Source organism: Streptomyces sp. NPDC045955 (genome assembly GCF_056430805.1).
On record NZ_JBWKKY010000008.1, the window covers coordinates 57,552 to 268,996 of the forward strand.

174 protein-coding genes, 6 pseudogenes and 1 riboswitch (1 of these 181 only partly in view) are annotated in these 211,445 nt (G+C 71.5%); of the genes and pseudogenes, 111 read left to right on the top strand and 69 right to left on the bottom strand.

Annotated features, from left to right (window positions below):
- Positions 1–1,260 carry the 3' portion of a GTPase HflX gene (gene hflX, locus AC07F0_RS18180; protein WP_478979990.1) on the top strand. The gene continues 234 nt to the left of window position 1, outside the view, so only the last 1,260 of its 1,494 coding nucleotides appear in the window; its start codon lies off the left edge, out of view; the stop codon is at positions 1,258–1,260.
- A 91-nt stretch (positions 1,261–1,351) separates the two neighbouring features.
- Here hflX and AC07F0_RS18185 read toward each other — a convergent pair whose 3' ends face one another.
- Together AC07F0_RS18185 and AC07F0_RS18190 are read right to left on the bottom strand one after the other, a co-directional pair.
- Positions 1,352–2,554, bottom strand: coding sequence for a trypsin-like serine peptidase (locus AC07F0_RS18185; protein WP_478979992.1), 1,203 nt, complete (start codon positions 2,552–2,554; stop codon positions 1,352–1,354).
- Positions 2,555–2,794: 240 nt separating this feature from the next.
- On the bottom strand, positions 2,795–4,018 hold the full coding sequence (locus tag AC07F0_RS18190) for a trypsin-like serine peptidase (RefSeq protein WP_478979994.1): 1,224 nt from the start codon (positions 4,016–4,018) through the stop codon (positions 2,795–2,797).
- 340 nt (positions 4,019–4,358) lie between these two features.
- Here AC07F0_RS18190 and AC07F0_RS18195 point away from each other — a divergent pair, with 340 nt between their 5' ends.
- The 4 genes from AC07F0_RS18195 to AC07F0_RS18210 all read left to right on the top strand — a co-directional run bounded on the left by AC07F0_RS18195 (position 4,359) and on the right by AC07F0_RS18210 (position 11,212).
- A complete protein-coding gene (locus AC07F0_RS18195) occupies positions 4,359–5,777 on the top strand; it encodes a diaminobutyrate--2-oxoglutarate transaminase family protein (protein ID WP_478980438.1) in 1,419 nt (472 codons plus the stop codon).
- Positions 5,778–6,134: 357 nt separating this feature from the next.
- Positions 6,135–8,054 carry an IucA/IucC family protein gene (locus tag AC07F0_RS18200; RefSeq protein WP_478980440.1) on the top strand — a complete coding sequence of 640 codons (1,920 nt, stop codon included), beginning with the start codon at positions 6,135–6,137 and terminating at the stop codon, positions 8,052–8,054.
- Positions 8,055–8,140: 86 nt separating this feature from the next.
- Positions 8,141–8,992: a GNAT family N-acetyltransferase gene (locus AC07F0_RS18205; protein WP_478979996.1), complete on the top strand. Its 852-nt coding sequence runs from the start codon at positions 8,141–8,143 to the stop codon at positions 8,990–8,992.
- Between the two features lie 243 nt (positions 8,993–9,235).
- Entirely contained in the window at positions 9,236–11,212 is a 1,977-nt protein-coding gene (locus tag AC07F0_RS18210; protein WP_478979998.1) for an ATP-dependent DNA helicase, read from the top strand.
- Between the two features lie 231 nt (positions 11,213–11,443).
- Here AC07F0_RS18210 and lexA read toward each other — a convergent pair whose 3' ends face one another.
- A complete protein-coding gene (lexA, locus tag AC07F0_RS18215) occupies positions 11,444–12,223 on the bottom strand; it encodes a transcriptional repressor LexA (protein ID WP_030845416.1) in 780 nt (259 codons plus the stop codon).
- A 620-nt stretch (positions 12,224–12,843) separates the two neighbouring features.
- On the opposite strand from lexA, the gene nrdR reads away from it, so the two are divergent.
- Both nrdR and AC07F0_RS18225 read left to right on the top strand, forming a co-directional pair.
- Entirely contained in the window at positions 12,844–13,404 is a 561-nt protein-coding gene (gene nrdR, locus AC07F0_RS18220; protein ID WP_029180822.1) for a transcriptional regulator NrdR, read from the top strand.
- Positions 13,405–13,568: 164 nt separating this feature from the next.
- Positions 13,569–16,445: a vitamin B12-dependent ribonucleotide reductase gene (locus tag AC07F0_RS18225; RefSeq protein ID WP_478980000.1), complete on the top strand. Its 2,877-nt coding sequence runs from the start codon at positions 13,569–13,571 to the stop codon at positions 16,443–16,445.
- A 222-nt stretch (positions 16,446–16,667) separates the two neighbouring features.
- On the opposite strand, the gene AC07F0_RS18230 is transcribed toward AC07F0_RS18225, so the two are convergent.
- On the bottom strand, positions 16,668–17,201 hold the full coding sequence (locus AC07F0_RS18230) for a TerD family protein (protein WP_478980002.1): 534 nt from the start codon (positions 17,199–17,201) through the stop codon (positions 16,668–16,670).
- A 155-nt stretch (positions 17,202–17,356) separates the two neighbouring features.
- Here AC07F0_RS18230 and AC07F0_RS18235 point away from each other — a divergent pair, with 155 nt between their 5' ends.
- From AC07F0_RS18235 to AC07F0_RS18245, 3 genes are all read left to right on the top strand, one after another.
- Positions 17,357–17,962 (top strand): YdbC family protein, encoded by a 606-nt coding sequence (locus AC07F0_RS18235; RefSeq protein WP_307177836.1) that lies wholly within the window; start codon positions 17,357–17,359, stop codon positions 17,960–17,962.
- Positions 17,963–18,111: 149 nt separating this feature from the next.
- Positions 18,112–18,771 carry a histidine phosphatase family protein gene (locus AC07F0_RS18240; protein WP_059417402.1) on the top strand — a complete coding sequence of 220 codons (660 nt, stop codon included), beginning with the start codon at positions 18,112–18,114 and terminating at the stop codon, positions 18,769–18,771.
- Positions 18,772–18,783: 12 nt separating this feature from the next.
- Complete coding sequence (locus AC07F0_RS18245) at positions 18,784–19,692, top strand: ADP-ribosylglycohydrolase family protein (protein WP_436730816.1); 909 nt, start codon at positions 18,784–18,786, stop codon at positions 19,690–19,692.
- Positions 19,693–20,078: 386 nt separating this feature from the next.
- On the opposite strand, the gene AC07F0_RS18250 is transcribed toward AC07F0_RS18245, so the two are convergent.
- Positions 20,079–21,626 carry an MFS transporter gene (locus AC07F0_RS18250; RefSeq protein ID WP_478980004.1) on the bottom strand — a complete coding sequence of 516 codons (1,548 nt, stop codon included), beginning with the start codon at positions 21,624–21,626 and terminating at the stop codon, positions 20,079–20,081.
- Positions 21,627–21,812: 186 nt separating this feature from the next.
- Between AC07F0_RS18250 and AC07F0_RS18255 the strand changes: the two genes are divergently transcribed.
- The 3 genes from AC07F0_RS18255 to AC07F0_RS18265 all read left to right on the top strand — a co-directional run bounded on the left by AC07F0_RS18255 (position 21,813) and on the right by AC07F0_RS18265 (position 23,915).
- Positions 21,813–22,433, top strand: a complete 621-nt coding sequence (locus AC07F0_RS18255) for a TetR/AcrR family transcriptional regulator (RefSeq protein ID WP_478980006.1) — start codon at positions 21,813–21,815, stop codon at positions 22,431–22,433.
- 82 nt (positions 22,434–22,515) lie between these two features.
- A complete protein-coding gene (locus AC07F0_RS18260) occupies positions 22,516–23,217 on the top strand; it encodes a ribonuclease HII (protein WP_356923537.1) in 702 nt (233 codons plus the stop codon).
- 68 nt (positions 23,218–23,285) lie between these two features.
- Entirely contained in the window at positions 23,286–23,915 is a 630-nt protein-coding gene (locus tag AC07F0_RS18265) for a hypothetical protein (RefSeq protein ID WP_478980008.1), read from the top strand.
- 349 nt (positions 23,916–24,264) lie between these two features.
- Here the strand turns inward: AC07F0_RS18265 and AC07F0_RS18270 are convergent, their stop codons facing one another.
- Positions 24,265–24,879, bottom strand: coding sequence for a hypothetical protein (locus AC07F0_RS18270; protein WP_356923535.1), 615 nt, complete (start codon positions 24,877–24,879; stop codon positions 24,265–24,267).
- 360 nt (positions 24,880–25,239) lie between these two features.
- Positions 25,240–27,405, bottom strand: a complete 2,166-nt coding sequence (locus AC07F0_RS18275) for a RecQ family ATP-dependent DNA helicase (RefSeq protein ID WP_478980010.1) — start codon at positions 27,403–27,405, stop codon at positions 25,240–25,242.
- Between the two features lie 141 nt (positions 27,406–27,546).
- On the opposite strand from AC07F0_RS18275, the gene AC07F0_RS18280 reads away from it, so the two are divergent.
- The 7 genes from AC07F0_RS18280 (at position 27,547) to AC07F0_RS18310 (ending at position 39,041) form a co-directional block, all read left to right on the top strand.
- On the top strand, positions 27,547–29,319 hold the full coding sequence (locus tag AC07F0_RS18280) for a DUF4192 domain-containing protein (protein WP_478980012.1): 1,773 nt from the start codon (positions 27,547–27,549) through the stop codon (positions 29,317–29,319).
- A 614-nt stretch (positions 29,320–29,933) separates the two neighbouring features.
- The gene (locus AC07F0_RS18285; protein ID WP_478980442.1) at positions 29,934–31,853 is read left to right on the top strand and encodes a glycogen debranching N-terminal domain-containing protein; all 1,920 of its coding nucleotides are present in this window, start codon (positions 29,934–29,936) and stop codon (positions 31,851–31,853) included.
- A 129-nt stretch (positions 31,854–31,982) separates the two neighbouring features.
- Positions 31,983–32,741, top strand: a complete 759-nt coding sequence (locus AC07F0_RS18290; RefSeq protein ID WP_010034909.1) for an NUDIX hydrolase — start codon at positions 31,983–31,985, stop codon at positions 32,739–32,741.
- Between the two features lie 109 nt (positions 32,742–32,850).
- A complete protein-coding gene (locus AC07F0_RS18295; protein WP_478980014.1) occupies positions 32,851–35,055 on the top strand; it encodes an ABC transporter ATP-binding protein in 2,205 nt (734 codons plus the stop codon).
- 161 nt (positions 35,056–35,216) lie between these two features.
- Positions 35,217–36,104, top strand: coding sequence for a FadR/GntR family transcriptional regulator (locus AC07F0_RS18300; protein ID WP_478980016.1), 888 nt, complete (start codon positions 35,217–35,219; stop codon positions 36,102–36,104).
- Between the two features lie 427 nt (positions 36,105–36,531).
- Complete coding sequence (locus tag AC07F0_RS18305) at positions 36,532–38,070, top strand: RNA polymerase sigma factor (protein WP_478980018.1); 1,539 nt, start codon at positions 36,532–36,534, stop codon at positions 38,068–38,070.
- A gap of 134 nt (positions 38,071–38,204) precedes the next feature.
- The gene (locus AC07F0_RS18310) at positions 38,205–39,041 is read left to right on the top strand and encodes a S1 family serine peptidase (RefSeq protein WP_478980020.1); all 837 of its coding nucleotides are present in this window, start codon (positions 38,205–38,207) and stop codon (positions 39,039–39,041) included.
- 246 nt (positions 39,042–39,287) lie between these two features.
- Here AC07F0_RS18310 and AC07F0_RS18315 read toward each other — a convergent pair whose 3' ends face one another.
- The gene (locus AC07F0_RS18315; RefSeq protein ID WP_356923528.1) at positions 39,288–39,521 is read right to left on the bottom strand and encodes a DUF7455 domain-containing protein; all 234 of its coding nucleotides are present in this window, start codon (positions 39,519–39,521) and stop codon (positions 39,288–39,290) included.
- A 442-nt stretch (positions 39,522–39,963) separates the two neighbouring features.
- On the opposite strand from AC07F0_RS18315, the gene AC07F0_RS18320 reads away from it, so the two are divergent.
- The 6 genes from AC07F0_RS18320 to AC07F0_RS18345 all read left to right on the top strand — a co-directional run bounded on the left by AC07F0_RS18320 (position 39,964) and on the right by AC07F0_RS18345 (position 47,076).
- On the top strand, positions 39,964–42,087 hold the full coding sequence (locus AC07F0_RS18320) for a DNA gyrase/topoisomerase IV subunit B (protein ID WP_478980022.1): 2,124 nt from the start codon (positions 39,964–39,966) through the stop codon (positions 42,085–42,087).
- A gap of 423 nt (positions 42,088–42,510) precedes the next feature.
- The gene (locus AC07F0_RS18325) at positions 42,511–43,035 is read left to right on the top strand and encodes a DUF1453 domain-containing protein (RefSeq protein WP_478980024.1); all 525 of its coding nucleotides are present in this window, start codon (positions 42,511–42,513) and stop codon (positions 43,033–43,035) included.
- Positions 43,032–44,183, top strand: coding sequence for a sensor histidine kinase (locus AC07F0_RS18330; protein WP_478980026.1), 1,152 nt, complete (start codon positions 43,032–43,034; stop codon positions 44,181–44,183). The genes AC07F0_RS18325 and AC07F0_RS18330 overlap by 4 nt, the downstream gene beginning before the upstream one ends.
- Positions 44,180–44,863, top strand: coding sequence for a response regulator transcription factor (locus AC07F0_RS18335; RefSeq protein WP_478980028.1), 684 nt, complete (start codon positions 44,180–44,182; stop codon positions 44,861–44,863). Before AC07F0_RS18330 ends, AC07F0_RS18335 begins: the two co-directional genes overlap by 4 nt.
- Positions 44,864–44,932: 69 nt before the next feature.
- On the top strand, positions 44,933–45,487 hold the full coding sequence (locus tag AC07F0_RS18340) for a DUF485 domain-containing protein (protein ID WP_478980030.1): 555 nt from the start codon (positions 44,933–44,935) through the stop codon (positions 45,485–45,487).
- A complete protein-coding gene (locus AC07F0_RS18345) occupies positions 45,484–47,076 on the top strand; it encodes a solute symporter family protein (protein ID WP_478980032.1) in 1,593 nt (530 codons plus the stop codon). The genes AC07F0_RS18340 and AC07F0_RS18345 overlap by 4 nt, the downstream gene beginning before the upstream one ends.
- 24 nt (positions 47,077–47,100) lie before the next feature.
- Here AC07F0_RS18345 and AC07F0_RS18350 read toward each other — a convergent pair whose 3' ends face one another.
- Positions 47,101–47,796 carry a response regulator gene (locus AC07F0_RS18350; protein ID WP_478980034.1) on the bottom strand — a complete coding sequence of 232 codons (696 nt, stop codon included), beginning with the start codon at positions 47,794–47,796 and terminating at the stop codon, positions 47,101–47,103.
- A 161-nt stretch (positions 47,797–47,957) separates the two neighbouring features.
- Here AC07F0_RS18350 and AC07F0_RS18355 point away from each other — a divergent pair, with 161 nt between their 5' ends.
- Genes AC07F0_RS18355 through AC07F0_RS18365 form a run of 3 tightly spaced genes read left to right on the top strand, consistent with a single transcriptional unit; the run spans position 47,958 to position 50,742 of the window.
- On the top strand, positions 47,958–48,773 hold the full coding sequence (locus AC07F0_RS18355) for an ABC transporter ATP-binding protein (protein ID WP_478980035.1): 816 nt from the start codon (positions 47,958–47,960) through the stop codon (positions 48,771–48,773).
- Positions 48,763–49,626: an ABC transporter permease gene (locus AC07F0_RS18360; protein WP_478980037.1), complete on the top strand. Its 864-nt coding sequence runs from the start codon at positions 48,763–48,765 to the stop codon at positions 49,624–49,626. The genes AC07F0_RS18355 and AC07F0_RS18360 overlap by 11 nt, the downstream gene beginning before the upstream one ends.
- Positions 49,627–49,680: 54 nt before the next feature.
- Positions 49,681–50,742 (top strand): ABC transporter substrate-binding protein, encoded by a 1,062-nt coding sequence (locus AC07F0_RS18365; protein WP_478980039.1) that lies wholly within the window; start codon positions 49,681–49,683, stop codon positions 50,740–50,742.
- Positions 50,743–50,771: 29 nt separating this feature from the next.
- Here AC07F0_RS18365 and AC07F0_RS18370 read toward each other — a convergent pair whose 3' ends face one another.
- From AC07F0_RS18370 to AC07F0_RS18385, 4 genes are all read right to left on the bottom strand, one after another.
- Positions 50,772–51,452 carry a response regulator gene (locus tag AC07F0_RS18370; RefSeq protein WP_478980444.1) on the bottom strand — a complete coding sequence of 227 codons (681 nt, stop codon included), beginning with the start codon at positions 51,450–51,452 and terminating at the stop codon, positions 50,772–50,774.
- Positions 51,452–53,122 carry a sensor histidine kinase gene (locus tag AC07F0_RS18375; protein WP_478980041.1) on the bottom strand — a complete coding sequence of 557 codons (1,671 nt, stop codon included), beginning with the start codon at positions 53,120–53,122 and terminating at the stop codon, positions 51,452–51,454. Before AC07F0_RS18375 ends, AC07F0_RS18370 begins: the two co-directional genes overlap by 1 nt.
- Before the next feature lie 103 nt (positions 53,123–53,225).
- A complete protein-coding gene (locus AC07F0_RS18380) occupies positions 53,226–54,170 on the bottom strand; it encodes a sucrase ferredoxin (protein WP_478980043.1) in 945 nt (314 codons plus the stop codon).
- 54 nt (positions 54,171–54,224) lie between these two features.
- A complete protein-coding gene (locus AC07F0_RS18385; RefSeq protein WP_478980045.1) occupies positions 54,225–55,484 on the bottom strand; it encodes a citrate synthase in 1,260 nt (419 codons plus the stop codon).
- Positions 55,485–55,594: 110 nt separating this feature from the next.
- Between AC07F0_RS18385 and AC07F0_RS18390 the strand changes: the two genes are divergently transcribed.
- Complete coding sequence (locus AC07F0_RS18390) at positions 55,595–56,755, top strand: citrate synthase/methylcitrate synthase (RefSeq protein ID WP_436729205.1); 1,161 nt, start codon at positions 55,595–55,597, stop codon at positions 56,753–56,755.
- Positions 56,756–56,769: 14 nt separating this feature from the next.
- Here AC07F0_RS18390 and AC07F0_RS18395 read toward each other — a convergent pair whose 3' ends face one another.
- A complete protein-coding gene (locus tag AC07F0_RS18395) occupies positions 56,770–56,943 on the bottom strand; it encodes a DUF6082 family protein (RefSeq protein ID WP_478980047.1) in 174 nt (57 codons plus the stop codon).
- Positions 56,944–57,099: 156 nt separating this feature from the next.
- Here AC07F0_RS18395 and AC07F0_RS18400 point away from each other — a divergent pair, with 156 nt between their 5' ends.
- Entirely contained in the window at positions 57,100–58,164 is a 1,065-nt protein-coding gene (locus AC07F0_RS18400) for a CobW family GTP-binding protein (protein WP_478980049.1), read from the top strand.
- Positions 58,165–58,182: 18 nt separating this feature from the next.
- Here AC07F0_RS18400 and AC07F0_RS18405 read toward each other — a convergent pair whose 3' ends face one another.
- On the bottom strand, positions 58,183–60,639 hold the full coding sequence (locus AC07F0_RS18405) for a DNA gyrase/topoisomerase IV subunit A (RefSeq protein WP_436729202.1): 2,457 nt from the start codon (positions 60,637–60,639) through the stop codon (positions 58,183–58,185).
- Positions 60,640–61,079: 440 nt separating this feature from the next.
- Here AC07F0_RS18405 and AC07F0_RS18410 point away from each other — a divergent pair, with 440 nt between their 5' ends.
- From AC07F0_RS18410 to AC07F0_RS18425, 4 genes are all read left to right on the top strand, one after another.
- On the top strand, positions 61,080–62,477 hold the full coding sequence (locus tag AC07F0_RS18410; protein ID WP_478980051.1) for a M16 family metallopeptidase: 1,398 nt from the start codon (positions 61,080–61,082) through the stop codon (positions 62,475–62,477).
- Entirely contained in the window at positions 62,474–63,862 is a 1,389-nt protein-coding gene (locus AC07F0_RS18415) for a M16 family metallopeptidase (RefSeq protein WP_436729200.1), read from the top strand. Before AC07F0_RS18410 ends, AC07F0_RS18415 begins: the two co-directional genes overlap by 4 nt.
- 190 nt (positions 63,863–64,052) lie before the next feature.
- A riboswitch (cyclic di-AMP (ydaO/yuaA leader) is annotated at positions 64,053–64,216 on the top strand.
- A gap of 13 nt (positions 64,217–64,229) precedes the next feature.
- Positions 64,230–65,015 carry a M23 family metallopeptidase gene (locus AC07F0_RS18420; protein WP_436729199.1) on the top strand — a complete coding sequence of 262 codons (786 nt, stop codon included), beginning with the start codon at positions 64,230–64,232 and terminating at the stop codon, positions 65,013–65,015.
- Between the two features lie 187 nt (positions 65,016–65,202).
- Positions 65,203–65,898 carry a GntR family transcriptional regulator gene (locus AC07F0_RS18425; protein WP_478980053.1) on the top strand — a complete coding sequence of 232 codons (696 nt, stop codon included), beginning with the start codon at positions 65,203–65,205 and terminating at the stop codon, positions 65,896–65,898.
- A gap of 194 nt (positions 65,899–66,092) precedes the next feature.
- On the opposite strand, the gene AC07F0_RS18430 is transcribed toward AC07F0_RS18425, so the two are convergent.
- Positions 66,093–66,374, bottom strand: coding sequence for an HPr family phosphocarrier protein (locus tag AC07F0_RS18430; RefSeq protein ID WP_003993478.1), 282 nt, complete (start codon positions 66,372–66,374; stop codon positions 66,093–66,095).
- Between the two features lie 176 nt (positions 66,375–66,550).
- On the opposite strand from AC07F0_RS18430, the gene AC07F0_RS18435 reads away from it, so the two are divergent.
- The 4 genes from AC07F0_RS18435 to AC07F0_RS18450 all read left to right on the top strand — a co-directional run bounded on the left by AC07F0_RS18435 (position 66,551) and on the right by AC07F0_RS18450 (position 71,938).
- On the top strand, positions 66,551–69,373 hold the full coding sequence (locus AC07F0_RS18435; protein ID WP_478980055.1) for a bifunctional acetate--CoA ligase family protein/GNAT family N-acetyltransferase: 2,823 nt from the start codon (positions 66,551–66,553) through the stop codon (positions 69,371–69,373).
- A 67-nt stretch (positions 69,374–69,440) separates the two neighbouring features.
- Positions 69,441–70,037 carry a DUF5998 family protein gene (locus tag AC07F0_RS18440; protein ID WP_020270574.1) on the top strand — a complete coding sequence of 199 codons (597 nt, stop codon included), beginning with the start codon at positions 69,441–69,443 and terminating at the stop codon, positions 70,035–70,037.
- On the top strand, positions 70,037–71,230 hold the full coding sequence (locus AC07F0_RS18445) for an alkaline phosphatase family protein (RefSeq protein ID WP_478980057.1): 1,194 nt from the start codon (positions 70,037–70,039) through the stop codon (positions 71,228–71,230). Before AC07F0_RS18440 ends, AC07F0_RS18445 begins: the two co-directional genes overlap by 1 nt.
- 57 nt (positions 71,231–71,287) lie before the next feature.
- Positions 71,288–71,938, top strand: a complete 651-nt coding sequence (locus AC07F0_RS18450) for a thymidine kinase (protein WP_010034989.1) — start codon at positions 71,288–71,290, stop codon at positions 71,936–71,938.
- Positions 71,939–71,980: 42 nt separating this feature from the next.
- Here the strand turns inward: AC07F0_RS18450 and AC07F0_RS18455 are convergent, their stop codons facing one another.
- On the bottom strand, positions 71,981–72,784 hold the full coding sequence (locus tag AC07F0_RS18455) for a VOC family protein (RefSeq protein ID WP_478980059.1): 804 nt from the start codon (positions 72,782–72,784) through the stop codon (positions 71,981–71,983).
- Positions 72,785–73,035: 251 nt separating this feature from the next.
- On the opposite strand from AC07F0_RS18455, the gene AC07F0_RS18460 reads away from it, so the two are divergent.
- A complete protein-coding gene (locus AC07F0_RS18460; protein WP_478980061.1) occupies positions 73,036–73,887 on the top strand; it encodes a sulfurtransferase in 852 nt (283 codons plus the stop codon).
- Positions 73,888–73,997: 110 nt separating this feature from the next.
- Here AC07F0_RS18460 and sepH read toward each other — a convergent pair whose 3' ends face one another.
- The 3 genes from sepH to AC07F0_RS18475 all read right to left on the bottom strand — a co-directional run bounded on the left by sepH (position 73,998) and on the right by AC07F0_RS18475 (position 77,940).
- A complete protein-coding gene (sepH, locus tag AC07F0_RS18465) occupies positions 73,998–75,032 on the bottom strand; it encodes a septation protein SepH (protein ID WP_478980063.1) in 1,035 nt (344 codons plus the stop codon).
- Between the two features lie 390 nt (positions 75,033–75,422).
- Positions 75,423–76,742, bottom strand: coding sequence for a D-arabinono-1,4-lactone oxidase (locus AC07F0_RS18470; RefSeq protein ID WP_478980065.1), 1,320 nt, complete (start codon positions 76,740–76,742; stop codon positions 75,423–75,425).
- Positions 76,702–77,940: an MFS transporter gene (locus AC07F0_RS18475; protein ID WP_478980067.1), complete on the bottom strand. Its 1,239-nt coding sequence runs from the start codon at positions 77,938–77,940 to the stop codon at positions 76,702–76,704. The genes AC07F0_RS18470 and AC07F0_RS18475 overlap by 41 nt, the downstream gene beginning before the upstream one ends.
- 158 nt (positions 77,941–78,098) lie before the next feature.
- Between AC07F0_RS18475 and AC07F0_RS18480 the strand changes: the two genes are divergently transcribed.
- Both AC07F0_RS18480 and AC07F0_RS18485 read left to right on the top strand, forming a co-directional pair.
- Complete coding sequence (locus AC07F0_RS18480) at positions 78,099–79,226, top strand: ferrochelatase (RefSeq protein WP_478980069.1); 1,128 nt, start codon at positions 78,099–78,101, stop codon at positions 79,224–79,226.
- Positions 79,227–79,234: 8 nt separating this feature from the next.
- The gene (locus AC07F0_RS18485; RefSeq protein ID WP_478980070.1) at positions 79,235–80,050 is read left to right on the top strand and encodes an inositol monophosphatase family protein; all 816 of its coding nucleotides are present in this window, start codon (positions 79,235–79,237) and stop codon (positions 80,048–80,050) included.
- Positions 80,051–80,113: 63 nt separating this feature from the next.
- Here the strand turns inward: AC07F0_RS18485 and AC07F0_RS18490 are convergent, their stop codons facing one another.
- Positions 80,114–80,287: a hypothetical protein gene (locus AC07F0_RS18490; protein WP_010035018.1), complete on the bottom strand. Its 174-nt coding sequence runs from the start codon at positions 80,285–80,287 to the stop codon at positions 80,114–80,116.
- A 412-nt stretch (positions 80,288–80,699) separates the two neighbouring features.
- Here AC07F0_RS18490 and AC07F0_RS18495 point away from each other — a divergent pair, with 412 nt between their 5' ends.
- From AC07F0_RS18495 to AC07F0_RS18510, 4 genes are all read left to right on the top strand, one after another.
- Positions 80,700–81,353 carry a response regulator transcription factor gene (locus AC07F0_RS18495; protein ID WP_436725672.1) on the top strand — a complete coding sequence of 218 codons (654 nt, stop codon included), beginning with the start codon at positions 80,700–80,702 and terminating at the stop codon, positions 81,351–81,353.
- Between the two features lie 6 nt (positions 81,354–81,359).
- Complete coding sequence (locus AC07F0_RS18500; protein WP_436725671.1) at positions 81,360–82,592, top strand: sensor histidine kinase; 1,233 nt, start codon at positions 81,360–81,362, stop codon at positions 82,590–82,592.
- A gap of 405 nt (positions 82,593–82,997) precedes the next feature.
- Positions 82,998–83,294 (top strand): DUF4193 domain-containing protein, encoded by a 297-nt coding sequence (locus AC07F0_RS18505; protein WP_003993510.1) that lies wholly within the window; start codon positions 82,998–83,000, stop codon positions 83,292–83,294.
- Between the two features lie 13 nt (positions 83,295–83,307).
- Positions 83,308–84,258 (top strand): hypothetical protein, encoded by a 951-nt coding sequence (locus tag AC07F0_RS18510; RefSeq protein WP_478980072.1) that lies wholly within the window; start codon positions 83,308–83,310, stop codon positions 84,256–84,258.
- A 67-nt stretch (positions 84,259–84,325) separates the two neighbouring features.
- On the opposite strand, the gene AC07F0_RS18515 is transcribed toward AC07F0_RS18510, so the two are convergent.
- Complete coding sequence (locus tag AC07F0_RS18515; RefSeq protein WP_478980074.1) at positions 84,326–84,784, bottom strand: DUF3093 domain-containing protein; 459 nt, start codon at positions 84,782–84,784, stop codon at positions 84,326–84,328.
- 58 nt (positions 84,785–84,842) lie between these two features.
- Between AC07F0_RS18515 and AC07F0_RS18520 the strand changes: the two genes are divergently transcribed.
- From AC07F0_RS18520 to AC07F0_RS18555, 8 genes and pseudogenes are all read left to right on the top strand, one after another.
- A complete protein-coding gene (locus tag AC07F0_RS18520; RefSeq protein ID WP_478980076.1) occupies positions 84,843–85,427 on the top strand; it encodes a PaaI family thioesterase in 585 nt (194 codons plus the stop codon).
- 23 nt (positions 85,428–85,450) lie between these two features.
- Positions 85,451–86,020 (top strand): dUTP diphosphatase, encoded by a 570-nt coding sequence (gene dut, locus AC07F0_RS18525; protein ID WP_478980078.1) that lies wholly within the window; start codon positions 85,451–85,453, stop codon positions 86,018–86,020.
- Between the two features lies 1 nt (position 86,021).
- Positions 86,022–86,774: a DUF3710 domain-containing protein gene (locus tag AC07F0_RS18530; protein ID WP_436725667.1), complete on the top strand. Its 753-nt coding sequence runs from the start codon at positions 86,022–86,024 to the stop codon at positions 86,772–86,774.
- 166 nt (positions 86,775–86,940) lie between these two features.
- Positions 86,941–88,116, top strand: a complete 1,176-nt coding sequence (locus tag AC07F0_RS18535; RefSeq protein WP_478980080.1) for an alginate lyase family protein — start codon at positions 86,941–86,943, stop codon at positions 88,114–88,116.
- Positions 88,117–88,247: 131 nt separating this feature from the next.
- Positions 88,248–88,658, top strand: a pseudogene (locus AC07F0_RS18540) (histidine kinase); the annotation flags it as partial.
- A gap of 180 nt (positions 88,659–88,838) precedes the next feature.
- Positions 88,839–89,522 (top strand): response regulator, encoded by a 684-nt coding sequence (locus AC07F0_RS18545; RefSeq protein WP_478980446.1) that lies wholly within the window; start codon positions 88,839–88,841, stop codon positions 89,520–89,522.
- A gap of 65 nt (positions 89,523–89,587) precedes the next feature.
- Complete coding sequence (locus tag AC07F0_RS18550) at positions 89,588–89,986, top strand: OB-fold nucleic acid binding domain-containing protein (protein WP_078602751.1); 399 nt, start codon at positions 89,588–89,590, stop codon at positions 89,984–89,986.
- Between the two features lie 3 nt (positions 89,987–89,989).
- Positions 89,990–90,718, top strand: coding sequence for a DUF3159 domain-containing protein (locus AC07F0_RS18555; protein WP_478980082.1), 729 nt, complete (start codon positions 89,990–89,992; stop codon positions 90,716–90,718).
- Between the two features lie 158 nt (positions 90,719–90,876).
- Here AC07F0_RS18555 and AC07F0_RS18560 read toward each other — a convergent pair whose 3' ends face one another.
- Both AC07F0_RS18560 and AC07F0_RS18565 read right to left on the bottom strand, forming a co-directional pair.
- Positions 90,877–91,554: a potassium channel family protein gene (locus tag AC07F0_RS18560; protein ID WP_365743412.1), complete on the bottom strand. Its 678-nt coding sequence runs from the start codon at positions 91,552–91,554 to the stop codon at positions 90,877–90,879.
- A complete protein-coding gene (locus AC07F0_RS18565) occupies positions 91,554–92,225 on the bottom strand; it encodes a potassium channel family protein (RefSeq protein WP_478980084.1) in 672 nt (223 codons plus the stop codon). Before AC07F0_RS18565 ends, AC07F0_RS18560 begins: the two co-directional genes overlap by 1 nt.
- Before the next feature lie 246 nt (positions 92,226–92,471).
- On the opposite strand from AC07F0_RS18565, the gene AC07F0_RS18570 reads away from it, so the two are divergent.
- From AC07F0_RS18570 to AC07F0_RS18585, 4 genes are all read left to right on the top strand, one after another.
- Positions 92,472–93,431 carry a PfkB family carbohydrate kinase gene (locus tag AC07F0_RS18570; protein WP_478980086.1) on the top strand — a complete coding sequence of 320 codons (960 nt, stop codon included), beginning with the start codon at positions 92,472–92,474 and terminating at the stop codon, positions 93,429–93,431.
- A gap of 265 nt (positions 93,432–93,696) precedes the next feature.
- Positions 93,697–95,748, top strand: coding sequence for an APC family permease (locus tag AC07F0_RS18575; RefSeq protein WP_478980088.1), 2,052 nt, complete (start codon positions 93,697–93,699; stop codon positions 95,746–95,748).
- A gap of 110 nt (positions 95,749–95,858) precedes the next feature.
- Positions 95,859–97,187: a class I SAM-dependent RNA methyltransferase gene (locus tag AC07F0_RS18580; protein WP_478980090.1), complete on the top strand. Its 1,329-nt coding sequence runs from the start codon at positions 95,859–95,861 to the stop codon at positions 97,185–97,187.
- A 511-nt stretch (positions 97,188–97,698) separates the two neighbouring features.
- Entirely contained in the window at positions 97,699–99,216 is a 1,518-nt protein-coding gene (locus AC07F0_RS18585) for an FGGY-family carbohydrate kinase (RefSeq protein ID WP_478980092.1), read from the top strand.
- Positions 99,217–99,274: 58 nt separating this feature from the next.
- On the opposite strand, the gene AC07F0_RS18590 is transcribed toward AC07F0_RS18585, so the two are convergent.
- The 3 genes and pseudogenes from AC07F0_RS18590 to AC07F0_RS18600 form a co-directional block, all read right to left on the bottom strand.
- Positions 99,275–99,448, bottom strand: coding sequence for a hypothetical protein (locus tag AC07F0_RS18590; protein WP_478980461.1), 174 nt, complete (start codon positions 99,446–99,448; stop codon positions 99,275–99,277).
- Positions 99,449–99,486: 38 nt separating this feature from the next.
- Positions 99,487–99,708, bottom strand: a pseudogene (locus AC07F0_RS18595) (hypothetical protein); the annotation flags it as partial.
- 84 nt (positions 99,709–99,792) lie between these two features.
- Positions 99,793–99,888, bottom strand: a pseudogene (locus tag AC07F0_RS18600) (hypothetical protein); the annotation flags it as partial.
- 850 nt (positions 99,889–100,738) lie between these two features.
- On the opposite strand from AC07F0_RS18600, the gene AC07F0_RS18605 reads away from it, so the two are divergent.
- The 7 genes from AC07F0_RS18605 to AC07F0_RS18635 all read left to right on the top strand — a co-directional run bounded on the left by AC07F0_RS18605 (position 100,739) and on the right by AC07F0_RS18635 (position 107,793).
- Positions 100,739–102,091, top strand: a complete 1,353-nt coding sequence (locus AC07F0_RS18605; RefSeq protein ID WP_478980094.1) for an ABC transporter substrate-binding protein — start codon at positions 100,739–100,741, stop codon at positions 102,089–102,091.
- Positions 102,092–102,170: 79 nt separating this feature from the next.
- The gene (locus tag AC07F0_RS18610; protein ID WP_478980096.1) at positions 102,171–103,133 is read left to right on the top strand and encodes a carbohydrate ABC transporter permease; all 963 of its coding nucleotides are present in this window, start codon (positions 102,171–102,173) and stop codon (positions 103,131–103,133) included.
- Positions 103,130–104,020 carry a carbohydrate ABC transporter permease gene (locus AC07F0_RS18615; RefSeq protein ID WP_478980098.1) on the top strand — a complete coding sequence of 297 codons (891 nt, stop codon included), beginning with the start codon at positions 103,130–103,132 and terminating at the stop codon, positions 104,018–104,020. Before AC07F0_RS18610 ends, AC07F0_RS18615 begins: the two co-directional genes overlap by 4 nt.
- Entirely contained in the window at positions 104,017–105,024 is a 1,008-nt protein-coding gene (locus tag AC07F0_RS18620; RefSeq protein ID WP_478980100.1) for a zinc-dependent alcohol dehydrogenase family protein, read from the top strand. Before AC07F0_RS18615 ends, AC07F0_RS18620 begins: the two co-directional genes overlap by 4 nt.
- Positions 105,025–105,050: 26 nt before the next feature.
- Positions 105,051–106,085: a zinc-dependent alcohol dehydrogenase gene (locus AC07F0_RS18625; RefSeq protein WP_478980102.1), complete on the top strand. Its 1,035-nt coding sequence runs from the start codon at positions 105,051–105,053 to the stop codon at positions 106,083–106,085.
- 164 nt (positions 106,086–106,249) lie between these two features.
- A complete protein-coding gene (locus tag AC07F0_RS18630) occupies positions 106,250–107,059 on the top strand; it encodes a DeoR/GlpR family DNA-binding transcription regulator (protein WP_478980104.1) in 810 nt (269 codons plus the stop codon).
- Entirely contained in the window at positions 107,056–107,793 is a 738-nt protein-coding gene (locus tag AC07F0_RS18635; RefSeq protein ID WP_478980106.1) for an HAD family hydrolase, read from the top strand. The genes AC07F0_RS18630 and AC07F0_RS18635 overlap by 4 nt, the downstream gene beginning before the upstream one ends.
- A 53-nt stretch (positions 107,794–107,846) precedes the next feature.
- Here the strand turns inward: AC07F0_RS18635 and AC07F0_RS18640 are convergent, their stop codons facing one another.
- On the bottom strand, positions 107,847–108,728 hold the full coding sequence (locus tag AC07F0_RS18640) for a helix-turn-helix domain-containing protein (protein WP_478980108.1): 882 nt from the start codon (positions 108,726–108,728) through the stop codon (positions 107,847–107,849).
- Between the two features lie 171 nt (positions 108,729–108,899).
- Here AC07F0_RS18640 and AC07F0_RS18645 point away from each other — a divergent pair, with 171 nt between their 5' ends.
- The 11 genes from AC07F0_RS18645 to AC07F0_RS18695 all read left to right on the top strand — a co-directional run bounded on the left by AC07F0_RS18645 (position 108,900) and on the right by AC07F0_RS18695 (position 119,643).
- Entirely contained in the window at positions 108,900–109,916 is a 1,017-nt protein-coding gene (locus tag AC07F0_RS18645) for a zinc-dependent alcohol dehydrogenase family protein (RefSeq protein WP_478980109.1), read from the top strand.
- 82 nt (positions 109,917–109,998) lie between these two features.
- Positions 109,999–110,664, top strand: a complete 666-nt coding sequence (locus tag AC07F0_RS18650; protein ID WP_478980111.1) for an SDR family NAD(P)-dependent oxidoreductase — start codon at positions 109,999–110,001, stop codon at positions 110,662–110,664.
- A gap of 15 nt (positions 110,665–110,679) precedes the next feature.
- Positions 110,680–111,213 (top strand): cyclophilin-like fold protein, encoded by a 534-nt coding sequence (locus AC07F0_RS18655; protein WP_478980113.1) that lies wholly within the window; start codon positions 110,680–110,682, stop codon positions 111,211–111,213.
- 165 nt (positions 111,214–111,378) lie between these two features.
- Positions 111,379–112,635 carry an MFS transporter gene (locus AC07F0_RS18660; RefSeq protein WP_478980115.1) on the top strand — a complete coding sequence of 419 codons (1,257 nt, stop codon included), beginning with the start codon at positions 111,379–111,381 and terminating at the stop codon, positions 112,633–112,635.
- Between the two features lie 58 nt (positions 112,636–112,693).
- Positions 112,694–112,906 (top strand): SDR family NAD(P)-dependent oxidoreductase, encoded by a 213-nt coding sequence (locus AC07F0_RS18665; protein WP_478980117.1) that lies wholly within the window; start codon positions 112,694–112,696, stop codon positions 112,904–112,906.
- A gap of 97 nt (positions 112,907–113,003) precedes the next feature.
- Positions 113,004–113,771, top strand: a complete 768-nt coding sequence (locus AC07F0_RS18670; RefSeq protein WP_478980119.1) for an SDR family NAD(P)-dependent oxidoreductase — start codon at positions 113,004–113,006, stop codon at positions 113,769–113,771.
- 36 nt (positions 113,772–113,807) lie between these two features.
- The gene (locus AC07F0_RS18675; protein WP_397622422.1) at positions 113,808–114,221 is read left to right on the top strand and encodes a (R)-mandelonitrile lyase; all 414 of its coding nucleotides are present in this window, start codon (positions 113,808–113,810) and stop codon (positions 114,219–114,221) included.
- Positions 114,222–114,521: 300 nt separating this feature from the next.
- Complete coding sequence (locus AC07F0_RS18680) at positions 114,522–115,172, top strand: (2Fe-2S)-binding protein (RefSeq protein WP_478980121.1); 651 nt, start codon at positions 114,522–114,524, stop codon at positions 115,170–115,172.
- Positions 115,173–115,184: 12 nt separating this feature from the next.
- Positions 115,185–116,165, top strand: a complete 981-nt coding sequence (locus AC07F0_RS18685; protein WP_478980123.1) for an FAD binding domain-containing protein — start codon at positions 115,185–115,187, stop codon at positions 116,163–116,165.
- Entirely contained in the window at positions 116,162–118,357 is a 2,196-nt protein-coding gene (locus AC07F0_RS18690; protein WP_478980125.1) for a xanthine dehydrogenase family protein molybdopterin-binding subunit, read from the top strand. The genes AC07F0_RS18685 and AC07F0_RS18690 overlap by 4 nt, the downstream gene beginning before the upstream one ends.
- A 155-nt stretch (positions 118,358–118,512) precedes the next feature.
- Entirely contained in the window at positions 118,513–119,643 is a 1,131-nt protein-coding gene (locus tag AC07F0_RS18695) for an XdhC family protein (protein ID WP_478980127.1), read from the top strand.
- Between the two features lie 521 nt (positions 119,644–120,164).
- On the opposite strand, the gene AC07F0_RS18700 is transcribed toward AC07F0_RS18695, so the two are convergent.
- The gene (locus AC07F0_RS18700; RefSeq protein WP_478980129.1) at positions 120,165–120,368 is read right to left on the bottom strand and encodes a hypothetical protein; all 204 of its coding nucleotides are present in this window, start codon (positions 120,366–120,368) and stop codon (positions 120,165–120,167) included.
- 356 nt (positions 120,369–120,724) lie between these two features.
- Here AC07F0_RS18700 and AC07F0_RS18705 point away from each other — a divergent pair, with 356 nt between their 5' ends.
- Positions 120,725–121,402 (top strand): phosphatase PAP2 family protein, encoded by a 678-nt coding sequence (locus AC07F0_RS18705; RefSeq protein WP_478980130.1) that lies wholly within the window; start codon positions 120,725–120,727, stop codon positions 121,400–121,402.
- 7 nt (positions 121,403–121,409) lie between these two features.
- Here AC07F0_RS18705 and AC07F0_RS18710 read toward each other — a convergent pair whose 3' ends face one another.
- The 22 genes from AC07F0_RS18710 to AC07F0_RS18815 all read right to left on the bottom strand — a co-directional run bounded on the left by AC07F0_RS18710 (position 121,410) and on the right by AC07F0_RS18815 (position 150,279).
- Complete coding sequence (locus AC07F0_RS18710; protein WP_478980132.1) at positions 121,410–122,753, bottom strand: glutamate-1-semialdehyde 2,1-aminomutase; 1,344 nt, start codon at positions 122,751–122,753, stop codon at positions 121,410–121,412.
- A 7-nt stretch (positions 122,754–122,760) separates the two neighbouring features.
- Positions 122,761–123,312 carry a dTDP-4-dehydrorhamnose 3,5-epimerase family protein gene (locus AC07F0_RS18715; RefSeq protein ID WP_478980134.1) on the bottom strand — a complete coding sequence of 184 codons (552 nt, stop codon included), beginning with the start codon at positions 123,310–123,312 and terminating at the stop codon, positions 122,761–122,763.
- Entirely contained in the window at positions 123,309–124,541 is a 1,233-nt protein-coding gene (locus AC07F0_RS18720; RefSeq protein WP_478980136.1) for a polysaccharide pyruvyl transferase family protein, read from the bottom strand. Before AC07F0_RS18720 ends, AC07F0_RS18715 begins: the two co-directional genes overlap by 4 nt.
- On the bottom strand, positions 124,538–125,485 hold the full coding sequence (locus AC07F0_RS18725) for a glycosyltransferase family 2 protein (protein ID WP_478980138.1): 948 nt from the start codon (positions 125,483–125,485) through the stop codon (positions 124,538–124,540). Before AC07F0_RS18725 ends, AC07F0_RS18720 begins: the two co-directional genes overlap by 4 nt.
- A complete protein-coding gene (locus AC07F0_RS18730) occupies positions 125,482–126,777 on the bottom strand; it encodes a hypothetical protein (RefSeq protein ID WP_478980140.1) in 1,296 nt (431 codons plus the stop codon). Before AC07F0_RS18730 ends, AC07F0_RS18725 begins: the two co-directional genes overlap by 4 nt.
- Positions 126,774–128,057 (bottom strand): DUF4910 domain-containing protein, encoded by a 1,284-nt coding sequence (locus AC07F0_RS18735; protein WP_478980142.1) that lies wholly within the window; start codon positions 128,055–128,057, stop codon positions 126,774–126,776. Before AC07F0_RS18735 ends, AC07F0_RS18730 begins: the two co-directional genes overlap by 4 nt.
- Positions 128,045–129,070: an NAD-dependent epimerase/dehydratase family protein gene (locus AC07F0_RS18740; RefSeq protein ID WP_478980144.1), complete on the bottom strand. Its 1,026-nt coding sequence runs from the start codon at positions 129,068–129,070 to the stop codon at positions 128,045–128,047. Before AC07F0_RS18740 ends, AC07F0_RS18735 begins: the two co-directional genes overlap by 13 nt.
- Positions 129,071–129,073: 3 nt before the next feature.
- On the bottom strand, positions 129,074–129,721 hold the full coding sequence (locus AC07F0_RS18745) for a PIG-L deacetylase family protein (protein ID WP_478980146.1): 648 nt from the start codon (positions 129,719–129,721) through the stop codon (positions 129,074–129,076).
- Positions 129,718–130,515 carry a glycosyltransferase family protein gene (locus AC07F0_RS18750; protein WP_478980147.1) on the bottom strand — a complete coding sequence of 266 codons (798 nt, stop codon included), beginning with the start codon at positions 130,513–130,515 and terminating at the stop codon, positions 129,718–129,720. Before AC07F0_RS18750 ends, AC07F0_RS18745 begins: the two co-directional genes overlap by 4 nt.
- Positions 130,512–131,747 (bottom strand): methyltransferase domain-containing protein, encoded by a 1,236-nt coding sequence (locus tag AC07F0_RS18755; RefSeq protein WP_478980149.1) that lies wholly within the window; start codon positions 131,745–131,747, stop codon positions 130,512–130,514. The genes AC07F0_RS18750 and AC07F0_RS18755 overlap by 4 nt, the downstream gene beginning before the upstream one ends.
- On the bottom strand, positions 131,748–132,968 hold the full coding sequence (locus AC07F0_RS18760; RefSeq protein ID WP_478980447.1) for a glycosyltransferase: 1,221 nt from the start codon (positions 132,966–132,968) through the stop codon (positions 131,748–131,750). It lies immediately after the preceding gene.
- Positions 132,969–132,970: 2 nt separating this feature from the next.
- On the bottom strand, positions 132,971–134,200 hold the full coding sequence (locus AC07F0_RS18765; RefSeq protein ID WP_478980150.1) for an O-antigen ligase domain-containing protein: 1,230 nt from the start codon (positions 134,198–134,200) through the stop codon (positions 132,971–132,973).
- A gap of 1 nt (position 134,201) precedes the next feature.
- Positions 134,202–135,728 (bottom strand): right-handed parallel beta-helix repeat-containing protein, encoded by a 1,527-nt coding sequence (locus tag AC07F0_RS18770; RefSeq protein WP_478980152.1) that lies wholly within the window; start codon positions 135,726–135,728, stop codon positions 134,202–134,204.
- Between the two features lie 175 nt (positions 135,729–135,903).
- Positions 135,904–137,856 carry a heparinase II/III family protein gene (locus tag AC07F0_RS18775; RefSeq protein WP_478980154.1) on the bottom strand — a complete coding sequence of 651 codons (1,953 nt, stop codon included), beginning with the start codon at positions 137,854–137,856 and terminating at the stop codon, positions 135,904–135,906.
- Complete coding sequence (locus AC07F0_RS18780) at positions 137,853–140,039, bottom strand: bi-domain-containing oxidoreductase (protein WP_478980156.1); 2,187 nt, start codon at positions 140,037–140,039, stop codon at positions 137,853–137,855. The genes AC07F0_RS18775 and AC07F0_RS18780 overlap by 4 nt, the downstream gene beginning before the upstream one ends.
- Complete coding sequence (gene asnB / locus AC07F0_RS18785) at positions 140,036–141,952, bottom strand: asparagine synthase (glutamine-hydrolyzing) (RefSeq protein WP_478980158.1); 1,917 nt, start codon at positions 141,950–141,952, stop codon at positions 140,036–140,038. Before asnB ends, AC07F0_RS18780 begins: the two co-directional genes overlap by 4 nt.
- Positions 141,953–141,955: 3 nt before the next feature.
- Positions 141,956–143,518 carry a Wzz/FepE/Etk N-terminal domain-containing protein gene (locus AC07F0_RS18790; RefSeq protein ID WP_478980160.1) on the bottom strand — a complete coding sequence of 521 codons (1,563 nt, stop codon included), beginning with the start codon at positions 143,516–143,518 and terminating at the stop codon, positions 141,956–141,958.
- A complete protein-coding gene (locus tag AC07F0_RS18795; RefSeq protein WP_478980162.1) occupies positions 143,515–144,912 on the bottom strand; it encodes a YveK family protein in 1,398 nt (465 codons plus the stop codon). The genes AC07F0_RS18790 and AC07F0_RS18795 overlap by 4 nt, the downstream gene beginning before the upstream one ends.
- Entirely contained in the window at positions 144,909–146,189 is a 1,281-nt protein-coding gene (locus AC07F0_RS18800; RefSeq protein ID WP_478980164.1) for a glycosyltransferase family 4 protein, read from the bottom strand. Before AC07F0_RS18800 ends, AC07F0_RS18795 begins: the two co-directional genes overlap by 4 nt.
- Complete coding sequence (locus AC07F0_RS18805; RefSeq protein ID WP_478980166.1) at positions 146,179–147,504, bottom strand: nucleotide sugar dehydrogenase; 1,326 nt, start codon at positions 147,502–147,504, stop codon at positions 146,179–146,181. The genes AC07F0_RS18800 and AC07F0_RS18805 overlap by 11 nt, the downstream gene beginning before the upstream one ends.
- 103 nt (positions 147,505–147,607) lie before the next feature.
- A complete protein-coding gene (locus AC07F0_RS18810; RefSeq protein ID WP_478980168.1) occupies positions 147,608–149,086 on the bottom strand; it encodes a sugar transferase in 1,479 nt (492 codons plus the stop codon).
- 260 nt (positions 149,087–149,346) lie between these two features.
- The gene (locus tag AC07F0_RS18815) at positions 149,347–150,279 is read right to left on the bottom strand and encodes a helix-turn-helix domain-containing protein (protein WP_478980170.1); all 933 of its coding nucleotides are present in this window, start codon (positions 150,277–150,279) and stop codon (positions 149,347–149,349) included.
- A gap of 108 nt (positions 150,280–150,387) precedes the next feature.
- Here AC07F0_RS18815 and AC07F0_RS18820 point away from each other — a divergent pair.
- Positions 150,388–150,612: pseudogene (locus AC07F0_RS18820) on the top strand (XdhC family protein); the annotation flags it as partial.
- Positions 150,613–150,873: 261 nt separating this feature from the next.
- Positions 150,874–152,181 carry a phosphatase PAP2 family protein gene (locus AC07F0_RS18825; RefSeq protein WP_478980172.1) on the top strand — a complete coding sequence of 436 codons (1,308 nt, stop codon included), beginning with the start codon at positions 150,874–150,876 and terminating at the stop codon, positions 152,179–152,181.
- Here AC07F0_RS18825 and AC07F0_RS18830 read toward each other — a convergent pair.
- From AC07F0_RS18830 to AC07F0_RS18850, 5 genes are all read right to left on the bottom strand, one after another.
- Positions 152,171–152,545, bottom strand: coding sequence for a hypothetical protein (locus tag AC07F0_RS18830; protein WP_478980174.1), 375 nt, complete (start codon positions 152,543–152,545; stop codon positions 152,171–152,173). The genes AC07F0_RS18825 and AC07F0_RS18830 overlap by 11 nt on opposite strands.
- On the bottom strand, positions 152,542–154,254 hold the full coding sequence (ctaD, locus tag AC07F0_RS18835) for an aa3-type cytochrome oxidase subunit I (RefSeq protein WP_478980176.1): 1,713 nt from the start codon (positions 154,252–154,254) through the stop codon (positions 152,542–152,544). The genes AC07F0_RS18830 and ctaD overlap by 4 nt, the downstream gene beginning before the upstream one ends.
- Positions 154,255–154,514: 260 nt before the next feature.
- Positions 154,515–154,931: a hypothetical protein gene (locus tag AC07F0_RS18840; RefSeq protein WP_478980178.1), complete on the bottom strand. Its 417-nt coding sequence runs from the start codon at positions 154,929–154,931 to the stop codon at positions 154,515–154,517.
- Between the two features lie 9 nt (positions 154,932–154,940).
- Entirely contained in the window at positions 154,941–155,291 is a 351-nt protein-coding gene (locus AC07F0_RS18845) for a hypothetical protein (RefSeq protein WP_478980180.1), read from the bottom strand.
- Positions 155,292–155,339: 48 nt separating this feature from the next.
- Complete coding sequence (locus AC07F0_RS18850; RefSeq protein WP_478980182.1) at positions 155,340–156,245, bottom strand: SMI1/KNR4 family protein; 906 nt, start codon at positions 156,243–156,245, stop codon at positions 155,340–155,342.
- Between the two features lie 325 nt (positions 156,246–156,570).
- On the opposite strand from AC07F0_RS18850, the gene AC07F0_RS18855 reads away from it, so the two are divergent.
- Complete coding sequence (locus AC07F0_RS18855) at positions 156,571–157,632, top strand: N-acetylmuramoyl-L-alanine amidase (protein WP_478980184.1); 1,062 nt, start codon at positions 156,571–156,573, stop codon at positions 157,630–157,632.
- Between the two features lie 9 nt (positions 157,633–157,641).
- Here AC07F0_RS18855 and AC07F0_RS18860 read toward each other — a convergent pair whose 3' ends face one another.
- The gene (locus AC07F0_RS18860; RefSeq protein ID WP_478980186.1) at positions 157,642–158,157 is read right to left on the bottom strand and encodes an alpha/beta hydrolase; all 516 of its coding nucleotides are present in this window, start codon (positions 158,155–158,157) and stop codon (positions 157,642–157,644) included.
- Between the two features lie 177 nt (positions 158,158–158,334).
- Between AC07F0_RS18860 and AC07F0_RS18865 the strand changes: the two genes are divergently transcribed.
- The 11 genes from AC07F0_RS18865 (at position 158,335) to AC07F0_RS18915 (ending at position 170,736) form a co-directional block, all read left to right on the top strand.
- Positions 158,335–159,591, top strand: a complete 1,257-nt coding sequence (locus AC07F0_RS18865; RefSeq protein ID WP_478980188.1) for an ATP-grasp domain-containing protein — start codon at positions 158,335–158,337, stop codon at positions 159,589–159,591.
- Positions 159,588–160,424: a Rossmann-like domain-containing protein gene (locus tag AC07F0_RS18870; protein ID WP_478980190.1), complete on the top strand. Its 837-nt coding sequence runs from the start codon at positions 159,588–159,590 to the stop codon at positions 160,422–160,424. Before AC07F0_RS18865 ends, AC07F0_RS18870 begins: the two co-directional genes overlap by 4 nt.
- The gene (locus tag AC07F0_RS18875) at positions 160,421–161,539 is read left to right on the top strand and encodes a PLP-dependent cysteine synthase family protein (protein ID WP_478980192.1); all 1,119 of its coding nucleotides are present in this window, start codon (positions 160,421–160,423) and stop codon (positions 161,537–161,539) included. The genes AC07F0_RS18870 and AC07F0_RS18875 overlap by 4 nt, the downstream gene beginning before the upstream one ends.
- Complete coding sequence (locus AC07F0_RS18880; RefSeq protein ID WP_478980194.1) at positions 161,536–162,588, top strand: dipeptide epimerase; 1,053 nt, start codon at positions 161,536–161,538, stop codon at positions 162,586–162,588. Before AC07F0_RS18875 ends, AC07F0_RS18880 begins: the two co-directional genes overlap by 4 nt.
- A complete protein-coding gene (locus AC07F0_RS18885) occupies positions 162,572–163,807 on the top strand; it encodes an MFS transporter (protein WP_478980196.1) in 1,236 nt (411 codons plus the stop codon). The genes AC07F0_RS18880 and AC07F0_RS18885 overlap by 17 nt, the downstream gene beginning before the upstream one ends.
- Positions 163,804–164,586: a class I SAM-dependent DNA methyltransferase gene (locus AC07F0_RS18890; protein ID WP_478980198.1), complete on the top strand. Its 783-nt coding sequence runs from the start codon at positions 163,804–163,806 to the stop codon at positions 164,584–164,586. The genes AC07F0_RS18885 and AC07F0_RS18890 overlap by 4 nt, the downstream gene beginning before the upstream one ends.
- Before the next feature lie 15 nt (positions 164,587–164,601).
- Positions 164,602–166,176 (top strand): ABC transporter substrate-binding protein, encoded by a 1,575-nt coding sequence (locus tag AC07F0_RS18895; RefSeq protein ID WP_478980199.1) that lies wholly within the window; start codon positions 164,602–164,604, stop codon positions 166,174–166,176.
- The gene (locus AC07F0_RS18900; protein ID WP_478980201.1) at positions 166,173–167,126 is read left to right on the top strand and encodes an ABC transporter permease; all 954 of its coding nucleotides are present in this window, start codon (positions 166,173–166,175) and stop codon (positions 167,124–167,126) included. The genes AC07F0_RS18895 and AC07F0_RS18900 overlap by 4 nt, the downstream gene beginning before the upstream one ends.
- Entirely contained in the window at positions 167,123–167,923 is an 801-nt protein-coding gene (locus tag AC07F0_RS18905) for an ABC transporter permease (RefSeq protein ID WP_478980203.1), read from the top strand. The genes AC07F0_RS18900 and AC07F0_RS18905 overlap by 4 nt, the downstream gene beginning before the upstream one ends.
- The gene (locus tag AC07F0_RS18910) at positions 167,920–169,476 is read left to right on the top strand and encodes an ABC transporter ATP-binding protein (RefSeq protein WP_478980205.1); all 1,557 of its coding nucleotides are present in this window, start codon (positions 167,920–167,922) and stop codon (positions 169,474–169,476) included. The genes AC07F0_RS18905 and AC07F0_RS18910 overlap by 4 nt, the downstream gene beginning before the upstream one ends.
- A 141-nt stretch (positions 169,477–169,617) precedes the next feature.
- Positions 169,618–170,736: an acyltransferase family protein gene (locus tag AC07F0_RS18915; protein ID WP_478980207.1), complete on the top strand. Its 1,119-nt coding sequence runs from the start codon at positions 169,618–169,620 to the stop codon at positions 170,734–170,736.
- Positions 170,737–170,739: 3 nt separating this feature from the next.
- Here the strand turns inward: AC07F0_RS18915 and AC07F0_RS18920 are convergent, their stop codons facing one another.
- From AC07F0_RS18920 to AC07F0_RS18940, 5 genes and pseudogenes are all read right to left on the bottom strand, one after another.
- Positions 170,740–170,913 carry a hypothetical protein gene (locus AC07F0_RS18920; RefSeq protein ID WP_478980209.1) on the bottom strand — a complete coding sequence of 58 codons (174 nt, stop codon included), beginning with the start codon at positions 170,911–170,913 and terminating at the stop codon, positions 170,740–170,742.
- A gap of 204 nt (positions 170,914–171,117) precedes the next feature.
- Positions 171,118–171,342: a hypothetical protein gene (locus AC07F0_RS18925; protein WP_478980211.1), complete on the bottom strand. Its 225-nt coding sequence runs from the start codon at positions 171,340–171,342 to the stop codon at positions 171,118–171,120.
- 388 nt (positions 171,343–171,730) lie between these two features.
- Positions 171,731–172,753: a hemolysin family protein gene (locus AC07F0_RS18930; RefSeq protein WP_478980213.1), complete on the bottom strand. Its 1,023-nt coding sequence runs from the start codon at positions 172,751–172,753 to the stop codon at positions 171,731–171,733.
- A complete protein-coding gene (locus AC07F0_RS18935) occupies positions 172,750–174,093 on the bottom strand; it encodes a hemolysin family protein (RefSeq protein ID WP_478980215.1) in 1,344 nt (447 codons plus the stop codon). The genes AC07F0_RS18930 and AC07F0_RS18935 overlap by 4 nt, the downstream gene beginning before the upstream one ends.
- Before the next feature lie 181 nt (positions 174,094–174,274).
- Positions 174,275–174,482, bottom strand: a pseudogene (locus tag AC07F0_RS18940) (MarR family winged helix-turn-helix transcriptional regulator); the annotation flags it as partial.
- On the opposite strand from AC07F0_RS18940, the pseudogene AC07F0_RS18945 reads away from it, so the two are divergent.
- Positions 174,479–174,868: pseudogene (locus tag AC07F0_RS18945) on the top strand (YceI family protein); the annotation flags it as partial. The pseudogenes AC07F0_RS18940 and AC07F0_RS18945 overlap by 4 nt on opposite strands.
- 18 nt (positions 174,869–174,886) lie before the next feature.
- On the opposite strand, the gene AC07F0_RS18950 reads toward AC07F0_RS18945, so the two are convergent.
- Complete coding sequence (locus AC07F0_RS18950; RefSeq protein ID WP_478980449.1) at positions 174,887–176,506, bottom strand: hypothetical protein; 1,620 nt, start codon at positions 176,504–176,506, stop codon at positions 174,887–174,889.
- A 226-nt stretch (positions 176,507–176,732) separates the two neighbouring features.
- Complete coding sequence (locus AC07F0_RS18955; protein ID WP_478980217.1) at positions 176,733–180,827, bottom strand: molybdopterin-dependent oxidoreductase; 4,095 nt, start codon at positions 180,825–180,827, stop codon at positions 176,733–176,735.
- 193 nt (positions 180,828–181,020) lie between these two features.
- Between AC07F0_RS18955 and AC07F0_RS18960 the strand changes: the two genes are divergently transcribed.
- From AC07F0_RS18960 to AC07F0_RS18975, 4 genes are all read left to right on the top strand, one after another.
- Complete coding sequence (locus AC07F0_RS18960) at positions 181,021–181,416, top strand: cell division protein SepF (protein WP_338783675.1); 396 nt, start codon at positions 181,021–181,023, stop codon at positions 181,414–181,416.
- A 120-nt stretch (positions 181,417–181,536) separates the two neighbouring features.
- On the top strand, positions 181,537–182,694 hold the full coding sequence (locus AC07F0_RS18965; RefSeq protein WP_478980219.1) for an AAA family ATPase: 1,158 nt from the start codon (positions 181,537–181,539) through the stop codon (positions 182,692–182,694).
- Positions 182,691–183,014, top strand: a complete 324-nt coding sequence (locus AC07F0_RS18970) for a nucleotide pyrophosphohydrolase (RefSeq protein WP_086850055.1) — start codon at positions 182,691–182,693, stop codon at positions 183,012–183,014. Before AC07F0_RS18965 ends, AC07F0_RS18970 begins: the two co-directional genes overlap by 4 nt.
- 177 nt (positions 183,015–183,191) lie before the next feature.
- Positions 183,192–183,662, top strand: coding sequence for a DUF6099 family protein (locus tag AC07F0_RS18975; protein ID WP_086604552.1), 471 nt, complete (start codon positions 183,192–183,194; stop codon positions 183,660–183,662).
- Between the two features lie 353 nt (positions 183,663–184,015).
- Here the strand turns inward: AC07F0_RS18975 and AC07F0_RS18980 are convergent, their stop codons facing one another.
- On the bottom strand, positions 184,016–184,189 hold the full coding sequence (locus AC07F0_RS18980; RefSeq protein ID WP_478980221.1) for a hypothetical protein: 174 nt from the start codon (positions 184,187–184,189) through the stop codon (positions 184,016–184,018).
- A gap of 240 nt (positions 184,190–184,429) precedes the next feature.
- On the opposite strand from AC07F0_RS18980, the gene AC07F0_RS18985 reads away from it, so the two are divergent.
- On the top strand, positions 184,430–185,353 hold the full coding sequence (locus AC07F0_RS18985) for an LLM class F420-dependent oxidoreductase (protein WP_478980223.1): 924 nt from the start codon (positions 184,430–184,432) through the stop codon (positions 185,351–185,353).
- Positions 185,354–185,416: 63 nt separating this feature from the next.
- On the opposite strand, the gene AC07F0_RS18990 is transcribed toward AC07F0_RS18985, so the two are convergent.
- Positions 185,417–185,611: an SAM-dependent methyltransferase gene (locus AC07F0_RS18990; RefSeq protein WP_478980225.1), complete on the bottom strand. Its 195-nt coding sequence runs from the start codon at positions 185,609–185,611 to the stop codon at positions 185,417–185,419.
- A gap of 238 nt (positions 185,612–185,849) precedes the next feature.
- Between AC07F0_RS18990 and AC07F0_RS18995 the strand changes: the two genes are divergently transcribed.
- From AC07F0_RS18995 to argF, 11 genes are all read left to right on the top strand, one after another.
- Positions 185,850–187,313 carry a 3' terminal RNA ribose 2'-O-methyltransferase Hen1 gene (locus AC07F0_RS18995; protein ID WP_478980226.1) on the top strand — a complete coding sequence of 488 codons (1,464 nt, stop codon included), beginning with the start codon at positions 185,850–185,852 and terminating at the stop codon, positions 187,311–187,313.
- Positions 187,310–189,886: a polynucleotide kinase-phosphatase gene (locus tag AC07F0_RS19000; protein ID WP_478980227.1), complete on the top strand. Its 2,577-nt coding sequence runs from the start codon at positions 187,310–187,312 to the stop codon at positions 189,884–189,886. Before AC07F0_RS18995 ends, AC07F0_RS19000 begins: the two co-directional genes overlap by 4 nt.
- Positions 189,887–190,073: 187 nt before the next feature.
- Complete coding sequence (locus tag AC07F0_RS19005; RefSeq protein WP_478980228.1) at positions 190,074–191,609, top strand: VMAP-C domain-containing protein; 1,536 nt, start codon at positions 190,074–190,076, stop codon at positions 191,607–191,609.
- Positions 191,606–192,676 (top strand): AAA family ATPase, encoded by a 1,071-nt coding sequence (locus AC07F0_RS19010; protein WP_478980229.1) that lies wholly within the window; start codon positions 191,606–191,608, stop codon positions 192,674–192,676. Before AC07F0_RS19005 ends, AC07F0_RS19010 begins: the two co-directional genes overlap by 4 nt.
- On the top strand, positions 192,677–196,987 hold the full coding sequence (fxsT, locus tag AC07F0_RS19015; protein ID WP_478980230.1) for an FxSxx-COOH system tetratricopeptide repeat protein: 4,311 nt from the start codon (positions 192,677–192,679) through the stop codon (positions 196,985–196,987).
- Positions 196,988–197,076: 89 nt separating this feature from the next.
- Positions 197,077–198,252, top strand: coding sequence for a hypothetical protein (locus AC07F0_RS19020; RefSeq protein WP_478980231.1), 1,176 nt, complete (start codon positions 197,077–197,079; stop codon positions 198,250–198,252).
- The gene (locus AC07F0_RS19025) at positions 198,249–199,376 is read left to right on the top strand and encodes an effector-associated domain 2-containing protein (RefSeq protein WP_478980232.1); all 1,128 of its coding nucleotides are present in this window, start codon (positions 198,249–198,251) and stop codon (positions 199,374–199,376) included. The genes AC07F0_RS19020 and AC07F0_RS19025 overlap by 4 nt, the downstream gene beginning before the upstream one ends.
- 102 nt (positions 199,377–199,478) lie before the next feature.
- Positions 199,479–199,715 (top strand): hypothetical protein, encoded by a 237-nt coding sequence (locus AC07F0_RS19030; protein ID WP_478980233.1) that lies wholly within the window; start codon positions 199,479–199,481, stop codon positions 199,713–199,715.
- A 169-nt stretch (positions 199,716–199,884) separates the two neighbouring features.
- On the top strand, positions 199,885–201,579 hold the full coding sequence (locus tag AC07F0_RS19035; protein WP_478980235.1) for an HEXXH motif domain-containing protein: 1,695 nt from the start codon (positions 199,885–199,887) through the stop codon (positions 201,577–201,579).
- A 127-nt stretch (positions 201,580–201,706) separates the two neighbouring features.
- Positions 201,707–202,930 (top strand): arginine deiminase, encoded by a 1,224-nt coding sequence (locus AC07F0_RS19040; protein WP_478980236.1) that lies wholly within the window; start codon positions 201,707–201,709, stop codon positions 202,928–202,930.
- A 91-nt stretch (positions 202,931–203,021) separates the two neighbouring features.
- A complete protein-coding gene (argF, locus tag AC07F0_RS19045; RefSeq protein WP_478980238.1) occupies positions 203,022–204,029 on the top strand; it encodes an ornithine carbamoyltransferase in 1,008 nt (335 codons plus the stop codon).
- Positions 204,030–204,035: 6 nt separating this feature from the next.
- On the opposite strand, the gene AC07F0_RS19050 is transcribed toward argF, so the two are convergent.
- Positions 204,036–204,503, bottom strand: coding sequence for an ATP-binding protein (locus AC07F0_RS19050; RefSeq protein ID WP_478980240.1), 468 nt, complete (start codon positions 204,501–204,503; stop codon positions 204,036–204,038).
- Between the two features lie 307 nt (positions 204,504–204,810).
- On the opposite strand from AC07F0_RS19050, the gene AC07F0_RS19055 reads away from it, so the two are divergent.
- Positions 204,811–205,638 (top strand): enoyl-CoA hydratase family protein, encoded by an 828-nt coding sequence (locus tag AC07F0_RS19055; RefSeq protein ID WP_478980242.1) that lies wholly within the window; start codon positions 204,811–204,813, stop codon positions 205,636–205,638.
- A complete protein-coding gene (locus tag AC07F0_RS19060) occupies positions 205,623–208,058 on the top strand; it encodes a bifunctional salicylyl-CoA 5-hydroxylase/oxidoreductase (RefSeq protein ID WP_478980244.1) in 2,436 nt (811 codons plus the stop codon). The genes AC07F0_RS19055 and AC07F0_RS19060 overlap by 16 nt, the downstream gene beginning before the upstream one ends.
- Here AC07F0_RS19060 and AC07F0_RS19065 read toward each other — a convergent pair.
- A complete protein-coding gene (locus AC07F0_RS19065; protein ID WP_478980246.1) occupies positions 208,042–208,869 on the bottom strand; it encodes a PaaX family transcriptional regulator in 828 nt (275 codons plus the stop codon). The genes AC07F0_RS19060 and AC07F0_RS19065 overlap by 17 nt on opposite strands.
- 15 nt (positions 208,870–208,884) lie before the next feature.
- Positions 208,885–210,510, bottom strand: coding sequence for an AMP-binding protein (locus AC07F0_RS19070; protein WP_478980248.1), 1,626 nt, complete (start codon positions 210,508–210,510; stop codon positions 208,885–208,887).
- A gap of 128 nt (positions 210,511–210,638) precedes the next feature.
- Here AC07F0_RS19070 and AC07F0_RS19075 point away from each other — a divergent pair.
- Positions 210,639–211,445, top strand: an 807-nt coding sequence (locus AC07F0_RS19075; protein ID WP_478980249.1) for an acyl-CoA dehydrogenase family protein, incomplete at its 3' end; no start/stop codon positions are given.

Sequence of the window (211,445 nt, forward strand, 5' to 3'; positions counted from 1 at the left end):
GAGCGGGTCGTGCTCGTCGGCGTCTGGACCACGGGAACCGCGCAGGACGCGGAGAACTCCCTCGCGGAGCTCGCCGCCCTCGCGGAAACGGCCGGTGCGCTGGTGCTCGACGGTGTGATCCAGCGCCGCGACAAGCCCGACGCGGCCACCTACATCGGCTCCGGCAAGGCCGAGGAGCTGCGCGACATCGTCCTCGAATCGGGCGCGGACACCGTCATCTGCGACGGTGAGCTCAGCCCGGGCCAGCTGATCCACCTCGAGGACGTCGTCAAGGTCAAGGTCATCGACCGGACCGCCCTGATCCTGGACATCTTCGCCCAGCACGCCAAGTCCCGAGAGGGCAAGGCGCAGGTCGCGCTCGCCCAGATGCAGTACATGCTGCCGAGGCTGCGCGGCTGGGGTCAGTCGCTGTCCCGGCAGATGGGCGGCGGCAAGGGCGGCGGCCTCGCCACCCGTGGTCCCGGTGAGACCAAGATCGAAACGGACCGGCGGCGGATCCGCGAGAAGATGGCGAAGATGCGCCGGGAGATCGCGGACATGAAGACCGGCCGCGAGATCAAGCGCCAGGAGCGCAAGCGCCACAAGGTGCCCTCGGTCGCCATCGCGGGCTACACCAACGCCGGCAAGTCCTCGCTGCTCAACCGCCTCACGGGCGCGGGCGTGCTGGTCGAGAACGCCCTGTTCGCGACCCTCGACCCGACCGTGCGCCGGGCCGAGACCCCGAGCGGCCGGCTCTACACGCTGGCCGACACGGTCGGGTTTGTGCGCCATCTGCCCCACCACCTGGTCGAGGCGTTCCGCTCCACGATGGAGGAGGTCGGCGAGTCCGACCTGATCCTGCACGTGGTGGACGGTTCGCACCCGAACCCGGAGGAGCAGTTGGCCGCCGTGCGCGATGTGATCAGGGATGTCGGTGCCACCGACGTACCCGAGATCGTCGTGATCAACAAGGCCGACGCGGCCGACCCGCTGACGCTCCAGCGGCTGCTGCGCGTCGAGAAGCGGTCCCTGGCCGTCTCGGCCCGCACCGGCCAGGGCATCGACCAGCTGCTCGCGCTCATCGACAACGAGCTGCCGCGCCCGTCGGTCGAGATCGAGGCGCTCGTGCCGTACACGCACGGCAAGCTGGTCGCCCGTGCCTACGACGAGGGCGAGATCCTCTCCAAGGAGCACACTCCGGAGGGCACCCTGCTCAAGGTGCGGGTGCACGAGGAGCTGGCGGCGGAGCTCGCGCCGTACGTCCCGGCGCCGGCGCTCTGACGGCTTGTGGCCCTGATGTGAGAAGGCACTGAAGGCACTGCTGTGAGAAGGCCCGCCCCCTTTCCGCAGGGAGCGGGCCTTCTCTCTCCGGTCAGCGACCGCCGTACGTCTTGCTCATGTTCTGGTAGAGCGCCTCGGCGTCGCGGCCCAGCTGCGGACCGGCCAGCCAGGTGTTGTCGGCCGGGCCGATCGAGGTGTTGGAGACCAGCACGGACTTGCCGTTCACCACCCGGAACCAGCCGCCGCCGGACGAACCGCCGGTCATGGAACAGCCGATGCGGTACATCGTCGGCAGGCCAGGGCTGAGCGAGAAGCGGCCCGGGTTGTCGACGCACTTGAACATCTTCAGCCCGTTGTAGGGCGGCGCCGCCGGATAGCCCCAGGCGCCCATCTTGGCGGCTTCGGCCGCGGACGGCGCGGAGAAGTCCACGTCCAGCGCGGCACCGACCGTCTCCTCCAGGGACTTGGCACCCTGCTCGGGCTTCACGTGCAGCACGGCGTAGTCGTACGCCGCTCCGTCACCGCCCGTCTCCGAGCCGCCCTGGATCCACTGGTTCGAGGTCGAGGCCCAGTCCGCCCACCAGTTGCCGTACGGGGCCACCTCGGCCGGGTTCGCGTTGCTCAGCTCCGCCTCGGACTTGCCGAGGTCGTTGTAGGCCGGGACGAACACGAGGTTGCGGTACCAGCCGCCGTTGCCGCCGGCGTGCACGCAGTGGCCCGCCGTCCACACCAGGTTGGACTTGCCCGGGTGGTTGACGTCCTTGATCACCGTGCCGGAGCAGACGGCCGGGCCGTCGGGGGAGTCGAAGAAGACTTTGCCGACCGGGGCGGCGTTCCGGTGGTACGGCGTCTTCTCGGCCTGCGCCCGGACCGGCGCCGGATCCGGGTCGCTGACGCCCTGGCCGGCCGATGCGTCCTTCGTCGTGACCGTCTTGTCGGCCTCCTTCGCGGACTGCATCCGCTCCGGCTTCCAGAGGCCCTCGATCACCGGGTTGACGAAGTCCTTGGCCTCACTGAGCCACTTGTCCCTGTCCCAGTCCTTCCAGCCGCCGTCCTTCCACTGGTCCACGTCGATCCCGTGTTCCTTGAGCTTTCCGGCGAGGTCGGCCGGGATCTCGACCTTGCCGGCGCCGTCCGCGGCCTGCGAGGCGGTGGCGTCGGGCTTGTCGCTCGCCGAGTCCGCCGAACCCTCACAGGCGGTCACGGTGAGTGCCAGAGCGGCGACGAGCCCGGTGGCTCCGAGAGCGGTGCGCCGCCCGCGCCTCGGCGCTGCGGGCGTACGTGTGGAACGCATGGTGCGATGACCCCCGTTGGTGCGTGACAGTGTGGTGCTGCGTGTGCATGTCATGGACGTGGGCGCCAGTGCCCCCGGCGCGAAACCCCACTATGCCCGTGGAGTTGAGGGTGTACCGGGGTGGGGTGGTGAAGGCTTCCGTGAGTCCACGGGCTGGTGCGCCGGTGCGTTTCTGTGCACCGGGTGCGCTGCCGGTGCACCCGGCGTGCCACCCCACCGCCGACTGTGATCAGCCGGCCGTCAGCGGCCCGCGAACTTCTCGCTGACCGAGTCGTAGACGCCCTTGGCCACCTCGCCCAGGCGCGGACCGGCCAGCCAGCCCGACGTCACCGGGCCGATCGAGGTGTTGGACACCAGGGCAGGCCTGCCGTCCGAGCCCGTCGCGACCCAGCCGCCGCCGGACGAACCGCCGGTCATGGTGCAGCCGATGCGGTACATCGTCGGATCCGACACGGTGACCGACAGCCGACCCGGCTGGTCCTGGCACCGGTACAGCTTCTGCCCGTCGTACGGAGGTGCGGCCGGGTAGCCGATCGCCGTGACGCTCTTCACCTTCGGTACGGCGGGAGCCTTGAAGTCGACCGGTAGTGCCGAACCGACCGTCTCCTCCAGGGACTTGCCGCCGCTGCCCTTCTCCGGCGTCACATGGATGACCGCGAAGTCGTAGGGCGCGCCGTCCCCACCCGTCGAGCCGCCCTGCTCGATCCACTGGTCGGAGGTCTGCGCCCAGTCTCCCCACCAGACGCCGTAGGGAGCGACGTCCTGCCGGGTGGCGTTCTCCAGTTCCGCGACCGGCTTGCCGTCGTCGTTGTACGACGGCACGAACGCGATGTTGCGGTACCAGCCGCCCTTCTTGCCCGCGTGTACGCAGTGGCCCGCCGTCCACACGAGGTTGGACTTGCCCGGGTGGGCCGGGTCCTTCACCACCGTCGCCGAACAGACGGCCGAGCCCTTGGGGGAGTCGAAGAACACCTTCCCGGCCGTCGGCGCGTTGGCGTGGTACGACGGTGGCACGGCCTGCGCCTCGACCGGCTCGGGCGTGGGGTCGGTCACGCCCTGGTCACCGGTCAGGTCGCTGTCGTCGACGCCCTGGTCTGGCTCCTCGGCGTCCCGCATGCGGTCCGGGTCCCAGAGACCTTCGATGATGGGGTTGATGTACTCGTTGGCCTCGCGCAGCCAGTCGTCCCGGTCCCAGTTCTTCCAGGCGCCGTTCTTCCACTTGTCGACGTCGATCCCGTGCTCGCGGAGCCGGTCCCTGATGTCGTCCGGGATCCTCAGCTTGCCGTCGTCGGAGGCGCCGGCCGACGCGGAGGCCTCCCCGCCCGCCGCGGCGTCGCCCGACTCGCAGGCGGTGGCGGTCAGCGCGAGCGCCGAGGCGAGGGCCACCGCGGCCAGGACGGGGGAGTTCCCGCGGCGCGCCCTCCCGCCTCGGCTGGTGGTGGACGACGGCCGTGTGGATCGCATGATGTGACTCCCCCTGGTGTGTAACGAACATGGACGAACCGGTACTCAGGGCCTGGTTTCCGCCGACTCACGGGGAGTTCAGGCCAAGCTCACGGCGCCCGGGAACGGCACCACACACTATGCGGTGGCTGTGGGGGCGGCCCGACGGAACCGCAACAGTTCCGTCACGGAAAGGATCTTGAGGCAACCCGTAACCCGGTGAGCGGATCGGGGTTGGTAGCGGTTGGGGGCCTGCTGTCTGTGTGCGGTCCTCTGTGCCCGTGCCCAGTGGGAGGTCAGGGAAGTCGTGACGGAAACCACCCATGGGGGATGTGCGTCCGATGAGGCCGCTGTGGGGCGTATGCCGGTGAGGGCCCTCCCCGGTGCCGTCGACGGCACGGCACCGGCAGCGCGCGCCGCTCACGAGGGGATTCTGCGCCGCCAGTCGGCGCGCGAGTCCGCGGCCCGCACCTACGCCCGCGCCCTGCCGATCGTGCCGGTGCGGGCCCGGGGACTGACCATCGAGGGCGCGGACGGCCGCCGCTACCTGGACTGCCTCTCCGGCGCCGGCGCGCTCGCCCTCGGGCACAACCACCCGGTCGTCCTGGAAGCCATCCGCAAGGTCCTCGACTCCGGCGCGCCCCTGAACGCCCTCGACCTGGCCACCCCCGTCAAGGACGCCTTCATCACCGAGCTGTTCCGCACCCTGCCCCCAGGGCTCGCCGACCGGGCCCGCGTGCTGTTCTGCGGACCGGCCGGCAGCGACGCAGTGGAGACCGCCTGCGCACTGGTGTGCGCGGCGACCGGCCGGACCGGCCTCATCGCGTTCACCGGTGCCTCCCACGCAAGGGCGGCCGGGACATTCGACGCGTCCGCCGCCGCCCACGACGTACGGGCCACCCGCCTGCCCTACCCACAGGAGTACCCCTGCCCCTTCGGTGTCGGGGGCGAGCGCGGGGCCGACCTCGCCGCCCGCTGGACCGAGTCCGTCCTCGACGACCCCGGGTCCGGTGCTTCGCTCCCCGCCGGGGTGATCGTCGAGCCCGTCCAGGACGAGGGCGGCGTGATCCCCGCACCGGATGCCTGGCTGCGGCGCATGCGGCAGCTCACGGCCGACCGAGCCGTCCCCCTGATCGCCGACGAGATCCAGACGGGCGTCGGGCGGACCGGCGCCTTCTGGGCCGTGGAGCACAGCGGAGTGACCCCCGACGTGATGGTCCTGTCCAAGGCCATCGGAGGCAGCCTGCCGCTGGCCGTCGTGGTCCACCGCGACGACCTCGACGTCCCGGAATCCGGCGCCCCCACCGGCACCTTCCGCGGCAACCAACTCGCCATGGCCGCCGGCACGGCGACTCTCACCCACGTCCGGGAAAACCACCTCGCCGAACGCGCGGCGACAATCGGGGCAAGCATGCTGAGTCAACTCCAAGGGCTAGTAGGGGACTTTCCGTGCGTAGGGGAGGTGCGGGGGCGGGGGCTGATGATCGGGGTGGAGTTCGTGGACCCCGAGGGCGCGGCCGGGGAAGTCGGGCAGGCGGTCGGGGCTGCGGGGAAGCCTCGTCCCGCCGCCTCCGAACTGGCCGCCGCGGTCCAACGGGAGTGCCTGCGGCGTGGCCTCATCGTCGGACTCGGCGGCCGGCACGCCAGCGTCGTCCGGCTGCTGCCGCCCCTGACCATCACCGGCGAACAGGCGGCCGCCGTGCAGGACCGCCTGGCCGACGCGATTGGGGCGGCGGCGCGGTGCGGTGGGGGTACGGCACCGGCGCCGTCGACGCCATGAGCGTCGATGCCGTGAGCCTCGACGCCGTGAGCGCTCATGCCGTGAGCCTTCCAGTCCGCCGTCTCGGAACCACCCGACGAGGTACCTGCCTTGAACGCCACCCCCAAGCCCGACGACCACGCCACGACGCCGGGACGAGGCTCTGCTGATGTCCGAAGGTTGGGGGTGCCGGCGAGCCTTGTGAACCCGGTCGGTCCGGCGAACCCGGTCGGTCCGGCGAACCCGGACCGTCCGGCGAACCGGGCTGATCCGGTGAACCCGGCGGTCTCCGAGGCTCCGTGTCGGAGGCCTGGGGTGGCGCATCTCGCCGAGGGGCTGAGCGGTGAGGTGCGGTGTGCTGAGGTGCAGGACGGCGAGATGGTGGGCCGTGAGGTGCCGGGTGCCGAGTTGAGGGCTGGCGGGGTCGTCACCGACCCCTTGGAGCACCTCGACCCGCGCATCGTCGCCCAGGCGGCAGCCGTGGAGACCCTGTTGCGGTGCTGGGTGCGCGAGACCGACCAGCCCGCCCCCGCCGACGGGGTTCTGCGCATCCCCCTGCCCGCCAGCGGCACGGCCCTGAGCGTCCCCGTCCACTACTGGTCCCCGACGGGCTGGCACCGCTTCGGCCTCCCGCGCCTTGCCGACGCTCTCGACCACGCTCCGCCGGCCGACGCCGTCACGATCGCGGCCCTGCTCTCCAGGGAAACGTCCGCAGACGGATACGGCCACGGGCACGGTAATGGTCATGGTCATGAAAACGGCGGCTGTTGCGCCGACGGCGTCGAACTCGTCGCGGGTGTCGCCGACTCCCTCCGCCGCGTTACTTTCTTCCTCAGCGACGGTCGCCAAGTCCCGCTCGACGGCCCCGATCTCTTCCTCACCGCGGAACAGTCACTCGTCCTCGGACACCCCCTGCACCCGACCCCCAAGAGCCGCGAGGGTCTCTCCGAGGCCGAAACACGGCTGTACTCACCCGAGTTGCGCGGATCCTTCCCCCTGCACTGGATGGCTGTCGCCCCCTCCGTCCTGGCCACCGACTCCGCCTGGACCGAACGTGGCCGCCCTGTCGCGGCGGCCCGACTCACCGCACGCCTGGCCGGGGCCGACCTGCCACTGCCGGACGGGTACGCCCTACTGCCCCTGCATCCCTGGCAGGCACGCGAGGTCCGGCACCGCCCCGAGACTGCTGCCCTGCTCGACAGCGGACTGCTCCGCGACCTCGGCGCCCACGGCACTCCCTGGCACCCCACCTCCTCCGTACGAACCGTCTACCGATCCGGTGCCCCCGCGATGCTCAAGCTGTCGCTGGGCCTGCGCATCACCAACTCCCGTCGTGAGAACCTCCGTAAGGAACTCCACCGCGGCGTCGAGGTCCACCGCCTGCTCCGCAGCGGACTGGCGCAGCAGTGGCGGGCCGTTCACCCGTGCTTCGACATCGTGCGCGACCCAGCCTGGATCGCTGTCGATGGATCCGATGGATCCGGGAGTGCCCAAGGCGCTGGAGGTCCCGGAGGCTCAGACCGCGCCCCGTTGACCGGGCTGGACGTGGTGATCCGCCACAACCCGTTCACCCCCTCGGACGATGTCTCCTGCGTCGCCGGATTCGTCTCCCCTCGCCCATGCTCACCCGCACGGCCGGCGATCTCTCCCGCCCGCCCGGACATTCACGGCCCGGCCCTTCGATCCCGGCTGGCCGAAGTCGTCACGCGTCTCGCCCGCCGGACCGGCCGGCCCCGCGGAGCCGTCGCCGCCGAGTGGTTCCTGCGCTACCTCGAGCACGTCGTGCGTCCTGTCCTCTGGCTGGACGGTGAGGCCGGCATCGCCCTGGAGGCTCACCAGCAGAACACCCTGCTCCTGCTGGACGCCGACGGATGGCCGGCGGGCGGCCGTTACCGCGACAACCAGGGCTACTACTTCCGCGAGTCCCGGCGCGCGGAACTGGACGCCCGGCTGCCCGGCATCGGTGAGCGGAGCGACACGTTCGTCTGCGACGAGGTCACCGACGAGCGCTTCGTCTACTACCTGGCGGTCAACAACGTCCTGGGACTCATTGGTGCGTTCGGCTCCCAGGCCCTGGCCGACGAGCGGCTGCTGCTCGCCGCCTTCCGCCGTTTCCTCGGCAACGTCGCCGGCGGCCCGGCCCGACTGCGCTCCTCGCTGCCGGCCCGGCTGCTCGACTCACCCGTACTGCGCTGCAAGGCCAACCTGCTGACCCGGCTCCACGGTCTCGACGAACTCGTCGGCCCGGTCGACACCCAGTCCGTCTACGTCACCATCGCCAACCCCCTGCACCTGTGATCACTCTGGCCGTCCCCGAACACAACCGACCTCCTTCATCCCTGAGGACGCGCCTCACCCCCGCCCTTTCCCGAGAGGAGCGTTTGGTGTCTTCCGCCGACCCGACCGCCCATGCCGGTGCCGGTGTCCCGGCCACGGCCGACGTCAACGCCGGTGCCGACGTCGACTCCAGCGCGGGAGCCTCCGCTGATGCCGATGGAGAACTCGGTGCGGCCCCGGGTGCGGATTCCGGTGCGGGCGGCCACGGCGAAGACACCATGGACCTACGGCTCCCCGACGAACTCCTCGCCCTCATCGCGGACGAGACGTCCGGCAGCCAGGGAGCCGAGCGGCCGGGCGAGTCCACCCCACAGCCCTCCGTGTCGGACGACCTCCTCGACCGCGTCGCCGACTGGGGGCCGACCGACACACCCGTGGGCCTCTTCCACCTCGTCCCCGTGCGCATCGAACGCGATCTTCCGCTCATCAGCCGCTGGATGAACGACCCCGCCGCTGCGGCGTTCTGGGAGCTGTCCGGTCCCCAGCACGTGACCGAGGACCATGTGCTGTCCCAGCTGACCGGCGACGGACGCAGCGTGCCGTGCATCGGCGTACTGGGCGGAACACCGATGAGCTATTGGGAGATCTACCGGGCGGACCTCGACCCGTTGGCCCGCCACTACCCGGCCCGGCCTCACGACACCGGGATCCACCTCCTGATCGGCGCTGTCACCGACAGAGGGAGTGGTCTCGGTGGTCTGCTGCTCCGAGCCACAGCCGATCTCGTACTCGCGCAGCGGCCCTCCTGCGCACGCGTCATCGCGGAACCCGACATTCGTAACACCCCCTCCATCGCCGCCTTCCTGACCGCCGGCTTCCGGTTCTCCGCCGAGGTCGACCTGCCCGACAAGCGAGCCGCCCTCATGGTCCGAGACCGGTCCACTCGGCATCTGATGTAGCGCTGTGTCATCACGCCATCACTCATTGAACGCGGCGCGTCGGGCCGCAGTTCCCACCCGCGCCGCAGATTTTTCTCGAGCTGTTCGCCGCGTCATGGCCCCCGCAGAACCGCCCCGCCTCCCGCCCACCCCTCGCCCACCCGACCGAGCCACCCGTACCGAGGAGCCCAAGGTCTTGATCCCGCCCCCGGCCCGCGCCTTGATCACCCGTTTGTCAGTGCTGGGTCGTAGGGTGGTCGCGCTATGACGAAGCCCTCACTCCCCGAACTCCTGCATGCTGCCGTCGCTGCCGTCGGCGGCACGGAGCGCCCCGGTCAGGTGGCCATGGCCGAAGCGGTCGCAGAGGCGATCGACGACGGCTCCCACCTGCTGGTCCAGGCCGGCACCGGCACCGGTAAATCCCTGGGCTACCTGGTGCCCGCGCTTGCGCACGGGGAGCGTGTCGTCGTCGCGACCGCCACCCTGGCCCTCCAGCGCCAGCTGGTGGAGCGCGACCTGCCGAGAACGGTCGAGTCGCTGCACCCCCTGCTGCGCCGCCGCCCGGAGTTCGCGATGCTCAAGGGCCGGTCGAACTACCTGTGCCTGCACCGTCTGCACGAGGGGGTCCCGCAGGACGAGGAGGAGGGCCTCTTCGACCAGTTCGAGGCGGCCGCGCCCACCAGCAAGCTGGGCCAGGACCTGCTGCGGGTGCGCGACTGGGCCGACGAGACCGAGACCGGCGACCGCGACGACCTCACACCCGGCATCTCGGACCGGGCCTGGGCCCAGGTGTCGGTGTCGTCGAGGGAGTGCCTCGGCGCCTCGAAGTGCGCGTACGGAGCGGAGTGCTTCGCCGAGATGGCCCGCGAGCGTGCCAAACTCTCGGACGTCATCGTCACCAACCACGCCCTGCTCGCGATCGACGCCATTGAGGGGGCTCCGGTCCTCCCGCAGCACGAGGTGCTCATCGTCGACGAGGCCCATGAGCTGGTCTCGCGCGTCACCGGAGTCGCCACCGGTGAGCTCAGCCCCGGCCAGGTCAATCGCGCGGTGCGCCGGGCCGCGAAACTCGTCAACGAGAAGGCGGCGGACCAGCTCCAGACCGCCGCCGAGGGCTTTGAACGCCTGATGGAGCTCGCGCTGCCGGGTCGCCTGGAGGAGATCCCCGAAGACCTCGGCTACGCCCTCATGGCACTGCGCGACGCGTGCCGCACCGTCATCTCCGCCATCGGCACGACCCGCGACAAGTCCGTCCAGGACGAGGACGCGGTCCGCAAGCAGGCGCTGGCCTCCGTGGAGAATGTGCACGACGTGGCGGAGCGGATCACGAACGGCTCCGAATGGGACGTGGTCTGGTACGAGCGCCACGACCGCTTCGGTGCCTCCCTGCGTGTCGCCCCCATGTCCGTCTCGGGGCTGCTGCGGGAGAAGCTCTTCGCGGACCGCTCCGTGATCCTGACGTCCGCGACGCTGAAGCTGGGTGGCGACTTCAACGGCGTCGGTGCGTCCCTTGGGCTCGCCCCCGAAGGCACCGAGGGCGATGACCTCCCGCAGTGGAAGGGCATCGATGTCGGATCTCCCTTCGACTACCGCAAGCAGGGCATCCTGTACGTCGCGAAGCACCTGGCGCGCCCCGCGCGGGACGGTGACCGCGGGGACATGCTCGACGAGCTCACGGAGCTCATCCAGGCGGCGGGCGGCCGCACTCTGGGCCTGTTCTCCTCCATGCGCGGCGCCCAGCTGGCCGCCGAGGAACTGCGTTCCCGGATCCCGGAGTTCCCGATTCTCCTCCAGGGCGAGGAGACGCTCGGCGAGCTCATCAAGAACTTCGCGGCCGACCCGAAGACCTGCCTGTTCGGCACCCTGTCGCTGTGGCAGGGCGTGGATGTCCCCGGACCCAGCTGTCAGCTGGTCGTCATGGACAAGATCCCGTTCCCGCGCCCGGACGACCCCCTGATGAGCGCCCGCCAGAAGGCCGTGGAGGACGCGGGTGGCAACGGCTTCATGGCCGTCGCCGCCACCCATGCCGCGCTCCTCATGGCCCAGGGCGCCGGCCGTCTCGTACGGGCGTCGGGCGATCGGGGTGTGGTCGCCGTATTGGATCCGCGTCTGGCGACGGCCCGATACGGGAGCTATCTGAAGGCGTCTCTGCCCGACTTCTGGTACACGACGGACCGCAACCAGGTACGGAAGTCGCTGGCGGCGATCGACGCGGCGGCGAAGCAGGCGGAAGCCGACTGAGCCCCGGGGCCGGTCTGCGGTGACGGAGCCGTGGACCGGCCCGCACCCACGCCAGGAGTACTGGGCCCTGACACCGCCTTCCGGAGTCTCCGGACACCACCGAGTACCGGAGCCCCCGGACACCGCCTACCGGGGCCCGGACAGCGCAGGGCCCCGGAACCGGCGCAGGGGTCCCGGGGCCCGGTCAGAGGGCGGGCCGACTGGGCGGCCCACCCGACGCGGTGCGCAGACTCAGACGCGGCGCAGTACGGCCACCACCTTGCCGAGAATGGTCGCGTCGTCGCCGGGGATCGGCTCGTAGGCCGCGTTGTGCGGCAGGAGCCAGACGTGGCCGTCCTCGCGCTTGAAGCGCTTGACGGTGGCTTCACCGTCAAGCATCGCGGCCACGATGTCGCCGTTCTCGGCGACCGGCTGGCGGCGGACCGTGACCCAGTCGCCGTCGCAGATGGCGGCCTCGATCATCGAGTCGCCGACGACCTTCAGGACGAACAGCTCACCGTCGCCGACGAGCTGGCGGGGCAGGGGAAAGACGTCCTCGACGGACTCCTCGGCGAGGATCGGGCCACCGGCGGCGATACGGCCGACGAGCGGGACGTACGACGCGGCCGGCTTGCCCGCGGTGTCCGTGGGCTGCACGGAGGCGGCCTGGTCGGAACCGCGCACCTCGTACGCGCGCGGGCGGTGCGGATCGCGGCGCAGGAAGCCCTTGCGCTCCAGTGCCATCAGCTGGTGTGCGACGGAGGACGTGCTGGACAGGCCGACGGCCTGGCCGATCTCGCGCATCGACGGCGGGTAGCCGCGCCTCTGCACGGAGTCCCTGATGACCTCGATCACGCGGCGCTGGCGGTCGGTGAGTCCGGAACTGTCCGCCCGGATGCCGGGAGGTCGCCCTGGCAGGGAGCGCTTGTGCCCCTCAGGGTTCGTGGCTTCGTTCATCGCATGCACCGGCTCCAGTCGGCCCTGGGAGCGGTCCTGGGCAGTGATGGCGGCACTGTCTGCGGTGGTGGTCACGTCGGCCCCTCTCGATGGTCTCCCTGCTGGACAACGGTAGTTGCTTTCGAAAGGTTGCGCCAAACACACGTTCGAGTGAAAAATCGCGAATCGGCTGACGCGATCATGTGTCCGGGTGTATTGGCTACCGCTCCACCTGGGGGGCAAAAGCGCCCATTGCTGTACTCTTCACGGCCGGGGTGATCGCCTCGGGGTCTTTCACACAGTCTGCCATCCGGCATTCTCCTGCCCCGGTACCAGCCCTCATCTGTGCGGGAGTCCCACGTCCCCTCCTCGCAGCGACCACGGTATCTCCGCATGCGCCGCGGGGATACGGCTGTACGCGTACGGAGCGGCTGGTGAGGCCGGCCGGGCCTGTTCGATGGTGCCGCTGAGAACCTGCGAGGCGGGCGCGGCGGGGTCGGTCGCGCGTCACCTGCGTCTATCCGCGCGACACGCGCGTATTGGCGTGCATGTATGAGCCAATCCCCACATCTAGTGGTTGGATTGCAGCAGCAGCCCACAATTTGTGGTCCCCCAGGTCTTCGCGGCCATGGTCATCGCCTATGCTTGGGGCTGCTTCGTGGGGCGCAAGCGGTCCAGCGATGCTTATGAATCTGCTGTGAGGAGGGTTGGAGTTCATGCACTGCCCCTTCTGCAGGCACCCCGACAGCCGGGTCGTCGACAGCCGTACGACCGACGACGGCACGTCCATCCGCAGGCGCCGCCAGTGCCCTGACTGCTCCCGTCGTTTCACGACCGTGGAGACGTGCTCGCTCATGGTGGTCAAGCGGTCCGGAGTTACCGAACCATTCAGCCGTACCAAGATCATCAATGGTGTGCGCAAGGCGTGTCAGGGGCGGCCCGTCACCGAGGACGCGCTCGCCCAGCTCGGCCAGCGGGTCGAGGAGGCGGTGCGGGCCACCGGGAGTGCCGAGCTGACCACCCACGACGTGGGGCTGGCCATACTCGGCCCGTTGCAGGAGCTCGATCTCGTCGCGTATCTGCGCTTCGCCTCCGTCTACCGGGCGTTCGACTCGCTCGAGGACTTCGAGGCGGCCATCGCGGAGCTCAGAGAAGAGACGGGGCGCCCCGACGCGGACGACGGAGACCGCGAGGACGCGGGGGCGGGGAGCCAGGAAGACGACCGCGGGCCCGGAGGGACGGGACACGTCCCCGAGCCCGCAGGCGCCGCCGACTGACCGGCGGGCCGGACCCGGACGGCAGCTCCGGGCCCGGCCGGGCGGCGGCGATGTGAAGACCTGTTGCGGGCGATGTGAGTGGGTGCCCGCAGCACCAGACAGAACACCGTGCCACGGGAACAACGGGGCACTTCAGGGCGTTTTCGCCCGTACAGGGAGGCGGCATGACAGAGACGGCGAGCGGTCCGGCACGGAGTTCCCGCGCCAAGAGCACCAAGGCGAGCAAGGGCCTGCGTATCGAGCGCGTCCACACCACCCCTGGTGTCCACCCGTACGACGAGGTGGCCTGGGAGCGCCGTGACGTCGTCATGACCAACTGGCGCGACGGCTCGGTCAACTTCGAGCAGCGTGGCGTCGAGTTCCCCGACTTCTGGTCGGTGAACGCGGTCAACATCGTCACCAGCAAGTACTTCCGCGGTGCCGTCGGCACCCCGCAGCGTGAGACCAGCCTCAAGCAGCTGATCGACCGCATCGTGAAGACGTACCGGAAGGCCGGAGAGGACCACAAGTACTTCGCCTCGCCCGCCGACGCCGAGATCTTCGAGCACGAGCTGGCGTACGCCCTCCTGCACCAGATCTTCAGCTTCAACAGCCCCGTCTGGTTCAACGTCGGCACCAAGCAGCCCCAGCAGGTCTCCGCCTGCTTCATCCTGTCCGTCGACGACTCCATGGAGTCGATCCTCGACTGGTACAAGGAAGAGGGCATGATCTTCAAGGGCGGTTCCGGTGCCGGCCTGAACCTCTCCCGGATCCGTTCGTCCAAGGAACTGCTCTCCTCCGGAGGCAACGCCTCCGGTCCGGTCTCCTTCATGCGCGGTGCCGACGCCTCCGCAGGAACGATCAAGTCCGGTGGCGCCACCCGCCGCGCCGCCAAGATGGTCGTCCTCGACGTGGACCACCCCGACATCGAGGACTTCATCGAGACCAAGGTCAAGGAAGAGGAGAAGATCCGCGTCCTGCGCGACGCGGGCTTCGACATGGACCTGGGCGGCGACGACATCGCCTCCGTCCAGTACCAGAACGCCAACAACTCGGTCCGTGTGAACGACGAGTTCATGACGGCCGTCGAGCAGGGCGGCAAGTTCGGGCTGCGCGGCCGGATGACCGGCGAGGTCATCGAGGAGGTCGACGCCAAGCAGCTCTTCCGCAAGATCGCCGAGGCCGCCTGGGCCTGCGCCGACCCCGGCATCCAGTACGACGACACCATCAACAACTGGCACACCTGCCCCGAGTCCGGCCGGATCACCGCGTCGAACCCGTGCAGCGAGTACATGCACCTGGACAACACGTCCTGCAACCTGGCCTCGCTGAACCTGATGAAGTTCCTGAAGGACGACGGCAAGGGCAACCAGTCCTTCGAGGCCGAGCGCTTCCAGAAGGTCGTCGAGCTGGTCATCACCGCGATGGACATCTCGATCTGCTTCGCGGACTTCCCGACCCAGAAGATCGGCGAGAACACGCGCGCGTTCCGCCAGCTCGGCATCGGCTACGCCAACCTCGGCGCCCTGCTGATGGCCACCGGCCACGCCTACGACTCCGACGGCGGCCGCTCCCTCGCCGGCGCCATCACCTCCCTGATGACGGGTACGGCGTACCGCCGCTCCGCCGAACTCGCCGCGGTCGTCGGCCCGTACGACGGCTACGCCCGCAATGCCGACGCCCACAAGCGCGTCATGAAGCAGCACTCCGACGCCAACGACAAGGCCGTCCGCATGGACGACCTGGACACCCCGGTGTGGGCCGCCGCCAGCGAGTCGTGGCAGGACGTGCTGCGCCTCGGCGAGAAGAACGGTTTCCGTAACTCCCAGGCGTCCGTGCTGGCCCCGACCGGCACGATCGGCCTCGCGATGTCCTGCGACACCACCGGTGTCGAGCCCGACCTCGCCCTGGTCAAGTTCAAGAAGCTGGTCGGCGGCGGCTCGATGCAGATCGTCAACGGCACCGTCCCGCAGGCCCTGCGCCGCCTCGGCTACCTGGAAGAGCAGATCGAGGCGATCGTCGCCCACATCGCCGAGCACGGCAACGTGATCGACGCCCCGGGCCTCAAGCCCGAGCACTACGAGGTGTTCGACTGCGCCATGGGCGAGCGGGCCATCTCCCCGATGGGCCACGTCCGCATGATGGCCGCGATCCAGCCGTGGATCTCCGGCGCCATCTCCAAGACGGTCAACATGCCGGAGACGGCGACCGTCGAGGAGGTCGAGGAGATCTACTTCGAGGCCTGGAAGCTGGGCGTCAAGGCGCTCGCGATCTACCGCGACAACTGCAAGGTCGGCCAGCCGCTCTCCACCAAGAAGTGGGAGGAGAAGGCCGAGGAGCCCGCGGCCGTCGAGGCCAAGGTCGAGAAGGTCGTCGAGTACCGCCCGGTCCGCAAGCGCCTCCCGAAGGGACGTCCCGGCATCACCACGTCCTTCACTGTCGGCGGCGCCGAGGGCTACATGACCGCCAACTCCTACCCGGACGACGGTCTGGGCGAGGTCTTCCTCAAGATGTCCAAGCAGGGCTCGACCCTCGCGGGCATGATGGACGCCTTCTCCATCGCGGTCTCCGTCGGCCTCCAGTACGGCGTCCCCCTGGAGACGTACGTCTCGAAGTTCACGAACATGCGCTTCGAGCCGGCCGGTATGACGGACGACCCGGACGTGCGGATGGCGCAGTCGATCGTCGACTACATCTTCCGCCGCCTGGCGCTGGACTTCCTTCCGTTCGAGACGCGCTCCGCGCTCGGCATCCACTCGGCCGAGGAGCGTCAGCGTCACCTGGAGACCGGATCGTACGAGCCGAACGAGGACGAGGTCGACGTCGAGGGCCTGGCCCAGTCGGCGCCGCGGGCCCAGGAGCTGAAGGCCGTCTCCGCGCCGAAGAACGAAGAGGCGGCCAAGCCCGCCCCGCAGACGGCCCACACCAGTGCCGAACTGGTGGAGATGCAGCTGGGCATCCAGGCCGACGCCCCGCTGTGCTTCTCCTGCGGCACGAAGATGCAGCGCGCCGGTTCCTGCTACATCTGCGAGGGCTGCGGCTCGACCAGCGGTTGCAGCTGACGCCGAGCGTCTGAACCGATGACAGAGGGGCACCGCCTTCGGGCCGGTGCCCCTCTTGTCGTCACAGACCGCGGATGCCGGGGAGCCTGTCCAGTACGCCGTCCAGACCCGTACGGACGGCGTACTGGTCGCGGGTTCAAACCGTGCGTGACCTCGTGCCAGGGGCCCAGGCGGTGCCAGATCCGGCGAGGACACCGTCCTGTGCCGGCAGATGGGGAGAACTCACGGGCGGTGTGCGGCACCCATCGTCCTGGCGAAGTCCACGGGGTCACCCTCGAAACCACGGAGGCCGGGGCGGAAGTCCCAGGGACCGGAACCGTCCCGGACGAACTCCGCGACCGTCGCCGCCGTGGCTCCCAGGACACCTCCGAAGTCGTCCTCGGCCAGGACCGTGTACCCCTCGCGGATACGCAATCCGGGGTTCACCACACTGACGAACGTGCGCTCCGCCGGGCGCTGCTGGATGACGACACCCACCACCACGCGCGCGTAGCGGACGTCGAGCCGGTCGAGTTCCAGCGTCATGACCTCGTCGTAGCCGAAGCCCTGGCCGTCCTTGCTGTCCCGGTTGAGATAGATGGTGCCGTCGGGGGAGCGGCTGTCGAAGTGCACGACATAGGCGGGATCGCCGTACGGACCGTCCGCCGGGTAGGTCGCCGCGATGAGGTCCAGGTCGGTGGACGGCTGCCCCGCCGGACTGGGATCCCACCGCACCGCGATCTCGACCTTGCGCAGCCCCTTGTTCAGCCCGTCCACCAGCGTCCCCTTCCCCGTACCGACCCGCCCGCTCGCCTCAACTGCCGGGCAGTCATGAGTGTTTGTCCATCCTGCCACGCGTGCGGGTGCGCGCACCCGAGAGCGGTCCAGCCGAGAGTGACCGACGCCACGCTCCGTGGCCTTACCATGGCGCGGTGCTGGTCAAGTGGATTCGCTGCACCGTGGTGGACCGCCGCGGTTTCGAGCGGGGGCAGCGGAAGTGGGCGGGGCTTCTGGGGGAGCCGGGGTTTCGGGGACAGGGGGGTGGCTGGAGCCGGGGGCGGCCGGACGTGGCGCACATCTTCGCGTTCTGGGAGAGCCGCGCCTTCTACGACTCCTTCATGGCGCGGTCCCACGACCGGCTCGCGTCGGCCCAGTCCGGCACGTTCAAGGACGCCCAGGTCAGACTCTTCGACTACCGCTTCGATGTGAAGACCGGGTTCGAACCGCGCTTCACGGACGCCGACCTGCTGCGCGTGGCGCTGTGCCGTGTCCACGAGGAGCGGGTCGAGCATTTCGTGCTGATGCAGGAGAAGGTCTGGAACCCGGCGATGGCCGGCTCGCCCGGTATGGTCCGCGGGCTGTTCGGCGAGGCACCCGGAAACGAGTTCATGGTGCTGTCGATGTGGCGGTCGGCCGCCGAGCACGGCAAGTACCGCACGGAACGCGTCGAGCGGCTCGCCCTGCGGGCCCAGACGGAGGCGGACGTGGCGGCACTCACCGGGGACGTCGTGGACATGGAGCCGAGCTGGACCGTCTGATCTCCGAGCGGGCCGGGGGCCCGGACTGATTGATTCCGGCCGGACTGGCGTGCGACCGGTGTGATCTGTGGTGCAGGATGTGTGTGACCTACGCTGTATGGGCGCGGTACGAGTGCTCGATGTGGCCCCACCCGATCTAGGGTTTTGGCATGGCACGACCACGGCGCATCGTCCTTGTCCGGCACGGCGAGTCAACGGGCAATGTTGATGACTCCGTGTACGAGCGTGAACCCGACCACGCCCTGGCGCTGACCGAGCGGGGCCGGCGGCAGGCGGAGGCGACGGGCGAGCAGTTGCGCGAGTTGTTCGGCGGCGAGCGCGTCAGCGTGTACGTCTCCCCGTACCGCCGCACGCACGAGACACTGCGCGCCTTCCGCCTCGACCCCGGGCTCATACGGGTGCGCGAGGAACCCCGGCTGCGCGAGCAGGACTGGGGCAACTGGCAGGACCGTGACGAGGTGCGCCTCCAGAAGACCTATCGTGACGCGTACGGCCACTTCTTCTACCGTTTCGCCCAGGGCGAGTCCGGCGCCGATGTCTACGACCGGGTCGGCGGCTTCCTGGAGAGCCTGTTCCGCAGTTTCGAGGACCCGGACCATCCGCCGAACGTCCTGATCGTCACCCACGGTCTGGCCATGCGGTTGTTCTGCATGCGGTGGTTCCACTGGACGGTCGCCGAATTCGAGTCGCTGTCGAACCCGGGGAACGGCGAGGTGCGCATGCTCGTTCTGGGAGACGACGGCAAGTACACGCTTGACCGGCCGTTCGACCGCTGGCGAGATCCCGAGCCCTACGGGATCACTGGATAGAGTGGCAGGGCGATGACCGCTGATTCCTCCACCGACGGGCGCCTGGACCGCGCCTTGGCCAGCCTGCGCGGACTGTCCGTCGGGGACGCCCTGGGCTCCCAGTACTTCGTGCCGGTGAACTACCCGCTGCTGAAGCGCCGCGAGCTTCCGACTGGGCCGTGGCAGTGGACAGACGACACGGAGATGGCCGGCTCCGTCGTCGCCGTCCTGGTCGCTCACCACCGCATCGACCAGGACGCCCTGGCCCGCTCCTTCGCCGAGCACCATGATTTCGACCGTGGGTACGGACCCGCGGTCAACCGCCTGCTGCGGCTCGTCCGGGAGGGCGGCGACTGGCGTGAACTCGCCGCCGCGCTCTTCAACGGACAGGGATCATGGGGCAACGGCGCCGCGATGCGGATCGCCCCGCTGGGCGCCTGGTACGCGGACGACCCGGAGCAGGCGACCCACCAGGCGGAGATCTCGGCCTACACCACCCATCAGCATCGCGAGGCCGTCGTCGGCGCCATGGCCGTCTCCGCGGCCGCCGCGTTCGCCGCCGCTCCCGGCGGGCCGCCCGGGGCCGAGGCCCTCCTCGACGGGGTCATCGACCTGGTGCCGAAGAAGAGCGCGGTGGGCGCGGGACTGCGCCGGGCCCGGGACATGCTCGACTACGCCGACCCGGCCACGGTCGCGGCCGTACTGGGGTGCGGCCGGCGGACGACAGCCCACGACACGGTGCCCTTCGCCCTCTGGTCGGCCGCGCGAAGTCTCGGTGACTACCAGCAGGCTTTCTGGACGACCGCGCAGGTCGGCGGGGACGTCGACACCACGTGTGCCATCGTGGGCGGCGTGATCGCCTCGGGCAAGGCGGGGGCGCCGCCCGCCGAGTGGGTGGCGCGGACGGAGCCGCTGCCGGACTGGGTACCTGCTCCGGTCTAGCGGTTCGAACCCCTTCTGCATTGGTCCGGCCATCAGAACCGGTGGTCATCAGAATTCTGCCTGCGCATCAGAACTCTCCGGTGCGCATCGGGGGCTCCCCTGCACGCCGGGGACTCTCTGTGCGCATCGGGAACTCTCCGTGACCATCCGCTCGTTGTCGTGACATCAGCGGTGCGATCCATGAGGCGGCGCACGCTGGAGGTGCGACACAGGACGAGAAGGGGGTGATCATGGAGGTGCTGCTGGCTGTTCTGATCCACTGGTGGGACGTTTGCGCACGCCGCCTGGGACATGCGCGGCCGGTCACGGACCGGCCCGGCAGCCGCCGGCAGGCCCCTTTCGGACCCGTCGGCGAGCCGCCGAAGCCGTCTCGCAGTGCCTTCGCGTCAGCTCAGCCCCGGCCTGGCCGAGCCGGAGAGAGCCTCCAGGTCGCTCTTGCGGACCCGTATCACCAGCCAGGCGGTGGCCAGGGCGAGGACGGCCATGGCCGCGGCCGGGACGAAGGCGGCGGAGATGCCCTGGGCCAGCACTTCGTGCCCCCATGGCGCGGGCAGCTGATGCGTCGTGGCGAACTCCGCCTTCTGCTCGGGAGAGCCCTCGGCCATGAACTGCGGAAGCAGCTTCTCCGCCTCGTCCCTGGTCGCCGTGCCGAACACGGTCGTCAGGATGGACAGCCCCAGCGATCCGCCCACCTGCTGCGTGGTGTTGAGCAGCCCGGACGCGGCACCGGCCTCGTGCTGGGCCACGCCGGAGACGGCGGTGAGCGTCAGCGTCACGAAGTTCAGGCCCATGCCGAAGCCGAACACCAGCATCGGGCCGAGAACCCCGCCGACGTACGAGCTGTCGGAGCTGATGAGCGCCTGCCACGCCAGTCCGATCGCCGCGAGCGTCGAGCCCAGGACCATGAACGGCTTCGGGCCCAGCGCCGGCAGGAACCGCTGCGACAGACCCGCGCCGAGTGCGATCACGACGGTCACGGGCAGGAAGGCGAGCCCCGCCTCGATCGGGCTGTAGCCGAGCACGTTCTGCACGAACAGCACGATGTAGAAGAACATGCCGAACATCGCGGCCGCGAGGCTCAGCATGATCACGTACGTTCCCGAGCGGTTCCGGTCGGTGAACATCCGCAGCGGGGTGATCGGCTCCTTGGCCCGGGACTCGATGATCCCGAAGGCCAGCAGCAGGACCACCGCGGCGGCGAAGGATCCGATGGTGAGGCTGTCCCGCCAGCCCTCGTCCGCCGCCCGGATGAAGCCGTAGACGAGCGACGCCATGCCCGCGGTCGAGGTCACCGCGCCCGCTATGTCGAAGCGTCCGGTGTGCCGTTCGGACTCGCTGATGTAGAGCGGAGTGAGCACGGCGATCAGCACGCCGATCGGCACGTTCACGAAGAGCACCCAGCGCCAGTCGAGCCACTCGGTGAGCATGCCGCCCGCGAGCAGGCCGATGGCACCACCGCCCGCGGACACCGCGGCGAAGACGCCGAAGGCCCGGTTGCGCTCCGGGCCCTCGGGGAACGTGGTGGTGATGAGCGCAAGCGAGGTGGGCGACGCGATCGCGCCTCCCGCGCCCTGGAGGACCCGCGCGGCCAGCAACTGCCACGGCTCCTGGGCGAGCCCGCCGAGCAGCGAGGCGAAGGTGAACAGCAGGATGCCGGTCATGAACACCCTGCGGCGCCCGAGGATGTCACCGGCGCGGCCGCCGAGGAGCAGCAGACCGCCGAAGGTGAGTGTGTAGGAGCTGACGACCCAGGTGAGGTCGGTGGTGCTGAACTTGAGTGCGTCTTGAATGTGCGGGAGCGCGATGTTCACAATCGTCGCGTCGAGTACCACCATGAGTTGGCAGGCCGCGATGACGGTGAGCGCGATGCCGGGGTGTCCCTCCCGGCGTGCCGCACCTGGCTTCTGGTCCTTGAGCAATGGAGAGGTTGTCACTATGGGTCCCCCACGAGTGCGTTAGTGAACGCTCGCGTTCACTGCCGCGTCAAAGGTAGTGAGTCCCCGACAGTGAACGCAAGCGTTCACTTGTGGCGTCGTCGTGCGGCACGTCCCCCTTTGCCGCCGCCCGGCACGTCCCCCCATCCCGGAATCCCCGCTTCACTGCTCGTTGGAGAGAGTTCGATGGTTACCCCGAGCTGGGCGGAAGCCCCCGCTCAGACGGCCCCTCGCCGCCGCGGCGCCGTGCTCGAACGCGCGATCCTCGACGCCGCGCTGGATCAACTCAGCACCGTCGGCTGGAACGGCCTGACGATGGAAGGCGTCGCCGCCGGTGCCCAGACCGGGAAGGCCGCCGTCTACCGTCGCTGGCCCTCCAAGGAAGACCTCGTTGCCGACGCCCTGCGTGCCGGACTGCCGCACTTCGACGCGGTGCCGGACGAGGGGAGCGTGCGCGAGGACCTCTTGGCGCTCTGCCGGAGAGCTCGCGACGCGATGTTCTCCCGCCCGGGCTTCGCGCTTCGCTCGGTGATTCACGAATGTGACACGACGCAGGCCGAGCGCTTCCATGCTGTGATCTTCGACGGGGTCGTGGAGCCCACCATCAAGATGCTTCGGGAAGTCATCGAGCGCGGAATCAGGCGAGGCGAGGTGCGTTCCGACGCTGCGAACGGATTCGTCTTCGACGCCATCCCGGCGATGATGATGTACCGCTCCAAGATGTGCGGCTGTGAATGGCGGGACCAGGAAATCGAGGAGATGATCGACCAGTTGATGGTTCCGCTGCTGCGATCGAGCGGCGCCTGACCGGGGCCGGCGGTGGCCGTCGCACCGCTGAGGCCGACCGGGGTGTCGCGGGCGGTTCCGGGCGGCGTAACCTAGGGTCGCCATGCCGTACGAACCGCCTACTCACACCGTCGAGCGCTCCCTTCGAGCCACGACCGGAGCGAAGATCGTTGCAGGTGTCGACGAGGTGGGGCGCGGCGCGTGGGCCGGTCCAGTCACCGTCTGCGCGGCGATCACCGGACTGCGTCGGCCGCCCGAGGGTCTTACCGACTCGAAGCTGCTCACCATCAAGCGCCGCACCGAACTCGCCGAGGAACTGCGGAAGTGGGTGACGTCGTACGCCCTGGGGCACGCCTCTCCTGAGGAGATAGACCACCTGGGGATGACGGCCGCGCTGCGGCTCGCCGCAGGACGTGCCCTGGACGCCCTGCCGGTGCGGCCCGACGCGGTCATCCTCGACGGGAAGCACGACTATCTCGGTGCGCCCTGGCGAGTCCGTACGGTGATCAAGGGCGACCAGTCGTGCGTGGCTGTCGCGGCGGCCTCGGTGATCGCCAAGGTTCAGCGCGACAAAATGATGGCCGAACTGGGTATCGACCATGCAGACTTCGGTTTTGCGGACAACGCCGGGTATCCCTCACCCGTGCACAAGGCCGCACTGGCGGAGCGGGGCCCCACCCCCCACCACCGGTTGTCGTGGGCGTATCTTGATGCGCTGCCCCAGTGGCGGCACCTCAAGAAGGTCCGCAGCTGGACGGACGGAAGTGTTCCGGAAATCGAGGGTCAGTTGGGCTTCGATTTCTGACGGTTCCGTTCGCACTCATGCGCCACCCGCCGACGCGGGCCGTACCAACGTTTGATAAATATCAACCCATGCCTCTCATTCCCGAGGAGCCTCAGATTCACGAGAGTGCCCAGGGTCCCCGCGCCACTCCGGCCAGCGGCCGCACCGCGCCGACCCCTCGCCCCGTACCCGGCCCCCGTCCCGCGGCTCCGTCGCGCCCCGGCCGTCCCGGTCCTCTGCGGCCGGCGCCGCCGGTGCAGCGCACGCCGCGCGACGCGGCCGCCAAGCCTGGCCCGCCGAGTCCGGCAGCCGATGCCGCCGCTCCGGCCGCCCCGCAGATCCAGCTGATCCCGGCTTCCGCCGAAGGCGCGCTCGATGCCGCCGAGGAGGCCGTGGACCTGCTCTTGGACTCCGGTCGTGCCCCCGGCGACGTCCTGGTGATCACGACCGGCGAACAGCACCCGTGGGCCGCCCACGAGCTGTCGTTCGGCGAGACCTCCTACTGGGCCCAGCACGACGCCGGTGACGACGTCTTCTACACGGACGCCACCGTCGCCGGCCGTGCCGCGTCTCGTCCGGTGGTCGTGGTCGCCGTCAACGGCGGTGCCGAGGCCGCAGCCGTGAGCGCCCTGTCCCTGGCCCACTCCCGGGCCACCGCCCTGCTGATCGTCTGCGGTGATCCGCAGCGGATCAACTCGGTGCTGGGCACCAGCGTCTGAGTCGGCGCCGTGGCGTCCGGTCGGGCGCCGGGGGCTGACCTCAGGCGCCGCTCCGGCGGCTCCGCACGGCGGGTGGTGGGGCATGCCCGGAGGGCTGGGCGCCGTGGCTGCGCACGGTCCGGCCGGGGTGGCCCCAGTGCTGTTCGGGGATGTTCGTTCCGGACTGCCGGTCACAAAACCGTGGTCTGCCGTAGGAAGGGACGGCGCGGCTCCTCAGCCCCTGCGGACCCCTCCCTGTGCGGAAGGGTCTGTCCAAGGGCGGCCTGTCGCAGGGGGCTGTCCCAGGGGGCCATCGCAGGGGCAGCTTGTGCCAGGGAGGTCTGTCCCACGAACGGTCTGTCCAGAGACCTCAGCGTGCCGCCGCAGCGCGGCGCAGCACCTCGGAGGCGGCGCCACCGGTGCGCGGCAGCGGCGGCGGTGCCTCCGACGTGTCGAACGGCTCCGGTGCCGACGCGGAATGCGGGCGGCGTCCACCGCGGCCCTCGCCGAGCACCTGCCAGCCGTCGCGGGTCAGCGTGATGTACGCCCCGCAGCGCAGCCCATGCAGCGTGCAGGCGTCGCGCAGCCCCCACATCCACGCGCCGTCCTCCTCGGTCCAACGCGCGTCGCCCTCACGGCAGTAGAGCAGTACGGCGGTGCGCACCGGTGTGCGGCGTCGCAGATCGTGCGGGATGATCCGGCGCAGCTGCGCCAGCAGCACGTTGCGGAACATCCAGCCGTCGGCCGCGGCCGTCCGGCGGACGAAGGAGGCGCTCGCCCGCAGCCGCTCGTCCGGATCGAGCACGGCGATGACGGCGGTCGCCGGCTGCGGGTGGTGCCGGGCGTGCAGTCCGCTGACGACTTCACGGGGGTTACGGAGAAGCGGGATCCCTGCGGCGGCCCATTCCGCGGGTTCGAGCAAGCGGTTGGCGGAAGCGGCGGACGTCGATGCCGCTGCCGAGGCCGGAGCGAATCCGAAGGTCACGGTCCTCCCTTCGGCTACGCGCCCACACTGCGGGCGGGGTCGGAATCGGGGAGCGCGCACCGCAGCGAAGCCCTACCGGATCGGCGGTCGTACCGTGCGGGAGCGGACCTCAATTCTTCCTGTCGAACTTGAATGCGGCAACGAGCAATTGGCGCAGTCGACCGTTATCCGATGATGCGCGGCTAATATCCTCACCCTGTGCGTCGCCGGGCCACCCATGGGGCGTTCGAGCACGACACGTTCGTACGTCACTGGCGTGCGCGGCGTCCAGAGGCGTGCGCGACCGGGCAGGTGGGAGTGGGCCCGGTGGGCAGGCCGGTGCCTGGCCCGGATGTGGCGGCCGCGCCTCTCGACGTGCTGTCAGCCCTGGACGGCCAGCACCAGCGGCAACACCCCCTGAGCACCGGAGCGCCTGAGCATGCGGGCCCCGACCGCGAGGGTCCAGCCGGTCTCCGTGTAGTCGTCCACGAGGAGGACCGGGCCCTGGGCCTCGGCGAGGGCGGAGGCGAGGGCGGGCGGCACGGTCAGTGCTCCGTCGAGCGCCTTCAGCCGCTGGGCGCTGTTGCTCCGGGGCCCCGGGTACACGTCGCCCCTGTATGCGACGGTGCCCAGCAGGGGCAGCCGGCCGACCTCCGCGATGCACGCTCCCAGGGAGTGGATCAGCTGGGGCCGTGTGCGCGAGGCGATGGTGACGACTCCCACCGGGCGGGGCTGCGGGTCCGGCACGCCCGGGGCCCAGCCGCCGGGTCCCTTGGCCCAGTCGGCCAGCACGCCCACCACGGCCTTCGCCACGTCGTCCGGCACGGGTCCGTCGGGTGCCTGGGGCGCGAGCATGGGCCGCAGCCGGTTGCCCCAGCCGATGTCCGACAGACGCCCCAACGCACGTCCGGGCGCGGCCTGTTCGCCGGCCGGGATTCGTCCCTTGAGGTCCACTCCGATCGCCGGCAGCCCGGTCGGCCACATCCGGCGGGGCTCCACCTCGACGCCCGCACGCCCCAGGTCCACACGCGCCGCGTCGAGCGCCTCCTCGGACATGTCCGCAGTGAAGCGCGGGCCCGCGCAGTTGTCGCAGCGACCGCAGGGCTTGGCGGCCTCATCGTCCAGCTGGCGCTGCAAGAACTCCATCCGGCAGTTGGCCGTCGACGCGTACTCACGCATCGCCTCCTGCTCGGCCTTGCGCTGCCGCGCCACCCACGCGTACCGCTCGGCGTCGTACCTCCAGGGCTGCCCGGTCGCGATCCAGCCTCCCTTGACCCGCTTGACCGCTCCGTCCACGTCGAGGACCTTGAGCATCGATTCCAGGCGGGAGCGGCGCAGCTCCACCAGGGGCTCCAGGGCGGGCAGCGACAGGGGCCTGTCCGCCTGAGCGAGGATGCCGAGCGTGCGGCGCACCAGCTCCTCCGAGGGGAAGGCGAGCGACGCGAAGTACTCCCAGATCGCCTCGTCCTCCTTCCCGGGGAGCAGGAGCACCTCGGCGTGCTCCACGCCCCGTCCCGCACGGCCCACCTGCTGGTAGTAGGCGATGGGGGAGGAGGGCGAACCGAGGTGCACCACGAAGCCCAGGTCGGGCTTGTCGAAGCCCATGCCGAGTGCTGACGTGGCGACCAGCGCCTTCACCTTGTTCGCGAGCAGATCCTCCTCGGCCTGCTGCCGGTCGGCGTTCTCCGTCTTGCCCGTGTACGACGTGACCGTGTGCCCCCGCTGCCGGAGGAAGGCGGTGACCTCCTCGGCGGCGGCCACGGTGAGTGTGTAGATGATCCCGGAACCCGGCAGTTCGTCGAGGTGTTCGGCGAGCCAGGCCATCCGGTGCGCGGCGTCCGACAGCCGGAGCACGCTCAGACTCAGGCTGTCCCGGTCCAGCGGGCCCCGCAGTACGAGGGCGTCCGAGCTGCCGCCCGTGCCGAGCTGTTCCGCGACGTCGGCCGTCACACGCGCGTTGGCGGTCGCGGTGGTGGCGAGCACCGGCACACCGGGCGGGAGGTCGGCGAGCATGGTGCGCAGCCGGCGGTAGTCCGGCCGGAAGTCGTGGCCCCAGTCGGAAATGCAGTGCGCCTCGTCCACCACCAGCAGCCCGGTGGCGGCCGCGAGGCGGGGCAGCACCTGGTCCCGGAAGTCCGGGTTGTTGAGCCGCTCAGGACTCACCAGCAGGACGTCGACCTCACCCGCGGCGATCTCGTCCTGAACGGCTTCCCACTCCTCGGTGTTGGAGGAGTTGATGGTCCGGGCGTGGATGCCGGCCCGGGCCGCCGCCTCGACCTGGTTCCGCATGAGCGCGAGCAGCGGGGACACGATCACGGTCGGACCGCTGCCCTGCGACCGTAGCAGCGAGGTCGCCACGAAGTAGACCGCGGACTTGCCCCAGCCCGTGCGCTGGACGACCAGGGCGCGGCGTCTGTCGGCGACCAGTGCCTCGATCGCCCGCCACTGGTCCTCACGCAGCCGGGCCGTTCCCGAGATGTCCCCGACGAGACGGGCGAGGACCGTGTCGGCTGCCGCCCGGAGATCCGCGTTGCTCGTGTGCTCCATGCGTTCCATACAACAGGACGGCACTGACAGCGCGAGCGGTGCACGAGTCGATCCGGCACCTCGCTGTTCCTGTGACGTGTCCCTGATCGGACTTATCCACAGGGTCAAGCGGAGCTTCGGATTCCGCGAGATCGTCTCCGCATGACGAACCACAGCGAAGCGACTGGATCCTCCGAAAACGGCGACATCACGGGACCCGACGCGCACGACAAGCACAAGGACGGCGGATCGCGGAAGCAGGCTGGCGAGGGGACCGGGCCGCACGTCCCCGGTCCCGCATTCGACGGCCACGGCGGCGAACACCAGGTCACCCTGCGCACCCCGGCCGAACTGGCCGACGCCCTGCCGTATCTGCTCGGGTACCGCCCGGAGGACAGCATCGTCCTGGTCGCCCTGCACGACAGGGACGGACGCGGCCGGTTCGGGGGCCGGGCCCGCCTCGGCATCCCCGCGAACCCGGACGACTGGCCGTCAGCGGCCCGGCAGCTGGCCCACGGACTGGTGACGGGCAGCGAGCGCCGAGGGGCCCGCCCCGAGTCGATGGTCGCCTTCCTCTGCCAGGAACCGGAGAAGGGCGAGTCCGGCCGACAGGTCATGGAGCGGCTGAGGCCGCTGGCGCACAAGCTGCGTGTGGAGTGCGGTTCCCTGGACGTGACGGTGGTCGAGGCGCTGTGCATCTCCGACGGCCGCTACTGGTCCTTCTGCTGTGACAACGCGGTGTGCTGCCCGCCCGAGGGTGCCCCCATGGGGCTGCCCGGCACATCGGTGCTGGCGGCCGCTGCCACCTACGCGGGTATCCAGGTGCGCGGCACACTGCGGGAGCTGCGGGCCCGGCTGCTCCCCTGGGAGAACGCGGCCGCTCTCGAGCAGGAGAGCGCCCTGGACACCGCCAGCCGGGCACTGGTCCCGAGGATCCTGGACGAGGCCGGCCGCGCCGACGTCACCGACGAGACACTGCGACTGGCAGGGCGGGTCCTGGACCGCTTCGCCGGGGCACAGCCCGTCTCCGGCATGCTCCTGGCGGATCTCCGCGACGACGAACTTCTCACACACGACGAGGCGGCCCGGCTGATCCTCGGCCTCCAGGACCGCGCGACCCGTGACCGCGCGGCCGAGTGGATGGAGGGCGACGAGGCCGGACTCGCCCTGCGCCTCTGGCGGTCGCTGGCCCGCCGCTGCGTCGGCCCCTACGGCGAGCACGCCGCGGCGCCGCTCACTCTCGCCGGATGGGTCGCCTGGTCCACGGGTGACGAACTGGAGGCCCGGGAAGCCCTCGCCATGGCCCTGGGCGCGGACCCCGACTATCTCTTCGCCCGTCTCCTGCACCAGGCCTGCAACGAAGGACTCGACCCGGAATCCATCCGCAGCTGCCTGCGAGCGGAGCGCGACGGCCGTGGGCGCTCGGAAGCCGCCGGCTCGGCGGCTCGGGTCGGCGGCATGGGGACTCGGGGCGGCGGCTTGGATGCTCATGTCGGCGGCTTGGATGCCCGGTCCGCCACCGACGAGGTCGCCGCGGGCCAGGCAGACGCGTCCGATTTCGAGCCGGAGCCCGCAGCCCCGTTCGCCCCGGAGCCCGCAGCCGCGTCCGCAGCGGTGCCCTCACGTCGTCGACGCCGCACCCGTTCCACCCGTTCCACCCGTGCTGCCGGCACCGCCCCGGGTGATGCCCCCAAGGGAGACCGCGTCCCCAAGGCCCGGGCTCCCCGTCGGCATACTCCGCCCGGCCCTACGCGCCCTGCCGGTGCCGCAGAGGCCGGCACGCGTAGCGGGCGAGGTGCCGCGGGCACGGCGCGGTCCGGCAGTGGACGCACGAGCGGCACGCGTGCGCGTACGCCGGGAAAGACGGCCATGCCGTGCGGGGACACCGGCCAGGAGGGCGTCCAGCCCGGCCAGGGCACGGAAGGGGAGGAGTGAGTCTCGTGGCGGCCGCGACGCGCGCGGGGCGGGGACACGGGCGTGACCCGCAGGAGGTTCACGCCGTTCACCTGAGTGGCGGAACGCCCGGACGGGCCGTGACGCCGCGCCCCTGCCCCGCCGGAACCCTCCGGCACCGGCGCCGAACTCGATCGAGGCGCACAGAGCGCAGAGGAAGCCTCTCCATGCATCAGCCGACTCCGCCCTCCGCCGCCGGCGACCACCAGGCCCCGGGAGGGCCGCCAGCACCTCGTGGGTCGGGCCCCGGCCTGCCCGACGCGGGCGCTCCACGGCCGGGGGCCCAGAACGCCCCTCCCCGGCCGGAGGCACGCGTCGACGGATTCGGGCCCAGGTTCCCCGGAGGCGCCTCACCCGCCTCGCTGCCCACCGACCCGGACGCATGCCCGCCCTCGATACCGGGCCGGGGCCGCTCGAAGCCCCAGGAGCCGGGCCAGAACCGCCGCTCCGGTTCCGCGTCGGGGTACGGCTCGCCCTCGCCGCCCATGGCCCAGAGCCGGGGCCCGTCCCCCACCGGGCAGCCCGCCGCGCCTCCCCGGGGCGCCACGATCCCCGGGCTGCGCTGGTCCGCCGACCTGCCGCCCGCCCACACCATGATGATCTGTGTCGCGCTTCCCGGTCTGGCCATCTCGACGCAGGAAGGGCAGATGACCGGCCGGGGACTGGAAGGGTTCTACCGCGCCGGCCGGCGGGTGCTCTCCCGGTGCGAGGTCCGCGTGGCCGGGCGGGAACCGCTCGCCGTGCAGGCCCGCATGGCCGCGGCCGACCGCGCCAGGTTCGTGGGCACGCTCCGCACGTCGCCGCAAGCAGGCCCGGACCCGGACGTGGTCGTGGAGCGCAACCGTCTCGCGGACGGCACGGAGCGGATCACCCTGCACAACTCGGCTCCCCGTCCGCTGCGTCTGCCGGTCGAGGTGTCCCTGGGCACGGACCTGGCCGACCTGGGGGCGATCGCCTCGGGCCGCGCCGGACCCGAACTCCCCGCCAGCGTCCACGACTCCGGCCTGCGCTGGTCCTGCGCCACCGGCAACGCGTCCGTCACGGCCGTACCGCCTCCCTCGGACGCCCTCGCCTCGGCCGGCCTGCTGCGGTGGGAGCTCGACCTGCCGCCGGGCGGCAGCAGAAGCGTGGAGCTGCGGGTGCGGCCCGACGGCGCCGGTCCCCTCCGGGCCGTGGGCCGCGCGGCGACCAGCCCCCTCGCCGCCGCACGAGCGGAAGGCGACGACCCGAGAGTCCCCGCACTGCTGAGGACGAGCATCGAGGACCTCCAGGCCCTCCTGCTGCGTGATCCCGCGAATCCAGCCGATACGCACCTCGCGGCCGGGGCACCCTGGCGCTGCGGTCTGGCCCCCGCAGACGCGCTCGTGGCCGCCCGGATGGCCCTGCCGCTCGGTACGGGCCTGGCGGCGGGGACGCTGCGGATCCTCGCCCGTACCCAACTCACCGGCCCGGGACCACAGTCCGGGATGATCCCCGGCCCGAGACGGGACGCGGGCCCGCACCTTCCGCCCCAGTGCACCGGTACGGAGGCCACACTGCTCTTCCCCGTACTGCTCGCCGAGGCCCGCCGCTGGGGCCTCGGCGAGCAGGAGACGGAGGAACTGCTGCCGGCTGCCGAGCGCTGCCTGACCTGGCTGCGCACCACCGTGGGCGACGGCACGTACCTGCGCGACCCCCATCCCGACGGTCCCGTCCGCTGCGAGACACAGGCCCACGCCCACCGTGCAGCGCTCCTCGGTGCCGACCTGCTCGAGGCCTGCGGCCGCACGGGCGGACCGGCACTCCGCCAGTGGGCGCAGGCCTTGCGGACCGCCTTCCGCGGGGACTTCTGGGTCGACGACCTCGGGGGTGGCCGGCCGGCGGCAGCCCGTGCCCCGGACGGCAGGCCGGTGCCTCACCTGGGCGCGGCCGCCGCCCACCTTCTCGACACCGGCCTGCTGGGCGAGGGCGCCCTGGCACCGGGTCTGCTCGACAAGGTTCAGACCGAGAACCTCGCCCGGCTGCTCGGCAGCCCTGTCCTGGACTCGGGCTGGGGCCTGCGCGGACTGGGCGCCAAGGAACCGGGGTTCAATCCGTTCGGTCACCGAGCCGGGGCCGTACGGGTCCAGGAGACCGCACTCGCCGTCGCGGGTCTGGCAGCCGCCGGCTACGACAAGGAGGCGACCTCGCTGTTGCGCGGCGTACTCGCGGCCGCCGAGACCTTCGCCCACCGGCTGCCCGACATATACGCGGGGGAACAGCGCACGGAGGGCAGCGCCCCCCTCCCGCACCCGGCGGCCTGCCGCCCCGCGGCCACGTCGGCGGCCGCGGGAGTGCTGCTGCTGGTCACGCTCGTCGGCATCCGCCCCGACGCCCCGGCCGGGACGGTCACCCTGTGCCCGATGCGCAGTGCGCCTCTGGGCGAGATCGGCTTCACGGGCCTGCGGATCGCCGGCGCCCGGTTCTCCGTGCGGGTCAGCCGGCTCGGCCTCGCGATGGTCGAGGAAGCGGCCGACGGACTGCAACTGGGGGTGTGACCTGGTACGACGTTCAACTGCTGGACAACCGCGCCCCACAGTGGAGTCCATGTCGACCGCAGTGGATCAGTCGCCGATGCGACCGGCGAAGGGAGTGTTTATCGTCAGGCAGACGACTATGATCGCGGCATGCCCTACGACCCGTCAGCGTTTCCGCCCTTCGCCGTCACCGTGGACCTGGTCGTGCTGACCGTTCGCCGCCATGCCCTGTGTGCGCTGGCGGTACGCAGGGGGGAACCGCCGTTCCAGGGGCGCTGGGCGCTCCCCGGCGGTTTCGTGAGGGCCGACGAGGACCTGGCGCAGGCGGCGGCACGCGAGCTGGCCGAGGAGACCGGACTGCGCGTCCACGACCCGTCCGTCCCCGCCCAGGACAACGGGGCACATCTGGAACAGCTCGCCACCTACGGCGACCCCAAGCGGGATCCCAGGATGCGGGTCGTCAGTGTGGCCCACCTCGCGCTCGCTCCCGACCTGCCCGCGCCCAGGGCCGGCGGTGACGCCAGTAACGCGCGCTGGGCCCCGGTGGAGGAACTGCTGCGGCAGGGCGGTTACGGGCGCGACGCCGAACCGGTCGCGCCGCTCGCGTTCGATCACGCGCAGATCCTGTCGGACGGAGTGGAGCGCGCCCGCTCCAAGATCGAGTACTCGTCGCTGGCCACGGCCTTCTGCCCGCCCGAGTTCACCGTCGGCGAGCTGCGCCGTGTCTACGAAGCGGTGTGGGGCGTGGCGCTCGACCCGCGCAACTTCCACCGCAAGGTCACGGGCACACCGGGCTTCCTCGTCCCCACCGGTGGGACGACCACCCGCCAGGGTGGCCGCCCGGCTCAGCTTTTCCGTGCCGGCGGTGCGACTCTCCTCAACCCCCCGATGCTGCGCCCCGAGGTCTGACGCGGGTCCGGAACGCCACGCGCCCGCTGCCCCGACAAGGGGATTGTCGTGCCTCAGGCAAGCCTCGCGCTGCCCGAAAAACCGGACATAGCGCGCTATCTTGCTGCGGGTGATCCAGGCCTTCGGACTGACCAGCAATCCCCGCAAAGGGCTTCCGCCCGCAGCCGATGACGTCTCCTTCGAGGCACGAGCGGGCCACGTCACCGCGTTGCTCGGAGCACCGGGCGCCGGCAAGACGACAGTCCTCAGACTCATGCTGGAACTCCAACAGGGCCGTGGCGTCACCTACTTCCGGGGCCGCCCCCTGCACCGCATTGCCCATCCCTCGCGCGAGGTCGGTGTGCTGCTGGGCGACGTGCCGGGGCACCCGGCCCGCACGGTCCGCGGTCATCTGCGCATGCTGTGCGCCGCGGCAGGCGTCCCGGTCCGGCGTGCCGACGAAGTCCTCGAAGCGGTCGGACTCGTGAGCCTGCGAGACGAACGCCTCGGAACCCTCTCGCGCGGCATGGACCGCCGCCTGGGCCTGGCCTGCGTCGTCCTGGCCGACCCGCACACGCTCGTCCTCGACGCCCCGGCCGACGGTCTGTCCGTCCGCGAGAGCCATTGGCTGCACGGCATGCTGCGCGCCCACGCCACCCAGGGCGGCACGGTCCTGTTCACCACGGCCGACCCCAAGGAGGCCGCCCGCACCGCCGACCGCGTCGTCACTCTGGAGCAGGGCAGGGTCGTGGCCGACCAGGAGGTCGCGGAGTTCTCGCGCACCCGCCTGCGTCCCCGGGTCGCCGTACGCAGTCCGCACGCGGCGCGTCTGGCGGTTCTCCTGACCAAGCAGGCCCGCACCGCGCGGCGCTCCGTCGAAGTCGTACGAGAAGGCGGCAACCGCCTCTCCGTGTACGGCAGTACCTGCGCCGAGGTCGGCGAGACGGCGTACCGTCACGGCATCGTCGTCCACCAACTCGCCGACGAGGTCGGCGACATGGGGCCGGGGGCAGGAGCCGCTCCGGCAGGTGAGCCGCATGTCAGCCGTGACCCGGTACCGGGCACGGCAGGGCAGACGGCGGACGGCTCGCGCGGGGCCGCCGGCACAGTGCGAACGCCGGCCGGCACGCTCGGGGGCATCGGCGCCGAGCCGGAGTGCGCCGACCCCGGGCCAGGGCACGTCACGGACGCGCACCGGACGGCCGCTGCGTTCCAGGCCGCCAACGGTGAGCCGCGCCCCTCCCTCGACGCGCCGGAGCCGGTCCCGGGCGCCGCCGAACCCGTGGCCGCCGGCGCCGAGCCGGGACCCCCGGTTGAGTCACGACCTTCCGTTGACGCATCGAAGCCGGTCGCCGACGAGCCGTTGGCCTCCGAGGGGCGCCCACAGCCCGCCACAGAGCCGCAGGACAGGCCGGACGCTCCCTCGGTCGGTCACCTGTCCAACGCCGAGGCCCGTCCTGAAGAGGAGACGACGGCACCTCTTGCTCTCCACCGCGTCGGCGCACGCACGGTGTGCGCGCTCGACGCACTGCCCCCTCTGCCGCCTCCCATCTCCGTCCGCCCCGCCCCCAGCCCCCTGCACCCCCTCCGCTACGAGATCCGCCGTGCCGCCGGGATCGGCACCGGGTTCCTCACCGGGGCCGCCGTGCTCGCCGTGTCCGCCGTGACCGCCGTCGTGCTCGCCCGGATCGGGCACACCCCGCAACCGCGCCTGCTGGCCGCATGGCCACGGGAGCTGCCCCTGCCGCCCGCGGCGCTCGGCGCGGGACTGCTCGGCGCGCTGGCCTTCGGCGACGAGTTCCGCCACCCCGCCCTGGCCGCGGACCGCGGCACCGTGCCCCGTCGGCTCGGGCTGCTGGCCGCCAAACTGCTCGTCGCCACGGCCACCGCGCTGTTGCTGGCCACCCTCACCGTCGGCTGCGACGCCGAAGTGCTCTATCTCGTCTACGGACGGGAGCTCGCCCAGGTTCCCGCCGACTGGCTGTCCATGAGTGTGAGTTGGATCGGGCTCGTGGTCGGCTGCGCCTGGGCGGGCGTACTGGCCGCGGGCGTCTTCCGGTCCACCACGGCCGGGCTCGCGGCCGTGGCCGCCGTGCCACTTCTCGTCGTACCCGCGGTGCACAAGGTCCTGGAGGGACCGTCCGTGCGGACCGCGGCGGGACTTCCCGTGCGGCTGCGCGAGGCTCTCCTGCCGCGATGGCCCTTCGGGGGAGAGCGCTATCTGGAAGCCGCGCTCAGCGTGATCTCCCAACCTGTCGGCGGCGCACTGACGTTGTCGCTGACCACACTGCTCTGCGCGTACCTGCTCACCGCGCTGCGGAGCCGGTTCCGGTGACGACTGTCCGTAACCCTTAGTCCGGCCATGCGCACAACTCCCCGCAGAGCGCCCATTTCTTTCCGATAAGGCGTCAATTGCGACGGGGTGAGCGATCACCCTTTCGTGTGCTTTTCACCAAAGACCTCAAGGGAGTTGGAGACGGCGCCGACAAAGGATGCGTGAGTACCCTTGCGCACACCATGATGACCGCCGCCCGCTCCGCTGACTCCGGCCTCGCGAGCCCGGGCGAACTCGACCGATACCCCTTCGCGGAGGCCCCCGCCGTCGACCGCGTCGGTGCCCCTGCCTGGGACGGCGGGGACCCCGAGCTGGGCCGGGTGGGCAGGCGCGCCGCGGGCAGCCGCGGACGCGGGCTGCACGGCCAACTCGTCCAGCAGCTGGGTCAGATGATCGTCTCCGGCGACCTGGGCGCCGACCGCCCGCTGGTGCCCGAGGAGATCGGCCAGCGGTTCGAGGTCTCCCGCACCGTCGTCCGCGAGTCGCTCCGCGTCCTGGAGGCCAAAGGCCTGGTGAGCGCCCGCCCGAACGTCGGCACGCGAGTGCGCCCCGTCAGCGACTGGAACCTTCTCGATCCGGACATCATCGAGTGGCGGGCCTTCGGTCCGCAGCGCGACGACCAGCGGCGCGAGCTGAGCGAGCTGCGCTGGACGATCGAGCCGGTCGCCGCCCGCCTGGCCGCCGGGCACGGGCGCGAGGACGTCCAGCAGCGCCTGACGGACATGGTCGAGATCATGGGGCACGCGATGGCTCAGGGTGACGCGCTCACCTTCTCCCGTGCCGACTCCGAGTTCCACTCGCTGCTCATCCAGGTCGCCGGCAACCGCATGTTGGCGCACCTGTCCGGGATCGTGTCCGCGGCCCTCCAGGTCTCCGGAGGTCCGGTCACGGGCTGTGACCGGCCGAACGAGACGTCGCTGGCGCACCACGGCCGCATCTGCGACGCCCTCGCCGCCGGCGACGGAGCCGCGGCCGAGGCGGCGATGCGGCAACTCCTCACGGTCCATCCCGAGGTGGAACGCGTGGTGCCCGCTCCCCGCGAGCACTGACCGCGTTCCGCGGGCGGCGCGGCCGGGTGTGCCACCCCCCTCCTGTGGCAGTGCCCGTTCGGTGGCCCGCCTCCCGTCGGACCCCGCAGGATCACCAAGATCCTGCGGGGTCCGACGGCGCGAAGGGGCCGCATGATCCGCGGAGTGGCCGGGTAACAACCAGATGTGACCTGCTTTGCCCGTGTTTTATCTCTTTTGTGCGCTTACGGGGTGTGACTCGGGCCACGCGAATTGGGCGTAACGCTCGCGGGAAGAACGCGATGACCTAAGAGGTGACAGCCGCGGAGGGAATACGGACGCCGTTCACGGCGCTGTGAATCTTCCCGGCCCCCGCCCGCGCCGTCGGCCCACCCCCAAGCCGGCGGTCGGCTCCTGTCCACTGTGGACGGGGCCGGAAGCCGTTTTCCAACGTTCCGAGAGGTTGTTCGTGTCGGCCAGCACATCCCGTACGCTCCCGCCGGAGATCGCCGAGTCCGTCTCTGTCATGGCTCTCATTGAGCGGGGAAAGGCTGAGGGGCAGATCGCCGGCGATGACGTGCGTCGGGCCTTCGAAGCTGACCAGATTCCGGCCACTCAGTGGAAGAACGTACTGCGCAGCCTCAACCAGATCCTCGAGGAAGAGGGTGTGACGCTGATGGTCAGTGCCGCAGAGCCCAAGCGCACCCGAAAGAGCGTCGCAGCGAAGAGTCCCGCCAAGCGCACCGCCACCAAGACGGTCGCGGCCAAGGCGGTGACCACCACGAAGCCCACCGCCACCGCCACGCCGGCGGCGCCCGCCGCCGAGCCCGCCGCCGAGGAAGAGGCGCCGGCCAAGAAGGCAGCCGCCAAGAAGACGACCGCCAAGAAGGCGGCGGCGAAGAAGGCGCCCGCCAAGAAGACCGCGGCGAAGAAGACCAGCGCCAAGAAGGACGACGTCGAGCTTCTCGAAGAAGAGGTACTCGAGGAGGCTGCTCCCGGCAAGGCCGTCGAGGAGCCCGAGGGCACGGAGAACGCCGGCTTCGTGCTGTCCGACGAGGACGAGGACGACGCGCCGGCGCAGCAGGTCGCCGCCGCCGGTGCCACCGCCGACCCGGTCAAGGACTACCTCAAGCAGATCGGCAAGGTCCCCCTGCTCAACGCCGAGCAGGAGGTCGAGCTCGCCAAGCGCATCGAGGCCGGACTGTTCGCCGAGGACAAGCTGGCCAACGCCGACAAGCTCGCCCCGAAGCTCAAGCGCGAGCTGGAGATCATCGCCGAGGACGGCCGCCGCGCCAAGAACCACCTCCTGGAGGCCAACCTCCGTCTGGTGGTCTCCCTGGCCAAGCGCTACACCGGCCGCGGCATGCTCTTCCTGGACCTCATCCAGGAGGGCAACCTCGGTCTGATCCGCGCGGTCGAGAAGTTCGACTACACCAAGGGCTACAAGTTCTCCACGTACGCCACCTGGTGGATCCGTCAGGCGATCACCCGCGCCATGGCCGACCAGGCCCGCACCATCCGTATCCCGGTGCACATGGTCGAGGTCATCAACAAGCTCGCGCGTGTGCAGCGCCAGATGCTCCAGGACCTGGGCCGCGAGCCCACCCCGGAGGAGCTGGCCAAGGAGCTCGACATGACCCCCGAGAAGGTCATCGAGGTCCAGAAGTACGGCCGCGAGCCCATCTCGCTGCACACCCCGCTGGGCGAGGACGGCGACAGCGAGTTCGGTGACCTCATCGAGGACTCCGAGGCGGTCGTCCCGGCCGACGCGGTCAGCTTCACGCTGCTCCAGGAGCAGCTGCACTCCGTGCTCGACACCCTGTCCGAGCGCGAGGCGGGCGTGGTCTCGATGCGCTTCGGTCTCACCGACGGTCAGCCGAAGACCCTCGACGAGATCGGCAAGGTGTACGGCGTCACGCGTGAGCGGATCCGCCAGATCGAGTCCAAGACCATGTCGAAACTGCGTCACCCGTCGCGTTCGCAGGTGCTGCGCGACTACCTCGACTAGTCGTCGCGGTCGTACGACGCGGAAGGCCCGGTCCCCCGAGGGAACCGGGCCTTCTTCATGCCTCCGCGGGTGCGGGCTGCCACGGGCTGAATCACTCTGGGTGTATAGCCGACATCACGGAGTGAGGAGTGCGTATGCGTCGTCGCTTTGGACGGGCCCTGGCCGGATCGCTGGTCGTGGCAGCCGCGGTATCCGTCCTGTCAGTGAGCTCCAGTGCGCCTGTGGCCGCCGATAGGGTGGTCATAGGCGGATTCCCCGTCGACGCGTCGGAGAGCCCCTGGACGGTGGCCCTGTCCAGTCGTGACCGGTTCGGGGGTACGCGCGCGGGGCAGTTCTGCGGTGGCGCGGCGGTCGGCCGCACCACCGTGCTCACCGCGGCCCACTGCTTGGACGAGGAGGTCCTGGGCGGGCCGCCGGAGCGCGTATCCGACCTCAGGGTCATAGCCGGGCGCACAGACCTGCTCTCGGACCGCGGTGGCCGGGAGGTCGCGGTGCGGGAGACCTGGGTGAACCCGGCCTACGACGGTGTCTCCAACGTCGGGGACTTCGCCGTACTCACGCTGGCCGAGCCCCTCCCCGCCGACTCGGTCATCGACATGGCGGTCGCCGGTGACCCCGCGTACGCCGTGGGCGGGACCGCGACGGTGTACGGATGGGGCGACATCTCGGGTGCCGGGGACTACCCGAACAGCTTGCGGGCGGCACACGTGCGGGTGCTTCCCGACGCTCAATGTGAGGAGGCGTACCCGGGAGGTGCGAACGGCGTCTACGACGCCCGGAGCATGCTGTGCGCCGGAGAGACGAAGGGGGGCCGGGATGCCTGCCAGGGCGACAGCGGGGGCCCGCTGGTGGCCCAGGGGCGGTTGATCGGCCTCGTCTCCTGGGGGATCGGCTGCGGCCGGGCCGGCAGCCCCGGGGTGTACATGCGGGTGTCCGACATCGTCCGCACGCCCGGGTGGTCACGGGCGTGAAGCTGCACACCGGTCTGAAGCTCACTACGGGCCTGAAGCCGGCCACGGGCGTGACGGTGAAGCCGGTCCCGCGTGAAGGTCATGTGCACGTTCGGCTGAACGTGGGTGTGGAGAAGACGCGCGGCGTGTGCACAGGGGGACCTGCGCGGACGCGCGGGGACGAGGACGGGCGGCTGCCTCGATGGTGGAGGCAGCCGCCCGTTCACCGGCCTGTGCCGGGGCTGGCTCGTCGTCGGACGCGAGGTGTCAGCGCTCTTCTTCGGAGGCAGTCGTCGCGGGAGCGGACGTCAGCCGCTCCGTCTCGTCCTGTATCTCAGCGGCGATCTTCTTGAGTTCCGGCTCGAACTTGCGCCCGTGGTGGGCACAGAAGAGCAGTTCTCCGCCGCTGAGCAGGACGACGCGCAGGTACGCCTGGGCGCCGCAGCGGTCGCAGCGATCAGCGGCCGTCAACTGGCTCGCAGGGGTCAGAACAGTAGTCACGTCGCCTCTTCTCTAGCTCGACGAGCTGTCGTACCAGGGTCAACATCCAACCAGCCCCAAAACGTTCCCGCTCGTGGCTTTTCCTCGAAAAAATCTTTGCGAGGCGGCTGTCTGCTGCCGGTTGGCGGCGAATGTGCCGTATTGCGTGTCTATGTGTCTTACGGAGCTTCGCGTTGTATCGGTGGTCGGTCCTCCCGGCTGGGTTGCCGGTTGTTCATGAGGACGTGCCCGGAGCCTAAATGGTTCATGCCTGGAAGGGAACGTGATGTGTGCTTCACTCCAACGAGGGATCGAACAGGCATGCGAGTCTGGACTAGGGTGAGTTTCCGACGAGGGTGGCGTTACAACGGCTCTACCAGGCCTCGGTACCCTCTCACCGGTGACTGAAGCCGCGCCCTTACCCATGAGGGCCCCATCTGAAATTCAGCGAGGAGCGAACCGCGTGACCGCCGAAACGTCCGTGCCGTCCACAGCTCTGCTGGCAGGAGCAGACCGGGACGGTTCCAACTACACCGCGCGGCACCTGCTCGTCCTCGAGGGGCTCGAGGCCGTGCGGAAGCGCCCCGGAATGTATATCGGGTCGACCGACAGCCGTGGCCTGATGCACTGCCTCTGGGAGATCATCGACAACTCCGTCGACGAGGCCCTCGGCGGCTACTGCGACCACATCGAGGTCATCCTCCAGGACGACGGCTCGGTCGAGGTCCGGGACAACGGCCGGGGCATCCCGGTCGACGTCGAGCCCAAGACCGGCCTCTCCGGTGTCGAGGTCGTCATGACCAAGCTGCACGCCGGCGGCAAGTTCGGAGGCGGCTCCTACGCCGCCTCCGGCGGTCTGCACGGCGTCGGTGCCTCCGTGGTGAACGCCCTGTCCGCCCGTCTGGACGTCGAGGTGGACCGCGGTGGACACACCCACGCGATCAGCTTCCGGCGCGGTGCCCCCGGCGCCTTCGCCGGAAACGGCCCCGACGCCAAGTTCGAGGCCAAGGGCGGCCTGCGCAAGGCCAAGAAGATCCCCAAGAGCCGCACCGGCACGCGCGTGCGCTACTGGGCCGACCGCCAGATCTTCCTCAAGGACGCCAAGCTCTCCCTGGAGAACCTGCACCAGCGGGCTCGCCAGACGGCGTTCCTGGTGCCCGGCCTGACCATCGTCGTGCGCGACGAGTACGGGCTCGGCGAGGGCGGCAGCAAGGGCGAGGAGTCCTTCCGCTTCGACGGCGGGATCAGCGAGTTCTGCGAGTACCTGGCGAACGACAAGCCGGTCTGCGACGTCCTCCGCTTCTCCGGACAGGGCACTTTCAAGGAGACGGTCCCCGTCCTGGACGACCACGGCCAGATGACCCCCACCGAGGTCACCCGGGAACTCGGTGTCGACGTCGCGCTGCGCTGGGGCACCGGCTACGACACGACGCTCAGGTCGTTCGTCAACATCATCGCCACTCCCAAGGGCGGCACCCACGTCGCCGGCTTCGAGCAGGCCGTCGCCAAGACGATGAACGAGGTGCTGCGCACCAAGAAGCTCCTGCGCGTCGCCGAGGACGACATTGTCAAGGACGACGCCCTGGAGGGCCTGACCGCGGTTGTCACCGTGCGTCTCGCCGAGCCGCAGTTCGAGGGCCAGACCAAGGAGGTCCTCGGGACCTCGGCGGCCCGCCGCATCGTGAACAACGTGGTCAGCAAGGAGCTCAAGGCTTTCCTGACGTCCACGAAGCGGGACGCCGCCCAGCAGGCCCGTGTCGTGCTGGAGAAGGCCGTCGCCGCGGCCCGTACGCGCATCGCTGCCCGGCAGCACAAGGACGCCCAGCGCCGCAAGACGGCCTTGGAGTCCTCCTCACTGCCGGCCAAGCTCGCCGACTGCCGCAGTGACGACGTCGACCGCAGCGAGTTGTTCATCGTGGAGGGCGACTCCGCGCTCGGTACGGCGAAGCTCGCCCGGAACTCCGAGTTCCAGGCGCTGCTGCCGATCCGGGGCAAGATCCTCAACGTCCAGAAGTCGTCCGTGACGGACATGCTCAAGAACGCCGAGTGCGGTGCGATCATCCAGGTCATAGGAGCCGGATCGGGTCGGACCTTCGACATCGACACGGCCCGCTACGGCAAGATCATCATGATGACCGACGCCGACGTCGACGGCTCGCACATCCGCACTCTGCTCCTGACCCTGTTCCACCGCTACATGCGGCCGATGGTCGAGGCCGGCCGGGTCTTCGCGGCGGTGCCGCCGCTGCACCGCATCGAGATCGTCCAGCCGAAGAAGGGCCAGGACAAGTACATCTACACGTACTCGGACCGGGAGCTGCGCGACAAGCTCATGGAGCTCCAGAGCAAGGGCGTCCGCTACAAGGACTCGATCCAGCGCTACAAGGGTCTCGGCGAGATGGACGCCGACCAGCTGGCCGAGACGACCATGGACCCGCGCCACCGCACCCTGCGCCGGATCAACCTCTCCGACCTGGAGGCAGCCGAGCAGGTCTTCGATCTGCTGATGGGCAACGACGTCGCGCCGCGCAAGGAGTTCATCTCCAACTCGGCGGCGACGCTGGATCGGTCGCGCATCGACGCGTAGCCGCTGCGCCGGCCGTGGCGGGCATTGGCGGACACGGAGGCTGGGCGGGCTGGGCAGGTCCGGCCCGGCTCACTTTCCCTGGTACTCGTCGGGTCCTGCTCCGCCGGGAGGTCGGCGCGTGCTCTGTGCCATGCCTGGTGCGCCAACGGACCGGCTTGGACGACCCGGTCCGGATACAACCCGTCCGGATACAGCCCGGTCCGGATACGACCCGGTCCGGATACGACCCGGTCCGGCTACGACCCCGCCCGCCGGGCCGCCGTGCCTGAGCCGCTTCTCCACCCCTGGGTGGAGAAGCGCCCGGTCGGGGATCCACCCATGATTCCACCCGCACTCCGATCCCGTGACCTGGCGATTTCCGTAACGTCGAAGGCGTCGGCGGCACCGCTGCCGGCATCTCCTTCCTCGCTCACGGAGGTCATGATGTCCGGGCTCGTCGACACGCTGGTGATCGTGGTCGTGGCCATGCTGGTGATCGCCCGGCAGTTCCGCGCAACCCCCATCGACGGCGAGCGCCGCTGGTGGCTCCTGCCCGCAATCCTGGCCGTCGTCGCACTGCGCGAGCCCGGCATACTCGACGACCGTCACCCCACGGCCTCAGCGCTGCTGCTCGGCGCCGAACTGCTCGTCGGCCTGGCCACCGGGGCGGGCTGGGCCTGGACCACCCGCATATGGGTGGAGCCGGACGGCACCGTGTGGAGCAAGAGCAGCGGCGCGAGCGTCGCCGTGTGGCTCCTCGGAATCGGGCTGCGTGTCGGGCTCTTCGCGCTCGGCGCCGCGGTGGGCGTTCACCAGGACAGCTCCGCCCTCCTGCTGGGGCTCGCCGGCACCCTGCTCGTCCGGGCCGGAATCCTGGCCTGGCGCGGTCGGTTGCTGCATCCTGCCGTGGACGCGGGCCGGGCGTACGGTGACAGCACGTCTGCGCCTGCGGGGAAGGAGCGCGTGTGAAGGAGAACGCCTGGACACGCTGGCCTTCCCGGGAGGCGCTCAGCCGCGAGGGACTCTCACGCTCCCGGTGCCTGCTGGCCTGGACGGTGCGCGCTCTGGTCCTCGGTGTGCTGATGTGGGGGGCCTTTGCCGAGAGCGAGGCGCGTGGCTGGAAGGCGGTGGCCGGAGCCGGCGGGGTGCTCCTGGCGGCGCTGCTCGCCTGGGTGTTCTTCCGGACCACCCTCCAGCACCGGTTGTGGCCGTCGCTGGCCTCGCTCGCGCTGCTTCAGGGCGTCGCAGTCGCGGCCCATCTGTCGGGCTTCAAAGCCGCGGCCCTGGTCATGTGGTGTGGATGCGCCGTCTCGGCGCTGGAGCGGCTCCCACCGGCAGTCGCCCTCAGCGCAGCGGGCGTGGCGCTCGGTTCGTTCGGGGCCGTCAACAACGACGACCCGCTGACATCCGTGGTCACCGGCGTCGGACTCGCCCTGGCCGGATACACACTGCGCCTGGACGCCGAGGCCCGCGGCAGCGCCCAGCGGCTGCTCGCCCAGGAGCGGGCCGCCCGTGCGGCCGAGGCGGAGACTGCGGCGCTCTCGGAGCGGGCCCGCATAGCGCGGGAGATTCACGACGTGCTGGCGCACAGCCTGTCTGCCCAGCTCGTACACCTGGAGGCGGCCCGGCTGCTGATCGAGCGCGGTGGGGAGCGGGAGCAGGTTCTCGAACGGGTGGTGGCGGCACGGGAGATGGCGCGTGGCGGGCTCGCCGAGACACGGCAGGCGCTCTCCGCCCTGCGCGGGGAGCTGACCCCGTTGGAGGAGTTCCTGAACCAATTGGTGGGAACCACCGACGGCGCCGAGATCACCATCACGGGTGAACGCAGGGCGTTGCCGGCCGAGGCTTCGCAGGCGGTGCGCAGAGCGGCTCAGGAGGCTCTGACGAACGCCCGCAAGCATGCCCCGGGCGCCAAGGTACGCCTGCGACTCGACTACGACCCGCGTGAAGTGACCCTGGATGTGCGGGACTCGGGCGGCTCGCCGGGCGAGCTGACCGGGACGGGAGCCGGATACGGTCTGCTGGGCATGCGGGAGCGAGCAGAGCTGCTGGGCGGTTCGCTGGAGGCCGGGCCGGGTGAAGAGGGGTTCGTGGTGACGCTGAAGGTGCCGGTATGACGGATGAGGCCGAGCGGAAGACCGCTCGGGTGGTGGTCGCGGACGACCAGACCGTGGTGCGGGAAGGCATCGTGATGCTGCTCGGTCTGCTGCCCGGGATCGAGGTCGTCGGCGCGGCGGGGGACGGGGAGGAGGCGGTGCGACTCGTGACCGAAGTCGCCCCGGACGTGGTCCTGATGGACCTGCGGATGCCTCGCTGCGACGGGGTGGAGGCGACCCGCAGGATCCGCGCGGAGCACCCCGGTACACAGGTCGTGGTGCTCACGACGTACGCCGACGACGAATCGCTCTTCCCGGCACTGGCAGCGGGAGCGCGCGGCTATCTCACGAAGGATGCCGACGGAGACGAGATCGTGCGGGCGGTGCACAGCGTGCTGTCCGGCGACGCGGGGCTCGCGCCCAGCATTCAGAGGCGGCTGCTGGAGCGTCTGACGGAGACCGAGATGAGGACGGCCACGCCGCCCGAGGCGCCGGACGGGCTCACCGCGCGGGAGACGGAGGTGCTGCTGCTCATCGCCGAGGGGCTGAACAACGCGGAGATCGGCCGCAGGCTGCATGTCTCCACCGCGACCGTGAAGACCCACATCAACAACCTGTTCACCAAGACGGGGCTCAAGGACCGTGCACAGGCGGTGCGTTACGCGTACGGAAAGGGGCTGGTACGTCCCCCGGCGGGCTGAGTCACCTAATGGGGTGAAGAGCGAGGGGAAGAAGAGTCAGTGACCGTCCCGTTCTGTCCATCCTTGGGCATGCAGTCAAGCAAGGGCCGTCCCCGTAGAGACGGGGCTGGTCAGGAAAGTTCGGTCGAGCGACTCGACGGTGTCGGCCCGGCCGAGGAGGCCGGACACCTGAGGTACGACGATCCCTGGTACGACGCCCTCGCCTCCGGGTGGGGCGAGCCGGACGGCGCCGGGGTGCAGGCTTCGGTGGTGGTTCCATCGGCACGCGGGGAGGGCGAGACTGGGGTAGCGGCGGCCGATGTGTATCTGGAGGTGCAGCGCAGCGCGGCCTTCCAGGAGGTGCGGCGGCGGTACCGGAGGTTCGTGGTGCCGGCCTTCGTGGCGTTCTTCGCCTGGTACGTGGGTTACGTCGTGGCTGCCACGGCCGCGCCGGAGCTGATGGCCCGGCCCGTGGTGGGGGCGATGAACGTGGGGCTGGTGGCGGGGCTCGGGCAGTTCCTGACCACGTTCCTGTTCACCTGGGCCTACTCGCGGCACGCGCGGCTGCGCAGGGACCGGGCGGCGCTCGACCTGCGCTGGGACACACAGGAGCTGACGCGCGGCGTGAACGGTGGTGCCTCGTGACGGATGAACGCCAGACGCTGGCGCTGCTGCTGTTCAGCGGGTTCGTCGCGGTCACGCTGGCGATCACGACATGGGTGAGCCGTAGCCGGCGCGGTTCGGCGGAGGAGTTCTACGCGGGCGGGCGGCTCTTCTCACCCATGGAGAATGGTTTTGCCATCGCGGGTGACTACATGTCGGCCGCCTCCTTCCTCGGGGTCACCGGGCTCATCGCGCTGTTCGGCTACGACGGGCTGCTGTATGTCGTCGGCTTCCTCGTGGCCTGGCTGGTGGTGCTGTTCCTCGTGGCCGAACTGGTCCGCAACTGCGGTCGGTTCACGCTCGCCGACGTCGTGGCGGCGAGGATGCGGGAGCGGCCGGTACGGATCGCGGCGGGAACCTCCTCGGTCACCGTGTCCGTGCTGTATCTGGTGGCGCAGATGGTCGGCGCGGGCAGCCTGATGGCGCTGCTGCTCGGGGGCACGAGCGCGGCGGCGCGGGCCTGGACCGTCATCGGCGTCGGCGCGCTCATGGTGATCTATGTGTCGATGGGAGGGATGCGGGCGACGACCTGGATCCAGATCGTCAAGGCCGTCCTGCTGCTCGGCGGCACGATCGCGCTGACGGCGCTCGTCCTGGTGCGCTTCCACGGCGACCTGGACCGGCTGCTGCTCACGGCGGCCGAGCGCAGCGGTCACGGACAGGCGTTTCTGGCGCCGGGGCTGAAGTACGGCGGTGACTGGACCGCCCGTTTCGACTTCATCAGTCTGGGGCTGGCCCTGGTGCTGGGCACGGCGGGGCTGCCGCACATCCTGTCCCGGTTCTACACCGTGCCCACCGCGCGCGCCGCGCGCCGCTCGGTCGTCTGGGCCGTCGGGCTCATCGGCGGTTTCTACCTGATGACGATCGTGCTCGGGTTCGGCGCGGCCGCCATCGTGGGGCCGGACGCGGTACGCGGGTCGAACGCATCCGGGAACACGGCCGTTCCGCTGCTGGCGCTCGACCTGGGGGGTGGTGCGGGATCCACGGGTGGAACGGTTCTCTTCGCGGTGGTCGCCGCGGTCGCCTTCGCCACGATCCTCGCCGTGGTCGCCGGCATCACGCTCGCGTCCTCGGCGTCGGTCGCCCATGACCTGTACGCCTCCCTGCGGCGCGGGGGCCGCAAGCCCCGCAGCGAGGTGGCCGTGGCCCGGGTCGCGGCCGTCGGTGTCGGCGTCGCGGCGATCGCCCTCGGTCTGCTGGCGCAGGATCTCAACGTCGCGTTCCTGGTGGGCCTCGCCTTCGCTGTCGCGGCGTCGGCGAACCTCCCGGTGCTGCTCTACTCCCTGTTCTGGCGTGGCTTCACCACACGGGGTGCCGTGTGGGCCGTCTACGGCGGTCTGATCCCGGCCGTGGTGCTCGTCGCGCTGTCCCCGGTGGCCTCCGGAAGCCCCGACTCGCTGTTCCCGAACGTCGATATCCAGTACTTCCCCTTGCAGAACCCGGGCCTGGTCTCGATCCCGCTGGGCTTCCTCGCGGGCTGGCTGGGCACCGTCACCGCGGCGGAGGTGCCGGACGAGGCCAAGCACGCGGAGACAGAGGTGCGGTCGCTGACTGGGGCGGGAGCGGCGTAGGGGCGGTCCTGCCCGGTCGTGGGGCTACGGTGCCACCCACGCGTAGCGGTGTTCGGGCCGGCCCGTGTCGCCGTACTTGAGGGAGAGGCGCAGGCGGCCGGACTGCTCCAAGCGGCGCAGGTAGCGCTGGGCGGTGGAGCGGCTCAGTCCGGTCTCGGCGGCGACCTCGTGGGCGGAGAGCGGGTGGTCGGCGCGATGCAGGACGCGGCAGATCAGTTCCGTCGTCGGCTCCGAGTTCCCGCTCGGCAGCCCCGGCGACGCGAGGGCCGGGGTGGTGCGCAGGGCGCTGAAGATCCGGTCGACCTGTTCCTGGACGGCGACGCCGCGGCCGCCGCCGACCCGCTCGACGGTGCGGCGCAGGGCGGCGTAGGACTCCAGGCGGGTGTGCAGCGCAGCGAAAGTGAACGGTTTGACCAGGTAATGCAGGGCGCCCAGGCGCATGGCGGCCTGGATGGTCGCCACGTCGCCGTCCGCAGTGATCATGATGACGTCGGTGCCGTGCCCCTGTTCCCGCATGCGGTGGACGAGTTCGAGCCCCGTCCCGTCGGGGAGATAGTGGTCCAGCAGGACCAGATCGATCCCTCCGCGCTGCACCGCCGCCAGCGCCTGGGCAGCGCTGTGCGCGCGGGCCGCCACCCGGAAGCCGGGGACCCTTCCCACGTACTTCGCGTTGATCTCGGCGACACGGAAGTCGTCGTCCACGACCAGGACGTCAATCATCGGGCCTCTTTCCCTCAAGGCCATGCGGGCGTCAAGCCCTTGTTTCGGCTACGTTTTTGTATCCCGCGCAAAACGAGCACAACAGGCTCTTGCGAGCAAAAGAACGGTATGCGCTCACAAGACTGATGCCGCCTGCCGAGCCGGACCTACCGTCCCCGGCCATGAGCGCAGACAACAGCCCCGCCATTGAGCTGCGGGGCGCGAGCAAGACGTTCAGGACCCCGTCGGGCGGCCTGCACACGGCCGTCCGGGACCTGGATCTCACGGTCGGCCGTGGGGAGTTCGTCGCGGTCGTCGGCCCCACGGGCTGCGGTAAGTCGACCACGTTGACCCTGGTCAGCGGTCTGGAGGAGCCCACCGAGGGCGACGTGCTGGTCGCCGGGGAGCCGGTGCGCGGCGTCGGCGACAAGGTCGGCTTCGTCTTCCAGCAGGACGCCACCTTCCCCTGGCGTACGGTGCTGTCCAACGTGATGGCGGGACCGCGCTTCCGTGGCGTGCCCAAGACGGAGGCCAAGCGGAAGGCGCGCGACTGGCTGGCCCGGGTGGGCCTCGAGGCCTTCGAGGACCGCTACCCGCACCAGCTCTCCGGCGGCCAGCGCAAACGCGTCGCGCTCGCGGCGACCTTCGTCAACGACCCCGAGATCCTGCTCATGGACGAGCCGTTCTCGGCGCTCGACGTGCAGACCAGGGCGCTGATGTCGGACGAGCTGCTCGAACTGTGGGAAGGCACACGTGCCTCGGTCGTCTTCGTCACGCACGACCTGGAGGAGTCCATCGCGCTGGCCGACAAGGTCGTCGTGATGACCGCAGGTCCCGCGACCGTCAAGCAGGTCTTCACCATCGACCTGCCGCGGCCCCGCAAGGTCGAGGCGGTGCGGCTGGAGCCGCGGTTCATAGAGATCTACCGCGAGATCTGGGAGTCCCTCGGCGAAGAGGTGCGGATCACCCGCGAGAGGGGTGGCGCGCATGTCGCCTGAGCTCCTCAGCACACCGGTCGTGGAGACGGCCAAGGCACCGGACCGCGCCCACTCGCGGGCCCGGGCCGCACGCAAGCGGAAAGTCCTGATCAACCTCGTCCGGGCGCTCCTGCTGGTCGGAGTCCTCGGACTGTGGGAGGTGCTGTCCCGCGCCAAGGTCATCGACCCGTTCAACTTCTCCATGCCCTCGCAGATCTGGGACCAGATCTCCACCTGGGTCCTGCACGGGACGGCGCTCGGCTCGCTGGGCGAGCAGATCTGGTACACGCTCTACGAGGCACTGCTCGGCTGGGTCCTCGGTGTGGTCAGCGGCGTCGTGCTCGGCATCGCGCTGGGACGGATCGCCTTGCTCGCCGATGTTCTTGGTCCATACATCAAGGTGCTCAACTCGATTCCCAGGATCGTCCTCGCGCCGATCTTCGTGATCTGGTTCGGGCTCGGCCCGGCCTCCAAGGTCGCCTCGGCCGTCGTCCTGGTCTTCTTCCCGGTGTTCTTCAACGCCTTCCAGGGCGCCCGCGAGGTGGACCGGAACCTCGTCTCCAACGCCCGGATCCTGGGCGCGAGCGACCGCCGGGTGACCTTCCAGGTGGTCATCCCGTCCGCCACGTCCTGGATCTTCACCAGCCTCCACGTCAGCTTCGGCTTCGCTCTCATCGGCGCCATCGTCGGCGAGTACATCGGTGCCACCAAGGGCATCGGCCTGCTCGTCGCGCAGTCCCAGGGCACCTTCAACGCGGCCGGGGTCTACGCGGCGATGGTCATACTCGCCGTCGTCGCGCTGCTCGCCGAAGGGCTGCTCACCTTCGCCGAGCGCCGCATCTTCCGCTGGAAGCCCGCGGACTCCGAGCACTGACACCCACTCCGGACGCCCCCCCTTTTTCCTCCCTTCACAAGGACGTGAACCGCCATGCGCACCAACGCCCGATACGCCGCCCTGGCCGCCGTCGGCCTGCTCGCCCTGTCCTCGCTCACCGCCTGTGCCAATGACGCCGCCAGTACGGCGTCGACCGGCTCAGGGAGCGGAGGCGGTGGCAAGGGCGAGCACGTCAAGATCATGGTCGGCGGCCTGGACAAGGTCATCTATCTGCCCGCCATGCTCACCCAGCGGCTGGGTTACTTCGACGCGGAGGGACTCGACGTGCAGTTGCTGAGCGAGCCCGCCGGCGTCCAGGCCGAGACGGCGCTGGTCTCCGGCCAGGTCCAAGGGGCCGTCGGTTTCTACGACCACACCCTCGACCTCCAGACCAAGGGCAAGCAGGTCGAGTCGGTCGTGCAGTTCTCGCGCGCGCCGGGCGAGGTCGAGATCGTCTCCTCCAAGGCAGCGGGCGACATCACCTCGCCCAAAGACTTCAAGGGCAAGAAGCTCGGCATCACCGGCCTCGGTTCCTCGACCGACTTCCTCACCAAGTACCTCGCCGTCAAGAACGGCGTGAGTGTCAGCGACTTCACGCCGGTCGCCGTCGGTGCCGGCCCGACGTTCATCTCGGCGCTCCAGAAGGGCTCGATCGACGGCGGCATGACTACCGATCCGACGGTGGCGCAGGTCCTGGACAAGAAGGTGGGCAAAATCCTTCTCGACATGCGGACGCCGCAGGGGTCCCAGGAGGCGCTCGGGGGTCCGTATCCGTCGTCAAGTCTGTACATGCAGACGGACTGGGTGAACAGTCACAAGGCCACCGTCCAGAAGCTGGTCAACGCATTCGTCAAGACGCTCACGTGGATGTCCACGCACAGCGCGTCCCAGATCGCTGCCAGGATGCCGGCCGACTACTCGCAGGGCGACAAGGCCCTCTACGCACAGGCAATCAAGAGCACGCTGCCGATGTTCACCAAGGACGGCGTGATGCCCGCGGACGGGCCCGAGACGGTCGAGAAGGTACTCAAGGCGTTCAATCCCAACATCAAGAACGCCAAGATCGACCTGAATCGGACCTACACGACCGAGTTCGCGAAGAAGGCCACGGGCTGACAGCCGAAACGGCCTCAGACTGACAGGCCCTAAGCGCGGGTCGCCCACACGTAACGGTGTTCCGGGCGGCCCGCGTCACCGTACTTCAGGGTCAGCCTGGCCCGTCCCGTGCGCTCCAGGAGCTTCAGATAGCGCTGGGCGGTCTGGCGGCTCACTCCGGTCCGTTCGGCGATCTCCTGGGCGGACAGCGGCCCGCCGGCGTTCATCAGGGACTGACGGACCAGCTCCGCGGTGGTGGGGGAGTGCCCCTTGGGCAGATCCGGCTCGGAGGGGGCCGACAGCGCCCCGAAGATGCGGTCCACCTCCGCCTGTTCCGCCTCCCCGCCGCCGTCGAGGGTGCGGCGCAACTCCGCGTACGCCTCCAGCTTGGCGCGCAGACCGGCGAAGGCGAACGGCTTGACCAGGTACTGCAACGCGCCGTGCCGCATCGCCGCCTGCACGGTGGACACGTCCCTGGCGGCCGTCACCATGATCACGTCGGTCTGGTGGCCGCGACGGCGCATCTCCTGCACGACCGCGAGTCCCGTCTCGTCCGGCAGGTAGTGGTCCATGAGCACCAGGTCGAGCCGGGGCAGCGTCTCCAGCCGGCTCAGCGCCTCCGCGGCGCTGTGGGCCTCGCCCGCGACATGGAAGCCCGGCACCTTCTCGACGTAGGCGGCGTTGACCCGCGCGACCCTCGTGTCGTCGTCCACGACCAGGACCTCGATCATCACGACTCCTCCTTGGCGGTCCGCGGAGCTGACGGCACGGTCAGGGCCGGCTCCGGGCCCGGCTCGGCCAGCGCCTCCGGCAGGACGACGGTGAACTCCGCACCCCCGCCATGAGCATTGCCGACGGTCGCGCTGCCCCCCTGCCGCTCGGCGAGCCTGCGCACCAGGGAGAGCCCGATGCCCCGCTCTCGGTGCGCGGGCGGCTTCTTCGTGGACCATCCCGCGGTGAAGATCAACTCCTGGTGCTCCGGCGGGATTCCCGGGCCCGTGTCGCGCACCCGGAGGATCACCGTACGGCCCTCGGCGCGCAGTTCGACCTCCACGCGCGCGTGCGGCTTGCCCGCGACGGCGTCGAGGGCGTTGTCCACCAGGTTGCCGACGACGGTGACGAGCCCCTGCGGATCGATCAGCCGGTCGGGCAGCCTGGTCCGGTCCGACACCCACAGGGCGACGCCCCGCTCGGCCGCGACGGTCGCCTTGCCGACCAGCAGGGCGGCGAGCAGCGGGTCCGCGATGCGTTCGGTGACCTGTTCCGCGGTGGCCCGGTGGTCACCGACCACTTCGCCGACGAACTCCACGGCGTCGTCGTACATCTCCAGTTCGAGCAGCCCCAGGAGGGTGTGCATACGGTTGGCGTGCTCGTGGTCCTGGGCGCGCAGGGCGTCGATCAGGCCGCGGGTGGAGTCCAGCTCGCGGCCCAGCTGCTCCAGCTCGGTGCGGTCGCGCAGGGTGGCCACGGCGCCGCCGTCGTCGGTGGGCATGCGGTTGGCGACCAGCACCCGCTGGCCCCGCACGGTGAGCAGGTCCGTGCCCGTCACGCGCCCGGCCAGCACGTCGGCCGTACGGCCGGTGCCGAGCGCCTCGTCGGGGGAGCGGCCCACCACCCCGTCCCCGATGCCCAGCAGGCGCTGCGCCTCGTCGTTGACGAGGCGGATCCGACCGCTGCGGTCCAGGGCGACGACGCCTTCCCGGATGCCGTGCAGCATCGCCTCCCGCTCCGACAGCAGTGCCGCGATGTCCGAGAAGGCCAGGTCCCTGGTCTGCCGGTGGACCCGCCGCGAGATGAGCCACGCGGCCAGGGCGCCGACGGCCAGGGCGCCTCCGGCGTACGCGAGCAGCCCCGGGATCGCGTGGATCAGCCGCGCCCGGACGCTGTCGTAGGCGATGCCGACCGAGACTGCGCCGACGACCGTGCCGTCGCTGTCGCGCAGCGGAACCTTGCCGCGGGCGGAGCGGCCGAGGGTGCCGCTGTCGATCTCCATGACCTCCTTGCCGGCCAGGGCCTGGCCGGGGTCGGTCGAGACGATGCCGCCGATCTGCTTCGGGTCGGTGTGCGACCAGCGCACGCCCCGCCAGTCCATCACCACGATGTACTCGGCCTTGGTGGCCTTCCGGATCCGCTCCGCCTCCTGCTGCACCGGACCGTTCGGTGAGGGAGGCGTGTCCCTCACCTCCTCCGCGAGGCCCGGCTGCTGCGCGGTGGTCTGCGCGATGGCGAGCGCGCGGCGCATCGCCTGGTCGTCCAGCTGGTCGCTCAGGGGCGCGAGGAACAGCCCGGTCGCGAGGACCGCGACTCCCGCTGCGATCGCCACCTGCATCAGCAGCACCTGCGAGAACACCCGCCGCGGCAGGCCGAGGCGCCGGCGGCGTGCGGAGGGAGTGGGGCTCATACCCAAGAAGGTACGTGGGGCCGGCTACCTGCCGTAACGGGTGTGGCGTGGATCTCTTGATCAATGCTTGAGGAGACGGCCCGGACCGCGGTCGGCGGACCGGTCAGCCGGCGAGCGCCGTCGTCATCCTCACCTCGCGCACCGCCGCCACGTCCATCCGCGCGGGCGAACCGAGGACCGCCGCTCCACAGCTCTCCGGCCGGGGCGGCAGCGCCGCGCCCTGGGCCACCTCGACCCGCCAGCGGCGACCGTCCGCGTGGGCGACGGTCACCTCCCAGCGCGGGGCGGCGCCGGCCGTCCGTACGACGCTCAGCGCCTCCGCGGCGTATTCGCCCGTCCTGGTGCGCACGGCCAGTTCGGCCGCCTGGCCGGGCCGTTCCCAGGCCGAGCTGCCCCGGCACCCCTCGACGACGATCCGCCCCTCCCGAGCGCCCTGCAGGACCTCTTTGAGGGTGTGCGCCTCGGCCCGGCCGTACGCGTATCCGTACGGCAGCACGAGCGCTGTCGGGGAGAAGCGGTGACCACCCAGATGGGTGACCTCCCAGACGCCCTCGGCCCCGGACGCGGCGAGTTCGGCCGCGAGAGGGCGGCCGAGGAGGGCGCAGCAGCGGTCACGCTTGCCGTTGGTGCAGACGAGGGCGAGCGGATCACCGGCGTCGGGCCGTCCGCCGAGCACCGCGTCGAAGGTGCCGTGGTCGCCCCGGCCGAGTGCGGCGAAGTCGAGATCGAGGAGCTGCCCGGGATCCGAGGTGGTGGCGCCGTGCAGCCACACGTTTCCCGGAACGGTGTGGGCCGCGTACACCTGGCGGGTGGCGGGCATCCGGCGGTCCGCGTGGCGTCCGGGGCGGCGGATGAGCACGATCCGTACGCCCGTGTCCTTGGCGGCCGCTTCCAGGGCGCGGCCCAGCGCGGGGTCCAGGTGGCTCGAAGTGAGCGCCTTGGCACCCCACGGACCGGGCTGTTCCAGCAACAGCCAGGTCCTCGCGGTGGCCGCGGTTCCCGCAACGGGCTCGTCGGAGTCCCGGGAGACGCTTGAGCACGTACTCACAGAGGTGAGCCTAACCTGAGTTGCACCGCGGCTCATTTCGGCCCCGCCCTTGCCTTACTCCGGCAGTGGCTGCGGCGGCTTCGGCCCCGCGTAGAGACCGCTCGGGCGCATGCGCAGCGGGCGCTCGCCGTACTCCTCGAGGGCGTGGGCGACCCAGCCCGCCGTACGGGCCACCGCGAAGATCGTCTCGCCCGCGGTCGGGGGCATGCCGCAGGACGTGGTGAGCACGGCGAGCGCGAGGTCGACGTTGGCGTGCAGCGGGGCGTGGCGGGCGGTGGTCTCGACGATGTCGCGGGCTGCGAGGAGGGCGGGTTCCGCGCGCGGGATCTGCTCCAGGAGGGCGAACAGGGCACGCGCGCGTGGGTCCTCGCCCGGGTAGAGCCGGTGGCCGAGCCCCGGGATACGGCGGCCCGCGCGCAGTTCGTCCGCGATCACCGGTGCCGCGTCGCCCTGGTCGAGCACGTCCTGGAGCAGCCGGTGCGCGAGCCCGCTGGCCGCGCCGTGCAGCGGGCCCTCGATCACCCCGAGTCCGGCGGAGACCGCCGCATAGGCGTGGGCACGGGCCGACGCGGCGACGCGCACCGCGAGGGTGGAGGCGGCCAGGTCGTGGTCGACGAGGAGGGCGAGCGCGGTGTCCAGGGCACGCAGGGACGCCTCGTCGGGGTCCTTCTGCGCTGACAGCCTGGTCCACAGGCGGTGGGCCAGGGGGCCTTCGTCACGGCGGTCGTGCGACGCCGGGGGCAGGGCGGCGACCAGCGTGGGGATGAGGGTGCGCGCGGTGCCGAGCACGGCGTCCTCGGACAGGTCGAAGCGCAGGGGGTCGGCGGTCGCGGCGGCGATCGTCGCGACGCGCAGCAGGTCGGTGGGCGCGGCGTGTTCGGGCAGCGCGTCGACGGCGCGGCGGGCCACGGCGACCGAGGAGGCCGGCGCGGTGAAGGTGCTGCCCGGCCGCATCCGGCCGGTCCACAGCCACTCGGCGACCTCCTCGTAGGTGTGCCGCGTGGCCAGGTCGACCGCGTCGACACCGCGGTAGTAGTAGCGGTCGGTCTCGATGAGTGTGATGCGGGTCCGTACGGACAACTCGCCGACGGAGGGGGAACTCCCCGCGCTCTCCCGCCTGTTGCGCCGGGCGAGTGCCTCGACCTCCCTGGCGTCGAAGGTGCTGCCCCGGCCGCCGGCCACCCGCCGGCTGCTGAGCTGACCGCGGCTCACGTACGCGTACACGGTCTCCGGCTTCACGCCGAGCAACTCGGCGGCCTCCTTGGTGCTCAGCCGCCGTTCCGCGTCGAGGGGGGCGGGTTCTTGATCGCGCATGGGGGTCACCGTATCCGCCTAGCGGCCCATTGACTGATATGTTGACTCAATCAATATTGACATAACTCAAGTCAACCATGGACAGTCGAATCAAGTCCAGGGAGGAAGACATGTCCGTCAACAGGTCCGCAACCGCTCTCATCGACGCACCGCGGGGACTCGCCGGTGTCGTCGTCACCGACACCCGGATCGGTGACGTCCGTGGCGTCGAGGGCTTCTACCACTACCGGCAGTACTCCGCCGTCGACCTCGCGCGGACCCGCGCCTTCGAGGACGTCTGGCATCTCCTCGTGCACGGTGAGCTGCCGGACGCCGGGCAGAGCGCCGCCTTCACGGCGCGGACCGCGGCGCTGCGGCGGCTGCCCGACGAGGTCCGCGCGGCCCTGCCGGCCATCGCGACGGCCGGCGGGCGCTCCGGCCCGCTCGCCGGGATGCGCACGGCGCTGTCGCTGCTGGGGGCGGCCAAGGGCTTCCGGCCCGTCTACGACATCGATGCCGACCGGCGCAGGCAGGACACCATCGAGGCGACCGCGGCCGTACCCACACTGCTCACCGCGCTGCACCGGCTGGGCAAAGGGCTCGAGCCGGTGGAGCCGCGCGAGGACCTGTCGTACGCGGCCAATTACCTGTACATGTTGACCGGTTCGGTGCCGACGGAGCGGCACGCACGGGCGGTCGAGCAATACCTGATCTCAACCATTGATCACGGATTCAATGCATCAACCTTCACGGCTCGGGTCATCGCCTCGACGGGTGCGGACGTGGCGGCGTGCCTCGCCGGTGCGGTGGCGGCCCTGTCGGGGCCGTTGCACGGGGGAGCGCCCAGTCGCGCGCTGGACACCCTGGACGCGATCGGCACCCCGGACCGCATCGACTCCTGGGTGCGGCAGCGGGTGCTCGCCGGTGAGCGCATCATGGGCTTCGGACACGCGATCTACCGCACGGAGGACCCCAGGTCGAGGATGCTGCGCGAGGTCGCCCAGGGGTTCGGCGGCCCGCGGGTGGACTTCGCCGTGGAGGTCGAACGGCACGTCGAGGCGATCCTGACGGAGCTGAAGCCCGGCCGTGAACTCCACACCAACGTCGAGTACTACGCGGGCGTGGTCATGGAACTCTGCGGCCTGCCGCGCGAGATGTTCACACCGACGTTCGCCGCCGCGCGCGTGGTGGGCTGGAGCGCCAACATTCTGGAACAGGCCGAGGATGCAAAGATCATCAGGCCGGTGGCGCGCTACGTGGGGCCGGCTCCGCAAGTGAGTGGGGACGTCTGAGTGCCTGCCGCACGTCACGGTGGATTGCGTGTTCCGCGCGTCTGGGCTTCGGGGAAGGCCTGCTCGAAGATCCGAAAGAGCCGACCCTCGTGACTGTCCGGTGAAAGGCCCTCCTTCGCGTCACGGGAAGCCTCCCAGTAGCGGTGGAACAAGGGGCTCTGGAGAAGAGTGCGAGCGTACTCGAGCAACTCCTCGCCGTGCCCAACATCTGCCCTGCGCAGGCCGCTGACAACCGATCACCTCACCGGGATCACGACGGCTCGTATCCTGGAGCGGCATCCCATCCTCATACGTGTGCCGGGAACGCGAGCCGGTGCACGCGTCGGCGTGAGAGAGGTCGCACGGTGAGCCTGCCGAGCCCGGAACCGCAGCAGATCCCGGTCGTCGTCCTGGCCGGATTCCTCGGCTCGGGGAAGACCACACTGCTCAACCACCTCCTCCACCGCAGCGGCGGCAGCCGTATCGGCGCCATCGTCAACGACTTCGGGGCCATCGAGATCGACGCGATGGCCGTGGCGGGAGCGCTCGGCGACTCGACGGTCTCGCTCGGCAACGGCTGTCTGTGCTGTGCCGTCGACGCGAGCGAACTCGACCAGTACCTGGAACGGCTGGCGGAACCCGCCCTCGGCATCGATGTCATCGTCATCGAGGCGAGCGGGCTGGCCGAGCCGCAGGAACTCGTGCGGATGGTGCTCGCCAGCGAGCATCCGGGGATCGTGTACGGCGGACTGGTCGAGGTCGTGGACGCCGCCGAGTTCGACGACACCCGGTCCAGGCACCCGGAGATCGACCGGCATCTCGCGCTGGCCGATCTCGTCGTGGTCAACAAGCTCGACCGGGCGGCGGACAGCGAACGCGTCCTCGGACTGGTCCGCTCCCTCGTCGACCGCGCCGCCGTCGTCCCGGCCTCCTACGGCCGGATCGACCCCGAGTTCCTCTTCGACTGCCGGCCGAGCGAGGAACGCGTCGGGCAGCTGTCCTTCGACGACCTGCACGAGCACGGCGCGGACAACCACGCCGAGCACCTGCACAGCGCCTACGACAGCCTGTCGTTCGTCTCGGAGGAGCCCCTCGACCCGCGCCGGCTCATGGAGTTCCTCGACAGCCGTCCCGAGGGGCTGTACCGGATCAAGGGCTATATCGACTTCGGGCCCTACGACGTCCACAACCGCTACGCCGTCCATGCCGTCGGTCGGTTCCTGCGCTTCTACCCGGAGCCCTGGCCGGCCGGTGGCGGACGCCTCACCCAGCTGGTCCTCATCGGCTCCGGCATCGACGCCCCCGCCCTCGACAAGGAACTCGGCGCGTGCAGGAGCGACGCCCCACACGCCGACGAGCGCGGCATGTGGGGCGTCCTCAGGTACGTACCGAACCCGGAGGAGGACCCGGCAGAGGCGGAACCTGCCTGAGCCCGCCGCCGGAGCGCCCTAGACGGGCCCCGCCACCACGGCCACCGTCTTCGCCAGGGACACACCCGAGCCGTCACGCCGCGGGTCCATCTCCGGGAGGTCGGCCGGGGTGCCGTTCTTCTGCGCGGCGAGCGCCGGGGCCGGGCCCGCCCAGGCCAGGGACAGGCAGTCCTCGCCCTTCAGGAACCGCTGGCAGCGGACACCGCCGGTGGCGCGGCCCTTGCGCGGGTACTGGTCGAACGGGGTCATCTTGGCCGTCGTCTGCACGGAGTCGTCCAGCGTGCCCCGCGAGCCGGCGACGGTGAAGACCACGGCGTCGACGGCCGGGTCCACCGCCGTGAAGGAGATGACCTTCGCGCCCTCGGAGAGTTTGATGCCGGCCACACCGCCGGCCGGGCGGCCCTGCGGGCGGACCTGGGACGCCTGGAAGCGCAGCAACTGGGCGTCGTCGGTGATGAAGACCAGGTCCTCCTCGCCGGTGCGCAGCTCGACCGCGCCGACGATCCGGTCGCCCTCCTTGAGGGTGATCACCTCGAGCTCTTCCTTGTTGGCCGGGTAGTCCGGCACCACGCGCTTGACGACGCCCTGCGCCGTGCCGAGCGCCAGGCCGGGCGACGACTCGTCGAGCGTCGTCAGGCAGACCACCGTCTCGTCGTCCTCCAGGGAGACGAACTCCGCCAGCGGGGCACCTCCCGCGAGGTTCGGCGCCGGCATCGACTCCGGGAGCTGGGGCAGGTCGATCACGTTCAGCCGCAGCAGCCGGCCCGCCGAGGTGACCGCCCCCACCTCGCCCCGGGCGGTGGCCGGCACCGCCGAGACGATCACGTCGTGCTTGACGCGCTTGGCGCCGGCGTCCTCCGGGAACGGCTCGCCGTTCGCCGTGCGGGCCAGCAGCCCCGTCGAGGACAGCAGCACCCGGCACGGGTCGTCGGCCACCTGGAGCGGCACCGTGGCGACCGGGGCGCCACCCGACTCCAGCAGGACGGTCCGCCGATCGGTGCCGAACTTCTTGGCGACCGTGGCAAGTTCGCTGGAGACGAGCTTGCGCAGCTCCGTGTCCGAGTCGAGGATCCGGGTCAGTTCCTCGATCTCCGCGTTGAGCCGGTCCTTCTCGGTCTCCAGCTCGATGCGGTCGTACTTGGTGAGGCGGCGCAGCGGCGTGTCGAGGATGTACTGCGTCTGCACCTCGCTCAGCGAGAACTGCTCCATCAGGCGCTGTTTCGCCTGAGCGGAGTTCTCGCTGGAGCGGATGAGGCGGATGACCTCGTCGATGTCCAGCAGGGCCGTCAGCAGACCCTCGACCAGGTGCAGCCGGTCGCGCTTCTTGGTGCGGCGGAACTCCGAACGCCGCCGCACGACCGTGAAGCGGTGGTCGAGATAGACCTCCAGCAGCTCCTTCAGACCCAGCGTGAGCGGCTGGCCGTCGACCAGGGCGACGTTGTTGATGCCGAAGGACTCCTCCATCGGCGTCAACTTGTACAGCTGCTCCAGGACCGCCTCCGGCACGAAGCCGTTCTTGATCTCGATGACCAGGCGCAGACCGTGCTCGCGGTCGGTGAGGTCCTTGACGTCGGCGATGCCCTGGAGCTTCTTCGAGCCCACCAGGTCCTTGATCTTGGCGATCACCTTCTCCGGGCCGACCGTGAAGGGCAGCTCGGTGACCACGAGGCCCTTGCGGCGGGCCGTCACGGCCTCCACGGCCACCGTGGCGCGCATCTTGAACGAGCCGCGGCCGGTCTCGTAGGCGTCGCGGATGCCGGACAGGCCGACGATGCGGCCGCCGGTGGGCAGGTCGGGGCCCGGCACGTGCTTCATCAGGGCGTCGAGATCGGCGTTCGGGTACCTGATCAGGTGGCGGGCGGCGGCGATCACCTCGCGCAGGTTGTGCGGCGGCATGTTCGTGGCCATACCGACCGCGATGCCCGAGGCGCCGTTGACCAGGAGGTTCGGGAAGGCGGCGGGCAGCGCCACCGGTTCCCGCTCCTGGCCGTCGTAGTTCGGGTTGAAGTCGACGGTGTCCTCATCGATGGACTCCGTCATGAGGCTCGTCGCCTCGGCCATCCGGCACTCGGTGTACCGCATGGCGGCCGGCGGGTCGTCGTTGCCCAGCGAGCCGAAGTTGCCGTGGCCGTCGACCAGGGGGACACGCATCGAGAAGGGCTGCGCCATGCGCACGAGCGCGTCGTAGATCGACGCGTCGCCGTGCGGGTGCAGCTTGCCCATCACCTCGCCGACGACGCGGGCACACTTGACGTACCCGCGCTCGGGGCGCAGGCCCATCTCGTTCATCTGATAGACGATGCGGCGGTGCACCGGCTTGAGACCGTCGCGCGCGTCGGGCAGGGCGCGGGAGTAGATGACCGAGTACGCGTACTCGAGGAAGGAGCCCTGCATCTCGTCGACGACGTCGATGTCGAGGATTCTCTCCTCGTACGAGTCGTCGGGCGGCGGGGTCTTCGTGCTGCGGCGGGCCATCGCTGCCGGCTCCTTGCTGAAGCGTTGAACGAGATCTGACGCCGACCATTGTGGACCGCCGCACTGACAACCGGGACCAGGACCCGGTCTACGGCCTCCCCGGCAGGGTTCGTACCCGGGGCAAGGGCGCCTCTCGCCGGGCCCGGGCGGCGGACCGGACGCTGCCGGGAGGACTGCCGCGGGCCGCCCGGCCGGGCCCGGCGGCTCCGGGGTCTTCCGGCCCGGTCGGGCCGGCGACTCCGGCGTCTTCCGCCGGTCTTTTCCCGGCCCCGGGCCCGGCCCGCCGTGACCACCGCGCACCGCCCCGGCCGCTTCCCTCTCACGCTCTCCGCGTACGCCCCCCGGGAACTTCACCAGGGCCCCGCACGCTTGCATACAGTGGCAGGACTCGCCAGGAAAACCGCGGTTCGAGCGACCGCGCCGCGATCGAAGGGACGTACATGCCCATGGGTCACACGGCCACAGCCCAGGCAGGCTCCGGGGGCCTGACAGCGACCGAGCACCGCCTGGCCAACGGCCTGCGCGTGGTGCTCTCCGAGGACCACCTGACCCCGGTCGCGGCGGTATGCCTCTGGTACGACGTCGGCTCGCGCCACGAAGTCAAGGGGCGTACCGGCCTGGCTCACCTCTTCGAGCACCTGATGTTCCAGGGTTCCGCCCAGGTCAAGGGCAACGGCCACTTCGAGCTCGTCCAGGGCGCGGGCGGCTCGCTGAACGGCACCACCAGCTTCGAGCGGACCAACTACTTCGAGACGATGCCCGCCCATCAGCTGGAGCTCGCCCTCTGGCTGGAGGCCGACCGCATGGGCTCCCTGCTGGCCGCGCTCGACGACGAGTCGATGGAGAACCAGCGGGACGTCGTCAAGAACGAGCGCCGACAGCGCTACGACAACGTCCCCTACGGCACCGCCTTCGAGAAGCTGACCGCCCTCGCCTACCCGGAGGGCCACCCCTACCACCACACCCCGATCGGCTCGATGGCCGACCTGGACGCGGCCACCCTGGAGGACGCCCGAGCGTTCTTCCGCACCTACTACGCGCCGAACAACGCCGTGCTCTCCGTCGTCGGCGACATCGACCCGGAGCAGACCCTGGCCTGGATCGAGAAGTACTTCGGCTCCATCCCCGGCCACGACGGCAAGCCCGCGCCGCGGGACGGCGAGCTGCCGGAGATCATCGGCGAGCAGCTGCGCGAGGTCGTCGAGGAGGAGGTCCCGGCGCGCGCCCTGATGGCCGCCTACCGGCTGCCGCACGACGGCACGCGCGCGTGCGACGCGGCCGACCTGGCCCTCACCGTCCTCGGCGGCGGCGAGTCCTCCCGCCTGTACAACCGCCTCGTGCGGCGGGACCGTACGGCCGTGGCGGCCGGCTTCGGCCTGCTGCGGCTCGCCGGGGCGCCCTCTCTGGGGTGGCTGGACGTGAAGACGTCCGGTGACGTGGAGGTCCCGGTCATCGAGTCCGCCATCGACGAGGAGCTCGCCCGGTTCGCCGAGGAGGGCCCCACGGCCGAGGAGATGGAGCGCGCCCAGGCCCAGCTGGAGCGCGAGTGGCTGGACCGGCTGGGCACGGTCGCCGGCCGCGCCGACGAACTGTGCCGGTACGCCGTCCTGTTCGGCGACCCGCAGCTCGCCCTGACCGCCGTGCAGCGCGTGCTGGAGGTGACGGCAGAGGAGGTCCAGGAGGTCGCCAAGGCCCGCCTGCGGCCCGACAACCGCGCGGTGCTCGTCTACGAGCCCGTCGCCGGCGAGACGGGCGACGCGGAGACCGCCGAGGACGCCGACACCACCGAGGACACCGCAGCCGCGGCCCTGAACGAGAACGAGGAGGCGGCCAAGTGACCGAGCTCGCCACGATGGACTTCCACCCCCAGCCGCAGGCGGGCGAGGCCAAGCCGTGGGCCTTCCCGGCCCCCGAGCGCGGCACGCTCGGCAACGGCCTGACGGTCCTGCGCTGCCACCGCCCCGGCCAGCAGGTCGTCGCCGTGGAGGTGCTGCTGGACGCCCCCCTGGACGCCGAGCCGGCCGGCCTCGACGGCGTGGCCACGATCATGGCCCGGGCCTTCTCCGAGGGCACCGACAAGCACTCCGCCGAGGACTTCGCCGCCGAGCTGGAGCGCGCCGGTGCCACCCTCGACGCGCACGCCGACCACCCCGGCGTCCGGCTCAGCCTGGAGGTGCCGGCCTCCCGGCTCGCCAAGGGACTCGGCCTGGTCGCCGACGCCCTGAGGGCCCCCGCGTTCGCGGACAGCGAGGTCGAGCGGCTGGTCCGCAACCGCCTCGACGAGATCCCGCACGAGCTGGCCAACCCCGCCCGCCGTGCCGCCAAGGAGCTCTCCAAGGAGCTGTTCCCGGCGGACTCGCGCATGTCGCGGCCCCGACAGGGCACCGAGGAGACGGTCGCGGCGATCGACTCCGCGGCCGTACGCGCCTTCTACGAGAGGCACGTCAGGCCCGCCACGGCCACGGTCGTGGTCGTCGGCGACCTCACCGGCATCGACCTCGACGTCCTGCTCGGCGACACGCTGGGTGCCTGGACCGGCTCCGCGGCCGAGCCGCGCCCGGTGCCGCCGGTGACCGCCGACGACACGGGCCGTGTCGTCATCGTGGACCGCCCCGGCGCCGTCCAGACGCAGCTGCTGATCGGCCGCATCGGCCCGGACCGGCACGACCGCGTGTGGCCCGCGCAGGTGCTCGGCACGTACTGCCTCGGCGGCACCCTCACCTCCCGCCTGGACCGCGTGCTGCGCGAGGAGAAGGGTTACACCTACGGGGTACGGGCGTTCGGCCAGGTCCTCAGGTCCGCCCCGGACGGGACCGGTGCCGCGATGCTCGCCATCAGCGGCTCCGTGGACACGCCCAACACCGGCCCTGCCCTCCAGGACCTCTGGACGGTGCTGCGCACGCTCGCCGCCGAGGGGCTGACCGACGCGGAGCGGGACGTCGCCGTGCAGAACCTGGTCGGCGTGGCGCCGCTGAAGTACGAGACGGCGGCGGCCGTCGCGAGCACGCTGGCCGACCAGGTCGAACAGCACCTGCCCGACGACTTCCAGGCCACGCTGTACCGGCAGCTCGCCGCGACCGGCACCGTGGAGGCCACCGCGGCGGCCGTCAGCGCCTTCCCGGTGGACCGACTGGTGACCGTGCTCGTCGGTGACGCGGCGCAGATCAAGGGCCCGGTCGAGGCCCTGGGCATCGGTGAAGTCTCGGTCGTCGCCGCCGAGTAGGAGCACGCGCGCAGGGGCCCTGGTTGTCTTCTAAGGCACCAGGGCTCCTTTATGCCCGAATTGGTGCGGAGGTTGCCTGTCTGCCCTGTGGGATGCGCTACAAAAACCGGGATCCGTTTGGGAATTGAAAGTGGCCCCGCTTAGGTTCGTCCGGGCTGTTCGTCAGGCAGTGCGCCGCACCCGCGGCACCGGACAGTCATCGCCGAGTCCCCGTACGGCGCGAGCCAGGGGAGCCGGGGACCCACCGCAGTCCCTGGGGTGAATCGGACGCCCGCGCGAGCCGCGAGGGGGTCCGTAGGAGACCTTCCTGCTCCGAACCCGTCAGCTAACCCGGTAGGCGAGAAGGAAGGAAAGGACCAGGCACTCCATGGCGTTCACCCGCGCCACCGGGAAGCATCGTCGTCCCAGCCGGATGCAGCGCGGCACGGCCCGCGCGGCGGGCGTCGCGGCCCTCGCCACCACCGGTGTCATCGGCACCGTGGCCGCCCCGGCCTTCGCCGCCGAGCCCGCCGTCGAGCAGACCGGCCTCACCCCCGTCGTCACCATGGGTGACACCGTTGCCCAGCAGATCGACGCCCAGGCCGCCGCCCAGAAGCAGGCCGCCGAGGAAGCCGCCGCCAAGAAGAAGGCCGAGGAGGCCGCCCGTGAGCGGGCCGCCGAGGCGGCCAAGGAGGCCAAGGAAGCCGCCGAGAAGGCCCGCGAGGCCAAGGAACGCGCCGCCCGCGAGGCCGAGCGCAAGCGCCTCAACACCTTCGTGCCCCCGATCTCCGGCTCGTACGTCTCCACCGGCTACCAGGCCAGCAGCGGCCTGTGGTCCTCCGGCAGCCACACCGGCATCGACTTCCACGCCGCCAACGGCACCTCCGTCCACGCGGTCGGCATGGGAGAGGTCGTCGAGGCCGGCTGGGGCGGCTCCTACGGCAACCAGATCGTGATCAAGATGAACGACGGCACGTACACCCAGTACGGCCACCTGTCGTCCATCGGCGTCTCGGTGGGCCAGAAGGTCACCCCCGGCCAGCAGATCGGCCTGTCCGGCGCGACCGGCAACGTCACCGGCCCGCACCTGCACTTCGAGGCCCGTACGAGCCCCGAGTACGGCTCCGACATCGACCCGGTCGCCTACCTCCGCTCGCACGGCGTGAGCGTCTGACGGCGTACCACTCCGCTTCCCGAGGCCCCGGCTCCCCGAGCCGGGGCTTTCTGCGTTTGTGACGCCCGGCTGTCCAAAAAATATCCCTGGATTCCGGTCTGCCGTCGGAAATTCCGGCTCATTGCAATAGAGTCACGGAACACGTGTCACTAGTCGACGTTTCACGGGGATTAAACGGAGGTCGGTCATGCGCATTCCGGCGCACTCGGTGTGCACGGCCATCCGGGACGACATCGTCGCGGGTGTCTACGAACGCGGCGGCCGGCTGACCGAGGAACTCCTCGCCCGCCGCTACGGTGTCTCGCGCGTCCCGGTCCGGGAGGCCCTGCGCACCCTGGAGGCCGAGGGCTTCGTGGTGACCCGGCGGCACGCGGGCGCGTGCGTCGCCGAACCCACCGAGCAGGAGGCGGCCGACCTGCTGGAGATGCGGCTGCTGCTGGAGCCGCTCGGCGCGGCCCGCGCCGCCCAGCGCCGCACCGAGGCCCATCTGAAGGTCCTGCGCGGCCTGGTCCGGCTCGGCCAGGAGCGCGCTCGCCGGGGCCACAGCGACGACCTGCGCTCCTTGGGCGGCTGGTTCCACGAGACGCTCGCACAGGCCTCCGGCAGCCCCGCGCTGACCTCGATGCTGACCCAGCTCCGTCACAAGATCGCCTGGATGTACACCGTCGAGGCGTCGGTCGGGCCCGTGGAGTCCTGGGCCGAGCACGGCGCGATCGTGGACGCGGTGGCGCGCGGGGACAGCGAGCGCGCGCGGGCGGTCACGGCGCTGCACACCGAGCGCGCGACGGCCGCGCACCGGCTGCGTTTCGGCTCCCCCGGGGAGCGGGCGGAGCGTGTGAGGAACTCGCAACATCCCGTAAACACGGCGAGCCTGCGGCATTAACACGAGAGCCGTATACAAAGAGCAGGTAATTCGCGGGGGATTATTTCTGCTGCCCGGGAACGGGGAATTCGCGACCCCGTGACAGGAAATGGCGAGCCGCGGCCGGGAATGGTGAAGGGCTCGCCCGATGAATTCGGACGAGCCCTTCTGGTTGCACCGGACCAGGGGGTACCGGATCAGGCGCGGAAGAACGCTCAGACGGTCTCGGGCAGTTCCTCGAGACCCTCGGAGACCAGCTTCGCCAGCCGGTCCAGGGCGGCGTCCGCACCCTCGGCGTCGGAGGCGAGGACGATCTCCTCGCCTCCCTGGGCACCGAGGCCGAGGACGGCCAGCATGGAGGCCGCGTTGACGGGGTTGCCGTCTGCCTTGGCGATCGTCACCGGGACGCCTGCGGCCGTGGCGGCTCGGACGAAGATGGAGGCGGGGCGGGCGTGGAGGCCCTCGGCCCAGCCGACGTTGACGCGGCGCTCAGCCATGTGTTGCTGCCCTTCGGTTCTCAGGGTTGTCTAGACCAGTTTCCCATACGTGAAGCTGCGCCGGAGCGGTCATGGTGTACCGCCCGGGGTGCCGTCGGGTCGCGGCCTCGACCCGACTGACGCCCTCCACAGACTGCCTCGCGCCGCTGTCGGACGCCAGACGTACTCTGGGGCCCATGCAGACCTCGCCGGACCGGCACGAGTATCCCGCCCACTGGGAAGCCGACGTGGTGCTGCGCGACGGTGGCACCGCGCGCATCCGGCCCATCACCGTTGATGACGCCGAGCGCCTGGTCAGCTTCTACGAGCAGGTCTCCGACGAGTCGAAGTACTACCGCTTCTTCGCGCCGTACCCTCGCCTGTCCGCCAAGGACGTCCACCGCTTCACGCACCACGACTTTGTGGACCGGGTGGGACTCGCGGCCACAGTCGGCGGCGAGTTCATCGCCACCGTACGCTACGACCGGATCGGCGCGGACGGAACGCCCGCGTCCGCACCCGCCGACGAGGCCGAGGTCGCCTTCCTGGTGCAGGACGCCCACCAGGGCCGGGGCGTCGCCTCCGCTCTCCTCGAACACATCGCCGCCGTCGCCCGCGAGCGCGGCATCCGCCGCTTCGCCGCCGAGGTGCTGCCCGCCAACAACAAGATGATCAAGGTGTTCACGGACGCCGGGTACACCCAGAAGCGCAGCTTCGAGGACGGCGTCGTCCGTCTGGAGTTCGACCTCGAACCCACCGACCGCTCCCTCGCCGTGCAGTACGCGCGCGAGCACCGCGCCGAGGCCCGGTCCGTGCAGCGGCTGCTCGCGCCCGGCTCGGTCGCCGTCATCGGAGCCGGGCGCACCCCGGGCGGCGTGGGCCGCAGCGTCCTCGGCAACATCCGCGACGCCGGGTACACCGGCCTCCTCTACGCCGTGAACAAGGCACTGCCCGAGGGGCAGAAGGAACTCGACGGGGTCCCCGCCCACCGCTCGGTGCGGGACATCGACGGCCCGGTCGACCTCGCGGTCGTCGCCGTGCCGGCCGAACACGTGCCCGAGGTCGTCACCGAGTGCGGCGAACACGGCGTGCAGGGGCTGGTCGTGGTCTCCGCCGGATACGCCGAGAGCGGCACCGAGGGGCGCGAACGCCAGCGCGAGCTCGTGCGTCAGGCCCGCACGTACGGCATGCGGATCATCGGGCCGAACGCCTTCGGCATCATCAACACCTCCCCGCGGGTGCGGCTCAACGCCTCCCTCGCGCCCGAGACGCCGCGGCCGGGCCGGATCGGCCTGTTCGCCCAGTCCGGGGCCATCGGCATCGCCCTGCTGTCCCGGCTGCACCGGCGCGGCGGCGGCGTCACGGGCGTGACCGGCGTCTCCACGTTCGTCTCCTCGGGCAACCGGGCCGACGTCTCCGGCAACGACGTCCTCCAGTACTGGTACGAGGACCCGGACACCGACGTCGTCCTCATGTACCTGGAGTCCATCGGCAACCCCCGCAAGTTCACCCGCCTCGCCCGCCGCACGGCGGCGGCGAAGCCCCTGGTCGTGGTCCAGGGCGCCCGGCACGCGGCCGCGCCCCAGGGGCACGCCGTACGGGCGACCCGGCTGCCGCACGCGACGGTCTCCGCGCTGCTTCGGCAGGCCGGCGTCATCCGCGTCGACACCATCACCGAGCTGGTGGACGCCGGGCTGCTGCTCGCCCGCCAGCCGCTGCCGGCCGGGCCCCGGGTGGCGATCCTCGGCAACTCCGAGTCGCTCGGCCTGCTCACGTACGACGCGTGCCTCGCCGAGGGGCTGCGTCCGCATGCACCGCAGGACCTGACCACGGCCGCCTCCGCGGCGGACTTCCACGCGGCCCTGTCACGCGCGCTGGCCGACGACGAGTGCGACGCGGTCGTCGTCACCGCCATCCCGGCGGTGGGGGAGGGCTCGGTCGCGGACGCGGCCCTCGCGCAGGCGCTGCGCTCGGCGGCGGCCGCGGCTCCGGCCAAGCCGGTCCTGGTGGTGCACGTGGAGCTCGGCGGCCTGGCGGAGGCCCTGTCGGCGGCGGCGAGCACGGCACCGCAGGCCGAGGCGGACCATCCTCCACACGTCGTCCCTCGCCCGGCATCCGCCGAAGAACGACTCCCCACCGCCGAGGCCCCCGAGGGCGAGCACCTCATCCCCGCCTACCCCGCCGCCGAGCGCGCCGTCCGCGCCCTGGCGCAGGCCGTCAGCTACGCGCAGTGGCGGCGCGGTGCCGCCGACCCCGGCAAGGTGCCCGAGTACGAGGACATCGACGAGAAGGGCGCCGCCACGCTGATCGACGGGCTCCTCGCGCGCGGGCAGGGACTCACGCTCGGCACGGACGAGACCTGCCAGCTGCTCGGCCAGTACGGCATCCACGTCCACCGGGCCCTGCCCGCCCCGACCCCCGACGCCGCCGCCGAGGCAGCCCGCACCCTCGGCTTCCCCGTCGCCCTCAAGGCCACAGCCCTGCACCTGCGGCACCGCGCCGACCTGGGCGGCGTACGCCTCGACCTCGCGGACGAGGACCAACTGCTCAGGTCGTACATCGAGTTGACCGAGCTGTTCGGTGCACCGGAGGAGCTGCGCCCCGTCGTGCAGCGGATGGCGCCACGGGGCGTGGACGTCGTCGTCCGGGCCGTCATCGACCCCGCGGCCGGAGCCGTGCTCTCCTTCGGGCTGGCCGGGGCCGTCTCGCAGCTGCTCGGGGACACGGCCCACCGGCTGATCCCGGTCACCGACAAGGAGGCGACCTCGCTGGTCCGCTCGATCCGCACCGCACCCCTGCTGTTCGGCTGGCGCGGCTCCGCACCGGCCGACACCCGCGCCCTGGAGGAGCTGCTGCTGCGGGTGTCCCGGCTGGTCGACGACCATCCCGAGGTCGTCGCGGTCACCCTCGAGCCGGTCATCGTCGCCTCGCACGGCCTGAGCGTCCTGGGCGCATCCGTCCGCCTGGCACCACCGCCCGCCCGCGACGACCTCGGCCCGCGAACCCTCCCCGCGTACTGACAGCGGAACCCTCCCCGCGTACTGACAGGGGGCGAGCGGTGCCTCGCAGTCAGTGGTCCCCCGTAGGATGGGCGTCATGGCCAAGACCAGTACGACGACCCAGGGGCTGCGGGCGGCGATCGAGCGCAGCGGCTACTACCCGGCCCTCGTGGCCGAGGCGGTGGAGGCCGCCGTGGGCGGCGAGCCCATCAGGTCGTACCTGGTCCACCAGGAGACGACGTTCGACCAGAACGAGGTGCGGCGGCATGTGACGGTGCTCGTCCTCACCGACCACCGCTTCATCGTCAGCCACACCGACGAACAGGCCGCCGACAGCACCTCCCCGACGCCGTACGCCACGACGTCGACGGAGTCCGTGAAGATGAGCCGCATCTCGTCGATCGTGGTCAGCCGGGTGGTCGCCAACCCGGAGTCCTACAAGCCGGGCACCCTGCCCCGTGAGGTCGTCCTCACCATCGGCTGGGGCGCCGTCTCCCGCATCGACCTGGAGCCGGCCGCCTGCGGCGACCCCAACTGCGAGGCGGACCACGGCTACACCGGCAACTCGACGGCGGACGACCTCAGCCTGCGCGTCAGCGAGGCGGGGGACGGACCGGAGACCGTGCGCCAGGCACTCGCCTTCGCGCAGGCGCTCTCCGAGGCGACCGCGGACACCGCTCGCTGATGGCACACCAGACGACCTGGGACCACCACCCCGAACCGCTCACCGTCACCTCCGCCCCGGTCCCCGAGTACGGCAGCGGCTCCCTCGCCGACCTGCTGCCCACGCTGGCCGCCGGCCTGGGCGTACCGGGCATGAGCGCCGCGATCTCCGAGCTGACCCCCGCCGACCGCAACTGCGTGTTCCTGATCGACGGCCTCGGCTGGGAGCAGCTCAGGGCGCACCCCGAGGACGCCCCCTTCATGACGTCCCTGCTCGCCACCTCGCGCGGCGGCACCGGACGTCCGCTCACCGCCGGCTACCCGGCGACCACGGCCACCTCCCTTGCCTCGGTCGGCACCGGCCTGCCGCCCGGCATGCACGGCCTGCCCGGCTACACCGTGCGCAACCCGGACACGGGCGAGCTGATGAACCAGCTGCGCTGGCAGCCCTGGGCTCCGCCCGGCCCCTGGCAGCCGTACCCGACGGTCTTCCAGCTGGCCCACGAGGCGGGCGTGCACGCCGCGCAGGTGTCGTCCCCGACGTTCGAGAACACCCCGCTGACCAAGGTCGCGCTCAGCGGCGGAACGTTCCTCGGGCGGCTGACCGGCGAGGACCGTATGGACCTGGCGGCCGAGCAACTGGCCGCGGGGGACCGCTCCCTGGTCTACACGTACTTCGCCGAGGTCGACGGCGCCGGCCACCGCTTCGGAGTCGACTCCGACACCTGGCGCGGCCAGCTCATGTACGCCGACCGCCTGGTCCAGCGCCTGGCCGAGCAACTGCCGCCGCGCAGCGCCCTCTACGTCACCGCCGACCACGGCATGATCGACGTGCCCTTCGACGAAGAGCACCGCATGGACTTCGACGAGGACTGGGAGCTGAGCGCCGGAGTCGCCCTGCTCGGCGGCGAGGGCCGCGCCCGGCACGTCTACGCGGTGCCCGGTGCCGCCGGCGACGTCCTGACCTGCTGGCGCGAGGTACTCGGCGAGCAGTTCTGGGTGGCCTCACGCGACGAGGCCATCGCGGCGGGCTGGTTCGGCCCGAAGATCGACGAACGGGTGCACGGCCGGATCGGCGACGTGGTCGCCGCCGCGCGCGACGACGTCCTGATCATCGCCTCCGAGCGGGAGCCGAAGGAGTCGGCGATGGTCGGCAACCACGGTTCGATGACCCCCGCCGAGCAGTTGGTCCCGCTGCTCGAAGTACGCTCCTGAAGCCCCACCCCGATCTCTCACGCCTGGCCTCTCTCGCCGAAAGGTGCTCAACTCGACATGCCCGAGCTGGTGTTCTTCTCCGGAACGATGGACTGCGGGAAGTCGACGCTGGCTCTCCAGATCGAGCACAACCGCTCGGCGCGCGGCCTCCAGGGCATGATCTTCTCGCGTGACGACCGCGCCGGAGAGGGCAAGTTGTCCTCGCGCCTCGGCCTGGTCACGGACGCGGTGGAGGTCGAGGACGGCCAGGACCTCTACGCCTACCTCGTCGACCACCTCTCGCAGGGCGGCCGCGCGGACTACGTGATCGCCGACGAGGCGCAGTTCCTCGCGCCGGAGCAGATCGACCAACTCGCGCGGGTGGTCGACGACCTGGGCCTCGACGTCTACGCCTTCGGCATCACGACCGACTTCCGCTCCAAGCTGTTCCCCGGCTCCCAGCGGCTGGTGGAACTGGCCGACCGGGTCGAGGTGCTCCAGGTCGAGGCCCTGTGCTGGTGCGGCGCCCGGGCCACGCACAACGCCCGCACGATAGGCGGCGTCATGGTCGTCGAGGGCGCCCAGGTGGTCGTCGGAGACGTCACCCACTCCGCCGACGAGGTCGGTTACGAGGTCCTGTGCCGCCGCCACCACAGGCGCCGCATGACCTCGGCGACGGCCCGCGCGGCGGCCCTGTCCCCGGACGTGCTGCCGGTGTCGTCCTCCTGACCACCGGGCGGTGCCCTTCGCCCCCGGCAGGTCGGCAGAGCATCAGCGCTGCCGTCGCACCAGCGCGAACCGCGCCCCCTCCGGGTCGGCCACCATCGCCACCCGGCCGTGCGCCGTGTCATGGGCCGGCTTGAGGACCTGCCCGCCCAGATGCACCAGGTGGTCCAGCGCGTCGTCGACGTCGTCGACCTGGAAGTACGTCACCCAGTGCGGGCCCCGGTCGCGGGGCAGGGCCTGCCCCAGCCCGTGGATGCCGGCGACGGACCGGTCCCCGAGGTGCAGGGTCACGTAGTCGAAGTCGGCGGACACCACCGGCTCCTCCTGGTAGCCGAACACCGACCGGTAGAACTTGGCGACGCTCGCCGACTCGAAGGTCAGCAGCTCGTTCCAGGCGGGCGTGCCGGGGGCGCCCGAGACGGCCGTGCCGAGGTGCGCGGCGGCCTGCCAGATGCCGAAGACCGCACCCGAAGGATCGGAACAGATCGCCAGGCGGCCCGCGTCGGCGGCGTCCAGCGGGCCCACGCCGATCGTGCCGCCGCAGCTGCGCACCGTCTCGGCGGTCAGATCCGCGTTCTCCGAGGCGAAGTAGGGGGTCCACGCGATGGGCAGATGACGGTCCGGCGGCAGTTGGCCGATGCCGGCCACCTCGTGTCCGTCGAGCAGCGCCCGTACGTACGGGCCGAGTTGCCGGGGGCCCGGCTGGAACTCCCAGCCGAACAGTGTTCCGTAGAACTCCTGGGTGGCGTCCGGCCCGTGCACCATCAGGCTCACCCAGCAGGGCGTGCCGGGCGCGTGCCGAGCGGGTCTTGCGCCGTTCGGGCCGGCGGACTCCCGTGCGTCGGTCATCGTCACTCTCTTCTCGGCCTCGCGGTGGGCGCGCTGTCCGCAGCCCACGGGGGAACGCCCTGCGGGGCGGCCCCTGTCCGGGAGAATGCCTGATGTGCGGTGCGCTGCCCCTTGCGGCGCGCTTGTCGGCACCCGTCGTTCAGCTGTACAGCATGTGCTTGTTCCCGTACAGCGCGTGAGCGTCCCGCTCCGGCCGAGCACAGTAGCCGGAGCCGGACGGCTCGGCCACCCCTGTGCGCGAGGATGGAGCCATGAACGCCATCATCTCCGCATCCGATCTCGCGAGCGAGCTGACGGGTGCCAACCCGCCCGTCCTGCTCGATGTCCGCTGGCAGCTCACCATGGCCAAGGCGACCGGTGAGCCGCCGTACGACGGCCGGGCCGCGTACGAGGAAGGGCACCTTCCGGGGGCCGTCTTCGTCGACCTGGACCGGGAGTTGGCCTCGGCGCCGGGCGAGGGCGGCAGGCATCCGCTGCCCGACCTCGCGCGCTTCGGTGCCGCGATGCGCCGGGCGGGCGTGTCGTCCGGGAAGCCGGTGGTCGTCTACGACGGCGGCCAGGGCTGGGCGGCGGCCCGGGCGTGGTGGCTGCTGCGCTGGACGGGTCACCCGGACGTGCGAGTCCTCGACGGCGGGTTGCCGACCTGGGAGGGGCCGTTGGAGAAGACCGTGCCGGCTCCGGCCGAGGGCGACTTCGTGCCCGAGCCAGGAGGGGCCGGCCTGCTCGACGCCGACGCCGCCGCGGCGTTGGCACGGTCGGGGGTGCTGCTGGACGCGCGGGCGGGGGAGCGGTACCGGGGCGAGGTGGAGCCGATCGATCCGGTGGCGGGGCACATCCCGGGAGCGGTGTCGGCGCCCACCACGGAGAACGTGGCGGCGGACGGGTGCTTCCTGCACGCCGAGGAACTGCGCGCGCGTTTCAAGGGGCTTGGCGTGACCGAGGACGCGCGGGTCGGCGTGTACTGCGGGTCGGGGGTGTCCGCGGCGCACGAGGTGCTGGCCCTGGCGATCGCGGGCATCCCGGCGGAGCTGTACGTGGGTTCGTGGTCGGAGTGGTCCTCCGATCCGGACCGGCCGGTGGCCGTGGGACCGGATCCTCAGTAACCCGACGGGAGCCTCCTCGGTGACCCGACGGGAGCCTCCTCGGTGACCCGGAACGAGGACGAGGGCCACGCCCGGAAGGCACGGCCCTCGTCCTCGTGCAGCCGATCCGGCTACTCCTGCTTCTTGCGCCGCGTCCCGAACACGATCTCGTCCCAGCTCGGGACGGCGGCTCTGCGGCCCGGCCGGACGCCGTCGGCTTCGGCCTGGCGGTCGGTGGCCCCGATGAGCCGGTCGCGGTGGCTGCCGACGGAGCGCGGCATGAGGACGTCCGCGTAGGCGGAACCGGCCGAGGCCGCAGGAGCCGGGGGCTCCTCCTCCTCGGCTTCGGCGACGGGCTCCTCCTCGGGCTCCGGCGCGGGGCGCTCCGGCACCACCAGGTCGCCGCGGAAGCTCGGCACCGCCTCCAGCAGACTGGTCAGCGAGTCCCGTTCACCCGTGCTCTCTTCCACCGGCTCGGACGCCGCCGCCGGAAGGCTGGGCCGCTCCCGGTCGGCGGAACGGTCCAGCGGCCGGTCGCGCGGCAGCCGGGCGATCCGCGGCACGAACGGGAAGCTGGGCTCGGGCGCGGCCAGGTCGTCGGTCTCGCCGATGAGCATGCGCGCCTCGTCGTCGACGGCCTGGACGAGCCGCCGGGGCGGGTCGTACGTCCAGCTCGCCGAGTGCGGTTCGCCCGCGACGCGGTAGACCAGCAGGACTTCCCACGTGCCGTCGTCGCGACGCCACGAGTCCCACTGCACGGTGTCCTTCTCGGCACCGCGCAGCAGCAGCCGCTCGCCCACGGCCTCGCCCAGCGGCGGACCGGAGTTCTCGCCGGGGCGGCGGACCGGGGTCTTGCGGGCCCGCTCGGCCATGAACGCGCGCTCGGCGAGCACCGGACCCTCGAAGCGGCGGACCCGGTCGACGGGGATGCCTGCCATCTGCGCGACCTCTTCCGCGGTCGCGCCGGCACGTATACGCGCCTGGATGTCGCGGGGGCGGAGGTGGCTCTCCACCTCGATCTCGATCTGGCCGAGACGAGGACGGTCGCCACGCACGGCGGCGCGGAGCCGTTCGTCGATGGGAAGCGTGTACTCCGTGCTGTCCGCAGCCTTCAGCACCAGCCGTGTGCCGTCATTCGAGACGGCCACGACACGCAGTTCGGGCATGGGGACCTCCCGGGTGGTGCCTGCCGACGTCACGTGCGTCGCTGCTTCCGCTAGTCGAGTGTGGCCTGCCCGGGTGCAGCCTGCCACAACCTTGCCGAGTTGCCCGGCGTGTCGGGCGCGGGCCCTGGATCGCCGTTATGGCACGGTTACCTATTCGCAACGCTAAGTGACGAACTCTGTCACCCTGTGCAACTAGCCCCCTCCCGGCGGTCCTTAAAGGCCCCGTACCCCCTGGCGGGAGACCGGACCCAGGGCTCGCAACAGTACTCCATTTGGGCCACGTGCGTGGATTGGCGCGCCGTCCGACTTCTGGCAAGGGGGCGGAGTCGGCCGCCCGCTGCCCGCTTTCCATGATCTTGAACGTGGGGAAGACCACCCCCGGAGCGTCCCCTATGCCCCAAGAACCCTCCGCAAGTAGTCGTTCTGGAACCGCCGATCGGGGTCGAGGCGATCCCGCAGCTCCGTGAACTCCCCGAAGCGGGGATACACCCGGGAGAAGTACTCGGCGTCCCGCGTGTGCACCTTGCCCCAGTGCGGACGCCCTTCATGGGCGGTGAAGATCCGCTCCGCCGCGGTGAAGTACCGCTGGTAGGGCGTGCCCTGGAACATGTGGACGGCGATGTAGGCGGTGTCCCGGCCCGAGGCGGTGGACAGAGTGATGTCGTCCGCCGGGGCGGTGCGCACCTCCACGGGGAAGCTGACCTTCAGGCCGGAGCGGTCGACCATCGTCTTCAGCTCGCGCAGCGTCTCGACGACGGCCGCGCGTGGAACGGCGTACTCCATCTCCACGAAGCGCACCCGGCGCGGAGATGTGAAGACCTTGTAAGGGATGTCGGTGTAAGTCCGCGCGGACAGGGCCTTGCTGGAGATCTGGGCGATCGCGGGGATCGTGGCGGGCACCGCGCGGCCGACCCAGTTGGCCACCTGGAAGACCCCGTTGGAGAGGAACTCGTCCTCGAACCAGCTCTGGAGCTGCGGCACCGGCTTCTCCGGGCCCGCGCTGCGGTTGTTGCGCTTGGTGGTGGTGTTCCCGGTGTGCGGGAACCAGTAGAACTCGAAGTGCTCGTTCTCCGCCCAGAGTTCCTCGAAGTCGGCGAGGACCCGGTCGAACGGCATCGGCTCCTCGCGGGCCGTGAGCAGGAAGACCGGCTCCACGGCGAAGGTGATCGCGGTGACGATGCCCAGGGCGCCGAGGCCGATGCGGGCGGCCGCGAAGACCTCCGGGTTCTCCTTCTCGGAGCAGGTGAGGACCGAGCCGTCGGCGGTGACCAGTTCCAGGCCCTTGATCTGGGCGGCGATCGACCCGGAGTCACGGCCCGTGCCGTGCGTGCCGGTACTGGTGGCCCCGGAGACCGTCTGTTCCATGATGTCGCCCATGTTCGTCAGCGACAGTCCCTCGCGCGCCAGAGCCACGTTGAGTCGCTTGAGCGGGGTACCGGACTCCACCGTGACGGTCATGGCCTCGCGATCGATGTCACGTATGCCGGTCAACAGTTGAGGGCGGATCAACACACCGTCCGTCGCGGCTATGGACGTGAAGGAATGCCCGCTGCCGACGGCCTTCACCTTCAGGCCGTCCTCGGCGGCCCGCCGCACGGCGGCGGCCAGCTCGTCGACGGAGGCCGGGGTGACCTCCCGCGCGGGCCGCGCGGAGACGTTGCCGCCCCAGTTACGCCACGTGCCGTTCTTTCCGTTCGCTGTGCTGCTCAACGGAGCCTCCCCGACCCGTAGCCGGCCGCTTGAGCCGACGGAATCCGAGGAAACCCACCGCGACCGCGACGGCCCCGGCCACCGCCGGAACCCCGTACCCCGCACGTGCCCCGGCCGCGTCGATCACCCAGCCGGCCGCGGAGGAGCCGAGCGCGACCCCCACCGCGAGCCCGGTGCTCACCCAGGTCATGCCCTCGGTGAGCTGCGCACGTGGTACGTGCTCTTCGATGAGGGACATCGTCGTGATCATCGTCGGAGCGATGGACAGTCCCGCAACGAACAGCGCCACGGCCAGAAACGGCAAGTTTCCGACCAGTAGGAGGGGGATCATACTCACGGCCATGGCACACACGCCCAGCAACCACCGGCGTTCCGGCGCCCCGGCCAAGTGCAGCAGTCCGAAGACCATGCCCGCCACGCAGGAACCGGCCGCGTACAGCGCGAGGACGATGCTCGCGGCGGCCTTGTTCCCCTCCTCGTCGGCGAAGGCCACGGTGACCACGTCGACCGCCCCGAAGATCGCCCCGGTCGCCGCGAAGGTGACCACCAGGACCTGAAGGCCCCTCGAGCGCAGGGCCGTGCCCCCGCCGCGGTGCTCACGCGGGTGCGGCTCCGGCTCGGTGGCGCGCTGCGCGGTCAGCCAGAAGACGCCCACGGCCAGGAAACAGGCGGCGAGCAGCGGACCGGCCTCCGGGAACCAGGCCGTGGACAGGCCGATGGAGATGATCGGCCCGAAGATGAAGCACACCTCGTCCACCACGGACTCGAAGGAGTACGCGGTGTGCAACTGCGGCGTGCCCCGGTACAGCGCCGCCCAGCGGGCCCGGATCATCGCGCCGACACTCGGCACGCAGCCGACGCCGGCGCACGCCGCGAACAGCACCCAGTCAGGCCACCCGTAGTGCGCCGCGCACAGCAGGACGGCCGCCGCGGTCAGCGAGATCAGCGTCGCCGGCCTCAGCACCCGCCGCTGGCCGTACTGGTCCACCAGCCGCGAGACCTGCGGTCCGGCCACCGCCGCGGCCAGCGCGACGGTGGCCGACAGGGCACCGGCCAGGCCGTACCGCCCGGTGAGCTGGGAGACCATCGTGACGACGCCGATGCCCATCATCGACACCGGAATACGGCCGAGGAAGCCCGCGGCGGAGAAACCCTTGGAGCCGGGGGCGGCGAACAGGGCGCGGTAGGGGCTGGGCACGGGGTCTCCGGAAGGCTCAGTAAGCTGCGAACGCAGTCGACACAGATTACGCCTCGGGTACGCCCGACGCACCCGTCAAGGCCCGCTTCGAGCCGTCCGCCGCGCAGGTGTCACCCCGCCGTTTCCCGGCTGTCAGCGCAGGGTGGCAGGATCGACTCATGCCAGACGCGCGCGATGTCAGCCCCTACGACGCCCTGCTCCTGCTCTCCTTCGGCGGCCCGGAAGGCCCGGACGACGTGGTCCCGTTCCTGGAGAACGTGACGCGGGGGCGCGGCATCCCCAAGGAACGCCTCAAGGAAGTCGGGCAGCACTACTTCCTCTTCGGCGGGGTCAGCCCCATCAACGACCAGAACCGGGCCCTGCTGGACGCCCTGCGCAAGGACTTCGCCGACCACGGCCTGGACCTGCCGGTCTACTGGGGCAACCGCAACTGGGCGCCGTATCTGACGGACACGCTGCGCGAGATGGTCCGTGACGGCCGCCGCCGCATCCTGGTCCTCGCCACCAGCGCCTACGCCTCGTACTCGGGCTGCCGCCAGTACCGCGAGAACCTCGCCGACGCGCTCGCGGCTCTGCAGGCCGAGGGGCTGGAGCCGCCGAAGGTCGACAAGCTGCGGCACTACTTCAACCACCCCGGCTTCCTCGAGCCCATGATCGACGGGGTGATCCGCTCCCTCGCCGAACTGCCCGAGGACGTCCGGGACGGGGCGCACATCGCCTTCTCGACGCACTCGATCCCGACGGCCTCCGCCGACACCTCCGGGCCCGTCGAGGACCACGGAGACGGCGGCGCGTACGTCAGGCAGCACCTGGACGTGGCGCAGCTGATCGCGGACGCCGTCCGGGAGCGCACCGGCGTCGACCACCCCTGGCAGCTCGTCTACCAGTCCCGCTCCGGCGCCCCGCACATCCCCTGGCTGGAGCCCGACATCTGCGACCACCTCGAGGAGCGGCACGCGGCCGGTGTCCCGGCCATGGTGATCGCCCCCATCGGCTTCGTATCCGACCACATGGAGGTCCTCTACGACCTCGACACGGAGGCCAGGGCCAAGGCGGAGGAGCTGGGGCTGCCGATGCGCCGCTCGGCCACCGTCGGCGCCGACCCGAGGTTCGCCGCCGCGGTCCGCGAACTCGTCGTGGAGCGCGCCGCCGTCGAGCGCGGGCAGGAGGTCACGCCCTGCGCGCTGGGTGCCCTCGGGGCGAGCCACCACCTCTGCCCGGTCGGCTGCTGCCCGGCCCGCGCCCCCCGCCGCGCCGCCGCGGGCGCCGACAGCACCTACGCGTGAGGAGCCCCGTGACCGACCCCCTGCACAAGGACCTGCTCGCTCTCGCCCAGGAGGCCGCCCGGCGCGCGGGCGCGCTGCTGCGGGACGGACGCCCGGCCGACCTCGCGGTGGCCGCGACCAAGTCCAGCCCCATCGACGTCGTCACGGAGATGGACATCGCGGCCGAGAAGCTGATCACCGGCCTGATCGCCGAGCGCCGCCCGGACGACGGCATCCTCGGCGAGGAGGGCGCCGCCACGGAGGGCACGAGCGGGGTCCGCTGGGTCGTCGACCCGCTCGACGGTACGGTCAACTACCTGTACGGGCTGCCCACCTGGTCCGTCTCCATCGCCGCCGAGCAGGACGGCGAGACCGTCGTCGGAGTCGTCGCGGCCCCGATGCGCGGCGAGACCTTCCACGCGGTGGTCGGCGGTGGTGCCTGGGCCACCGGGGCCTGGGACGGCGAGCGCAGGCTGGCCTGCCGCCCGGCGCCGCCCCTGGACCAGGCCCTGGTCTCGACGGGCTTCAACTACGTGGCCGAGGTCCGCGCCCACCAGGCCGAGGTCGCCCAGAGGCTGATCCCGCTGCTGCGCGACATCCGGCGCGGAGGGTCGGCCGCGGTCGACCTGTGCGACCTGGCCGCCGGACGCCTCGACGGCTACTACGAGCGCGGCCTGCACCCCTGGGACCTCGCGGCGGGCGACCTGATCGCCCGGGAGGCGGGCGCGCTGACCGGTGGACGCCCCGGAGAACGCCCGTCAGGGGATCTGGCAGTCGCGGGTACCCCGGGCGTCTTCGAGCCTCTCCAGCGCCTCCTGGAGGACTTCGGCGCCTGGCACGACTGACCCCCGGACGACGAAAACGGGCCCCGGCGCTGGATTCGCCGGGGCCCGCTCCGTACGGCCTGATCAGACGCTCGTCGCGCCGACCTCCACACCGTGCTCGGCGGCGAGACGGCGCAGGTCGTCGAGCTCGCCCTGCTCCACCTCGACGAGGAAGTCGTCGCCCTCGTCGCGAGCCCGGGACAGATCGGACTCGGTCGCCCTTATGCGCTGCAGAAGTCCTGCGGTGAATGCGTCCATGCTGCGCCCCCTCGTCCTGGGTCGTGGGTCGTTGGCACGGGGGTGTGCCGTTCGGAAGGGACGATCACGTCTCCGGTGGATGCCCAGCGCCGCTCAGCTGGGCGGCGACGGTGCCGGACACCCACGCCCGCCCTGCGGAAGCGGGTTGACGCGCACCGCATGGTGGTGCGGTGCCAGCAGAGCGTGATCGTGGGATGTAAAGCCGTCCTCCCCAAGCTCCCTTCCGTGGAAACCTAACCGCGGGAGAAAATCTGGTATTCCGCATCGGGCCCCGCCCCCTCACCCGCCTTACCTCCGACTTATGGCCGAAAAGGGCAGGATGGAGGGCAACACACCAACAGACCGTCGAAGACCCCTGCCCGGCTGCGCCTGTGCGGCGCTACGCGGGTGGACATGAGGAAGGACCAGGGACGTGCGCGTACTCGTCGTCGAGGACGAGCAACTGCTCGCCGATGCGGTGGCCACCGGACTGCGCCGGGAGGCCATGGCCGTCGACGTCGTGTACGACGGCGCGGCCGCCCTCGAGCGCATCGGCGTCAACGACTACGACGTGGTCGTCCTCGACCGCGACCTCCCGCTCGTGCACGGCGACGACGTCTGCCGCAGGATCGTCGAGCTCGGCATGCCCACGCGCGTGCTGATGCTCACGGCCTCGGGCGACGTCAGCGACCGGGTGGAGGGCCTGGAGATCGGCGCCGACGACTATCTGCCCAAGCCGTTCGCGTTCAGTGAGCTCATCGCGCGCGTGCGGGCCCTCGGCCGGCGCACCAGCGTGCCCCTGCCGCCGGTCCTGGAGCGCTCCGGCATCAAGCTCGACCCCAACCGCCGCGAGGTCTTCCGCGACGGCAAGGAGGTCCAGCTCGCGCCCAAGGAGTTCGCCGTCCTGGAGGTGCTGATGCGCAGCGAGGGCGCCGTCGTCTCGGCGGAGCAGCTGCTGGAGAAGGCCTGGGACGAGAACACCGACCCGTTCACGAACGTCGTCCGTGTGACAGTCATGACCCTGCGCCGCAAGCTCGGCGAGCCGCCCGTCATCGTCACCGTCCCCGGCTCCGGCTACCGGATCTGATACGCCGTGGCAGCGACTCCCGCGCCTCCCCAGGCGCCCCCGAAGCCCACCTGGGACCCCCGGCGGCCCGCGCCGCCGCTCCCCTGGCTGCGCCCGACCATCCGCATAAGACTCACACTGCTCTACGGCGGCATGTTCCTGATCGCCGGCATCCTGCTGCTGTCGATCATCTACCTGCTGGCCGCGCAGGCGCTGAACGTCGGCAGCGAGCTGCCGTTCAAGATCGTCGAGGGCAAGGTCACCAGCGACATCTGCAACCTGCCCGGCCAGGCCTCGCCCAGCGAGTTCAACCACGCCATGAACCAGTGCGTCAACGACCAGCGGCAGGCCGCACTGGACAACCTGCTCAGCCGCTCGCTCCTGGCCCTGCTGGGCCTGGCGGTCATCGCCTTCGCCTTCGGCTACGCGATGGCCGGACGGGTCCTGTCACCGCTGGGCCGCATCACCCGCACCGCGCGCGCGGTGGCGGGCTCCGACCTGTCCCGCCGGATCGAGCTGGACGGCCCGGACGACGAGCTGAAGGAGCTGGCGGACACCTTCGACGACATGCTGGAGCGGCTGCAGCGAGCCTTCACCGCCCAGCAGCGCTTCGTGGGCAATGCCTCGCACGAGCTGAGAACACCGCTGGCGATCAACCGCACGCTCCTCGAGGTGCACCTGTCCGACCCGGGCGCACCGGTGGAACTCCAGCAACTCGGCAAGACGCTGCTGGCCACCAACGAGCGCAGCGAACAACTCGTCGAGGGCCTGCTGCTGCTCGCCCGCAGTGACAACCAGATCGTCGAGCGGGGCCCGGTGGACCTCGCCGAGGTCGCGGAGCAGGCCATCGACCAGGTGCACGGCGAGGCCGAGGCCAAGGGCGTGCGCATCCGCGGCGAGCAGAAGCCCGCAGTCGTCCAGGGCAACGGCGTGCTGCTGGAGCGGGTCGCGCTCAACCTGGTGCAGAACGCCGTGCGGTACAACGTGGCCGAGGGCGGCTGGGTCGAGGTCACCACCGACGTCCAGCACGGCCAGGCCGTCCTGGTCGTCTCCAACACCGGCCCGGTCGTGCCGGCGTACGAGATCGACAACCTCTTCGAGCCGTTCCGGCGGCTGCGCACCGAGCGCACGGGCAGCGACAAGGGCGTAGGACTCGGGCTGTCGATCGTCCGGTCGGTGGCCCGGGCGCACGGCGGGCACATCTACGCACAGCCGCGCGAAGGGGGTGGGCTCGTGATGCGAGTCACGCTGCCCATCTGAGATCATGTCGCCGATCAACTCGGCGGCACACGGGGGTGTTCGCTTTACGCTGAATTTTCGAGATCGCACCGCGAGTGCCGCGTGTGTGATCGATCACAGGGGCGGCTTTCTGGCCATCCACTCTCCGTGATCATGCACCCTGTCGGAAAGCCGGGAAAATCCCGGTTTTCGGGGGTCTTGATCACGGGAAGTACACGGTGAGACGCCTTTGTAGTGCGGCATTCGGACCGTGTACGGTCCCCATCGCCATCCAAGCCGATCACTCGTGAGGAGTCCGGTTGGGTGTCGATTGAGTAACAGACCTTGATGTGAGGCAAAATCTCCGCCTCAGGTCGGGCACAAGTCCGGCCTCTCACGCGTTACGTGCGCTGGAGACACCGCAGACACCCAGAGGGGGAGAGCGACATGGCAACCGATTACGACACTCCACGCAAGACCGACGACGACGTTGACTCGGACAGCCTCGAAGAGCTGAAGGCTCGGAGGAACGACAAGTCGGCCTCCGCAGTGGACGTCGACGAGTTCGAGGCCGCGGAAGGCCTCGAGCTGCCCGGCGCCGATCTCTCGAACGAGGAGCTGGCAGTCCGAGTGCTCCCGAAGCAGCAGGACGAGTTCACCTGCATGAGCTGCTTCCTGGTGCACCACCGCAGCCAGCTGGCCCGGGAGAAGAACGGTCAGCCGATCTGCCGCGACTGCGACTGAGGGCGGGTCGGCCGTGACTGGCTCGACCCCTCCCTGGAAGCGCCGCTTCCCCAAGCGGAAAGCGGACGAAGGGCCGATCGACGGCCCGCACGGCGCGCGTGACGACGAGCGAGGCTCAACCGGTACGGGGGCGGCCTCGCTCGAACCGGCAGCGGACCGGGGTGACCTCCCGGCGTCCGTCGACGCCCCCGCTCCCGTCGCCCGACGACGGGCGGGGGCGATCCGGGAGAGGGCCTGGGAAGGCGCTCGCAAGGGCGGCGAACGGGCCCGTGCGGGACTCGCACACCTCACCGACCGGATCATCGAACTGGCCCCTCGCGTCCCCGTACGGGACCTGGCGACCCTGCGCCGGCAGTTCCCGGGTCTCGGGCCGGAAGAGCTCGCGGACAAACTCGTCGCGGGCGCGGCGAAGGCGACGGCGACGGTCGGAGCGGGCATCGGCGCCGCGGCGATGCTTCCCGTGCCGCCCGCGATGCCGACGGAACTGGCCGCCGAGATCACCGGCGTCGCGGCGATCGAGCTGAAGCTGATCGCCGAACTCCACGAGGTCTACGGCGTGCGGCCGCCCGGCAGCCTCAAGCAGCGCAGCACGGCGTACCTCGACGCCTGGTCCGGGGAGCGCGGGATCGACGCGACCAAGCCCTCGACCCTGAGCATGGCGCTGAACAGCCGCATGAAGCGCGACCTGCGGCAGCGGATCATGAAGCGGATGGTCCGCAGCATGCCGAACCTCGTGCCGTTCCTGGTCGGTGCCGCCGTCGGGGCGGCCATGAACCGCAGCGAGACGAGAAAGCTCGCCGCCCGGATCCGCGAGGACCTGCGCAAGATCCAGGTGCCCTGGGAGGACCTGGAGGCACTCCCCGCCCTGGAGCGTCCGGCGGACGCCCTCGAGATGGGCGAGATCACCGAAGACCCCTTGGGCCGTCTCGACGAGAGAGACGACAAGCGCGACGACGGACGCTGAGGCGACGCCGAGGCGGGACACGCGGGCCCTCCGTCATCACCGCCGGATGAAGCCCCGCGCACGTGTGCTACGCCGACTTCGCCGCCCGCAGTGCCTCCGCCAGACGCTCCGGCTCACGCGTGGACAGGTACAGGTACGGAGTTGGGTCCTCCGGGTCCGTGACCTCCACGCGCAGGGCCGTGGGGATGTAGGCGCGCAGCAGCATGAAGGCGCGCGGGTCGGCCTTGTGGGTGCGCCAGGCGCGGGTCTCCTCCGCGTCCAGGACCTCCGCCTCGCCCAGCGCCGCCACCGGGATCTTCGCCTCGCCCGCGATCAGGGAATCGCCCACCACCCGGATGCGGACCGAGCCGTACGAACTCGCGGCGACGGCCGCGACCGCCGTGCCACCGGCCAGGCCGCCGAGCGTCGGCAGCGTGCCGAACGGGAACAGGACCAGGGCCATGGAGACCCCGACCAGGAACGAGATCAGCCACCAGGACCGGGGAGCGGTCAGGCGTTCTTCGTACGGGGCGGCGGAGAGCTGCATGGAGCCAAGCTTGACACGGTGTCCGGAAGGGGCCGGCGCGCGGGTAAGGTCTCCGGCTGTGAGTCGTACTTCCACTGCTCTTCAGCCTCCGGCCGACGCCGAACGGCCGGTGCGGCATCCGGATGCCCCGGCGCCAGGTGAGCCCCTCGGCGCGCACTACGGCCAGTGTTTCGGCTGTGGCGGCGACCAGCCGCACGGGCTGCACCTGGAGGCCCGGGCCGGCGAGGGCGTGTCGCTCACCGCCGAGTTCACCGTGCAGCCCGCCCACCAGGGCGCCCCGGGCCTCGCCCACGGCGGTGTGCTCACCTCCGCCCTGGACGAGACGCTCGGCTCGCTGAACTGGCTGTTGCGCACGATCGCCGTGACCGGACGGCTGGAGACGGACTTCCTGCTGCCTGTGCCCGTCGGCACCACGCTGTATCTGGAGGCGGAGGTGACGGCGGTGGCCGGGCGGAAGATCTACTCGACCGCCACCGGACGCGTCGGCGGCCCCGACGGGCCCGTCGCCATGCGTGCCGACGCGCTCTTCATCGAGGTCAAGGTCGACCACTTCGTCGACCACGGCCGCCAGGAGGAGATCCAGGCGGCCATGAACGACCCGGACCAGATCCGGCGTGCCCGCGCCTTCGAGGTGAACCCGTGAGCCCGGAAAGCCCCCTCGTTCCCGTGAACTCCACGAGCTCCGTGAGCCGTGTCCCCGTGGACGTGCTGATCCGGCGCGTCGATCCGGACGTACCCCTTCCGTCGTATGCGCACCCCGGGGACGCGGGAGCCGATCTGCGTACCACCGAGGCGTGCCGACTGGCGCCGGGCGAGCGGGCCGTGCTGCCCACGGGAGTGTCTGTGGCGCTGCCGGAGGGGTACGCGGCCTTCGTGCACCCCCGGTCCGGCCTGGCCGCCCGCTGCGGCGTCGCCCTGGTGAATGCCCCGGGGACGGTTGATGCCGGGTACCGTGGGGAGATCAAGGTGATCGTGGTGAATCTCGACCCGCGCGAGGACGTGCGGTTCGAGCGCTTCGACCGGATCGCCCAACTGGTCGTCCAGCAGGTCGAGAGGGTCCGCTTCCACGAGGTGGCGGAGCTTCCCGGCTCCGCGCGGGCCGAGGGGGGCTTCGGGTCCACCGGAGGACACGCCGCGGTGGACGGGACGAGCGGCACAAGCGGTCAGGCCGCCCTGGGCGGTCAGCCGGGTGGGAATCGATACGCTTCGGTCGTATCCGACCGGGAAGGACAGTGACGTGTTCGGACGTCGCAAGAAGAGGGATGCCGCCGAGGACGCGGCCGGCGAGGCCGAGCAGGTCGTCGACGGTGTCGACAGTGAGGCGGGCGGCGAGGCCGAGCGCCTGAGGCTCGAGCCGGCGCCGCGGCCCGACGGGCCCTGGGACAGCTCCGAGGTGCGCGACCCGGGCGAGGGCCGGGTCGACCTGGGCGGCCTGTTCGTGCCGGGCGTCGACGGCATGGAGCTGCGGGTCGAGGTCGCGGGTGACGCGATCGTGGCGGCGACGGTCGTGCTGCGCGACAGCGCCATCCAGCTGCAGGCCTTCGCCGCGCCCAAGCGCGAGGGCATCTGGGGCGAGGTGCGCGAGGAGATCGGCTCGGGCATCACCCAGCAGGGCGGCATCGTCGACGAGGTCGAGGGTCCGCTGGGCTGGGAGCTGCGGGCCCAGGTGCCGGTGCAGCTGCCGGACGGCACCGGCGGCTTCCAGGTCGTGCGGTTCGTCGGTGTGGACGGCCCCCGCTGGTTCCTGCGCGGGGTCATCTCGGGCCAGGGCGCGGTGCAGCCGCAGGCCGCCGGGCTGCTGGAGCAGATCTTCCGGGACACCGTCGTGGTCCGTGGCGAGGGCCCGATGGCGCCCCGCGACCCGATCGTCCTGAAGCTGCCCAACGACGCCCAGATGGTCCCCGAGGGCGTCCAGCAGGAGGAGGGCTCCCGTTTCGCCGGCGGAATGGGCCAGCTCCAGCGCGGACCGGAGATCACCGAGGTTCGCTGAGCATCACAGAGTCAACAGGGCCGCACCCGCAGGGGGTGCGGCCCTTTCTCATGCTTCGTGCGGGGAGCCTTGACGGGGCATTGGTCTGTACCTACCGTCTCCGTCCAACACATCTGTTCATAAAAGCGCTTCACGTTCACATACAAGAACGGAAGGCCTCTCACGTATGCGCAGAACCGCACTCCTGGCGGCCGCGGCCGCCCTCGTCGCCGGTGCCCTCGCCCGGCCCGCCGGGGCCGCTCCCGGCGCCCCCACCGCCTTCGTCCACCCCGGAGTCACCGTCTCCAAGGGCCAGTTGGACTTCACCCGCTCCAAGGTCAACGCGGGCGCCCAGCCCTGGAAGGGCGCCTTCGACCAGATGATGGCAAGCAAGTACACCGACCTGAACCGCACGCCCAAGCCCCGGGCGGTCGTCGAGTGCGGTTCGTACTCCCAGCCCGACAATGGCTGCACCGACGAACGAGAAGACGCGATCGCCGCCTACACCCAGGCCCTCGCCTGGTACATCACCCGCGACGAACGGCACGCGCGCAAGGCGATCGAGCTGATGGACGCCTGGTCCGCCGTGATCCGGGACCACACCAACAGCAACGCGCCCCTCCAGACGGGCTGGGCCGGCTCCTCCTGGCCCAAGGCCGCCGAGATCATCAAGTACACGTACACCGGTACCTGGGCCAACTCCGGCCGCTTCGCCACCATGCTCCGCACCGTGTACCTGCCCGAGGTGATCAACGGCTCGAACTCCAACGGCAACTGGGAGCTGTCGATGATGGAGGCAGCCGTCGGCATCTCCGTCTTCCTGGAGGACAAGGCGTCCTACGACAAGGCCATGGCGAAGTTCCGCACGCGCACGGCCGCCTACGTCTACCTGGCCTCCGACGGCAACCTGCCGAAGACCGTGCCGAGCCAGAACCTGAACACCCGGGACAAGATCGTCAAGTACTGGCAGGGCCAGTCGACCTTCGTCGACGGTCTCAGCCAGGAGACCTGCCGGGACTTCACGCACACCGGGTACGGCCTCTCGGCCGTCTCGCACGTCGCCGAGACCAGCCGGATCCAGGGGCAGGACCTCTACGGCACCGACGTCGGCGAGCGGCTGCGGCACGGGCTGGGCTTCCACGCCAAATACCAGCTCGGCGCCGCCGCCCCGGGCTGGCTGTGCGGCGGCTCACTGAAGCTCGGACTCGGGCCGGTCCTCGAGGTGGGCCACAACGCCCTGGCCAACCGTCTCGGACACGCCATGACCAACACCGAGACGCTGACCCTGCGCGCCCGCCCCGCCGGCAGCAACAACCTCTTCGTCGCCTGGGAGACCCTCACCCACGGCGACAACCCGGCGTGACCCGCTGAACGGCCGGGCGCGTCAGGGTTTCGTCAAGGACGGCCCCGCCGACGCGCCCGGCACCGATGTGCGGCTCTTCCCGGCCGTATGGTCGAGGCCGCGCAGGCAGCGGACCGGAAGACAATGAGGCCATGGCACGGGGCGAGCTTCGGATCCATCTCGGTGCGGCACCGGGCGTCGGCAGGACGTACGTGATGCTCTCCGAGGCGCACCGCCGTATCGAGCGGGGCACCGGCTGCGTGGCCGCCTTCGTCGAGCACCACGACAGGCCGCGCACGGAGGCACTGCCGCAGGGCCTGGAGCAGGTGCCGCGCCGGCGGCTGGAGTGCCGCGCCGGCGTCCTCCCCGAGATGGACCTCGACGCCGTCCTCGTCCGCCGCCCGCAGGTGGCCCTGGTGGACGAACTCGCCTCACCCCAGGCGCTGCGGCGGCGGCCGGCGCACGGCAACATCCACATCCCCGACAAGGTCGACGCGGCCCTGTCGAACTCCTTGGGCCCCGGCAACCTGGCCGCCCTGCGCGAGCTTGCCCTGCTGTGGATGGCCGACCGGGTCCGCCCACCTCACTCCGTTCCGGAGCGAGCACCGGGGGCGAGGATCCAGGGCTCGCGCGAGCGGATCGTGGTCGGCCTGACCGGCGGCCCCGTCCGCGCGGCGGGACCGCGCCCGGAGGGTGACAACGCGGCGGAACACCCGGCAGAACCGGAAAAGGCAGGCCCCCTCATGACCCGTGTGCTGATGGTCGACGACGACCCGCAGATCGTGCGCGCCCTCGTGATCAACCTCAGGGCACGCACGTACGAGGTCGACGCCGCCCACGACGGCGCCACCGCCCTCCGGCTGGCCGCCGCCCGCCACCCCGACGTGGTCGTCCTCGATCTCGGTCTGCCCGACATGGACGGTGTCGAGGTGATCAGGGGCCTGCGCGGCTGGACCCGTGTGCCGATCCTGGTGCTGTCCGCCCGGCACTCCTTCGACGGGAAGGTCCAGGCGCTGGACGCGGGCGCCGACGACTACGTCACCAAGCCCTTGGGCATGGACGAACTGCTGGCCCGGCTGCGGGCCGCCGTGCGCCGGGCCGAACCGGCCGGGGGTGGTGCGGACGAGGTGATCGTGGAGACCGGCGAGTTCACCGTCGACCTGGCCGCGAAGAAGGTCGGCCGCGCCGGGAAGGACGTACGGCTGACTCCCACGGAGTGGCACCTGCTGGAGGTCCTCGTCCGCAACAGAGGCCGCCTGGTCGGGCAGAAGCGGCTGCTCCAGGAGGTGTGGGGGCCGTCGTACGGGACGGAGACCAACTATCTGCGGGTGTACATGGCGCAGCTGCGGCGGAGGCTGGAGGCGGACCCCTCCCGTCCGAAGCACTTCATCACCGAGCCCGGGATGGGGTACCGGTTCGAGAAGTGAGGTCCTGGGGGGCCGCGGAGCCCCGGGACTACGTGGCTGTCAGCAGCCCCCGGTACGCTCTAGATATGAGTGCTGTTCCTCGTTCGCAGAAGCCTGCGGGCCGGTTCCGGCGCATGCTCGACCGGCTCTCCTCGTCACAGGAGGACCTGGAGTCCGAGGAGCTGCGCGAGGACACCGAGACCACGGGCTGTATCAGGATCGGAGACTGCCAGGACCGGCAGATAGTGACGGTTACTGGTACCTTGCGCACGGTCACCCTGCGGCCGCGCGCCGGCGTCCCGGCCCTGGAGGCCGAGCTGTTCGACGGCTCCGCCGCGCTGGACGTGGTGTGGCTCGGCAGGCGCTCCATCGTGGGCATAGAACCGGGGCGCAAGCTGATCGCATCGGGCCGGATCTCGATGAGCCGGGGCCGCCGGGTGCTGTTCAACCCCAAGTACGAACTGAGACCCCTCGGACGGGAGTAGCCGGTGACGTCGCTCGACAAGCCGACCGAAGAGACATCTGCGGACGACGCCCGGGCGGTGACCGAGGCCGCCCTGTTCGAAGCCTTCGGCGGCGTGCGGGGCATGGTCGAGACGGTGGTGCCCGGCCTGCTGTTCGTCACCATCTACACGATCAACAAGGACCTGCACCTGTCGGCGATCGCGGCGCTGGCCGTGTCGCTGGTGCTGGTCGTGGTCCGGCTGGTGATGAAGGACACCGTCAAGCACGCCTTCAGCGGTGTCTTCGGCGTGGCCTTCGGTGTCGTCTTCGCGATGATGACCGGCAACGCCAAGGACTTCTACCTGCCCGGCATGCTCTACACGCTGGGTCTGGGACTCGCCTACATCATCACCACGCTGTGCGGTGTCCCGCTGATCGGACTGATCCTCGGCCCGGTCTTCAAGGAGAACCTCTCCTGGCGCACGCGGAACCCCGGCCGCAAGAAGGCGTACGCGAAGGCCAGTTACGCGTGGGGCGCGATCCTGCTCGCCAAGTGCGCGATCCTCTTCCCGCTGTACTGGTGGGCCGACACCACACAGCTGGGCTGGGTCCTGGTCGCCCTGAAGATCCCGCCGTTCCTGCTCGCCGTGTGGCTGACGTGGGTCTTCCTGGCGAAGGCGCCCGCGCCGATCGACGTGTTCGCGGAGATGGAGGCGGAGGAGAAGGCCGCGGAGGAGCGGGAGCGGAGGGCTGCCGCCCGGCCGGCCGAGTAGCGCCCGGCGTCTGTGCCGGACCCGCTGGGGCCCCGCCCAGACTTCCGGAGCGTGTGCCCACCCGCCGCCCGACGCGGGCGGCCCCAAGGCGAAGCGAGAGAAAGGGGCGTCCCGGACACCCGGGACGCCCCTTCCGCTTGCTCCCCGCAGGAACCCGCTCAGCCGGCCGCGCTGTCCCGGCGTACCGACAGCAGGTCCTCCAGCTGCTCCTCACGGGCCTGCGCGGCCACGAAGAGAAGTTCGTCGCCCGCCTCCAGGGAGTCCTCCCGGGAGGGCGTCAGGACGCGCGTGCCGCGGATGATCGTGACCAGGGACGTGTCCTCGGGCCACTCGACGTCCCCGACCTGAGTGCCGGCCAGCGCCGACTCCTCCGGCAGGGTCAGCTCGACCAGGTTGGCGTCGCCGTGGCTGAAGCGGAGCAGGCGGACCAGGTCGCCCACGCTCACCGCCTCCTCGACCAGCGCCGACATCAGACGCGGCGTGGAGACGGCGACGTCCACGCCCCAGGACTCGTTGAACAGCCACTCGTTCTTCGGGTTGTTCACCCGGGCGACCACCCGCGGAACGCCGTACTCCGTCTTGGCCAGGAGTGAGACGACCAGGTTCACCTTGTCGTCGCCTGTCGCGGCGATGACGACGTTGCAGCGCTGGAGCGCCGCCTCGTCCAGGGACGTGATCTCGCAGGCGTCGGCCAGCAGCCACTCGGCCTGCGGGACGCGTTCGACCGAGATGGCGGTCGGCGCCTTGTCGATCAGCAGGACCTCGTGGCCGTTCTCCAGCAGCTCGCCCGCGATCGAGCGGCCGACCGCGCCGGCACCGGCAATGGCGACCCTCATCAGTGACCGCCCTCCTCTTCGGGACCCTTGGCGAACGCCGCCTCGACCGTGTCGACCTCGTCGGTGCGCATCATCACGTGCACCAGATCGCCCTCCTGCAACACCGTCAGCGAGGTGGGCAGGACCGCCTCGCCGAGCCGGGTCAGGAACGCCACGCGCACCCCGGTCTCCTCCTGGATCCGGCTGATCTTGTGGCCGACCCAGGCGGGGGAGGTGTGCACCTCGGCGAGCTGGACGCCGCCAGTGGGGTCGCGCCACAGCGGTTCGGCGCCCGAGGGGAGCAGGCGGCGCAGCATCTGGTCGGCCGTCCAGCGGACGGTCGCGACGGTGGGGATGCCCAGGCGCTGGTAGACCTCGGCGCGGCGGGGGTCGTAGATGCGGGCGGCGACGTTCTCGATGCCGAACATCTCCCGGGCCACCCGTGCGGCGATGATGTTGGAGTTGTCGCCGCTGGAGACCGCGGCGAAGGCGCCGGCCTCCTCGATGCCCGCCTCGCGCAGGGTGTCCTGGTCGAAGCCGACCCCGGTGACCCGGCGGCCGCCGAAGGAGGAGCCCAGGCGGCGGAAGGCGGTGGGGTCCTGGTCGACCACGGCGACCGTGTGGCCCTGTTGCTCCAGGTTCTGGGCCAGGGCGGAGCCCACCCTTCCGCAACCCATGATCACAATATGCATCGCGTCACACCGTGCTTCCTACGGGCCCTCTGACCGTCAACAATGTCCTGCTCATGTCTCTCTTTCGGCTCGCCAGGCACCAGTCGCGGCCTGAGTGCTGGCCGCCAGGCAACATCATGCCGGTGGAATCACGCCATGATGCCTTCCGGGGCCGGTGCCGCGTTCGACTGCCCGACTCCAACGTATCGGCAAAGTCGAGGGGGTTGCCGAGGGCCCTGCCGGGCCTCGGTGGGGGAGGAATCCGACATGAGCAGCGAGATCGACATCCTCGTCCTGGGCGGCGCGGGCGTGGACACGATCGTGCACGTGCCCGAGCTGCCCGTGCCGTTCGCCGACAGCCACATGATCCGGCCCGGGATCGTGACGCGCGCGGGGCAGAGCGGGGACTTCGTCGCGCTGGCCGCGAGTGCGCTGGGGCTGCGCACGCACCACATCGACATGCTGGGCGACGACCCCGAGGGCGACCTGGTCCGCGCCCTGCACCGCGACCGCGGCATCGCGCTCACCGCCGTCCCGCAGCCGCTCGGCACCAAGCGTGCGGTCAATCTCGTCGGACCCGACGGCCGGCGGCTGTCGCTGTACGACGCCACCCGCTCGGCTGAGACGGACCGGCTGCCCGAGGCCACGCTGCGGGAGCTGGCCGCGGCCAGCCGGCACGCCCATGTCGTCATCACCCAGCCGTGTGCCCATGCGCTGCCGGTCCTGCGCGAGGCGGGCATCACGATCTCGACCGACCTGCACGACTGGGACGGCTCCGACCCCTACCACGAGACCTTCGCCCACCAGGCCGACCTGGTCTTCCTCTCCTGCGCGGCACTGGCCGACCCGGAGCGGACCATGCGGCGGATCACGGAGCGGGGCCGGGCCCGGACCGTCGTCGCCACCGCCGGCGCGCAGGGCGCGTACCTGCTGGCCGACGGCGAGCTGACCCACGTACCCGCCGCCCCGCCCCCGGCACCGGTCGTCGACTCCAACGGCGCGGGTGACGCCTTCGCCGCCGCGTTCCTCCACGCCTGGCTGCAGGGCGCCCCGCCCCACCACTGCGCCCTGCACGGCGCAGTGGCCGGGGCATACGCCTGCACGGCTCCGTCGACCCGCACGGACAGCATCGGGCGGGAGGAACTGCTCGCCGGGGTGGCGGAACTTGAGCGGGGGCGGGGCTCGACCCCTAGGGAGTGTCCGGCGACACGTCCTTGCGGCGGCTGATGCTCCGCACGCTCGCCGCGGTGAGGATTCCGAGGACGCAGAGTGTGGCCGCGGCGCCGATCAGTTCTGCGGTCGCGTGCATGGGACCTCCAGGGGCGGCAACGGCCGGGAGACGGACGGGGCTTAGTCATATAGGCATGGGATCCGGGTGACCTGCCGAATCCGCAGCCGCAGCAGCCTCTGAATTCACTCGGAGAGCAGACGGAACGCCGATGGGGGGTGGCGGGTGGGCGAGCCCGCAATCGAACGCTTACGATCCACTGTTGTGTCCAAACTGACCGACGTGCCCAAACGGATCCTGATCGGGCGCGCACTGCGCAGTGACCGGCTGGGGGAAACGCTCCTGCCGAAGCGCATCGCACTACCCGTCTTCGCCTCCGACCCGCTGTCCTCCGTCGCATACGCGCCGGGGGAGGTGCTGCTGGTCCTGTCGATCGCAGGTGTGACGGCGTACCACTTCAGCCCGTGGATCGCGGTCGCGGTCGTGGTGCTGATGTTCACCGTGGTGGCGTCGTACCGGCAGAACGTGCACGCCTACCCCAGCGGTGGCGGCGACTACGAGGTGGCGAACACCAACCTCGGCCCCCGGGCCGGCCTGACGGTCGCGAGCGCGCTGCTCGTCGACTACGTCCTCACCGTCGCGGTGTCGATCTCCTCCGGCATCGAGAACCTGGGCTCCGCGATTCCGTTCGTGGTCGAACACAAGGTGCTCTGCGCGATCGGCGTGATCGTGCTGCTGACGCTGATGAACCTCCGCGGGGTGAAGGAGTCCGGCTCGCTGTTCGCCATCCCGACGTACGTCTTCGTCGCGGGCGTCTTCACCATGATCGCCTGGGGTGCCTTCCGCGGACTGGTCCTGGACGACACCATGCGCGCACCGACGGCGGACTACGTCATCAAACCCGAGCACCAGGGCCTGGCCGGCTTCGCCCTGGTCTTCCTGCTCCTGCGCGCCTTCTCCTCCGGCTGCGCCGCGCTCACCGGCGTCGAGGCGATCTCCAACGGCGTCCCGGCCTTCCGCAAGCCCAAGTCGAAGAACGCCGCGACCACCCTCGCCATGATGGGCCTGCTGGCCGTCACCATGTTCTGCGGCATCATCGCCCTGGCCGCCGCGACCGACGTCCGCATGGCCGAAAATCCGGCCCACGACCTCGTCCACAACGGCGTCCCGCTCGGCCCGGACTACGTCCAGAACCCGGTGATCTCCCAGGTCGCCGAAGCCGTCTTCGGCAAGGGCAGCCTCCTGTTCATCGTGCTGGCCGCCGCCACCGCGCTGGTGCTGTTCCTCGCCGCGAACACCGCCTACAACGGCTTCCCGCTGCTCGGCTCGATCCTCGCCCAGGACCGCTACCTGCCGCGCCAGCTGCACACCCGCGGCGACCGCCTCGCCTTCTCCAACGGCATCGTGCTCCTCGCGGGCGCCGCCGCCTTGCTGGTGGGGATCTACGGCGCCGACTCCACCCGTCTGATCCAGCTGTACATCGTCGGCGTGTTCGTGTCCTTCACCCTCAGCCAGACCGGCATGGTCCGGCACTGGAACCGCCTCCTGGCCACCGAGCAGGACCAGGCCCAGCGCCGCCACATGATCCGCTCGCGCGCCATCAACGCCTTCGGCGCCTTCTTCACCGGTCTCGTGCTGGTGGTCGTCCTGGTCACCAAGTTCACGCACGGCGCGTGGGTCGCCCTGCTCGGCATGGTGATCTTCTACGCGACGATGACGGCCATCCGTAGGCACTACGACCGCGTCGCCGAGGAGATCGCCGCCCCCGAGGGCCCGAGCGACGACATCGTACGGCCGTCCCGCATCCACTCCGTCGTCCTGATCTCCAAGATCCACCGCCCGACGCTGCGCGCCCTGGCCTACGCCAAGCTGATGCGCTCGGACAGCCTGGAGGCCCTGAGCGTCAACGTCGACCCGGCGGAGACCAAGGCGCTGCGCGAGGAATGGGAGCGGCGCGGCATCGACGTACCGCTGAAGGTCCTGGACTCGCCCTACCGCGAGATCACGCGGCCGATCATCGAGTACGTCAAGGGACTGCGCAAGGAGTCGCCGCGGGACGCGGTGTCCGTGATCATCCCCGAGTACGTCGTCGGCCATTGGTACGAGCACCTGCTGCACAACCAGAGCGCCCTGCGGCTGAAGGGCCGGCTGCTGTTCACGCCGGGGATCATGGTGACCTCGGTGCCGTACCAGCTGCAGTCCTCGGAGGCGGCCAAGCGGCGGGCCCGCAGGCAGGCGGAGTGGAACGCGCCGGGTTCGGTGCGGCGAGGGCCCGCACAGGTGCGGTCGAAGGAGTCCAGCGAGAACAAGTCGTGAGATGACGGCTCGTGTGAAGCGGCCGGGCGGCACCCACGTAGACTGGTGGGCTGTTGTCCGGCCGTTTCCGTTCGGCCCTTGCCCCTCACGCGTTTTGGAGTCACCCCACCATGCAGGCAGAACCGAGGAAGTCGCTGGTGGGGGAGGAGTACGAGGTCGAGATCGGCCCCGTCGCCCACGGCGGCCACTGCATCGCCCGTACGGCCGAGGGCCAGGTGCTGTTCGTCCGGCACACCCTGCCCGGTGAGCGGGTCGTGGCGCGGGTGACGGAGGGCGAACAGGGCGCCCGGTTCCTGCGCGCGGACGCGGTGGAGGTGCTGGAGGCCTCCAAGGACCGGATCGACGTGCCCTGCCCGTTCGCCGGCCCCGGCCGCTGCGGCGGCTGCGACTGGCAGCACGCCAAGCCGGGCGCGCAGCGGCGCCTGAAGGCCGATGTCATCGCCGAGCAGCTCCAGCACCTTGCCGGTCTCACCCCGGAGGAGGCCGGCTGGGACGGCACGGTGATGCCCGCCGAGGGCGACAAGGTGCCCGCGGGCCAGGTCCCGTCCTGGCGTACGCGCGTCCAGTACGCGGTCACGGCCGACGGCCGCGCGGGCCTGCGCCGGCACCGCTCCCACGAGGTGGAGCCGATCGACCACTGCATGATCGCCGCGGAGGGGGTCAGCGAGCTGGGCATCGAGAAGCGGGTGTGGACCGGGATGGACTCCGTCGAGGCGATCGCGGCGACGGGGTCGCAGGACCGCCAGGTGATCCTCACGCCGAAGCCGGGCGCGCGCCTCCCGCTGGTGGAGCTCGACCGCCCGGTGTCGGTCCTGCGCGTGGACGAGCGCTCCGGCGGCGTCCACCGCGTCCACGGCCGCCCCTTCGTCCGCGAGCGCGCGGACGGCCGGACCTACCGCGTCGGCAACGGCGGCTTCTGGCAGGTCCACCCGCAGGCGGCGGACACCCTGGTGACGGCCGTCATGCAGGGCCTGCTGCCCCGCAAGGGCGACATGGCCCTCGACCTGTACTGCGGCGTCGGCCTCTTCGCGGGCGCCCTCGCCGACCGGGTCGGCGAGCAGGGAGCGGTCCTCGGCATCGAGTCCGGCAAGCGGGCGGTGGAGGACGCGCGGCACAACCTCGCCGAGTTCGACCGTGTGCGCATCGAGCAGGGCAAGGTCGAGAGCGTGCTGCCGCGCACGGGGATCACGGAGGTCGACCTGATCGTCCTGGATCCGCCGCGGGCCGGGGCGGGGCGGAAGACGGTGGAGCATCTGGCGTCGCTGGGGGCACGGCGGATCGCGTATGTGGCTTGCGATCCGGCTGCGTTGGCGCGGGATCTGGGGTACTTCCGGGATGGGGGGTACCGGGTGCGGACGTTGCGGGCGTTCGATCTGTTTCCGATGACGTCGCACGTGGAGTGCGTGGCCATTCTTGAGCCCGCAGCAAAGGGTGTCTGACCTGCTGCTTTGCTGATGTCGCAAGTTGCGAACGGATCGTGACGACATGTTTCTGCAGGTGCATGACGTCAAGGGCTCGTCAGGCGGGTAACGCCCGCCCGACCTGCGAGTGCGTGGGAGCGGCGGGCGAGAAGTGCTGGTTCACCGGGGCTGAGGGGCGCTGTCTTCGACGCTCGTTTGACGCTTGTTCCGACGGTGCCGGACAGATGACGGTCAGGGCGCGTCGACCGGCTACGTGGGACGATCGGCCCGGTGGATGGTGGCTTCGGCACGGGAGGAGACCCCGGTGTGCGTTCCGGTCATCGGTGGTCGATGGTCCCCGCCGGGTACGTCGACGCCGTGGCAGAGTGTGCGGCCCGTTTCGGACCGGGGCGCGGCGTTGACCGAGCGGCAGCCAAAGGGCTCCGGCGCGACCGGGATGCTGCGTTCGGCGCGGCTCGTCGCCGGACTCGTGGCGACCGGCCGGTGCGCCGCTATGGACACTGCCTGCGGCCTGGGGCGGGTGTGAGCTGTGGCACGTGAACTGGTGCTCGGTGTCGACGCGGGCCATACCGTGACCAAGGCCGTGTTGTTCGACGCCACCGGCCGAGCGGTGGCGCGCGGCAGCGGCACAGTGCCCCTGAAGACCCCTCGACCTTATTGGGTGGAGAGGGATATGGACGAGGTGTGGCGGACCGCGTTCCAGGCCATCGCCGCCTGTCTCGCCGAGGTGGGACCGGACGCGGGGCGAGCCGTCGCCGCGGTGGGACTGGCCGGGCACGGCGACGGCCTGTACGCCGTCGACGAGTTCGCCCGGCCGGTGCGCGCCGGGATCGTGGCGATGGACACGCGCGCCCAACCAATGCTGGTGGAGTGGCGGGGCACTCCGGTCTGGTCGCGCGCCCTGGAGATGTCGGGCACGGTGCCGTTCGCTGGTTCCCCGGCCGCCCTGCTGGCCTGGCTCGCCCGCCACGAGGCGGGAGTGCTTCGGCAGGCCCGGTGGCTTCTGTCCTGCAAGGACTGGCTGCGCCTGAGACTGACGGGCGCGGTGGCCACCGATCCGACGGACGCCAGTGCCTCGTTCACCGACATGCGCCGCGGCGGATACTCGCCAGAGCTGCTCGACCTGTACGGCCTCGGCGCGCTCGCCCGCCTGCTGCCGCCCGTGCTGCCCTGCGACGCGGTGAGCGGAACCGTCACCCGTGAGGCCGCGGCGCTCACCGGGCTCACCGTCGGCACGCCCGTTGTCACGGGCGCCCATGACGTCGATGCCGCCGCGCTCGGGATCGGCGGCACGGCGCCGGGCGAACTGTGCCTGATCGCCGGGTCGTTCAGCATCAACCAGGTCGTCAGCGAGCGCCCGGTCGTCGATCCGCGCTGGCAGGTCCGTCACTTCGTCCGCCCGGGCCAGTGGATGATCATGTCCACCTCACCCGCGTCGGTGGCGAACCTGGAATGGTTCCTGCGGGTCACCGGTGCACCGACCGACCAGCGGTATGGCGTCCATGAGGCGATCGGCCGCGAGGTCGAGGCATGCCTGGACGGTCCGTCGGAGGTGCTGTTCCACCCGTTCGTCTACGGCTCCCCGCACCCGCATCCCGCGTCCGGGACGTTCCTCGGACTGCGCGGCTGGCACGGCCGCGGCCACCTGCTGCGGGCCCTGATGGAAGGCGTGGTCCTCAACCACCGCTGGCATGTCGACGCGCTCCGCTCGAAGCTGCCGATCACCGGGGCTGCGGCCCGGCTGACCGGCGGGGCCGCACACAGTGCGGTATGGAGCCAGATGTTCGCCGACGCCCTACGGCGGCCGGTCGTGGTGACCGACGTGCAGGAGAGTGCTGCCCGGGGAGCGGCGCTGCTCGCCGCCACAGCCGTCGGACTGCTCGACGACGTGACGGACCCGCGCGCCACTCCCCACGTACTCAGGCGCTACGAACCCCGCCCCGACCGGGTCGCCGTACTCGACGAGGCGTATGCGGTGTACCGAGAGGCGTTGGAGGCTCTCGGACCGGTCTGGGCTCGCCTGGACGCGCGCGAGGCTCCGGAGTGAGCGCCGGGCGAGCCGGTGACATGAGGGAGCGACGGGCATCCAGGCATGGCCACTGCCGCTACACGGGGGTCGTCACGCCGTCGTAGCGGTACGGCGGCTGGGCATCGGCGCGGGTGCAGGTGTCGGCGGCGATCTCCACGGCGTACGACAGCAGCCGGGCAAGCCCGCCTGCACCGAGGCTGTCGACGCCTTCGCGGCTGAGTCGGCCGGTGCGGTGCAGATGGGCGAGCACTCCGGTGGTGAAGGCGTCGCCCGCTCGACCGTGTCGACGACCCGGACCGCCGGGGCCGGCACATGGACGCGGGCGTCGCGGCCGGCGGCCCAGGCACCCCGGGAGCCGAACGTGATCAGGACGAGTCCTGCCCCGGACGCGAGCCAGCGTTCGGCCACCGCCTCGTACGACTCACCGGGGTGGAGCCAGGCCAGGTCCTCGTCGCTCGCCTTTACCTGTGCCACTCCCTGTCCCACGACCCCGACGTCACCGCGCTGCACTGCGCCCCCGGCAACCGCAGCAGCCGGCGGTCACGGGCACGCCCTCTCCCAGCGGGCCTGCCGCTCCCGCCGAGCCCGCGTCCCGCCGAAGCGGGCGTTGAACTCGATCACGCGCACGCCGCGGGAGGTGATCGCGAGACCGGCGTACAGCAGCCCGGAGAACGGCGTGCCGCGGCCACGTCGGCGAGCGCCACCCGCTCGGCGAACCGCCGGAGATGGGCGGCGCGGTCGGTGACCAGGCCCGGCCGCACGTTCGGGTCGAGGGACACCAGCCGCCGGCCCGCCTCCCCGAATCGGTCCGTCGAGCGTGGAGGCCAGGGGTTCGAGCAGCAGACCCAGCGACCTGAGGTGCAGGGCCGTCCCCGCGGGCAGCGTGCCGCCGTCCGGGAGAGCGGCGAGGTGTTCACGGCGCAGGCCGCGGTCGGCGGTGCCGTTCGCGTGGAAGGAGTAGGCGGCCAACCCGCCCTCACGCAGATGCACGGCGGCGAGAGTGGTGGGGTCGGATGCAGGCAGGGTATGGGTGAGCCGGGTGCCGGATGCCGCGAGGTGCGCGCGCAGGACATGCCGAAGTGGTCGTCGGAGATGCGCGCGAGCAGTGCCGTGAGGACTCGGAGTCGGCCGAGGCCGGCGGCGACGTTGAGGGCAGGGGCCGCCCGGGCGCGGCTGGAAGGGCCGCGGCACCATCGGCCGTGCGGGCGGGGGTGAGGTCCACCAGCGCGTCTCCGGCGACGACGACAGGCTGGTCTGCGGGTTCCGGTCTGGCGCTCATCTGGGTTCCTCGGGAGGCGGCGGCACGTTCGAGGGCTAGGGCTGGGCTGTTCGGTGGACTCCCGTAGCCCCTCAGAGACCGCTTGACGATAAGTCTGAAGAGAATTTCTCGCAAGATGTGTTAACAACGGCGCAGTCTCCTGCTAATAATTCGGCCATCGAAACGCGCCCGACTCCCCAAGGACGCATCCACACCCCTGCTCGACCCGCCGCGCCTCAGTCGAGGTCCCGGCGAACCCGCACGAGAGGTTCCCCCCGTCACATGGCATCGACCAGATACGCCCTCATAGCCGGCGCCGCCGCCACCGCCCTGCTCGCCACAGCCTGTTCCGGAGCCGGAGCCGGCGGGGCCTCGGGTGGAGGGAAGAGCATCAACGTCCTGATGGTCGGCAACCCGCAGATGGAGGACATCGCGAAGCTGACCAAGGACAACTTCACCAAGGACACCGGGATCAAGGTCAACTTCACGGTCCTCCCCGAGAACGAACTGCGCGACAAGGTCACCCAGGACATCGCCACCCAGGCCGGCCAGTACGACGTCGCCACCATCGGCGCCTACGAGGTGCCCATCTGGGAGAAGAACGGCTGGCTGCACGACCTGGGCTCGTACGCCGACAAGGACAAGGGCTTCGACAAGGCCGACCTGCTCAAGCCGATGGTCCAGTCGCTCACCGGCTCGGACGGCAAGCTCTACGCCCTGCCGTTCTACGGCGAGTCCTCCATGCTCATGTACAACAAGGACGTCATGAAGGCGAAGGGCATCACGGTGCCCGAACGGCCGACCTGGCAGCAGATCGCCGACATCGCGGCCAAGGTCGACGGCGCCGAGCCCGGCATGAAGGGCATCTGCCTGCGCGGCCTGGCCGGCTGGGGCGAGCTGGGTGCGCCGCTGACGTCCATGGTCAACACCTTTGGCGGCACCTGGTTCACCAAGGACTGGAAGGCGCAGGTCAACACCGGCGGCTTCAAGGAGGCCACGAAGTTCTACGTCGACCTGGTCCGCAAGCACGGTGAGGCCGGCGCCCCGCAGGCCGGGTTCACCGAGTGCCTGAACGCGCTGAGCCAGAAGAAGGTCGCCATGTGGTACGACGCGACCAGCGCGGCCGGGTCGCTGGAGGACCCCGCCTCCAGCAAGATCGCCGGCAACGTCGGCTACGCCTACGCACCGACCGTCAAGACGGACAGCAGCGGCTGGCTGTGGGCCTGGTCGTGGGCCATGCCCAAGACCACGAAGAACGCCGACGCCGCCTCGAAGTTCATGCTGTGGGCCTCCAGCAAGAAGTACGAGAACCTCGTCGGCGAGAAGCTCGGCTGGGCGCGCGTCCCGGCCGGCAAGCGGGCCAGCACCTACGACATCCCGCAGTACAAGAAGGCCGCCGGTTCGTTCGGTGACATCACCCTGAAGTCCATCGAGCAGGCCGACCCGGCCAACCCCGGTGTCCAGCCGAGGCCGACCGTGGGCATCCAGTACGTGGCCATCCCCGAGTTCCAGGACCTGGGCACCAAGGTGACCCAGGAGATCTCCGCCGCCATCGCCGGCAAGACCAGCGTGGACAAGGCGCTCAACGACGGCCAGAAGCTGGCCGAGGAAGTCGCCAAGAACTACCAGAAGTGACCTTCAGTGCCCGGCCGGCCTCGGCGTCGGCCGGGCGCCGCTTCCCCGCCCCCGGCCTTCACCGGCAGAGGAACCATTCATGACCACGCTCACCGCACCCCCCAAGACAGCACCCCCGCCCGTCCGTCCCCGGAAGTCCTCGGGCGCGGCGGCCAGGTGGAAGCGCCGCATCCCGCTGCTGCCCGCGCTGATTTTCACCATTGTCGTCACGCAGCTGCCTTTCGTGGCCACGTTGATCATCTCCACGTTCCAGTGGAACATCCTCAAGCCGGGCGACCGGCACTTCGTCGGTCTGTCCAACTTCTCGTTCGTCTTCACCGACGAGCGGCTGCGCACGGCCGTGCTCAACACCGTCGTGCTCACCGCGTCGGTGGTGATCATCAGTGTGATCCTCGGACTCGGTCTGGCGATGCTCCTCGACCGCCGCTTCGCCGGCCGCGGGCTGGCGCGCACGCTGCTCATCGCCCCGTTCCTGGTCATGCCGGTCGCGGCAGCGCTGCTGTGGAAGCACGCCATCTACAACCCCGACTACGGACTGCTCAACGGCACCCTCAACGCCGTCTACCGGTTGTTCGGCGCGGACAACGGCCCCTCGGTCGACTGGATCTCCTCCTACCCGATGCCCGCCGTCGTGGTGTCGCTGGTCTGGCAGTGGACCCCGTTCATGATGCTGATCCTCCTGGCCGGCCTTCAGGCGCAGCCCGGTGACGTCCTGGAGGCGGCCCGCATGGACGGCGCCTCCGCGCTGCAGACCTTCCGCCACATCACGCTGCCGCACCTGCGCCAGTACATCGAGCTGGGCGTCCTGCTCGGCACGATCTACGTCGTGCAGACCTTCGACGCGGTCTTCACCATCACCCAGGGCGGCCCCGGTTCCCAGACCACCAACCTGCCCTACGAGATCTACCTGACCATGTTCCGCAAGTACGAGTACGGCGAGGCAGCCGCCGCCGGTGTCGTCGTCGTCCTCGGCGCGTTCGTGATCGCGACCTTCGCGCTGCGCACCATCGCGTCGCTGTTCCGCGAGGAGGTATCCCGATGACCACCGCTCACGCAGCAGTCGCCGCGCCCGGGGCGAAGTTCACAAAGCTCTTCCGCCGCAGGGAGGACCGGGGCGGTGAGCCCCGGCTCTCTCCCCTGTGGACCTTCGTCGCCTGGCTCGCCACCCTGGCGTTCTTCGCGCCGGTGGCCTGGATGGTCCTCACCTCCTTCCACCAGGAGGCCGACGCGGCCACCAATCCGCCTACCCCCTTCGCCCCCGTCACCTTCGACCAGTACAAACTCCTCTTCAGCCGGGACATCACCCCCTTCCTCCTCAACTCGGCCATGGCCAGCATCCTTTCCACGATCCTGGTCCTCGCCCTGGCGGTACCGGCGGCCTACGCCCTGTCCATCAAGCCGGTCGAGAAGTGGACCGACGTGATGTTCTTCTTCCTGTCCACCAAGTTCCTCCCGGCCATCGCCGCCCTGCTGCCGGTGTACCTGATCGTCAAGGACGCCGGGATGCTGGACAACGTGTGGACGCTGGTCATCCTCTACACCGCCATGAACCTGCCGATCGCGGTATGGATGATGCGCTCCTTCCTCGCCGAGGTCCCCAGGGAGATCCTGGAAGCGGCCGAGGTCGACGGCGCGGGCCTGCTCACCGTCCTGTGGCGGGTCGTCGCACCCGTCGCCATGCCCGGACTCGCCGCCACCTCGCTGATCTGCTTCATCTTCAGCTGGAACGAGTTCATGTTCGCCGTGAACCTCACCGCGACGAAGGCGTCCACCGCGCCGGTCTTCCTGGTCGGCTTCATCACCAACGAGGGCCTGTTCCTGGCCCGGCTGTGCGCGGCGGCCACGCTGGTGTCGCTGCCGGTCCTCATCGCCGGGTTCGCCGCCCAGGACAAGCTGGTCCGCGGCCTGTCCCTGGGAGCGGTGAAGTGAGGGCGGCCGTCATCACCCAGCCCGGCAGTATCGAGATCGCCACGGTCGATGATCCCGCTCCGGGCCCGCGCGAGGTCGTCGTCGAGGTCGCGGCCACCGGGCTGTGCGGTACGGATCTGCACATCCTCCAGGGGGAGTTCGCCCCGAAACTGCCCGTCATCCCCGGCCACGAGTTCGCCGGGGAGGTCGTGGGCCGCGGCAGCGAGGTCACCGAACTCGCGCTCGGCGATCAGGTCGCCGTGGACCCGTCGCTGTACTGCTTCGCGTGCCACTACTGCCGCCTCGGCCACAACAACCTCTGCGAACGCTGGGCCGCCATCGGCGTCACCCACCCGGGCGCCGCCGCCGAGTACGCCGTGGCGCCCGCCGCCAACTGCGTACGACTGCCCGACCACGTGGACGCCCAGGACGCGGCGCTGATCGAGCCGCTGTCCTGCGCGGTGCGCGGCTACGACGTCCTGCGCAGCCGGCTCGCCTCCCGCGTGCTCGTCTACGGCGCCGGAACCATGGGCCTGATGATGCTCCAGCTCGCCAAGGCCACCGGCGCCGCGAGCGTCGACGTCGTCGACATCAACGCCGAACGCCTGGCCACGGCCTGGCAGTTGGGCTGCTCCGCCGCTGCCGCGTCCGCCGATGAGCTCGACCGGCCGCCCTACGGCTGGGATCTGGTCGTCGACGCCACCGGCAACGCGAAAGCCATCCAGGACGCCCTCGGCCGGGTGGGCAAAGGGGGCACGTACCTGCAGTTCGGGGTCGCCGACTACGCCACCCGGGCCACCATCGAGCCGTACAGGATCTACAACCAGGAGATCACGATCACCGGTTCGATGGCCGTCCTGCACAGCTTCGAACGCGCCGCGGACCTCTTCGCCACCGGTGTCATCGACCCGCGCGTCTTCATCACTGACCGCCTCCCGCTGGCGGCGTTCCCGGACGCCGTCGCCCGCTTCCAGGCAGGCATCGGCCGCAAGATCCAGATCCAGCCCGGCCTCGCCACCGCGTGAACGCCCGAACCGAACGGAACCCCCACATGACCGAGCAGATCCGCCGCGTTCTCGTCCGCTCCCTCGACGACGTCACCCTCGAGGAGGTGCCCGCCCCCGTACCCGGAGACGACGAACTCCTGGTGCGTACCACCGTCGTCGGCGTGTGCGGCTCCGACACCCATGCGGCGGCCGGCCACCACCCCTTCATCGACCTGCCCTACCGCCCCGGCCACGAGGCGGTAGGTGTAGTCGCCGCGGCAGGGAAAGGAGCCGAGGACTTCACGCCCGGAGACCGGGTGATCATCGAGCCCAACCTGTACTGCGGCCGATGCCCCCAGTGCCGCTCCGGCCGCTACAACATCTGCCAGGAGCTGAAGGTGTTCGGCTGCCAGACGCCCGGCGCCATGGCCGACCTGTTCACCATCGCGGCCGACCGCGTCCACCGCGTTCCCGACGGTATGACCGACATCGAGGCCGCCCTCGTCGAACCCATGGCCACGCCGGTGCACGCCGTGGCGAAGGCAGGTGACCTCACCGGACGCACGGTCGTCGTGCTCGGAGCCGGGCCGATTGGTCTGCTCGTCCTCGCCGCCGCCCGGCACGCGGGCGCCGCGAGGATCGCCGTCACCGACCTGCTGCCGGGCAAGCGGGACCGCGCCCTGCGTCTCGGAGCCGACACGGCCCTGCCCGCCGACGCCACCGACCTCGCCGACCAGGCCCACGCGGCGCTCGGCGGACCGGCCGACGTGGTCTTCGACTGCGTGGCGCGCGAACAGTCCATCGCCCAGGCCACCGACCTGGTCACCAAGGGCGGCACGATCATCGTCGTCGGCGTCGGCGCCGCCGGCACCACCCCGGTCCGCCTCGACCTGGTCCAGGACCGGGAGATCCGCATCGAGGGCACGCTGATGTACACCGGCGACGACTACCGCACCGCGATGTCCCTGATCTCGTCCGGTGCCATCGACACCGCCGAGATCGTCACCGCCACCTACCCGCTCAAGGACGCCGCCAAGGCGTTCGCCGCGTCAGTCGACCCCGAGCAGGTCAAGGTCCTGGTCACGGTGGACGGCCCGTAGTGCACGGCCACGCAGGCAGGGATGCGGATATGGACACAGACACGCACGTCGTACGGAGCAGCCGCCGCACGGGTGGCCCGAGGGCCGCGAGCCGGACGGGCCCCGGCCCGCACGGGCCCATGTGGGAAACTGCGATACCGGAGCGACCGGGAAGGAGGGGCGCCGTGACCGCCCGTACGCGACTGTCACAGGCGGCCGTCGAGGAGCGGCGCCAGGCCGTGCTGCGGTACGTCGCCGACCATGGCGAGACCCGCATCGACGAACTCGCCCGGCGCTTCGACGTCAGCCTGATGACGATGCACCGGGACCTGGACGACCTCGCCGGGCGGCATCTGCTGCGCAAGGAGCGCGGGCGGGCCGTCGCGTTCCCCGCCCTCACGATGGAGACGGCCACCCGCTTTCGCGAGAACAGCGCCCTCGCGGCCAAGAACGCGCTCTGCGCGGCCGTCGGCGACCGGATCGGACCGGGCAGCACCGTGCTCATGGAGGACTCGACCACGCTGTTCCCCCTGGTCCCGGCGCTGGCCGAGGTGGATCAGCTGCACGTCGTCACCAACTCGGTCGGCCTCGCACAGCGCCTCGGATCCGCCGCCCCCGCGGTGAACGTCACCCTGCTGGGCGGCCACTACCGCGGCGACTTCAACTCCTGCACCGGCCCCACCGTCACCCGCGCCCTGTCCCAAATCCGGGCCGATCTCGCCCTGATGTCCGCCACCGCCGTCCTGGAAGGACGCCTCTTCCACCCCCTGAACGACTACGTCGAGGTGAAGCTGGCGATGCTTGCCTCCGCCGATCAGGCGCTGCTCCTGGTGGACCACTCGAAGTTCGGCAAGACCGCCACGTACGCGTACGGGTCCGTGGCCGACTACCACACCGTCATCACCGACACCGGCACGCCCGACGCGGAACTCGCGGCGATACGCGACCTCGGAGTCCCCGTCGAGACGGTCGAACCCGAAGAGCCTTCCCTGTGACCCGCACCCTGTTCGAAACTCCGAGCGCCTACCGCCCCAGCGACGCTGAGATGGCAGCGCCGGTGCCCCCGGTCCAGGCCGTCCTGTTCGACTTCAGCAACACCATCTTCCAGATGATCGACCTGGAGACGTGGCTGCGTCGGGTCGGCTCCGCCGCCGGCCGCCTTGCTGTGCTGGACGAGCCCGGCGCGGTGGCCGAGATCTCCGAGCAGTTGCGCGCCGCCTTCCGGCTGCCCTCCGTCGTAGCCCTCCAGGAAGGCCGTGATCTCTCTTCCGAACGGCACCGCCGCGCCATGTGGGGATGGTGGGAGCAGGTGGACTTCCTGCGCGGCGCGGAGGAGGCGGCCTACCGGGAACTCACCGCTCCGGACGCCTGGGTTCCCTATCCCGACACCGAACCGGTCCTGCGTGCCCTGCACCAGCGCGGAATGCGCGTCGGCATCGTCAGCGACTTCGCCTGGGACCTGCGCACCCACCTCGCCCACCACGGGCTGGACGCCTTGATCGACACCTGCGTGATCTCCTACGAGCAGGGCCGCGAAAAGCCCGACCCACAGCTGTTCCTCAAAGCCTGCGCCGGCCTCGGCGCGGACCCCCGCGCCACCCTGATGGTCGGTGACAACCCGGTCCGCGACGGCGGCGCGGCCGCCTGCGGTCTGCGCACCTACATCCTGCCGGCGGAACACCGCACGGGAGAGCGCGGCCTGATGGACGTGCAGCGGCTCGTGATGTGACCGTGGTGGTCCACGGGCGTACGGCCGCCTTCATGGCGGCGGCCCGTCGCGGTTCAGCTGAGGGGGGAGGAGGCCGGCAGGTTCTGGTCGGCGGCCCAGGAGGCCAGGATGCGCAGCCGTTCGTGGGTGGGGGAGCCGGGGGCGGCTGTCCAGACGGTGAGGTGCTGGTCGGGGTCGGTGTTGGCGGTGAGGGTGTCCCACTCCAGGACGAGTTCGCCGACGACCGGATGGTTGAGGGTCTTCGTGCCCACGGTGCGGGCGGCGACGTGGTGATCGCCCCACCAGCGGGCGAACTGCTTGTCGCGCAGGGACAGTTCACCGACCAGCTCGATCAGGCGCGGGTCTTCGGGGTACTTCGCGGCCTCCATGCGCAGTTGGGCGACGGCGATGTGCGCGGAGGTCTCCCAGTCGGCGTACAGGGTGCGCATGGCGGGGTCCGTGAAGATGATCCGCGGGTAGTTGCGGTGCTTTTCCGCGAGGCGGGAGAAGTCGGTGACCAGGGCGGCGGCCAGCGCGTTCCAGGCCAGGATGTCCCCGCGCCGGCCCTGCACGATGGCGGGGGTGGCGGTGAGGTCGTCCAGGACCCGCTGCAACTGTGGTTGGACCTTCTGCCGGCCGCGGCGCCGGGTGCGGGTGGTGGTCTTTCCGGCGAGTTGGAAGAGGTAGCCGCGCTCGTCGTCGTCCAGGTGGAGCACCCGGGCGAGGACGTCCAGCACGGGTGCCGACGCCTGCATGCGGCCCTGTTCCAGCCGGGTGTAGTAGTCGGTGCTGATATTGGCCAGCTGGGCGACCTCCTCGCGGCGCAGCCCCTCCACCCGGCGGGGCCTGTCGGTCTCGGGCAGACCGACCGTGTGGGGGCTCAGCTCCGAGCGGCGCTTCTTGAGGAATTCTCCCAGCTCATTGAGGGGAACGTTGGCGGTCATGCTTCCCAGCATGACACCGATCGCACCTGCGTAAGGGGGGAGGATTTCCTCCCATGATGTTTCCCTCCCGGGATACTTCTCTCCGCTTTTCGCGCCTGTCCTCGGGTGTGAGGCTCGACCGTGAGCAGTCGCATTCCTCACCACGGCTGCGGTCCACAGACCCCGCACTGAAGGAAGCACCCCATGCGCGGAGCAGTCATCCACGCCCCCGGCGACGTGCGCTTCGAGAACCTCGACGACCCGAAGATCATTGAGCCGACCGACGCGGTGATCCGTACGGTCGCCACCTGTGTGTGCGGCTCGGACCTGTGGCCGTATCGCGGTCTCGAGCCGGTCGGCGACCCGCACCCGATGGGGCACGAGTACGTCGGCATCGTCGAGGACGTGGGCAGCGAGGTCGCGAACGTCGCGCCGGGCCAGTTCGTGGTCGGTTCCTTCGCCACCTCGGACAACACCTGCGTGAACTGCCTGAACGGCTGGCAGTCCTCCTGCCTGAACCGCGAGTTCATGAGCACCTGCCAGGCCGACTACGTGCGCATCCCCAACGCCCACGGCACCCTGGTCGCCACGGACGAGCACCCGGACGCCGAGATGGTGCCCAGCCTGCTCGCCGTGTCCGACGTCATGGGCACCGGCTGGTACGCCGCCCTCGCCGCCGAGGTGAAGCCCGGCTCGACGTCCGTCGTGGTCGGCGACGGAGCGGTCGGACTGTGCGGTGTCATCGCCGCGAAGGAACTGGGTGCGGAGCGGATCATCGCCATGTCCCGTCACGCGTCCCGCCAGAAGCTCGCCCTGGAGTTCGGCGCCACCGACATCGTGGCCGAACGCGGCGACGAAGGCATCGCCCGCGTCAAGGACCTCACCGGCGGCATCGGCGCCGACAGTGTGCTGGAGTGCGTCGGCACCGCGGATTCGATGCGGCAGGCCCTGCACTCCACCCGCCCCGGCGGCAACGTCGGCTTCGTCGGCGTCCCGCACGAGGTGGCCATCGACGGCGAGGAGCTGTTCTTCTCCCACGTCGGCCTGCGCGGCGGACCCGCCCCCGTGCGCCGCTACCTGCCCGACCTGATCGACCGCGTGCTGACCGGCCGCATCAACCCGGGCAAGGTCTTCGACCTCACCCTGCCCCTGGACCAGGTCGCCGAGGGTTACCGGGCGATGGACGAGCGCCGCGCCGTCAAGGCCCTGCTCAACCCCTGAGCCCTGACGCGCCCACACCTGTGACCGCACCGAGGAGGTGCGGCCACAGGACCGGCAACCACCCCCCACATATGGACTGACCATGACGACCTTCGCCCTCGTCGGCGTCGGCCCCGGTCTCGGGCTGGCCACCGCCCGCCGCTTCGGAGCCGCCGGCCACACCGTCGCCCTCATCGCCCGCGACGCGGAGAAACTGGACGGTCTGACGGCCGACCTCGCCCGTGACGGCGTCCAGGCGCGCGGCTACACCGCCGATGTCCTCGACATCGAGTCCCTGACCGCGGCCCTGCACACAGCCGCGGCCGACCTGGGGCCCGTCGAGATCCTCCAGTACAGCCCCGTGCCCCAGCCCCACTTCATGAAGCCGGTCCTCGACACCGGCGCCGACGACCTCGACGCCCCGCTCGCCTTCTCCGTCAAGGGCCCCGTCACCGCGGTGAACGCCGTCCTGCCCGGCATGCGCGAACTCGGCCGCGGCACCCTGCTGTTCGTCAACGGCTCCAGCGCCGTACGTCCCAACCCGAAGGTCGCCGGCACCTCGATCGCCTTCGCCGCCGAGAGCGCCTACGCCCGCATGCTGCACGACACGCTCGCCCCGGAGAACATCCACGCCGCGCAGCTGATCATCCCCGGAGCCATCCGGCCCGACGCCGAGCACAGCAGCCCCGACGTCCTGGCCCAGCGCCTGTACGACATCCACACCAAGCGGGACGGCTTCCGCCACTACTCCGAGCCTCTGCCCGACTAGCCACAGGACGACCCCGTGAACCCCGCCCCCTTTCGCGCTCTCACCCGCGTGGTCCCGGCCGCCGCCCTGCTGCTGGTCATGACCGCCTGCACCGACGATTCCCCGCCCTCCTCCGCCGCCTCCGCCTCCGCCTCCGAGCCCGCGTCGCCGAAGGCTTCGACGGACCCGGCAGCCACCACACCGACCGGCAGGACAACCGCGATGAACATCCGGCTCACGCTCGACGGCCACCACATCGCCGCCACCCTGAACGACAGTCCCACCGCCCGCGACTTCGCGGCCCAGCTCCCCCTGACCCTCTCCCTGAGCGACCTCAACCAGGCCGAGAAGGTCGCCGATCTGCCCCGGAAACTTTCCACCTCCGGCGCCCCTGAAGGCGCCGACCCCGAGGTCGGCGACCTGGCGTACTACGCCCCCTGGAACCAGCTCGCCACCTACTACCGCGACGCCCCGTACGCGACCGGCCTGGTCATACTCGGGCACATGGCCGACGGCGGCGCCGAGCGGCTCGCCACCGCCGACGAGATCACCATCGAAGCCGCGCCCTGACCCGCCCCACCGCTCGCCCGTGCACGAAGGGGGGAGGAGATCCTCCCCTTTTCGTCCGGTTCACTGCATGGAACCGTCGAAGACGTGGCCGCGCCGTCCACTGTCCGCCGCGACGGCTTCAACCGCCACCATGATCCCGTTTCCACGCAAGGAGAGACCACACGTATGCCTTCCGCGTCCGGGACCACCCCCGGCAGGCTTCCCTTCGTCGTCTGGGTGCTCGCCGCCGGCACGTTCCTGATGGGGACCACCGAGTTCGTCGTCGCCGGCCTGCTGCCGGAGCTGGCCGGTGACCTCGGAGTCAGCGTCTCCCACGCCGGCCTGCTGATCACCGCCTTCGCCGTCGGCATGATCGTCGGCGCGCCGACCATGGCCCTGGCGACCCTACGGCTTCCGCAGCGCCTGACGCTGATCCTGGCCCTGTCCGTGTTCTGCCTCGGACATCTCGTCGCCGCCCTCAGTACGTCCTTCACGATCGTCCTCACCGCCCGCGTCGTCACGGCCCTGGCCACCGGAGCGTTCTGGGCCGTCGGCTTCGTCGTCGCCACCACCGCCGCGGGCCCGCACAACGCCACCCGCGCCACGGGCGTCATGATCGGCGGCCTGACCCTGGCCAACGTCGTCGGCGTGCCGATCGGCTCGTTCGCCGGCCAGTTCACCGGCTGGCGCGGCCCCTTCTGGGCCCTGGCCGTCCTCTCCGGGCTCGCCGCCGTGTTCATCGGCCGCTTCATCCCGGACCGGGAGCGGCGCGTCGAGGTGTCCCTCCGGGCCGAGGTCCGGGCGCTGCGTCAGGGCCGGCTGTGGCTGGCGCTCGCCGCCGCGATGCTGATCATGGGCGGCGTCCTGGCGACGTACACCTACGTCACGCCGCTGCTGACCGACCGCGCGGGCATCCCCGCAGGCGCCGTACCGCTCGTCCTCATCGCCTTCGGCGTCGGCGCCCTGGGCGGCACCACCACGGGCGGCCACCTAGGCGACCGACGTCCGATGGCGACCACGATCACGGCCGCCGCGGCTACGGCTCTGGTCCTGTTCCTGATGATCCCGCTGTCCGGCAACCCGGTGACAGCAACCCTCCTGGTCTTCCTCATGGGCCTGACCGGCTTCACGGTCAACCCGGTCGTCACCGCCCTCGCCATGCGCTTCGCGGGCGATGCCCCCACCCTCACCTCCTCTCTGACCACCTCCGCCTTCAACACCGGCATCGCCGCCGGTTCGATGATCGCGGGTCAGGCCCTGGACTCCTCCCTGGGCCTGACCGGCCCGCCCCTGGTCGGCACCGTCATCGCCGCCCTGACGCTGCTGCCCCTGATCGCCCTCGCCGTTCACGGCCCGTCCCACAAGGGCCGGATCGTGGCCCGGAGCAGCGCTCCCGCGCAACGGCGACACGACGAACCCGCGCAGGTGCCGTCGCAGCACTGACTCAAGCCTGGATCCGCGTACGGCCGACTACGTACCAGCACGCGAGAGGACTCCGCGCATGACTGTGAGCAGCACGGGCTTCACCGGGAAGGTGGCCTTCGTGACCGGAGCCGGCTCCGGCATCGGCCGCGTGACTGCGGGCGCCTTCGCCCGCGCAGGCACCCGCGTCGCCCTCGCCGACCTGTCCGCGGACGGTGTTCTGGTCTGCTCGGACGCCGCCTCCTTCGCCACCGGCCACGCCATGGTCGTCGGCGGCGGCCAAACCGCCTGACGGCGTCGCGGCAAGGCGTCGTGCCGCCGCAGTTCATCCAGGCACCCCGGGCACCAGCCGTACCGCCACATCTTGCCACCTGAAGGGACAACGCCCCGTGAATCCCACCTACGACTTCAACGGCCGCGTCGCCCTCGTCACCGGGGCCGGCGCCGGTATGGGGCTGGCGACCGCCCGCGCGTTCGCCCGGTCCGGAGCCGCCGTCGCCCTCACCGACATCGACGAAGCGGCCCTGAACGCTGCCGCGAAGGAACTCACCGACGCCGGCCACCAAGCCCTCGCCCTCACCTGCGACGTCAGTGACGAGGACCAGGTCGCCGCCGCCGTCGACCGCACGGTCGAGACCTTCGGCCGCCTGGACATGGCCTACAACAACGCCGGCATCCAGATCCCGCCCAGCGACGCCGCAGACGAGCCCGCCGAACAGTTCGACCGCGTCAACGCCATCAACCTGCGCGGCGTGTGGGCCTGCATGAAGCACGAGCTGCGGCACATGCGCACCCAGGGCAGCGGCGCGATCGTCAACTGCTCCTCCCTGGGCGGCCTGGTCGGCCTGCCCGGCCGCGCCTCCTACCACGCCTCCAAACACGGAGTCATCGGCCTGACGAGCAGCGCGGCACTCGAATACGCCCCCCGAGGCATCCGCATCAACGCCGTCTGCCCGGGCACCATCGACACCCCCATGGTCAGCGACATGATCGCCAAGGGCGAACTCGACCGCGCCGAGGCCGAGGCCAACCAGCCCATCAACCGGCTCGGCACCGCCGAGGAGATCGCCCAGGCGGTCCTGTGGCTGTGCAGCCCCGGAGCGAGTTTCGTCGTCGGCGTCGCCCTCCCCGTCGACGGTGGCTACGTCGCCCGCTGAAGACAGCCCACGCAGGAAAGAGAGCTGAGAGACACCATGGAATTCATCAAGCAGCAGCCCAGCAGCAAGGCCCCGGCCGACTGGTTCACCGGCGACGTGTGGTGGGACGTCATCGTGGCCGGCCAGGAGCCGTCGCGGATGCGCGCCAACCTGGTCCGCTTCTCGCCGGGTGCCCGCACCAACTGGCACTCCCACGCCCTGGGCCAGACCCTGCACGTCGTTTCCGGCATCGCCCTGATCGGCACCCGGGACGGCACCGTCTTCGAGGCCCACCCCGGCGAGACCGTCGCCTGCCCGCCGGACGAGGAACACTGGCACGGCGCTGCCCCCGACCGCTTCATGGAGCACATCGCCCTGTGGGAGGGCACAGGCGACGGCACTCCCGAGACCACGTGGGCCGAGCCGGTCACCGACCAGCACTACAACGGCCGCCGCACCCGCGACCAGTAGCCCCGGCCCATCCAGCACGCAGCCGGGGCTCACTCAGGACGTCACGGCGTCCCAGGGAGGGCCGCCTGCCTCGCAGCGCGCAAGTGCCCCCGATGACGTCGGTCAGTCACTTCTGACGGAGCTTCAATGGGGGGAGGAAAGTCTCCCTGTCACGAGCGTTGCCGGTGGTGCAAGACTCCCCAGGCGACCAGTAGCCGCTGCCAGAGCGCGCGGTTGCCGGCTTTCCCGCGGTGACGACGATCCACTCTCCCGTCCCGCTGATGTGTACGGCCGATCCGTCCGCGATACGAAGGCGTACGTATGTCCACTGAACTCCCCGAACCTTCCGCCCCACCACCCACCGGGGCCGGCGAGTCCTCCCTGGCACCGACTCGGCGCACGTTCATCGCCACCAGCACAGCGGTCGGTGGTGCCGTCGTCGCGGGGGGCGTGATCGCAGGCACGTTCCTCGCCGACCCGGAGGAAGCGACGGCCGCCGAGAGGCCGCCGTCCAGCCGTGTCTCCCTGACGGTCAACGGCACCCGCCATACCGTGACGGTCGACAACCGCACCTCACTGCTGGACCTGCTCCGCGAGCACTTGGGCCTGACGGGCTCGAAGAAGGGCTGCAACGCCGGGGCCTGCGGCGCGTGCACGGTCCTGGTCGACGGGCAGCGGCACAACGCCTGCCTGACGCTCGCGGTGCGTCTGGAGGGAGCCGAGGTCACCACGATCGAGGGCCTGGCCGAGGGTGATCAACTCCACCCGCTGCAGCAGGCGTTCATCGACCAGGACGCCTTCCAGTGCGGCTACTGCACGCCAGGGCAGATCGTCTCCGGCGTCGGCTGCATCCAGGAGGGCCACACCGGCTCGCCGGAGGAGATCCGGGAGTGGATGAGCGGAAACATCTGCCGCTGCGGCTGCTACGTCAAGATCGTGCGCGCGGTGGAGCAGACCGCGGGCCGGAAGTGAGGATCGGCCGCCATGCATCCCTTCTCCTACACCCGCGTCTCCGACACCCGCGAAGCCCTCGACGCCGGTCGCCGCGGCGGGCGTTACATCGCCGGGGGCACCACCCTGGTCGACCTCATGCGTGAGACCGTCGAACGCCCCGAGAACCTCGTCGACATCACCGGACTGCCGCTGGGCGAGATCACCGCCACCGAGCGCGGGGGCTTGCACATCGGCGCCCTGGTGACCATGTCCGAGGCCGCCGCCCACGCCAAGGTGCGCACCCTGTGTCCCGTCGTCTCCGAGGCGCTGGAGCTGAGCGCGTCGGCCCAGCTGCGGAACATGGCGACCATCGGCGGCAACATCATGCAGCGCACCCGCTGCACGTACTTCCGCGACGTCACCGCCGACTGCAACAAGCGCGAGCCCGGCTCCGGTTGCGCCGCCCTGCACGGCCACAACCGCACCCACGCCATCCTCGGGACCTCCGACGCCTGCGTGGCCACCCACCCGTCCGATGCCGCCGTGGCCTTCGCGGCACTGGAGGCACGGGTGCACCTGCTGGGCCCGGACGGGGCACGTCAGGTGTCCTTCGCCGACTTCCTGTTGCGGCCGGGCAGTACCCCGCAACGTGAGCAGGACCTGCGTAAAGGCGAGTTGATTACCGCAGTGGAGATTCCCGCTCTTCCGCGCCCGCTCAGGTCCGGCTACCTGAAGGTGCGTGACCGGCAGTCGTACGAGTTCGCCCTGACGTCGGCGGCCGTCGCGCTGCACGTACGCGGCGGGGTGATCCGCGAGGCCAAGGTCGCCGCCGGGGGAGTGGGCACGGTGCCCTGGAAGCTGCCCGCCGTCGAACAGCACCTCGTCGGTGAACGCCCCTCGGGGGCCCTCTGGTCGGCCGCTGCCGCGAAGGCGGCGGAGGGGGCCCGTCCCCTTCAGCACAACCGCTTCAAGGTCGAGCTGCTCAAGCGCACTGTCGAACGCCAGCTGCGCGTCGTAGGAGGTACCAAGTGAGCCCCCAGCCGCAGGCAGCCGTGGGTGCGCCGCTGTCCCGGGTGGACGGCCGGCTCAAGGTCACCGGGCAGGCGCTGTATGCCGCCGAGCACGAGGTCGACGGGGCGGTGCACGCCGTCATCGTCGACGCGGCCATCGGCCGCGGCCGCATCACGTCGATCAGCACCGGTGCCGCCGAAGCCCTTCCGGGCGTGCTGAAGGTGATCCACTACCGCAACGCGCCGAAGCTGCCGTACCGCGACAACTCCGGGTCGAACAATCCGCCCGGCCGGCGACTGCGCGTCTTCCAGGACGACCGCGTCCGCTTCCACGGCCAGCCGGTCGCCGTCGTGGTCGCCACCACGCTGGAGGCCGCACAGCACGGCGCGAGCCTGGTCGAAGTCGGTTACGACGCCGAACAGCCCTCGACCGACCTCACCGAGGCCGAGCCGGACGAGCCGACCCGGTACGCGCGCGGCGACGCCGAGGCGGCCCTGCGCACGGCGGCCGTGCGGCTGGACCTGACCTACCGCACGGCTCGCAACCACCACAACCCGATGGAGCCGCACGCCACCATCGCCCGCTGGAACGGTGACAAGCTCACCGTGTGGGACAAGACCCAGTGGGTGGTGGGCACGCAGACCGAACTCGCCGCGGTGTTCGGTCTGGAGACGGACGCGGTGCGCGTCATCTCACCGTTCGTCGGCGGCGGCTTCGGCACGGCACTGCGCTGCTGGCCGCACGTGGTCGTCGCCGCGCTGGCCGCCCGCGAGACGAAGCGCCCGGTCAAGCTGGTCCTCAGTCGCAAGCAGATGTACCTCGGTACCGGTTTCCGGCCCTCGTACGAGTACCACCTGCGCCTCGGCAGTGACCGGCGGGGCCGGCTGTCCGCCGCGGTGCACGAGCTGGACGCCGAGACGTCGTCGTACGAGACGTTCACCGAGTCCATCCTGGCGGCCGGACAGATGCTCTACAGCATGCCCAACGTGACCCAGAGGTACCGGACGGTGCCGCTGGATCTGCCCACGCCGCTGTACATGCGAGGCCCCGGCTTCCAGACGGCGTCCTTCGTCATCGAGTCGGCCATGGACGAACTCGCCCACAAGCTCGGCGTCGACCCGATCGAGCTGCGCCGGCGCAACGAGCCGGCGGAGGACGAGTCGTCGGGGCTGCCGTTCTCCACCCGCCGGCTGCGCGAGTGCTACAGCGTCGGCGCCCGCGAGTTCGGCTGGGACCGCCGCGACCCCAGGCCCCGCTCCACGCGCGACGGCGACTGGCTCATCGGCCTGGGCATGGCCGCCGGCGTCTACGACACCGCGCGCATGCCGGCCCAGGCCCGGGCCCGCCTGGACGCCGACGGCACCGCGCTGGTCGAGGCGGCTGCCACCGACATGGGCCCGGGTACGTACACCTCCCAGACCCAGGTCGCCGCCGACGCCCTCGGACTGACCGTGCGCACGGTGACCTTCCGGTTGGGGGACTCCCTCTACCCTCCGACACCCCCGCACGGCGGCTCGATGACCATGGCCAGCGTCGGCTCCGCCACCCTCGACGCCTGCAACAAGGTCCGCCGCCAGGCGATCCAACTGGCCGTCGGGGACCGCGAGTCGCCGCTGTACGGGGTGGCGGCCGACGATGTCGTGGTGCGCAACGGCCGACTGCACGTGAAGAACGATCCCACGCGCGGGGAGACCTACCGGCGGCTGCTGACCCGCAACGACCGCACCCACCTGGAAGCGGACGGCTCCTTCGCGCCGCCGTCGGGCCCCGAACGTCACTCCTTCTACGGCTACAACGCCACCTTTGCCGAGGTGGCAGTGGACGCGACGCTCGGTCTGGTGCGGGTGCGGCGGGTGCTCGGCGTGTACGACGCGGGCCGTATCATCAGCCCCAAACTCGCCGACAGCCAGGCCATCGGCGGCATGGTCGGCGGCATCGGCACGGCCCTGCTGGAGCACACGCTCACCGACCACCGCGACGGCCGCATCGTCAACGCCAACCTCGCCGACTACCTCGTGCCCGTCAACGCCGACGTCCCCGACCTGAAGGCGATCTACCTGGACGGCGAGGACCGCGAGGCCGACCCGCTCGGCGTCAAGGGCCTCGGAGAGCTCGTGATGATCGGGGTGGCGCCCGCCATCGCCAACGCGGTCTTCAACGCCACCGGCCGCCGCGTCCGCGAACTGCCCATCACGGCCGAGGCGTTGCTCTGATCCATGCCCTCGGGCCGACGGAGCGCACACCGCTCGTCCGGCAGCCTGCCCCGTCCGGCTGCCGGACTTTCGAGGGCCGCTGTTTCCCCGGCGTCGTGGCGGCGGCCCGTTCACCTTCCGATCCTGGTCCTGCCATGGAGACATGGAGAACTGCCATGCTGAACATCGCGGACACTCTGCACCGCTGGTGCCGCGAGGCACGCCCCTTCGCTCTGGCCACCGTCGTCGACGTGCACGGCAGTGCCCCTCTGCCGGTCGGTACGTCGGTCGCGGTGGACGAGGACGGCAACGCCGTCGGCAGCGTCTCCGGCGGCTGCGTCGAGGGAGCGGTCTACGAACTGTGCCGACAGGTGCTCCACGACCGGGGCGCCCCACAGCGGGCCTGGTTCGGCTACTCCGACGACGACGCCTTCGCCGTCGGTCTGACCTGCGGCGGCGAACTCGACGTCCTCGTCCAGCGCATCGACCCCGCAGCACAGCCGCACCTGTCCACGGCCCTCTCCGAGATTGCTCAAGGGCGACCGGTCGCCGTGGCACAGGTCGTGGACGGCCCGGAACACCTCCTCGGCTCCACGCTGAGCGTGCTCGGCGGCGGCCATGTCGCCTATGGGCGCGTAGACGGCGGCCCGGCGGACCGGGCCGTGGCCGACCGGGCCAGGGCCCTGATGCAGGCGGGCCGCACCGTCCGCATCGACATCGGCGGGCAGGCGGACGAATGCCCCGAACGGCTGTCCGTCCTCGTTCATGTCCGTGCGTCCCCGCCACGCCTGCTGGTCTTCGGTGCCGTCGACTTCGCCGCGGCCCTCAGCCGGGCCGGCCGCTTCCTGGGTTACCACGTCACCGTCTGCGACGCCCGCCCCGTCTTCGCCACTCCCGCCCGCTTCCCGCACGCGGACGAAGTGGTGGTCGACTGGCCCCACCGCTACCTGGAACGCACCGAGGTGGACGAGCGTACCGCCATATGTGTCCTCACCCACGACGCCAGGTTCGACATTCCCCTGCTGCGCCTGGCACTCGACCTGCCCGTCGCCTATGTCGGGGGCATGGGCTCCCGGCGCACCCACGACGAGCGCATACGCCGCCTGCGCGAGCAGGGCGTCACGGAGAACCAGTTGGCCCGGCTGCGTTCCCCCATCGGCCTCGATCTTGGAGCCTCCACACCCGAGGAGACGGCCATCTCCATCACCGCGGAGATCATCGCCCAGGCCAACCACGGCACGGGCAGACCTCTGACCCAGATCACCGGCCCGATCCACCGGCCGTCGGAGTTGGCGGGCTACCGGTAGGCCGGCCTCACGAACCGACAAGGGCTCATCGTCCCTCTGAAGGCAGCCTGTACGTCATGACGCTCGCTTGACGCTCTGGGCTCCCGCAGGCGGGACAACGAGCCGAGAAATGGCCTCTGACCTGGCCTTTCCGATACCTGTTCAATCCGACATCTTTCCGATGACGCATCATGTGGAGTGCGTGGCGGTGCTGGAGCCGGTCGACAAGGGTCACTGACCTGTTGGTTTTCGACCTCCGAGGGGCGTTCGACGGTGGGGGGACCGGTACGAAGCGCCGGAGCAGTTGTGCCGGCGGGTGTCCGGCGAGGGGCCCGGCGGCGTCCCTGGGGCGCAGGCCGCCGGGCGGATCGCCGAGGCCCTGGCGGGCACGCGCTCGCGGGGACATGGCTTGCCGGTTCGGGCGCAGTGATCAGGCAGGGAGCGGGTAGGCGGTGGCGACCAAGTGGAGGAGGCCCTCGCCTCGCCCGCTTCCCGGGTGGTGGCCGCCGCCCCCTCCCGGCCCGATCGAGCCTGGTCCGTCCTCAGGCGGTCGTCTGCGGCTGACGCGCTGATACGACCCTGACCGCCGAGCCCGAGACGAGCACTGCTGACAGGGCGATCAGACTGGTCAGGGTGTCCTGGATCTGTGCCGCCGGGGCATAGACGATCACGATGACGATGAGCAGGGCCGCCCAGCCCTTCGGGCGAGCCGTTGACAGTACAGAGCGAGTGGGAGCCACAGTCATTGCGGTACCTCCTGGTACTCAGTGCTCGCCCCACCGATCGTGCCGCCAAGGGACTTTGGTGGTGCGGGCTTCCTGCTTGGACTCATAGTGACGTCTCTGCCGCCAGGACGTATCCCGAGCGCCTCGGAAAAGGTCAACGGTCCCTCGGACGGCCGATGGTGCAGGGGTGTGCCGGTAGTTCGCAGCGGCAGCGCGGGGCCGCAGATCACCGGTGGCTGCGGTTCATGGCTGCGGCTCTTGCCGTGCTCGATCCCGCCCGGACTCATTCTCGAGCGGCGGTGCTCCGTGACCGCATCGCTGGTTAGGGTGGCAAGCAGGGACTGGTGGGGGGCGGCAGCGCTGTGGCGGCGGGGGACATGGGACTGCGACACGAACCACTGCTGCGCAAGCCCGCGGTGCTACCCCCTGCGTTGCGCATGTCGCTCGGGCTGGTGGCAGCCCTCGCCGCGCTGGTGGTCCTCGTGCTCGGGGTCCTGTACGCCGGCCACAGCGAGCCCGGCAGCGTGGACAGGTGGGTCGTCCAGCCGACGGCGGACAGTGTGGGTCCGCCCTGGCGGCACGTCGCTCTGGCCACGGACTTCCTCGGGGAGCCCGTGGGAGCGGCGACGCTGGTCGTGGCCACCGTGACGGTATGCCTGCTGCTTCGGTGTCCTCGTGCGGCGGTGCTCGCCGGCGCCGGCGCCGGCATGGCCGTGGGGACGACCACACTGCTCAAGCCCCTGGTGGGACGCACCATCCACGGCGACGGCAACCTGTCCTACCCGAGCGGTCACACCGCCTTCCTCACCGCGCTCGCCGTCGTGGTGGCGCTGTTGGCGGCCGGCCGGCTCCGTCTCGGCAGGACGGCCGGCACGCTGCTGGTGCTCGCCGCGGCGCTGGTCGCCGGGGCCGCCATGGGCTGGGCGCAGGTCGCCCTGGGCGCGCACTACCCGACCGACGTCCTCGGCGGCTGGTGCACCGCGCTGGCGGTGGTACCGGCGACCGCGTGGCTGGTCGATCAGGTGGCCGACAGCCGTCGGCTGTGGCCTCGCTGACGTCACGTCATGCCAGGCGGCGGAACACCGGCTTCACCGGTCGTCCGCCCAGCCACGGGGTGGGGTCGGCGGCGTCCAGTGCCTTGCGGTACACCGCACACGCCTGCGCCACCACGTCGACGGTGTGGTCGATGTCGGCGTCGGTGAGCGCGCTGCTCACCACGAACGACGGGGCGAGCACCCCGCCCGCGAGGAGCCGGCGCAGGAAGAGGGTGCGGTACCGCTGCGACGGCTGCCCGTTCTCGTCGAGGGTGGCGAAGACCAGGTTGCTGGCCCGGCCCCGGACCACGATGTGGTCGCCGACGCCCATACCGGCCGCGGCGTCGCGGACACCGGCGGCCAGCCGCTCGCCGAGGGCGTGCAGCCGCGCGGTGATGCTCTCTTCGACGTAGGTGGTCTGCACGGCCATCGCGGCGGCGAGGGAGTGCGTTTCCGCACCGTGCGTGGTGGACAGCAGGAAGACCCGTTCGCCGGACTGCCGCAGGCCGCCGAGTTCCATCAGGTCGCGGCGCCCGGCCAGCGCGGAGACGGCGAAGCCGTTGCCCAGCGCCTTGCCGAACGTGGAGAGGTCGGGGACGACGCCGTACAGGCCCTGGGCGCCGGCCTCGGACCAGCGGAAGCCGGTGATCATCTCGTCGAAGATCAGTACGCAGCCGTGCCGGTCGGCCAGCTCACGCAGGCCGGCGAGGTACCCGGGCGGTGGCTCGGTGTGGGTGGCGGGTTCGAGGATCAGGCAGGCGATCTCGTCCTGGTGGCGGGTGAGCAGCTCCTCCGTGGCGGCCAGGTCTCCGTAGGGGAACGACACGGTGAGGTCGGTGGTCGACGCCGGGATGCCGGCGGACATCGGCGTGGTGCCGATGAACCAGTCGTCGACGGAGAAGAACGGATGGTCGGCGCAGAGGGCCACCCGCGGGCGGCCGGTCGCGGCGCGCGCGAGGCGCACCGCGGCGGTGGTGGCGTCGGAGCCGTTCTTCGCGAACTTCACCATCTCGGCGGTCGGCACCGTGGACAGGAAGCGTTCCGCGGCCTCCACCTCGACGATGGACGGCCGGACGAAGTTGGAGCCGCGGTCGAGTTCCCGCCGCACCGCCTCGATCACGCGGGGGTGGGCGTGGCCGAGGCTGACCGAGCGCAGGCCGGAGCCGTACTCGATGTAGCGGTTGCCGTCGATGTCCCACACGTGGGCACCGTGGCCGTGGCTGATGACCGGGGCCAGGTTCTCGGGGTACTGGTCGTCGCCCTTGGCGTAGGTGTGCGCGCCCCCGGGGATCATGGCGTGCAGCCGCTCGTTCGCCGTCCGCGACCGGGGCAGGAGGAACTCCTCGGTCTCTGCGGTGTCTTCGGTGTCCACGTGGACCTCAGCTTTCCCTCTGCTTCAGGACCGCGGCGAGGCTCGGCGCCTCCCGGTCCCGCTGGGACATCGATGTGACCGGCAGCGGCCAGGGGATGGCGAGCTCCGGGTCGTCGTAGGCGATCGTCACGTCCTCGGCCGGATCGTGCGGGCGGTCGATCCGGTACGACGTGTCGGCGGTCTCGGTCAGCGCCTGGAAGCCGTGCGCGCACCCCGCCGGGATGTAGAGGGTCGTCTGGGTGTCGCCGGACAGCTCGAAGAAGGCCCGGCCCAGGTAGGTCGGCGAGTCCGTCCGCAGGTCCACGACGACGTCGAAGACCCTCCCGTACGAGCACCGCACCAGCTTGGCCTCGCCGGCGCCGGAGCGCAGGTGCAGCCCGCGCAGCACACCCCGGACCGAGCGGGACAGGCTGTCCTGGACGAAGGCGCCCGGGTCGAGGCCGACGGAGCGGACCACGTCGGCGTCGAACGTGCGGCTGAAGAAGCCGCGCTCGTCGGCGTACGGCGTCGGCTCGAACAGGTACGCGCCGGCGATCTGCGGGACTTCGGTCGCCTTCATCGAGCCTCCCGATACGCGTGGGTGTGGGTGTGGTCGGCCGCCGGGAACAGGGCCGTGGTCAGGGCGGTGAACTGGTCGTGCAGTTGCCGGGCGGTGACCTGGTTCCGCTCGGTGAGGGTCCGTCGCAGTTCCGCCGATCGCTTCTCCAGCGCCCGGAACTGTTCGAGCAGCCGGTCGGCGTCGACCTCACGCGCCGGGTGGCAGAACGCGTCCAGCCCCATCCGGGCCATGAGCGCGTCGCTCTTCGCCGCGTAGCTGAGGGCGAGCGTCGGTGTGCCGGCCTTCAGGGCGCAGACCAGGTTGTGGTACCGGGTCGCCACCACGGTGCCGGCAGCCGCCGTCTCCGTCATCAGGTCGGCCAGCGAGGCCGCCTCGGCAGCGGTGACCAGCGGCGAGTCCACCGCGTCGAGGATCGCCGCGACCACCGGCGCGTCGCACTCGTCGCCGGTGAGCAGCCGGACCGGCCTGCCGTCCTCCACCAGTGCGCGGACGAAGCGGGTCACCCCGTCGAGGTAGCGCCGGTGGATCTCCTCGGCCCGGGCGCGGTCGTCGTTGCCGCCGTGGAACGCCATGACGCCGACGCAGACCGGGCCCGGTGGGTCCTGTGGCCCCGAGGGCACGCTCGTCCGCGGTGTCGGAAGGGCGAACGCGAGGTCCGGGTAGACCGCGTCGCGCGCGGTGTCCACGCCCATCGCCCGCATCGCGTCGCGGGACACCTCGTCCCGGTACGAGCGGTACGCGGCCAGCCGCGCCGACCAGCGCACCAGGGTCCGGGTCGGCCGGTTGCCGATCGGGGCGGCGCCGGCGCCGACCAGCGCGACCCGGGTGCGCAGCAGCCGGCCGGACGCGCAGAGCAGGAACAGCGAGTACGGGAAGCCCCACGGCCGCAGCGGCAGCGTGGCCTCCAGGACGCCCATGCCCGGCACGATCACCGCGTCGTGCCGGCGCACCCAGGCAGCGGTGCGGAAGGCGTCGACGAGTTTGCCCAGGCCCTTCGCCGTGATCGCGCCCGCACGCGACGCGGTCCGGTACTCCCCGCGGTACCAGTGCAGCCGTGTCGCGGGGATGCCGTACCGGGCCGTGACGACCTCGGGGCCGCCGCAGAGGGCGTCCACGACCGCCTCCGGGTGCTCGGCACGGAGGTATCCGAGCACGGCTTCGAGCGACCCGTCGTTGCCGAGGTTGCCGGAGCCCAGCAGGCCGAACACCCCGATGCGGGCAGGGGTCACGCCTGCCTCCCCTCACGGCCGGCGACGAGGGCGTCCACGGAGGCCGTGAGCCGGTCCGGGTCGACCGGGGCGCGGTCCTCGACCCGCTCCCCGGCGCCCGGCCGGACCCGGCTGGTCAGCCACGCGGCCAGGTGGCGGTAGCAGGCGCGCCGGTCCGCCGGGGACAACGGCGCCCGCCGGATCGCGGAGGTGAAGCCCCAGACGTACTCGGCGAGCAGCCGGGGCGTCGGGTGCAGCGGGCCGGCCCGGCGCGGGTCGAGGTTGACGCACCGGGAGCGCTTGGACGGGTTCGCCCGCTCGGCGCGGGTGGGGTGGTCGCGGCGGAAGTACAGCAGTTCCGGCACCTGGTGGAACGGCCCGTGCAAGGTGATCTCGGCGACGAACGTGCGGTCCGCGTGGTGGTAGCTGTCGTGCGGTTTCACGCGGCGCAGCACGTCGGCCCGCATCACCCCGTAGAAGTCGTCGCCGCCGGGCTCGAACAGCAGGCTGCGGAAGCGCTCCGGCGCGTGCGGCGAGTCGGTGGCGAGCCCGTACTCGTACGGGACCTTCACCCGGCCGTCGCCGTCGATGACCGCCTGGCCGGAGTGCGCGAGGATCACGTCCGGCCGCTCGTCCAGGGCCTCTACGCAGCGCCGCAGCAGGTCCCGGGCGTACAGGTCGTCGTGCGAGGCCCACTTGAACAGCTCGCCGCGGCACTCGGTGAACACGTAGTTGTGGTTCGGCGCGGCGCCGATGTTCCGCGAGAGGCGGATGTACCGGATGCGGGGGTCCCGGGCCGCGTACGCGCGGCAGATGTCCTGGGTGCCGTCGGTCGAGGCGTTGTCCGAGACGACCAGCTCGAAGTCCTCGTAGGTCTGGCCGAGCAGGGCGTCGAGCGCCTCGGCGAGGTACTCCTCGCCGTTGTAGACGGGCAGGCCGATGCTCAGCCGGGGTTGGGCGGTCATGGCGTCCTCACTTCACGGAAAAGGTCTTGGTGGCGCTCGCGCAGGGCGGAGCGCAGGTGCAGCCACCACACGGCCGAGCTGCAGACGGTCGCGGCGGCGACGCCCCAGGCCGAGCCGACCGTGCCGGCCACGGCCGCCCCGCCGAGCCCGCCGGTGACGTAACAGGCGGAGGCGAACAGCTGGCTGCGCAGGCTGCGCCGGGCCGCGCCGAGCGCGCGCAGCCCGGCCGCCGCGCCGGTGCCGAGGCCGGCGCCCGCGACGCCCAGCGTGGCCGGCACGATGAGCTCCGCGGCAGAGCTCCAGACGTCGCCGAGCACGAGCTCGCCGAGCCGATCCGGCATCAGCAGCAGTGCCGTGCCCCACAGCAGTGCGGCGGCGGCCTGCCCGCCGCCGAGCAGGAGGCAGAACCTGGCCAGCCGGTGCGGGGCCCGCCGCAGCACCCGTGCCGCCTCCGCCACGGTGACCAGCGAAAGCCCCATCAGCACGGCGAGGAACGGTCCGAGCAGCAACTCGGCGCCCCGGACCGTACCCACCGCGCCGACGCCGACGATCGCGCCGAGCCCGTACGCCCGCAGCTGGCTCGCGCCGCTGACGCCGACGTTCTCGACCAGGTACCGGTAGCTGAGATCGCGCTGCTCGCGAAGCCACGCGCGCGCTCCGGTCAGCCGGGGCCGGATGCCGGCCTGGACGCACCCGTACACCGCGGCGACCGCGGCGGAGGCGCCCCAGGCGAGCACGAAAGCGGCCACGCTGCCGACGCGGGCGGCCACCACCATGGCCGGGACGAGCGCGACGCCCCACACGACGTCGTTGACGAACGCCTTCCGCCCGGTGCCGGCGGCGAAGAACGCGTACCGCCAGGCGTCCTGCAGCAGCAGCCCCGGCAGCATGACGCCGAGGCAGGCGAACGCGGACCCCACGCTGCCGCCGAGAGCCGGCCCGGCCACCACGCACGCCGCGCCGATGGCGGCACCGACGCCGAGCGCGGTACCCGACGACCGGGCCACCGCCCCGCGCCAAGAGGCGTCCGGGACGCCGCTGAAGCGCACCACGAGCGGGTCGGTGGCCAGCCCGCGGGAGACGCTGAGCACCACGCCGTAGGTCACCCAGGCCAGGCTGAACACGCCGAACGCGGTCAGCCCGAGCGAGCGTGCCACGTAGATGCCCACCGCGAAGTTGGTCACGCTGGAGGCCGCCTGGTCGGCCAGTCCCCAGGACAGCCGGCCGACGAGGGCCCGCCGGGCGGACCCGGCCGGTGTCGTCGTCTCCCCGTCGGTGGTCATCGGCGTCATGCCTTGATCAGTCCGGCGCCGCGCAGGGCGTCGGCCGCGGCGGCGACGACGCTGAACGGCAGTCCGGACCGCTCGGCGACGTCCAGCAGACTGTGCTCGCCGTCGGAGAGGTTGAGCACCCAGAGCATGGCCATCTGTGCCTGCTTGGTGTCGCTGCGGCCACCGAGCGCGTCGTACAACCCGCGTCGGCCCAGCTGTGGTTCGCCGTACGGGCTGAGGTTGACGTACTGACGGTTGCGGTCGAGGACGGCGAACGCCTCGCGGCAGACTGCAAGGGTGTCAGCCATGGCCTCCGGGGAGACGAAGTCCAGGTTGTCCGCCGAGGTGTGGTATTCGGGGTAGCCGGCGTACGGGGTACGGGTGAGCGAGCCCACGGCGAGATCGAACCCGGGCGAGCAGAACTGCCGCTCGTCGTAGCCGTACGGAGTGAACTCGGTGACGCGGTGCGGGCGTTCGGACGCGGCCAGCACATGCCGCAGCACACGGTCGATCTCGGCGTCGCCGCGCCTGCTCTCCTTGTACGTCAGGTGGCCCGGGTCGCCGGCGCAGGCCAGCACCAGCCCGTGCTTGACCCGTTCCACCCGCTCCGCGTTGCGGGCGAGCCAGGTGATCGCCCCGATGGTGCCGGGCGCGAAGATGAACCGGTAGGTGTAGTACGGAGTCCGCTCCGCCAGCTCCCTGGCCAGGAACGTCGCCACCGCCACGCCGGCCAGGTTGTCGTTGGCCAGCGACGGGTGGCAGACGTGGCAGGAGACGATCACCTCGTCGGGGACCTGCCCCGGGACCACGTGCTCGGCGTAGGTGAGGTGGCCGTCGGCGAGGGTGGAGTCGATGCGCACCTCGTAGTCGCCGTCCGGCATCGCGTCGAGGGTCTCCTGGGCCAGGCAGAACCCCCAGTCCGGCTTGTAGTAGCTGGTGCGGTACGGCACCCAGGACGGGTGCTCCGGCAGCGTGTGCAGGTGTTCGCGCAGCTCGGACAGCGGCATGGTCCGTGACACCGGCACGCTGTAGCCGAGCACGTGCAGGCTGGACGCGGCGAAGTCGACGACCCGGTTGCCGGTGGAGTCGGCGATGTACGCGTCGCGGATGTTCCACTCCTGCGGGACCGTCCAGTCGAGCACCTGGGTTCCGGTCGGCACTTCGTGCACCTGCAGCGGGATGTGCTCGCCGACGATGTCCAGGGTGGCGCGCACACCGTCGCCGGTGATGCTCCGGCAGAGCGGGTACAGCCGCTCCACCAGTGCGTACATTTCCTCGCCGATCTCGGTCACGGGCGCCACCGCAGGGTGTCGTCCACGGCACCGGCCTCGGAGGCCGCGCGCAGCACGGCGAGGCGCGTGAAGCGCTGCTCGAAGTCCTCCCGGGTCAGCCCGTGTGCGCGGTAGGCGTCGGCGAGTTCGAGCGCACCGCGCTTCACCGTCCACTCGCAGTCGAAGCCGGGGATCGCGGCGCGGAACCGGGAGAAGTCCACCCGGTACGACCGCGGATCGGCGCCGGTCTCCCCGGTGATCACCACCTTGGAGCCGGGTACCGCCTCGGCTACCTGCTCGGCGATCTCGGCGACCGTGACGTTGTTGGTCTCGCTGCCGATGTTGAACGCCCGGTCGTGCACGGTTTCCCGCGGCGCCGTCAGTGCGGCCGTGAAGGCCCGTGCGATGTCGGCGGCGTGCACCAGCGGGCGCCAGGGCGTGCCGTCGGACATCACCAGCACCTCGCCGGACAGCAGCGCGTGGCCCACGAGGTTGTTCAGCACGATGTCGGCGCGCAGCCGGGGCGAGTAACCGAAGGCGGTGGCGTTGCGCATGAACACGGGGGTGAAGTCGCCGTCGGCCAGCGCGTGCAGGTCGTCCTCCACCCGCACCTTGGACTCCGCGTACGGCGTCACGGGGCGCAGCGGGGCGTCCTCGCCCACCAGGTCGTCGCCGCCGGCGGCGCCGTAGACCGAGCAGGTCGACGCGTACAGGAAGCGCCGTACTCCGGCGTCGCGGGCCAGCCGGGCCAGCCGCACGGACGCGTGGTGGTTGATGTCGTAGGTGAGCTCCGGCGCCAGCGATCCCAGGGGGTCGTTGGACAGCGCGGCCAGGTGGATCACGGCGTCGAATCCGGCCACGTGGTCGGCCGTGACGTCACGCAGGTCCACCCGCTGTCCCGGCGGGTCGGCGGGCGTTGGGCCCAGCACGCAGTCGGCGAACAGGCCGGCGTCGAGGCCGGCGACCTCGTGTCCGGCGGCGGCGAGGACCGGGGCCATGACGGTGCCCAGGTATCCCTGGTGTCCGGTCAGAAGTACGCGCATGGTTCAACCCCCCAGGTTGAGCGTGAGTTTGGTGACGGCGAACGCCTCGGCGTATCGCTCATGGCATTCGATGCCGCGGATCCGTGCGAGGCCGAGGAAGGCCTCCCGGTCGTACCAGGGCCGGTGGCGCTGCGAGGGGTAGTGCTCCTGCAGCAGCCGTACCTTCTCTTCGGCGATCTCCGTGGACAGCGGCTGGTATGCCGCCATACGGCCGAGATCGCCGTCCCACTTGACGATCTCGTAGCCGAGGACCAGGTGGTCGCGGAAGGCCGTGGGTATCAGCTGCGCCAGGCCGCGGTGGTCCTGGTGGGCGTCATCGGTGCGCGGGGCCAGGATCAGGTCCGGGTCGGTCTGTGCGCGCAACTCCTCGACCGCGGCCTTGGCCTCGTCCCAGTGCACGGGCAGCCGGCCGTCCGGCAGCTTGTGCACGGTCAGCCGCAGGTCGGCGCCCGGGCAGAAGGCGGCGAGCGCGGCCGCCTCCTCCTGCTCGCGCTCGGTGCCGCCCCCGGAGAGCACCAGCGCGTCGACGCGGATGCCCGGCCGCGCGAGGCACAGCGTCAGCAGTGTGCCGCCGGCGCCGATGGCGATGTCGTCGCAGTGCGCGCCTACCGCCACGATCCGGTTCAGGCGACCGGCCCCGAGCCGGATCACGCGGTCCTCACCGTGGCAGCGTCCCGTTCCCACACGGCCCACGGTCGGTCGCCCCGGGCGTATGCCTCGTCGAGCGCGGCCCGCTCCTTGACGGTGTCGGTCGGCTTCCAGAAGCCGCGGTGCTGGTGCGCCACCAGCCGGCCGCGCTTGGCCAGTTGGGCGCATCCGTCGGCGACCAGGTCCCCGCCCTGAGGGATGTGGTCGAAGACCTCCTGGCGGAGCACGAAGTAGCCGCCGTTCTCCCACAGCGGCAGTTCGCTCACCGCGGTGATGCCTCCCACCAGGCCGTCCTCGCCCAGCTCCACGCAGTGGAACGACGACTGCGGCGGCACCACCATCATCGACGCACCCGCGTCGCGCCGGGCGAACCGGTCGATCATCTCCGGCAGCGGTGCGTCGGTGAGCACGTCGGCGTAGTTGGCGAGGAACATCTCGTCGCCGTCCAGGTGGTGCCGCACCCGGCGCAGCCGCTCCCCGATCGGCGACTCGATGCCGGTCTGCGCGAACGTGATCGTCCAGTCCGAGATGTCGGTGGACAGCAGCTCGGTCCGCCCGCCGCGCAGCACGAAGTCATTGGACGTCGTCTCCTCGTAGTTGAGGAAGAAGTCCTTGATGTGGTGCGCCCCGTACCCGAGACACAGGATGAACTCCGTGTGCCCGAAGTGCGCGTAGTAGCGCATCACATGCCAGATCAGCGGCCTGGGGCCGACCATCGCCATCGGCTTGGGCACGTCGTCTGCGGCACCGCTCCGCATCCGCATCCCGTAACCGCCGCAGAACAGAACGACCTTCATGCCTTGACCTCGACAATGCTCAGTTCCGGTATGGGAAAGACCAGCCGGCCGCCCCAGTCGTGCACGAACGACAGCTGCTCGACCAGTTCGGCCCGCAGGTTCCACGGCAGGACGAGGACGTAGTCCGGCCTGTCGGCGGCGATCTGCTCGGGCGGCAGGATCGGGATGCGGGTGCCCGGGGTGAACCTGCCGTGCTTGTAGGGGTTGCGGTCGACCGTGTACGGGAGCAGGTCGGGCCTGATGCCGCAGTGGTTGAGCAGGGTGTTGCCCTTGCCCGGGGCGCCGTAGCCGACGACCGTCTCGCCGCGCTCGGCCGCCTCGATGAGGAACCTGAGCAGGTCCCGGCGCACCTTGGCCACCCGGGCGGAGAACTCGGTGTACCCGGACAGCTCCTGCAGCCCGGCGGCCTTCTCGCGGGCCAGCACGTCGGCCACCCGCTGCGCAGGCTCGCCGGCCACCTCGGCAGGCCGGGCCCACAGCCGGATGGAGCCGCCGTGCGTGGGCAGCAACTCGACGTCCACGAGCGTGAGTCCGCCGCTCGCCAGGGCACGGGTCGCGGAGGCGACCGTGTAGTACTGGAAGTGCTCGTGGTAGATCGTGTCGTACTGGTTCTCCTCGATCAGCGTCAGCAGGTGCTGCACCTCGATGGAGACCCAGCCGTCGTCGGCGACCAGGGCGCGCAGGCCCTGGGTGAAGCCGACCACGTCGGGGATGTGCGCGTACACGTTGTTGGCCACGACCAGGTTCGCCGGGCCGTGTTCGGCGCGGACGGCGGAGCCGGTGTCCGGGCCCAGGAACTCCGTGAGCGTGGGCACGCCCGCCTCGCGCGCCGCGGCCCCGACGTTGACCGACGGCTCGATGCCGAGGCAGCGGATCCCCCGGTCCACCACGTGCTTCAGCAGGTATCCGTCGTTGCTCGCGACCTCGACCACGAAGGCGTCGGGGCCGAGACCCACCCGCTGTGCGGCGTCGGCGACGAACGTGCGCGCGTGATCCACCCAGGAGGTCGAGTACGAGGAGAAGTACGCGTACTCCTTGAACGTCTCCTCCGGCGTGATCAGCGGCGGGATCTGCGCCAGCCAGCAGTCGGTGCAGACCCGCAGGTGCAGCGGGTACGCGGGCTCCGGCCGGTCCAGTTGGTCCGCGGCGAGAAAGCTCTCGCACGGTGGCGTCGCGCCCAGGTCGACGACGCTCGCCAGCGCCGCCGAGCCGCAGAGTCGGCATCGTGTCATCTACTGCCCCCCATTGATTCCGTCCCCCATTGCTTCCGACCGACCCGCGATCGCGGTGCGGTACTCCTCCACCAGGCGCTCCAGCCCGACGGCCGGGCTGAAGGCCTGCTCGTAACGGCGCCGGGCCGCCTCGCCCATCTCCCGGTTGCGGGCCGCCCCGGCCGTGATCCGGCGGAGGCACGACGCGAGCGAGGCGGGCTCGCCCGGCCTGTGCAGCAGCCCGGTCACCCCGTCCTCGACGAGTTCGACGAAAGCGCCGTGACCGGCGGCGACGACCGGCACACCGGCCGCCATCGCCTCCACGACCACCAGGCCGAACGCCTCCAGCCACGTGGAGGGAGCCACCACTGCGACCGACCGCGCGACGGCCTTCTGGCACTCCGCCGGGTCCAGCAGGCCGACGTAGCGCACGTCGTCCCGGCCCGCCGCCCAGGCGGTCACCTCTCGCTCCAGCGGCCCCGTGCCGGCGATCACGAGCGGCACCCCCGCACCGCCGCCCGCGGCGATCTCGTCCCACGCGGCCATGAGCAGCCGCACACCTTTGGCCTCCGCGAGCCGGCCGAGGTAGAGCAGATGCTCGCCCGCCTCCGCTCGACGGGCGTCCGGCTCGGGCACGAAGTTGTGCTTCACCGCCAGCCGCTCGGCCGGCATACCGGCCCGCACCAGGACGTCGCGCTGCGCCGCGGAGATGCAGAAGAACCGCTCCACACCGGACCACCACCGCCGCCGGTTGACCGACAGGCTGACCGCGAGCGGCACCGTCGCCAGGCGCGAGTTCCGGTAACAGCCGTGCCGGACGGCGGGCAGCGGCGTCGCCCCGACGCACTCGGTGCACGGCCGGCCCTCCCGCTGGAGCGTGCCGGGCGGGCAGACCTGGGTGTAGTTGTGCAGCGTGGCGACGGCGGGCACGCCGGCGTCGGCGCAGGCGGCCAGCACCGCGGGCGACAGGAGTGGGAAGACGTTGTGGACGTGCACCACGTCCGGCCGCTCGGAGCGCAGCCGGGCGGCGAGTTCCGCGCGGACCGCCGGGTTCCACGGCACCAGCAGCGGCAGTGCGGCCTTGCCCAGCAGAGACCGGGCGGCGATGTCGTCGCTGCGCCGCTCGAACACCTCGACCCGGTGGCCGGCACCGCGCAGCAGCGCCACCTCCTGGTCGACGACCTTGTTCTCCCCGCTCGGCTGCGCCGAGGCGTAGCGGTTGTGCACCACGAGGACGTGCATGCTCACGTCACCTCCGTTCTCCGGGATCGTCGCGGGACGCGTCGTCGAGGGACTTCGGGCGTCGACAGGGGCGGGGCCGCGGGTGCCGCCAGCAGTGAGGCGGCCACGGCCAGGTGCAGCAGATACGGCGAGGCGTCGCCGAGCCCGGCCTCGGTGTACGACGCGATCGCGCAGTAGCTGATCAGGAAGATCGCGCAGGCCCTCGACAGCGACGGCGGCCGCAGCAACGCGACGACGCCCAGCACGACGATGACCGCCGCCACGAGCACGACGCCGGTCATCCCCTGCTCCTGGTAGACGGCCAGCCAGCTGTTGTCGATCGGCAGCCCGCCGAACGACTTGTCGCCCAGGCCCGCGCCGAACAGGTGCTCCGAGGTCGTCCGGGGCGCTGCCAGCAGGGCGTCCCAGACCTTGGCCCGGCCGGTGAGGCTGGAGAAGTTCTCCTGGCTCTGCCCGCGCAGGAACCACGCCCGCAGCGCGGAGCTGAACGCCACCGCGGCCACCGTGGCGCACAGCACCGCCCAGGCGAAGAACCGGCGGGCGGCGGCGCTGGTCAGGACGAGCGAGCCGATCGCCAGCGCCAGCCCGATGAGCAGGCCGAGCGTGGCCGTCCGGGTGTGGGTCAACGCCAGCAGGACGAGCGACGGCACGACGACCACGGCCGCGCTGCCCCGGTCGGTCCGGCGGCCCAGGACGAGCAGCACGGTGAGCCCGATGATCACCGCGGCGTACTGCCCGATCTGCGGCGGGGTGAGCGGCCACAACGCGCCGACCAGCCGCCCGCCGTAGAGCTCGGGCAGGGCCGCGCCCGGTGAGATGACCAGGCCGGCGGCCACCGACCCGAGTACCGCGAAGTACATCCGGATGTGGTGCCGGACGAAGGTCAGGCCGCCGTCCCACCAGCGGCTGAGCAGCCACAGCGTGCCGACGAAGAGAGCCAGCCGGGCGCAGCGGAACAGCGCCCCGAACCCGGACTCCAGGTCCGCGCTGGAGATCACGCTCGGCACCAGCAGCAGGGTGAGCAGCAACAGGAAGGCGCTGGGGCGGATGCGCAGCCGGAGATTGAGTGCGAGCGCCAGGGCGAACGCGGCGACCAGCGCGCCCATGGTGACCATCTGGATGAGGGAGCGGGGCAGCGGGACGATGGTCTTCGCCCCGGCGGAGCCGAGCGTATTGAGGACCAGCAGCCCCCAGACTGTCCCGACGATCTTCGGCGTGTGGTCCGCGGCCATCTCAACCACCGTCCCGCGCGCGGAAGGTGCTGCCCGCGTCCTGCCGGTACGGCATGCCCTGCCACTGCCCGGGGTCGAGCTCCCGGCTCGGGTCGTGGGCGACGAACGTCCAGGGGCCGACGTAGACGTTGTCGTGCCAGCGGTTGCGCTGCTTGCGGGTGATCGCCTCGGCCACCCGCTCGCCCTGGTACGGCGACCAGTCCGGATAGGTGCCGTAGTTGGCCAGCACCGCCATGCGGCCGCACTTCACCGCGCACTTGACGACGGACGTGTCCAGCACGAAGCGGTTGTGGTGGATGTCCACCCGCTGGGTCTTCCAGCGGCAGTCGGCGTAGAGCGGCGCGGTCGCGATCGCGGGCCGCGCACAGCGGCCGGTGTCCCGCACCAGCAACGTGCAGTCGCCGGAGGAGGTGTTGGCCGGGCTGTTGCAGAACCGGTCGGCGTTCTCCCACAGGGTGATCCCGGACCAGTTGTCCTCCAGCACGTTCCGGGAGATCTCGATCCGGTCCGTGCGGGCCCGGACCCGTGGTTCGCCGCCGGACTCGGACAGGTAGACGGTCGCGAACGGGAAGCTGTCGCCGCGGTCGGCCGCCTTGCGGCCCTCGACCCAGTTGTTCCGCCGGATCGTGTTCTTCCGGATGACCGCGTTGTAGCTGGTCTCGTAGATCAGCGCGGCGCCCTCGTTGGCCTCCAACAGGTTGTTCTCGATGCGGAAGTCGTTGTTGTTGGTGTCCGCCCACAACCCGGCTCCGCGGTTGCCGTGCACCCAGTTGCCGCGTACATCGGCACCGTTGACGGCCCAGAACTTGACGCCCCCGGTGCAGCCGCAGCCCGGCCGCCGCCGCTCCCAGTCGCCGGTGTTGTTACCCGTGATCTCGTTGCCCTCGACCACCAGGCCGCTGATCCGGCCCTTGCCCTTGTACGCGTTCATGCCGTACTGGCCGTTGCCGCGCAGGCAGCTGGCACGGACCCGCTGGCGGGCGCCGGCCATCAGCCCGGCGCCGGAGTTGTACTGGATCGTCGCGTGCTCGATCACCCACCCGTCGGCCGAGTCGTGGTTGACCACGCCCTCGTCATGCGGCGCGACGAAACGCTGCACGGTCAGGTGGCGGATGGTGACGTCGCGGGCGGTGCCGCCGAACGCGTACTGGTTCTTCTTCCCGCCGTCGAGCACCGCGCCCGGCGCACCGAGGTAGCGGTTGCCCTCCTTGGGGATGACCTGGGCGTAGCGGTCCGGGTCGAGCCGGTGCTTGCCCGGCCGGAGCCAGAACGTGGTGTGCGCGGGGTTGCTCTTGGTCTTCGCGGCCAGGTCACCGGCCTTCACGGGGTCGACCGTCACCGCGCCCGCCGGCGCCTTCGCCGGCCCGGCCACGGGCTCGGCGCACACCCGGGCCACGGCGACGGACGGGGACGGCGGGGCGGTCGGCTCCGCCCCGGCGCTCGGCGAGCTCGTACAGCCGGTCGCGGTCAGCACAACCAGCGCCAGCGGTGCCGCCGCCGACGCCCCATGCCGTCTCCTGATCCCCACGTGCCCGCCCCCAGGGGGCTTCTGACGGATCTCCGCGGCGCCGCGACGCCCGGCACGCACTCTCGCCGCACCGGGCAAAAGGCCTAGTAGCTCCGCTACGAGGCCTTCCGCCCGGCACGCCGAGAGCACGCACCGAACGCCGCTCCTTCTTCCACGGAGATCCATCAGAAGCCCCCTAGCCGCAGAACCTGAGCAGGGTGGTGAAGTCCTCCGCGCCGTCGGCGAAACCGGTGCCGACCAGCGTGGTGGTGGGTTCCTTGCGTCCGAAGCCGGGGGAGTACCAGCCCAGCGGCGGGCCGGTCTCGCCGCGATGCGCCCGCCAGGACAGCTGCCCGGGCAGGTCGATCACCGCGGAGCGGTCCTCGCCGTCGCGGGTCCAGGTGAGCTGTGCCCGGTTCCCCACCAGGTCCGCGGCGATCGCCGGGCCGAGGTGGAACGCCAGGCGTACCTCCCGGCGCGGGCCGTGCCGGCCGCGGACCTCGTCGACCACCCGCACCTCCCGGCTCGCGGCCGTCAGCTCCACCCGGCGGCGGTGCACGGAGGGCCGGTAACCGTCGTGCTCGGCGCACCAGCGGGCCACCGACTCACTGGAGGTGTCCGCGACCAGGACGCGGGTCTCGGCATGCCGGGTCCACAGGAACGGGCCGCCGGAGACTGACTGGTCGCCGCCGTCCAACTGCAGGGTGTTGTGCCCGAGGGTGGACCGGAAGTACTGCCGCCACTCGGGCTGCCCGTGGTAGCAGTACGTCCCCGGGTCGGCGAGCACGTCGACCCCGTCGTGCCGGACCTCCACGGACAGCGCGTCCGCGTGGGCGTGCGCGGCGATGGACAGGAACCCGTGCGGACCACCGTCGCAGCGGCACCAGATCCCTCCCGGACCGCGCAGGATGGTCATGCCCGCGTCGGGGAAGTGGGCCGGTCGGCTCGCCGGGCGGGTCACGGACAGTTCAGTGCGCTTGATGAGCGCGGCCAGCAGCGGAGTGCGCACATCGGTGCCGGTCACCTCCGGCCACCAGGCGAGCCGGCCGAACACCGCGTCCCCGGTGGCCAGCAGCGAGGCCCAGCGGTCGGTGCCCGCGCCGTCCACGACCAGACCGTGCCCATCGTCCGCGTCCCCCTGGCGCGGCGGCCGCAGCCGGCTGTCCACGACGGCGGCGAGCGCGTCCGTCATCCGCAGCAGCACCAGCCGGACCGACGCGGGGACCGGCACGCCCCGGGCGTCCGCCTCGGCCACCGCGGCCAGGCCGAGTTCCAGCACCAGTCCGTGATACTCGGTGGCCAGCTCGCGGTTGAGGCCGGAACCGAAGGTGTTGCCGCGCAGGTGCCGCTCCAGCGTCCGCAGCGCCTCGGCTCGCCAGCGCGCCGAGGCGGGGAACCACCCGAACGCGCAGGCCGCTGCGAACTGCCCGGCGGCCTCGGCGATGACGTGGTTGTTCGCCGACGAGCCCCGGCTGGGGAAGGCGGCCAGCCAGCGCTGGTGGTGCCAGATCTGGTTCAGCGCCACCGGGTTGTCCTCGAACAGCCCGGCCGCACCCGGCCAGCCGTCGAGCAGCCGACGGATCCACACCCACGACAGCAGCCGGATCCCCAGCTCGATGCCGCTGGTCCAGTGCACCCCGCGCAGTGGCGCGTTGGCCGCCCACCACGACCGCAGGTGCTCGGCCACGCGCTCGGCGTACCGCTCGTTGCCGGTGACCGCGTAGGCGGCGGCAAGCCGGGTGAGGTACTGGTGCCGGGACAGCTCCCAGATCTGCTTGATGTCCCCGACCGCGTCCTCGTCCCGGTACGGCACGTCGAAGGCGTAACCCCACGGAGGCCGGCGCCCGGTCTTCGGGTCGTACCACCAGTCCGGGTTGACCAGGTCGTCGCGGACCACCCCGAAGAACTCGGCATGCCCGGCCATCAGCCGGTCCGCCTCGGCGACGAGCCGTTTCGCGGCGTCCGGAGGGATCGCCGCGATCGCCCCGGCGGGCAGGACCGCGGTGAACCGGGCGCCGGTCACGCTCGGGCACTTCGGCCGCGCCGACCGCCACCGCCGCCTGCGCACCGCGTCGCCCACCCGGCCGCCGACCTCCCGCGGCCCCATCCGGGACAGCCGCCGCAGGTACCAGCCCGCGCTCATGGTCATCGCGCTCTCTCCAGCGTCACCGGCGCGCCGCCGGCCAGGCCGGCCTGCACGGCGAGGGTGGCCGCCGTGGTGGCGACCAGCGACTCCAGCGGCACCGGCATCGGCCCGCCGGTCCGTACGGCCTTGACGAACGCGGCCAGTTCGGCGTTCTGGCCCTTGTCCCGGGCCTTGGGAAGGCGTGAACTGACCCACTTCCTGGGGCCGTGGACCGAGGCCCGGACGAAGTCGTCGAGCCGCAGCACCTTGCCGTCCGCGACCAGGTCCAGCGTCTCCTTGGGGAAGCCGGGCGCGCCGTTGGTGACGTAGCTGATGGTGGCGGTGGACCCGCCCGGGTAGCGCAGCACGACCTGCAGGTCCTCGTTGCCGGGCGTGCCGGTCGCGTACACGGAGACGGGGTCGGCATCGAGCAGCCAGCTCGCCGTGTCGATGAAGTGCCCGCCCTCGCCGGCGAACCGCGAGCCCTCGGTGCCTTGCCGGAGGTACCAGCTGCCGTGGTCGAGCCGGCCCGCGTTGACCAGGTAGCGCAGGCTCGCCGGACCGGTCAGGGCGCCGAACCGCTTCCTGGCCTCCTGCAGCAGCGGCGCGAACCGGCGGTTGAAGCCCACCTGCAGCCGGTCGTTGCCGGACTCCTCCACCGCCGCGAGCACGCCGGCCAGCTCGTCCTCGGTGAGGGCCAGGGGCTTCTCCACGAACACCGCCTTGCCGGCCAGCAGTGCTTTCCGGGTCAGCTCGGCGTGGGAGCTGTGCCGGGTGACGACGAACACCGCGTCGACGGACGTGTCGCCGAGCACGGCGTCGAGGTCGGTGGTCGCCCCGGCGAAGCCGAACTTCCGCTGCGCGTTGGCCCCCGACAGCGCCGTCGTGGTGACGACGGTCGACAACTCGACGCCGTCGCGCTGCGCCAGGTGCGGCAGCAGCATCGACGTCGCGTAGTTTCCCGCGCCGACGAACGCGAGGCGCACCGGCGTCCGGGCGGCCCGGGCCGGACTCGGCTTCATGCTCTTGGTGGACACAGCCACCGCGGGCACGGCCACCGCAGGGGCCGGCGCCTGCGGTGCCTGGTCGGGGTACCGGAACAGGACCGCGACGGCCTTCAGTTCGCCGTCCTTCAGGCTCCGGTACGTCTCGACGGCGTCGTCGAAGTCGGCGATGCGGGAGATCAGGGGCTCCACGTCGACGCGGCCGCGGGCGAGGAGATCGAGGAAGCACGCCAGATTGCGGCGCTCGGTCCAGCGCACGTAGCCGATCGGGTAGTCGCGCCCCTCCAGCTCGTACTCCGGGTCGTAGCGCCCGGGGCCGTAGCTGCGGGAGAACCGGACGTCGAGCTCCTTCTCGTAGTACGCGTTCCACGGCAGGTCCAGGCGGCACTTGCCGATGTCGACGACCCGGCCGCGGTCCCGGCTCAGCCGGGCGGCCAGCTCGACGGGCTGGTTGCTGCCGCCGCCTGCCGCCAGATACACCTGGTCCACACCGTGACCGCCGGTGAGTTCGGCGACGGCGGTCTCCACGGCCGCGGAGGCGGGATCGCCGCAGGCCGCCGCGCCGAGGCGCTCGGCGAGCTCGCAGCGCACCGGGTCGGGGTCGGCCCCGATGACGCGGACTCCCGAGGCGGCCAGCAGCTGCACCACCAGCTGCCCGATCAGCCCGAGGCCGATGACGAGTGCCACTTCGCCGAGCCGTGACTCGCCCTGGCGGACGCCCTGCAGCGCGATCGACCCGACGGTGCCGAAGGCCGCGTGCCGCGGCGCGAGGCCGTCCGGCACCGGGGCGTAGAGGTTCTTCGGCACCCAGTTCAGTTCGGCGTGCAACGCGTGCTCGTTGCCGGCGCAGGCCACGAGGTCGCCGACCTTCACGTCGTCGATCCCGGCGCCGACCTGCTCGACCACCCCGCACAGCGAGTAGCCCAGCGGCGTGTAGGAGTCCAGCTTGCCCATCACCTTGCGGTAGGTGGCGGGCACCCCGTTGGTGGCCACGCTCTGCACGACCTTGGCCACCTGGTCCGGCCGGGAGCGGGCCTTGCCCAGCATCGACATGCCGGCCTCGGACACCTTCATGAGCTCGGTCCCGGTGGATATCAGTGAGTAGGCGCTGCGGACCAGCACGCCGTCCGGCTTGCACCCCGGCACCGGCACGTCGAGCAGCGCCAGTTCGCCGCTCTTGTAGTTCTGCACAACCTGTTTCACTCAAACTCCCCAGAAGTCGCGCCCCGGTACCAGTACTCGAGCGTCAGCACATGCCACAGATGCTTGGAGAAGTCCCGCTGTCCGGCCGCGTCCTCGGCGACCATCCGCGCCAGCGCGTCGCGGCGCAGGAACCCGGAACGGACGAGCAGACCGTCGTTCACCACCTCGCGCACCAGCGGCGCCAGATCCCGGCTCATCCAGGCGCGCAGCGGGGCACTGAACAGCCCCTTGGGCCGGTACACGATCTCCCGGGGCAGGACCGAAACGGCCGCCTCCTTGAGGACGGCCTTGCCCTGCCGTCCGACGATCTTGCGATCACCGGGCACGGCGAACGCCGCCCTGACCACCTCGACGTCCACGTACGGCACCCGCACCTCGGTCGACGCGGCCATGCTGGAGCGGTCCGTGTACGCGAGGTTCAGGCCCGGCAGGAACATCCGGGCGTCGGTCAGGCACATGCGGTTGACGAAGTCGTCGAGGTCGTTGTCCTGGTAGGTGTCCGCATGCTCGGCCAGCACGTCCCCGACCGTCCCGGCCAGGTCCGGATCGAGCAGGGCGAGCAACTCGTCCTGGTCGTACATGGTGTAGCTGCGCCGGAACGCGGTCTCCTCCGGAAGGCCGGCGAAGGACAGGAACCGCTTCGCGAAGCGCACCGAGCGGTACCCCCGGCGGGACGTGGCGACCGGCAGCCGGTCCACGGCCGCGGACACCCCGCGCCGCAGCGGCCGCGGCAGGCGCTGGTAGCGCAGCGCCAGCAGATTGGCCAGGTGCTTGCGGTACCCGGCGAACAGCTCGTCGGCGCCCATCCCCGAGAGCATCACCTTGACCCCGGCCTCCCGGGCGGCCGAGCAGATCAGGTACGTGTTGATCGCTGCGGGGTCGCCGATCGGCTCGTCCAGGTGGTACGTCATCTGTGGCAGCAGGTCGAGCACGTTCGGAGCGATCTCGATCTCCCGCAGGTCGACGCCGAACCGCTCGGCCACCTGCCGGGCGTAGCGCAGGTCGTCCGGCATCGCCTCGAACCTGGCGTCCTCGGCGCGGAACCCGATCGTGTAAGCGGAGATCCCGGGCCGGTCGCGGGCCGCCAGCGCGGTCAGGTAGCTGGAGTCGAGGCCACCGGACAGGAAGGTCGCCACGGGTACGTCCGAGAGCAGGTGACGCCGGGTCGACTCCTCGACGACGGCCGCGATGTCCGGCAGCTCGCCGGCCAGCGCCCGCTCCCGGCCCTCGGCGGCGACGTCCTTCAGGTTCCAGTACCGGCCCCGCTCCACCCGGCCGTCGGGCCGGCACCGCAGCCAGCTCCCCGGGGGCAGCTTCTCCGCCTCGCGGAACGCGCAGCGCGAGTCGGGCACCCAGTAGTACAGCAGCGAGGCCACGAGCGCCGCATGGTCCACCTGGAGCGACCCGCCGGTGACGGCGGCGAGCGCCTTGAGCTCGGAGGCGAACACCAGACCCTCGCCGCGCCGGAGCAGGAACAGCGGCTTGATGCCCAACTGGTCACGGGCCAGGACCAGTTCCCCGGTGCGCTCATCGAAGACGCCGAACGCGAACATGCCGCGCAGCCGCGCCAGGCAGTCGGTGCCCCAGCGCCGCCAGGCCTCCAGCAGCACCTCGGTGTCGGAGGTACCGCGGAAGCGCACCCCGGCGGCGGCCAGCTCGGCCCGCAGCTCGGGCGCGTTGTACAGCTCGCCGTTGTACGTCAGGGCGAGGCCGTCCGAGACCATCGGCTGGGCGCCGGTCTCGGACAGGTCGATGATGGCCAGCCGGCGGTGCCCGAGCTGCACGTCGCCGTCACCGGCGGCGTGGCCGTAGCGGCCCGCCCCGTCCGGACCGCGGTGGGCCAGGGCATGGGTGAGCCGGTCGGTCACGGCCTTCCCGTCCGGCCATCGGTACGTGCCTGCGATGCCACACATGTGCTACCGCACCTCCTGGTTGCCGTCGGGGACCCCCGCCGCCCACATCGGCAGCCGCTCCGGCCGCAGCCGGCCCTCTCCCACTGCCTGCACGGTGGGGGAGGTACCCCCACCGTGCTGCCGGGCCGGCCGCTCGCTGCGGCCGCGCAGCGCGGTGTGCAGCCCGTCCCACAGCGTGCCGTCGGTGCGGTCCCGCGGATCGGGGTCGATCAGCACCACGCCGATCACCGTGATGCGCTGGTCCGCGAGCTGCCGTGCCACGGTGTGCAGCCATGCGGCGCTGCCGTGCCCGGCACGCACGACGAGCACGGTCCGGGTGCCGAGGTACTGCAGGTCGGTCCACGCCGTGCCGGGCGCCACCGAACCGACGCCGAGGCCCAGCTCCTGGTCGGACACGGTCTCGGCACGCTCGCCCCCGACCACGGCGGGGTCTCCCGGCTTCGGGCGGCGGCCGGCGAGCTGCGGCCCGGGCAGGCCGTCGATGACGACCACCGGCCCCTCGGCCGCCAGTGCCCTGGCGAGATCCACCGCGATCACGCTCGTGGTGCGCGCACAGCCCAGTTCCAGCAGGGACACCGGTTCCGCGGAGCCGCGCACGGTGCGGGCCAGGAAGGTGGTGAGCCGTTCGCGTGCCGCCCGGGTCCTTCGGCGCTGCCACAGCCTCGCCGGCAGGCGGGGGGCGCGGGGCAGCTCCGCGATGACGGAGGCGCCGAGGTTCGCCGCGATGTCCCGGCGCAGCACCGGGCGGTCCGCCACCACCGAGCCGACCGCGGCCACCGCGAGCCCGAGGACGAGCCCGAGGACGAGTCCGATCGCGGCGTCGGTGACCGCTGCTTTGGGCAGGGAGTGCCGGACCGCGCGCGGGGCGTCCACGATCTGTGTGCCGGCCACGAGCTGGGGTGTGCCGATGCGCGCCTCCTCGGCACGCTGGTCGAAGTCGGCGATCCGCGAGGTGAGTTCGGCCCGGCGGGCGAAGAGCGACTCCATGCTCGCCGACGCCTTCGGGCTGCTCTGCGGCGGTCCGTCCCCGATCGCCTTGTTGACCCCGGCGAGTTCCTTTCGCATGCGGTCACGCTGGTCGACAAGGGCCTTGGACTCGGCCTTGGCGGTCTCCCGCATCCGCCGCACGTGGTCCGCGACGAACGCGTCGGCCAGCGCCCTGGCCCGGGCCACGGCTTCCGCGTCGCTGTCACCCGTCACATCGATCTGCAGCACGTTGTTGGACAGGCCGGTGCCCCGGTAGTCCCGCATGAAGTCCTCCGGGTTCTCCGGGGACCCGAGGGCCCGCAGGGCGCTGCCCGCGATCCGCGTGGTGTGCAGCAGCTCCACATCGGTGCGCATCAGCGTTCCGGTGTCGTTCGGCTGGTCCTCCTTGTGCGCCACCAGCACCTTGGCCACCGCGCTGGGCGGCGGCGGCAGCAGGACCGCCACGGCCGCGCCGACCAGCAGCCCCAGCAGCGCCCAGGAGCTCCAGAGGCGGCGGCGCCTGCGCACCGCTACCACCAGCGCCTGCAGATCCAGCAGCGGAGCAGCGGCCGGCGGTTCCGACGTCTCGCTTGTGGTCACCGTGCACCTCCCGTCGCGTGGCCGCGCACCGCGAGCTTTGGAGCGGCCTCGTCGGCAGGACGGCCGGCAGACCGCGTCGTGCGGTCCCGGGTCGTGCCGGCGACGACGACGCCGACGACCTCGTGCCCCGCGTCCGCACACGCCTCGGCGATGCCGGCGAGCTCCCCCGCGGTCCAGCCGCCCGCGCTGAGCACCACCAGGGCACCGGACTCGGTGCCGCGGTCCGGCACCAGCGGTCCGGGCACCGAAACCCCCACCACCCGCGGCACGGGGCAGCCCCTGTCCGCAGAGCCGGGGGAAGGGGCGCTCCCGGCCTCGGCGACGAGCTGCCCGGCGGCCCGGACGGCGACCTCGTCGCTGTCCGGTACGACCACCAGCAGCCGCCGCGAATCCGGCAGCTGGTCCCGGAGGCGGGCCCACACCCGCCGGTAGCGGATCCGCCGGCCGGCCTCGCCGCCGGACGGCTGCGGAGGCGGGACGTCCCACCGGGTGTCGAGGCCCAGCAGCCGGCGGATCCTGGCCTGCGGGCCGCTGCCCTTCGGCCGGTGCGCGGGCGCCGCGTCAGGGACGTCGACGGTGCCGAGCAGGGCGGAGTCCAGCGCCGCGGCGATCTCCGGTGCGGTGCGCAGCCGGCGGCTCATCCGTGCGGCGGCGAGATGGCCGACGACCGCGAGCAGGAAGAACAGCAGCGCCCCGGCGCCCACGAGCTGCGCTCTCGTCGGCGCCGCCTCGCCGGTCGGCCGGGCCGCCGGTCCCATGACCACCATGCCGGCCTTGTTGGTCGCCGGGTCCGCCTCGTCCAGCTTCTTCATGGCGTCCAGCAGCGCGGCACGGAGCTTCTCGAGCTCGGTGCGGGCCTGCACGCTCTCCACGGTCCGCCCCGGGTCGGCCGCCTCGGCCAGATCGGTGATGCGGCGGTCGGTCCGCACCACCGTCTTGCGCAGCTCCTCGGGCGCGTCCGCCGCTTCGGGGTCGGGGTTGTCGCCTGCGAGTCGCGCGGCGAAGGTGACGAACTGCCCGGCCACCTGGTCGGAGAGCCGCTGCGCACGCTCCGGGGTGTCGGCCGTGCCCGAGATCTTGATGATGTTCCCGTCGGCGGTCTCGGCGCTGACCCGGTCCCGCAGTCCGCTGCCGCTGACCCCGGGCCAGCCGAGTGCGGCGGCCGCACGGTCGACCACCACCGAACTGGTCGCGATCTCCGCCTGGGTGAGCAGCTCGCGCTCCTCCCACTGCCCCGGCAGCAGCACCGACGCCGACGTCGTGTACCGCGGCGGAAACAGCACCGAGGCGCCGTAACCGACGAGTGCGCCCACCACGGCGAGGACGGCGAGAAGCCGCCCGCGCCGACGGAGAATCCGCCCGATCGTGACCAGGCGTATCGTGTCATCGCTCAACGGCGCTGCCTCTTCCCTGTGCGGACCGGGTGGCCCGCCGACGCCGCGGTGCGGTCACGGCAGGCGGCGGCGTAGGCGGCGAGCAGCGACTCCTGCGAGTTCCGCCAGGAGAGCGGTCCGCTGATCCGCTCCTGGCCGATCTTGCCCATCCGGGCCCGCTTCTCCGGATCGTCCAGCAGCAGCGCGATGAGCCGGGCGAACTCCGCCTCGTCGTCGGCGGGTGCGTAGACGGCGGCGTCACCGGCGGAGACCCGCGCCTCCTTCAGGTCGAACGAGACGATCGGCCGGCCCATCGCCATGTACTCCAGGACCTTGTTCATGGTCGACACGTCGTTGAGCGGATTGCGCGGGTCGGGGGAGAGGCACACGTCCGCGGTGGACAGGTAGCGCACCAGATCGGCGTCCGGAATGCGCCCCGTGAACTGCACCTGCTCGGAGAGTCCGAGCCGCCGGGACAGCTCCACCATCGCGTCGAAGGCGTCGCCGGCGCCGACGAACACGGCATGCCAGTCGGTCCGCCCGAGATCGTCGCGCAGTTTCGCGAGGGCGCGCAGGGCGTAGTCGACGCCGTCCTGCGGGCCCATCACGCCGAGGTAGCACAGCAGATGGGGCTTGCCGCGTTTCAACTCCGGCTCGGGCGGCACCGGCTGGAACCGGTCGACCGCGGGTGCGCTGCGCACCACGAAGACGTCCTCGGGCCGCCGGCCGCCACGGCGCAGGGCGACGTCCCGGTAGCTCTCGTTCGTGGCGAGGACGATGTCCGCGGCCCGGTAGGTCCGCCGTTCCAGCGCGCACACGGCGCGGTAGAGCAGATCCTCGCCGCGGCCGAACCGGGAGAGGTACAACTCGGGTACCAGGTCGTGCTGGTCGAAGACGAACCGCGCCCCGCGCCGCTTCAGCCACAGCGCCGGCAGGAACAGCAGGTCGGGCGGATTGCAGGCGTGGACCACGTCGACGGGGCCGACCTTGCGGGCCAGCCGGGCCGTGTGCCACAACGCCGATCCGTACTCCCGCAGGTAGCCGGCCGGCCCTCCGGTGGCCGCGCGCAACGGGTAGCGGTGGATCCGCACCCCGTCGATCACCGCCTCCGGCTCCGTGTCGCGCTTGCTCCCCTGCGGGCAGATGACGTGCACCGTCCAGCCCGCGTCGCGCAGCGTCGTGCACTCCTGCCACACCCGCCGGTCGAACGGCACCGACAGGTTCTCCACCAGGATCAGCGCGCGCCGGTCCGGCCGGCCGCCTGCGGCCGTGTCGTCGAACGATCTGTCACCAAGCAAGGCCCACGTACCCCGGTTCGGCCCGGCGCGCATCGGCGTCGGGAAGGTGGACGAGGTCGACGAGCACCGGGCCCTCGCTGTGGGGCAGCGCCGCCAGCACGGCCGGATCCCTGGTCCCGACCAGGCACACCTCGGCGTGGTCGAGCACCTCGTCCACGGACGCCGCAAGCAGCTGCGCGAGGTGCGGCAGCCGGTTCTCGATGTACTCGCGGTTCGCGCCGATCAGCCGGGAGAGGTTCACGTTGGCGTCGTAGATCCGCAGGTCGTACCCCTTGCCGAAGAGCCTCTCCGCCAGCTCGACGAGCGGGCTCTCGCGCAGGTCGTCGGTGCCGGGCTTGAAGGACAGCCCGAACATGCCCACCCGGCGCTTTCCGGTGCGCTCGACCAGGTCCACCGCGCGCTGCAGATGGTCGGAGTTGGAAGGCAGCACGTGGGCGAGGATGGGCACCGAGACGTCGGCACGCTGCGCCGCGTGGACCAGGCTGCGCAGGTCCTTGGGCAGGCAGGAGCCGCCGAAGGCGAAGCCGGGCCGCAGATAGGCGGGGCTGATGTTCAGCTTGCGGTCGGCCAGGAACACGTCCATCACCTGGTGCGAGTCCACCCCGAGGGCCTGGCACACCGCACCCAGCTCGTTCGCGAAGCCGATCTTGAGGCCGTGGAACGCGTTGTCCGCGTACTTGATCGCCTCGGCCGTCGGGACCGGTACCCGGAACACCTCGCCGGGCAAGCCCTCGTACAGCGCCATCACCGCATCGCCGCTGGCCGGGTCGAGCTCGCCGATGACCGTCTTGGGCGGGTCGAAGAAGTCCCGCACGCTCGTGCCCTCGCGCAGGAACTCCGGGTTGACCGCGACCCCGAGGTCCACCCCGGCCGTGCCGCCGACGTACTTCTCCAGGATCGGCACCAGCAGGTTCAGGCAGGTGCCCGGGAGCATGGTGCTGCGGAACACCACCGTGTGGCGGCCCCCCTGCTTGGCCCCCTCGGCCAGCGCGGCGCCGATCTGCTCGGTGACCCGCTCCAAGTACGTCGTGCACAGGCTGCCGTTGGGCTCCGACGGCGTGCCCACACAGACCAGCGACACCTCGCTGCCCATGACCGCCTCACGGACGTCGCCGGTGGCGCGCAACGCTCCACTGCGCACGACCTCGGCGATGAGCTCGCCGATCCGCTCCTCGACCACCGGGGCCTTGCCGTCATTGACCAGGTCGACCTTCACCTGGTTGACGTCCACCCCGATGACCTCGTGCCCCATGCTGGCCAGGCACGCGGCCGACACGCAGCCCACGTAGCCGAGCCCGAAAACGCTGACTCTCATGACCCGTCCCTCCCCCCAGGCAGACCCTTGTGGCCTGCGGTCCCCCCGAGCAGGCCCTTTCGGCCTGCGGTCCGCGCCCCGTCCGGACGCAGACCTCCGCGCATCAGTAGGCGCCCTGGCCGTGGAGCACCGCACGCAGCGTCTTCCACAAGATCACTGTGTCCAGGGCGAGCGACCAGTCCTCCACGTAGCGCAGGTCCAGCCGGACCGCCTCCTCCCACGACAGGTCACTGCGTCCGCTGATCTGCCACAGACCGGTGAGTCCCGGCTTGACCAGCAACCGCCGCCGGATGTCCGGGGCGTACGCGGCGCACTCCTCCGGCAGCGGAGGCCGCGGACCGACGAGCGACATCGATCCGGTGAGCACGTTGAAAAGCTGCGGGAGCTCGTCGAGCGAGTACCGGCGCAGCACCGCTCCCACCCGGGTCACCCGCGGATCCCGGCGGAGCTTGAACAGCAGGCCCGCGCCCTCGTTGCGGTCGGCCAGCTCGGCCCGTGCCCGGTGAGCCCCGGCGACCATGGTGCGGAACTTGAGAATGGTGAACTCGCGGCCGTCCTTGCCGACCCTGCGCTGGCGGTAGAACGCCCCGCCCCGGCTGTCCGCCATCACGAGGAGCGCGACAAACACCATCAGCGGCGCGAACAGCATCAGCAGAAACGTTGCGCCTACTCGGTCGACGACCCCTTTGACCGCCCGGCGGCCCCCGGTGAAGGTCGGCATGCTGACCCGCAGCAGCGGGATCCCGAGCACCGCGTCGACGTGCAGCCGCGGGCCGGCCACCTCCATCAGCACCGGGGCCACGACCATCTCGGCGTCGCTGCCTTCGAGGTTCCAGGCCAGCCGCTGCAGCCGGTCCGGTGACCAGTGCGGGTCCGGCGTGACCGCGACGACACGGTAGCCGTCGCGGCTGACGTGACCCGCGACGTCCGCCAGCCGGCCGACGATCGGCACTCCGTCGAGTTGGTCACCGTCGAGCCCAGGACCGTCCGTCGTGCACACCGCGTCCACCCGCCAGCCGAGGTGCGGGAACCTGCGGGTCCGGCTGATCAGGTCGCGCACGGTGGCCGGGCTCCCGGCGGCGAGCACCGGTCTCAGACACCGGCCTTCCTTGCGCTGTTTGTGCAGCGAGAGGCGCAGCAGATACCGCGCGGTCATGGTGACCAATGCGATCGCGGGGATCGCGACGAAGATCCAGAGCTTGATGTTGCGCGAGGTGAGGGCGATCCCGCCGAGGGCCAGGACGACGGTCGCCGTGAACAGCGAGCGTCCGAGCCGGCGGAACTCCTCGGCGCCCTGGCCGAGCACCGCCGGTGCCCACGCCCGGCTCACCGCGAGCGCGCCCAGCACCAGCAACTCGGTGCCGAACGCGAGAATGCCCCACTTCTCGTGCCAGTTGGCCGCGTCCCGGGCTCCGAAGAAATTGCCGATCGCCGCCACCACGAAAGCCGTGGCCGCGGTGTCGCTGATGATCACAGTACGGCGGTACCGCTGTTCCCAGTCGATCGCCTGCGGGCTGATCGCCTCGTTCGCCAGCTGCCCCCGTGCCGACGGAAAAGGGTCGACAAGTTCCCCCTGTTGCACAGAACCCCCCAAGTCGCCAGTAACTCGACGCGTTCGCCTCGCACTGTTCCTCGCCTCGGGAGGCCCCCGCCTCCCTACTCCGCGCTACTTGGACACCCTGAACCCCGGGTGCTCCCCGCACCCAAGGCACCCTCCCGGGCTCCAAGAAATTGATCACCACCATGTCTGGTGGTGGGGACGCGACCGTCGGCTTTCCGCGGCTCCGGACCTATAGATCATTAACGGTCGCCTCGTGTTCGAACATCCGAAGCACGGTCAATCTAGACCATCGAGATCAGTATGTAGAGGGGATGTGTGCAAATTGTGCGCAAGCTTTGAGACTGATTTCGTCGGGGGTGGCCTGCGGCGGTCAGGTGAGGGGGGGAGGAGGCTGGCAGGTCCTGGTCGGCGGCCCAGGAGGCGAGGATGCGCAGCCGTTCGTGGGTGGGGGAGCCGGGCTCGGCGGTCCAGACGGTCAGGTTCTGGTCGGGGTCGGTGTTGGCGGTGAGGGTGTCCCAGTCCAGGACGAGTTCGCCGACGACCGGATGGTTGAGGGTCTTCGTGCCCACGGTGCGGGCGGCGACGTGGTGATCGCCCCACCAGCGGGCGAACTGCTTGTCGCGCAGGGACAGTTCACCGACCAGCTCGATCAGGCGGGGATCCTCGGGGTACTTCGCGGCCTCCATGCGCAGCTGGGCGACGGCGATGTGCGCGGAGGTCTCCCAGTCGGCGTACAGGGTGCGCATGGCCGGATCGGTGAAGATGATCCGCGGGTAGTTGCGGTGCTTTTCCGCGAGGCGGGAGAAGTCGGTGACCAGGGCGGCGGCCAGCGCGTTCCAGGCCAGGATGTCCCCGCGCCGGCCCTGCACGATGGCGGGGGTGGCGGTGAGGTCGTCCAGGACCCGCTGCAACTGTGGTTGGACCTTCTGCCGGCCGCGGCGCCGGGTGCGGGTGGTGGTCTTTCCGGCGAGCTGGAAGAGGTAGCCGCGCTCGTCGTCGTCCAGGTGGAGCACCCGGGCGAGGACGTCCAGCACGGGTGCCGACGCCTGCATGCGGCCCTGTTCCAGCCGGGTGTAATAGTCGGTGCTGATGCTGGCCAGCTGGGCGACCTCCTCCCGGCGCAGCCCCTCCACCCGGCGGGGTTTGCCGGTCTCGGGCAGACCGACCGTGCGCGGGCTCAGCTCCGAGCGGCGCTTCTTGAGGAATTCTCCCATCTAAAACTGACGGACGTTATTGACAGGTGGGTCTTCCGTCCCTAGGAGACCCGCATGACTGAACGCGAGCTCGCAAGACGCGCCCGGCACCGGCTCGCAGTGCTGCGCCACGCCGAGCGCCTGCGGCTGCTGCGTGAGGAGGGCGTCACGGACGACCACTTGGACCGGCTGCGCTCCCCGATCGGCCTCGACCTCGGAGCCCGCACGCCCGAGGAGACCGCCGTCTCCATCACCGCGGAGATCATCGCCCGGGCCAACCACGGCACGGGCCGACCGCTGACCCGCGTCACCGGCCCGATCCACCGGACGCCGAGCGTGCCGGGCAGCACGTAGGCCGACCGCGCTGACCGGCTCGGACAGCGTCTTCAGCAACTCGTAGCCCGTCGGTGGAGGCGTCGGGGACGTCTCAGGGGTACCTGGATCTTCATGACCACCGGACTGCGGCGCGTCGCTCCGATAGCATGTTCGGTCATGTGACGATCCACCTCCTTACAACTGACAAATCGAATAAAACAATTGATATCTATAACGACGCGGATTTTCTCGCGAATAAGACGCGGAATCACGTTCCCCGCCCGGCCTCGACCCCGGACGATGCTGTGGGCCACAGCAGGTGTGGTGGCCCTCGGTTTTCTCATCGCGCTGGAGATCGCCGCGCGCCGCCTCGGCGTGCCCGGGCCGATCACGTGCCAGGTGCAGGAGGTGATCGTCGCCCCCAAGTCGGGCTTCCTGCTGTACGCCGCCATGGCGCTGACCATGGTGGTCCTCACCCGGCGGCAGCGGTTCGTCGCCTTCGGCTTCGCACTCGGCATCGACGCCGTCTTCCTGGTGGTGCGCTGGGCGGTCGGCGTCGAGCTGGGGGACCGCCATCCCTTCGGCAACGGCGCGTTGTGGGTGATTCTGGGCTGCGCGGTCATCGCGGTGACGCGCCGCACCGGCCCGGAACGCGTCCTGCTGCTGAAGGGCGTCGGACTCGGCCTGCTGCTGGTGGCCGGCCGCAAGGCCGGTGACACCTGGCTGGTCATCACCTCGAAGACCCGCCCGATGGTGCTCGACCCGTACGTGGCGACCGCCGACCATGCGCTGGGCAACCCGTCGTGGCTGGTGGGCCGGATCGTCACGGCCACCGGCCAGGCCGGTGCCATCGCCCTCGAAACCGTCTACGGCCAACTGGCGGTGGCCGCCGTCGTCGTCGCGCTCTACCAACTGCGCAACGTGGCCGCCGAGCGCCGCTTCCCGCGCCACCACCTGGTACGGACCTTCCTGGTCATCGGGCTCCTCGGGCCGGGCATCTACATGATCTTCCCGGTCGTCGGCCCGGTCTTCGCCTACGGCCCGGGCGCCTCCGGCACCGGCGGCCTGCAGTGGGCGGTGGCCAACCTGTGGCCGGACCTGCCGCCACCGACCAGCGCCGTCCCGCACGAGGTGCTGTACGACGGGATCACGCCCCGCAACTGCATGCCCAGCCTGCACACGGCGTGGGCCACCGCGATCTTCATCCATTCCCGCAGGGGCCCACGCGTGCTGCGCCACGCGGGCACGTTCTGGCTGATCGCCACGCTTACCGCGACGCTGGGATTCGGCTACCACTACGGCGTGGATCTCGTGGCCGGCGTGGTGTTCACGGTCACGATCGAGGCGGCCCTGCGCTCGCTCGAACGCGGCTGGGACCGCTCCGGAATCCAGCTGGTCACCTACGGAGTGGCCGTCTTCACGGCGATGCTGCTGTCCTACCGCTATCTGCCGATGGAGATGGCCGCGCGTCCGTGGCTGTTCGGGCCGCTGCTCCTTCTGGCGATGGCCTCGGTGATCTACGGCTACGTACGGACCACCGGCCAGTGGGAGACGAAGGCCGTCCCGGCGCCGCAGCCGGCGCCGGAACACGAACTGGTCAGCGGGTGAGGAGGACCGCCAGGGCGCTCACTGTGCCCGCGCCGGCGAGGAGGGCGCAGGCACAGGCGGCGTGGCGGCGCAGCAGGGCGAGCCGGAGGCCGGCGTAGCGGCTCTCGTACTCCTGCCGCAGCTCCTCGGCCCGCCGGACCGTGTCGTGCAGCAGCTGACGGGTGACGTCGAGGCGCCGGCGGACGTAGTGGCCGGCGAGTTCCTCGGCCTGGGCGGCGGTCAGCCACGGCATCCCCGCGCAGAGTTCTTCCGCCTCGCGCCGTGCCTGATCGATATGGACGTGCGCGAGGAGATAGCCCTCGGCCTCGTCGGCCAGCGCGTGCCGCGGGTTGCTGTACGGCACCCCATGGCTGCCGCGTGTCACGTCCGCCGGCCCTTGTGCCCGCCGGGCTCGACGACATCGCGTCGGCCGGTGTTCTCCGCCTCGTCCAGCTGGGCCACGTCGGGATGGTGCAGGTCGAAGGCGGGGGATTCGGAGCGGATCCGCGGCAGGGTGACGAAGTTGTGCCGCGGGGGCGGACACGAGGTCGCCCACTCCAGGGAACGCCCGTAACCCCAGGGGTCGTTGACCTCGACCCGCTTGCCCTGCTGGGAGGTCTTCCACACGTTGTACAGGAACGGCAGCGTGGACAGCCCCAGCAGGAACGCGCCGATCGACGAGACGGTGTTCAGCCAGGTGAAGCCGTCCGCGGCCAGGTAGTCGGCGTACCGGCGGGGCATGCCCTCGGCGCCCAGCCAGTGCTGCACCAGGAACGTCGTGTGGAAGCCGACGAACAGGGTCCAGAAGTGGACCTTCTCGATGCGGTCGTCCAGCATCGTGCCGGTCATCTTCGGCCACCAGAAGCTGAAGCCGCCGAACATCGCGAACACGATCGTGCCGAAGAGCACGTAGTGGAAGTGCGCGACCACGAAGTAGGAGTCGGTCACATGCCAGTCCAGTGGCGGCGAGCCGAGGATGACCCCGGTCAGACCGCCGAAGAGGAACGTGACCAGGAACCCGGCCGCCCACAGCATCGGCGCTTCGAAGGACAGCGAACCCTTCCACATGGTGCCGATCCAGTTGAAGAACTTCACCCCCGTCGGCACGGCGATCAGATACGTCATGAAGGAGAAGAACGGCAGCAGGACCGCGCCGGTGGCGAACATGTGGTGCGCCCACACCGTCACGGACAGCCCGGCGATGGCGATCGTGGCGCCGATCAGGCCCGTGTAACCGAAGATCGGCTTACGGGCGAAGACCGGGATGATCTCGCTGATCACGCCGAAGAACGGCAGGGCCAGGATGTACACCTCGGGGTGACCGAAGAACCAGAACAGATGCTGCCAGAGGATCGCGCCACCGTTCTCCGCGTTGAACACCTGCGCCCCGAAACGCCGGTCGGCCTCCAGCACCAGCAGTGCGGCGGCCAGCACCGGGAACGCCAGCAGCACCAGCACCGAGGTGAGCAGCACGTTCCAGGTGAAGATCGGCATGCGGAACATGGTCATGCCCGGGGCGCGCATGCAGATGATCGTGGTGATGAAGTTGACGGCGCCGAGGATGGTGCCGAACCCGGACAGGGCCAGGCCCATCAGCCACAGGTCCCCGCCGACCTGGGGAGTGCGCTCCCCGCCGCTCAGCGGGGTGTAGGCGGTCCAGCCGAAATCCGCTGCGCCCTGGGGGGTGAGCAGACTGCCGAGCACGATCAGGCCGCCGAAGAGGAACAGCCAGTACGAGAACATGTTCAGCCGCGGGAAGGCCACGTCCGGGGAGCCGATCTGCAACGGCATCACCGCGTTGGCGAACCCGGCGAACGTCGGCGTCGCGAACAGCAGCAGCATGATCGTGCCGTGCATGGTGAACGCCTGGTTGTACTGCTCGTGGGACAGCCACTGGATCCCCGGCCGGGCCAGCTCGGCCCGGATGGCCATCGCCAGCGCCCCGGCGATCAGGAAGAAGACGAACGACGTGATCAGGTACAGGTGACCGATCTTCTTGTGGTCCGTCGTCGTCACCCAGGAGACGATCACCTGGCCCGGACCGCGGCGCTCCGCCGCCGCTACCGGAGCGACCGGTTCGGTATGTGTCGCCATGAGCTCCTCGATCGGCAGTGCGTGTCCAACTCGGCGGAAAGCTAGTCCCGCTGATGCGGCACAGCCCGCTGTGGTGGGGCTTCCTTGAGCTGAACGGCCGAGTGATCCACGCCAACGAGTGGTGTTCCGTTGATGCAAGGGCGGTGTGCGAGCTTTCGGCCCCAGGTCTGGCTCGGCGCTTCGGCCCGCGTGCTCCGACGCCGCGAAGGCGCGTTGGCGGGCACGCGGTCCTCAAGAAGGTCATGCGAGCGCGCCCGTCGTCACGCGCTGTCCAGGTCGGCGGTGAGTTCCTCGTGCCAGCGGAGGGAGACGTGCTGGTCGAGGATCGTCGCCGCGGCGACCGGGAGGGGGAGGTGGAGGAACTCGCGCAGTGCGTGGGCCGCCCCGGCGGGTGCGTCCCACGCCGTGAGGTCCTTGTGGGAGACGGGGGCGCTGTCGCCGTCCGCCAGGAGCCGCCGGGTCGCGTGGGCCTCTGCGGCCAGGGTGCGCATGCGCGAGTCCAGGGGACCGTCCGGGTCGCAGGCGACGGGCAGGCCGCGGCGGATTAGGTCGAGGGCCTCGGCCACCTCCGGGTGGGTGTCGAGACGCGTCTCCGATGCCAGGCGCGACAGGTGGGCCGCGACGGCGGCGCGCAGGCGCTGCGGCGGTGTGCGCTGAACGAGGCCGGCCAGGTCCAAGTGCCGTACTCAGGAAGGGAATCCGCAGTCCTCCGCCGTGGGGAGGTCGTGCAGGAGGGGCAGCAGCGGGGCACTGGTCAGCTCCGCCGGGCCCTCCTCGTCCGGGTCGTAGGCGATGCCGAAGTCCTGTCTCAGTACGGCCAGGAAGCGGGTGTACGCGGCGGTCGAGCCGGGCCAGAGGTCCACGCCGAGCCGCCGGGCATCCGGTCCGCCTGCCCTGTTGCCCTCGCGCGGCGACATGACGCGCCGGGTGTCCTCATGAGGACACGGCACGCCGTCCTCGGCGAAGGTGAGCACGACCTCCGGGCCGTGCCGGGTCAGGACCGCCACGCGTGTGCCGGGGGACAGGGTGCGCAGCACCTCCGGCCGGGCGAACTGCGCGGCGCCGCCCTCCAGCGTGGCGTACGCTCAGCCGCCGGCCTCGCCCGCCCGGACCAGGGGCCGGTGCGCGGCCCACGCGGACTCCGCCGCCCGCTGGGCCTGCCGGTGGTCGCGCGGCCGTACGGTGGCGGGGACCGCGCCGAGCCGGCGCAGCATCCCGGCCGGTGTCAGACCGGCGGCGAACGCGACGTCCGGCTGGTCCGGCAGCGGGGCGGGCCGCAGCCGGCGGGTGCGGACGAAGAAGAGCCGCTGCGTCCCTTCCTGCCGGGGTGGTGGCGGGGGACCACCGGCGGCGTCCGGGAAGACCGGGCGCTGGAGGGCCGGCGGGTCGGACTCCGGCTCGGCGAGCGCGGCGGCCCACGCCGGCGGGGAGACCGCCTCGGCGGTCACGGTCCGCTCCTCCTCCCACCCCAGCTTTCCGGCCACGGCCACGGGGACGCGGTCGAGGAACGGGCGACCGCCCTCCAGGGCGTCCGCGAGGTCGGCCAGAACATGACGCAGCGAGGGCCAGTGCGCGAAGGAGCGCATCTCGTCGTCGAAGCGGCGGCCCACCTGTCCGTGGTGGGGCCCGGGGCGGCAGGCGAGGAACAGGCCGTCCGAGGCCCGCCGGCCGATGCCCAGGGTCAGGGGCAGCCCGGCTTCAGCCACCCCGAGGCTCCGCAGGAAGGCCGTGTTCCGCTTCACGATGTCCGCGACACCGCACAGCGGGCCGTAGGACGACAACTGAACTGTGCCGTCGTCGGGTTCCGCCCCGTCGTGGCACCGCAGCGAGGCCACCAGGTCCGGGGGGAACGGCACGCCGAGCGTGCGCTCCGCGTCCTCGATGCCGGCCCGCGACGCGGGTGGGCGCAGCGTGGCGTGGGAGAGGGGAGCGTGCCGGGCCAGCCAGGCGTCGACACGGGCCCAGGACTCCTCGACGGCGGGGACGCTCATGGCGGCGGACCCTACGCCGGGCCACTGACAGCGCCCCGCCCCCTCCTGGTGCCGCAGGGTCGTAATCCCGCCGATTTTGCGGACGTGGCGTACGGCGAGGTGAGCGACGACGCGAGCGGCGCGAGAATGGTGAGGGCCTGGCGACCTCCGCGCGGCAGCTCCGGCGAAACGATCCGCCGGACCCGCACCGCGGGGACGGAAACGCACCGCAGACGCACCAGCATCCCGGCCGGGCACGCCCCGCAAAGCGATCGCACCGTGTTCAGCACCGTGTTCAGCACCGTCTTCAGACCGGCACGAACGCGCCGGAACGGAGGACTGACTCATGGCCACCCCGCTCACCGCCGCCCGGCTCGTCGCAGCGCTGAAGGCCGAGGGCTGCGCCGTTCACGAGGTCGGTGGATGGCGCACCAACAACCGCAACCACAAGGGCCCGTGGGGTCCCGTGCACGGGGTGATGATCCATCACACCGTCACCGGCCCCGGCACGGCCGTCGTCGAGCTGATCTACCACGGCCACAGCGCCCTGCCCGGTCCGCTCGCCACCGGATGCATCACCAAGGACGGCGTCGTCCACCTGACCGGCAACGGCCGGGCCAACCACGCCGGCGGCGGCGACGGTGACGTGCTCAACGCCGTCATCGGCGAGTCGTACGGCACGTACCCGCCCGCGACGCACGAGCACGACGGCTCGGCCGGCGCGGTCGACGGCAACGCCCGTTTCTACGGCTGGGAATGCGAGAACAAGGGCGACGGCAAGGACCCGTGGCCGAGTGTCCAGTACATCGCCATCGTCAAGGCCACCGCCGCGATCTGCCGCGCGCACGGCTGGGGCCCCAAGAGCGCGATCGGTCACCTGGAGTGGAGCGACTGGAAGGTCGACCCGCGCGGATTCGACCTGGCCGACTTCCGACGTGACGTCGCCGACGCCCTGGCCCTCCCGGCGGGCCTGTGGGAAGGAGAGGACCCCATGCCCCAGTACGTCAACCTCGGTGTCTCCAAGGGCTATCGGCTCGCGCCCGGTGCCTGGGACTCGGTCGAGTTCGCCACGGAGTGGGCCGACGAGACCGGCGACCACGCCACCGGCGGAAGCGTCTTCGTCCGTGGCCCGGCCCGATTCAGCGGCAGCGTCAGCCTGCACATCGACGGCCTGCCGGCGGGCGCGGTCGTCCAGGCGCGCATGTCGGAGTACCAGGGCGACCAGCACCGCGCCGACCACCCGATCCACGAGATCGTCGGGACCGGCGGCGGCACCTTCGCGGTCGTGCCCCTGACGAAGCGGCTCCCGTCCGGCCGGAGCATGCGGATACGGCTGCTGAACCAGGCCGCCGTCCCGGTCACCGTCGCGAGCGCGGTGCTGACCGTGCTGGTGTGGAAGGAGAGCTGAGACCGGGCTCTACTCGGCCGTCGGCAGCCCGGGGCCCGCGCAGCGGACGTTCGCCGACGGCACTTCTCCGTGCACCAGGTACGCCGCCACGGTGCCGTCCACGCAGGCGTCGCCGCGGCTGGCGAACACGCCGTGGGAGTAGTCGTCTTCGAGGGTGACCAGGCGTGAGCCGGGCAGCAGGCGCTGGAGGCGGCGGGCGCCCTCGACCGGCGTGACCGGGTCGTGCCCGGAGGCGACGAGGAGGACCGGCGGCGCGTCCGGGCTGCCGAACGGCGTGCGGTGGCCGGGCCGGTGATGCCAGTAGGCGCAGGTGCTCGCCTCCATGCCCGTCAGCACCGGCTGAGGATCGAGGCGGCGGGTGCGGCGGATGTCCGCGACGATGCCACGAGGGCTCGGGGGAGGCCCGTCGGCGCACTTGACGACGCGGTTGGCCGCCTCGTAGTTGCGGGAGCCGGGACTGTCGAAGGCGCCGTCCGGGCGCAGGCCGTCCGGGTCGCCGTCGGCCAGGCGGCCGCGAGGGCGCACAGGAGTGCGGTGCGGTGTGCGGGACGGGTCAAGAGGGTCTCCAGAAGATCTTCGCCCAACCAGGTGACAATGAAAATGATTATCGATAACGTCTCTGGCGGCAACACCCGGCACCCTCCCCGGAGGGTTCGCCGGGCTGCCCGTGCGCCTTGAACTCGCAGCGAGGAAAGGGGAGTTGTGGCTCATCTGTTGGTGGTCGAGAGCTGGGTCGGGTCCATGAGCAGACTGCTGCCGCGGGCGATCCGGGAGAACGGGCACGCGTTCACGTTCCTCACCCGCGACCTGCACCACTACCTGCGCTCCGCACCGGAGGGGACGGCCCATCCGCTGCTCGGCGCCCGCAACGTCATCACCGCCGACACCAACGACATCGAGACGCTGCTGCCCGAGGTCGAGCGGCTCCACGGGGTCCTCGGCTTCGACGGGGTCGTCACCTCCTGCGACTACTACCTGCCGACGGTGGCCCGGATCGCGGGGCGCCTCGGTCTGCCCGGCCCCGGTCCCGAGGCCGTGGAGAACGCCTGCCACAAGGACGCCACCCGCCGCGTCCTCGACGACGCCGGGGTCCCGGGGCCGCGCTTCGCCGTGCGCGAGGAGTGGGCCGACATCGCGCGGGCCGCGCGGGAGATCGGCTACCCGCTCGTCGTCAAGCCCGTCGACCTGTGCGCGGGCATGTACGTGCGCCGGGTGGACGACGAGGCCCAACTCGCCGCCGCCTGCCGGGCCCTGGCCGACTTCCCGGTCAACGCGCGCGGACAGCGGCGGACGCCCGTGGTGCTGCTGGAGGAGCTGCTGAACGGCCCCGAGGTGAGCGTCGAGACGGTGTCGCACGCGGGCGCGGTCCACGTGGTGGGCGTGACCGACAAGAGCGTCGGCGGCGCACCCGCCTTCGTCGAGACCGGCCACATGTTCCCCGCCGCTCTGCCGCCCGGCGACACCGAGGCCGCCGAACACACCGCCCTGGCCGCGCTCAAGGCCCTCGGCCTGACCGACGGGGTCGTGGCGCACACCGAGATCAAGCTCACCTCCGCCGGTCCGCGCGTGGTCGAGGTCAACCCCCGGCCCGCCGGAAACCGCATCACCGAACTCATACGCCACGTCACCGGAATCGACCTCGCCGCCGCCTTCGTGGACGTCGCCCTGGGCCGCGCCCCCGACCTGCGCCGCATCGACACCGGGTTGCGCAGCGCCGCGATCGGCTTCCTGGTGCCGGAGGCCTCGGGCACCCTCGAAGCGCTGGACGGCAGCGGCGTACGGGACCTGCCCGGGGTGCTGGAGGCCCAACTCGCCGAGCTCGGCAGGGCCGTGAAGGCGGCGGGCAGCAACAACGAGTACCTCGGACACGTCATGGCCGGCGACGCCGACGGGCTTGGGGCACGCGATCGCGTCGAGAGCCTGCTGGACGGGCTGCGCGCCGGGCTGGTGATCCGATGACCACCGCGACCTCCGGAGTGTCGTACGACGACCTCGTGGACCGGGTCCGCGCGGGCGCCCTCGGGCCTGATCCGGCCACTCAGCGCATCTCCGTCGCCTTCACCACCCGGCAGGCCGTACGGCACGACGGGCGCGGCACCGGCTACCGCAACGAGGTGCTCAGCCTGCGTCTCGCCGAGGCCGTCGGCTCCTGCGCGGTCGAGCCCGGGACGCTGCCGGACAGCGCCGTCGAGGACTGCGTGGGCGCGGACGTGGCGCGACTGCTGGAGCACCCGCTGCCGCCGGTGCGCGTGGCGGCCCTCGACGCCTACCTGATGCACGTCCTGCCGCACACCCACGCCCAGGGGGCCAGGACACTCCCGCTGCCCGCCGGGTCGTCGCTGGAGAAGTCCCGGGCCCGCGCCAAGGCCGTCGTCGGCCTGCTCGACCTGCCGCCCGGCGCCACGGTGCTCGTGGTGGGCGTCGTCAACTCCCTGCTGGAAGCGCTGCGTTCGCGCGGCCTGCGCTACGTCCCCTGCGATCTCAAGGGCGGCGAGACCGAGTGGGGCGAGCCGGTCGTCACCGACGCGCTCGCCGCGGCCGGCCCCTGTGACGCGCTGCTCGTCTCCGGCATGACCCTGGGCAACGGCACCTTCGAACCCCTGCGGCACCACGCACTGGCGCACGGCAAGCAGTTGGTGATGTTCGCCCAGACCGGGAGCGCCGTACTGCCCCGCTTCCTCGGGCACGGCGTCAGCGCGGTGTGCGCGGAGCCGTACCCGTTCTTCTGGCTCGACGGCGGCCCCGGTGTCCTGCACCGCTACGACGGCTCCTGCCCGGGAGGCGGACGATGACCGCCACCGCGCTCCGGCCCGCCGCGCGACGGGAACTGCTCTCCCTGGTCGGCCGTACCCCCCTGGCCCGGATCACCGCGGACCTGCCGGGCCCGCACCCCGGTTTCTGGGCCAAGCTCGAAGGCCTCGCGGCGGGCGGGATGAAGGCCCGCGCCGCCGTGTCCATGCTGCTGGGCGCCCGCGACCGCGGCGAACTGCTGCCCGGCGCCCCGGTGGTGGAGTCCACCTCCGGCACGCTCGGCATCGGGCTCGCCTTCGCCGGGCAGGCCCTCGGCCACCCCGTCGTGCTGGTCGGCGACAGCGAACTGGAGCCGTCCATGCGGCAGTTGCTGCGCGCCCATGGAGTGCGGCTGGAGGTCGTGGACCGGCCGGCGCCGCGGGGAGGCTGGCAGGCCGCGCGCCTGGTCCGGCTGCGGGAACTGCTCGCCGAACTGCCCGGCGCCTACTGGCCCGACCAGTACAACAACCCCGACAACACCGCCGGCTACGCCTCCCTGGCGGCCGAACTCGCCGTCCAACTCGATCACCTGGACATCCTGGTGTGCAGCGTCGGCACCGGCGGCCACAGCGCCGGCATCATCGGCCCGCTGCGCAGGCACTGGCCCGCCCTGCGGCTCATCGGCGTCGACGCCACCGGCTCCACCATCTTCGGCCAGCCCGCCCGGCCCCGGCTGATGCGCGGCCTGGGCAGCAGCATCCACCCGCGCAACGTCGCCTACGACGCCTTCGACGAGGTCCACTGGATCGGCCCCGCCGAGGCCGTCGACAGCTGCCGCAGGCTGGCGCGCGGCGCCTTCGTCAGCGGCGGCTGGAGCACCGGCGCCGCCGCCCGGGTCGCCGCCTGGGCCGCCCGCGTCCACCCCGGGGCGGTCGTCGCCACCGTCTTCCCCGACGGCCCGCACCGCTACCTCGGCACGGTCTACGACGACGACTTCACCACCGCCCACGGCCTCGACCCGGCCGCCGCGGCCACCCGGCCCGTCGAGATCCCGCACCCGCACGCGGCGGAGGCCGCCGGCTGGGCCCGCTGCACCCGCGTCAGCGACCCGCTCACCGCCCCGGCCCTCCGGGCCCCTGCCCTCCCGGCCCCCGCCCTCCAGGAAGAGAGCCCGTGAAGTCCAGCCTGCGCACCGTACGCCTCGCACTCGCCGAGCCGCTGCGCATCTCCCGTTCCACCATGGCCGCGCGCGACGCCGTGTGGCTGACCGTCGAGCACGACGGACTGCGCGGTCACGGCGAGGCCGTCACCAGCGTGTACTACGGCCTCGGCACCGAGACGCTGCTGCGGCTCCTCACGGCCGTGGACCTGAGCCGCTTTCCCGGTCCGGAGAGTGCCCTGGAGGCCCTGCGGGCGGGGGAGTGGCTCGACGGTGACGTGCCGCCCGCCGTCACCGCCGCCGTCGAGTCGGCGCTGCTCGACCTGGCCGGCAAGCGCGCGGGCGTCCCCGTGCACCGCCTCCTCGGAGCCGCCGCACCGCCCGTGGCCGCCACCGCCCGCACCATCGGCATCACGTCCCCCGGCCACGCGGCCGCCCAGGCCCGGCGGTTCACCGCGAGCGGCTTCCAGGTCCTCAAGGTCAAGGCGGGCGCCCCCGACCCCGAGGACGACATCGAGCGCGTCCGCGTCATCCGCGATGCCGCACCCCGGGCCAGGCTGCTCCTCGACCCCAACGGCGCCTGGTCCGTGGCGCAGGCGGACGCCCTGCTGCCGCGCTTCGCCGACCTCGGCGTGGAGGCCGTCGAGCAGCCCGTCGCCCCCGGCGACCCGGATGCCCTGGGCGCCCTCGCGCAGCGCGCACCGCTGCCCGTCATCGCCGACGAGGACGCCGTCGGCCTGGACGACGTCCGCCGCCTCGCCGGACGGGTCCACGGCGTCAACGTCAAGCTCGCCAAGTGCGGCGGCGTGCACGCGGCCCTGCGCATCGCCGAGGCCGTCGAGGGCAGCGGCACCGCCCTGATGCTGGGCTGCCTCACCGCCAGCAGCCTGGGCCTCGCCCCCGCCGTCCACCTGGCCGACCGGGCACGCTGGGCCGACCTCGACGGGCATCTGCTGCTCGCCCGCGACCCGTGGACCGGCATCGGCGGCGCCGACGGCGTCGTACGCGCTGCCGACCGTCCCGGCCTGGGCGTCGAGGAGGTGGCGGTCCGTGAAGACGTGGCATGAGATGAGGCGCTTCCCCCTCGCTGTGCGGCTCCTGCTGGTCAACCAGCTCGGCGTCAACACCGGCTTCTACCTGCTCATCCCCTACCTCGCCACCCACCTCACCGAGAACCTGGGCCTGTCGGCGGCGGTCGTCGGCATCGTCCTGGGCGTGCGCAACCTCAGCCAGCAGGGCCTGTTCATCATCGGCGGTTCCGCCTCGGACCGGCTCGGCGCGCGCGGCGTCATCATCGCCGGGTGCGCCCTGCGCACCCTCGGATTCGCGCTGTTCGCGCTCGGCGACGGACCGGCGGTGCTGCTCGCCGCCTCCGTGCTCAGCGGAGTCGCCGGGGCCCTGTTCAACCCGGCCGTGCGCGCTTATCTCGCGCAGGAGGCGGGGGAGAACAAGGCAGAGGCGTTCGCCCTGTTCAACGTCTTCGCCACCACCGGCGCGCTGATCGGCCCGCTGCTGGGCAGCGCCCTGCTGCTCGTCGACTTCCGCACCTCCGCGCTCACCGCCGCCGGCATCTTCGCCGTCCTCACCGTGGCGCAGGCCCTGGTGCTGCCCGCGCGGAAGGCGGAGCCAAGCGGCGGCGGTGTCCTCGGGGACTGGCGGGAGGTGCTCGGCAACCGTGCGTTCCTGGCCTTCGCGCTCGCCATGGTCGGCATGTTCACCCTGGAGAACCAGCTGTACCTGCTGCTGCCGGACAGGGCCAGGGAAGCCACCGGCTGGGACGGCGCGGCGGGCATCGTCTTCCTCGTCGGTACGGTGGCCAACCTGGCGCTGCAACTGAGGATCACCAGGAGTCTCAAGGCCCGTGGCAGCAGGGGGCGTTGGGTCGCCGTCGGGCTCGCCGTGACGGGACTGTCCTTCCTGCCGCCGGCCTTCGTGCCGGGCATGCTGCCCCTCCTGGCGGGCGCCCTGCTGCTCCACATCGGCCTCATGGTCGCCCAGCCGTTCGTGATGGAGCTGATCCCCGGCTTCGGCCGCCCCGAACTCACCGGCACCTACTTCGGCATCTTCTACGTCGTCTCCGGCGTCGCCGCCGCCCTCGGTAACACCGCCGTCGGCTGGGCCATGGACACCGGCGAACACGGGGCCGCGTGGCTGCCCTGGCTGTGCTGTGCCCTCCTCGGCCTGGCCTCCGCGCTCGGCGTGGCGTGGCTGCACCGGCTCGGCGCCCTGCCCGCGAGCCCGGCTCCGGGCGTCCCCGCCCCGGCGGGGCAGAGGAGCAGAACATGACGAGCGGCAACCTCCTCACCGACAACCCCGCCCTGTACGAGGCCCGTTTCCCCGACACCGAGCGCCTTGCCGCACGGTGGACGGAGCACTGCCTGCGCCGCCACGGGGCCGGGCCGCGCGTGCTCGACATGGGCTGCGGAACCGGCCGCGACGCCGCCGCCCTGCACGCGGCCGGCCGGACCGTGACCGGCGCCGACCTCTCCGAGACGATGCTCACCCACGCCCGCACCCACCACCCCGGTCCCCAGTACGTCCGGGCCGACCTGCACGGCTTCGACCTCGGCCGCTTCGACGCCGTCGTCTGCCTGGACAGCTCCCTGCTGTACTGCCACACCAACGACCAGCTCGACGGCTTCCTCGCCTCCTGCCGCACAGCCCTCGCACCGGGCGGCCTGCTCGTCGCGGAGATGCGCAACGGCGCCTACTTCCTGGGCCGCACCGACCTGCTCGACCGGTCCGCCGTCAACGCGTTCACCTGGCGGGGCAGGACCTACCGTTCCAGCACCACGCTGACGGTGGACCGTACCGCCCAGCTCCTGCGCCGCACCCGCGTCTGGAGCACCGATGACGGATCCCCGCCCGTCGAACAGCGCTCCGCCTGGCGGCTGCTCTTCCCGCAGGAGCTGCGGCACTTCCTCACCGCGCACGGCTTCGAGGTGCTCGAACTCCACGACGGCCCCGGCCCGCGCACCGAACCCCCTTGGCGGCAGGGCGCGTTGCCCGGCACCACCACGGACGCCGACCGGTTGCACGTCGTCGCGCGTCTTCGCACCCTCTGACCCGAAGGACCAGTCATGAACGACGAACGTTTCCCCGGCCTGCGCCGCCGCGGCTTCCTCGCCGCCGGCACCGGCGCCGCCGCCCTCGCCCTCGTCGGCTGCGGCGGCGGCACCGACGACAAGGCGGACAGCGGCAGCGGCGGAACACCGAAGCACGGCGGACGGCTGCGCGCCGCCTTCGCCGGAGGCGGGGCCAGTGAGACCCTCGACCCGCACCTGGCCAACCTGTTCGCCGACGTCGCCCGCGCCAAGGCCCTCTACGACAAGCTCGCCGACTACGGCGCCGACCTCTCCGCCCAGCCCCGCCTCGCCGCGAAATGGGAGTCGAACAAGACCCTCGACCGCTGGCAGGTCACCCTGCGCGAGGCCGCCTTCCACGACGGCAGGCCGGTCACCGCCAAGGACGTCCTCTACAGCTACCGCCGCATCGCCGACCCCGAGCAGACGTTCCGCGCCAAGGCGTCCCTGGAACCCATCGACCTCGACGCCAGCCGCGCCACCGGCGAACGGACCGTCGAGTTCGTCCTCAAGCGCCCCACGGCCGAATTCCCCAACGTACTGGCCGCGTTCGGCGCGTACATCGTCCCCGAGAACGCCACCGGCACCGACTTCGACAAGAAGCCGATCGGCTCCGGTCCCTTCCGTTTCGTCTCCTTCGCTCCCGGCCGCTCCGCCGTCTTCCGCCGCCACGAGGACTACTGGGACGGTGCCCCGCACCTCGACGAGATCGAGTTCGTCGTCGCCAACGAGGAGTCCGCGCGCGTCAACGCCCTCCTCGCCGGCCAGGTCGAGTACGCCCACGAGCTCAACCCCACCACCGCCCGCGCCCACGAGGGCCGGGGCCAGATCGAGATCGTCAGGCTCCGCAACAGCGCCATGCAGGCGTTCTGCATGAAGACCGACCGGCCGCCCTTCGACGACAAGCGGGTGCGCGAGGCGTTCTACCTCATCGCCGACCGCAGGGAACTCGTCGACGGCGCCCTGTCCGGCGCGGGCGAGGTCGGCAACGACCTGTTCGGCAAGGGCTACGAGTACTACGCCTCCTCACTGCCCCAGCGGGAACAGGACCTCGACCGCGCTCGCGCCCTGCTCAAGCGAGCCGGCGCGGAGAAACTGAAGGTCACCCTGGACACCTCGGCCGTCGCCGCCGGATTCACCGAGGCCGCGAGCATCTTCCGCGACCAGGCCGCCAAGGCCGGTGTCACCATCGACGTGAAGATGGGCAGCAAGGACTCCTACTGGAGCGACATCCTCGACGGCGGCACCCTGTGCTGCTACCGCTCCGGCGCCATGCCCATCGAGGCCCACATCTCCCAGCGGCTGCTCACCGACTCCACCACCAACGCCACCAAGTGGCAGCACAAGGACTTCGACGCCCTCTACCAGCAGGCCCAGTCCACCCGCGACAAGACCGAACGGGCCGCCGTCTACGAGCGGATGCAGCGCCGCCTGTACACCGAGGGCGGCTTCCTGATCTGGGGCTTCGCCGACTGGATCCTCGGAACGGCCCGTCGTGTCAAGGGAGTCGAGACCGAGGCGCCCGCCAACACCCTCGACTGGGCCCGCTTCGACAAGGTGTGGCTGGCGTGAGCGGTCTGCGCTCCTTCGTCACCCGGCGGCTGCTCCTCGGTGCCGTGCAGACCGTGGCCGTCGTGCTGCTGGTCTTCGCGCTCACCGAGGCGCTGCCGGGCGACGCGGCGGTGGCCCTCGCGGGCGACCAGCCCGACCCGGAGCGTATCGCCGCGATCCGCGAGGCCATGGACCTGGACCGGCCCGCCCACGAACGTCTCGCCGACTGGGCGACGGGCCTGCTGCACGGCGACTTCGGCACGTCCCTGACCTCCGGCCGGCCGGTGGTCCGGTACATCACCGACGGCTTCGGCCCGAGCCTGCTGCTGGCCGCGCTCACCCTGGCCCTGCTCGTCCCGCTCGGGTTCGGGCTCGGCGTGCTCGCCGCCCGCCACGAGGGGCGGCTGATCGACCGGCTGGTCAGCTCCGCCACGCTCGCCGTGTACGCGGTACCCGAGTTCGCCCTCGGCGTGCTGCTGGTGACCGTGTTCGCGCTGAAACTGGCGTGGCTGCCGCCCACGGCGGTGGGCTACGGCACCGACCTCCTCGGCCACCCGGCCGTGCTCGTCCTCCCCGTCCTGGTCCTGCTCTCCCGCCCGGTCTGCTCCCTCTCCCGCCTGGTCCGCGCCGGCATGGTCGACGCCCTCGCCTCGCCCTACGCCGCCCACGCCCGCCGCTACGGCGTCCCCGGCGCCCGCGTCCGCTACGCCCACGCCCTGCCCAACGCCCTCGCCCCGGCAGCCCAGCAACTCGCCCGTACCGTCGACTGGTTGCTGTGCGGGGTCATCGTCGTGGAGGCGCTGTTCGTGATACCCGGCCTCGGCACGGTCCTCCTCAACGCCGTCGCCGAGCGCGATGTGCCGGTCGTGCAGGGGCTGGCGGTGGTGTTCGGCGTGCTGACCGTCGTACTGAATCTGGGCGCGGACGTGGTGGCGTACCGGCTGACGCCCCGGGCGGGGGTGGCGGCGTGACACGCCGGTTCCTCCTCGGCCTCGCCGTCGTCGGGCTCCCGCTGGTCCTCGCCCTCCTGGGCCCCCTGTTCGCCGGTGAACCCGGCCCCCGCGCCCCCTCCTTCACCCTCGGCGACGACCACTGGCTCGGCACCGACTTCGTGGGCCGGGACGTCTGGCGGCAAGTGCTGCACGGCGGCCGTACGGTCGTGCTGACCGCGCTCGCCGCGACGGCCCTCGCCTACCTGGTCGCGCTGCCGGTCGGGCTGGTCAGCGCGGTCACCCACGCACGGCGGCTGGAGGAACTCCTGATGCGGCCCCTGGACGTGCTGCTCGCCGTACCGTCGCTGCTGCTCATCCTGCTGGTGGCGTCCGTGTTCTCGCCGGGTGCCGCCGGGCTCGCGCTGCTGGTCGCGCTGGTGAACGTGCCCGACGCCGCCCGGATCGTCCGGGCCGCGTCGGCCGAGGCGGCGGCCCGGCCCGCGGTGGAGGCGCTGCGCATGCAGGGCGAGTCGTGGTGGCGGGTCGCCGTCGGCTACGTCGGCCGTTCGGCCCTGCGCACCCTGGCCGCCGACGCCGGCGTCCGGCTGACCGGTGTGCTGTACCTGGTGTCGACGGCCGCGTTCCTCGGTGTCGGTGTCGCCCCGGACGCCGCCGACTGGGCGGTCATGGTCGACCGCAACCGCACCGGCCTCTTCGTACAGCCCTGGGCTGTGGTCGTGCCCGCCCTGCTGATCGTCGCCCTCACGACGGGCACCAACCTGCTCTTCGACGCCGCGCTGGAGAAGAGCCCCGGAAGGAAGGGACGGCGCGCGTGAACCAAGAGACGGAAGCGGCTGGCAGCGTCGCCGAGATCCGCGACCTGCGCGTGGAGATCGACGGCCGCGCGATCGTCGACGGCGTGAACCTGCGCGTGCTCCCCGGCCGCGTGACCGCCCTGGTCGGCGCCTCCGGCAGCGGCAAGACCACCACCGGCCTGGCGCTGCTGGGGGAGTACCCGGCCGGTGCCCGCGTCACGGGGGAGGTACGCCGGCCCGGGGACGGCCCGGTCGGGTACGTGCCCCAGCATCCCGCCGCCGTCCTCAACCCGGCCCGCCGCGTCAGCGCCCTGCTCGACGACATCGCCCGCCCCCGGGTACGCCACCTGACACGCCGCGAACGCCGCAGCGCGGCCCGCGAACTGGTCCTGCGGGCCCTGTCCGACGCCCAGCTCCCGGACGCCGAAGCCCTGCTGCGCCGCTACCCGCACCAGCTCTCCGGCGGGCAGCAGCAACGCGTCGTCCTCGCCCAGGCCCTGCTGCTCGGCGCGCGCGTCATCGTCGCCGACGAACCCACCACCGGCCAGGACGCGCTCACCAAGAGCCGCATCATCGACCAGCTGGCGGCGGTCGCCGCCCGCGGCATCGCGGTCCTCCTGCTCAGCCACGACCTGGACGTCGTCCGCGTGCTCGCCGACGAGGTCCTCGTCATGCGCGCGGGACGGGTCGTGGAGTCGGGGCCCCCGGCGCGGCTGTGGGCGGCGCCCCGCCACGAGTGGACCCGACGGCTGCTCGACTCACAGCGGGCGGAGCCACAGGACGCGGCGAGCGGCGACGCCCGGCAACCCGCCATGGAAGTACGGAACCTGACCGCCGTGCACGACCGCGGGAACACCGTCCTGCGCGTCCCGCACCTCGCGCTGCATCCCGGCGAGTGCCTGGCCGTGGTCGGCCGCTCCGGCAGCGGCAAGACCACACTCGCCCGCTGCCTCGCCGGCCTCCACCGCGACCACGACGGCGAGATCCTGCTCGACGGCACGCCGCTCCCGCGCAGCCTGCGCCACCGCGGCCGTGACCGGCTCGCCGCAGTGCAGTACGTCTTCCAGGACGCCCGCGCCGCCTTCGACGAGCACCGGCCCGTCCTGCCCCAGGTGGCCCGCACGGCGGTACGGCTGCGGGGCGTCGGCGAACGGGCGGCGACGGACGAGGCGTCGGCCACCCTGGACCGCCTCGGCCTGCCAGAGGAACTCGCCCACCGCAGCCCCGGCGCACTCTCCGGCGGCGAACTCCAGCGCGCCGCCCTCGCCCGCGCCCTCCTCGCCCGCCCCCGCGTCCTGATCTGCGACGAGATCACCTCCGGTCTCGACACCGTCACCCGCCGGGGCATCCTCGACCTGCTCGCCGCACTGGTCCGCGACCGCGACGACCTCGCCCTCGTCCTCATCACCCACGACCTGGACACGGCGTCGGCCGCCCACCGCATCGCCGTACTCGACGCCGGCGAGATCGTCGAACAGGGCCCGTCCCGGCGGATCCTGACCGAGCCCCGGCACCCCTTCACCGTCGCCCTCGCGGAGACGATCGCCCGTCCCGCCACGTATACCCGGGCATGAACCGAAGCGAGTCACCCCCGTTACGAGTTGAACCGGGGCACGGCCCTGTGATTAGGGTGCGGGCGATGTTCTGCGCAGACGCCACCCCCTTACCCCGGGCAAGACGAGGCACAGCCGCTTGGAACTCCTTCGGGAGGGCCCGTGAGTGACACGGTAACGACGGCCCGCCCGGTGGCCGAGGAGACCCGGGCGCCGAGGGGAACGGAACAGGGCGCGGCGGCCCGCCCGGCGAGGCAGCGGGACGCGTTCTTCGACAACGCCAAGTACCTGGCGATCGTGCTGGTGGCCGTGGGACACGCCTGGGAGCCGCTGCGACCGGACAGCAGGGCCGTCACCGCGCTCTACATGGTCGTCTACGCCTTCCACATGCCGGCGTTCATCGTCATCGCCGGCTACTTCTCGCGCACCTTCGACGGGAGCCCGGGGCGCCTCAAACGCCTGGTCACCGGTGTCGCCGTGCCGTACGTGGTGTTCGAGACGGCGTACACCCTGTTCACCCGGTGGACCAGCCAGGACCCCGACCGCCCGGTCAGCCTGCTGGACCCGCTGTATCTGACCTGGTTCCTGGCGGCGTTGTTCGTCTGGCGGCTGACGGCGCCGGTGTGGCGGCATGTGCGGTGGCCGCTGCCGACGGCCCTCGCGGTCGCGATGCTGGCGACGCTCTCACCGTCCGTCGGCCACGACCTCGACCTCCAGCGCACCCTTCAGTTCCTGCCGTACTTCGTGCTCGGCCTGCTGCTGCGGCCGGAGCACTTCCGGCTGGTGCGCCGGCGCGGGACGCGGATCCTCGCCGTGCCGGTGGCCGGATGCGCCCTGGGGGTGGCGTACTGGGCGGTGCCGCGCATGAACTACGCCTGGTTCTTCCACGCCGACAGCGCCCGGGAACTGGGGGCCCCGTCCTGGTACGGGCCCGTGATGACGCTGGCGGCCTTCGGCTGCTCGGCCGTCCTGGTCGCCTGCTTCCTCGCCTGGGTGCCCGGGCGCCGGACGTGGTTCACCGCCCTGGGCGCGGGCACGCTGTACGGCTATCTGCTGCACGGTTTCGTCGCGCAGGCCGCCAAGTACGGGGGCTGGTACGAGCCGGCCTGGGTCCAGGGGCCTGTGGGTGCGCTCGCCGCCACACTGGTCGCGGCCATGGTGGTCACGGCGCTGTGCACGCCGTCCGTCCGGCGTGTCTTGCGCTGTGTGACCGAACCGGGGATGGCGTGGGCCTTCGGCAGGGGGAACGCGGTCCCGCGGCCGGGCGATGCCCGCGGGTGATGCCTACTGCTGGGTGCCGGCTTCCTGCTGCACCGGGACGTGCCCGTTCAAGGCCTGCGTCATCTGGTGCTGCGTCTCTTCGGCGACGACGCGAGCCTCTTCGACGACGTCTCCGCGTTCGCGTATGAGGCTTTCGTAGATCGGAAGTTCTTCGGTACGGGTCGAGTCGGGTTTCACAGGTCTGTCCTATCGCTTTGCGGCCGGGCCTGAGGGGCCCGTGTAAGTCTGCGTCATCCCGAGCCGCGGTGTTACCCACCCCCGTGGTGTCCAGAATTCCGTCACGAGCTTCGCGAATTCCTCAAACTTGCGACCGTGGGAAAATATCCGGGCACGGCGAAGGGCCCCGGGAATCGCCTCCCGGGGCCCTTTACGCGGATGTCGTCAGAGCGACGTCGTGTGAACGCCCGCGCTGCCGCCGGCCGCGGCGCCCTCCGACGACAGGGCCCCCTGGAGGTCGCCGCAGACGCCCGCGGTCAGGGGCTCGACCAGGCCGGTGGAGAGGCTGCCCACGAGGCTCACGGAGCCCCCGCCCGCCATGCCGCCGGAGACGTTGTCCAGGTCGGCGTCGGAGAGCTCGGCGCTGTCGACCTGAGGGGTGAGGTTCATGGGGTGTTTCCCTTCGCGTGAATGTCCGCAAAATGGCGGTGAGCACAGGTGATCGCGGGATTCCGGAAACCGGGCTTCCGTCCCGGTGGCTCCGCCGTGCGCAGGATCAAAGCATCCCGCGGAGGAGACGGCCAAACGCTCGCCGGTGCCGAAACGGGCGCTGCGGCGACCGCCTTCACCACCGTGACCACGGACGCACCGAAATGCGCCCACTTCTTCACACATTCCGTCGCCCTGCGGCGCGCACGGGTATTGCGCCCCGATTTCCAAAGCGGGCACTTCGGTGCCAAGTTCCCGTGCCTCCTTGGGGACTTGGCGCCCGGCCTGCCGTTCCACGGCGTCCTGGCGAACAGTGTGCAGATGTGCTGGAGGTTCGGATTCCGCTCCGTCAGGCCGCCGCGGCCGGCTGCATGAGCCGGGCCAGCAGATCGTCCAGGGTGACCAGGCCGGTGAGCCGGCCCGCGGTGTCACGGACCACGGCCAGGGAGGATCGGCGGCGGCGCAGCGCCTCGATCGCGTCGGCGACCGTGGTCTCCTCCGTCAGCTCGGGCACCGGACGGGCCAGTTCCCGGGCGGTCGTGGCCCGCCCCCGGGCCCGGGCGACCAGGGCGTCACGGGCGTGCACCGAGCCGAGGACGGTGCCGTTCTCCCGGACCAGCAGCCGGGTGCGGTCGTGCGCGGCGGCCAGTCGCAGCAGGGCCTCGACGTCCGTGCCGCCCTCGACCCAGGTGAGCTCCGCGGCCGGGATCCGCAGCGCCGCGACCGGCGTCTCCGGCTCGGTCAGGGAGCGGGTCAGCAGCTCCGAGTCGGTCGCGCTGATCAGGCCCAGCCGCTCGGACTCCGCCACCAGGTGCGTCAGCTGCTCCCGGTTGTGCGCCGAGGCCAGCTCGTCGCGCGGGGCCACCCGGCACAGCCGAACCAGCGCGTTGCTCACGGCGTTGAGCAGCCGGATCAGCGGCCGTACGGCCCGCACCACGGCCCGGAACGGCGGGGAGAGCAGCATCGCCGAACGCTCGGGGTGGGCGATCGCCCACGACTTGGGGGCCATCTCACCGACCACCATGTGCAGGAACACCACCACGACCATCGCCACGGCGAACGCCACGCCGTAGCTCACGGCACTGGGCAGGCCCAGCGTGTGCAGCAACGGGTCGAGTTCGTGCGAGATCGCCGGCTTGGACACCGAGCCCAGGCCCAGCGTGCACACCGTGATGCCCAGCTGGGCGCCGGCCAGCATCAGCGACAGCTCGCGCATACCGGCCAGGGCCGCCCCGGCGCCGCGCCGCCCCTCGGCCGCCGCCTTCTCCATGCGGTGCCGCTTGGCGGCGACCAGCGCGAACTCGGCCGCCACGAAGAAGCCGCTGCCGATCAGCAGCAGCACGGTCACGAAGACCGCCATCGGGAAACTCACGCCATCTCCTCGGCTTCCGCGGTCTGCACGACCGGACTGATCCGCACCCGGTCGGCCACATGCCGGTCGAGCGTGCGGACGTCGATCACGGCGCGGGCACCGTCGGGCAGCTCGACCGTGACCCGGTCACCGACCGTCGGGAAGCGGCCGAGCCGGTCCACGACCAGGCCTGCCACGGTGTCGTAGTCGTCGTCCTCCGGCAGCCGGACACCGGTGGCCTCGGCCACCTCGTCCAGCCGGCGGCCGGCGTCCACGAGCCAGCCGTCGCCGTCCGCCACGGCGAGGACGGTGACCTTGTCGGACTCGTCGGCGATGTCGCCGACCAGCTCCTCGGCGATGTCCTCGTACGTGACGATGCCCGCCACGCCGCCGTGCTCGTCGAGGACGACCGCGAACTCGTCGTCCTGCTCCCGCATCCGCGTCACCGCGTCCGGCAGCCCGAGCGTGTCCGGCAGCAGCAGCGGACGCCGGGCCACCTCGCCGGCCCGCGCGCCGGCGAGGCGCGTGGCGGGCAGTGCCATCAGCTCGCGCACGCCCAGCACGCCCACGATGTCGTCCGGGTGGTCGCCGAGGACCGGGTAGTTGGAGTGGCCGTGCTCGGCGATCAGGCCGACCGCCTCGTCGGCACCGGCGTCCGTGCGGACGAAGACGGCGTCGGCGCGCGGCACCATCACCTCGTCGAGGGTCCGCTCGGAGAACTCCAGCGCGTGGTCCAGCAGCGCGGCGGTGTCCTTGGGCAGCGCGCCCCGCTCGTGCGACTCGCCGATCAGATGGCCCAGCTCCTCCAGCGTGGCGCCGTGATGCAGCTCCTCCACCGGCTCGATGCCGGCCTTGCGCAGCAGCCTGTTCGCCGCGCTGTCGAAGAGGCGTACGACAGGGCCGACGACCTTCAGATACGCCAGCGTCGAGGGGGCCAGCGCCTTGGCCAGCCGCTCCGGCACGGCGATGGCGAGGTTCTTCGGGGCCAGTTCGCCCAGCACCATCTGCACGACCGTGGCCAGGACGAAGGCCAGCGTCACGGAGACGCCGCTCACGGCCGCGTCGGGCAGGCCGAGCCCGGCCAGGGCGGGTCTGAGCAGCGCGGACACCGAGGGCTCGGCGATGAAGCCGACGACCAGGCCAGTGACGGTGATGCCGAGCTGCGCGCCCGACAGCATGAACGACAGCCGCTCCAGCACCCGCAGGGCGCGGGCGGCCTTCTTGCCCCCGGCTTCGGCCTCGCGCGCGAGGGTGAGCCGGTCGGCGGAGACATAGGCGAACTCCTGGGCGACGAAGTAGCCGGTGCCGGCGGTCAGCACGAACACGGCGAGCAGGCCCAGCAGGGCGTTCGCGGCACTCATCGAACACCATCCCGTCGTGTGCCGCGATCACTGATCTCGTGGCGGGATGGTCGGGGACTGTGCCCCGGAGGGTCCGTCGGTCTGGCGGACAAGAAGTGGCTCCTCATAGGTGGGGTGTATCGGGGACAACGTTCATCGTCGCGCCCGTGTTCCCGGATTCTACGACGGTGTAGAGAAGGCCTCAGTCCGTGCGGGAGCCCTCGGCGAGGTCCGGCACCAGTGCGCGCAGCGCTTCCCGCTGGTCCGGGCCCATGAAACGGGCGAGGGGACTGCGTCACCGTCCCGGCGAGCGGGCCGAAGGCCTCGGTCAGGAGGCGGCGGGCCTTGTCGGTGAGGGTGACCTCGACGCCGCGCTTGTCGCCGCACACCGACCTGCGGGTGACGAGGCCAGGTCCGGCCCGACGGGTCCGCCGTCGGCACCCTGGCCTTCGGCGGTGCCTCCCTCGACACCAAGAACGCCAAGCGCGACACCCACCTGAGGTCCGCCGACTTCTTCGACGCCGACCACCACCCCGAGATCACCTTCGTGGCCCGCAGTGCCGAGCTGCGCGACGGCGACCAGGTGCACATCGTCGGCCAGCCCACCCGGCGCGGCGTCAGCAGGCCGCTGTCCCTCACCGCCCGCCTGAAGGACGGCACTGCCACGGGACTCGCGCTGGAGACCGAGTTCAGCGTCGACCGGGAGCAGTTCGGCAGGGGCTGGAACCAACTGGGCATGATCCGCGGCCGGACCACGGTCACCGCCGGCCTGCGCTTCGTCCGGACCACCGCCTGACCCGTCCCCGAAGCGGTGTCAGCCCGACCGGCGCAGCGCCTGCTGCACATCCGCGCTCGACAGGGTCTGCGGCGACGCCGTGAACGCGCGCAGGCGGATCCGGGCACCCGGCCGGGGCAGCGTGAACCGGCCCGAGGGCGGCCGGAGCTCGTAGCGGGCGGTGGCATGCGCGGGCAGGGTGCGCGGGCCCCGGACGATCCGCCAGTACGGGTCCATGCCCTGGCCCATGGTCAGGGTGAAGTGCGGGGCGAGGGCCGTGTCGTCCGTGTTGCCGACCTGGAGGGTGAGGCGGGAGACGGTCGCCGCGGTGGGATGGCGTGCCGCGACGACCCGCATGCGCAGGGGCGGCGTGCCCGTCGCCGCCACGGCCGCGCCGCCCAGTGCGGGCATGAGGAGCAGCGCCGCCAGGGCGATCCGGGCCGGGCGGCGCCGCGGCCCGGACAGCAGGCGCACCCGGGGCTGCCACGCCCCGGCGAACGCCGACGCGGGAGCGGTCACGGCCGCCGCCAGCCACAGCGGGGTCATCAGCAGGTAGTAGCCGTCCTGGGAGCGGGTCGCCAGATAGAAGGCGCACCAGGGCAGGACGGTCGCGGCCGGCCCCAGGCGCCGTACGAAGAGCACGAACAGCACGAGCAGGCCGGCGAGCAGCAGCAGGCTCGCGGAGGAGTACCAGTCGAGCCGGTCGCTGCCGTTGGTCAGGTACAGCGAGATGTCGACGACACCCTGCCCGTGCAGCACGGCGCCCTGCGTCAGCGGCAGGGCGATCCCCGTCAGCCAGGGGCCCGGCTCGCTGACGACGAAGTAGGTGTTGATCAGCAGCCACATGGTCGCCGCGGCCCCCGCGAACCGCAGCACCACCAGCGCCGCGGCCCGGCCGCCCAGCTCGCCGCGCCGCACGGCGTAGAGCCCCGCCAGCAGGAACGGCGCCAGGAACCAGGGGAGTTGCTGTGCCGCGCACGCCGCCCCCAGACACGCGGCCCGCGCCAGACCGGCGGCCCCGAGCCGCCCGCCCGCCCCGATACGCGGCCAGCGCACCACCACCGGCACCAGCAGGGCCAGGGCCACGATCGCCGGGTAGCCGAGCCGCGCGTACGACGGCAGCATCCCGAAGCCCAGGCACACCATGGTCGCCGCCGACCGCCACGGCGCCGGCAGCATCCGCCACAGCACGACCGTGCCGGTGACCAGCGCGCCCGTGCTCACCGCCGTCGCCGGAGCACCGCCGTGCCCCAGCCACAGCAGCGGCACGGCCAGCAGCGGGGCCAGCGGCGGATACCCGTAGGTGAGGTCGTAGCCGCCGGTCACCGTCGGTGTCAGGGCCACGCCGTGGCCGAAGAGCCAGCGCCACGGCTGCCCGTACACCGGGTGTCCCGCGGCCACTTCCCGCGCCGCCTGGGTGGTGAGCAGCGCCTCGTCGGAGCCGTGGTGGAGCATGATCCACGCGCACAGGGTGAGCGTCACGCCCGTCACCAGCACGCACAGGTCCACCCGCGCCAGCGACCGTTCCCGGCGGACGGCCAGGGCCAGGACCCCGCACGCCAGGATCGAGGCGTAGCACGCCGAGATCACCGCGGCCACGGCCGGCCGGTGACCGGCCGCCGTCGCCCACACCGCACGGGTGCCGATCAGCAGACTCATGTCGGCGAGCAGGGTCAGGACGCGGTGCCACTGGGCCGGGGACGGCGGCCCGGTCGGCGCCGACTGCGTGCGCGCGCCGGGCACCAGAAGGGTGGTTTCTGCCGAGTACACGCCGCAGGACGCTAATCGCCGCCGGTGAGCGGGGCCCGGGCGGCGGTGAAGAGACGGGTGTGAGGCGAGTAAGGACCGGCATGCGCTCAGGAACCGCCGAGGAGTCGCCGCCCGCTCAGTACACGTCCCGCACGTACCGCTTGTCCGCCGCGAGTTGTTTCACGTACGCGGCGGCCTCCCCCTCGCTCAGCCCGCCGTGTGCCACCGCGATGTCCCGCAGGGCCCGGTCCACGTCCTTGGCCATGCGGGAGGCGTCGCCGCAGACGTAGAAGCGGGCGCCGTCGCGCAGCCAGTGCCACAGCTCCGGCCCGTGCTCGCGCATCCGGTCCTGCACGTACACCTTGTTGCGCTGGTCGCGGGAGAAGGCGGTGTCCAGACGGGTGAGGGTGCCCTCGTCGAGCAGAGCCGTCAGCTCGTCCTCGTAGTAGAAGTCCGTCGCGCGGTGCTGCTCGCCGAAGAACAGCCAGTTGGGGGCCCGGTGCCCGAGGGCCCGACGCTCCTGGAGGAAACCGATGAACGGCGCGACTCCGGTGCCGGGGCCGACCATGATCATCGGCGTCGACGCGTCGGCCGGGGGCCGGAAGTGCGGCGAACGCTGCACGAACACCGGCACCTCGGTGTCCGCCCCGGCGTCGGCGAGGAACGGCGAGCACACCCCGCCGCGCTGACGCCCCCGCAGGTTCTCGTACCGCACCACGGACACCGTCAGCGACACCTCGTGCGGGTCGACCAGCGGGCTGGACGATATGGAGTACAGCCGCGGCTGGAGCTTCCGCAGCACCCCCGTCCACTCCTCGGCGTCCGCCCGCACCGCGTACTCCGCGATCACGTCCACGGCCTGCCGCCCCCAGCACCACTGGGCCAGCCCGTCCTTGTTGTCGGGCCGCATCAGCCTGCGCAACTCGTGCCTGTCCCGGGCGCGTTCGGCGACGAACCGCAGCAGGTCCGGGGTGATCCTCGTGATGTCGAGATGCCGGCCCAGCGCCTCGGCGAACGGCACCTCCCCCACCCCGGCCACCTCCACGGCCGTCGCGCCGTCCAGCCCGGTCACCGCCAGCCACTCCGTCACGAGGTCCGGCGCGTTGACCGGCCGTACGCCGAGCGCGTCCCCGGCCTCGTACGCCAGGTCCGTCCCGCGCGTGTCGAAGGTGAACCGCCGGACCTCCTTGACCGCGCCCGGCCCGCTGAGCAGCCGGTTGCCGACGAGCCGGGCGAGGGTGGCGGCGGGCTTCGGCCTCGGTTTCGGCCTCGGTTCAGGGCGCGAGGCAGGGGAGTCGGCCGGGGCGGCGGCCGGACCGCCCAGCGCCGAGAGCACCTGGTCGAGCCAGGCCCCCGCGGAGTCCCCGTAGTCCGGCTCGCAGTCCGTGCGCGGAGCCAGCCGCACCCCGCCCAGTTCGTCGAGGCGCGCGTCCAGCCGGCGCCCGTGCCCGCAGAAGTCGTCGTACGAGGAGTCGCCGAAGGCGAGCACGGCGTACCGCACCCCCTCCAGCCGTGGGGCCCCTTCACGGGAGAGCGCGTCCCACAGGCCGGTGCCGTTGTCGGGCGCGTCGCCGTCCCCGAAGGTGCTGGTGATGAAGAGCAGGTCCGCCGTGCGGGCGAGCGCGGTGACATCGGCCTCGTCCATGCCGACCAGGGTCGTACGGTGCCCGGTCGCGGTCAGCCGCTCGGCGGTGGCGGTGGCGAACTCCTCGGCGTTCCCCGTCTGCGAGGCCCACAGCACCACCACCTCACGGCCGGCCGGCTCCCTCGCGGGGGCGGCCGGCGGCGCCGAGCGCGAGTACATGCCGGCGAGGACGCCGTTGACCCACAGGGCGTGCTCGGGGGGGAAGGGCGCGTCGGGCGGCAGCACCGGAACGCCCGGGGCGCCGGAGCCGAGCCCGGCGAGGAAGCCGGTGAGGTACTGGCGTTCCTGGGCGGACAGGACCGGGGGAGGGGAGGGCTGGAGGCCGAAGGGATCGGTCCCGGCGGGGGTGACGGTCGTCGGCGTCAGAGCCCCGGCCGGTCCCTCGCGTACGGCGCTCGCCGCCTCTGGCACGGACGCCTCACGTACGGGCGTCGCCACCTTCGCCAGCGACACCGCGCACACCTTGAACTCGGGCTGGAACGACAGCGGATCGACCGCGTCGCTCGTCACCGCGTTGATGCTCAGGTACTCGCCGAACAGGTCGTTCCAGTGGAACGGCGCGAAACAGCAGCCGGGCCGCACCCGGTCCGTCACCACCGCCGGCAGCACGGCCCGCCCGCGCCGCGAGGCGACCTCGACCAGATCGCCCTCCGCGACCCCGAGCGCGTCCGCGTCCCGCGGGTGGAGCTCCACGAAGGGCCCGGGGTTCAGCTTGTTGAGCTTGGCGACCTTCCCGGTCTTGGTGAGTGTGTGCCACTGGTGCTGCACCCGCCCGGTGTTGAGCACGAACGGATAGTCGTCGTCCGGCATCTCGGCGGCGGGCAGATGCGGCCGGGCGAAGAAGACGGCACGGCCGCTCGCCGTCGGGAAGCGCAGCCCGTCGTCACCCACGTACCGGACGGGATTGCGCTCCGGACCGTCCTCCCGCGCGGCCGGCCACTGCACGGGTGTCCGCCGCAACCGCTCGTAGGAGACACCGCGCAGATCCCACTGCGTCTTCGGGTTGTGGAACCGCCGGATCTCCTCGAAGACCTGCTCGGCACTGTCGTACGAGAACCCCTTCTCGTACCCCATCGCGCACGCGACCTCCGCGATGATCCGCCAGTCGGCCATCGCCTCCCCGGGCGGATCCGCGGCGGCCCGGGTCAGCGTGAGGGTGCGCTCGCTGTTGACGAAGACGCCCTCCGCCTCGGTCCACATCGCGCCGGGCAGGACGACATCGGCGTACGCGTTCGTCTCGGTGTCCGTGAACACGTCCTGCGTGACGACGAACTCGGCGGCCTCCAGGCCCTCGATGACCGTACGGCGGTTGGCGACCGAGGCGACGGGATTGGTGCAGATGATCCAGCAGGCCTTGATCTCCCCGTCGGCCATCTTCCGGAACATCTCGACGGTGCCCTGCCCGACCCCGTCGGCCCGCAGGGTCCCCGGCGGCAGCTCCCACACCTCCTCGGTGAACTCCCGCTCCTGAGCCACGAGCACCGACCGCTGCCCCGGCAGCCCCGGGCCCATGTAGCCCATCTCGCGCCCGCCCATGGCGTTGGGCTGGCCGGTGAGGGAGAACGGCCCGGCGCCCGGTCGGCAGATCGCGCCCGTCGCCAGATGCAGGTTGACCAGGGCGTTGGTGTTCCAGGTGCCGTGCGTGGACTGGTTCAGCCCCATGGTCCAGCAGCTCATCCACTGCCGGCCGGCCTCGCCGATCAGCCGGGCCGCCTGGCGGATGTCGTCCTCGGCGAGCCCGGTGATCTCCGCGACCGCGGCCGGGGCGTAGTCGGCGAGGAAGCCGGGCAGGTCCTCCCAGCCCTCGGTGTGGGCCGCGACGAACTCCGCGTCGGTGTGCCCCTCCTCGTGCAGCAGGTGCAGCAGGCCGTTCAGCAGCGCGAGGTCGGTCCCCGGCCGGATCTGGAGGAACACGTCGGCCTTGGCGGCGGTCGCGGTCCGCCGCGGATCGACGACGATCAGCCGGGCGCCCGCCTTGACCCGTTCCATCATCCGCAGGAAGAGGATCGGATGGCAGTCGGCCATGTTGGAGCCGATCACGAGGAAGACGTCCGCCTGATCGAAGTCCTCGTACGAGCCGGGCGGCCCGTCCGCGCCCAGCGACAGCTTGTAGCCGCTGCCCGCGCTCGCCATGCACAGCCGCGAGTTCGACTCGATCGCGTTCGTCCGCACGAACCCCTTGGCGAGCTTGTTCGCCAGGTACTGCGCCTCCAGGCTCATCTGCCCGGACACGTAGAAGGCGACCGCGTCCGGCCCGTGCGCGTCGACGATCGCCCGCAGCCGCGCGGCGGTCTCGGCGATCGCGTCCGCGACGGGCGAGGGCACCGGCTCCTCGCCCCGGTCGTCCCGCACCAGCGCCGTGGTCAGCCGCCCGGGCGCGGCGAGCATGTCGGCCGTCGTCGCGCCCTTGGTGCACAGCCGGCCCGCGTTCGCCGGGTGCGCCTTGTCGCCGGACGCCTTCAGGACCGTGCGCCGCCCGTCCGGCCCCATGCCGACGTCGAGCACGAGACCGCAGCCCACTCCGCAGTACGAGCAGACGGTGCGCACCTGATCCGTCTGCTGCTGGGGCCGTGGCGTCGTGGTCATGCCTAGACGGTACGAATGTCCCGTTACACGGGTGTCACATTGCTTGATCACAAGGAGTTACGCCCGTCACACAGCCTTCTTCCGGCCGTTGTGAGGTGCATCGAGGTGGCGGAGCGTGTCGCAGTTGGGCCGAACGGGTGACCGTGCGCAAGAATTGGCCGATGGAGACAGCCAGCGCGAGCCAGGACGGAGCATGCCGGTGAACAGCCACGATGTCACCGACGAACAGTGGGAGGGGCTCGCCCAGGTCGTGCCGCTGCGGGGCCGGGACGCCTGGCCCTCGTCCGTCGGCCACCGGTCCCTACCCGAGGCCGAGACGGAGGCGCGACGACGCTTCGTCGTCCTGCGGGTGAACGTCTTCGCCGACGCCCGTGACGTCGCCGAGACCCTGATGGCGGGCGTGCCGGTGCTGCTCGACCTGACCGGCGCTGAGACGGAGGTCGCCAAGCGCGTCCTCGACTTCAGCACCGGTGTCGTCTTCGGCCTGGCGAGCGGAATGCACCGGGTGGACCGCAACGTGTTCCTGTTGACACCGGCGGGGACCGAGGTGACGGGGCTGATGGAGGGGATCGGGGTTCCCGGGGTGTGATGTCGCCTTCGGTGTGACGTCGCCGGGGTGTGGCGTCCCCTGGGGGCCGGGTCGCCCGATCGTAGGAAGCCCCGGGAGATGGAACGGTTCCTCCCGCGAGCGGAGCCCTACGGTCCGGACATGACCCAGCCCCCCGCTCCCACGCCCCCGGTTCCTCTCACCTCACTCGTGCGGCCGAGCATCACCGAGCTGCGGCTGTCCGCCTTCGCCGGCCACCGCCGCGCCGCACTCCCGCTCGGACCGCTCACCCTCCTCGCCGGTCCCAGCGGCTCCGGCAAGTCCAGCGCGCTGCGGGCGTACGAGGCACTCGCCCGGCTCGGGGGAGGAGCGACGCTCGGCGAGGCGTTCCCGGACCCTGTCGCCTGTGTCCCGGAGCGGGCCCGCCCCGACGCGCAGCGTCGCCGCGGCTTTCGTATCGGCTGCACGGCCGACGGGCCCGCGGGCCCGGTCCGGCTCGATGTCGCCGTGCAGGCCGAGCCCCGACTGCGCGTCGTGGGCGAGCGGTTGACGGCCGGCGAGCTGGTGCTGCTGGAGACCGCCCTGCGGGATCCCGGGAAGCGGGCCGTGCAGGCCGCCTGGCACACGGCCGGGCCGACGCCGGTGACCCGTGGCCCGCTGCCGGACGACCGGCTCGGCACCGCCCTGCTGCCGCTGCGCGTGGCCGGCCGGACGCCCGGGCAGCGCAGGGTGCTGGCCGCCGCCGAGCAGATGGTCGTCGCCCTGCGCTCCGCCTTCCCCTGCGATCCCGACCCCGGCCGGATGCGCGGCCCCGTACCGGCCGGCTCCGGGCGGCTCCTGAGCGACTGCGGGAACCTCGCCGACGTGCTGTTGCGCACCCGCGCCGAGTGCGGACACCGGCACACGCTGTTCGTCGCGGCGGTACGGGCCGGCTGTGCGGGGCCGGTGGCGGACGTGCTCGCCGAGGTGCCGGCCGACGGGACGGTGCGGGCGGTGCTCGACCGGGGCGACGGCGTCCGGACCGGGCTGCGGCGCCTCGGTGACGGCGAACTGCGGTACATCGCCCTGGCGTTGGTGCTGCTCACCGGCCCCGGGGTGCTGGAGGTCGACCCCGCCAGCGAGGTGCCCGCCGCGCTCCAGACGCTCACCGTCCTCGCCGACGGCCTCGACCGGAACCTGGACGTACGGCAGCGGCGGGAACTGCTGCGGCTCGCGGTCCGGATGTGCGAGCGCGGTCATATCCGGCTGGTCGGCGCGGTGAGCGACGGGTCGTGGGCCGACGGGACCGACGGGGTCACGGTGGTAGACCTGGAGCCGTGACAGAACCTCTCGACGTGGCGAAACTGCAACGCCGGCTGGCCGAGTTCGCGGCCGCGCGGAACTGGCAGCCCTACCACACCCCCAAGAACCTGGTCGCCGCGCTCAGCGTGGAGGCGTCCGAACTGGTCGAGATCTTCCAGTGGCTGACGCCCGAGGAGTCGGCCCGTGTCATGACCGATCCGGACACCGCACACCGGGTCACGGACGAGGTCGCCGACGTGCTCGCGTATCTGCTCCAGCTGTGCGAGGTGCTCGGCATCGACCCGCTGGCCGCGCTGGACGCGAAGATCGACCGGAACGAACGGAGGTTCCCGATCTAGGAGCACCGCAGTCCACTTGTACACTGCGTAACCAAAATGCGGTCCGAATCCGAATTGTTGTCCGCAGATTTCCGTCTTCCTCTGGCTTTTCGTCTCACACCCCTTCACTCTGGGTAGTGAACAAGGGAGTCGGGTGGACGGACGCGCGGAGCGCGTCGGACAGGACGGGGGCAGTGCATGGACGCGGTGCGGCTCATCGTGACGAGCAGGCGGTCCCTGGCCGCGGGCGGCGACGTGCCGGGGATCCTGGCCGAGGTGTGGCAGGCACAGGCCCTCGCGCAGGCGATTGGAAGCCGCCTCGCGGTCGCCGGCCCGCCCGAACTGCGCGGCGAGGCACTGGGGTTGACGGAGCTGGCGGGCCGCGGCTGCGGTGTCCTCGACCCGCCCGAACTGGCCCCCGGTGAGCTGCGGGCGGGCCAGCTCACCGAGTTGGGCGACGCCCGCCACACCCTGATGTACCTCGGGGGACTCCTCGGGGAGGTCGGGATCGCCCTCGTGGGCCTCGCCTGCGCCGCGGACGACGAGGGCACGTACTGGCAGTGCATGGAGGCCATCGACGCGGCGGACGAGTCCCGGGACCGCGTCCTGGAGATGCTCCGCAGACTCGCGGACCGGGAACAGGCGTTACCGGAGCGGGAGGCGGGGTAGCGACCCCACCGCGAACCGCCTGGCGGCTACGAGAGACCGGCTTCGGTCGCCACGGACCGGCTTCGGCCACGACGGACCGGCTTCGGCCACGACGGCCCGGCTTGGCCACCGCGAACCGCCTCCGGCTACCAGAGACCGGCTCCGGCCACGCCCGACGGGCTCCGGCTACCACCTACCGGCCCCGGCCACCGCCTCGGTTACCAGAGACCGGCTCCGGCCACGCCCGACGGGCTCCGGCTACCACCTACCGGCCCCGGCCACCGCCTCGGCTACCAGAGACCGGCTCCGGCCGCCACGGACAGGGTTCGGTCACCGCAGACCGGCCCCGGCTGCCCCGTGAGGGGGAGCGGACCTCAGCCGACCTGCTCCTCCTCGCTCGACCTCTGGTCGGCGTCCCACGCCGCCTGGAAATCCGCGTCCAGCGCCGACAGGTCCGCGTTCAACGCCGCCATCAGCTCCTCCATCTGCTGCAACAGCCCCTTCGGCTGCCCCGTCCCGCCCTGCTGCGGCATGGTCTCTTCGGACATGACGGCCTCCTCGGCCCCTGGCCCCCCGGGGGGCCTACGCGGGTGACGCCCCGGCGCTCACCGGCCGGTGCGGAAGCCGGGGGCTCCGGCTCCGCCCGAGCCAACGATCACCAACGGGGCCGGTCACTGGCCCGGTTGCGCGGAACCCGCGGTATTGACGTAATTTCACCCGACCGGGGACCGGGCGGCACGAGGGGTCCGATCGCGTCGCCCCACGACCCGGCGTGCAGGATGGGAAGCATGGACCTTCGCATCTTCACCGAGCCCCAGCAGGGGGCCACCTACGACACTCTGCTCACCGTGGCCAAGGCCGCGGAAGAGCTCGGCTTCGACGCATTTTTCCGTTCCGACCACTACCTCCGCATGGGCTCCGTGGACGGCCTGCCCGGCCCCACCGACGCCTGGATCACGCTGGCCGGACTCGCCCGCGAGACCAAGCGCATCCGGCTCGGCACCCTGATGACCGCCGGCACGTTCCGACTCCCCGGCGTGCTCGCCATCCAGGTCGCGCAGGTCGACCAGATGTCCGGCGGCCGGGTCGAACTCGGCCTCGGCGCGGGCTGGTTCGAGGAGGAGCACAAGGCCTACGGCATCCCGTTCCCCAAGGAGAAGTTCGCCCGGCTCGAGGAACAGCTGGAGATCGTCACCGGCCTGTGGTCGACGGAACTCGGCAAGACCTACGACTTCCACGGCACCTACTACGACCTCACGGACTCTCCCGCGCTGCCCAAGCCGACGCAGCAGAAGATCCCCGTGCTCGTCGGCGGCCACGGCCCGACCCGCACCCCGCGGCTGGCCGCCAAGTACGCCGACGAGTTCAACATGCCGTTCGCCTCCGTCGAGGACAGCGAGCGCCAGTTCGGCCGGGTGCGCGCCGCCGCCGAGGAGGCCGGCCGCAAGGGCGACGACCTGACCTACTCCAACGCCCTCGTCGTGTGCGTCGGCCGGGACGACCAGGAGGTCGCCCGCCGGGCCGCCGTGATCGGCCGCGAGGTCGACGAGCTGAAGCTCAACGGCCTGGCCGGCTCCCCGGCCGAGGTCGTCGACAAGATCGGCCGCTACGCCGAGGCCGGCGCGAGCCGCATCTACCTCCAGGTCCTCGACCTGGACGACCTCGACCACCTGGAGCTGATCTCGTCGCAGGTGCAGTCCCAGCTGTCGTAGAACCGTACGCAGGATGAGCGTCCGGCGGACCGACGCGGAGCCCGGTCCGCCGGACAGCGTCCGTCACGGCTTGCGGCCCACCCCCACATAGAGGGGGATCTCGTCGCCCCCGTTGGCGCCCCCGCGCTGTTCACCGAGTTCGGTGTGCCACTGGGCGGCCGGCACCACCCCCGGCTCCACCAGTTCGAGCCCCGTGAAGAACGCCGAGAACTCGGCGTCGGAGCGCACCTGCGCCGTCGTCCCGCCCTTGCGGTACACCTCGACGACCCCGCTCCCAGGTCTCCGGGTCGAAGGCGCCCGTGGCGTGCGAGAGCGGCCGGCGTCTTTCACGTGAAGCCTCCGCGTCTCCGCGTGCGTGGGCGCTCTTCCTGAAGGAATCCCCCTCGAACACCCGGTCGATCGTGAGGCTGGCGAAAATTCCCGGGTGCCGTCGGGGCCGGCTCTGTACGGTGGGGCGTATCCGCAGTTCAGACCGCTGATCAAAGGTCGACCCACCGTGTTTCTGACCATCACGACCACCGGCACCCCGGAACGTCCCGCCACCGATCTCGGCTTCCTGCTGCACAAGCATCCCGAGAAGGCGCAGGCGTTCTCCACGTCCTACGGCACGGCCCACGTCCTCTACCCCGAGGCGGACGACCAGCGCTGCACGGCGGCGCTGCTGCTGGAGGTCGACACGGTGGCCCTGGTCCGGCGCGGCAAGGGCAAGGGCCGAGGCGGCGCCCCGGACGCGGCACTCGCCCAGTACGTCAACGACCGCCCGTACGCCGCCTCCTCCCTGCTCGCCGTGGCGCTGAGCGGCGTGTTCTCCAGCGCGATGAAGGGCGTCTGCAACGCGAGGCCCGAACTGCCCGGCGTACCCCGGCCGTTGCGCATCGAGGTGCCCGCGCTGCCCGCCCGCGGCGGCCCGGAGCTCGTACGACGGCTCTTCGAGCCGCTGGGCTGGACGGTGACGGCCGAGCCCGTGCCGCTGGACACCGAGTTCCCGCAGTGGGGCGATTCGCGCTACGTCCGGCTCGAACTGGAGTCCGCGGACCGCACGCTCGCCGAGGCCCTGCGCCACCTCTACGTCCTGCTCCCGGTCCTGGACGACGCCAAGCACTACTGGGTCGCCTCCGACGAGGTCGACAAGCTGCTGCGCGCCGGCGAGGGCTGGCTGCCCGGCCACCCGGAGCAGAAGCTGATCACCAACCGCTACCTCTCGCGCCGCTGGTCGCTGACCCGGCAGGCGACGGAGCGGCTGGAGCTGGTGCGGCTGGCCGAGGCGGACGACAGCGAGGTCGAGGAGATCGACAACGCGGTCGAGGCGGACACCGAGACCGAGGAGCGGCCGACCCCGCTGGCCGTGCGGCGCCGGGCGGCGATCACCGCTGCCCTCAAGGCCTCCGGGGCCGCCCGGGTGCTCGATCTCGGCTGCGGCCAGGGCCAGTTGGTGCAGGCGCTGCTCAAGGACCCGGCGTTCACGGAGATCGTGGGCCTTGACGTGTCGATGCGCGCGCTCACCATCGCCTCCCGGCGGCTGAAGCTGGACCGCATGGGGGAGCGGCAGGCCGCGCGCGTCAAGCTCCTCCAGGGCTCGCTCGCCTACACCGACCAGCGACTCAAGGGGTACGACGCGGCCGTGCTCAGCGAGGTGATCGAGCACCTCGACCTGCCCCGGCTGCCCGCTCTGGAGTACGCCGTGTTCGGCGCCGCACGGCCCAGGACGGTCCTCGTGACGACCCCGAACGTCGAGTACAACGTGCGCTGGGAGAGCCTCCCGGCCGGCCACGTCCGGCACGGCGACCATCGCTTCGAGTGGACTCGCGCGCAGTTCCGGGCCTGGGCGGAGGCGGTGGCCGAACGGCACGGCTACGCGGCCGAGTTCGTCCCCGTCGGCCCCGACGACCCGGAGGTGGGACCGCCCACCCAGATGGCCGTGTTCACACTGACCACCCCGAAGGAGGCGAAGGCGGCATGACCGACGTACGCGAGGGGCGCGTCCTGCCCGTCACCGACCTCTCCCTGGTGGTCCTCGTCGGCGCCTCCGGCTCCGGCAAGTCCACCTTCGCCCGCAGGCACTTCAAGCCGACCGAGATCATCTCGTCCGACTTCTGCCGTGGTCTCGTCTCGGACGACGAGAACGACCAGAGCGCCACCAAGGACGCCTTCGACGTCCTGCACTACATCGCGGGCAAGCGCCTCGCCGCGGGCCGCCGCACCGTCGTGGACGCGACCAGCGTGCAGCCCGACGCCCGCCGGCAGCTGGTCGAGCTGGCCAGGCGGTACGACGTCCTGCCGATAGCCATCGTGCTCGACGTGCCCGAGAACGTGTGCGCCGAGCGCAACGCGGCCCGCACCGACCGCGCGGACATGCCCCGCCGGGTCATCCAGCGCCACATCCGCGAACTCCGCCGCTCCCTCAGGCACCTGGAGCGCGAGGGCTTCCGCAAGGTGCACGTCCTGCGCGGCGTGGAGGACGTCGAGCACGCCACCGTCGTCACGGAGAAGCGCTTCAACGACCTGACCCACCTCACCGGCCCCTTCGACATCATCGGCGACATCCACGGCTGCTCCACCGAACTGGAGTCACTGCTCGGCAAGTTGGGCTACGCGGACGGCGTCCACCCCGAGGGCCGGACCGCCGTCTTCGTCGGCGACCTGGTCGACCGCGGCCCCGACAGCCCGGGCGTGCTGCGCCGCGTGATGGCGATGGTGAAGTCGGGCAACGCCCTGTGCGTGCCCGGCAACCACGAGAACAAGTACGGCCGGTACCTGCGCGGCCGCAAGGTCCAGCACACCCACGGCCTTGCCGAGACCATCGAGCAGATGGCGCGCGAGAGCGAGGAGTTCGCCGCCGAGGTACGGGAGTTCATCGACGGACTCGTCAGCCACTACGTCCTCGACGGCGGCCGGCTGGTCGTCTGCCACGCCGGGCTGCCCGAGAGGTACCACGGCCGCACCTCGGGCCGGGTCCGCAGCCACGCCCTGTACGGCGACACGACCGGGGAGACCGACGAGTTCGGCCTGCCGGTGCGCTACCCGTGGGCCGAGGAGTACCGGGGCCGGGCGGCCGTCGTGTACGGCCACACCCCGGTCCCGGAAGCCACCTGGCTCAACAACACCATCTGCCTGGACACCGGCGCCGTGTTCGGCGGCAAGCTCACCGCGCTGCGCTGGCCGGAGCGCGAGCTGGTCGACGTCCCCGCCGAGCGGGTCTGGTACGAGCCGGCGAAGCCGCTGCGCTCCGAGGCACCCGGCGGACAGGACGGCCGACCGCTGGACCTCGCGGACGTGCGGGGCCGCCGGGTCGTGGAGACCCGGCACCAGGGCCGGATCTCGATCCGCGAGGAGAACGCGGCCGCGGCCCTGGAGGTCATGAGCCGCTTCGCGGTGGACCCGCGACTGCTGCCGTACCTCCCGCCGACGATGGCCCCGACGGCGACTTCGCACGTCGACGGCTATCTGGAGCACCCGGCCGAGGCCTTCGCACAGTACGCGGCGGACGGTGTCGCCCGGGTCGTGTGCGAGGAGAAGCACATGGGCTCGCGTGCGGTGGCCCTGGTGTGCCGGGACGCGGAGGCGGCCCGCAAGCGCTTCGGTGTCGGGGGCACCTCCCGCTCGAGCGCGGCCGAGAGCGGGGGAGGCCCCACCGGGGCCCTCTACACCCGCACCGGCCGCCCGTTCCTCGACGACGACACCCTCACCGAGGAGATCCTCGACCGGCTGCGCACGGCGATCGGCGAGGCCGGCCTCTGGGATCAGCTCGAGACGGACTGGATGCTGCTGGACGCCGAGCTGATGCCCTGGTCGCTGAAGGCGTCCGGGCTGCTGCGGTCGCAGTACGCCGCCGTCGGTGCCGCCTCCGGCGCGGTCCTCCCGGGCGCGCTGGCCGCGCTGGAGGGCGCGGCGGCACGGGGCGTCGACGTGACCGGACTGCTGTCCCGCACCCGGGAACGGTCCGCCGACGCCGCCGCGTTCACCGAGGCGTACCGCCGCTACTGCTGGACCACGGACGGCCTCGACGGCGTCCGCCTGGCACCGTTCCAGATCCTCGCGGTCCAGGGCCGCAGCCTCGCCGGACTGCCGCACGACGAGCAGCTCACCCTGCTCGACCGGCTCGTCGAGCACGACGGCAGCGGCCTGCTCCAGACCACCCGGCGGCTGTACGTCGACACGGGCGACCCCGAGTCCGTCCGGGCCGGTGTCGACTGGTGGCTGGAGATGACCGGCCGCGGCGGCGAGGGCATGGTCGTCAAGCCGGTCGGCGCACTCGTCCGTGACGCGCAGGGCCGCCTGGTGCAGCCCGGCATCAAGTGCCGCGGCCGCGAGTACCTGCGGATCATCTACGGCCCGGAGTACACGCGCCCGGAGAACCTGGCCCGCCTGCGCTCCCGGTTCCTCAACCACAAGCGGTCCCTGGCGATCCGCGAGTACGCGCTCGGCCTGGAGGCCCTGGACCGGCTGGCCGAGGGCGAGCCGCTGTGGCGGGTGCACGAGGCGGTGTTCGGGGTGCTGGCGCTGGAGTCGGAGCCGGTGGATCCGAGGCTGTGAACGACTGGGCGACGGCTTTGCCGTCGCCCATCAGCGCTTTGCGAACTCCCGACGCCGAGCAACCTGGTTAGTCAGGAAATGACGTGCTACGTTCGCTGGTCAGTCAGGTGTACCGGCTCGTGGGGGAAGGTCGGTGGAGACAGCGGCGGATTTAGGCGAGTTCGGGCGCACGCCGGAAGGGTCTCTGTTGCTCCGCCTGACAGAGGCGCTGTGCGAACTGAGCTGTGTGGAGGATCAGCCCGGGCGGGTGTTCTTCGCCGGGATTCTCTCCGAACAGTTGAACCTGCACGTCGATGTGCGCGGAACCAAGCAGCGTGAGGACGTCATCGCCCTTGTGCGAGCGGCGCTGAGCGGGCCGGGGGGCGCGCGTGTGCTGGTCGATGTGGTGCGGCTCTGCGAAGGTGCCTCGGCCGCCTCCGCGTTCGAGCGGTTGCTGACGCCCGGAGGGCACACGGTGGATGTTGCCGCACCGCTGTCCGGACCTCTGTCCCCTCGTGACACGGAAGCGGCCCTCGCCCTGCTGGCCGCCGTGAAGGGGCAGCTGTCCGGCGCGGCTCTGCGCGACGCGCTCGTCAGGGAACTGCACTGTGAGATGCCGCCTCGCTTGTCACCCGAGCAACTCTTCGCCCATTTATTGGAGTTGAACGTGCAGCCGGACGGTCTGCCGCCCGCCGTGCTGCTCATCGAGCACGCGGCGGGGCTGGTCGCGGCCCCTGCCTGGCAGCACGCCCTGTCCTCGTGGTCCCGTGGTTGGGCGGAGCGGGCCGGTCTGCTCGGCCCGCTGCGACGACGCCGGTCTGAACGGGCCGGTGCCACCGCCGACCCCACCATTCCCAGATGCCTCGTGGTGACCGTGGAACCGGCGGGTGACGGCTCCGGTGACATCGTGGTCCGCCCCTGGCTCAACACGGTTCCCGGCTACTGGCAACCCCAGCCTTCCCTGCCCGAGACGATCAGCCTCGACGGACTGGGCGGGGCGGTGGAGCGTGCTCTGCGCCAAGTCGTGCGGCTGGCCCCCGGCGGACTCGACGAACCCCTTCTCGACGGCTGCGAAGCCATGCCGCCCTACGTCGAGTTCGTCCTGCCGTACGAGTTGCTGAACCACAACGTGGCAGGACTGACGGTGCGTTCGGGGGACGGCAGCCCGCTGCCTCTCGGGCTGAAGTACGCGGTGCACCTGCGCAGCCTGGAGCGGATGCGCACGGACGACGTACTGGTCAGGGCACAATGGCTGGAACGCTGGACCCGGCTGCAACGCCAGGGAATCACCGTGCACGGTTGGCGATCGTCGGATGCCGACGGGTTGAACGAGTGGCAGGCGGCCCTTGCCGCCGACCCCGGTCGCACTGCCGCGGTGCTCGACGCTCCCGACGGGAACCGGGCCATGGAGGTCCTCAAGGCCGCCATCGCCGAGGGAGTCCCGCTGGCCGTCTGGGACCGCAGGGGCACGTTCCTCGAAGAGCGTCGCGAGGTGGTCACGGCCGTCTTCGCCGCCGTTCAGAAGCCGGTCCAGCTCCCACTCGTCATCCATCGACTGAGACGCAGAGCGGAAGTCGACGCTGCCGGACCCCTGCTGCTCGGCCGGCACATCGCCTTCTTCTGGGACGACCCCCACCGGCTCGTCGACATCCAGACAGCCGCGGACGACGACCTGGCGCATCAGCACGACATCGCCTATACGGGCAGCAGGCGCACCATCGACAGTGAGGAGACCCCGGTATGAGCGGGCCCGAACCGGCGGAGGTGGAGAACTGGCGCGTCTTCCGAGCCACGGGGGCGGCCCCGCGGGGGACGCCGCCCCAACTACCGCCGGTGCCGCCTTGGCGCCGGTTCCGAGGCGGTCCGCCACAGCCTCCGGCACCCGAGGACGAGGAGTCAGCGACGCGCCGCCTCGGACAGGTCGACGCGGTGCCCCAACTCGACAGCGAGAGCACCGACATCGTCAACGCCGCCCTGCTGCTGCGCAGGCCGCTTCTGGTCACCGGGTCACCGGGTGTGGGCAAGTCCACACTCGCCTACCTCATGGCCCGTGAGCTGGGTCTGGGACGTGTGCTGGAGTGGAACATCGTCAGCCGGACGACCCTGCGCGACGGCCTGTACGCTCATGACGCTCTCGGCCGCGCACAGGCCATCGCGGCCTGGCGAGCCGGTCTGAACCCGGCCGGAGCCACCCCGTCGGTCGCCGGGGCCGAACCCGGTGCGCCGGCAGCACCGGCGCCCGCCATCGGTGACTTCATCACTCTGGGCCCGCTGGGCACCGCCCTGCTGCCCTATGAACGCCCTCGAGTGCTGCTTGTCGACGAACTCGACAAGAGCGACATCGACCTGCCGAACGACCTCTTGCACGTGCTCGAGAACGGCAGTTACGACATCCCCGAGCTGGTGCGGGACACCCAGGACAGCGCCCGGGTGCACACCGGCGACCCCGGGGTGCACGCCGTGGTGCGGCAAGGGCGAGTGGAGTGCCGGGAGTTCCCGGTCGTGGTGATCACCAGCAACGGGGAGCGGGAGTTCCCTGCCGCCTTCCGCAGGCGTTGTCTTCCCTTAGCGATGCGCACCCCGACCCGGGAACAGCTGCTCGCCATCGTGGAGAGTCACCTCAGGACACGGCCGCCGGACGCCGAATCCCTCGTGGACCTGTTCGTCCAGCGCATCGAGGCGGGTGGCATGCATTCCCTGGACCAGCTGCTCAACGCCGTCCAGCTCACCTCCGCCGGTATGTTCCGGGCCGACGAGGGGGGACGCAAGCTCCTGGAGATGCTGCTGCGTGATCTGGCGAAGGGCCGCTGAGTGGTCGGGGAGCCCGGCCGCCCGGCCTCCGGGTCCGGCCCCGGTGGTGCCGACACGGCCGTAGCAGGGCGGTCAGGGCCGCAGCCGCCCCCGGCCGCGTCCGGACCGTCCGCCCTGCGCTGGCAGGATCTCGCCGACGCCATCTGGTTGATGGCCCACTGGCTCCACACCGGTGCCCCGATCCGGACGGACGGGAACTCCCCGCAGACGGAACCGGGCGGGGCCCCGGAGCTCCCGCCCCACGTCTCGCGCCAGGAGCCGCCGGATCCGCCGAAGGACGACATCGCAACGTCCGCGGCCCCGTCCTTCACCCCCGACCCGGACGGGTCCGACCGCGTGCACCTGGGCGTCCCCGCGCTGTCCCCGACGCGGTCCACTGCCCCGGCGGACAACCGACCCGCCGCCGAACTGGCGCGCGCGCTGCATCACCTCTCGCGGCAGGTACCGTCCCATGACGCCGTGCAACTGGACGAAGAGGCCACGGCGGAACGGGGCATCTTCGACGAGCTCTGGCTTCCCAGCTTCCGGCCCGCCGACGTCACCGCCTTCGAGCTGGTCATCCTCATGGACGAGACTGCCACCATGGCGGTGTGGCGTGCGGAGACGGCCGCCCTGGCCGCTGCCGCCGAACACAGCGGTGCCTTTCGCGCCGTCCGCACCGTCGACGTGGTGGTGCCCCGGAACGGCGAGCCGCTGCTGCGCTGGAGTGCCGCAGGGACCACGGCGGACCCCGGTGAAGTCCTCAACGGCCGCCGGGACCGCATCTTCCTCGTCGTCACGGACGGGCTCCGCCACGGCTGGGCGGCTCCGGCTGCCGACCGCCTCCTCGGCCGCCTGGGCCGGGCCGGCCCGACCGCCCTCGTGCATCTTCTCCCGCCGCACATGCGGCACCGCTCTTCGCTGTATCCCTACCCGGCGGAACTGGAGGCGGGCGGCTTCGGGGCGGCGAACCACCGCCTCAGTCTGCGACCGTCGGCCGGTGGGCTCGATCCGATGCGCCCGCTGCCGCAACTGGTCGACGGTGCCCTGCCGGTCCCGGTGCTGTCCCTCAAGGCGGGCTCCTTCTCCGCCTGGGCCGACCTCGTCGTCGGAGAGCATGGCGTGCGCCGTACCTTGCCCGCCGTGGTGGCCGGAACGCTGTACCAAGGGGCCCCCGCGCCCGGTCTGCGTGCTCCTCGCCGGTCGGGAGCAGGCGACGCGGTGGGCCGCTTCTTCACGCTGGCCACACCGGCGGCCCGCCGGCTGGCGACTCAGGTCGCCGCGATCCCCTTCGACTTCGACCTCATCGACCAGTTGCGGAAACGGACGATGCCGACGGCCGGCCCCGAACATCTCGCCGAGATCCTCATGGGCGGCCTGATCGACTGGGGCGGACGCGACATGGAACGCCCCGAATTCGCCGACGGCATCCGCGAGGCACTCCTCGCCACCACGACACGGGCTCAGCTGGCCCGCATCATCGGAGTCCTGGGCGAACTGCCCGCAGCAGGGGAGCAAGGTGTCGCACTGCGGGCCGCCCTGCGAGACCCGTACGGCACCGACCTGCCGGACCCGAACGCCGGGGCCTGGCGGGAGTCGGAGCTCGCCGTCATGAGGGCGCTGGCAGGGCCGTACTCCGAACGGGCCCGCCGGATCGAGGCGGAGCGGGGCAACCCCGGCGCGACCAACCACAGGCGCGCAGGCCGACCCGCACGGCTGGCGGACGGAAGGGCTGTCGAGCAGCCCGCCGCGCAGCCGGCGACGGCGTCACACGCCCCGGACCAGCATCCAACGAAGACAGGGCAGGGAATGAACAGGACATCGACCGAACCGCCTGCCCTCCTGGTGAACGTTCCCCTGCGGAACACCACGTTCGTCGGCCGGCAGGCACTGCTGCGGACGGTCGAGGAACAGCTCGCCGCCCAGGACACCGCGGCCGTACTGCCTCACGCATTGCACGGGCTCGGCGGTGTCGGCAAGTCCCAGCTGGTGCTGGAGTACATCTACACCCATCAGTACGACTACAGAGTGATCTGCTGGATCCCCGCAGAGCGGGAGAGCCTCGTGCTCGCGGCCCTCGCGACTCTGGCCGCCCAGCTGGGTGTCGCGCCGACCGAGCAGGACACCGTGGGAGTTCCGGCCGCCGGCACAGCAGTCCCTGCGGCCCTGGAAGCGCTACGCACGGGGGTGCCGTACGACAACTGGCTGCTGGTCTTCGACAACGCCGAAGACGTCGACATGGTACGCGGTTACTTCCCCGCCAACGCACCGGGGAAAATCATCGTCACCTCCCGGAACCGGGGCTGGGAACGGGTGGCCACCTCGCTGCCGGTGAACGTCTTCGAGCGCGAGGAGTCCATCGAGCTGCTCCAGAAGCGCGCCGCGGACCTGCCGCAGGAGGACGCCGACCGGCTGGCCGAGGCCCTCGGCGACCTGCCACTCGCCGTGGAGCAGGCGGGCTCCTGGCTCGGTGTCACCGGCATGGAGGTCGACGAATACCTCGAACTGCTCGCCCAGCGCAGCCCGGAGATCCTGGAGATCGAGCAGAGCCCTGACTACCCGGTCTCCGTTGCCGCCGCCTGGGACATCTCCCTGGAACGGATCAGGCAGAACAACCCGGGAGCCCGCCAACTGCTGGACATCTGCGCCAACATGGCCCCCGAGCCGATCCCGAGGTCGATCCTGCGCAGCAGCCGGGGCGTCAACATCACGCCACAGATCGACCCGATGCTGCGGGAGCCGATCAAACTGAACCGGGCGATCCGAGACCTCAGCCAGTTCTCCCTGATCAAGGTCGACCCGCGCGCGGGCACCCTCCAGATGCACCGCCTGCTCCAGACCGTGCTCCTCGCCAAGCTGAGCGAAGAGGAAGGCGAGCGGATGCGGGACGCCGCCCACCAACTGCTGTCCGCCGCGAACCGGGGCCCCTACGGATCATCCCTGGAGTGGCGCGACTACCAGGCGCTGCTGCCCCACGTGCTCGCCTCCCAGGCGGTGACCAGCACCGACCCCTATGTGCGCGACCTGGTCTACGACACCATGTGGTTCCTCTACTACTGGGGTGACCACGAGGGCGCCGCGGCCTTCGGCCGGCAGGCGTGGAGCGCCTGGGTCGCCGCCTCGGGCGAGGAGGACATCTATGTCATCCGTATGACCAAGGGCTTCGCGTTCCTGCTGCGCCGGACCGGGCAGATCGCCGAGTCGATCCCGCTCACCGAGCAGGCGCTGGAGGTCTCCCGCCGGCTGCAGGTCGAGCCTGAGGAACTCATCGACTCCCTGTGTGATATGTCCGACGCCCGCCGCTACCAGGGCCGGTTCCAGGAGGCGCGGGACCTGGGCCGGGAGGCCACCGAACTGGCCCGCTCGTTGTTCGGCCCCGAAGACCAGGCCACTCTGCGGGGCGCTCACAGCTGGGGCGTGGACCTGCGGCTGTGCGGGCAGTTCAAGGAAGCGCTGACGCTGGACCAGGAGACCGCCCGCCAGCGTGACGCCCTGTTCGGCGACGCCAGCTTCTTCACGCTCAACACCCTCCACTGCGTCGGCATCGATATGCGAGAGGCGGGCCGATACCCCGAGGCGCGCGAATTCCAGGAGGACGTCTACCGCCGGGCGCTCGCCGCGCTCGGTGAGAAAAACCCCCTGACCCTGCGCATCGCCCGTGACCTCGGAGTCTGCCGCCGCCGGGACGGAAGCCTCGCCGAGGGCGCCAAGCTGGCAGAGGACACCCTGCGCAACTTCGCGACCCGCTACGGCGACGAGCACCTCGACTCGCTGACCACGGCGACCAACGTCTCCGTCGACCGCCGCCTGGCCGGGGACCTGGAAGGCTCCCGCCGGCTCGCGGGGAGCACCGCGGACCGGCTGGAGCGGCGTCTCGGAGCGAACCACGCGCACACCCTTTTGACCAGGGCGAACCTGGCCGCCACCGAGCGGGCCCTGGGTGCCCTGGACACCGCGCAGGAGTTGGAGGACGACGTCGTGCGGCGGCTGAGCGACACGGTCGGGCCGCACCACGTCATCACCCTCACCGTGGGCATCGGCCAGGCCAACACCTCCTATGGCCGGCTCGACTTCGAGCGGGCGCACGCCATCGACTCCGCCAGCCTGCCCCTGCTGGCCGAGGCGGCGGGTGAGGACCACCCGCTCGCCCTCTCCTGCGCCTCCAACCTCTCCCTCGATCTGCGGGGACTCGGGAGGGCCGAGGAGGCGGACGTGCTCCAGCGCAAGGCGGTGGAGGGCTTCGCCGCGGTCCTGCGCACCGACCACCCCTGGCTCCAGGCCGCCCGTCAGCGCCGCCGCATCGAGTGCGACATCGCTCCCATGCCCATGTGACACGAGGCGCGTCCCGTTTGCCTAAACCCCAACTTGCTTGCGATACTGAGGAGTTGACACCACGAAGGTGTTCGTGTCACGGGGGGCGCATGACGGAGGTCGTCTTCGTTCACGGAACCGGGGTGCGTGAACCGGCCTTCTCCGCCTTGGTGGGGCGTGTGACGACCGGACTGGCCGCACAGCGCGCCGGGCTGGACATCGTGCCCTACTGCTGGGGAGCGGCACACGGTGCCACGCTCGCGGCCGGCGGGGCGAGTCTGCCGCCCCGGTCCGGCACCACACGCGGTCCTGGCGGGGGACCGGCGAGCGTGGACCAGGGCGACGAGACGACCGCGGCATGGGCCGTCCTCTACGACGACCCGTACGCCGAACTGGCCTCGGCTGCCGCCGCATCCGGCCCGGCCACCGAACGCCCGCCCGGCACCGTGCCGTCGCAGCAGCGCATACGGGCGCTGCTCACCGCACTCGCCGCCCGAGGCGACGCACCAGGAGCCGAGGTGGGCCCCGGGCTGGCCCGCGCCGCCACCGACCTGGCCGCCCACCCCCTGCTTGGCCCCGCCGCCGACGTCCTCGACCCGGCGGACCTCGCGGTCCTCGCTGCCCGTTCCCTGACCGCCCGCCTCATCGCCGACGTTCTCGACGCCGACTCCCCGCTCGTCCCCGTCGGCGAGACGCGGAACACCGTCACCGACCGGATCGCCGAGGCCCTCGGCGCACCGCCCCGGGGTTCGGAGCGGGGACTGCGCTCCTACCTGCTGCGGTCGGCCGGAGCCATGGCCACGCGGGCCGTCGAACGCCGCCGGCGTGCCCTCACCGAGGCCGCCCACCCCGCCGCCGGTGACATCCTGCGCTACCTGAGCCGCGGTGCGGCCTTCCGGGACGGCCTGCGCACCCTCGTCGCCGGCCTGGAGCCGCCCGTCGCCGTGGTCGGCCACAGCCTCGGCGGCATCATCGCCCTCGACACGCTGATCTCCGCCCCGCTGCCGCAGGTCGGCCTTCTGGTGACGGCGGGCTCACAAGGCCCTTTCCTTTACGAGTCGGGCTCCCTGCCCTCCCTCGAACACCCCGCGCCCCTGCCGTCGCACGTCCCCGCCTGGCTGAACCTCTACGACCCGCGCGATCTGCTCGCCTATCTCGGCGCGGAACTCTTCCCCGGCCGTGTCACCGATATCGCCGTCGACAGCGGTCAGCCGTTCCCCGCCGCGCACAGCGCCTACTGGACGAACCCCGCCGTGTACCGCCACATAGTGGACCACCTGCCGTGACCGGCCCGATGCCGCCCGTCGACCCCGCCCGAGTGCACGCCCTGATCGTCGGGATCGAGGCGTACGAGGCCGGGGACGCCTGGCGGCTGCCCGGGCCCGCCCGGGACGCCGTACGGTTCTGGCGACTGCTGCAGGACGCGGGGGTGCCGGAGTCCCAACTGCGGCTCCACTTGGCCCCCTTGCCGCCCTATGATCCGCACGTCCCGTTCGAGCGCGCGGACCAGGCGACCCTGCGCCGGGTGCTCGTCCGCGAACTCTCCCCGGCCCAGGGCGACATGCTGTGGGTGTGGTGGGGCGGGCACGGGGTGCTGGACCGGGCCGGGCGGCTCCGGCTGTTCTGCGCGGACGCGGGTGTCGCCGACAAGGTGGGCATCGACCTGGAATCCGCGCTCGCCCGGTACGCGGGTGACGCCGTGCCCGGGCTGCGAGAGCAGATGTGGATCGTGGACGCCTGCGAGACCTTCGAGGAGGACCTCGCCTTCCAGGAGGCGCTGCCCACCGACGCCCTGCCGGTGGGCCGGCCCAACCACGCTCACCGGCAGACCGTGCTGCGAGCCGCCGGCCGAGGCAGGGCCGCGGCCAACGACCCCGTCCGTGCCACCGGCCTGTTCTCCGACGTCCTGCTCGGTCTGCTGGCCGACCGGGCGGCCGTGCTGCCCGCACCGCCCGATCCGGAGGAACTGTTTCCGGCCGTTCGGGCGCGCATCGCGGCCCTGAGGGAAGAGGGCCGTACTCTTCAGCATCCCGAGATCCGTCTCCAGGGCCCCGACCGCACCGAGACCCTGCCGCCGGCCGTGCCGCCCGCCGCGCCGCGGTCCCTCACGGCGTTGCAGCGGGCGGTGGAGGCTCTGCTCGCCTACCCCCTGATGCAGGACTCCGGCGAACGGCAGACGGTCGTGAGCGCACTAGACCCCCGTGTCACCGCCATACTGCGCCGTCACAGCAAGGCGCGCACCGACGCCGTCAACATCCTCGGCGGGCTCAGCCGGCGGAACCCGGAGGTACTGTGGGACCTGTTCGACGCCGTGGTGTCCGTCGACGACGACCCGGCACTGAAGACGGAACTCGCCGCCGCGCTGGCCGCGTTGGCGCCCCTGGCGACGGACCGGCGTGATCCGCGGTGATCAGTGGCGTGATCGTACGGTTTTCGCCCCGGGGGTATTGCACGTGGCCATGATGGAAAGACACGGGGCATCGCGTGCCACCGTGCGAGAAGGGGGAGCATCTTGGAGCAGCCGCCCGCTCTGCACCGCGCCGGAGCCGCCACCGCACCTGAACCGGTCGTCGCCACCCCGGGGACCGGTGTGTGGGAATCCGATCTGGCGGACCTCGCGGCGCTGCCCCTGAGTGCCGTGGACGGTCTCCCCGCCCTGCCCCCCACCACACGCCTGCTGACCGAGGTGCTGCGCGCCCGCAGCAGCATGAGGAGCGGCGAGGGGCCGGGGGGCGCCCGAGCCGATTAGGGCCTGTTGCGAAAGTGCCGCCTGCCGCGCGGCCGCCCTGCGGGCGACGACGCCGCTTTCGCAACAGGCCCCAGCCGCCGACGCCGTCCCGACGGCAGAACCCCGGTGCCACACCCGCCCACGCACCGGGGTCCGCGCATGTCCCCCAAGCGACCGGAGGCCCGCGACGATGACCAGCGAGCAGCACCTCGCTCCACTGCGCATGCCGGACCGGCTCTTCGCGGAGCTGGCCGCCGGAGGCGGCTCGGCGGCGGCCGTCGCCTTTCTCGAACGGGCGGAGCGCGCCCGGCGGTTGCTGCTCCTGCGCACCCTCCTCGACGACCTCCGCGCCCTGCCCACCCCCCTCACTCCGGTCGCCGATGCCTGGCGGGTGCTCAAGGAGGCGGCCGAGAAGTCGCCCGAGCCGGTCGAACGCCTGCTGCTGGCGCCGGCGACCGGCGGCTGGATGTCCCACATGCTGCGCCGGGTGCACGGCACGGCGAGCGGTCCGCCCCTCTGGGCGGAGACGGGCCACCTGAGCGCGCTGGCCCTCTCGGCCTCCTTGCACGCGGGCACACAGACGGCACTCGACGTACCGCTGATCAGCGGGCGGCTGCCCCTGCCCGGTCTCGGCATGGTCCAGCTCCCCGACGCCGAGGAGGGCCTGTCGGTCGGCCGGGCCACGACGGCCGGGGGAGAGCTGACGGTCACCGGGCCGGGCCGCACGACCGGCTCGGTGCGGGTGACCTGCCGTCCGTTGACACAGCGTGCCGACGCCGGAGGGGGCACCTGGCTCCCGCTGCGCACCCTCACCCACACCGGCCCCGGCGGCGGGGCCCCCGTCACCGTCGTCCTCGAGGACCTCGACCCCTACCGCGATCTCGACGACCACCTGCCCCCCGCCCGGCTCGACGAGGACGAGGCACGGGAATGGCAGCGGCTGTTCGGGGAGGCCGTGCGGATCCTCGCACGCCCGGGCACACCGGGCCCCGGGCGGGTCGACCCCGCCATGATCCGGGCGATCGTGCCCTTCGGGCGCACCGCCGCCAGCCCGCCCCCGCCCCCCTTCGTGCAGGTGTCGGCCTCCAGCGGTGACTCCTTCGGCGGCATGCTCATCGTCCGTCCGGCCTCCGCGCTCGCCCTCGCCGAGACTCTGGTGCACGAGCTCCAGCACAGCAAACTGGCTGCCCTCCTGCACCTGTTCCCGCTGCTGGAGGACGACCGGGCCGAGCGCTACTACGCTCCCTGGCGCACCGACCCGCGCCACCTCACCGGCCTGCTGCACGGCGCGTACGCCTTCACCGGTGTCGCGGGTTTCTGGCGGGACCGGCTGGCCGGTGCGGAGGGAGACGAGGCGGTCGAACGGGCCGCCTACTTCTTCGCCCTGCGTCGTCTGCAGAGCCGCCTGGCCGTGCGTACCCTGCTGACCAGCGGCCGGCTGACCGTGCAGGGCCGGGCCCTCGTGTCGGGCCTCGCCCGCACCCTGGACGGCTGGCTGCGCGAGCCGGTCCCGCACGCCGCCCTCACCCGGGCCCGTACGGCCGCCGCGCTGCACCGCACCGAGTGGCGGTTGCGCAACGTCGACCCCGCGGTGGAGCCACCGTCGGACGGCCCCCGCTTCCGCCCCGACCGCGCCTCCTGGCCCGACGTCCGCACCCACGCCTTCGCCAACCGCCCCGCCGCCCCGCACACCGCCGACGAGCACCTCGCGGCCGGGGACGCGGCCGCCGCGCTCGCCCGGTACGCCGGACAGCTGGCCGCCGACCCCGCCGGGCCGCATGCCCTGGCCGGCTGGATCGTCGCCCGGGCCGTGCTCGATCCGGGCCGGGAGACGCGGCGCATGCTGGCCCGGCCGGAGCTGCTCCAGCCGCTGCCCAGCGGCTGACCGGGGACGTCCCGGCCCGGGCCGATGGTCGTCAGACGGACGATTGTCGTCAGGCAGACGCAAACAAGAGTTCGCCGAAACGCGCGAGCAGCGCGTCAACAGGCGCTCCGATGGTCAGGATGGAGGCATGGCTTACCACGTCCACTCCGAGGCCGGGCGGCTGCGCCGCGTCATCCTGCACCGGCCCGATCTCGAGCTCAAAAGGCTCACCCCCAGCAACAAGACCTCGCTGCTCTTCGACGACGTGCTGTGGGTGCGCAGGGCCCGCGCCGAGCACGACGGGTTCGCCGACGTGCTGCGCGACCGGGGCGTCACCGTCCACCTCTTCGGTGACCTGCTGGCCGAGGCCCTTCAGGTCCCGGCGGCCAGGGCCCTCGTCCTGGACCGGGTCTTCGACGAGAAGGAGTACGGCCCGCTGGCCACCGACCACCTGAGAGCCGCCTTCGAGCACCTGCCCGCGGGGGAGCTGGCCGAGCTCCTGGTCGGGGGCATGACCAAGCGCGAGTTCCTCGACGTGCACCCGGAGCCGACCTCCGTGCGCTTCCACGTCATGGAACTGGACGACTTCCTGCTGGACCCCCTGCCCAACCACCTCTTCACCCGCGACACCTCCGCGTGGATCTACGACGGCGTCTCCATCAACGCGATGCGCTGGCCCGCCCGGCAGCGCGAGACCGTGCACTTCGAGGCGATCTACCGGCACCACCCGCTGTTCCGCGACGAGACCTTCCACGTCTGGTCCGAGGGACAGGCCGACTACCCGTCCACCATCGAGGGCGGGGACGTCCTGGTCATCGGCAACGGGGCGGTGCTCATTGGGATGAGCGAGCGCACCACGCCCCAGGCCGTCGAGATGCTCGCGCACAAGCTGTTCGCCGCCGGATCCGCGGAGACGATCGTGGCTCTCGACATGCCCAAGCGGCGTGCCTTCATGCACCTCGACACCGTGATGACGATGGTGGACGGCGACACCTTCACCCAGTACGCGGGGCTCGGCATGCTCCGCTCGTACACCATCGAACCGGGCGTCGGGGAGAAGGAGCTGAAGGTCACCGACCATCCGCCGGAGCACATGCACCGCGCGATCGCCGCCGCGCTGGGCCTGAACGAGATCCGGGTGCTGACCGCCACCCAGGACGTGCACGCGGCCGAACGCGAGCAGTGGGACGACGGCTGCAACGTCCTGGCCGTCGAACCCGGCGTCGTGGTCGCCTACGAGCGGAACGCCACCACCAACACCCACCTGCGCAAACAGGGCATCGAAGTGATAGAGATCCCGGGCAGTGAGCTGGGGCGGGGCAGGGGCGGGCCGCGGTGCATGAGCTGCCCGGTCGAACGGGAGGCCGTATAGGCACCCACCCTTCCGTATAGGCATGCTGGGTTTCGTATAGTATTCCAGTAGTCCTGCCCGTCCCCGTCCCGCCGTATCCCTGGAGCTCCCCATGGCGACAGTCCCGACCGCCCTCGCCGGCCGCCACTTCATCAAGGAGCTGGACTTCACCGAGGAGGAGTTCCGCTCCCTGGTCGAGCTGGCCGCCGAGCTGAAGGCCGCCAAGAAGGCCGGGACCGAGACGCAGTACCTCCGGGGCCGGAACATCGCGCTGATCTTCGAGAAGACCTCCACCCGCACCCGCTGCGCCTTCGAGGTGGCGGCCGCCGACCAGGGCGCCTCGACGACGTACCTCGACCCGTCCGGCTCGCAGATCGGCCACAAGGAGTCGGTGCGGGACACCGCGCGGGTGCTGGGCCGGATGTACGACGGGATCGAGTACCGGGGCGACAGCCAGCAGAAGGTGGAGGAGCTGGCGGCGCACGCCGGTGTGCCGGTCTACAACGGGCTCACCGACGACTGGCACCCCACCCAGATGCTCGCCGACGTGCTCACCATGACCGAGCACTGCGCCAAGCCGCTGACCGGGATCACCTTCGCCTACCTGGGCGACGCCCGCTTCAACATGGGCAACTCCTACCTGGTCACCGGTGCCCTGCTCGGCATGGACGTGCGTCTCGTCGCCCCGAAGGAGTACTGGCCGGCCGAGGAGGTCGTCGACCGGGCCCGTGCGCTCGCCGAGACCAGCGGCGCCCGCATCACTCTCACCGAGACCGTGGACGAGGGTGTCCGGGGCGCCGACTTCGTCGCCACCGACGTCTGGGTCTCCATGGGCGAGCCGAAGGAGGTCTGGGCCGAGCGCATCACCGCACTCGCCCCGTACGCCGTGACCATGGACGTCCTGCGCGCCACCGGCAACCCGGACGTGAAGTTCCTGCACTGCCTGCCCGCCTTCCACGACCTCGGCAGCAAGGTCGGCCAGGAGGTCCACGCGGCCCATGGCCTGGAGTACCTGGAGGTGTCGGACGAGGTCTTCGAGTCGGCGCACTCCGTGGTCTTCGACGAGGCGGAGAACCGGCTGCACACCATCAAGGCAGTGCTGGTCGCGACGCTCGGCTGAACCGCGTCACGCCGACGGGCGCCGCTGCGCCGGGACCGCCGGCAGCCTGAACCACACCGCCTTGCCGGACTCGGTCGGACGGTGCCCGCACGACGAGCTCAGGGCGCGGATCAGTAGCAGGCCGCGCCCGTGCTCCTGCCAGGGGTCGGGCATCCCACCGGACGGGCACGTCAGATCGCCGGGCGGCTTCGGGTCGGTGTCGTGCACCTCCACCTGGCACCCCGACGGCATCAGCTCCACCACCAGCTCGATCGGCGTCTCGCCGGAGGTGTGCTCCACGGCGTTCGCCACCAGCTCCGCCGTGAGCAGCTCCGCGGTGTCGCGGTCGGCCGCGTGCTCCAGCTCGGTCAGCGCCGTACGGACCAGGGCGCGGGCCGTGGGCACCGCCGCTGCGGTGTGCGGCAGCGCGACGCGCCAGGAGGCGGGGGCTGAGGGGAGTTCGTACAAGGCGGGTCCGTTCATGGAGCAGGACATCCTGCTTTCAACCTGATGAATGGTACGGGGCCACTCTTGCGTGGCATCCGAGGGGCACTGCCGGGGCCCTGCGGCCCCCTTGCCGCACGGCTTACCCAGGTGAACGGGGTGCCGCGCACAGCTGCTCCCGCCGTTACGCCGGTGTGGACGATCTGTGACGGATGTGACCTGCCCGGGTCACACCCGGCTCCCCAGGAAGTCCTACCCGGACGGTCTATCGCGCACTCATGACGACAGTCACCAATGAGTGATAACTTCATGGGGTAGAGCTCAGTGAGGCAGTGCCCGCCCGAGGAGGCCGCACGTCATGAGTCCCTTCACCGGCTCCGCCGCCCGCACCCCGAGCTGGGAGCACCTGCGCGTCGGCCTCACCGACGGTGTCGCCACCGTCACCCTGGCCCGCCCCGAGAAGCTCAACGCGCTCACCTTCGGTGCCTACGCCGATCTGCGCGACCTGCTCGCGGAGCTGTCCCGGGAGCGGTCCGTACGGGCCCTGGTGCTGGCCGGCGAGGGCCGCGGCTTCTGCTCCGGCGGCGACGTCGACGAGATCATCGGCGCCACGCTGTCCATGGACACCGCCCAGCTCCTCGACTTCAACCGGATGACCGGCCAGGTGGTCCGCGCCCTTCGGGAGTGCCCCTTCCCCGTGATCGCGGCGGTCCAGGGCGTGGCGGCCGGCGCCGGAGCGGTTCTGGCCCTGGCCGCCGACTTCCGCGTGGCCGACCCGACGGCCCGCTTCGCCTTCCTCTTCACCCGCGTCGGCCTCTCCGGCGGCGACATGGGCGCGGCCTACCTCCTGCCCAGGGTCGTGGGCCTCGGCCACGCCACCCGCCTGTTGATGCTGGGCGACCCGGTCCGCGCCCCCGAGGCGGAGCGCATCGGCCTGATCAGCGAACTGACGGAGGAGGGCCGGACCGACGAGGCAGCGCACCGACTGGCCCACCGCCTGGCACAGGGCCCGGCCCTGGCCCACGCCCAGACGAAGGCCTTGCTGACGTCCGAACTGGACATGCCCCTGGCAGCCTCGGTGGAACTCGACGCCTCCACCCAAGCCCTCCTGATGACAGGCGAGGACTACGCAGAGTTCCACGCCGCGTTCACGGAAAAGCGCCCTCCCAAATGGAGCGGACGGTGAGTGAGTCGCCTTCAGGGGCGCGGGGCTGTGTCGATATGCGGCTCCGCCGCGGGGCGCGACCAGCCACGAACAACCCGCACCCGCACACCGAGCCCGATCACCCCCTACGCGTGGCGATCATCGGCGGAGGCCCGGGCGGCCTCTACGCCGCCGCCCTCCTCAAACGCCTCGACCCCACCCGCGACATCACCGTCTGGGAACGAAACGCCCCCGACGACACCTTCGGCTTCGGAGTCGTCCTCTCCGACGAAACCCTCGGCGGCATAGAACACGCGGACCCCCACGTCTACGAGGCCCTCCAGAGGCACTTCATCCGCTGGGACGACATCGACATCGTCCACCGGGGTGTACGGCACACCTCGGGCGGCCACGGGTTCGCCGCACTCGGCAGAAAACGCCTCCTGGAGATCCTCCACACCCGCTGCCGCGAACTCGGCGTGGACCTCCGCTTCCGCACCGAGGCCCCGCACGACCTCCCGCGGACCCACGACCTGGTCATCGCCGCGGACGGCATCCACAGCAGCACCCGTGAGGCCCACGCGGACGTCTTCCGCCCCCACGTCACCACCCACCGCTGCCGCTACATCTGGCTCGCCGCCGACTTCCCCTTCGACTCCTTCCGCTTCGAGATCGCCGAAACCGAGCACGGCGTGATGCAGCTCCACGGCTACCCCTATGCCCGCCCGTCACCCGACCACCACCCCTCAACGGGCCCCTCCGGGCCGCGGAATCAATCCGGCGCCTCCACCGTGATCATCGAGATGCGCGAAGAGGTCTGGCACGCGGCCGGCTTCGACGAGCTCGGCGAAGCCGAGTCGATCGAACGCTGCGCCAAGATCTTCGCGGAGGCACTCCGCGGCCGCCCCCTGACGTCGAACAACTCCACCTGGACGACCTTCCGCACGGTCGTCAACGATCGCTGGTCGCACGGCAACGTCGTGCTCCTCGGCGACGCCGCCCACACCGCCCACTTCTCCATCGGCTCCGGTACCAAGCTCGCCGTCGAGGACGCCCTGGCCCTCGCCGCCTGCCTGGAGGAACAGGACACCCTGGACGAGGCCCTGACCGCGTACGAGGCGGAGCGGCGGCCCGTCGTCGCCTCCACGCAGCGCGCGGCCCGGGCCAGCCTGGAGTGGTTCGAGAACCTAGCCCTGTACCTGGACCAGCCGCCCCGCCAGTTCGCCTTCAACCTGCTCACCCGCAGCCGCCGCGTCACCCACGACAACCTGCGGCTGCGCGATGCGCGCTTCACGGAGGCGGTGGAGCGGGAGTTCGGCTGCCCGCCCGGCACGCCCCCGATGTTCACGCCGTTCCGGCTGCGCGGCCTGACCCTGCGCAACCGCGTCGTCGTCTCGCCCATGGACATGTACTCGGCGGTCGACGGCGTCCCCGGCGACTTCCACCTCGTCCATCTGGGCGCGCGGGCGATGGGCGGGGCCGGGCTGGTGATGACCGAGATGGTGTGCGTCAGCGAGCAGGGGCGGATCACGCCCGGCTGCGCCGGCCTCTACACCGGCCGGCAGGCCGAGGCCTGGCGGCGGATCACGAACTTCGTGCACGAGCGGGCGCCCGGCACGGCGATCGGCGTGCAGCTCGGCCACAGCGGCCGCAAGGGCTCCACGAAGCTGATGTGGGAGGGCATGGACGAGCCGCTGGAAGAGGGCAACTGGCCGCTCGTGGCCGCCTCCGCGCTCCCGTACAAGCCGTTCAGCCAGACTCCGCGCGAGCTGTCCCGCGCCCAGCTCACCGACATCCGCGAGCAGTTCGCGGCCGCCGCCTGCCGCGCCGCCCGGGCCGGGTTCGACCTGCTCGAACTGCACTGCGCCCACGGCTATCTGCTCTCCGGCTTCCTCTCCCCGCTGACCAACCGCCGCACCGACGCCTACGGCGGCCCGCTGGAGAAGCGGCTCCGTTTCCCGCTGGAGGTGTTCGACGCCGTGCGGAACGCCTGGCCGGGGGAGCGGCCCATGACCGTCCGGATCTCCGCCACCGACTGGGCCGAGGGCGGGACCACGGCCGAGGACGCCGTCGAGATCGCCCGGGCGTTCGCCGAGCACGGCGCCGACGCGATCGACGTGTCGACGGGGCAGGTCGTGGCGGACGAACGGCCCGAGTACGGGCGGTCGTACCAGACCCCGTTCGCCGACCGGATCCGGGGCGCCACCGGCATCCCGGTGATCGCGGTCGGTGCGATCTCCTCCTGGGACGACGTCAACTCCCTGATTCTCGCGGGCCGTACGGACCTGTGCGCCCTGGCCCGCCCGCACCTCTACGACCCGCACTGGACGCTGCACGCGGCGGCCGAACAGGGCTACACGGGCCCCGGCGCCGTCTGGCCGGCACCGTACCGCGCGGGCAGCCGCCGCCCCCAGACGGGCCGTACGGACGCGCCCAAGCCGCGCCTCACTCTGGGGCGCTGAGCGGCCCCACGAACGCGGCGCCCGCGTCCCGCAGCCGCTCGTGCAGGCCCTGGAACACCGCCGCCGAGCGGGTGCCCGGCCAGTCTCCCGGGAGCAGTTCGGACGGCAGGCCCGGGTCGACGTAGGGGAGGTGACGCCAGGAGTCCAGGGCGAGGAGGTAGTCGCGGTAGGCCTCCTCCGGCGGGGTGTCCTCGCGCTTCTCCCAGTCTTGCAGCACGCGCGCGTGGCGGTCGAGGAACGCCTCGTGCTCCTTGGCGATGGCGGCCAGGTCCCACCAGCGGGCGACGGCCTCCGCGGTCGGGGCGAAGCCGAGGTGGTCGCCGCGGAAGAAGTCGACGTACGCGTCCAGCCGCAGCCGCTGGAGCGTGTGCCGGGTCTCCTCGTACAGCCGCGCGGGCGCGATCCACACGCCCGGCGCGGCCGTGCCGAAACCGAGACCGGCCAGCCGGGAGCGCAGCACGTGCCGCTTCTGCCGCTCCGACTCCGGCACGGAGAACACGGCGAGCACCCAGCCCCCGTCCTCGGGCGGCGCCGTGGCGTAGATGCGCCGGTCGCCGTCGTCGAGCAACTGGCGGGCGCCCGGGGACAGTTCGTACCCGGCCGCGCCCTGGGCGGTGCGGGCGGGCACGAGCAGTCCGCGTCTCTTCAGCCGCGACACCGAGGAGCGTACGGACGGGGCGTCGACCCCGACCGCGGCGAGCAGCCGGATCAGCTCGGCGACGGGCACGGGACCCGTCGCGAAGCGGCCGTACGCGCCGTAGAGCGTGACGATGAGAGACCGTGGTGCATGCTGGTCGGACACATTGATCATCTTAGGTCGTTCGGGTCACTCCCGGTCGTCTTCGGTGCCGCCGTCCGGGAGGAGCTCTCCCGTGCGCAGCCTGAACCGCTGCAGCTTGCCGGTGGCCGTGCGCGGCAGCGCGTCCAGGAAGACGATCTGGCGCGGGCACTTGTACGGCGCCAGCTCGCTCTTCACGAAGGCGCGCAGCGCCCCGGCGTCCCGGTCCGCGCCCTCCTTGAGGACGGCGAAGGCCACCACGACCTGCCCGCGGGCCTCGTCGGGCCGTCCCACGACCGCCGCCTCCACCACGTCCGGGTGCCGCAGCAGCGCGTCCTCGACCTCCGGTCCGGCGATGTTGTACCCGGCCGAGATGATCATGTCGTCGGCGCGGGCGACATACCGGAAGTAGCCGTCGGCTTCGCGGACGTAGGTGTCACCGGTGACGTTCCAGCCGCCGCGTACGTACTCCCGTTGCCGCGGGTCGGCGAGGTAGCGGCAGCCGACCGGTCCGCGCACCGCGAGCAGCCCCGGCTGGCCGTCGGGCACCGGCTCACCGTGCTCGTCCTGCACGCGCGCCTGCCAGCCCGGCACGGGCACGCCCGTCGTGCCGGGCCGGATCCGTTCGTCGGCGGCGGAGATGAAGATGTGCAGCAGTTCGGTGGCGCCGATGCCGTTGATCAGACGCAGGCCGGTGCGTTCGTGCCAGGCCTCCCAGGTGGCCGCCGGCAGGTTCTCGCCCGCCGAGACGCAGCGGCGCAGGGACGAGACGTCGTACCCGTCGAGCTCGTCGAGCATCGCGCGGTACGCCGTGGGGGCCGTGAACAGCACGGACGCCCGGTGCCGGGCGATGGCCGGCAGCAACTGCCTCGGACCGGCCTGTTCGAGCAGCAGGGCACTCGCCCCGGCCCGCAGCGGGAAGACCACCAGCCCGCCGAGGCCGAAGGTGAAGCCGAGCGGGGGGCTGCCCGTGAACACGTCGTCGGCGCGCGGGCGCAGCACGTGCCGGGAGAAGGTGTCGGCGATGGCCAGGACGTCCCGGTGGACGTGCATGCATCCCTTGGGGCGGCCGGTGGTGCCGGAGGTGAACGCGATGAGCGCGACGTCGTCGGCCGCCGTGTCGACGGCCTCGTACGGTGTGCCGGGCGCCGGGCGGTTGAGCAGGTCGTCCGGGGCGTCACCGCCGTAGGCCGTGATCCGCAGGTCCGGGATCTCGGCCTTGGCGAGGTCGTCGACGGCCCGGATGTCGCACAGCGCGTGCCGGACCCGGGCGATCTCGCACATCGTGCTCAGCTCGTGCGGACGCTGCTGGGCGAGCACGGTGACCGCGACGGCCCCCGCCTTCAGCACGGCCAGCCAGCAGGCCGCGAGCCACGGAGTGGTGGGACCGCGCAGCAGTACGCGGTTGCCGGGGACGACGCCGAGTTCGCCGGTGAGCAGGTGTGCGATGCGGTCGACGCGGGCGCGCAGACCGGCGTACGTCCACGCCTCTCCGGCCGGGGTGAGGAACGCCGGGCGGTCGCCGGGCGGGCCGCTGAGCAGTTCGGCGGCGCAGTTGAGCCGTTCGGGGTAGCGCAGCTCCGGCAGGTCGAAACGGAGCTCGGGCCGTTGGTCCGGGGGTGGCAGATGGTCACGGGCGAAGGTGTCGACGTGGGCCGTACCCCGTGGATTCATACGATTCGCCCCCTTGGCGTGGTGGGCTCGCCCCAGGAGCGTATCGTGTTGGTGACGACAGTCAACGGTCCGCGATAGCCTCGGAGTGGCCCGGCCGGGAGGCAGGGGTGGCGGAGAAGGGACCGGCGATGACCGCATTCTCGCTCGAACCGGCACAACTCGCCTGGTGCGCCGAGCTGCGCGCCCTCGCCGCGGAGCGGCTCCGCCCGCTGGCCGAGAAGGGCGAACCGGGCCGGGTGAACCGGGCCCTGCTCGCCGAACTCGGCGGCCTCGGACTGCTCGGCCGCCTCTTCACCTCCGGCGCGCTCGACCTGTGCCTGATGCGCGAGTCCCTCGCCTACGCCTGCACGGAAGCCGAAACCGCCCTGGCCCTCCAGGGCCTGGGCGCCCACCCGGTCCACGCCCACGGCACGCCGACCCAACGCGCCCGCTGGCTCCCTCGCGTTGCTGACGGCAGCGCGGTGGCGGCGTTCGCGCTGAGCGAGCCGGGGGCGGGGTCGGACGCGGCGGCGCTGGGCTTGCGCGCGGAGCGGGATGGCTCGCTGGGGGTGGCGTCCGGCGGTTCACCGGGCATGGCGTCCGGCGGCGGTTCACCGGGGGTGGCGTCCGGCGGTGGCTCACCGGGGGTGGCGTCCGGCGGTGGCTCACGGGGAGCGGCGTCCGGTGCCGGCTCACTGGGCCGTCCGGCCTCCGGCGGTGGTGCCGGCGCGGAGGCCGACGGCGGTTTCGCGGGCGGGGCGGCATCCGGACGTGCGGTGGCCTCCGGCGGTGGTGCTGGGGCGGCGGCTGAGGGCGGTTTCGCGGGCGGGGCGGCATCCGGACGTGCGGTGGCCTCCGGTGGTGGTGCTGGGGCGGCGGCTGAGGGCGGTTTCGCGGGCGGGGCGGCATCCGGACGTGCGGTGGCCTCCGGTGGTGGTGCTGGGGCGGCGGCTGAG

Bases quoted from the DNA above. Each gene is read 5' to 3' on its own strand.
- AC07F0_RS18405 (WP_436729202.1), bottom strand. From the start codon at position 60,639: ATGGCCCGCCGCAGCACGAAGACCCCGCCGCCCGACGACTCGTACGAG.
- AC07F0_RS18965 (WP_478980219.1), top strand. From the start codon at position 181,537: ATGACCCAGCCCCCCGCTCCCACGCCCCCGGTTCCTCTCACCTCACTC.
- AC07F0_RS19010 (WP_478980229.1), top strand. From the start codon at position 191,606: ATGAGCGGGCCCGAACCGGCGGAGGTGGAGAACTGGCGCGTCTTCCGA.
- AC07F0_RS18550 (WP_078602751.1), top strand. From the start codon at position 89,588: ATGAGTGCTGTTCCTCGTTCGCAGAAGCCTGCGGGCCGGTTCCGGCGC.
- AC07F0_RS18890 (WP_478980198.1), top strand. From the start codon at position 163,804: ATGACGAGCGGCAACCTCCTCACCGACAACCCCGCCCTGTACGAGGCC.
- AC07F0_RS18825 (WP_478980172.1), top strand. From the start codon at position 150,874: ATGCTGTGGGCCACAGCAGGTGTGGTGGCCCTCGGTTTTCTCATCGCG.
- AC07F0_RS18260 (WP_356923537.1), top strand. From the start codon at position 22,516: ATGCCGTACGAACCGCCTACTCACACCGTCGAGCGCTCCCTTCGAGCC.
- AC07F0_RS18535 (WP_478980080.1), top strand. From the start codon at position 86,941: ATGCGCAGAACCGCACTCCTGGCGGCCGCGGCCGCCCTCGTCGCCGGT.
- AC07F0_RS18325 (WP_478980024.1), top strand. From the start codon at position 42,511: ATGTCCGGGCTCGTCGACACGCTGGTGATCGTGGTCGTGGCCATGCTG.
- AC07F0_RS18610 (WP_478980096.1), top strand. From the start codon at position 102,171: ATGACCACGCTCACCGCACCCCCCAAGACAGCACCCCCGCCCGTCCGT.
- AC07F0_RS18450 (WP_010034989.1), top strand. From the start codon at position 71,288: ATGCCCGAGCTGGTGTTCTTCTCCGGAACGATGGACTGCGGGAAGTCG.
- AC07F0_RS18975 (WP_086604552.1), top strand. From the start codon at position 183,192: ATGGACGCGGTGCGGCTCATCGTGACGAGCAGGCGGTCCCTGGCCGCG.
- argF (WP_478980238.1), top strand. From the start codon at position 203,022: ATGGCGACAGTCCCGACCGCCCTCGCCGGCCGCCACTTCATCAAGGAG.
- AC07F0_RS18985 (WP_478980223.1), top strand. From the start codon at position 184,430: ATGGACCTTCGCATCTTCACCGAGCCCCAGCAGGGGGCCACCTACGAC.
- AC07F0_RS18190 (WP_478979994.1), bottom strand. From the start codon at position 4,018: ATGCGATCCACACGGCCGTCGTCCACCACCAGCCGAGGCGGGAGGGCG.
- AC07F0_RS18605 (WP_478980094.1), top strand. From the start codon at position 100,739: ATGGCATCGACCAGATACGCCCTCATAGCCGGCGCCGCCGCCACCGCC.
- AC07F0_RS18625 (WP_478980102.1), top strand. From the start codon at position 105,051: ATGACCGAGCAGATCCGCCGCGTTCTCGTCCGCTCCCTCGACGACGTC.
- AC07F0_RS18715 (WP_478980134.1), bottom strand. From the start codon at position 123,312: ATGAAGGCGACCGAAGTCCCGCAGATCGCCGGCGCGTACCTGTTCGAG.
- AC07F0_RS18740 (WP_478980144.1), bottom strand. From the start codon at position 129,070: ATGCGCGTACTTCTGACCGGACACCAGGGATACCTGGGCACCGTCATG.
- AC07F0_RS18680 (WP_478980121.1), top strand. From the start codon at position 114,522: ATGTCCACTGAACTCCCCGAACCTTCCGCCCCACCACCCACCGGGGCC.
- AC07F0_RS18360 (WP_478980037.1), top strand. From the start codon at position 48,763: ATGTCGCCTGAGCTCCTCAGCACACCGGTCGTGGAGACGGCCAAGGCA.
- AC07F0_RS18225 (WP_478980000.1), top strand. From the start codon at position 13,569: ATGACAGAGACGGCGAGCGGTCCGGCACGGAGTTCCCGCGCCAAGAGC.
- AC07F0_RS18805 (WP_478980166.1), bottom strand. From the start codon at position 147,504: ATGAGAGTCAGCGTTTTCGGGCTCGGCTACGTGGGCTGCGTGTCGGCC.
- AC07F0_RS18665 (WP_478980117.1), top strand. From the start codon at position 112,694: ATGACTGTGAGCAGCACGGGCTTCACCGGGAAGGTGGCCTTCGTGACC.
- AC07F0_RS18350 (WP_478980034.1), bottom strand. From the start codon at position 47,796: ATGATTGACGTCCTGGTCGTGGACGACGACTTCCGTGTCGCCGAGATC.
- AC07F0_RS18435 (WP_478980055.1), top strand. From the start codon at position 66,551: ATGCAGACCTCGCCGGACCGGCACGAGTATCCCGCCCACTGGGAAGCC.
- AC07F0_RS18490 (WP_010035018.1), bottom strand. From the start codon at position 80,287: ATGGACGCATTCACCGCAGGACTTCTGCAGCGCATAAGGGCGACCGAG.
- AC07F0_RS18660 (WP_478980115.1), top strand. From the start codon at position 111,379: ATGCCTTCCGCGTCCGGGACCACCCCCGGCAGGCTTCCCTTCGTCGTC.
- AC07F0_RS19020 (WP_478980231.1), top strand. From the start codon at position 197,077: ATGACGGAGGTCGTCTTCGTTCACGGAACCGGGGTGCGTGAACCGGCC.
- AC07F0_RS19055 (WP_478980242.1), top strand. From the start codon at position 204,811: ATGAGTCCCTTCACCGGCTCCGCCGCCCGCACCCCGAGCTGGGAGCAC.
- AC07F0_RS18290 (WP_010034909.1), top strand. From the start codon at position 31,983: ATGCCCTACGACCCGTCAGCGTTTCCGCCCTTCGCCGTCACCGTGGAC.
- AC07F0_RS18640 (WP_478980108.1), bottom strand. From the start codon at position 108,728: ATGCTGGGAAGCATGACCGCCAACGTTCCCCTCAATGAGCTGGGAGAA.
- AC07F0_RS18765 (WP_478980150.1), bottom strand. From the start codon at position 134,200: ATGGCCGCGGACCACACGCCGAAGATCGTCGGGACAGTCTGGGGGCTG.
- AC07F0_RS18950 (WP_478980449.1), bottom strand. From the start codon at position 176,506: ATGAGTCTGCTGATCGGCACCCGTGCGGTGTGGGCGACGGCGGCCGGT.
- AC07F0_RS18695 (WP_478980127.1), top strand. From the start codon at position 118,513: ATGCTGAACATCGCGGACACTCTGCACCGCTGGTGCCGCGAGGCACGC.
- AC07F0_RS18700 (WP_478980129.1), bottom strand. From the start codon at position 120,368: ATGACTGTGGCTCCCACTCGCTCTGTACTGTCAACGGCTCGCCCGAAG.
- AC07F0_RS18200 (WP_478980440.1), top strand. From the start codon at position 6,135: ATGGTGGGCCGTGAGGTGCCGGGTGCCGAGTTGAGGGCTGGCGGGGTC.
- AC07F0_RS19070 (WP_478980248.1), bottom strand. From the start codon at position 210,510: ATGAATCCACGGGGTACGGCCCACGTCGACACCTTCGCCCGTGACCAT.
- AC07F0_RS18760 (WP_478980447.1), bottom strand. From the start codon at position 132,968: ATGCACGTCCTCGTGGTGCACAACCGCTACGCCTCGGCGCAGCCGAGC.
- AC07F0_RS18240 (WP_059417402.1), top strand. From the start codon at position 18,112: ATGGCACGACCACGGCGCATCGTCCTTGTCCGGCACGGCGAGTCAACG.
- AC07F0_RS18855 (WP_478980184.1), top strand. From the start codon at position 156,571: ATGGCCACCCCGCTCACCGCCGCCCGGCTCGTCGCAGCGCTGAAGGCC.
- AC07F0_RS18565 (WP_478980084.1), bottom strand. From the start codon at position 92,225: ATGCATATTGTGATCATGGGTTGCGGAAGGGTGGGCTCCGCCCTGGCC.
- AC07F0_RS18370 (WP_478980444.1), bottom strand. From the start codon at position 51,452: ATGATCGAGGTCCTGGTCGTGGACGACGACACGAGGGTCGCGCGGGTC.
- AC07F0_RS18775 (WP_478980154.1), bottom strand. From the start codon at position 137,856: ATGACCATGAGCGCGGGCTGGTACCTGCGGCGGCTGTCCCGGATGGGG.
- AC07F0_RS18310 (WP_478980020.1), top strand. From the start codon at position 38,205: ATGCGTCGTCGCTTTGGACGGGCCCTGGCCGGATCGCTGGTCGTGGCA.
- AC07F0_RS18365 (WP_478980039.1), top strand. From the start codon at position 49,681: ATGCGCACCAACGCCCGATACGCCGCCCTGGCCGCCGTCGGCCTGCTC.
- AC07F0_RS18480 (WP_478980069.1), top strand. From the start codon at position 78,099: ATGCCAGACGCGCGCGATGTCAGCCCCTACGACGCCCTGCTCCTGCTC.
- AC07F0_RS18375 (WP_478980041.1), bottom strand. From the start codon at position 53,122: ATGAGCCCCACTCCCTCCGCACGCCGCCGGCGCCTCGGCCTGCCGCGG.
- AC07F0_RS18245 (WP_436730816.1), top strand. From the start codon at position 18,784: ATGACCGCTGATTCCTCCACCGACGGGCGCCTGGACCGCGCCTTGGCC.
- AC07F0_RS19040 (WP_478980236.1), top strand. From the start codon at position 201,707: ATGGCTTACCACGTCCACTCCGAGGCCGGGCGGCTGCGCCGCGTCATC.
- AC07F0_RS18430 (WP_003993478.1), bottom strand. From the start codon at position 66,374: ATGGCTGAGCGCCGCGTCAACGTCGGCTGGGCCGAGGGCCTCCACGCC.
- AC07F0_RS19065 (WP_478980246.1), bottom strand. From the start codon at position 208,869: ATGATCAATGTGTCCGACCAGCATGCACCACGGTCTCTCATCGTCACG.
- AC07F0_RS18385 (WP_478980045.1), bottom strand. From the start codon at position 55,484: ATGCGCGATCAAGAACCCGCCCCCCTCGACGCGGAACGGCGGCTGAGC.
- AC07F0_RS18580 (WP_478980090.1), top strand. From the start codon at position 95,859: ATGCAGGCAGAACCGAGGAAGTCGCTGGTGGGGGAGGAGTACGAGGTC.
- AC07F0_RS18730 (WP_478980140.1), bottom strand. From the start codon at position 126,777: ATGACGCCGATGACCACCGACGGGGAGACGACGACACCGGCCGGGTCC.
- AC07F0_RS18185 (WP_478979992.1), bottom strand. From the start codon at position 2,554: ATGCGTTCCACACGTACGCCCGCAGCGCCGAGGCGCGGGCGGCGCACC.
- AC07F0_RS18210 (WP_478979998.1), top strand. From the start codon at position 9,236: ATGACGAAGCCCTCACTCCCCGAACTCCTGCATGCTGCCGTCGCTGCC.
- AC07F0_RS18455 (WP_478980059.1), bottom strand. From the start codon at position 72,784: ATGACCGACGCACGGGAGTCCGCCGGCCCGAACGGCGCAAGACCCGCT.
- AC07F0_RS18675 (WP_397622422.1), top strand. From the start codon at position 113,808: ATGGAATTCATCAAGCAGCAGCCCAGCAGCAAGGCCCCGGCCGACTGG.
- AC07F0_RS18425 (WP_478980053.1), top strand. From the start codon at position 65,203: ATGCGCATTCCGGCGCACTCGGTGTGCACGGCCATCCGGGACGACATC.
- AC07F0_RS18870 (WP_478980190.1), top strand. From the start codon at position 159,588: ATGACCACCGCGACCTCCGGAGTGTCGTACGACGACCTCGTGGACCGG.
- AC07F0_RS18445 (WP_478980057.1), top strand. From the start codon at position 70,037: ATGGCACACCAGACGACCTGGGACCACCACCCCGAACCGCTCACCGTC.
- AC07F0_RS18505 (WP_003993510.1), top strand. From the start codon at position 82,998: ATGGCAACCGATTACGACACTCCACGCAAGACCGACGACGACGTTGAC.
- nrdR (WP_029180822.1), top strand. From the start codon at position 12,844: ATGCACTGCCCCTTCTGCAGGCACCCCGACAGCCGGGTCGTCGACAGC.
- AC07F0_RS18935 (WP_478980215.1), bottom strand. From the start codon at position 174,093: ATGAGTGCCGCGAACGCCCTGCTGGGCCTGCTCGCCGTGTTCGTGCTG.
- AC07F0_RS18815 (WP_478980170.1), bottom strand. From the start codon at position 150,279: ATGGGAGAATTCCTCAAGAAGCGCCGCTCGGAGCTGAGCCCGCGCACG.
- AC07F0_RS19000 (WP_478980227.1), top strand. From the start codon at position 187,310: ATGACCGACGTACGCGAGGGGCGCGTCCTGCCCGTCACCGACCTCTCC.
- AC07F0_RS18340 (WP_478980030.1), top strand. From the start codon at position 44,933: ATGCAGTCAAGCAAGGGCCGTCCCCGTAGAGACGGGGCTGGTCAGGAA.
- AC07F0_RS18275 (WP_478980010.1), bottom strand. From the start codon at position 27,405: ATGGAGCACACGAGCAACGCGGATCTCCGGGCGGCAGCCGACACGGTC.
- AC07F0_RS18335 (WP_478980028.1), top strand. From the start codon at position 44,180: ATGACGGATGAGGCCGAGCGGAAGACCGCTCGGGTGGTGGTCGCGGAC.
- AC07F0_RS18895 (WP_478980199.1), top strand. From the start codon at position 164,602: ATGAACGACGAACGTTTCCCCGGCCTGCGCCGCCGCGGCTTCCTCGCC.
- AC07F0_RS19060 (WP_478980244.1), top strand. From the start codon at position 205,623: ATGGAGCGGACGGTGAGTGAGTCGCCTTCAGGGGCGCGGGGCTGTGTC.
- AC07F0_RS18705 (WP_478980130.1), top strand. From the start codon at position 120,725: ATGGGACTGCGACACGAACCACTGCTGCGCAAGCCCGCGGTGCTACCC.
- AC07F0_RS18285 (WP_478980442.1), top strand. From the start codon at position 29,934: ATGATCTGTGTCGCGCTTCCCGGTCTGGCCATCTCGACGCAGGAAGGG.
- AC07F0_RS18195 (WP_478980438.1), top strand. From the start codon at position 4,359: ATGCCGGTGAGGGCCCTCCCCGGTGCCGTCGACGGCACGGCACCGGCA.
- AC07F0_RS18280 (WP_478980012.1), top strand. From the start codon at position 27,547: ATGACGAACCACAGCGAAGCGACTGGATCCTCCGAAAACGGCGACATC.
- sepH (WP_478980063.1), bottom strand. From the start codon at position 75,032: ATGCCCGAACTGCGTGTCGTGGCCGTCTCGAATGACGGCACACGGCTG.
- AC07F0_RS18460 (WP_478980061.1), top strand. From the start codon at position 73,036: ATGAACGCCATCATCTCCGCATCCGATCTCGCGAGCGAGCTGACGGGT.
- AC07F0_RS18515 (WP_478980074.1), bottom strand. From the start codon at position 84,784: ATGCAGCTCTCCGCCGCCCCGTACGAAGAACGCCTGACCGCTCCCCGG.
- AC07F0_RS18955 (WP_478980217.1), bottom strand. From the start codon at position 180,827: ATGACCACGACGCCACGGCCCCAGCAGCAGACGGATCAGGTGCGCACC.
- AC07F0_RS18615 (WP_478980098.1), top strand. From the start codon at position 103,130: ATGACCACCGCTCACGCAGCAGTCGCCGCGCCCGGGGCGAAGTTCACA.
- AC07F0_RS18685 (WP_478980123.1), top strand. From the start codon at position 115,185: ATGCATCCCTTCTCCTACACCCGCGTCTCCGACACCCGCGAAGCCCTC.
- AC07F0_RS18560 (WP_365743412.1), bottom strand. From the start codon at position 91,554: ATGAGGGTCGCCATTGCCGGTGCCGGCGCGGTCGGCCGCTCGATCGCG.
- AC07F0_RS18545 (WP_478980446.1), top strand. From the start codon at position 88,839: ATGACCCGTGTGCTGATGGTCGACGACGACCCGCAGATCGTGCGCGCC.
- AC07F0_RS18255 (WP_478980006.1), top strand. From the start codon at position 21,813: ATGGTTACCCCGAGCTGGGCGGAAGCCCCCGCTCAGACGGCCCCTCGC.
- AC07F0_RS19050 (WP_478980240.1), bottom strand. From the start codon at position 204,503: ATGTCCTGCTCCATGAACGGACCCGCCTTGTACGAACTCCCCTCAGCC.
- ctaD (WP_478980176.1), bottom strand. From the start codon at position 154,254: ATGGCGACACATACCGAACCGGTCGCTCCGGTAGCGGCGGCGGAGCGC.
- AC07F0_RS18850 (WP_478980182.1), bottom strand. From the start codon at position 156,245: ATGAGCGTCCCCGCCGTCGAGGAGTCCTGGGCCCGTGTCGACGCCTGG.
- AC07F0_RS18650 (WP_478980111.1), top strand. From the start codon at position 109,999: ATGACGACCTTCGCCCTCGTCGGCGTCGGCCCCGGTCTCGGGCTGGCC.
- AC07F0_RS18750 (WP_478980147.1), bottom strand. From the start codon at position 130,515: ATGAAGGTCGTTCTGTTCTGCGGCGGTTACGGGATGCGGATGCGGAGC.
- AC07F0_RS18440 (WP_020270574.1), top strand. From the start codon at position 69,441: ATGGGCGTCATGGCCAAGACCAGTACGACGACCCAGGGGCTGCGGGCG.
- AC07F0_RS18410 (WP_478980051.1), top strand. From the start codon at position 61,080: ATGCCCATGGGTCACACGGCCACAGCCCAGGCAGGCTCCGGGGGCCTG.
- AC07F0_RS18645 (WP_478980109.1), top strand. From the start codon at position 108,900: ATGCGCGGAGCAGTCATCCACGCCCCCGGCGACGTGCGCTTCGAGAAC.
- AC07F0_RS18875 (WP_478980192.1), top strand. From the start codon at position 160,421: ATGACCGCCACCGCGCTCCGGCCCGCCGCGCGACGGGAACTGCTCTCC.
- AC07F0_RS18390 (WP_436729205.1), top strand. From the start codon at position 55,595: ATGTCCGTCAACAGGTCCGCAACCGCTCTCATCGACGCACCGCGGGGA.
- AC07F0_RS18925 (WP_478980211.1), bottom strand. From the start codon at position 171,342: ATGAACCTCACCCCTCAGGTCGACAGCGCCGAGCTCTCCGACGCCGAC.
- AC07F0_RS18725 (WP_478980138.1), bottom strand. From the start codon at position 125,485: ATGACCGCCCAACCCCGGCTGAGCATCGGCCTGCCCGTCTACAACGGC.
- AC07F0_RS18960 (WP_338783675.1), top strand. From the start codon at position 181,021: ATGCCGGTGAACAGCCACGATGTCACCGACGAACAGTGGGAGGGGCTC.
- AC07F0_RS19035 (WP_478980235.1), top strand. From the start codon at position 199,885: ATGACCAGCGAGCAGCACCTCGCTCCACTGCGCATGCCGGACCGGCTC.
- AC07F0_RS18570 (WP_478980086.1), top strand. From the start codon at position 92,472: ATGAGCAGCGAGATCGACATCCTCGTCCTGGGCGGCGCGGGCGTGGAC.
- AC07F0_RS18755 (WP_478980149.1), bottom strand. From the start codon at position 131,747: ATGACACGATGCCGACTCTGCGGCTCGGCGGCGCTGGCGAGCGTCGTC.
- AC07F0_RS18980 (WP_478980221.1), bottom strand. From the start codon at position 184,189: ATGTCCGAAGAGACCATGCCGCAGCAGGGCGGGACGGGGCAGCCGAAG.
- AC07F0_RS18355 (WP_478980035.1), top strand. From the start codon at position 47,958: ATGAGCGCAGACAACAGCCCCGCCATTGAGCTGCGGGGCGCGAGCAAG.
- asnB (WP_478980158.1), bottom strand. From the start codon at position 141,952: ATGTGTGGCATCGCAGGCACGTACCGATGGCCGGACGGGAAGGCCGTG.
- AC07F0_RS18420 (WP_436729199.1), top strand. From the start codon at position 64,230: ATGGCGTTCACCCGCGCCACCGGGAAGCATCGTCGTCCCAGCCGGATG.
- AC07F0_RS18265 (WP_478980008.1), top strand. From the start codon at position 23,286: ATGCCTCTCATTCCCGAGGAGCCTCAGATTCACGAGAGTGCCCAGGGT.